We start from the raw sequence: 230,686 nt of genomic DNA, 5'->3' as shown, positions 1-230,686 counted from the left end.
ACATCCGGTGTGTATGAACGGCAGCTGGAAGCCCAAGGCAAGCACTATCACCATATTCTGGACCCACAGACCGGCTATCCGGCAGAAACGGATGTCATCAGCTTGACTGTGGTTGCTGATGACTCTGTCGATGGAGAAATCTGGACGACGCGTTTATTCGGCCAACCTGCCGATGTGATCCTAGCCGCATTGGATCACTCGGAAGCCATCGACGGCATCCTGATCACGAAAGACGGCAGCCTCTTCTGCTCCAAAGGCTTGGAAAACCGGCTGCAACGCAAACAACTTTCTCAATCACGTGTTTAAATGAATCATAAAAAATTTAAAAATTGGAAGGAAGTATTCACATGAATAAATTAATCGGCCTCGTCGGCACAAACTCGGACCACTCCACTAACCGCATGCTGTTGCAATACATCCAAAAGCATTTTGCGGATAAGGCAGACATCGAAATCGTCGAAATCAAGGACCTGCCGATCTTCGACAAACCGGCGGACATGCAGATCCCAGCTGAAGCGAAAGCTTTGGCAGAAAAGATCGAGGCAGCTGACGGCGTCATCATCAGCACACCAGAATACGATCACGCAGTTCCCGCTTCCCTTATGAGCGCCTTGAGTTGGTTGTCCTACGGCATCTATCCCTTCGTCGACAAGCCCGTCATGATCACAGGGGCTTCCTATGGCGTACTGGGTTCCTCACGGGCGCAAGCGCATTTGCGTCAAATCTTGGATGCGCCCGAATTGAAAGCCCGCATCATGCCAAGTTCCGAGTTCCTGCTCAGCCATTCTTTGCAGGCTTTCGACGCAGACAACAACCTGAAAAATCCGGATCAGATCCAAGAACTGGAAGGTTTGTTCGAGGACTTCCTAATGTTTATCAACATCATGAAACAACTATCGCACACCCACGCCGCACACGTAAAAGCAGCTGAAAACTTTTCTTGGGAAAATAACTAGAGATCGGAGATAAACATCATGAAATTAGTCGGTATAGTAGGTTCCAACGCGGAAATATCATATAATCGCATCTTGTTGAAATACATCAAAAAACAATTCAGCCACTTGTTCGACCTGGAGATATTGGAAATCAAGGACATCCCTTTGTTCAATCAGAGTGATGACCAAACAAACAGCGCCCCTATCCAAAAGCTGACCAAAAAAATCCTGCAGGCGGATGGCGTCATCATCGCCACTCCTGAACATAACCATACGATCCCTGCAAGCTTGAAGAGTGTACTGGAATGGTTGTCCTTCAAAATCCATCCATTGGAAAACAAACCGGTCATGATTGTGGGAGCTTCCTACTATGACCAAGGTTCTTCCCGGGCCCAACTGCACCTGCGTCAAATTCTCGATGCACCAGGCGTCAATGCCATCGTCCTTCCGGGTAATGAATTTTTGCTGGGAAAAGTCAAAGAAGCCTTCGATGATCAGGAAAATCTGAAAGACAAGCGCACAGTCGATTTTCTAGGCACTTGTCTGGAAAAATTCACCCAGTTCATCTCGTTGGTCTCTGTTGTTGAAGGGCCGAAAAAACCGGTGCTCGAACCGGAAGACCTCTACGCTACCGGAAAGATCGCAACCACGATTGAAGGCGTCGATAAGGAAGCCGACGACTGGCTGGAACAAGCCGCTGAGCTTGTGGGCGCTGTGGAAGGCAATACCTACGTCAAACTGGAACGCGGATTGTTGACCGTTGATCAGCTGAATTACTTCCTGGCGTCGATGCCGATGGAATTGACGTATGCCGACAGCAACAACCAATTCCTGTACTATAACCATACGAAGCCCGCAGAAGAAATGCTGGCTGCGCGCGTACCCGGCCAAGTCGGCAACCCGCTCGCCAAATGCCATCCAGAAAGAGTGCACAAAGGCGTGGAATGGGTACTTCAACAATTGCGTTCCGGCACAATGGATGCCTTCCGTGTCAACGTTCCGACGCATGGACCGGACAAGTATGTCGTGCATAATTATCAAGCGCTGCATGACAAAGATGGCAACTATGCCGGCGTCAACGAATACATCCTTGACTTCAAACCGATCATCGATTGGTACTTGGCTCAGACCGGCCAAAAACTGGAAGGCGATGTCGATGCCGTTTCCAGCGCCTCAATCAAGGATCACCACGGCGATGACGTGGATGCCGGGACTAGCGCCTCAGTCAAGGCATAAGCACTGTACAAAGGCCGTTGCAAATATTTTCCGCATAATGGCAAAAGACGAGACTATTTCTTTTTCAAGAGACGGCCTCGTCTTTTTTTATAGCTGTTTTAGCGAGGCTCACCTCAGCAACAGTTCATACAGAATACTTGTTTTTGCATTGGAGGCTTCATTCAGAGTTGTTGATTTTACTCAAATTTCAGAAAATTTGAGTAGTAGTTGGTGGCCTCTGTTACTTTATTTGAATGAAGTAATTTTTTCTGGCGCAAACCGCACAGATTCGTAGCCTTCCTCCATGGCTTTCCCGATGGACAGGATCATAACAGGCACATACCGTTCCTTGTCTAGTTCGATCGCCTCCGCCAACTGATCAGCTTCAAATCCGCCGATAGGGTTCGTGTCATAGCCATGGGCGCGGGCCACAAGCATGAATTGCATCGCTGCCAAACTAGAATCGATTTTCACAACATCATTCATTTTTTCTTTTGAAAAGTTCTTGTAGTAAGGAATAATGGCAGCCAATTGTTGGTCCCGGACTTCCGCGGACATTTTTCCTTGTTCGACAGCTGCATTATAGATTTCTTCGCCATGTTCATAGCATTGCATATCGCCGAATATCAGCACCATCGCTGACGAGGTATCATTTTGTCTTGTGTTGAAACGGATCAGCGGTTTTAATTTGGCTTTTGCTTCCTCGCTCTCAACAACCACAAAACGCCAAGGTTGCATGTTTACGGATGATGGTGTCGTTGTGGCTTCCTGGATCATTTCCAGCATTTCTTCCTGACTGATTTTAAAATTTTCATCATAAAGGCGGATCGATTTTCTTCCGAATACGATATCCGAAAAATCGTTGTTGATAAGTTTGTTTGTCATGTTTATAGCCTCTTTCTATTTATCTTTTCAAGTATAGTTTGTTCAGCAACTCGGACAATTGCTCTGCTTCCTCATCGCTTAATGACAGCGATAGGGAAGATTTCCCCTGCTCATGCGCTTTTCCGCAGGCAGCCAAATCTTGGATTGCCTGCTCTGATAATTGAACAAAGACCTCTCTGTTGTTCTCTGCGTTCCGTTGCCGGATGACATAGCCTTTTTGTTCCAGGATTTTCAGATGGCGCGTGATTGCAGCACTGTCTATCTTCAGCTCTGCCTGGATCTGATTTTGGGAGCAAGTCCCCTTTTCTTTCAAGAACATCAGCATCTCATACCGCGTCAAACTGAAGCCTGTTTCTTTTTCGAACAGTGTATTTACCTCTTGGTTGATTATTTTGATCTGATAAAGTAGCCTGCTGATTACTCTCAAGTCCATAGAATTTCACCTCGATTATGCGTATTTTTCTGGCTGACCGAACATTTGACCGGTCAACTGTTGATTAATCAATCATAAGGCAGCAGCTACCTTTTGTAAAGCAACTTGCCTGGAAAGCAATCGGACATGCTGCCTCCTTTTGATCCTATACAAAAAGATCCCACTCTTCTGAATAGGATCACCCAATTTGTAACATGCGCGCAGCAAGTGCACCGCCCACGAAATATTTTTTGGAAGTCATAAGAGTTATGTAAGGATAGTTATTTACTGACTAAATAGAGTAAAATACCTGCAATTAGCCCACCACGAAGTGCAGCCGATAATAAGTATAGTGATTTTTGAAAACTTTTTCCTCCTAACAATCCATACACAAATATACCTACGCCAGTTGCTAATCCCATATCAACAAAAGCTCCTCCAGTTTGGTATATAAGAGAAAAAGTCATTCCATGGTTCAGTAACCAAATTGGACCAACAATTAGAAAAGCCGACAAAAAACCTCCAACTACTTTCCAGCGGTTTACCAACCTTCCCCATACTTGTATGATAGCGAAAGGTAATATAAATCCGCCTATAATTGTTAATATTTCTCTATACATCGGGATTCCCCTTCCTTCTTTCAAAGTAGTGTGAAACTACTGCTGCAAACACTGCACCGATTGATAAAAGAATAATTGTTGGTAATGATGAAAAGCTATTATTAACCCCTTTTGATAAAACATCTCTCGTAAAAACAGCAATTGCGATGCCAGCTCCCATATCGACTGTCGCTGCCTCACTGTCTTGATAGATTAGACCCTTGTAGTGAACAATATACCAAACGGGTCCAATTATTAATATTGCCGCTACAAAACCAGCATAAATTCCCAAAATGGAAACATAACTCCAAAGGTAAGGGACCAAAAAACCTGCTAAACAATACGCCAAAAATGTTCTGATATAGTTCAAATACAACACCCCCTGATACCACAGATAATAACATGAGGCCCCTTGTTAATCAGCCAAATTGTTCATTTAATAACACCGTTTACAATTTTCTCACGAAAGTTAATAATTATTGTAAACAGTGTTCTAAGAATGGAGATATTCTGCTATTAAGTTAAGGTTGACTAACTGTTCATTGCCCCTCTTGAATTTTATACGAAAACTCCCTCTAAAAAAGCAAAAAAAAAGACCCCATTCTTTCGAATGGGACCTCCAAATTTGTACTATAAAAACTAGTGTGGATAACTATCGAAACCTTCAAAGACTTGTAAATAAGCTTACTTATTAAAAATCTTCGGACCTTTTCGCATGTTCTTGATGTCATTTTTCGGCGTGTCGGTTTGTTTGGACTTTCCGCCGCCTTGTTTGTTCTTGATTATTTCTAACATTTTTTCTTTTGGATTCACTTTTCGCACCACCTTTGCCAATGTAACGCTCCATACTTTGGTTCTATTGAATTTACACCATAAAAAAAAGCATCAGCAAGATGCCGATGCTTTAGGGCTGTTAATTGATTTGTCAAATTGGTCGTTTGAACCAAATTGAAGCAAAAAACATTTGAAATAGTGTAATTGAATGGTACTCGATTTCTTTCGAAATCTCCGTCCCATACTGTATCCGTAAACGAATGAATTCGCAACGGCTCCAGCAATTAACGTTTTGAGAATTGTGAAGCTTTACGAGCTTTTTTCAAACCTGGTTTCTTACGTTCAACCATACGTGGGTCACGTGTTAACAGACCAGCTGCTTTTAATGGTGCGCGGAAGTCAGGATCTACTTCTAGCAATGCACGAGAGATACCGTGACGAGCTGCTCCAGCTTGTCCAGTGAATCCGCCGCCGTTTACGTTAACGAAGATATCGTAGCTACCTAAAGTACCTGTAAGGTTTAAAGGTTGTTTGATTACTTCATATAAGTAAGCGAATGGGATGTAGTCTTCCATGTCTTTTTTGTTGAAAACGATTTTTCCTGTTCCTGGTAATAAACGTACGCGTGCAGTCGAATTCTTACGACGACCAGTTGCGATATATTGTGCTTGTGCCAATGAATTTCCCTCCTTAAATTAGGTTAGTGATGTCTAAAACTTCTGGTTGTTGAGCTTCGTGTGGGTGAACTGCTTCACCGTATACGTGTAACTTGGTGAATTGTTTAGCGCCTAAAGAGTTTTTAGGAAGCATGCCTTTAACAGACAATTCAACTAATTTTCTTGAATTCTTAGCACGTAATTCACCAGCTGAAATTTGTTTTAGCCCACCTGGATAACCTGAGTGACGGGAATAAATTTTGTCAGATGCTTTTTTACCTGTTAAAATAACTTTGTCTGCATTGATAACAATCACATAATCACCAGTGTCTACGTGTGGTGTGAAAGTTGGTTTGTTTTTACCGCGTAAAATAGTTGCAACTTGTGTTGATAAACGTCCCAATGGGATGTCAGTCGCGTCGATTACGAACCATTTACGGTCCATTTCGCTTGCTTTAGCCATGTATGTTGTACGCACGTTTGTTTCCTCCATATTCTTCTCTGTCTGTTTGATCCAATTGAGTTTCCGGGGCTCATCGTGGGGCAAACAATACCGTCTTATATGATACGACATTCCAAAAGGATTGTCAATCGATTCAAAAGAAATAATTTCTCCTTTTCAGCGCGTTTTCAGCGCAAAAAAGGCTCCACTCGCCCGCAGAAGCAGCGTTTATGGAACCTTTTTTTTATTTCTTCAAATATAAATATAATTGCTCGATGACCTCAGCCGGCACAAACGGATAGGCTCCTTTGCCGGATGTCTTGTAAGGTTTGAATGCTTCGATAATAGCGTGATCTTTCACGATATCTTCCACTGAGACAAACTCGCCTTTTTTTGTGAGCGTCACTTCAAAAGCTTCATATTCTTCAACCGGTACATTTTTTTTCGGGGTCGAGTAATGCGCCATGCTGGCTTGCACGGAAAGGACCACATCGTTCGGACAACCGATTGCTTCGTAAAACTGCGGCATAGCGGCAGCCACAAAATCCGGCACATCGCCGCGCGGGATGCGCTTGAGTTCCTTGATGAACGTTACCATTCTTCCACTCTCCTTCATTCATTCTTATGCTTCCATTATACGCGAGTTTCGGAATTTTAACATCATTCGAGAGAAATAACCGTTCAAGCGTGATCGGTTATTTCTCGCAACTTCACTGACTTTAAATACATAAAAATATTGACCACTTCAAACCCTCGTGCTACCATTGCAATAACATTAACTTAAAATGATAAACAGATGATAATGCACTTGTGTATGTCATTTTGTATAGAGGGGAATCGATGATGGATACAATCAGCATTCAAAGCTATCTTGCGCAATTAGGCAACAGAAAAGATCCGCATACCGGCGCCGTCAGTGCACCGATTTATTTGTCCACAGCCTATGGACATCCCGGCTTGGGTCAATCGACCGGCTATGACTATACCCGCACCGCTAATCCGACCAGGGATATCCTTCAAGAGGGCTTAGCTGTGCTTGAAAACGGCGTCCAAGGGTTCGCTACCAGCTCCGGTATGAGCGCTATTCAGCTCGCCTTCAGCATTTTCCCGGCCAATAGCCATTTCGTCGCATCCAGGGACCTTTATGGCGGCAGCTTCCGTTATTTCCAGGATATGGAGCGAAAAGGATTCTACTCCTTCACTTATGTCGATGATCCGATTGATATAGCGTCCGCCATCCACGAGCATACGGCTGCTGTCTACATCGAAACGCCGACGAACCCGCTGATGAAGGAAACGGATATCGCTGCTGTGGCTGAGATCGCCAAAAAGCACGGTTTACTGGTGATTGTGGACAATACCTTCTACACCCCTCTCTTGCAGCGTCCGCTCGACCTTGGTGCCGATATCGTCGTCCACAGCGCCACCAAGTACCTCGGCGGGCATAACGACCTGTTGGCAGGAGCGGTCGTGACGAACGACAATGCGCTTGGCGAACAATTGGCTTTCCAACTGAATACGGCAGGCGGCACTTTGGACGCCTTCGACTGTTGGCTCTTGGTCCGCGGGATGAAGACATTGCCGTTGCGCATGAAGCAGCATCAAGCGAACGCACAGGCTGTAGTGGCCTATCTGGAATCGGAAAATCTGATCAAATCAGTCTACTATCCGGGCAAAGGCGGCATGCTCAGCTTCACGCTCCATGATAAAGCGTACATCCCTGCCGTCTTGGATGCCCTGAACATCTTCACTTTCGCCGAAAGCCTGGGCGGGGTCGAGAGTCTGATCACCTACCCGACTACCCAAACCCATGCCGACATTCCGGTTGAAGTCCGCGAATCCTACGGCTTGACGGACGATCTGCTGCGCATCTCGACAGGTATCGAGGATGCGGATGATCTGATCGCAGATCTGCGCCAGGCCTTTGCGAAGGCTGCTGTCACAGCTAAAGCCTGACAATAAGATAGAGCGCAAAAGAAAATATGTTGAAAACCTCCGAAGAGCGGCATAGCACTTGACGGAGGTTTTTATTTTTGGCGCTGTCCTCCGGTGAATGGCGGCTTCGCCGAAGTTCAGACATTTTGCGGGAGCGGCAGCTCCGGTGGGCGATGCTTCGCCGGAGTTGGGCCCGATCGGCAAGCAGCTTCCTCCGGCGAGCGGTAGCTTCGCCGGAGCTGGCGCCGATTTCCTGCCCCGGCACGCAAAAAAGCGGCTGCGGAAAAGATTTCGTCTTTTCCGCAGCCGCTTTTTCAGCATACTTCTTTATTCTTCGTTCTGTTTGGTCTCGAATGCTTTTGTGATCGTCATCAGGGAGCGGAAGAGGTCTTCCATGCTGTCTTCGTAGGCTTTGTTCTCGGTCAGCCCGCGCACTTTATCCAGCACCCTATCTTCCCTGGATTGGTCCAGGATCGGCAATTTGTGCGCTTTCTTGATCCGCGCGATTTCCGTCACTGCATCCATCCGGCGTTCGAACAGTCTTACCAGTTCCTGGTCAATGGCATCGATCTCCGCTCTTTCCTTTTCAAACATCCCTCTTCCTCCTATCCATTCCTTAATTTTTCTTCATCATAATAGACTTCCACGAGATACAATCCCTGCGACGGGGCTGTCGGTCCGGCTTTGCGCCGATCTTTCACTTCCAAAAGGCGATCGATCTCCTCAACCTTTTTCAGGCCGTCAGCGATCTGCAGCAGCGTTCCCACGAAAATGCGGATCATATTGTAGAGAAAGCCATTGCCCCTGAAGGTAAAGACCAGCTCATTGTTTGCCTCATCCTTCCTGACGCTGGCTTCATAGACGGTCCGGACCAGATCGGTCTTGTCCGTTTTGGTCGAACAGAAGCTGGTGAAATCGTGCTCGCCTTCCAGTTTTTTGATGGCCCGTTCCAGATTTTCCATATTGAAGCGGTAAGGATGGTGCGTCGTGTAGAGTCGTTTGAAGGGGTTCGGGAAACGATCAAGATCGACCCGGTAAATGTATTTTTTCCCTATCGCATGATAACGCGAGTGGAATTCCTCTGAAGCGAGCTCCACCGATTTGATCAAAATGTCATCGGGCAGCAAACTGTTCAATGCCCGCAGCAGATGATCCGGCTTGATTGCAGCCGGGTAATCAAAATGGATGACTTGTCCGAGCGCATGGACGCCCGAATCGGTTCGGCCGGATGCGTGGATCGGAATGATTTGCCCGTTCGACATTTTCTTCAAGGCCTTTTCGATCTCGGTCTGGACACTGTTGCCGTTAGGTTGGACCTGATAGCCCACATAACCCGTTCCGTCATATTGCACGATGCATTTGTATCGTTGTGCAGTCATGGTTGGCGTATGCCCCTTTCTTATTTTTTATAATACAACGAAAGTATATAATTTTTTGTACTTGAATGTGCATCACCGCAGGTATCTCACAGGTTACCAACATGTTTCATGCACCTAAAATAATGTCCAGCTTCACGGGTTAGCCCTTCGGAAATTAGATAAATCTGTCCTATTGCGCTCTCCGATGCTCATTCGGACAGATTTCCTAAATTTCTTTCAGGGCTGAACGAACCCGTTCAGCTTTTCTCATTTTAAAAGGGACCGGAAATGCTACCCGGTCCCCAGACTCGTTCTATAGCGGCTGACTCAGCCTATATGCGTTCAAGATCGGAAGAACAGCAACAGCCCTGTCAGTGCGACAAACGCCAGCATACTCAGCGTATCGCGCTTCTGCCAATCGAGGATGCGGTATTTCGTCCGGCCTTCCCCGCCCTGATAGCCACGCGCCTCCATGGCATTCGCCAATTCATCGGCACGGTTAAAGGAGCTGACGAACAGCGGCACCAAAATCGGTGTGACTGCCTTCATCTGCTTCACGATATTGCCTTCACCGAACTCGACACCGCGAGCCCGTTGCGCATTCATGATCTTCGAAGCCTCATCCATCAATGTCGGCACGAAACGCAGCGCGATGGAAAGCATCAGCGCGATCTCATGGACAGGAACCTTGAAGCGTTTCAACGGCCCCAACAGCTTTTCGATCGCATCGGTCAACGACAACGGCATCGTCGTAAGCGTCAGCAGCGTCGAAATGAAAATGATCAGGACGAAACGCATGAAGATGAAGGCACCGTTGATCACCCCGAATGAAGTGATGCTGATCGGCCCCAGTACCAAGTACGTTTCCCCTCCCCGTGTGAAGAGGATCTGCAGCAATACCGTGAACAGGATCAACCAAATCAGCGGCTTCACGCCGTTCAGAAAGACCGACAGTTTAATATCGGACAGGATTACGCACAAGAAAGTGAACAACGTCATGATCAAATAAGTCTGCCAGTTGTTGGCCAGGAAGATGACGATGATGAAATAGAAAGCCCCGATCAGCTTTGCGCGCGGATCCAGTCGATGGACCAGCGAGTCGCCTTGGATGTAGCGACCAAACAATAATTTATCCAACATGGTTGCCACCCTCTTCCTTAGCGGCATTTTTGGAGCCTTTATTCTCATTGATTTTGGCGATCAGCACAGCCGCCAGTTGTTCCGTACGAAGCGGTCTTTCGTTTCCGAAATCGATGCCTGTCTTTTGACTGAATGTATCCAGGAAAGCCAGTGCGGATGGCAAGCCCAACTGTTTCTGCTGAAGCCAAGCGGCGTCCTTGAAAATTTCCGCAGGCGGGCCCATGCGGACAACTGTGCCCTTCTCAAGGATGACTACATGATCCGCATAGGTTGCAACATCATTCATTTGATGGGTAACCAATACGATGGTCAATCCTTTGTCGATATGGAGCTGATAGAACATATTCATGATTTCTCGTCTGCCGGCAGGATCCAATCCAGCCGTCGGTTCATCCAAAACCAGCACTTCCGGCTCCATCGCCAATACTCCGGCTATCGCTACGCGTCTCATTTGGCCCCCTGAGAGGTCGAATGGGGAACGATCCATGAAGGATTCATCCAAACCGACCAAAGGCAATACGCGCTTCACGATCGCCATTGCATCCGCTTCGCTGACGCCGAAGTTCATCGGTCCGAAGGCGATATCCTTCGCGATCGTCTCCTCGAACAGTTGCGACTCAGGAAACTGGAACACAATCCCCACTTTTTTCCGGAGGTCCTTGAGATTTTTGTTGTTCGATTTGTTCGTTATGATGCGGTCCCCGATCAGTACGCTGCCTTCTGTAGGCTTCAACAGGGCATTCAGATGCTGGGTGACAGTCGATTTACCGCTGCCGGTGTGACCGATCAACGCCGTGTAACTGCCGTCCGGGATATTCAGGTTCACATCATAAAGGGCCCGGCTTTCGAAAGGCGTTCCGGCAGAGTAGGAATAGCCTACTTTTTCGAAAGTAATGTCCATAACCAGCTCACCATCCCTTCCTCGGTCAAATATTCTTCTGGGACTTCCAGTCCCTGTCTCTTCAATTGGTATTTCAGCTTCTCTGGGAATGGGATATCCAAACCGATATCGATGATTTCCTTGCCCAAACTGAATATCTCTTCCGGCGTGCCGATCCGTTTCAATTGCCCGGCTTCCATCACAAAGATGCGGTTCGCTTTCGCAGCCTCATCGATGTCATGTGTGATCGAGATCACTGTCAGATTTTCTTTTTCTTTTATTTCCTGGATAGTCTCGATGACTTCATGACGGCCTTCCGGATCCAGCATGGTCGTCGCCTCATCAAGGATAATGATGTCTGGAGATAAAGCAACGATCCCGGCGATTGCGACGCGTTGCTTCTGTCCGCCCGAAAGACGTGCCGGTTCCTTGTCCATGAAGTTGGCCATATTCACAGCTGCAACCGCATCAGCTACCCGCTTCACCATTTCTTCGCGCGGAATGCCGACATTCTCCAAACCGAAAGCAACATCATCCTGCACGGTCGAACCGACAAACTGATTGTCCGGATTCTGGAATACCATCCCGATTTTTTTGCGGACGTCCCAAACCGTCTCTGCATTCAAAGTTGTTCCTTCAATGATCACTTCTCCGGAATTCGCTTCTATCAAGCCATTGATCGTTTTGGCCAAGGTTGACTTGCCTGAACCATTGGGCCCGATGATGGCGATCCATTCACCCTGCTGGATTGTCAACGAAACGTTGTTCAATGCCGGCCTTGCATCTTCCTCTGAATAGGAAAAAGTCACATTGCGCAACTCGATAATTTCATTCATGATTGCTGTCCTACTTTCTCTTTATTGGATCTTTATGTCCGTATCCGTCCATCCGCTCCTCAGACCAACGGGTATAAAAAAAGATGAAAAATACGGAAAGGAAATGCCTACTTTAGTAAGTATAAACTACTCTCCCGTATTTTTCATCCACTGTCTTGACACGGCACGGAAATAAAACGCTTTTATTTGTATATCAAAAGAAACTAGAAAATATATTGGCATTTTCTAGTTTCTTTTGATAAAAAAAGCACTTTTTTTGATGAAAAAATGCCCTTCCGAAGATCATGCGATCTTCGGAAGAACCTTGAGCTAGACTAGGGAAGCTGTAAGCAAGCCCATCATCATAACACTCTATTTCATCTAAAAGTGAACGTTTCATCTTTATGCGATTGAATTAAACTAATTCAATGATAACCATTTGTGCAGCATCGCCACGACGAGGTTCAGTCTTCAAGATACGTGTGTATCCGCCTTGACGTTCTGCATAGCGAGGTGCGATATCAGTGAACAATTTTTGTAAAGCTGATTGAACAACGATTTTGTCATCTTCTTCGCGTACAGCTGCTACTTCATTACGAACGTATGCTGCAGCTAAACGACGAGCAGCTAAATCTCCACGTTTGCCTAAAGTAATCATTTTTTCAGTAGTTGAACGAATTTCTTTAGCACGAGCTTCAGTTGTAACGATGCGTTCATTGATGATTAAGTCAGTAGTTAAATCACGAAGCATTGCTTTTCTTTGGGCGCTAGTGCGTCCTAATTTACGGTAAGCCATCCTAGGTTTTCCTCCTTTGCTACAGTACTAGTCGTCTTGACGCAAGCCTAGATTAAGATCATTCAGCTTGTTCTTCACTTCTTCAAGTGCTTTGCGTCCCAGATTACGTACTTTGATCATCTCTGCTTCAGACTTGTCTGTCAATTCTTGGACTGTGTTGATGCCTGCGCGTTTCAAACAGTTATAAGAACGTACGGATAAATCCAACTCTTCGATAGTCATTTCCAGCATTTTTTCTTTATGTGTTTCTTCTTTTTCAACCATTATCTCGGCCTTGCGGGCTTCATCGGTCAGATTAACAAAAATATTCAAATGTTCCGTTAAAATTTTGGCAGCCAAGCTGACTGCTTCTTCTGGGCTGATGGAACCATCTGTCCAGACATCCAACGTTAATTTATCGTAAATATTTTTTTGTCCGATACGAGTGTTTTCAACCTGATAATTCACCTTGCTGATTGGAGTATAGATGGAGTCGACTGGCAAAACACCGATCGGCATATCTTCCGTTTTGTTATATTCGGAACGAACATAACCACGGCCATTTTTTACATCCAAGCGAACATGAAAATGTGCTCCCTCTGAAACTGTACATATATATAAATCAGGGTTTAAGATTTCCACATCGCTGTCATGGGTAATATCCGCTGCAGTTACTACTGCTGGACCTTTTACGTCAATCTCGATTGTTTTGTCTTCGTCCGTATACAATTTCAAAGCTAATTTTTTGATGTTCAGAATGATTTGGGTAACATCCTCGACAACACCATCAATCGTTGAAAATTCGTGTAGAACACCATCGATTTGGATAGTTGTTACAGCTGTACCAGGAAGTGAAGATAATAGAATTCGACGTAATGAGTTCCCAAGTGTTGTTCCATAACCGCGTTCTAGTGGTTCTACAACGAATTTACCGAATTTGGCATCTTCGCTGATCTCAATCGTTTCAATTCTTGGTTTTTCAATTTCGATCATTTATCAATTTACCCCTTTCAAAACGTGAAGTTCATGTTAGTGAGTCCATTGCGTTTCGTTACATATCAGTACAATTCTCAATTAAACACGACGACGTTTTGGTGGACGGCATCCATTATGAGGAATAGGCGTTACATCGCGGATTGCGGTAACTTCCAAACCTGCTGCTTGTAATGAACGAATGGCAGCTTCACGTCCAGAACCAGGACCTTTAACAGCTACTTCAACTGTTTTCATGCCATGTTCCATAGAAACTTTAGCTGCTGCTTCTGCAGCCATTTGTGCAGCATAAGGAGTAGATTTACGAGAACCTCTGAATCCTAATGAACCTGCTGATGACCATGAAATAGCATTTCCATGAACATCTGTAATCATAACAATAGTATTATTAAAAGTTGAGCGGATATGTGCTACACCAGCTTCAACATTCTTTTTCACGCGGCGTTTGCGAGCTACTTTTTTAGCCATGAAGTTTTGACCTCCTTCACTTAATTATTATTTTTTCTTACCAGCGATTGCTTTAGCTGGGCCTTTACGAGTACGTGCGTTGTTCTTAGTGTTTTGTCCGCGAACAGGCAAACCACGACGGTGACGCATTCCTCTGTAAGAACCAATTTCAATCAATCGTTTAATATTTAGGTTAACTTCACGACGAAGATCACCTTCAACCTTTAATTTATCCACTTCAATACGGATACGGTCTAATTCATCATTCGTTAAATCACGAACGCGAGTATCTTCTGAAACCTCAGCTGCTGCTAAAACTTTTTGAGCTGTGTTCAATCCGATACCAAAAATATAAGTTAATGAAATAACTACACGTTTGTCACGCGGAACATCTACTCCTGCGATACGAGCCATTTATAGGCACCTCCTTGTTATTATCCTTGGCGTTGTTTGTGTTTGGGATTTTCGCAAATCACCATAACACGACCATTGCGGCGAATGACTTTGCATTTTTCGCAAATGGGTTTTACTGATGCTCTAACTTTCATTTAAATTCCCTCCTATTTAGTGATGGAGTGCAATTATTTAAAGCGGTAAGTAATGCGTCCACGAGTAAGATCGTACGGAGATAATTCTACCGTAACTTTATCGCCTGGCAAAATGCGGATGTAATGCATTCTAATTTTACCAGATACGTGAGCTAATACTATGTGACCATTTTCAAGTTCGACTTTAAACATTGCATTGGGCAAAGTTTCAACGACAACTCCTTCGATCTCAATGACATCGTCTTTCGCCACGCCTGCTAACCTCCTAACATTCTGTTGAGCTGATTAATCTCATGTCTTGGCAATTTTTACTCTAACTGCTAGATTATATCATAGCAAGTATCGATTGAAAAGAAATTTTCGATTAACTTCAAATGACATTTGCAACTATTCTATAATCTTTTGGATTTCGGTAAACAACTTGTCGATGCCGATTTCGCCATCTACATCATGTAACAATCCTTTTTCGCTGTAAAATGCAATGATTGGTTGAGACTGTTCAAGATTAATCTGAATGCGATTTTCTACGGTTTCAGGTTTATCATCTTCGCGTTGATAGAATTCGTGTCCGCCACAACGATCGCACGTTCCTTCCACTTTTGGAGGATTGTTCTGTTTGTGGTAAGTCGCTCCGCAAGAGCGGCAAATGATTCTACCTGTAAGACGTTGCATCAAAACTTCAGGGTTCACATCAATGTTAATAACAGCATCGATTTTTTTGTCGAGTTCATTCATGATAGCTTCAAGAGCTTTTGCCTGTACGAGGGTTCTTGGAAAACCATCCAACAAAAAGCCTTTTTCAGTATCAGATTCTGCTAATCTCTCTTTAACGATTCCGTTCGTAACTTCATCTGGAACAAGTTCGCCTTTATCCATATATGATTTTGCTTCCAGGCCCAAGGCTGTCTCATTTTTCATGGCAGCTCGGAACATGTCCCCTGTAGAGATATGCGGAATATTGTATTTCGCGATGATCTTTTCAGCCTGTGTTCCTTTTCCAGCACCGGGAAGACCCATAATAATTAGGTTCATCATTTTACTGCCTCCTAAAGATGTAAGAATATGTGACGAGGAAATCACTTCCCCCCCCACAAACTTACTATTGAATAAATCCTTGGTAATTACGTTTAACCATTCTACCTTCGATTTGTCTTGCCGTTTCCAATGCAGTACCAACTACAATTAAGAGACTTGTTCCGCCAAGGGCGAGCGAGTCCGGCAAATCCCACAAACCTGAGGCAATGATTGGCAACAACGCAATCAATCCAAGAAATAGCGCGCCGACCGTACTTAATCGCATAATCATGCCGGAAATATAATCTTCTGTCCCTTTACCCGGGCGTACACTTGGAATATAGCCGCCTTGCTTTTGCAAGTTCTCTGCCATCTTTTCAGGATTGATCTGAATGAAGGCATAGAAGTAAGTGAAGACAATGATCAATACCGTATAGATTGTTGCACCGATGGGTTCACGGTAATTAAAGATGGTTGACAAAATTTGATACCAGCTAGCTTCACTTTGACTTGTCGCGAAAAATCCGAGGATCGTCTGCGGTGTCATCATGAAAGAACTGGCAAAGATAACTGGAATGACTCCAGCTGAATTGATTTTTAAGGGCAAATGCGCAGATTGATTAGATCCGGATGCACGCTTGGAATATTGAATGGGGATTTTACGTTCAGCTTGTTGAACGTACACAACGAGTATGACCACCAATAATATTGCTGTCAATAGCGCAACCGAGAACAAAATGTTGTTCGTCAAATCGGATCCTGCATCCACAAAACGATCATTGTAGTAAGTGTAAAGATCTGAAGGGATTCTGGCGATGATACCTGAGAAGATGATCAATGACGTTCCGTTTCCGATACCGTGCATTGAAATGGATTCTCCGATAAAAACAACAAGCATCGAACCTGCAGTCATCACTAACGCGATGATCATGTAGGTCGTCATACCCGGATCGTTGACCAATCCCAAGTTTGAGAGTTGGTTGAAACCGATCGAAACACCGACAGATTGCACAAATGCTAAAATGACAGTCAAATATCTTGTAACTTGATTTAACTTTCTTCTACCTACTTCACCCTGTTTGGACCATTCCACAAATTTCGGAACAATGTCCATTTGTAACAATTGAACAACAATAGAAGAAGTGATGTATGGCGAAACACCCATAGCGAAAATGGAATACTGACTCAGTGCTCCACCTCCGAATGTGTTCAACAGACTGAACAAGCCCGTCGATGCCAAGTTTGTGATGGCACCCGCATCAACACCCGGTACAGTAATATGTGTTCCGAGACGGAACACAATCAACATACCTAGAGTAAAAATGATTCTATTTCTAATGTCCTTCGCCTGAAATGCATTTTTCAGAAGAGCAAACATTAGATCACCTCAACAGTCCCACCTGCAGCTTCGATAGCTTTTTGTGCTGCTTCGGAGAATTTATTAGCTTTAACTGTCAGTTTTTTCTCAACGCTTCCGTTGCCTAAAACTTTGATGCCTGATTTTTCATCTTTGACAATACCAGTTTCAACTAATAAAGCTGGAGTAACTTCTGTACCATCTTCGAAACGGTTTAATGTTTCTAAGTTGATGACAGCATATTCCTTACGGTTGATGTTCGTGAATCCACGTTTTGGAAGACGACGGAACAATGGAGTTTGTCCACCCTCGAATCCAAGTCTCACACCGCCGCCTGAACGGGCTTTTTGGCCTTTATGTCCACGACCGGATGTTTTACCATTACCGGATGAAGATCCGCGACCGACACGGTTACGTTCTTTACGTGAGCCTTCAGCAGGTTTTAATTCATGAAGTTTCATAGTAACTTGGCACCTCCTTCAATCTGATATTTATTATTTAACTTCTTCTGATGTTACTAAGTGGCTTACTGTGTTAATCATGCCCAAGATAGCTGGGTTAGCTGGTTTCACTACAGTTTTGCCGATTTTGGACAATCCCAAAGCCTTGCAAGTATCTTTTTGGTTTTGAGGACGTCCGATCAAGCTGCGTGTTAAAGTGATCTTTACTTCTGCCATGATGTAGTCCTCCTTATCCTAGTAATTCTTCAACTGATTTGCCGCGTAATTTCGCAACGTCTTCAGCATTTTTCAATTGTTTCAAGCCTTCGATTGTAGCACGTACCATGTTGATAGGTGTGTTCGAACCAAGGGACTTGCTTGTGATATCAGCGATACCAGCTAATTCAACAACGGCACGGACTGGTCCGCCTGCAGAAACTCCGGAACCGGATTTAGCAGGTTTCAACATTACGTTACCGCCACAGAAAGTTCCGATAACTTGGTGTGGGATTGTTGATTCAGACATTGGAACTTCAATAAGGCTCTTTTTAGCACTTTCGATAGCTTTACGAATAGCTTCTGGAACCTCGGCTGCTTTACCAGTACCGAATCCTACATGTCCGTTTCTGTCTCCTACAACAACTAAAGCAGCAAAACGCAGACGACGTCCACCTTTAACAACTTTTGTTACACGATTGATTGCAACAACGCGATCTTCTAATTCAATATGAGCTGGGTCAACATAAACCATGTGTGGTTATCCTCCTTTTCCTAGAAATCTAGTCCATTTTCGCGGGCAGCTTCAGCCAAAGCCTGCACACGACCATGGTACAGATAGCCACCACGGTCAAAGACTACTTTTTTGATACCTTTAGCAACAGAACGTTCAGCAATTAGTTTTCCAACTGCAGCAGCAGCTTCAGTTTTAGTACCGTTTGCGATTTCTGATTCTTTTGTAGAGGCACTTGCTAGCGTCACACCCGCTACGTCATCAATTAATTGAGCGTAGATGTTTTTGTTGGAACGAAAAACGTTCAAGCGTGGGCACTCTGCAGTACCAGAGATTTTTCTTCTTACTCGTGCGTGTCTAGCTTGGCGCACTTTGTTTTTATCTGGTTTAGTAATCACAATTGTCACCTCTTTATTTTAATTTTGTTGGGCCGTTCAGGAAGCAAGTAATAATAGCGGACTATTATTTACCTGTCTTACCTTCTTTACGACGGATGATTTCGTTAACGTATTTGATACCTTTACCTTTGTAAGGCTCTGGTGGGCGTACGCCACGGATGTTGGCTGCCAAAGCGCCAACTTTAGCTTTATCGTAACCTTTAACGATGATTTTAGTGTTAGTTGGTACTTCCACTTCAATACCGTCTTCAGGTGTGAATTCCACTGGATGAGAATATCCTACGTTCAATACAAGTTTTTTGCCTTGCAATTGAGCACGGTACCCAACCCCTACTAAGTCCAATTCTTTCGCAAATCCTTCAGATACACCTACAACCATGTTGTTCAACAACGCGCGTGTAGTACCGTGAATGGATTTAGTGAATTTCTCTTCGTTAGGACGAGTGAAAGTAACAGTGTTTCCTTCGATATTGATACCGATCATTTCATTAAATGTGCTAGTTAATTCGCCTTTAGGGCCTTTAACCGTAACAGTGTTACCTTGTTGAGTAACGGTTACGCCAGCTGGGATTTCGATTGCTTTATTACCAATACGACTCACAGGGCTGCACCTCCTTATTTTCTCTTATTTTTTAAAAAAAATTACCAAATGTAAGCTAATACTTCGCCGCCGATGTTTTTCGCTCTTGCTTCTTTGTCGGTGATAACACCTTCAGAAGTAGACACGATTGCGATTCCTAAACCATTCAATACTTTAGGGATGTCGCCAGTTTTAGCGTATACACGCAAACCTGGTTTTGAAATACGTTTCAAACCAGTGATGACGCGTTCGTTGTTTGGACCGTATTTTAAGAATACACGGATAACACCTTGTTTGTCGTCTGAAGTGTAATCAAAGTTTTTGATGAAACCTTCAGCCTTAAGAATGTTAGCGATCTCTAATTTTGTCTTTGATGCAGGCACTTCTAAAGATTCGTGACGTACCATGTTGGCATTACGAATACGAGTTAAGAAATCTGCGATTGGATCTGTCATGACCATTTACATTATACCTCCTTTTGCGAGTATGGTTAAATTACCAGCTAGCCTTTTTCACGCCGGGAATTTGTCCTTTATAGGCAAGTTCACGGAAGCAAATACGGCAAAGTTTGAATTTGCGATAAACTGAATGTGGACGTCCGCAACGTTCACAACGAGAGTAAGCTTGAGTAGAATGTTTTGCGGGACGTTTGTTTTTAGCAATCATGGATTTTTTAGCCAATTATTATTCGCCTCCTTAGCTTATTTTTGGAATGGCATTCCAAGTTGAGTCAATAATTCTCTTGATTCTTCGTCAGTGTTAGCAGTAGTTACGATAACGATATCCATACCACGTACTTTGTCGACTCTATCATAGTCAACTTCTGGGAAAATCAATTGTTCTTTGATACCTAAAGTATAGTTTCCACGACCATCAAAAGATTTTTTGCTGATCCCACGGAAGTCACGTACACGTGGTAATGAAACTGTTACTAGTTTATCCAAGAAGTCGTACATTCTTTCGCCACGTAAAGTAACTTTAGTGCCGATAGGCATACCTTCACGTAAACGGAATGCAGCGATTGATTTTTTAGCCAACGTGATGACTGGTTTTTGACCAGAGATCAAAGTTAGTTCTTCAACTGCTTTATCCAAGTTTTTTGTGTTTGAAACAGCATCACCCACACCCATGTTGATGACGATTTTGTCAATTTTAGGTGCTTGCATGATTGAAGTGTATTCAAATTTTTCCATCAATGATGGAACGATTTCTTTTGTATATCTTTCTTTTAAACGGTTCATTTAGAATATCCTCCTTCCTCTAATAATTAATCAATGATTTCGCCGGTTTTTTTGGAAACGCGGACTTTTTTGCCATCTACGACTTTAGATCCTACGCGAGTAGGTTCGCCAGTTTTAGCATCAATTAACATAATGTTAGAAACATGGATAGGTGCTGCTTCTTCAAGAATTCCACCTGTTGGGTTTGTTTGGGAAGCTTTGCGATGTTTCTTGACAATATTAATGCCTTCGACAATAACACGATCTTTTTTAGGGAAAGTTTTAAGGATGACTCCTTCTTTACCTTTATCTTTTCCAGTAATGACTTTAACTTTATCACCAGTTTTTACGTGCATGCTTTGTTGCACCTCCTTCATTTATGACAGTTGATTACAATACTTCTGGAGCAAGGGAAACGATCTTCATGTAGTTGTTGTCACGCAATTCACGTGCAACTGGTCCAAAGATACGTGTTCCACGAGGGCTCTTGTCGTCACGAATGATTACACAAGCATTTTCGTCAAATTTGATGTAAGAACCATCTTTACGGTGTGCGCCGTGTTTCGTACGAACGATAACAGCTTTAACTACATCACCCTTTTTGACAACACCACCGGGTGTAGCTTGTTTTACTGTGCAGACGATTGTATCACCAATTCCTGCGAATTTGCGGTTTGAACCACCTAAAACTTTGATAGTTAACACTTCTTTAGCGCCTGAATTATCGGCAACTCTTAAGCGGGATTCTGTTTGTATCACGTCAGTATCCTCCTTCCGGATATAAAAATATTTATTTGTCTGATTAGATGATTACTGATTCTTCAACAACTTCCAGTAAGCGGAAGTTTTTAGTAGCAGATAGAGGACGAGTCTCCATAATTCTAACTACATCTCCCATTTTAGCTTGGTTGTTTTCATCATGTGCTTTGTACTTTTTAGAGTACTTAACGCGTTTGCCGTAAGTTGGATGTGTTTTAGTTGTAGATACTTCTACAACGATTGTTTTATCCATTTTATCGGAAACAACAACACCTTGGTAGACTTTACGTTGGTTACGTTGTTCAGTCATTTCGTTGTGACCTCCTTTGCTGATCTACTATTTTTGCAATTCTTGTTGTCGCAATACAGTTTTAATACGTGCAATTGATTTGCGTACTTCTTTCAAGCGGGCAGTATTTTCTAACTGGCCGGTTGCAAGTTGGAATCGTAGATTGAATAATTCATCTTTGAATTGTTTTTCTTTTTCAATCATTTCAGCAGTGGATAACTCTTTAAGTTCATTAGCCTTCATTCGATTCACCACCAATTTCTTTACGTTTTACAATTTTTGTTTTAACTGGCAATTTGTGAGATGCAAGACGTAGAGCTTCGCGTGCCACTTCTTCAGGGACGCCTGCTACTTCGAACATGATCTTGCCGCGTTTAACTGGAGATACCCAACCTTCAGGAGCCCCTTTACCAGAACCCATACGGACTCCGATAGCTTTGGATGTATATGATTTGTGAGGGAATATTTTGATCCAAACTTTCCCACCACGTTTCATGTAACGAGTCATAGCGATACGAGCAGCTTCGATCTGACGGTTTGTGATCCAATGAGAGTCAACAGCTTGCAAACCAAATTCACCGAATACTACTTCTTTTCCGCCTTTAGCTTCTCCGCGCATTTTTCCACGGAACTCACGACGGTGTTTTACACGTTTAGGTACTAACATTGGTTATTTCCCTCCTTTCTCAGTTGTTTTTTTTGCTGGTAAAACCTCACCACGGTAAATCCAAACTTTAACGCCTAATTTACCATAAGTTGTGTCAGCTTCTTCCCAAGCGTAGTCGATGTCCGCACGCAATGTATGCAATGGAACAGTTCCTTCAGCATGAGTTTCAGCACGAGCGATATCTGCACCATTCAAACGACCAGAAACTTGCGTTTTGATCCCTTTAGCGCCAGATCTCATTGTACGTTGGATAGCTTGTTTTTGAGCACGACGGAAAGCTACACGGTTTTCCAACTGTTTAGCGATACCTTCAGCAACCAATTTAGCATCCAAGTCTGGTCTTTTGATTTCCACGATGTTGATGTGTACTTTTTTACCAGTAAGTTCATTTAACTCTTTACGAGTTTTTTCTACTTCAGAACCGCCTTTACCGATTACCATACCAGGTTTGGCAGTATGAATTGAAACGTTCACGCGGTTAGCGGCACGTTCGATTTCGATTTTAGAAACAGAAGCTTCGCTTAAGTTCTTTTCGATATATTTACGGATACGTAAATCTTCATGTAAGAAAGCTGCGAAATCTTTTTCAGCGTACCATTTAGCATCCCAGTCACGGATGATGCCGACACGCAATCCTAATGGATGAATTTTTTGACCCACAGATTATCCCTCCTTCTTTTCTGATACCACGATTGTGATGTGGCTAGTACGTTTCATGATTGGTGAAGCTGAACCTTTTGCACGTGGACGGAAACGTTTCATCGTTGGTCCTTCGTTAACATAAGCCTCGCTTACTACCAAGTTTTCGATATCTAAATCATAATTATGTTCTGCATTAGCAATTGCTGACATCAACACTTTTTCTACAACGGGCGAAGCGCCACGCGGTGTGAATTTCAGAATGGAGATTGCTTCTCCGATGCTCTTGCCTCTGATAAGATCCACTACTAAACGAACCTTACGAGCGGCAATGCGAACAGTTTGTGCAGATGCTTTTGCAGCTGTGATTTGTTCTGGCATGTTATTTCCTCCCCTCGTAATTAACGGCGACCTGTTTTCTTGTCGTCTGCGGCATGGCCACGGTATGTTCTTGTTGGAGCGAATTCTCCTAATTTGTGTCCTACCATGTCTTCTTGAATGTAAACTGGAACGTGTTTTCTTCCATCATAAACTGCAATCGTTTGACCGATGAATTGTGGGAAAATTGTAGAGCGGCGAGACCAAGTTTTGATTACTTGTTTCTTTTCGCTAGCTAGAGCAGCTTCAACTTTCTTAATTAAATGTTCATCGACAAAAGGTCCTTTTTTCAAACTACGACCCATGGTGAAGCCTCCTTTCGATTATGTGTTGCTTCAGTCAATTATTGTTGTGATAATTATTTTTTGCGTCCGCGAACGATCAGCTTGCTAGATTTAGCCTTCTTGCTACGAGTTTTGTAACCAAGAGCAGGTTTACCCCAAGGAGTAACTGGCGCTTTGCGTCCGATTGGAGATTTACCTTCACCACCACCGTGTGGGTGATCGTTAGGGTTCATTACAGAACCGCGGACTGTAGGGCGTTTACCCAACCAACGGTTACGTCCGGCTTTACCGATGTTGATCAATTCGTGTTGTTCGTTACCTACTGAACCGATTGTTGCACGGCAAGTTGAAAGGATTAAACGTACTTCGCTTGAGTTCAAACGAACTAATGTATATTTACCTTCTTGTCCAAGTACTTGAGCACTTGTACCAGCTGAACGGATCAATTGACCGCCTTTGCCTGGTTTTGTTTCGATGTTGTGGATAACAGTACCGACTGGGATGTTTGCCAATGGCATTGCGTTTCCGATTTTGATATCAGATCCTACTCCAGATTCGATTTGTTGGCCTACTTCGATGCCTTTAGGGGCAATAATGTAAGTTTTGATTCCATCAACATATTGGATCAATGCGATGTTTGCAGTGCGGTTTGGATCGTACTCGACAGCTTTGACGATACCAATAACTCCATCTTTATTACGTTTGAAGTCGATCACACGGTAAGCACGTTTGTGTCCACCCGCTTGATGACGAACTGTAATTTTACCTTGGTTGTTACGACCGGCTTTTCTTTTGATTGGTTCGATCAAAGATTTCTCAGGTGTTGTTTTTGTGATCTCTGCGAAATCAGAACCAGTCATATTACGACGGCCGTTTGTGGTAGGTTTGTATTTCTTAATCGCCACGTTTTTTCCCCTCCTATTTGATTATTTCAAAAGATTAATTTTCGAATAATTCGATTGTTTTAGAATTTTCAGTCAAAGTGATGATTGCTTTACGGCGTTTTTTCGTATAGCCTTTGTATTTACCCATACGTTTTAATTTGCCGCGAACATTCATGATGTTTACGTTTTTAACATCTACGCCGAACAATGCTTCGACAGATTGTTTAACTAACGTTTTGTTAGCACGTACATCTACTTCAAAGGTATATTTCTTTTCATCCATCGCAAGCATAGAAGCTTCCGTAATGATTGGGCGTTTGATAACGTCTGTTGCTTCCATTATTTAAGAGCCTCCTCTACCTTAGAAAGAGCAGCTTGTGTTAAGATCAGTTTGTTGTTTGAAACAACATCCAATACGTTGATTCCTGTTTCGTTAACGACTGTTACACCAGGAAGGTTACGTGCTGATAATGCTGCAAAATCGTTGTCGTTTTCTACAACAACCAATACTTTCGTATCAACGTTAAGATTTTTCAACACATTTGCAAATTCTTTTGTTTTTGGTGCGTCGAAGTTCAATGTTTCAACTACGATCAAGTCTCCTTCAGCAACTTTCGTTGAAAGAACTGATTTGATAGCTAAGCGACGAACTTTCTTGTTTAATTTATAGCTGTAAGAACGAGGTGTTGGTCCAAAGACAACTCCACCGCCAACCCATTGTGGTGAACGGATTGAACCTTGGCGTGCACGGCCTGTTCCTTTTTGTTTCCATGGTTTACGACCACCACCGCTGACAGCGCTGCGGTTTTTTACTGCGTGAGTTCCTTGTCTTAATGAAGCGCGTTGCATGATGATTGCATCGTAAACAACGTTTTCGTTAGGCTCGATCCCAAAGATTTCTTCATTCAAAGTTACTTCACCGTTTTGTGTTCCATCTTGTTTAAATAAGGCTACGTTTGGCATTATTCTCGTTCCTCCTCTCTTTTTTTGTTATTTTTTAACAGCTTTGCGAGCTGCTTTGATTTCGATTAATGATTTTTTAGAACCAGGTACGTTGCCTTTGATCAGGATAACGTTTTTCTCAACGTCAACCATAACGATTTCAAGGTTTTGGATAGTAACGCGATCGTTACCCATACGTCCTGCTAATTTTTTACCTTTGAATACGCGGGATGGGAATGAAGCAGCACCCATTGAACCAGGACGACGGTGGTAACGTGATCCGTGGGCCATTGGTCCGCGGCTTTGTCCGTGACGTTTGATTACGCCTTGGAAACCATGTCCTTTAGTGGTACCAGTGACATCAACAATGTCGCCTGCTTCAAAGATATCAACTTTGATTTCTTTTCCTACTTCGTATTCTCCCAGCTCAACATTGTTAAATTCACGAATGAAGCGCTTAGGAGCAGTTTTTGCTTTTGCTGCATGACCCTTAGCAGGTTTGTTTGACAATACTTCACGCATTTCTTGGTAGCCTAGTTGTACCGCTTCGTAGCCGTCTGTTTCGTTAGTTTTAACCTGTAAAACAACGTTTGGAGTAGCTTCGATAACTGTAACTGGTACTAACTCACCGTTTGCAGTAAAGAATTGAGTCATTCCTACTTTTTTGCCTAAGATTCCTTTGGTCATGGTAACACCTCCGTTTGTTTTTTATATGATAGGTTTGATTATAATTTGATTTCGATGTCTACGCCGCTTGGTAAGTCAAGCTTCATCAAAGCGTCAACAGTTTTTGTTGTTGGGTTGATGATGTCGATTAGACGTTTGTGTGTAAGCATTTCGAACTGCTCACGAGAATCTTTGTACTTGTGAGTAGCACGGATCACTGTGTATAGTTGTCTTTCAGTCGGCAATGGAATCGGACCAGAAACGGTAGCTCCCGTTCTTTTTGCTGTTTCCACGATTTTATCCGCTGATTGATCAAGAGCACGGTGTTCATATGCTTTTAAACGAATACGTATTTTTTGTTTTGCCATGTTGTTCCCTCCTTCGTCAGATGTAATTCATAAGACTAGCTCCACGAAAATTCCCCGGCACACCCGCCGTGACAAAGCGACCGGGTGTGTCGCAACCTCTCGTCTCTTAGCTGCGGTTCCCGCTTGAACGGTCACCAATACATTATTCATAACCATGAATGCCGTACCAATATATTATACATAATCACATCAGTTAAAGCAAGTCTTTTCTGAAAATAATCTGTAATTTCCGTTGCTGCCTAAATGACCAGTATTGCCGGCGCACTATGAAGCATTTTGTCCCTTCACTATTATACTGATCCGCAAGAAGATTGCAAGCCTACTGGAAAAGTTTCTTCCTTATGATCGTCATTTTGCTTTTCGGCTCTCCGCTCTGCCATTATCGCTTTCCCTATATTATAGAAGAAACAGTATTTCCGAACTGCATTTGCTGGTTTTTTCTTTTTGAGAAACGAATGGTTTTTGCTGATATATTGCCCAAATTCCAGCGTTTTTTGTCGTTGACCTATTCCATGTGAGCTATCTTCACGCGATTTACATGATTAAATCAATTTTATGACGTCCCCGCAGCACTTATTGCGCGCGCATTAGCCTTTTTTTGCTGCCAGGGCATCACGAGCAGCCTTCAGCCGCAATAACGCCTTGATCATGTCATATTTCATGACGCAAGTCGTCATCATTTTGATGCTTTTATATTTTTTAGGGTGTAAAGTAAAGGACATCACAAAGTAGTCATACAAAATAATTTATCAGCAGAAGGAGAATCTACATGGAGAACATTAATTATGCAGACACAACTTTCGTCTTCCTAGCAACGATCTTAGTCATGATGATGACACCCGCTTTATCCCTATTCTACGGAGGGATGGTCCGGAAGAAAAATGTCCTCAGCACGACGATGCACAGTTACGCTGCCATCGCAGTCGTTTCCATCCAATGGCTATTATTCGGCTATTCTTTTGTATTCGGAGGCGACTCGAAATTCTTCGGCGATTTGTCCTTCACCTTGCTCAACGGTGTCGGCTTCGCTCCGATCGATTATGCGCCGACCATCCCGCATCAGCTCTTCATGATGTTCCAGATGGCTTTCGCCATCATCACTCCAGCCTTGATTTCAGGAAGCATCGCGGAACGCATGAAGTTCCCTGCCTTCCTTGCTTTCATCCTTTTATGGACGACTTTCGTCTATGATCCGATTGCCCATTGGATCTGGGGCAATGGCGGTTGGATCCGCGAACTGGGCGCACTCGACTTCGCTGGCGGGAGCGTCATCCATATCAGTTCAGGGATTTCGGCTCTGGTAGCAGCGATTTATCTTGGCAAAAGGAAAAACCACGATTCCGTCAAGCCGCATAATATCCCGATGACGATGATTGGCGCCGGCCTTCTTTTGTTCGGCTGGTTCGGTTTCAATGCCGGAAGTGCTTTGGCAATCAACGATATTGCGCTGGATGCCTTCATCACTACAAACACCGCCGCTGCCACTGCCGGTATCAGCTGGATGATCTGTGAATGGATAATCCATAAGAAACCGACTGCACTTGGATTCGTCAGCGGTATCGTTGCAGGTCTGGTTTCCATTACGCCTGGTGCCGGATTCGTCAGCCCGATTTCGGCTTTGGCCATCGGTTTCATCGGCGGAATCGTCTGCTTCTATGGCGTATCCGTCCTGAAGAAGAAGTTTAACTATGATGATGCACTTGATGCATTCGGTTGCCACGGCATCGGAGGTATCTGGGGCGGAATCGCAACAGGTATCTTCGCATCAAGCAGCATCAACCCTGCCATTGAAGGCGGTTTGGTTGACGGCAGCGCCTCTCTTTTGATAGCTGAAGTCATCAGCATTTTGGCTGTACTTGCATATGCCGGCATTGTGTCCTATCTCTTGTTGAAGTTAATCAGTCAATTTATGCCCTTGCGCGTCTCCGAGGAAGAGGAAGAAATCGGTTTGGATTATGCAGTCCATGGGGAAACAGCATACGGCAGTCTTGCAGTAGCTTTGAGTGATGCCAATTATTCAAATACTGATCCATCCGTTGTTCCGGGCGAATTAAGAACGGCCTTCCAAAAATTCCAAGAGCGCACTTTCGCGAATAACGGTCCGGAACTGGCCTTCGCGAATGCATCATTTGATGACCTGAACAAATCAGTGGTTGTGGAATACCAAGCATCCGGCGCAACAACAGGCGGTTTCGATGCTCAAAACAAAATCACCAAAATTGAAATCATCACGAATGAAAGTAAATTTGAAGGTCTGAAAAAAGCATTGAACAACATCGGCATCACAGGCATGACCGTTTTCGACGTATTCGGCTACGGCATGCAAAAGGGTCATACTACTTATTACCGCGGCGTCGAGACCGAAGCCGATCTGCTGCCGAAGATCCGCATCGAAGTTGTCGTCAGCACCGTGCCCGTCCAAGAGGTAGTCGATGCTGCCAGAAAAGCATTGTATACAGGCAATATTGGTGACGGAAAAATCTTCATCTATAATGTAGAGAACGTCATCCGCGTCAGCACCGGTGATGAAGGTAAGAAAGCTTTGGAATATCCAAACGAATAAGCAAGACAAAGAGAAGATCATCGGGTTCAGCCCCCGATGATCTTCTCTTTGTCTTGTATCCTAAATTTTAATGGTTTTTGAATTCGTGCAGCATGGGACTCTGTATTGTTGCACAATCTCATCCGTCTCCATACAGCCTCGCATGAAATTTCTGTCCGTCAGTGCTAGTGTTTGCGTGGGACTTCCTTAAGATTTCCTCTTACGGTGGACACCCTTGTCACTCACTAACAGGTCCCACTGCCACGCCTGTAGCGGACTTTCACCAGTTAGCAATTTACGGCTTACTGGAACGCCACGCAAAAAAATCCCAAGAGCAGAAGCTCTCGGGATTTTTTAATCGCATTAAATTTTATTTTGAAATAAAATTATTTAGAGATTGAAGCTACAACGCCAGCGCCTACAGTACGGCCGCCTTCACGAATAGAGAACTTAGTTCCTTCTTCGATAGCGATTGGGTGGATCAGTTCAACTTCCATAGTAACGTTATCGCCAGGCATTACCATTTCAACGCCTTCTGGTAAGTTACATACACCTGTTACGTCAGTTGTACGGAAGTAGAATTGTGGACGGTAGTTTGTGAAGAATGGAGTGTGACGTCCGCCTTCTTCTTTTGAAAGTACATAAACTTCAGCTGAGAAAGTTGTATGTGGAGTGATTGAACCTGGTTTAGCCAATACTTGACCACGTTGGATTTGCTCACGTGTAACACCACGTAACAAAGCTCCTACGTTATCGCCAGCTTCAGCGTAATCCAATAATTTACGGAACATTTCAACACCGGTAACAACTGTTTTCTTAGTTTCTTCAGCAATACCGACGATTTCAACTTCGTCACCAACGCGAACTTGTCCACGCTCAACACGGCCTGTAGCAACAGTACCACGTCCAGTGATTGAGAATACGTCCTCGATAGGCATCATGAATGGTTTGTCAGTGTCACGAGTTGGAGTTGGGATGTACTCGTCAACAGCAGCCATCAATTCCAAGATTTTTTCTTCGTAAGACTCGTCGCCTTCCAAAGCTCTCAAAGCTGAACCAGAGATTACAGGAACATCGTCGCCAGGGAAATCGTATTCTGTTAACAGGTCACGAACTTCCATTTCAACTAATTCTAATAATTCTTCGTCGTCAACCATGTCGACTTTGTTCAAGAATACTACGATGTAAGGAACACCAACTTGACGAGACAACAAGATGTGCTCGCGAGTTTGTGGCATTGGACCATCAGCAGCAGAAACTACTAAGATAGCTCCGTCCATTTGTGCAGCACCAGTGATCATGTTTTTAACATAGTCCGCGTGGCCTGGGCAGTCTACGTGAGCGTAGTGGCGAGTTTCAGTTGAGTATTCAACGTGAGAAGTGTTGATCGTGATACCACGTTCTCTTTCTTCTGGAGCGTTGTCGATTGCAGCGTAGTTAGCTGCCTCTGCGAAACCTTTTTTAGCCAAAACTGTTGTGATAGCTGCTGTTAATGTTGTTTTACCATGGTCAACGTGTCCGATTGTACCAACGTTAACATGGGGTTTTGAACGGTCGAATTTTACTTTTGCCATTTTAAATCATTTCCTCCTCATATTGAGTGCTTATAATTTGTCTAGACTCTGATCGTCTATCGTATAAAGTATACCGATTTGTGCTCGAAAAAGCAATATACAAGCTAAGCAACAGCGAGATTACTCTTCGCTATTTTTTCCGCTCTTCTTGATGATCTCTTCTTGAACAGCTTTAGGAACAGCTTCGTAATGATCGAATGTCATTGAGAACGTTCCGCGGCCTTGTGTAGAAGAACGTAAAGTTGTAGCATATCCAAACATTTCTGATAATGGAATGCTGCTCTTAACGATTTGTGCGTTTCCGCGTGCTTCAGTACCTTCGATACGTCCACGACGAGAACTTACGTGTCCCATTACATCTCCCAAATAATCATCAGGAACTGTAATTTCTACAGCCATCATTGGTTCAAGGATTGCAGGGTCAGCTTTTTTAGCTGCGTTACGCAAAGCAAGTGAAGCAGCAACTTTAAATGCTGTTTCAGATGAATCGACATCATGGTAAGAACCATCATACAATTTAGCTTTAACGTCAACTAAAGGATAACCAGCCAACACACCGTTTTCCATTGCGTCTTTCAAACCAGCTTCAACTGCAGGGATGTATTCACGAGGAACAACCCCACCGACGATAGCATTTTCGAACTCAAAGCCTTTTCCTTCTTCATTAGGAGTAAATTCAACCCAGACGTGACCAAATTGACCTTTACCACCTGATTGACGAACGAATTTACCTTCAGATTGAACTGATTGACGGAATGTTTCACGGTAAGATACTTGAGGAGCACCTACTGTAGCTTCAACTTTGAACTCACGTTTCATACGGTCAACGATGATGTCCAAGTGCAACTCACCCATACCAGCGATGATCGTTTGACCAGTCTCTGGGTTAGTGGAAGCACGGAAAGTAGGATCTTCTTCAGAAAGTTTCTGTAATGCGATACCCATTTTATCTTGGTCAGCTTTTGATTTAGGCTCAATAGCAACTTCGATAACTGGTTCCGGGAATACCATGGATTCAAGGATTACTTGTTTCTTTTCATCACACAAAGTATCTCCTGTAGTCGTATCTTTCAAACCAACTGCAGCAGCGATATCTCCAGCAAATACTTCTGGGATTTCGTTACGGTGGTTAGCATGCATCTGTAGGATACGGCCTACACGTTCGCGTTTGCCTTTAGTGGCATTCTGAACGTAAGAACCACTTTGTAGAGTACCAGCGTATACGCGGAAGAATGTCAGACGGCCCACAAACGGGTCAGTCATAACTTTAAATGCTAAAGCTGCAAATGGCGCTTCGTCGCTTGCAGGGACAGCGATTGGTTCTTCAGTGTCTACGTCAGTACCTGTGATGGCAGCAACATCCAATGGTGATGGAAGGTAATCAATAACTGCATCAAGCAATAATTGAACACCTTTATTTTTGAAAGCAGAACCACAAAGCATCGGGAAAAATTCTACATTACATGTAGCAGTACGAATACCTTGTTTCAATTCTTCTTTCGTAATTTCTTCACCATCAAGATATTTTTCCATCAAGGCTTCATCAGTTTCAGCAACAGCTTCAACTAATTTAGTGTGCCATTCTTCAGCTGCTTCAAGATATTCCGCTGGGATATCTTCTTCATGGTATTCAGTACCTTCATCGTTGTCATAGATTTCAGCCTTCATTTCGACTAAATCGATGATACCTTTGAATGTATCTTCAGAACCAATCGGCAATTGAATCGGATGCGCATTAGCATTCAGACGGTCGTGTAGAGTGCCTAAAGAGTATAGGAAATCTGCACCCATTTTGTCCATTTTGTTAGCGAATATGATACGAGGAACACCATAAGTTGTAGCTTGACGCCAAACTGTTTCAGTTTGAGGTTCTACACCTGATTGTGCATCAAGTAAAGCGACAGCGCCATCCAATACACGCAGGGAACGTTCAACTTCGATAGTGAAGTCCACGTGTCCAGGAGTATCGATGATGTTTACGCGATACCCTTTCCATTGTGCAGTAGTAGCAGCTGAAGTGATGGTAATACCACGTTCTTGTTCTTGTTCCATCCAGTCCATTTGTGAAGCACCCTCGTGGGTTTCACCGATCTTATGGATTTTACCGGTATAGTACAAAATACGTTCAGTTGCCGTTGTTTTACCAGCGTCAATATGAGCCATGATACCGATATTTCTCGTATTATGTAGAGAAAATTCTCTTTGTGCCATCTTCTTCAAACACCTCTCTCTTTTAAAAGTAATTGCAAGTCCATTTTATTGGAAAAATGGTGACTTACGCAACCATAAAGCAAATTTCTTGCAAGAAAAAATTCTTGCAAGAAAATTTTACCAACGGTAGTGAGCGAAAGCTTTGTTAGCTTCTGCCATTTTATGTGTATCTTCACGTTTCTTAACTGAAGCACCAGAGTTGTTAGCAGCGTCCATAATTTCTTTAGCTAGACGCTCTTCCATAGTGTCTTCACCGCGTAGACGAGAGTAGTTTACCAACCAACGTAATCCTAAAGCCATACGACGATCTGGACGTACTTCGATAGGAACTTGGTAGTTAGAACCCCCTACACGACGTGCTTTTACTTCTAAAACAGGCATGATGTTTTTCATAGCTTGTTCGAAAACTTCCAACGGGTCGTTTCCTGTAGATTCTTTAATCATTTCAAATGCGTTATATAAGATGGTAGCAGCTTTACCACGTTTTCCATCAACCATGATACGGTTGATCAAACGAGTCACCAATTTAGAATTGTAAATCGGATCTGGCATTACTTCACGTTTTGTAACTGGACCTTTACGAGGCATTCAAATTCCTCCTTCCTTAACTTTTCTTTTTTCGTTTATTGTTTCATTATTTTTTCTTAGGTCTCTTAGCTCCGTATTTAGAACGGCTTTGCAGACGGTTGTTTACGCCGGCTGTATCAAGAGCTCCACGAACGATATGGTAACGTACCCCTGGCAAGTCTTTTACACGTCCGCCACGGATTAGCACCACGCTGTGTTCTTGTAGGTTATGTCCGATACCAGGAATGTAAGCTGTAACTTCCAACAAGTTGGACAGACGTACACGAGCGTACTTACGTAACGCTGAGTTAGGTTTCTTCGGAGTCATTGTACCCACACGAGTACAAACACCACGTTTTTGAGGTGAGTTTGTATTTGTTTGAGATTTCTTGAAGCTATTGTAACCTTTTCCTAAAGCAGGAGATTTTGATTTTTCAATAGCAGATTGGCGAGGTTTACGCACTAGTTGATTGATTGTAGGCATTGATTTTCCTCCTTCCTCGATGGGATAGCTAGGTCCACACATCCAGGTGGTTCCTTTTTAGTTAAAAAAATAAATAAATCGAATATTTCGACCTACTATTCTTTCTGTGACTATCATACACCAGTCAGCACGACTGAAAGATATGTTCAGGGATCTGTGTATAAAATCACCTTTTGAATCATACCATGTATATTTCTGACCGTCAACAGTTTGTCTTGTTTTATTTGCAATATTTTTCGTTTTTTTCAGTTTTCTCATTCGATTCCGGGTGCACCCGGAATCGAATGAAAAATCCGACAATCGGAGCGCGCTGCTCTCCAAAAATACAAGAAGGGCTGCCGCGATTCGCAGCAGCCCCTTACTTTACTGTTAGATTTCCAAGTTTCTCATTGTCGGGAACAGCAGGACGTCCCTGATTGATTGACTGTCCGTCAACATCATCACGAATCTGTCGATGCCGATGCCCAATCCGCCTGTCGGAGGCATACCGTATTCCAAAGCCTCGATGAAGTCTTCGTCAACGCCATGCGCTTCGTCATTGCCTTGCTCTTTTTCCATCGCTTGCGCTTCGAAACGTTCTCTTTGATCGATCGGATCCGTTAGCTCAGTAAAGGCGTTTCCGTATTCCTTGCCCATGATGAAGATTTCAAAACGGTCCGTAAAGCGCGGATCTTCTTCATTTTTACGTGCCAATGGCGAAATCGCCAACGGATGACCATAGATGAAGGTAGGCTGAACCAATGTATCTTCCACAAACGCTTCGAAAAATTCATTGATGATGTGCCCTACCGTCATATTCTTCGTGAACGGCACATTGTGTTTTTCCGCCAAAGCTTGCGCCTCTGCATCCGTCATCGGTTCCCAGAAATCAACACCCGTAACTGACTTCACTGCGTCAACCATGTGGATGCGCGGGTATGGTCCAGCCAAGTTGATTTCGGTTCCGTCATAGACCACTGTTGAGGACCCTTTGACTTTTGTCGTAACCGTCTCAAAGATGCCTTCAACAACTTCCATTACATCGTGGAAATCGGTATAAGCTGTGTACATCTCAAGCATCGTGAATTCAGGGTTGTGGGTCGTGTCGATTCCTTCGTTACGGAATACGCGACCGATTTCATAAACCTTTTCCATGCCGCCGATCACAAGGCGTTTCAAGTGTAACTCCAACGCGATGCGCATGTACAATTCCATGTCCAATGCATTGTGGTGCGTGATGAAAGGTCTTGCGGTAGCTCCGCCTGCCATGTTATGCAATGTCGGTGTTTCGACTTCCAAATAGCCCAGTCCGTTCAGGTAGGTTCTGATTTCGCTGATGATCTGGCTGCGTTGCACGAACTTATTGAAACTCTCTTTGTTGCTGATCAAGTCAAGATAGCGTTGACGGTATTTCTGTTCAACGTTCGTCAAGCCATGATATTTGTCAGGCAACGGACGCAATGCTTTCGTCAAATGCACAAGCTGCGTCGGTTTGATGGTGACTTCACCGGCATCGGTTTTCATGATCGGGCCTGTTACGCCAATGATGTCTCCGAGATCGGCTTGCTTAAAGATTGCATAATTCTCTTCCCCAACAGCGTCTTTGCGCACGTAAATTTGGATTTGGCCTTTGCTGTCCTGCAAATGAGCAAAGCCAACCTTCCCTTTTCCGCGCTTTGTCATGATTCTGCCGGCTACTGAAACGATGGTCTCTTCTTTTGCTTCGATTTCCTCTTTCGTAAAAGCATCGAAATCTTGATGGATAGTTGCGGATAAATGTGTTCTTACAAAACCATTTTGAAAGGGTTCAATGCCTTCTTCGCGTAAAGTCTGCATTTTTTCACGGCGAATCAGCAACTGGTCATTCATTTCTTCTGAATGTTTTTCTTGACTCAATGAGGTCACTCCGTTCTTAAATCTTCTTGATTCATAATCTTCTTAATATTGCCAATAAAAGAGTGAAAAATCAAGCCGTCTTAGCTATTTATTTCGATTTTCTCGAATGAACGCGCTTCTTTTGAAGCTTCGCGTTCCTCTATTTCGAAAATGAAGCGATCCAACAAGTCGACAACTTCTTGTTGTCTGGATGCAGACGTGACAGCAGCTTTCGTTTTTGAAGCGCGCGGAATGCCTTTCAGGTAATAAGCCGCGATGCTGCGGAACTCTTTGACAGCGACCGTTTCGCCCTTAAGATCGGTCAATCGGTCCAAGTGCAGTTTTGCGATTTCCAACTTCTCGCGCGGGGTCGATTGCGGCAACATTTCACCGGTTTCCAGATAGTGGACTGTCTGTTTGATCATCCAAGGGTTGCTCAAGGCAGCCCGGCCAATCATGACACCGTCCACGCCGGTTTCTTCCAGCATCCGCTTCGCATCTTCAGGCGTCTTCACGTCCCCGTTACCCAATAAGGGGATACGCGTCAAAGCCTGCTTGACGTCCTTGAAGATGTTCCAGTCGGCTTTGCCCTCATACATCTGTACACGCGTACGCCCGTGCATCGCAACGGCGGCTGCTCCAGCGCGTTCTGCAGCCAAGGCATTCTCCACTGCAAAAAGATGATCGGAATCCCAGCCGGTCCGCATTTTCACGGTAACCGGCTTATCAACAGCATCCACTACAGCAGAAACCATTTCATAAACTTTGCCCGGATCCAACAACCACTTGGCTCCTGCTTCCGCCTTGATGACTTTGCTGACGGGGCAGCCCATGTTGATGTCGATGATGGCTGCTTCCGTGTTTTCAGCCACGTATTTTGCCGCTTCGACCAGCGTATCCTTGTTGCCGCCCATGATTTGGACGCTCAGCGGATATTCATTCGGCTCGATGTGCAGCATCCGCAATGTCTTCTCGTTGCGGAACTGGATGCCCTTATCGCTGATCATCTCGCAGACGACCAAGCCTGCGCCCATCTCTTTGACGGTGACGCGGAAGGCAGCGTTGCTGATTCCGGCCATAGGTGCGACTGCGACTGGATTATTGATTTCAATATTGCCGATTTTATACATTTTTTACTTCCTTTATTATTTATTTATGGTGATCCCATCCTTTTTTCGGATGCTCGAAAAACTCTTGGACCATTCTATCATCTTACAATCCGTAAGAAAAGAAAAATATCTTACCGTTTGCGTTTGGCGCTTCACCAATAAGGAAAAAGGACAAGCCATCCGATCAGCCTGTCCTTCTTATCCATTTATTATTGTACGCTGAACAGCGGCGTGGATAGGTAGCGTTCTCCGTTATCCGGCGCCACAGTCACGACGGATTTGCCTTTGCCTAAACGGATGGCCACTTCGATCGCACCGGCGATGGCAGCTCCGCCTGAAATGCCCACCAGAACGCCTTCTTCCCGCGCAACACGGCGAGCCATTTCGAAGGCTTGTTCATTGGAGACTTGGACGATACCGTTGTAAAGCGCTGTGTCCAAAACGGATGGGATAAAGCCCGCGCCGATACCCTGGATTTTGTGCGGGCCTTTCGGTTTTCCGCTCAATACAGCCGAATCGGTCGGCTCCAGTGCATATATTTCCACATTGGGATTGACTTTGCGCAAAGCCTTGCCGACGCCCGTCACTGTTCCGCCCGTTCCGACTCCGGCAATAAAAGCGTCAGGCGTCTTGCCTTCAAAAGCCTCGATGATTTCGGGACCGGTGATTGCTTCGTGCACAGCAGGATTGGCAGGGTTATCGAATTGCATCGGCATGAAGTGATCCGGTTGCGCAGCGATTTCCCTTGCCTTCGCAATCGAGCCATTCATCCCCTCAGCGCCTGGTGTCAAAACCAGCTCTGCGCCATAAGCTGCCAACAATAAGCGTCTTTCCATACTCATCGTATCCGGCATCACAAAAATCGCTTTGTAGCCTTTTGCCGCAGCCAGCATTGCCAAGCCTACGCCTGTATTCCCGCTGGTCGGTTCCACGATTGTATACCCGGGTTTCAGAAGGCCTTCTTCTTCCGCCACTTCGATCATATTCAGAGCGATGCGGTCCTTCACGCTTCCGCCCGCGTTGAACGATTCCAGCTTGACATACACATCAGCCACACTCTCGGGTACCACTTTATTCAGTTTGATTATCGGAGTTTCCCCGATCAAACTAGCAATTGAAGAGACTATTTTTACCATGTCGATTCCTCCAGCTCAGATAGATTTTACTGATCAGTTCCGTCAAACGGATAGATTAATTTTATTGTAGGTTACGTGAAACCGCATTACAAGCGAAACGCCGGCGACATCAGATGTTGGCAGCGCGCTTTTCATCAATGGCCGTCACCAGTTCCTGCAGATCGGCTTCCGAATAGTGGTACTTTTCGCCACAGAAATGGCAGACAACCTCAGCGCCATGATCCTCTTCAATCATTTCGTGCAACTCAGTCTTGCCAATCGAACTCAACCCTTCGGCGAAACGTTCTCTTGAACAGTCGCAATGAAAACGCACAGGCATTTTCTCCAGCACTTCCACATTTTCTTCGCCCAATATGCGCGCCAAAATCTGTTCAGGCGTTTCGCCATTTTCCATCAATCTGGAAACCAACGGAATGGCTGCGATATTCTGTTCCACTTTCGTGATGGCTTCATCACTGGCGTCAGGCATCACCTGGATCATGAAGCCACCAGCCGCTTTGATCGAATCATCGGTGTCCACAAGCACGCTCAAACCGATAGCTGAAGGTATCTGCTCAGAATTTGCCATATAGTAAGTGAAGTCCTCGCCCAATTCACCGCTGACCAGAGAAACTTGCCCGGTGAACGGTTCTTTCATCCCTAAATCTTTGATGACGGTCAAAGTGCCTTCCGTCCCCACAACTGCACGAACGTCAAGTTTGCCATGGTCGTTCAAGGCAAGGTTGACATTCGGGTTTGAAATGTAGGCCTTGATGTCGCCTTTGCCGTTCGCATCAGCGAGTATGCGGCCTCCCAGGCCATCCCCATTCACAATGACGGTCATTTTTTCTTCATTCTTCAACCCGGCGGCAGCCAGCAATAAGGTCCCTACCATCGTGCGGCCTAAAGCTGCAGATGAGGCGCTCCATGTATCATGCCTTCTTTGAGCCTCCGCAACCGCTTCGGTTGCGTCAATCGCATAGGCACGGAATTGTCCTTCGTAGGCTAATGCCTTAAGTAAATAGTCAGTCATATATAATCCTCCATCGCATTCTTAAATTGTTTCTCTATCATTCTACTATAGGTCGGGACGAAAGCAACCACACTTTGCTCACTTGCTTTTGCGCAGCCGGCCGGTGATGACAAAAAGTCTGGGATTGTCGTCCCAGACTTTTTGCAAAATTCTATTTTTTTATTTTTCTTCAGTATCTTTTGCTTCTTTTTCTGCATCATTTTCCGCTTTTTCATCAGCAGTAGGTAATGAAACGTCAGATGAAGCTTCGGCTTCGTCATTAACAAGCATCTGATCTTCTTGACGGATTTTTTCAGCCTCTTTCTTTTCAAGAGCCCGTTTGGCTTCTTCAAAAGACTGTGCTTTTTCGCTTGGATATTCTTCTGTATTTGAGTCCGAAGGCATTTGGCCGGTTTCGAACAGGCTGCGGATTGTTTTCTCATCCAATGTTTCCAGTTCCAACAATTTCTCAGCGATCAAATTCAGTTGTTCACGGTGTTCTTCGATGATTTGACGCGCTCTGATATGCGCTTCACTCATCATACGACGGACTTCCGAGTCAATTTGGTAAGCAATATCTTCAGAGTAAGCTTTGGTTTGGCCGTAGTCACGTCCGACAAATACTTGATGATTTCCTTCATACTGCACAGTGCCCAATTTTTCGCTCATGCCGTACTCGGTAACCATGCTTCTGATCAAGCCGGTAGCTTGTTCGAAGTCGTTGCTGGCGCCCGTAGTTTGGACGTTGAAGACAACTTCCTCCGCCACACGTCCACCAAGCAAGCCGACAACTTGTTCCAACAACTCATCCTTCGTCATAAGGAATCGATCCTCTTTCGGAAGCATGATTGCATACCCTCCAGCGCGACCGCGTGGAACGATCGTAACTTTGTGGACAATGCGCGCATCGCTCAGGACCATACCGACAATTGTGTGGCCGGCTTCATGGTAAGCGACCATTTCGCGTTCGCGCTTGCTGATGACACGATCTCTCTTGGCAGGGCCGGCGATGACACGGTCATGCGCTTCATCCACATCAAGGGCATCGATTTTTGTTTTGTTCCGTCTGGCAGCGACCAGGGCAGCTTCGTTCAACAAGTTTTCCAAGTCTGCTCCAGAGAAACCTGGTGTCTGTTGCGCTACGACTTTAAGATCGACGTTGCTTGCCAACGGTTTATTGCGGGAATGTACTTTCAGTATCGCTTCGCGGCCTTTTACATCCGGTCTGCCGACCAAAATTTGGCGGTCAAAACGGCCTGGACGAAGCAATGCCGGATCGAGTACGTCGGAACGGTTGGTAGCGGCAATTACGATGATGCCTTCATTGCCGGAGAAACCGTCCATCTCAACCAATAATTGGTTCAGTGTCTGTTCGCGTTCATCATGTCCGCCACCCATACCGGCGCCACGTTGACGTCCAACTGCATCGATTTCATCGATGAAGATGATTGCAGGGGCAGCTTTTTTGGCTTGATCGAACAAATCACGCACACGGCTGGCACCGACACCGACGAACATTTCTACGAATTCCGAACCGGAAATCGAGAAGAAAGGCACACCGGCCTCACCAGCGACAGCTTTGGCCAATAAGGTCTTACCTGTACCTGGAGGTCCTTCAAGCAAAACGCCAGCCGGAATCCTTGCTCCAAGTGCAGTGAAACGACGTGGGTCCTTCAGGAATTCCACCACTTCGACAAGCTCTTGTTTTTCTTCCTCTGCACCAGCAACGTCAGAAAAACGTACTTTGATCGGTTTTTTGGTGGCATCTTCAGACTTCGTTTTGCCGAAGTTCATGACATTGCGGTTACCGCCTTGTCCGCCTCCAGCTTGCCCCATCATCATGTACATGAAGAAGATGAAGATGACGATCGGCAATACGCTGAACAGGATGCTTATCCATGCGCCGGACTGGTCTTCTTCCAACGGCACCATCTGTGTATCCGTCGTTTCAGCGATATCCGTGATCTGTTTCAGAGTTTCGTCATTCGGTAAAACTCTGGTTGTGAAATTCTTCGTTGTTGTACTGGTCGTATCATCAAACAACAGCAGATCGCTGGATGAATCAGCCACTTCCAGTTCTTGTTCGGTGCGGTATTCACCGCTGATTTCATAAACGCCTGCACCCGGTTGGATCGTAAAATTATCCACCTCTTCCGAGTTCAAGGCATCCATAAATTCGCTTGATGAAATTTCTTGGCTCGTCTCTGTCTCCATGCCGCCTGTAATCATCGAAACCACTGCAATGATCGCAAGGAAGATCAGCACATAAAAGCCGCTGCTTTTAAGAAAATTATTTTTTTTCATTAGAACCTCCTCGTCAGATATCGTTCTTCGCAGACTTTATCTTACGTCTCATCTTTTTTGTTTGCTCAATATACTGGTATCTCACTAATCATATCATATCTGACCAATTTTAACGAATGATTTTACTCATAAACTTCGGTTTTTAAAATCCCGATATAAGGGAGATTTCGGTACTTTTCGTTGAAGTCCAATCCGTATCCGACAACGAACTCGTTCGGAACGTTGATACCAATGTAATCCGCTTCCAAATCCACGACGCGGCGTTCTTTTTTGTCCATCAATGTGACCACTTTTATGGATTTGGCTTTACGGTATTTGAATATTTCGATCAAGTAGCTTAACGTCCGTCCGGTGTCGATGATGTCCTCCACGATCAACAGGTCGCGTCCGTCCACGGTCGTATCCAAATCTTTCAGGATCTTCACATCGCCGCTTGATTCCATTCCGGCTCCGTAGCTGGAAACATCCATGAAATCCAGTTCCAGATCGCAGTTCATCGCACGCGACAAGTCGGTCATGAACATGACGGCACCTTTCAGTACGCCGATCACTAATGGATTTTTCCCTTCATATTCTTTCGTCAATTGCGCGCCCAAGTCTTTGACTACTGCGCTGATTTCTTCTTCACTGTATAATACTTCCTTGATATCAGGATGCAACATTTCTTTCACCTCAAAAATTTATTTTATGTAAATCAATCTGTAACGCGTTTGTTCCTTGTCATTCTCGGACAACCAGACGGACTGGGCATAGCCCGGCACCCATAAAATACGTCCCTCGCCATCAGTGACGATACAGGCTTTTCGTCTTTCTTCATCCGGAATTTTTTTATCCACAAAAAGCCGGCTCACTTTTTTTGTAAATGGCTGATCTTTGTTCAAAACGATCTTGTCGCCCGAACGCCGGGAACGCACCGTAAAAGGCATTAGTGCCGATTCGTCCTTGATTCCAACGCTTTGGGCATCCAGCGGCAGTTCTTTTGAAAACGCATTATCGCTATGAAATAATCCTATTCTACCATGAGATGGCAAGGTTACCCATTTATTTAGCTCCAATTCTTCAGAAAAATCAGAAAAATCGGCCTTGGCCGAATCAGGGGATAAGAAAATAAGTTTATCATACCTTTTTCTGGCCTGCCACCCTCCCACCAAAGATATTTGCTTTTGGGGGGAGGGGTTTTCGGTAAGATCCATCACAGCCGTCAGTTGGCTCCTGCGGAAGTCATGACCTGCCGGTATCATCTGCTCCGTCACAAAATGACTGAGCACGAGTCGTTGCAAGGAAACATCACAGGCTTGCCATGCGACCAGATCCAATACCCAGTCCGGGTCAACCTTGGTGAACAGCGATCGGAACGACTGTGCTACTATCGGTTGAACGACTTCCATTGCATCCTGCAGATCTTCCGAAAAATCACCAAAATGCCTGGATGCTTGCTTATTTTCCGCCTTCAGCAGCGGAATGATGCTGTTCCGGTATCTGTTCCGCGTGAACGTCAGCTCTGAATTGGTGCTGTCTTCCCGATAAGGGATTCTAGCCATTTCGCAAATCCGATAGAGCTCGTCCTTTTGGAACGCCAGCAATGGTCGAACGAGTTGTCCACGACCAAAAGCGCGTGAAAAAGCGATTCCGGAGATACCCTTCAGCGTGCTCCCCCTCACCAAACGCATCAGAATCGTCTCCAGCTGATCATCCGCATGATGTGCGGTCGCTAGATGGGTCGCTGGCCATTTCTCCATCATATCGGCAAAGAAGGCATAGCGAAATTCCCTTGCTGCCATTTCCAGGTTTGACTTCGGGTGGTTTTCTTCTGACCAGTGTTCGGCAAAAAAAGCTATCCCTTGGCTCCAGCAGTAGTCCTGGATCATCCGGAGTTCCTCATCTGACTCTTCCCTGAGATGATGGTGGACATGCACCACAGCGAACTGCGGTTGCCATTCCGGCGGCAGCTGTTGGATAAGCCCCAGCAACGCCATGGAATCCGCGCCGCCGGAAACCGCCAAAAGCAAGCGGCTTTCTTTTTCCCATAGCCGGTGGCGTTCCACCTCTTTGCATAGACGCAGAATATATTCTTGCATAACATCCCTGCTCTCTTTCTTCGTAAAGCAAAAAAGAGGGTGTGACAATCGGTTTCCCTTTTGCCCATCCTCTAGAAATTACTGTTTTCTATCCACGTCTGCCGCCACGGCCGCCGCGTTTGCCTTCCGTATTGCGCTTGATGGAAGTCAAACGATCTTCGCTGTCCTTCAAGAAGCTGCTCATCAACGAGTCGAAGTCATTTTTAAGACCTTTATCCTGATGTGCTGAGAAATCTTTTCTGCCTTTAGAAAAAGAGCCTTCCGGACGAGGAGTTGTACTTTTTTGATAAGGTCTGCTTTCTCGTTGAGGTCTGGAAACTTCCCCTGCTGGCTTGTCCACAGCTTTACGGATGGATAAGCCGATCTTCCCATCATCTGCAATGGACATTACCTTAACGGTCACTTCATCGCCAACCTTCAAAACGTCCTTTATTTCCTTTACGAAAGTATCAGAAATTTCACTAATATGAACTAGTCCTGTCTTACCGCCACCTAAATCAATGAATGCACCAAAATTTGTAATCCCTGTAACTTTTCCTGATACTTTGTTCCCAACTTCTATTGACATAAAAAAAAAGTTCCTCCTTCATTTTTGCTCAACTAATTATACCACGGATTATGCAGAAAAAAATAGAATCTTTATTCATCGCCGTATTCATGAATCCGAATCTGCTGCGTTCTCTTGTTTTTCGGCCATTTTTGTCTGATTATCTTCAGGCAGGCTGAAGATGATTTCGCCATCTTTGCTTAAATAATATTTACCTCGCGCCAATTTGGCGATGTATTCATCATCCTGCAACAATTTGACTTCATAGGTCAATTGCGTGTTTTCGTCCTCAGCTTGCTTTTTCTCCGTTTTGGCCACTGCGATGGCAGCGTCCAACTTACGGATTTCCAGCCAGTTTCCGACTGTTTTCCACAGGCAAGGCACAATCAGGGCAACGCCGACGACAAAAATCAGGGATAATCTTCTCATATGGGCTTTCTTTTCCCTCTGAAATATACGTTTCTGACTGTGCTGCGCCTTAGTAAAATCATTTTGCATCACGGTTACGTTGTCAGCTGTCTTTTTTTCCGTCTTTTCCTTCACCCTGATCGCCTCCTTGAAAACTTCCACAATCCCGTTATCTCTGAATAGTTTTGCTCATGTAAAAGTATAGAAGAAACGGCACGGATTGTCCATGGCCTTTCGCAGCATCAGAAGCGATTTTCTTCCGTTCTGGGTGCAACCGTTTCGCTGATGAGGGTATACATTTCCTGAGCCTCATCCTTTTTGGTCGTTTCCACAATTTTATCGACGCGCACGACGACGGTTTTGTTCCCGAACTGCAGCGTCATTTCATCTCCGGCTTTGACAGTCGAACTCGATTTTGCTTGCTTTCCGTTGATCAGGATGCGCCCTTTGTCCGCCACTTCTTTGGCGACCGATCTGCGTTTGATCAAGCGGGATACTTTCAAAAATTTATCTAGTCTCATCGGAATTCCCCTTTTCTTTTGCTTTTATCGCTTGCCACATCTTATCGATTTCTTCGATCGTATCGGCTTTCACTCCGTCAAAAACATGCGGATGGCGTCTGCGCAATTTCCTGTTCAATGTTTCCAGGACATCCTCCATCGTGAAGAAGCCTTCCCGTTCGCCAAAGGAGGCGTGATAGAGAACCTGGAGCAGAATATCACCCAACTCTTCGATCAGGTTGTCGGTATCATCGTTCTGGATTGCTTCGGCCACTTCTTCGCATTCTTCCTTCAGATAAGGCAACAGGCTTTCGTGCGTCTGTGATTGCACCCAAACATCTTTATCTACGATGGCATCCATGTAGGCTTGGGTCAGTTCAAAGCTTTTGGTGCGTTCATCCAGCTGCAATGGCGGAACGTACAAGGAAAGCAAGTTATGCACACCCTCAAGCCGGTCCATCTCATACAAAGGGCACCAGGTCACTTTCTGCAGCTTGGTTCCTGCCGCATCGACCAAGGCCACCTGATGTTCATCCGGATATTTCTCCATCAGCTTCAATTTCACATCGCTGGCCACAAATTCATTGAAAACCTGCATGATGATCAGGTGACTGCCCAAACTCAGCTGGTCCTGGTGGAAGGACAAGCCATCCAACAATTGGAAGCCTTCGATCGGATCGATGGCTACCGCCTGAAAGAAATCATCGATGAAACTCTTCCCCCCGACGATTTCCACTTCGATTCCCGCTTGGTTCTGCAGCAAATGCTTGACGGAATCCTCCGCAACCAACGGGTGTCCCGGCACTGCATAAATCAGATCCTGTGTCTTTGCCTTTTCCAATAAATAGTCTGCGATCTGACGGTATACGTCATCAAAATTATCCTTCGATTCATACACTGCATCAAAGCTTTCGAACTGCACACCTGCAGCCTTCAGATTTTCAACGACCGGATGCTCCTTGGTCCGCAGATGGACGAATTCGGCTGCCAGCAATCGACTGTATACGCCGTACGGCAATTGTTCCAAGTCGCCGGCTCCTAGGCCCATTATTTGAATTTTACCCATACATTTCTCCTTCTGTAACGCTTTTCTATTTTATGTCGTTCGTTTTGTCCGGCAATTTGCGCAGCAGTTTTTTCCCGAACGGAATACTTACCCACTCCCGTAATGTAAAGAGTTTCACTTTTAGAATATACCATAAGAATACGGCCACACCAGCACAAACTGTCACAGAGGCTATAACGGAATCCGTCAGCCGGTCTCCATCCGTAAAAATATACCTTTCCAAGCCGATCCGGAGCGACCCCACCGTGACATACAGGACAGCGCAGCCGGCCACAAGTTTCATGAGGAAGCGATCCGTGAACCAGACATCCCGCAGAGCGCGCTCGCTGTTGAGCAAAAGCACCCACAGCATCGCAGCCAAACCGGCTATCAAAGCTAAGCTTGCCCCCATCGTCCCAAACGGTTCCACCAACAGCAGATTGCCGAAGAATTTGACCGCAAGACCCGCTGCCAGGGCAACCAAGGAAATCTTGTACTGGCCCAGGCTTTGCAGGATGGAATGATAGGCGGTCATGATCGAAGCCGCAAAAATGGCCAAAATATATACGGACAGAACCGCGATGCCTTCCCGGTCTCCGAAGAGCATGTTGTCGACATTCGGCAAAATAGCCAGCAACCCCGTCACCGCGGCTGCTGAAAAGACACTTGTCATCCGCAGCAACGACACGGCGGATCGGGTGAATTCGCTTTGGCGATCTTGTGCATGCGCTTGGCTCATCATCGGAATGAAGCTGGCCGAAAACCCGGTCCCCACCACCATGCCCAACTGCACAAGCGGTTGGCCACGGTCATAGATCCCCTTGACGTTTTTTGCCAACTCGCTGGCTGTACCGCCATCCAGCAGGCCATTGTAGAGCGTGAACGAATCGATGAGCTGGAACAGGACCAAGATAGCGCTCAAAAGGCAAATCGTCGCCCCTTCAGTCGCATAGCGGCGGATCAGGCGTCCCCATTGTGCGGCGGGACTTTCCTGTTTTGGGTGTCCCCCATCAAGTAAGGGCGCATCATGCTTCCGCCTTTCTTTGAAATAGGCCGCCAACAGGATCAGGCTGCCCAAGACTGCACCAACAGTCGCTCCGCTCATGGCCTGAGCGCCCATCGCATAGAGGTCTCCTTTTGTTTTCGTGTACAGATAAGCCGCAAAAAGGATCGCACCGACACGCACGAGTTGCTCCGATACTTGCGAAACCGCGGTCGGTTCCATGCGGTAGTTGCCTTGGAAATATCCCCGCAAGGTTGCCAGTATCGGCATCCACAGAAACATCCAGGATACCGACTGCAAAATCGGTTTCAAGTCCGGGTCCCCCATCAGCAGTGCCAGTTGACCGGAAAAACCATAGATGCCCATGAACAGGATGAAGCCGAAGATCCCAAGTATGACCAGGCTGCGCTTCAACAGCATTCTGCGGGTCCCGTTATCCGGCGTTTCCGCAATCATCTTGGAAAGAAATACCGGAAAGCCTGATAAAGCGAACGTCATACCGATGCCATAGATTGGATAAACTTGCTGATAGACGTAAAAGCCCGTGTTCCCCACCATATTCTGGAATGGCACACGATACACCGCGCTGAGTATCTTGCTGATGAAAGCAGCCAAAGACAGCAACAGTGCACCCTTCATCATCTGCTTCAAGCGATTATTTTCCATCTGTTTCTCCCACTGTTTCGTCTGTTTCGGCTACGCAGGCTTTGACGAATGCATTGAGATGGTTCAGCCATTGCCGGTTCGGTAATTTCCCGATGACCAGGCTGACCACCAATTTGGCATTATTCAGATTGATCTGCGCCTTCAACGGCATTTTGCTGAGGGCTTCGAACACTGCCGGCCCCTGCAAGCGGACAGTCGCTTCCTGTGAAAAAGTGATGACGACCGTCTCGCCTTGGCGTTTGATTGTTTCAATCTGGCTCTTCTCGGCGTAATTTTTGATCAGACCGACCTCCAGCAAATCGGAAACCTCTTGCGGATAATCACCGAAGCGGTCGATCAGATCCGCATCGATTTCATCATGATCAGCCACGCTGTCGATACGTTGGATCCGCTTGTAGAAGTCGATTTTCTGGCGCTCATCCTCTATATAATCAGCAGGTATGTAAGCGTCTATGCTCAAGTCGATTTCGACAATGGAACGCTTCGTTTTCGCTTTCAGGCCTCGCTTGGCCGCAACTGCCTCTCCCAGCATCTCGGAGTAGAGATCGAATCCGACCGAGTCGATGAAGCCATGTTGTTGCGCACCCAAAAGGTTCCCTGCGCCTCGGATCGACAAGTCACGCATGGCAATTTTGAATCCCGCGCCCAGTTCAGTGAATTCCTTGATGGACTGCAGCCTTTTCTCGCTGACTTCAGTCAGCATTTTATTCGGCTGATACATCAAATAGGCATAGGCAATCCGATTCGTCCTGCCGACACGCCCGCGCAGTTGGTACAGCTGTGACAAGCCCATCCGATCGGCATTTTCGATGAAGAGCGTGTTGACGTTCGGGATGTCCACACCCGTTTCAATGATGGTTGTGGTCACCAGAACATCGTAGCGGCCTTCGATAAAATCCATGATGACATTCTCGAGCTGGACCTCCGTCATCTGGCCATGCGCCACTGCGACGCGGACATCCGGCACGAGTTCGCGTATCTCTTCGGCTTTCTTCTCGATTGTTTCCACCCGATTGTAGAGGTAGAAGGCTTGACCTCCGCGGGCCATTTCCCTTTCGATTGCATCCCGGACGGCTCCGTTATTCTGTTCCATGACATATGTCTGAACCGGATAGCGGTTTGCCGGCGGCGTTTCGATGACAGAGAGATCTCTGACCCCCAGCATCGACATATGCAAGGTACGCGGAATCGGGGTTGCCGTCAACGTCAAGACATCCACAGAAGCTTTCAATTGTTTTAAGCGCTCTTTGTGCTTCACACCGAAACGTTGCTCTTCGTCGACCACCAATAATCCCAAATCAGCGAAAACGACGTCCTTCGATAAGATCCGGTGCGTGCCGATGACGATATCGACCGTGCCTTTCCGGATGCCGGCCAATGTTTCCTCTTGCTGTTTCTTCGTGCGGAAGCGGCTCAACAAACCGATTTCAAACGGGTACTCTTCAAACCGTTGCGTCAACGATTCATAGTGCTGTTGCGCCAAGATGGTAGTAGGGACAAGGAAGGCGGCTTGCTTTCCTTCCTGCACCGCCTTGAAGATGGCACGCATCGCAACTTCCGTTTTTCCGTAACCGACATCACCGACCAGCAAACGATCCATCGGTTTGACGCTCTCCATGTCCGCCTTGATTTCAGCGGCACTGCGCAGTTGGTCATCGGTTTCGGTGTAAGGGAAGGCGTTTTCGAATTCGAGTTGCTCCGGCGTATCCGGTTGATAGGCGTATCCTTTTTCTGATTCCCGATTGGCGTACAGTTCGATCAGTTCATCAGCAATATCTTCGATTTTTGAGGCGACTTTCTTTTTCGTTTTCGCCCATTCCGTTCCGCCCAATTTGTGCATTTTAGGCGTTTTGGCATCGGAGGACACATATTTTTGAATCAAATGGATCTGCGTCACAGGAATGAATAATTTGGCGCCTTCCTGGTAAGCAATCGACATGTAGTCTTGGTGGACGCCTCCGACTTCGATGGTTTCCATGCCAGTGTAGAGACCTATCCCGTGATTTACGTGAACGACATAATCACCAGGATTCAGTTCTGTGTAACTCTTCAATCTCTCAGCATTCGTCATTTTCTGGCGACGCGGCTGCTTCTTCGTAACTTTGTTGAAAAGCTCCTTTTCGGTGACGAACACCACTTTTTCCTGCGGCAGTTCAAATCCGTTCGCCATTCCGCCGACCAGGATATTCACCTTGTTCTCAATAATGGGGGCGTTCCCTTTGATGTAACTATGGATGCCGAAATCCGCGAATATCCGCTGCACCTTTTCAGCACGTTCGACAGACGGGACCATGACGAAAACCGTCATATGCTGCTTGAGCCAGCGCTCCATTTCCAATTTGACTTGCGGCATCTGACTGAAGAAGTTGTTCAGTGTGCGGTATTGGAAAGGATAGACTCCGTGGAACCGCATATTTCCGAAGCCTCTGTGGAACAGTGCGTAATAGATGCGATGCTGTTTCGATTTTTTGATCACTTCGCGGATATCAGCGCTGAAATCCTGCGAAGGCAGACACACGCCTTCCGACACCTTGGCCATTTTCCATTCCGATGATTCACTTTCGATTGTCCTTTCCACCTCAAGTATCCGGCTATAGTCGTCCACGATCAGCAGCGCGTCTTCAGCGATATAGTCCAAAACCGTAGGCTGTTCCGGATAGACCAAACTTGTGTAGAGTTGCGGGTCCCTGGACAGTTCACCGCGCTTCATATTATCTGTCAGCTCGGAGAATACACGTGCCATGCTTTCTTTGACCTCTTGATTCTTGATGCCTTTGATGGCCTTTTCAGCCTTTTTTTCCACCGCGCCCGCCTGCTTCGCAATTTCCTCTTTCGTGAAGATCGTGTCATGCGCCGGTAAAATCCGGACAGTTTCGATAGAGTCGACGGACTTTTGGGTGTAGGCGTCGAAATAGCGCAATGTATCGATTTCGGTATCGAACAGTTCCATTCGCAAGGGGTTCTCCTCGTTCAGGGCATAAATGTCGATGATCCCTCCGCGAATGCTGAACTCGCCTGGGCTGGCAACCATCCGTTCACGGGAATAGCCCATTGCGACCAATTTCTCAGGCAGGCTGTCCAGATCCAACTCCATGCCAATGGAAAAATCAAGGCAATGCGTTTCCCAGATCGAAGCTGGAGAGAGGATTTTTTTGAATCCGGCGGCCGGAATCACGATGATCCCTTTTTTGCCGCTCTTCAGAAAATCCAAGGTTTCAACCCGTTGGCTGCGGTATTCGGGTGATGAAAAGGCCAGTTCCGCTGCGACTGATTCCTCCACTGGGAAGATATGCAGTGGAACATCCGGCGCCAGTTGGCTGATGTCTTCATACACTTGGGTCGCTTGGAGCAAATTCGGGGTCAAGACGATGATTGGCTTCTGCAATTCTTCGAACAGGATATTCGTCAGCAGATTGCGGCCTGACCCGGAGAGCCCTGCCACCAACTGCGGCAGCTCTGCTTTTATTTCAGACAACAATGTCTGTATATTTTTCGTGCTCTTCAAATATTTTTCTATATCTTTCATGAATATTCTCCTCGTTCATCGTATGTTCTGCAGAAAAAAGGTTATCGCTTTCATCTCGATTCACCTGTGCAGGCTGTGCGGCAGACACAAAAGAGGTCCAGCTAAAGCTGAACCTAACCTTTTTTATTGAATTGATTCATTGTCTCCAAAAAATTGTTCCCTTTGATGAAATGGTCGATCGCTTCGACACTTTCTTTTACGGAGTGCAGCATTTCGGCGTGTTCGTCTTTCGGAAAAGGGCTCAACACGTGCTGAATGACCGTCATGTTGTGTTGTGGCCTTCCGACCCCGATGCGGATCCGGTTGAAATCTTGCGTCCCTAAGTGTTGAATCAAACTTTTGATGCCATTATGCCCGCCAGCTCCACCTTTTTGGCGAAGCCTTATTTTTCCTACCGGCATATCCATATCATCGTATACGACAACCAGATCTTCGATCGCGATGTTGTAGTAGTCCATCAGTGGCCTTACCGATCTTCCCGAATCATTCATGAATGTCAGCGGTTTGACGAATAAAACTTTTTCTCCGTTTACGGTGGTCTCTATGTATAACGCTTCAAATTTATTTTTATTGTATTTCTCTTTATTCTGAAAGGCCCACTCGTCTAAAGTAATAAAGCCGACATTGTGCTTCGTATCGGTATACTTAGGACCTGGGTTCCCCAATCCAACAATCATTTTCATTTGAATTCCCCTATATTTTCCAGTCGTATTTATGTCCGCAAAGGATCAAGCGCAGGCTTTCTTTCCCTTTACGCCAAAAAAGGCCGCACGAATTTCATCCGCACAGTTTGCTTTTGACCAGTATACCACACTCCTCGGATAATCGTAAGAAATCGGATTGGGACGCGCAAAAAATATTGTGAACAAAATCGCAACTCTCCATTGAAAATGGAAGTGTTTTATTTTATAATATTTTTATATAATATTTCACAGGTTGTTCACTGTCTATCACTGTCGCGCAATCATCGCTGGTTCTGAAAATCTTTGCCGACCGGGATAGGCCCAAAGAGTAATCACCTTTGTTTAGTGTTATAATAGAACCAGCAAATAGTGAGAGGAGCATTATAATGGCAGAATTGAGTGGAAGTACAGGACAAAAAATTATTTTAGTCGGTGACGGCGCTGTAGGATCAAGCTATGCGTTTGCATTGGTTACACAAAACATTGGTCATGAGTTGGGTATCATCGATATCAACAAAGCAAAAACCGAGGGAGACGCAATCGATCTTTCCCACGCTTTAGCTTATACCTCACCCAAGAAAATTTATGCAGCATCATACGCAGATTGCCACAACGCTGATATCGTAGTATTGACTGCAGGGGCTGCTCAAAAACCTGGCGAAACACGTCTCGATTTAGTAAGCAAAAACTTACGCATCTTCAAGTCAATCATCGGAGAAATCATGGCTAGCGGATTCGACGGCATTTTCTTGGTCGCATCCAATCCAGTGGATATCCTTACTTATGCAACTTGGAAATTTTCAGGACTTCCTGCTAACCGCGTCATCGGTTCCGGTACTTCCCTGGACAGTGCTCGCTTCCGTCAAAGCATCTCTGCGCTTGTAGGCGTAGATGCTCGTAATGTCCACGCCTATATCCTAGGTGAACACGGCGACACCGAATTCCCGGTATGGTCCCACGCCAACGTTGGCGGACTGCAGATATACGAATGGGTGAAACAAACTTCAGCCGTGGATGAAAAAGCTTTGGTCGATGTATTCTTCAAAGTGCGCGATGCTGCCTATGAAATCATCGAGAAAAAAGGAGCGACCTTCTATGGTATCGCTGTAGCCTTAGCCCGTATCACGAAAGCAATCCTGAATGACGAAAATGCGATCATGCCTTTATCCGTCTACTTGGATGGGGAATATAACCACAAAGATATCTTCATCGGCGTGCCGGCAGTCATCAACCGTTCCGGTATCCGCAACATCATCGAAATTCCTTTATCTGATGCAGAACAGGAAAAAATGGATTTATCCGCTACGACACTGAAAAAAGTGTTGGAAGAAGGATTCGCCAGCCTGGAAGCAGACGCAAAATAATCGTATCCGATCTCAAACACCCGTTGGTCCCTTTTAGGGATGCCGGGTGTTTTTTTGTGGTTTTCGGTGATTTGGGGTTGTGGGCATGAGGGCCCGTACCGCAAAAAAAAGTCCTCCCAAAGGAGGACTTTTTTGATTAACGAAGTCTTAGTCGATGATTACGAATTTTTCTTGGAACAACGGGCTTACTGAGCGGTTTTCGTGGATACGTTTGATTGCTTCAGCGATCAATTGTGACACGGATACCTGTACGATCTTGTCGCTGACTTTTTCAGCAGGGATATTGATCGAATCAGTAACAATCAATTCTTTGATTACGGAGTTGTTGATGCGGTCCATCGCTGGACCTGACAATACAGCATGTGTGCAGCAAGCATAGACATCCAACGCGCCTGCATCCTGCAATGCTTGGGCAGCCAATGTGATTGTACCTGCAGTATCGATCATGTCGTCGATCAGGATACATTTTTTGCCTTCGACATTGCCGATGATGTTCATGACTTCGGCAACGTTGGCTTTCGGTCTTCTCTTGTCGATGATGGCAATCGGAGCTTTGATGAATTCAGCCAATTTGCGGGCTCTTGTCACGCCACCGTGATCAGGTGAAACAACAACTACGTCATCGTGCAGAACTTCATGATCCAAGAAGTAGCTTGCCAATAACGGAGCTCCCAACAGATGATCAACCGGGATATCGAAGAAACCTTGGATTTGAGGAGCATGCATATCAAGTGTCAACAATCTGTCAGCGCCGGCCTGCGTGATCATGTTCGCCACTAATTTTGCTGTGATCGGCTCACGTGATTGTGCTTTGCGGTCTTGGCGTGCATAGCCATAATAAGGCAACACGATGTTGATTGTTTTGGCACTCGCGCGCTTCAAAGCATCGATCATGATCAAAAGTTCCATCAAGTGGTCGTTTACCGGAGAACTTGTCGATTGGATGACGTAAACGTGGCAACCTCGGATACTTTCGTCGATGTTGATCTTGATTTCACCGTCGCTGAATTGCGATGAAGATAGGGTCCCTAACTCCACACCAACGTCAGCCGCAATTTTCTCAGCCAAAGGGCGATTTGAACTTAAGGAAAAAATCTTAAGTTTTGGATCTTTGTAATGTTCTGTCATGATAATCCTCCGTTAATCTTTTGTTTTTACCAAATTTAACACATGCTGATATTGTAATTTCAAAATCATTCTACCATACATGTATAAGGTTTTGTTTTATTTTTTGGCTGGTGGTAATTTCTCCCAGTAGCCTGGCTTGTTCTCCTGGCGGCTGCGGGCGATGCCCATCGCGCCTTCAGGCACATCTTTTGTGATGGTCGAGCCTGCAGCAAGGAATGTATTGGCCTCGACATTGACTGGCGCCACAATGTTCACGTTGCAGCCGATGAATGTATTGTCACCGATGCTGGAACGGTGTTTGTGCTTGCCGTCATAATTCACGAATACAGTGCCGCAACCGACGTTGATGTTTTTACCGAGATCCGCATCTCCCACATAAGTCAAATGTCCGACTTTTGTATCTTCGTTCAATACAGCATTCTTCACTTCCACAAAATTTCCGATGTGGACGCGTTTTCCGATGTGGCTGTTCGGTCTCAAGTGGCTGAACGGACCGATATTGCTGTCCGATTCCATCACGGAGTCTTCCAAGTTTGAACTTCTGATCTGGACGCGATCACCGATCGTTGTGTTGCTCAGTTCTGAGCCTGATCCGATGAAGCAATCTTCCCCGATGACCGTTTTCCCTTTCAGGAATACATTCGGTTCAATGACTGTGTCGCTTCCGATGATCACAGCTGATTCGATGTAGGTGTTATCCGGATCGATCAAAGTAACGCCATTGCGCATATGTTTTTCATTGATGCGTCTTTTCATGTAGACGGAAGCTTCTGCCAACGCCACACGATCGTTCACACCTAAGGCTTCTCCCATATCGCTCATCTGGTAAGCCGTCACGATTTCACCTTGATTCTTCAGGATTTCGATGACATCCGGCAAATAGTATTCACCTTGCGCATTGTTGTTGCCTACTGATTGCAGCGCGGCAAACAAAAACTTGTTATCGAAAGCATAGGTTCCGGTATTGATTTCCTGCACGAGCACTTCTTCCGGAGAAGCATCTTTTTGTTCCACAATTTTTTCTACGTTATCTGAAGCATTTCTGATGATGCGGCCATAACCGGTCGGATCGTCAGCATGCGCAGTCAGGATAGTTGCTTTCGCTTTTTTCTCTTCATGGTATTGCAACAAGGCTTCCAACGTCTCAGCCGTCAGGAGCGGTGTATCTCCGCAGATGACCAACGTAGTGCCCTCTTCGTTCTCCAGCACAGCTTGCGCTTGCAGGACAGCGTGCCCTGTTCCCAATTGTTGCGCCTGCAATACATATTCCGAACGATCCCCCAAGCATCCTTTAACAGTATCCGCTCCATGACCTACAATTGTCACTACCTTCTTAATGCTAGCAGCCTCAACTTGATCCACGACGTGCTCTACCATTGGTTTTCCGCAAACTGCATGCAGTACTTTATAAAGCTTACTTTTCATGCGCGTTCCTTGACCAGCAGCAAGTATGATTGCAAAACGATTAGCCATAAGCAACTCCTATCTTTTCATTTTATTCCTTCAACTAAATTATCTTAGCCTAAAAACTTGCTTTTTTCAATATAATGTCGTACATAAATACAGACTTCTTTTCATTTTCTAATGGAAATACGAAGAATGCGGATACATTGTTTCTTATTGACCGGTTTTTTGGTTATACTTGTAGACAGGAAGACACATCGAAAGGATTGGTTCCAATGACAAAACCAACTGCATCATTTTGGATACACGAACTGTTGCTTCAACCACATGCGGAAGGCGGCTATTTTCGCGAAACCGGCCATTCTCCCGAACTGATTGTTACCGAAGACCGGCGGGAACGCTACCTCTACAGCAATATCCTTTTTTTGTTGACTGCAGATAACCCTTCGCATTTTCACCGTTTGAAGTCCGATGAGGCTTGGTACTTCCATGAAGGCAGTACGTTGACGATCCATCTGTTGCATCCCGATGGCCGTTATGAGGCAGTCAAGATGGGGCGCCATCCCGAAAAAGGAGAGCTTTTCCAATTTACGGTTCCGAAGGGGGTCATCTTTGGAAGCAGCATCGAAGGATCATCCGGAGACTATGCTCTCGTTAGTTGCATGGTTTCCCCAGGATTCGATTACCGTGATTTTGAATTGTTGCCTTATGACGCATTAATCAAAGTCTATCCTGATTACGGGAGCATTTTGGAAAAATTGGCCTACAAAAAACTGCCGGAGGCTTCCTTCAGTAAAGATCACGTGTGAATTCCTCAGAAATTCCACTTGGTGAAGCCCGCTTTTTCCTGAACGCACACCAAAGAGCCGGCCCTTAATTTTAAGGTCCAGCTCTTTTTTATGCTTATTCTCAATCGGCGCTTGAATCGAAATAATTGCCCAAGCCCACACTGATGGAATGATCTTTCAAATCAATATTATTTACGCGGATAAGCGAAGTATAATCGAATACTTCACGCTTGGAATTGTAGCCAGCTTCCGCGAATACGGTCACGCCGACTGTTTCCGATTCAAATTCAGAAATCATGCTGCGCATACCGTTGATGGTACCGCCGCCTTTCAGGAAATCATCGACAATCAGAACTTTGGAACCGCGCGGTAAACTGCGCTTGGATAGTTCCATTTTTTCGACCCGATCGGATGAGCCTGAAACGTAATTGATGCTCACTGTGGAGCCTTCGGTAATTTTCGAATCACGGCGTACGATGACGAACGGCACATTCAGATAAGTGGCGACTGCTTGCGCGATCGGAACCCCTTTGGTGGCGACCGTCATGACTGCATCCACTTTTTTGTCGACGTATTGAGCCGCGATGACACGCCCAATTTTTTGCAACAATTCCGGATTGCCCAACATGTCGGAAAGATAGACGTATCCCCCTGGCAACAGACGATCTTTGCTGTTCATGATTTCGCACATTTCTTCTATAATTTCGCGGGCATTTTCTTTGGTGATTGTCGGAATATATTTGACGCCTCCGGCTGCGCCAGGCAACGTTTCGACAATCCCTGTTCCCCGATCTTCAAATGTTTTTTTGATGATGGATAAGTCCTCACTGATGGATGATTTCGCTGATTCATAACGTTTAGCGAAATAGGTCAATGAAATCAACCGATGCGGTCTTTCTAATAAGTAACGGGTCATGTCGACTAACCGTTCACTGCGCTTTATTTTCAATCCAAATCTCTCCTCATATTGCGTTCTTTTCCCTATTATATAGTTGATTCCTGAAAAATGGAAGCTTTTAATTGTCTATTGTTCGTTTTTAATCGAATTTCAACAAAAAAAACAAGAGCAATGTTCTGCTCTTGTCCATATATCTTATTGTTAAGATTCTACTTCTTTTCGACGATGACCTTATAGAGGCTCGTCAGAACGAACATCGCCACGAAAACTAAGGTGATTGTGGCCCCGGGAGGCGTCCCGTACTGATAGGAAGCAAACAATCCTCCGTACATCCCCGTCAAGCCGATGCCGATCCCAAGCAGGATCACACCATTGAAGGTATGCACCAACCTCATCGAGATGGCTGCCGGCAGTATCATTATCGAAGAAACCAGCAAGGAACCAGTAATCGGCATCACCACACTGATGGCTACCCCGGTGATCACAGACACCAACAACGACATCATGCGGACCGGCAAGCCCGCCGTATGGGCTGTGTCTTCATCAAACGTCAACACATACAAAGGCTTGCGGAAGATCAGATACAACAAAACGACTATGATTGCCAACGCCAACAAGATAACGATTTGCTCATCATTTATCGTGATGATCGAGCCGAACAGGAACTGTTCCACACTTGCGTTCTGTTTCCCCGACACGAAGCTCATCAACACCAAAGCTACTGCCATCCCTGTAGCCATCAAAATCGCGACGGATATTTCCGAATAACCTTTGAAGATGACGCGCAAGTACTCGATTCCGACCGCCGCCAAAATGACGATGCCTAATGTGGTAAGCGTAGGATTAATGTTGAGAAGCATCCCTAAAGCAACTCCTGCTAAGGATACATGGGATAATGTGTCCGACATCAAGGACTGCCGGCGCAAAATCAGCAGCAAGCCCAAAACGGGCGCCATGATCGCAATCAATGTTGATGCTTGGAAGGCTCTTTGCATAAATCCATAGAGAAACATCTCCACGGCGAATCCTCCTTTCTGACCAACTGGATATGGGTATCCACAAATTCTTTGATATCTTCATGCTCATGCGTAACCATGATGATCGCTTTATTGTGGACTTGTGAATTGTGTTTCAGCAAACGATAGAAACGCTCGCGCGATTCCTTGTCCATGCCGGTTGTCGGCTCATCGAGCACGAACAAGTCCGGATCGGTTGCGAAAATGCGGGCCAAAGCGATGCGTTGTTTTTGTCCACCGGAAAGTTCCCCGATTTTTTTGTTGCGCATCTCCCACATGCCGACTGATTCCAAGGCTTTTTTTACATGGATATTATCTTCCTCATCCAATTTTTTGAACCATTTGCCTTTTTGGTATCTGCCGGACTCCACAAACTCAAGTACCCTGCTCGGAAAACCGATATTGAACGACGAAATTTGCTGCGGTGCATAACCAATCGTGAGCTTTTCCCCACGATAGTTCACCTTCGAAATTGTCGCGCTGCCCTCCCGGGGATTCAACAGGCCCAGGATGCTTTTCAATAAAGTGGATTTCGCAGCGCCATTTTCGCCTGTAAGAATGACGAATTCCCCTTCGTGCACTTGGAATGTGATATCCTGCAGGACAGGTTCATCATCGTAATAGAACGACAGATGCTGTACATCGATATATTCCAATTGAATCCCTCTCTTCTGTTACTGGATCACTTTTTTCAAAGCTTCCAAATTTTCTTCCATCACACTCAAGTAATCTTTGCCCGCTTCTTGGTCTTCATCCGTTATCCCTTCAAGCGGACTCAACACTTCCAGCGAGGCCCCTGCTTCTTCGGCAAGCGTTTCTGCTGTTTTCGAAGATGCGCTGTCCGAGTAATAAACGGTAGTGATCTGATTATCGATCATAAATTGCTGCAGTTCAGCCAGTTTGGCAGGATTCGGTTCCGCATCGGATGACACATCGGAGACAGCCACTTCAGTCAGATCGTAGCGACGGGCGATGTAGCCAAAAGCTGCGTGCTGCACGACGAACGTGCGGTTTTCGGCAGTCTCAAAGGAAGTCTGATATGCCAAGTCCAGTTCCGCCAATTTCTCCTTGAAGGCAGCGGCATTCGCTTCATAACTCTCTTTATTCGCTTCATCCGCCTCAAGCACTCCGGCCAAAATGGCGTCGACTTCCTCTTGTGCGTACACAGGATCCAACCAGACATGTGGATCGACGCTGTGGGCATCTTCGCCTTCTTCTCCGGCTTCATCGCTGTGCTCTTCTTCGGCAGCTTCATCTTCTTGCATTTCAAATAGCGCGATTTCCTCGGCAGCTTCGACAACGATCACATCGCTCGATTCAATGGACTCCAATACGCTTGGCACCCACGTTTCCATTTCATCGCTGTTGTAGACGAACACATCAGCGTCAGCAATCGCCGCGATATCCTGCGGTGTCGGCTCATAGCCATGCGATTCTTGTCCGGCATCCAACAAAACGGATACTTCGCCATTGTCACCTACTACATTTTTCGCAAAATCATACATCGGATAAAAGGTTGTGACAACCTTTATGCCATCCTCAGAAATGCCTGATTCGCTGTTTCCACTTGTTCCGCAACCAACCAGAACAAGGGCTGCCGCAGACAAAATGCCTGTCATTTTCAGTCTATTTAGCATAATTTATTATTCCTCCAAAACGTAATGATTCCTGTTTAAGTCCCGATAGACACTTTATCACAACCGGATGCAACGCGTCAACCATTTCGCTTCCGTTTCACAAGCAAAAACCGCGAACATCCAAAGGAGTTTCGCGGTTTTGGTTAAGCCTAGACATTAGTGTATTAAAAATTCGGTTGTGCATCACCATAGGTGTTCACACAATTTCAAAATATTCTACATTCCAAAAAGATGGCTAGCGGTCCAAGCCTGCCTCTCGGAAATTAGATAAATCTGACCCATTGCGCTCTGCGATGCTCATTTGCATGGGACTCTTAGGGGTTTATCCCTTAGAGTCCCAGTATAAGGTGACCATAGGGAACGTTGCGAGGCCAGATTTCCTAAATTTCTTTCGAGGCAGAGCGGGCTTGTCCCGCTTTTCTACTCATTCTTCATTCAGCAGTCGGACCATGTATACTTCTTCGCAGAATCCGCGCAAACTGTTGTAGACTCTTTTGATGCGCGATGTGTTCCTGCTGAATCCGATGATGGTAGGGCCACTGCCGCTCATCGTCACGCCGTCGAGGCCGTACTTCTCCATCCGGTCCTTCAATTTGCGCAGTTCCGGGTGTTTATTGAAGGTCACTTGTTCCAAAGCATTCCCTACGTTCTGGCACATCCGTTCGTAATCGCCCTCTTCGATGGCTTGCGCTACGATGCGGGAAGTCGGCTTGTGTTGCAGTTCCTCGACAGCCAGCAGACGGAAAATCGTCTTCGTCGAGACGCTCAGGCGCGGTTTCGCCAAAATCACCCAACAGGATGGCATCGGCCGCAATTTCCGGACGATTTCCCCCCGGCCCGATACGAAAGCAGTGCCGCCCACTATGCTGTAGGGAACATCCGAACCTACTTGGTTGCCGATCGCAATGAGTTCTTCAACAGAAAGCTGCAGATCCCAGATCTTGTTCAGCGCGCGCAGAGCTGCGGCGGCATCCGTGCTGCCGCCGCCCAATCCGGCTGCAACAGGGATTTTCTTGTCGATTTCAATTTTGATTCCCTTCTTTATCCCACAACGGTCTTTAAGAAGCTTCACTGCTTGATAGACATGATTACGCGTATCCACGGGCAGAAACACTTTATTTGTGTAGATCCTGATTTCATCTTCTTCGAGAGGAGTAAAAGTAAGATGGTCCGCGAGGTCGACTGAAGCCATCACCATTTCGAGTTCATGATAATAGTCATCCCGCTTATACAGTACATCTAACGCCAAATTTATTTTTGCCGGCGCACGTTCAATCCATTCCATCGCTCCACGCTCCTCTCCACTGTTCTTATAATACAATACTAGCGTAAGCGTGCCCTTTTTAAAAGAAATATATGTCAACAAACAAGAATTAGTTTCTGAATGCACAATATCTCATGGCTCAGTGCCCGGAACCGGTTTGTTCCTCACACGCTTCCGCCTGCATCAAGCGATTTTTCGATAAAAAAAAACAGACATTTCGATGTCTGTTTGATTTATTTGGAATAAGTTCTTACATAATTTAAGCGTACTGGCATTTTTCTTCATCGTAAAATAAGATCTCTACAGCTTCGGTTAAAACATCTGCATAACTGTATGATACACGTTCAAATGCATTTTCGTTTTGGTCTAGATCAACTACAAATACAGCATGATACGTTTCCCGTAAAATACCTTTTCGTTCCGTCTTGCGTTTGCGTCCTGCTTGCGCAGTCAGCATAACTTTCTGCCCTAAGTGACATTCCAGTTGTTCCTTAATCTGACTCAAATTATCCGGCATTCTGTTTCACCTCACTGAGTCCCATTATAACACAGATAAATTAAATTAACAAGTATATCACAGAGGACGTATGCACGCAACTATGAAACGAATAAATTTTTAAAGAAATCTTATCAACTTTTTTTACTTTTTTTTAGTAAAACAGCTGAATGAAAAATTGCACCGCGGATGCCTCCCCTTCGCTTTGATACGGGATCCGGAAGGTGGGTCATCCTGCTCGACGGTGCCTCCGGACACTGAAATATCAGGCAATCTTTCAACGGTTTATTGAACGTCCAAATATTTGACCAAGGCGTTCGCAAGGGCCGCAAATTGTTCAATGCTCAGGGCTTCTGCCCGTTTTGAAGGCTCAATGCCAGCTTCTTCAAGTCCGGCTGTCAAAGCCGCCTTGACCTCTTCCGTTTTGCCGTAGCGGGACTGCAGATTGTTCCAGAGCGTTTTTCTGCGCTGATTGAAACCGGCACGGACCAGATCAAAAAAGAACTTCTCATCCGTAACCTTCACTTTGGGTTCCGCTCTGCGCTGCAGCTTCAGGATTGCCGAATCGACATTCGGTTGCGGCACAAAAACGGTCTTCGGAACGATGAAGGCAATCTCGGCTTCCGTATAGTAGTCGATCGCAATCGTCAATGAACCGAAGGCTTTCGTTCCGGGCTTGGCCGTCATACGCTGTGCGACTTCCTTTTGCATCATCATCACAAACGTATCGATCGGCAAATCCGTCTCGATGAAATTCATGATGATTGGCGTCGTGATGTAGTAAGGCAGATTCGCGGCTACCACTAATCGGTCAGCCGGTTCAAAATGCTCCTCGATGACCTGCGGAACATTCGCCTGCAGAATATCCTGAAAAATGATTTCGATATTATCGTATTCCGCAAGTTCTGTCTTCAAAATAGGCGCCAATCGTCTGTCCACTTCAAACGCTACTACTTTTTTGGCTTCTCTGGCAAGACGCTCCGTCAATGCTCCAATACCGGGCCCGATTTCGATCGCATTGGTGTTTTTGTCTATGCCGGCTGCAGCCACCATCTTCGTCAATATATTCGGTTCCACCAAAAAGTTTTGCCCCAGGCTCTTCTTCATGGTCAGATGGTATTTCTTTAAGATGGCGTTCGTTCTGCTTGGTGTTGCTATATCCTTATCGTGTTCTAATCCACTCATCTGTTTTCCTCCTCCTGCCGCTGAGCGGTCAGGCTATCCTTTTCATCCAGTTCTTTCAAAATGACTGTCATCGCTGCATCAACATCTTCTTTTTCCAGTTGGAACATGCGCAGGCGTTTCAATAACTGTTTGCCGTTGGTATGGCCGATTCCGAGCACATCCCCCAGCAATTCCCGATAGCGCCCTGAATCGGCATGTCCGACCAAATGCCATTCATCAAGGAATTTCCTGTCGATGTCGCTCGTTTCAGCTTGCCTTTGCGTGTAGACATTCTTCAGCGCTTCCCTTATGATCTCGGGGGAGGCATGCTCAATTCCGAGGCTTCCGCCTTTCGGGGATTGCGCGTCATCCTTACGCAAAAACGCATGCTTGACATCGGGGATCCGTTCCACGATCGTTGCCCGGATCTTCCCGCCCGGATAATCCGGATCGGTGAAGACGATGACGCCCCGCGTTGCTTGCGCATGGGCAATCAACCGCAGCGTTTCTTCGTTGATTGCCGATCCGTTCGTTTCAATCGTATCAGCCTCCACCGCTTCCTTGATCCGTTTGGTATCGTCTTTCCCCTCAACCACTATGATTTCTTCTATTTTCATTTGTCATCCAACCCAAATAATTTATTTGCATTTTCGGTTGTCTGCAGCGCAATCTGTTCGAAGGTCTGGCCGCGTAATTCAGCAATCTTTTCGGCTACATAGCGTACATAAGCCGGCTCGTTTCTCTTTCCACGGAAAGGGACGGGCGCCAGATACGGCGCATCGGTTTCGACCAGAAGCTTCTCGATCGGTGCAGCTTTGGCCACTTCATGCACTTCCGTCGCTTTTTTGAAAGTGACGACGCCGCTGATCGAAATGTGCATGCCCAAATCCAAAAACTTCTTCATGTAGTTCACATCACCGCTGAAGCTGTGCATGATGCCGCCTATATCGCGCACATCCTCTTCCTTCAGAATGCGGTACGTGTCTTCGATAGCGTCACGCATATGGATGCTGATCGGCAGTTCCAATTCTTTGGCGATCGCGATTTGCCTTCTGAATACTTTCGCCTGAACATCATGCGGCGCTGTGTCCCAGTGATAGTCCAGACCCATCTCGCCCATGGCAACAACCTTTTTTTCTTCGAGCAACGCCATCAGGCTGTCCTCCACTGCCGCAGTATAGGTCGCTGCTTCCGTAGGGTGCCAACCGATGATGCTGTAGATTTCAGGATATTTCGCGCTCAATTCAAGCGACCTTTTTATCGTGTCCGCATCGAAGCCCACTACCGCAAATCTTCCGACACCGGCTTCGTGAGCCCTTACGATGGCCGCGTCAGCATCATCCGCAAAAGCATCCACATTCAGATGCGTGTGTGTATCAAATAATAGTTTATCCATAGATTCCTTTCCGGTTCCTGTGGGGAGGCCTTTGCCCCACTGACTCTTCTGCATTTAAAATGGACAAAGGAGTCCGGGACAACTGTCCCAGGCTCCTTGAATCACAAAAACCCTTATGCCACTGTAGAACCATTTGCTGCCGATTCAGGTGCGAGTATCACTTGCAGTACGCCATCCTTCTCAGCAGAAAGGATCATCCCTTGGCTGATTTCGCCTTTCATTTTGCGCGCTTTCAGATTAGCGACAATGATGACTTTCTTGCCGATGAAATACGCAGGATCCGGATACCATTGCGCGATGCCCGACAGGATTTGGCGATGACCTTCATCACCCGCATCCAGACGGAATTTCAGCAATTTGTCCGCTCCCTCGACCTTTTGGCAGTCGATGACTTCAGCTACCTTCAGCTCGACTTTATCGAAATCTTCGTATTTGATCTGTTTTTCTTTTTCGGAAGTCAGTACGGTAGTCGTTGGATCCCACTCGGCCGCGACCGTTTCCTCTTCCGCTGGGGCCGTTCCGCCCATTTGTTCCTTGATGTAGGCGACTTCCTCTTCTGTAACCAAACGGGGGAAGATCGGCGTGCCTTTTTCGACTACCTTCACGTCCGCCGGGAACGTTCCGAAGGCTACGTTTTCCCAAGCGCCTTGTTTTTCGAAGTCCAATCCGAGTTGTTCATACATTCTGAACGGCGCTTGCGTCATGAACGGAGACAAGAGAATGCCGACAACGCGCAAGGTTTCCGCCAAGTGCGCCATAACGCTTCCCAAATCCGCTTGCTTGGACTCATCCTTCGCCAAGACCCATGGAGCTGTCTCGTCGATGTATTTGTTCGCGCGTGAAATGAGGCGCCATGTTTCGGACAAGGCCGAGCTGAACTGCATGTTGTCCATTTCCTTCTGGTAATTCTCGGTCACTTCCGCCGCCATCGCTTTCAGTTCCGCATCGAAAGCCGTTTCTGCTGCAGGCGCCGAAGGGATATTCCCTCCGAAATATTTGTTGATCATGGCGATTGTTCTGTTCAGCAAATTGCCCAGATCATTCGCCAAATCATAATTGATCCGGTTCACGTAGTCTTCTGGCGTAAAGATGCCGTCGCTGCCGAAGGTCACTTCGCGCATCAGATAGTAGCGCAAAGCATCCAAACCGAAGCGCTCCACCAACATATCCGGATAGACAACGTTGCCTTTGGATTTGGACATTTTGCCTTCCTTCATCAATAACCAACCATGTCCGAAGATTTTTTTCGGAAGCGGAAGATCCAAAGCCATCAGCATGATCGGCCAATAGATGGTGTGGAAACGGACGATTTCTTTCCCGACCATATGCACATCAGCCGGCCAATATTTTTGGTAAAGGGAATCATCATCCGAACCGTATCCCAATGCAGTGATGTAGTTCGCTAAAGCATCAATCCAGACATAGACCACGTGCTTCGGATTGCTCTTCACGGGAATCCCCCAGGTGAAGGTCGTCCGTGAAACAGCCAGGTCCTCAAGGCCCGGTTTGATGAAGTTGTTGACCATCTCGTTTTTGCGCGACTCCGGTTGGATGAAATCTGGATGCTCATCGTAATAAGCCAACAGACGATCCGCGTATTTGCTCATACGGAAGAAGTAGGACTCCTCTTTCACCAATTCAACTTCGTGCCCGCTTGGCGCAACCCCGCCGATGATTTTTCCGTCGGCATCGCGGTATACTTCAGCCAATTGTGTTTCCGTAAAGAATTCTTCATCGGAAACGGAATACCAGCCTTCGTATTCGCCAAGATAGATGTCGCCTTGTGCCAATAATTGTTCGAAGATCTGCTGAACGGCCTGCACATGATCATCATCTGTCGTGCGGATGAACTTGTTGTTGGAAATGTCCAGACGATTCCACAGATCCTGCATATCCTGGGCCATGCCGTCCACATATTCTTTCGGTGTGATGCCCAATTCTGCTGCTTTGTTCTCGATTTTTTGTCCATGCTCATCTGACCCGGTCAGGTAGAACACATCGAACCCCATCAGTTTTTTATAGCGCGCCATTACATCGCATGCGATAGTAGAATACGCATTTCCGATGTGGAGCTTTCCGCTCGGATAATAGATTGGAGTAGTGATATAAAATGTATTTTTGTCTTTAGCCACGAATGAGTGCGCCTCCCTGAATTCTAAGTTCTTTGCGAATGTACGCAACTTACCGTACCATTCTACCACAAAAGTCAAGGGTTTGGGGGCGAAATTCGAAACATGCGGCCATCTCCTGCCAACGCCTGCACCTCCGGATCCACGCACCAAAAAAGCCGAAAGCAAATTACAGCTCCCGGCCTCTCCAGCATCATCCAGCATTTGTCACTTATCCGTATAGTTGTGGATCGCATCCCGCAAAAATGCAGCGGCCCCTTTGCCTGATGCTTTATCGTAGTAAGCGGTGAACCTTTCGTCGTCGACATACATCTGGGCCAGTCCACGATGCGCTTCCGGAGAGTAGCTCGGCCAAGTATAGCTCAGCCATTGTTTATGCAACGCAGCAACCGCCAAGGCAGCCTCTCCGCCGGCATCCCCCGTAGCCATCGCTTCCGTCAGCATCTCCTGCAAGCGTGCGGCCATCTCCTGCATTGCGTCAAAATCCGCTTCGCTCATTCCTGCGAACTTCTTATTTGATGCCGCAACGGTCTTTTCTCCGAATTTTTTGCGAATTTCCTGCCCGTAGCGGATTTCGTTCTCGTCGAGCAGTTCCTTCTTCAAGCCTTCGAATTTTTCTTTGTCGCTCATCCTTCCGCCTCCTCTTTTTTCTTCAAGCGTAGCATCCACCGTTTTGATCAGCAATTCGATTTCTTTCTTTTTCTCCAACAGCGCCTGTTTATGTGCGACCAATGATTGTTCCGCATCATATGCCGGATCATCCATCGCGGCTTTGATCTTATCAAGCGAAAAAGACAACTGTTTGAAGAACAGAATCTGCTGCAGCCTGTCCACCTCTGTCTCACCATAGATGCGGTAGCCAGAGGAACTGGTACGTTTGGGCTTCAGCAGGCCGATTTCGTCATAGAAGCGCAGCGTCCTCGTGCTGATGCCGGCCAATCGGCTCAATTTTTGGATTGTATATTCCATTCTATCCCCTCCGATAATCCTATCTTACACCTTGACGCTGCGTTAAGGTCAACAGCTTCTCTTCATATCTACGCAAAAATCAAAAAAAGACAGCCCCGGAGGACTGTCGTAGGTTTTTCGGATTATCTTGCAACACGAACGGCAAATGATGCGCCGGAAAGGTTGTAAGAAGAGTAAGTAACTGTTTGGCCTGGTGCTGGAGCGTGGATGTATTGTCCGCCGCCTACGTAGATCGCAACGTGATAAGTCGCGCCTCTCGAACCCCAGAAGATCAAATCTCCCGCTTGTGCAGCTGATACAGCAATCTGTGTACCTGAGTTTTCTTGAGGAACTGTGTAGCCACCGATTTCGATGCCGTATGCTTCTCTGAAGACATAAGACGTGAAGCCAGAGCAGTCAAAGCCTGACGGTGTTTTTCCGCCCCATACATAAGGAACGCCGATGTATTTTGCGGCAATGGAAACAACATCGCCTGTTGGTGCCGATAATGCTGGTGCAGTAACGACTGGCGCAGACACAACTGGTGCGCTGACGACTGGTGCAGCTGCTGCAGGAGCAGACACAACTGGTGCACTTTCAACAACTGGTGCAGCGGCAACCGTTTGAGCAGGAGCAGCTGACTCGGAACTTGCAACTGTGCTTGATGCAACATCAACGGATGAAGCAGCGGTTGAAGATTCTTCTGAGCTTGCTTGTGCGACTGTTGCAGCTACAGTTGCTGCGGCAGCTTCAGCAGCGGCAATGGCAGCAGCTTCTGCGGCGGCTCTTTGGTCAGCTTCTTCTTTTTGCGCTAAGAACATTTGGCGGTCGGATTCAGCCGTTGCTTTTTCAGCAGCCAAAGCGGCAACTGCGCTTTCTTGTTCGATTTTCTTCACTTGCAGATCGCCTTTAAGTTGTTCCAACTCCATGGCCATTGCATTGATTTCGTTCAAATTTTCTTCAGTTTTATTTTTCTTGTCTTCAACAGCCTTTTGATCCGCAACTTGCTGTTCTACCAATTCTTTATTGGCTGAAACCATTTTTGAAACAACATCGATGCGGGATACCAAATCTGTGAAAGATTCGGATGCTACGATAAAGTTCAAGTAGTTTTCGTTTGAACCGTTCACTTGAACAGATCTTGCTTGCTCATCCAGTTGTTCTTCGCGTTGTGCGATGACAACTTGCAATTCGGCAATATCTTCTTGTAAAGCAACAATCTCATCTTGTGTCTTTACGCGGTTTGCCAAAAGAGTCTCCGCTCTTTTTTCGGCTGCATCAACTTCTGCAGTGATTGCAGACAAGTTTTCTTCTGCCGTGCTTTGTTTGCTGTCCAATTCAGAAATTTTAGTTTCTTGCTGTTGGATTTTTGTTAAGATTTCATCTGCTTGAGCTGTAAAAGGCGTTACTATACTTGTTGCAAGGATCGTACCTGCTAATGCGATAGCCACTAATTTCTTCTTCAAGTCTAATTCCTCCACTTACATTCGATTGTCGTTAGTTATAATTCTTATATATCTTTTAACTTTTTATAGTTTTTCTTAAGATTCATCAACATAATGAATCATAACATAGTTTTTTTTCGTTTAACCCGGTTTCGACAAGTTGTATCCTAACTGTAACATTTCTGTAAAACGGCGGGCCTAATGTATCTGAATCCGCGTAATCAGTAATATTTCCTGCCTTTCCCCACTTCGTAACATTTATGTAACATTGCTTTTTTTATTGTCACGGTTGACATCTGAAGTTTTGCTGCGCTATACTTACGGCAATTAACCAATACAATAAAAAGCGATGAAAAAGACAGTAGAATCGGGATTTTGTCCTATAGAGAGTCAGCGGTTGGTGGAAGCTGATGCAAGCCTGGATTCGAATTACACTTTGGAGCTTTCTTATGCGCATAAGCGTCCGGCATACGATACATGTCAGAGTGGCAAAGTCTTTCCGATTCGGATGACTTTGCAAGCTGGGTGGTAACACGGTAACTATCGTCCCTGTTCAAACAAGAATTTTCTTGTCTGGACAGGGATTTTTTTGCATATAAATTTATGAGAAAAGGAATGAAGCACATGAATATCATCGACGAGTTAGAATGGCGCGGTGCCATCAATCAACAAACAGACGCGGAAGGCTTACGCAAATTAACGGAGGAGGAGCAGATCGGCCTTTACTGCGGCGTCGATCCGACCGGCGACAGCCTGCATATCGGACATCTGATCCCTTTCATCGTATTGAAGAGATTCCAATTGGCCGGACACAGACCCGTCATCCTGATCGGCGGCGCGACCGGATCGATCGGCGACCCAAGCGGAAAGAGCGAGGAACGGGTTCTGCAATCGATGGATCAAGTCGTCGAGAATGCAAATGCTCTGACTGCTCAAATGAAGAAACTGTTCCTGTCCGACAGCTCGGCCGACATCCGCCTCGTCAACAACTATGACTGGACCAAAGATTTGACACTGTTGGATTTCCTGCGCGACTTCGGCAAAAATTTCAACATCAACACGATGCTGGCTAAAGATATCGTAGCCAGCCGCTTGGACACCGGTATTTCCTTCACGGAATTCACTTACCAAATTCTGCAGTCGATGGACTTCCTGCACCTTTTCCAAAATGAGGGAGTCAACCTGCAGATCGGCGGTCAGGATCAATGGGGCAACATCACTGCCGGTTTGGACCTGATCCGCAAAAAAGAAGGTACAGAAGCAAAAGCTTTCGGGTTAACGATTCCATTGATGCTGAAAGCGGACGGCACAAAATTCGGCAAGACTGCCGGCGGTGCGGTCTGGTTGGATCCGAAAAAAACAACTCCTTACGAGTTCTACCAATTCTGGGTGAACCAGGACGACCGCGATGTCATCAAATACTTGAAATACTTCACTTTCCTTTCAAAGGAAGAAATCGATGCTTTGGCCGAAAAAGTGGAAACTGAGCCGCACAAACGCGAAGCCCAAAAAGTATTGGCAGCTGAAATGACGCGCTTCGTCCACAGCGAACAAACCTTGGCGGATGCGTTGAAGATCACTGAAGCTCTGTTTACCGGCGAAGTGAAGGAATTGACTGCCGATGAAATCGCTGAAGGCTTCAAAAATATGCCGACTTTTGAGTCCGACCTGAAGGAACAGGAATTGGTCACTTGGCTGGTCGACTTGGGCATTGAACCGTCACGCCGCCAGTCACGCGAAGACATCCAAAACGGCGCCATTTCCATCAACGGCGATAAAGTCACGGATTTGGAATTCGTCATCACTGCCGAAAACTCTTTCGAAGGCCGCTTCATCCTCGTGCGCCGCGGCAAAAAGAAATATTTCCTGGTAAAGTTGGTGTCTTGATATGACGACCCCGCAGCTGTTTTCGCGCGAAACGTCACTCCGGCTGGAACCTGTTGAAAGCATGGAGCAGATCAACGAGCTGTCCCGCTTAGCTGACATCATCTGGCATGAATACTATCTGCCGATCCTCGGTCCGGACCAGGTCACCTATATGTTGGAGAATATCCAGTCCAGAGCGAATCTGGAAGAGGATATCGAAACAGGCAAATTGGATTATTTCCTCATCAAAAGCGAGGGCCAATCCGCCGGTTACCTGGCTATCCAACTGCAGGACGACAAGCTGTTCATCAGCAAACTTTACCTGCTGAAGGAGGCCCGTGGGCAAGGCTACGCCTATCAGATTATGCAAAAAATGGTCGATTTGGCAAAGCAAGAACGGAAAAAAGTTCTGGAGCTTACCGTCAACAAATATAATGAAGGTTCCATCGCATTCTACGAAAAATACGGTTTTGTCCGCACGGAATCCATCGTCTCCCCCATTGGAGGCGGCTTCGTGATGGACGATTACGTCTACCAATTCCCGCTCACACCGGAACAATAAACAACCTAAATAGAGGACAGCCAAGCAAACGCTCAGCTGTCCTCTATTTTTTTGCATTAGCTAATTCGACCACTCTTTCGGGCTCCACATCCGCCCGTCCAGTTCGCCTTCCATTTGTTCCATCCGTTGGTACTGCTCCTGGAAAAGCTTCTTCGTCTCCTGGAAGAGTGCTTTTTGCCGGTAGTCTTTGCTTGCTTCCACTAAATGGTCCAGTTGTTCCTGAACCCAATTTTCGGTCTCCATTGTCATCCCTCGCTTTATCCTTACCCCAGCTGATTTCCTTCCATTTGCGCCAACGTCCACGCCAGGTCATCCAGCTGCTCGCGGTTGTCATCCAAAACGGCAAGCAGATGCTCCACCAGTTGCTGATTTTCTTCGGAAAGTCCAGCTTTCCCGAGCGACTGCAACTGGATTCTGAACCAGTTTTCTGAAGTCTTGAGACTGGCGTCATTGTCTTTGGTCAGGTATTGCTGGTAAGTGATCAGCAACTCTTTCCTCTTACTGTCGTTCAGATAATCGAATTTAGAAACAACCAACGTCTGCAAGTACACCATGCCGCATTTTTTCGCCATCGCCTGGTAAGGCCGGGTCAGTTCCGAAATCGTGAAGCCTTCCCTCCCCCCTGCTTGGTATTCCCGTTCATTCACACCGAGTGCCAAAACGAGGCCGAATTCTTTCCCCGACAACCTGCCTCCGTCAGTCCCGTAGGCTAACCCTTCCGTCAGGACGACATCCTGCCATTGCTTCAATAAAGCAGGCGAGCTGTACCAATAGAACGGGAATTGGAAGATGATGCGGTCATACTGGAGCAATTGTTGTTGTTCGGCTTCCCGATCGATCTGTCCATCCGGATAAACCGATTCGAGATGATGCCAAGTTACCCCTTCAGCCGGAAGGCTTTCCCACAGAAACCTTTGCGCATTCGAATCAGCCAGCGTCGGGTGGCTGACTATGATCAATGTCTGCATCCTTTCACCTCATTCTCTCAATAGTTCTTCCTCCGCATCATAACAAGCTGCCGGCCAGAGTTCAAGTTGCATGCTCAACCCCTCCCGAAACAAACAAAAATCCCTTCCTTCGCCACCCGGATGATCCGGAAGCAAAGAAAGGGACATATTTTCTTATAGGTTTGCGGTGATGTTAAGCGCTTGTTCTTGCGCCTTCAGGCATAATTCCTGCGCCTTGAAGATATGTTCCTGTGTCATCGCATTTTCGGTGCGGTTGACGCAATCCAAGATCATTTCGCCGAAGAACGGGAACCCGACTTCACCTGTCAAGGAATAGTGCTCCTCGCCATCCTTCGTCACCAGGAAGAGGTGATCGCCGGTCTGCTCCGTCGCCACGTTGATGTATTTGCGGATTTCGATTGTCCCTTCCGTTCCGGTGATGAACGTGCGGCCATCGCCCCACGTTCCAAGCCCGTCCGGCGTGAACCAATCAACTTTGAAGATGAAGGTCGCGCCATTGTCTCCGACCAGCGTGGCATCGCCGTAATCCTCCAATTCAGGCGTAGCCGGATTGTTGTAGTTTCCGACCTTACTGTGCAGCACGTCGGCATCGGTATTTCCCGTATAGTAGAGGAACTGCTCGATCTGATGGCTGCCGATGTCGGCCAAAATACCGCCGTATTGTTCTTTCTTGAAGAACCAATCCGGACGTTTCTCTTTATCCAGGCGATGCGGTCCAAAACCCGTCACTTGGATGACGCGGCCGATCCGTCCCTCTTCGATCAGCTGGCCGGCAAACACAGCGCCTTCCACATGCAGCCTTTCGCTGAAATAGACCCAATATTTTTTGCCGGTCTCGGCCACTACTTTTTTGGTCTCTTCCAGTTGCTCAAGTGTCGTGAAGCCGGTCTTGTCGGTGAAGTAGTCTTTCCCTGCCCGCATGACGCGGTTGCCCAAAGCGCTGCGCAAATTCGGAACGGCCGCAGCCGCAACCAATTGGATCTCTGGATCTTCCAGGATCTGCTCCAAGGACTCAGCAACGGTAACATCCGGGAATGATTCCAGATAATTTGCTACCTTTTCCGCATCCGGATCGTACACATATTTGATCGTAGCGCCGGCTTCGATCAAACCGTTCGTCATGCCGTTGATGTGCCCGTGGTCCAGTGCCGTTACGCCGACATTGAATGCTCCCGGCTCCACAACCCTATTGATTTTCCCTTTCGGGGCATAATTCATTCCATCTTTATTTCCCACTCGTAGAACCTCCATCGTTTTCATTAATATAGGAAGAAGCCCGAAGAGAATTTTCTCCGAACTTCTTCATCCGATTGATCAGAACAGGTTTCCGTAACCCAATTCCAGTAAGTGATCGCGAGAAATCTTCAAGCTTTCGAACGGATCCACTCCATACGTATCATCCTGCTCCACCAATAGGTAGCGAACGCCTGATGAGATGCTTTCCTCGATGATTTCTTTCAAAGGCAGGCTGCCTGTTCCCAATTCAGCGAATTGAATTGTGTTTGTGAAGTAGTCCATAAATTTGGCAACATCCCCACTGTATAAAGCATCAAAGCCATCTTGTGGGATTTCAGCGATACGGTAGTCCTTCAAGTGGATCAATTCCACTTTGCCTTTGTAGTCTTTGATGACTTCAAGTGGGTTTGCGCCCCCGCGCTGCACCCAGTGAACATCAAGCTCAAAGCCCAACAATGGCGCTTTTTCGCGGATGATGTCCAGCAGAAATTTACCGTCGTATTTGCGGAATTCGATGTGGTGGTTATGATAATACAAGGTGATGCCGTCTTCTTTCAGTTTTTGCGTCACTTCATTGACATCATGGCAGAATTCCAGCACTTTATCCAGACTGGCCATCGCGTCGATCGGCAACATACCGATGCGCAACAGATCCGTTCCCACGGCTTTGCAGTCCGCTACGATTTTATCATAGTGTGTCGTCAAAGATTCGCCGTCTTTTACTTGCGGTTTCAAGGAAGCGCTCATTGAAGCCACTTCCATGCCGAAATCAGCGGTCGCTTTTTGAATTTCGGCAATGTTCTCAGGCGTTGTCGCTACTTGCGAAATTTCGATTGAATTGTAGCCGATTTCGTGCAATTTCTTCAGTGTTTCATAAGGCCCTACTTCTTCAAAGCTTTTTTTGACAGTTGACGCTTGTACACCTATCTTAACTTTAGCCATGTATGATTTCCTCCATTTCGATTGTACGTTTTTCTTTTGACGATAATTTCATTGCATCGATCATCAGCATCGCCGGCAAGGCATCCCGTACCGTCACATAATCCTCGGTATCTGCTTCAATCGCGTTGTAGAAACGCTGGATGAGGGCAGAATGGCTTGGCCCGTAATAAAATTTCGTCCCCTCCATCGGTGTGTCCTGCAGATGCAGTTCTTTTTCGCCGGAACTGTTCGAGCGGTAGAGACAGTTATCCTTGATCGTGAATTTTGCCTTTTCGGTGATGACCTGCAATTCTACGCTGGAATTCTCGACATAGGCATTGGTCGACATATAAAATCCGCGCGCACCGTTCTTGAATGTGAAATTCGCGACGGCAGTGTCCTCGACTTCGATGTCATAGTCTGTGATGTTCGACAGGCTAGCTTTGCACCGGTCTATTTCCCCGCCCAATACTTGCATCAGATCAAGCGTATGTATGGCTTGGTTGATGATGGATCCACCACCGGCAAATTCCATCTGGCCGCGCCATGGTTTGGTGGTGTAATAGGTCTCAGGCCTGTGCCATGCCACCAATCCTTTTACCCCCGTAACAGCCCCGACGTCCTCGTCCGCAAGCAATCTTTTGAGCTCCAGAAAAGTTTCATTGTAGCGATTCTGGAAACACACGCCGATCTTCTTGCTGTTTTCCTCCGCTAATGCGAGCGTCCTCAACCCTTCGTCATAATCCAAAGCCAAGGGTTTTTCCTGGAAAACGTGCACGCCTTTTTCAACACAAAGTTTCGTGATCGGATAATGCAGATAGTGCGGCAAGCAGATATGCACAACATCCAAATCCTCTTTTTCCAACATCGTTTCAACGTCTGTATAAAAAGGCACATCAGGATATTTGGCCTTCAACGCTTCATTTACGTCGCAGACCGCAACCAATTCACCGTTGTCGCTGGCGTCGATAGCATATTTGTGGACAGGCGATACATCTCCTAATCCAATTATTGCCGCTCTTAACATCCCTGATCACGTCACTTTCTTATTTTTTTTGTTCGAATTTTCCTTCTTCAGCGATGCGTTTGTTCAGTTCAGCCAAATACAGGTCGCCATCCACATTGTAGTCCACTTCTTTATCCAACCAAGAGGACAAGTGCATCGCATTCGCCAAAGTAACACCATTGATGCCTTCTTCACCGTTGGCCAATAAAGGCTCACCGTTTACGATATGGTCGGCAAAATTATTCAGCACAGAAATGTGCTGCAGACCTTGTGGTGTCACAAACTCTTCTTCGGTGATTTTTACGTAATCTTCCATATTGACCTGTCCCATGAAGAGTCTCATGACGTCCTGCATATCCATGTTTTCGGATAGTTCAGCTTCAGGAGCCGTCAATTGTTTCACAATCAGTTTTTTCGAATCTTCGACAATGATTTTGCCTTTCGTGCCAAAGATTTCGAAGCGGTCCGTCCCGACAATGTCGTTTGTGCAAGTGATGAATGAACCGGTAGCACCGTTGCCGAAGTCCAAGAGTGCGTTCACTTCATTTTCCACTACGATGTTGCGGCCTGCACCATATTGCAGTTTCGCGTATACTTTTTCAGGCTTTCCGCAGATCCATTGCAGCAGGTCCAATTGGTGAGGAGCTTGGTTCACCAGCACGCCGCCGCCTTCTCCGCCCCAAGTCGCACGCCATGCGCTTTGGTTGTAGTAGCCTTGCGGTCTCCACCAAGTTGTGATGATCCAGGTAGCACGCTGCAAGTCGCCGATCGCTTTTTCATCCATCAATTGTTTTACTCTGCGGTAAAGTGGATTAGTGCGTTGGTTGAAGAAGATCGCAAAAGTTGTCTCTGGGTGTTTCTTCGATGTTTCGATCAAACGCTCAACATCTTTTGTATAAACACCAGCCGGCTTTTCGCCCAACAAGTGGATGCCGCGTTCAAGTGCAGCGATCCCCATCACGCAGTGGTCATAGTGCGGAACAGTCGTTACGATTGCGTTTACAATACCGGATTCCAAAAGATCCAGGTAGTTGTCGAAGAAAGGCAGTCCAGGAAAGTCTTCAGCGACTTTCGCTTTTTTAGCCGGATCGTTGTCGCAGATTGCCGCCAACTCGATGTTGTCGTTCAGGCGCTCATCGTTGTTCTTGAAGAACCCTGCGTACATTCCGCCTTCTGCACCATAACCAATAATTCCTAATTTCACTTTATCTGTCATTCTCATCATTCTCCTTTTTGTATGCTGATTCTATTGTTTTTTCTGTAGTTACTGGGTGTACTGCCGATGTTCTGTTTGAAATACCTGCTGAAATGGGCATCGCTTTCAAAACCGCATTCGCCGGAAATCGTTTTGATGGATTTGGATGGTTCCATCAATAACGCCGTGCATGCTTGTGATAGCCGATATCCCATCGCATAAGCCATGATGGTGTTTCCTGTGATTTCTTTGAAAGCATGGGACAAATAGGATTTGCTCAAATTAAGGGCAGAGGCGATATCATCGATATTGAACGAGTCCCGGTAATGCCTGAAAATGTATTCCGAAACCTTCTCCGCTATCTGCGTTTTTTCATCGACGTAAGCCTGGCCTTTTTCTACGATCTTATCGGTTGAAGAATCTATCTTCAGAAGCAACTGGATTAAAGACAGTTTGCGTTTCGCTTCATTTGCATAGGATTGGTCCAACTGCTGCAAATGATTCATTTCCCGGATAGCATCTTCCAAAAGGAGTTCATCCTTCTTTCGAAAAGTCCGAATGAGGCCATTACGATTTTCAGTAAACAATCGCAACAGATAGTCAATGTTCAGATCCTTCAGTAAAGGTGCGATCCAGTCGGCATCGAAATGGACGATGCTGCGTTCGTACGCATCCTTATTTCCGATGACGTAGGCACGGTGAACCGTCATCCCATCCATCATCAGCAAGTCACCGGGCTGAAGATAATAGATTTTATTACCGACCAGGAATCGACAATTTCCGCCGTGGAACAGGAATATTTCATATTGCGGATGTGTATGGAAGTCAAGGGCATATGCTTGTCCTTTGACGTGATATCCGATCAACAATTTTTCAATGATACGTGTCACCTCCCTCTCTTTGACACTTAAAAGTATAAAATAATAGCGGTTACAATTCAATGCCCTGAAATGCTTACATTTTTCAAATAATTGACCGAGAGTGCTTTTCGTTGTTCGAAAAAACAAAGTCGAGAATAATGCTTCTCGACTTTACTTGGTACAACAGTGTTTTGGGTGATATGTGAACAAAATGGTACATTGCTTCAATGGTCACGATTCAGATGCTCAAACTCTGAGCTCAGGATTCATCACACACTTTTTAGTTGAACTCTGAATTGCAGAGGGTTCCGCCTAAGTTGACATTACGTCACGGCCAAAAAGCGGCCGTTCTCGTAATGTCCCCTTAGTGCTCACCCTCTAAACGCAATTCATCGTATCCTAGTAGTTGAGTTCTGATTCGCAGATACCGCTCCCGTTTCACACCCAGCGTAGTGAACAAAAGAGGTTCACTACGCTGGGTGCTCCAACGTCCGGGTATCTAAACGCGAATCATCACATCCTATAGTTTTGCTTGCCATTTGTCGGTCCAGACCAGGTCGTTGTGGCCGCCTTTGAATTCGGATTTGCCTTCCAGTTTGTCGACGACTTGTTTGATTGTTTCTTTGTTGTTGTGGTAAGCATTGATGAATGTTTTCACCATTGTCGCATCATGCAGATGCGTCGTGAAGTTCAATGATACGAACGCATGCGGAACTTCCCAAACAAACCAAGGAACTTCGTTTGCCATAGCAGTGCTCCATTGGATACGGTAGTTGTTTTGAGCACCGTAGCCGACGATATCAGAAACTTCCAAAGCGAAGTCCACTTCATCACGGTATTTCAAAGTAGCGCCTTTGACGCGTGAGCCGCGTTCGTTTACAGTCACTTCATAGCCGCGGCTTGTCAATTCATCAATGAACAGTTGTTGCGTTGCTGAACCGGCATCGTTGATTCCGCCTTTTTCGCCTTCCAAAATGTACAGACGGATGCGTTTGTGATCAACAGGGTTGATCGGCAAGTTGTTTTGGGTATCTTTGATCAAAGAGATTCCTTTATCAGCAGCTTCCGCTCTCCATTGCAAGTGTTCCTCACAGCCGATGATGTTCAAGTCTTCGCGTGTGCGCAACAACGTGCCGTTTGCTTGTTTTTCCGGCAAGTGCAATTTAGCTTTCAAGCCCAAAATACGACGCAAAGCATCAGTCAAACGTTCTTCAGTGATGACGCCGTTTTGGTAGCCTTTCAGCATGAAACCGAAGTCCTCTTCGATGTTATTGAAGAAAAGGAACATATCGCAACCAGCCGCGATTGCTTTTGGAACATAATCTTCGCGGCGCATAGCCGATGTCATTCCCAGCATGTGTGTTGCATCGGTAATGACAAGACCATTGAAATTCAGTTCGCCCTTCAATTCATCTTGGATCAATTCTTCCGCCAACGTTGCCGGCATGATGTCTTTGTCTTCCAAAGCAGGGTTCAATTCTTTTTGCAAAGCAGGGACTGCAATGTGGCCTGCCATGATCATTTCAACACCGCGATCGATGTGGTTTTGGTAAACTTTACCGAATGAAGCGCGCCATTCTGCAGGGCTCAATTCATTGATGCCCAAGACCAGATGCTGGTCGCGTTCTTCCGTTCCGTCTCCAGGGAAGTGCTTGATGCATTGGATAACGCCGTCTTCCATGTTTTCGCCGTTTTCAGCAGTCAAGCCATCCAAATAAGCATTCGTATATTTGATGACAGTTTCTGCATCCGTACCGTAAGCACGCGTATTGACGATTGTGTTTCTCCAGTTGTAAAGGATGTCCACACATGGGTCGAAGTTGACGTTGACGCCCAAAGCTTTTTCTTCACGGGCAGAAACCAGCCCGGCATGGTAAGAAACTTGTGGATCGCCAGCAGCTTCACACTGTGCACCGGAAGCGATGTACGTGCCTTCGCCGCATGCGCCGTTTCCGCCTGCATCGCAGTTGGCAGCCACCAATAGAGGAATTTTGGACATGGATTGCAATTCGTTCAACAAATCCTGGATATCTTCTTTTGAATTGCCGTGATAGCGTGCGCCACCGATGTGGAATTTTTCGATGATTTCTTGGTTTGTGAAGTCGTTTCCTGAGAAGGCATCATTTCCGAAGAAGAAAAGGTTCGTGAACAGTTGTCCTACTTTTTCCTCATCCGTCATACCCGCGATCGTTTCGTTTACCCAAGCGATCTGTTTGTCGTCAAGATTGTACGGTTTTGCTTTTAAATCAACTAATTTTGGCACTTTTTTCCTCCTGATAACGTAATGTTTCCAACTTGCAACTATTGAAAATGAAATTAATCGAATTGAGCCAATAAGGCATGGAATTCCCCAAGCACTTTTTCCTGATAAGCTCCTGCATATTCTTTGTTCAAGAATTTCTCGATTGCTTCATTGCTTAGACGTTCCCAAGAGAATTCTTCTTTTCCGAAAAGAATCGGATAATAGAATACGCCATTTACGGTTGCCGCTTGTTCATCGCCAGGTGCGTCGCCGACCATCAAAATTTCGTCCGCTGCATAACCTTTCGTCAACAAATCAGCAATAGCGTCCGCTTTGCTGCCGACTTCTTGTCCATAGACTACGTCAACTTGCGGCATCAGATTGTGTCTGTTCCATTCGCTGTTCAAAGCTTCGCTGTTGGCTGAGCTCACGATTGCGACATCCGTCAGGCTGTGGATTTTTGTCAGTCCTTCGAGAACGCCAGGGAACGGCTTATCTTCTCCCGCCAATTCCGTTTCGATGCCTTCGTTGACTTTTTTGCTCCATACCAAAGCTTTTTCTAAATCTTCGGAAGACGCTTTCGCAACCTCCGCTTCCAGGGACGCATTCGATAACGATGGCGCATTGTTTGCCCAATCGGTCAAAGCAGTGATGTCCCCGATGTCTTCGCCTTTTTCCTGTGCTTCAATCAATGTCAAGACCAATGCTTTAAAGCGATTGATGCCGCGTGTGCTGGAGAACAGGTTGATGCGGTTCCAGTCAGCCAAGAATGTTTCGCGATTTTTGATGCCGTACTCGTCAGCTGCCAAAGGTCCGAAGAAACGTTCATGTTTCACGTTCATCGTATCCATTCCGCAGCCGTCGGAATCGACGCATACTAAGAATTGTTTTTGTTTCGTAAATTGTGTTGGGTGTGTAGACATAATTTTTCTCTCCTAACTTGATATCAAAAAAAGGGCAGATAGAGAAGAACTGTGCAACACATTTCGTTCTATCTGCCCTATTCAATTACCTAAACTTATACGCCTGAATACGCATTGAAGCCGCCATCGATCGGCAATACTACGCCATTCACAAAGCTTGCAGCTTTTTCGTCTGCCAAGAACAGCAAGCCGCCGATCAATTCATGCGGTTCGCCGAAACGGCCCATTGGCGTGCCATTCAGGATTTTGCCTGTACGAGGAGTCGGTGTGCCATCTTCGTTGAACAACAACGCTTGGTTTTGTTTTGAAACCAAGAAACCTGGAGCGATCGCATTGACACGGATGCCTACGTGCGAGAAGTGTACAGCCAGCCATTCAGTCAAGTTGGAAATAGCAGCTTTCGCGCCTGAGTAAGCAACGATTTTGGTCAATGGTGTGAAACCGTTCATGCTTGAGATGTTGATGATGTTAGCGCCTGGACGGCCAACCATGTCTTTAGCAAAAACTTGTGTAGGCAATACTGTACCCAAGAAGTTCAAGTTGAAGACGAATTCGATGCCGCTTTGTTCCAAGTCAAAGAATGTTTTTGTTCCTTCCGGAAGATCAGTTTCATGGTATTCGTTGTCGGTTGTTGCGCGCGGGTTATTGCCGCCTGCACCGTTGACCAAGATATCCACTTCGCCTAATTCAGCTACGACAGCTTCCTTAGCTGCTTGCAGACTTGGCAATTCCAATACGTTGGCTTTGAATGCTTTAGCGATTCCGCCTTCAGCTACGATTTCGTCAGCGTATCCTTGTGCATTATCCAAGTTTAAGTCCAAAAGGGCTACTTTTGCGCCTGCTCTAGCGAATTCTTTCGCGAAATAAGAGCATAAAACGCCGCCAGCACCTGTTACTACTACTACTTTATCGGTAAAATCATGAACGAATGGGCTTGTCATGGTGATTTTCCTTCTTTCTTATTGTTTTTGAGCTTTCAAGTTTTTCTTCACTGCTTCTTCCAAACCATTCAGGTAAGTGGCACCCAACGCACGGTCATACAAACCATACCCTGGTTTACCAGTTTCTCCCCAAATCATACGGCCATGGTCTGGACGGATTGCACCTTCAAAGCCGCCTTCCACACATGCTTTTACTACTTCATACATATCAATGGATCCCATTTCGGACAAGTGAGCAGATTCTTCAAATGAACGTCCGCCGACCAATTTCACGTTACGTGCATGCACGAAGTTTACACGTTTTTTAGCAAGCATATCTTTCAAGATTGCTACTGCATCGTTTTTAGGATCTGAAGCGAATGAACCTACGCATAATGTAACGCCGTTATATTCGCTGTCGTACAATTTGATGAAACGGTTCAATGCTTCTCCGCCTGTGATGATACGAGGCAATCCGAAGATGCTGTATGGAGGATCATCAGGGTGAATCGCCATCTTCACGCCAGCTGCCTCAGCAACCGGGATGATTTCTTTAATGAAGTATTCCAGGTTTTCCCATAGTTTTTCTTCGTCAACTTCTTTGTATTCATCCATTAAAGCGTTCATTTCTTCAGCAGTGTAGCTTTCGTCCCAACCTGGAAGAGAAAGCGTACGTGGGTCCATTTTGTTCACTTCTTCTTCATCGAAGATCAACGCATTTGAACCATCCGGCAATTCGTATGCCAAGTTGGAACGAGTCCAGTCAAAGATTGGCATAAAGTTGTAACATACAACAGGAATCCCTGCTTTACCCAAGTTACGCAAGGTTTCTTTGTAGGCACTGATGTATTGATCACGATCCGGACGACCCAATTTAATGGATTCGTGAACCGGAACAGATTCAATAACAGAGATGTACATACCTTCTGCTTCAACGTCTGCTTTCAATTTTTCGATTCTTTCCAATGGCCAAGGCTGACCAACCGGGATATCGTAAACTGCAGTAACGATTCCTTTCATACCAGGGATTTGACGGATATTTTTCAATGTAACAGGATCATCGTGACCGTACCATCTGAATGACATTTCCATTGCAATACACTTCCTATTCTTTTTTTATATTTTTTTATTTTTTAAAATCAAAGTATTCTACAGTGTTGTTGTAGCTGATGTTCGTGATCAGCTTTTCCAATAACTTGGCATCATTCGGGATTTCTCCACGTTCCACGAGATCACCGATGAAATCACACAAGATGCGGCGGAAATACTCATGACGCGTATAGGAGATGAAACTTCTTGAATCTGTCAGCATGCCGACAAAATTCATCAACAAACCTGCTTCGGATAATGATTTCAATTGTTTCAGCATGCCGTACTTCGTGTCGTTGAACCACCAACCAGAACCCATCTGAACTTTGCTCTTGATGCCTTTATCGTTCACTTGGAAGTTCGTGATTGCCGTTCCCACCAGATCAAAATAAGTAGGGTCAAGATTATAGGCGATGAATTTAGGCAATTCATTTGTCAGGTCCATTGCACCAAGGAGATTGTTCAAAGCATAGGAGACGTTCGGTTGATCCTGTATGGAGTCGAAGCCGGCATCCGCTCCTAATGCGGCAAACATGCGTTTATTGTTGTTGCGGATGGCGCCGAAGTGCAATTGCATCACGAAGTCTTTGGCAGCATAGATTTTGCCGAGTTCCACCAACAAGCGTGTTTGGTATTTTGCGTACTCCGCTTCAGAAACACTGTCCCCAGCAATCGCTTTGGCGTAGATGGCTTCAATTTCTTCATCCGTGCCTTCAGCATAATAGATTTGGGACAGACCGTGGTCGGAAACGTTCGAACCATGATCCGCAAAATATTGGATCCGTTCTTCCATTCCTTCCAGCAACTCAGCGAATGTCTTCATTTCCTTGCCGGTCGCCTCCTGCATTTTTCCGATGAACCCAGCAAACTTGGCTGCATCCTGGATCGCGAAAGCTTCATCCGGACGGAAACCAGGCAGGACGGCCACATCGAATGTCTCATCTTCAGCGATTGCTTTGTGCCATTCCAACGTATCCGTTGGATTGTCTGTCGTGCAAATGAAGGTGACGTTGGAATTTTTGATCAATTTACGCGCTGTAAGCTTTTCTTCCTTCAACACACGGTTGCATTCCGCATAGATTTCCTTCCAGTTTGCGCTGGTGAGTGTTTCTTCTATATGGAAATACTTTTTCAATTCCAAGGCTGTCCAGTGGAACAACGGATTCCCTACTGCATTTTCAGCAGTGTAGGCCCAGGCTTCAAATTTTTCTTCTGGAGAAGCATTGCCGGTAATTTTTTCTTCCGGAATTCCCATCGCACGCATCGCGCGCCATTTGTAATGATCTCCGCCCAACCATAATTCCGTAATGTTTTCGAACTCATAGTCTTCAGCAATCTGTTGCGGGACCAAATGGCAGTGGTAATCGAAGATGGGCATGTTTTCCGCATATTCGTGGTAAAGTTTTTTGGCCGTTTCGGACTGTAACATAAAGTCGTCATGAATAAATGACATGTGAAGAAATCCCCTTCCGAGCTTTATTTTGAACTATTATTGATTATTGCACTTTGATTTCTGCCAAACGATCGGCAAATTCTTTAGCTGCAGCTGTTACACTAGCGTAGCCGCCTTCTTTAAGGTTTCTTGTCAAGGCACTGCCGACACCGACTGACCATGCTCCGTTTGCGATCCATTTATCCATGTTTTCAATGCTTACGCCACCTGATGGCATCACGTCAACCCAAGGAATAGGACCATGAACGTCTTTGATGAATCCAGGACCCAACAAACCACCCGGGAAAAGCTTCACTACTTCACAGCCGGTTTCCAGAGCCATTTGAATCTCTGTAACAGATCCGCATCCAGGCAAGTATGGAACAGTGTATAGGTTGCACATTCTCGAAATTTTCTCATTGAAGGAAGGGCTTACGATAAATTTTGCTCCATTCATGATTGAAATTCTCGCAGCGACATCATCCAATACCGTACCTGCACCTACCACCATATCCGTACCTGCGAATTCATCAGACAGCTTACGCATAACATTTTCAGCACCTGGTGTCGAAAATGTCACCTCGATGTTCTTGATGCCTCCTTGATAAGCTGCTTTTGAAATCTCATAACCTGCCTCTTCGGAAGCTCCGCGCACTACTGCAAACAGGTAATTCTCTTGTAATTGAGCCAGGGTATCTCTTTTGACGCTCATTTGTCATCCTCCATTCATGGTTTCGCATTGTGGAACTCAGTATCATAACTCGAGTTCATTATAGAATTTACCATCTTTTATGTCAACGAAATTCCATCAGAAATATAAAAATGAGTGGCCAATTGTGAAAATTTTGTGGCATACCCTTGAATGGCCCGATAAAAACAAAAGGATATACAAAAAAAATCCCCACAAACGCAAGTATCATGCGTTTCGTGGGGAGCTGCATCTGTATCGGCCTCAGATCGGAAAGGATCAAAAGTGACCGAGCAACTGTGAAATTTTTGTGGAATACTCCAAAATTTTTCCTGTATAGAAGTCTTTATCGACCATATCGGACAATGGCAAGGAGATGCTGATCGCGCCTGCGGCAACTTCCCTCGCACTCGAGAACGCAGCAGCGATACAGACGATGCCCTCTTCAAACTCTTCATCATCAAGAGCGTAACCATTCCTTCTGATTTCATCCAGTTCATTGATGAGTTCTTCATAGGTAGTGATTGTGCGTCCGGTCTTTTGCTCCGGAACGATACTGTCCCAATATTCACGGACGGCAGCGTTTTGACGGGTGCTCAGGAGCGCTTTCCCGACGGCAGTGCAATACAGCGGCGCTTTCGTACCGATCTTTGATTGCATCCGCACACCGCGGGATTCCCCATACTTATCGATGTAGAGCACTTCATCGTTGTCTTCCACAACCAGATGCACCGTCTGTTTTGTATCATCCGACAACTGTCGGATCATGCTTTTGGCCACGTTCAAAAAGTCGATGTTGTGGACACGTTTATTCCCGAGATGGAACATCTTCAGGGAAATGCGATATTGCTTGGTGTCAGGATTGCGGTCGATGTAGCCGTTCTCCATCAGAGAGTTCACTAAGCGATGGGTCGTTGCTTTATGCAGATGGACTTTTTCGCTCAACTCCATCAAGCTGAGACTAGGATAGTCTGCCAATGTTTCCAGGATTGATAAGGCCCGATCTATCGATTGCACTTTTGTGCTTACGTTTGATTCTTCTTTTTGTACCATTTTTCTGATCATCCTTTTCCGAATAGTCTCTATCTTTTTAAAATATTTGTATATCATTCCATTTCCCATACTTATTTACTCAGAAACCAGCATTTGGATTCATCCAACGGAAAACCGTTTCACATTGTGATATTATAGCAAATAAAATAAACTATGATAAGCCCCTTTAGTGTTATTTCCATAAATATTTATGAGTATGCCTAGAGCCACACATTCACGATGGACTGCTTTCGTCTCTTCTTATGGAAGCAAAAGCCGAAGATGGCAAGCTCAGGCATCACTTTTTTGAAACATCCTTCCCCAAGAGATGACCCAAAGCGCAAAAAAGTGGCTACGGGATTATGTCAGAAATTTGACGAGTACGGCTTAATTTTTGATCAATCCCCCTCATCCTCTTTGACTTGAATGCGTTTTCTTACTATACTCATATCAGATTAAGAAAAGCGATTTCATATTATGATATTCTATTCCCGTTATTATTTTCGCTCTTCTAGTCAAATTTTTTTATGGGAGGAAGATTTAAAATGGCTCAAAATCAGGTAACAGGCACGGCAAAGCGTCCATTTGGATTCCGTGATTTACTCGGATATTTCATGGGTGACTTCGGATGCAACATGAGTTTCACGTTAATTTCCAGCTATATGTTCATCTTCTACACACAATACATCGGGATTTCATTGGCCCACTATTCCATCGTCATTCTGATCACAAAAATCCTTGATGGCATCAACGATCCCATCATCGGCGCGATTGTCGACCGTATGGGTGCAAACAAAAAAGGTGAAAAATTCAAACAATGGATTCTGCGCGGTGCTCCTTTCCTGGCATTAGCTGCGACTGTCATGTTCATCGATGCAGCTGACTGGTCTTATCCTGCAAAACTAGCATTATGTATCGGCGGATATATCTTATGGGATGTCACCTATACAGTCGTTAACGTACCTTACGGCGCCCTGAGCTCCGTTATGACTTCCAAGCCTTCACAACGCGCTGCCTTATCCAATGCACGTTCTTGGGGATACATCATCGCCGGTGTTCCTTTAGGCATCCTGATTCCGTTGTTCGCTTATGAACAAGTCACAAAAAATGGCCAAACAGCAAGTATTTTCCGTGGCGAAAGAATGTTCCCGATTGCAGTCATTTTGGGTATCGTTTCCATCATTGCTTTTGCTCTTCTGTATCTGAATACGGAAGAACGCATCCAGCACGCTGAGACTGAAGGTGAAGAAGTAAAATTCAATTACTTCAAGACCTTAAAAGACTTCTTCCGTAACCGCGCGATTTTGGGTATCGCTCTTGCCTCCATCGCACAAATCCTGTTCATCATGGGCGGGAACCAATTGCATCAATTGACTTACCAAATGTACTTCGGAGACGGAACCTTGAGTTCATACTCCATCCTGACTCAAATTATCCCACTATTTGTTGGTACTGCCCTCGGGGGTGCCTTGGTCGGAAAACTGGGCAAAAAAGAATTGTCGACCTGGCCTTTGATTGGCTCTATCGCTGTGTACGCCTTCCTTTACTTGGTCGAAATCAAAAATCCAATTCTTTGGATCACAATGCAGATCATCGCAAACAGTTTCGCTTTCGGTTTGACGATCTACACTTGGGGTATGGTTGCTGACGCGATCGACTATCAGGAATGGAAGACCGGAATCCGCAATGAAGGTTCCGTTTACGCAACCTATTCTATGTTGCGTAAAGTCGCACAAGGTTTCGGCCAATCATTCATTCCAGCAGCCATTGCCATCTTGATTCCTACTTTGGATGTTAAGGACGCTATGACCTGGAACGCCGAAAACTCACTGGCCATCCGCGATATGGCGGCGCTGTTCCCATTGATCGGTTACATCATCATCTTCATCTGCTTCAAGTTCGTCTTCAACTTGGACAGAAAGACCGTTCGAGAGATGCAAGTTGCGCTGGGCCGCGATGAAGAATAATCCATCCGCAACAAATGAATGGACTGAATTCCAAAACAAAAAAATCCACGCCGGCGTTACCGGCGTGGATTTTTTTTGGCTCTATTCAAATTCTGCAAAAAGTTCTTCCGGTGTCTTCAGCACGCCGCCGGTATTGGCTGAGGTAACCAAGGCAGCATAACGTGCCAACCAGCCTGTCTTCACTTTAGGCATGAAGCGTGTCTGTTTTTTCTTTCTTTCTTCCAGCACTTCATCAGCAACAGATACGTTGATCGTACGGTGCTCAAGATCGATGACGATTTCATCGCCGTCTTCGATCAAGCCGATTGGGCCGCCTGAAGCTGCTTCCGGAGAGATGTGTCCGATCGCGATACCGCGTGTGGCACCCGAGAATCGGCCGTCCGTGATCAGGGCAACATCGCGGCCTAAGCCGCGTCCCACGATGGAAGACGTTGGTGCCAACATTTCCGGCATTCCTGGTCCGCCTTTAGGGCCTTCATAACGGATGACGACGACATGTCCTTTTTTGACGGTACGGTTATCGATTGCTTCCACTGCCTCATCATGGCTGCTGAAGCAGATCGCTTTTCCGACAAATTTTTTGATGTCGGCATCCACGCCGCCTACTTTGATGACGCCGCCGAAAGGAGCGATATTCCCGTTCAGGATGGACAAACCACCGACCGGAGAATAGGCATTTTCGTATTTATGGATGACTTCTTCGTTCTTGATTTCGTGTCCTGCGACATTTTCACGGATCGTCTTGCTGGTGACCGTGATACGGTCCGGGTGCAGGTTGCCGTGTTTGATCAATTCATTCATGATCGCCGGAACGCCGCCGGCTTCATGCACATCATGCATGGAGAAAGCAGAAGATGGTGCGATTTTTGATAGGTATGGGGTTGTTTCCGCAATTTCATTGATGCGGTTCATGTCATAGTCGATTCCGGCTTCTTTCGCCAAAGCCAATGTATGCAACACTGTATTCGTCGAACCGCCCATCGCCATATCCAAGGCGAAGGCATCATCGATTGCGTCAGCAGTGATGATATCACGCGGCTTGATGTCTTTTTCGACCAAGTCCATCAGTTTGAAGGCTGCTTCGCGGATCAGTTCTCTTCTCTCGTCACTTACTGCCAAAGCAGTCCCGTTGTATGGCAATGACAATCCCAATACTTCCATCAAACAATTCATGGAGTTGGCGGTGAACATACCCGCACAAGAACCGCATGTTGGGCAAGCGTTGGCTTCCATATCGAAAAATTCTTCTTGGGTCATTTTGCCCTCTTTGAAAGTTCCGACCGCCTCAAACATGGATGACAATGTCAGAGCCTGTCCAGTAGCGGAAAGTCCAGCCTTCATCGGGCCGCCTGAGCAGAAAATGGCCGGAACATTGGTGCGGACAGCCGCCAGCAGCATACCCGGTGTAATTTTATCGCAGTTCGGGATATAGAAAACACCGTCGAACCAGTGTGCGTTGATGACCGTTTCAGCGGCATCAGCAATGATTTCCCGTGATGGCAATGAATAGCGCATCCCGATGTGTCCCATCGCGATCCCGTCATCGACACCGATAGTGTTGAATTCAAAAGGAATCCCGCCGGCTTCACGGATCGCTTCTTTGGCGATATCGCCTAATTCTCTCAAATGTACGTGACCAGGCACGATATCTGTATAGGAATTGCAGACAGCTATGAACGGTTTGTCCATGTCCCCTTCTTCCCTGATTTGTCCGGTTGCTCTCAGCAAGGAACGATGTGGCGCTTTATCTATTCCCTTTTTGATTTTATCACTACGCATTGCTGTCTCCCCTTTTTTTCCTTATATTTATAAAAAAGAAGCCCTCATGTGATATAGGGCTTCAGCTTACATCGAGCCCTGATTCACTAAGAATAGGACTCAACTAATTGAATAGTTTGAATCCTAGGGCATAATAATGACTAATAAAGTGTTAACAGCATGGCAAGCTGTTATACTATGTGCGTCCGTTCTTCTCATCATGCTGCAACTCCTTTCATTATCTTTCCTTAAATATTAAATCTAAATTAGAAATAAGTCAATGGTTTTATTCTTCTTTCATAGTCCCGTTCGCTTACCTAAATGAATCGCGTTGACTAAAGGACAGGGACAGGGGAGAAGTTTTCCGGAAAGCAGAGGTCAGCACTATCCGGATCAATAATCGATTCGATGACTCTCTCAGATTCATATGCCAAACCTTGCTCGACTCCACTCATGGACAACTCATTGAAATGAAAAAGTTTCCCTTCATACAAAGGCACAAACGGCAATGCTTCCAATATGTCTGTCGGCCTCATCAGTGTCACTGGCTTTTCGGCTTGCAGCACGTCCCCCTCCACCAATACAGTCGAAACAAAATGTGAACAAAAATAATAATTTTCCCTGTCCCACTCCTTATTGAACAGAGCAGGCAATAGCCCCAACAGGTTATAATGGTACTTTTCTTTTTCCTTCTCGAATGAAGAAACATAGCCCCTCATCACTGACGCCTGTTCCTCCGACACAGTCAACGCATACACCGCGCATTTTGCCTGGCTGTAGAAATCAGATGTCACATCTTCGTGTATGAACCCCCCAATAAAAGGGTTATTGGCTTTTTTGCGGCCAAAACTGAAGGTATCCGCCAACGCTGCATCAAATGCCAAGGATACGTGATTGTATTTTTTCCTCGTGAACAGTTTGATGGTCCGAGTCAACATAGACCCTGTATCCGTCAATAATAAATAAATCTTCTGATCTGACATCCTGATGCTCCTATATCATATGATTTCAAAATCGGACTTCCGCACCTATTGTTCAGGTTGCTGATAAGATAGGTCATCCCATCGCAGCGAATGCAAAGTCGTTCTGTTTTTCCCCATCCTTTCATTATACCAAAAACAGTCCGACAGCAGGCACTTTTCAGAAAATTATCTTTACTTTGCCTCATTCGCTCACATTAACGACACTAGGATAGTCGAAGGATATCTGATAAGATGGAAGAAAAGTCGATTAGAAGGAGCAAACAAATATGTACCATTGGTCTGAACTATCCAAAAACTATCCGGCATCCAGCATCCGAAAGATGGCGAAACTGGCTGCCCAATTCGATGACACCCTGATGCTGACGATGGGCGAACCGAATTTCGAAACGCCGGAAAGCATAAAAAAAGCTGGGCAGGATGCCATCGCCGCCAATCATACGCACTATGGCCCGAATGTCGGCGAGCACGCTTTTCAGCAAGCCGTAGCGAAAAAATATACGGACCAGACCGGCATCGCATTCGAGCCGAGTGAAGTCATGGCGACTTTCGGCGGAACGGAAGCCATCCTGCACGTGATGATGTCGATTCTGAATCCGGGTGACGAGGTGATCATCGCCGATCCGAGCTATCCGAATTATCTCGGCCAGATTATGCTTTTGGGCGCCAAAGTCGTACCGGTCCCCGTCTACGAAGAAAATTCATTCAAAATGCAAGCTACTGATATTGAGCAAGTCCTGACCGACAAAACGCGCTTGATCATTCTGAATACCCCGAACAATCCGATGGGGTCTATTCTCGATCAAAGCGATATGGAAGCCATCGTGGCCTTGGCCGATCGCCATCAGATCGCGATTCTTTCGGATGAAGTCTACGAAAGCCTTATTTACGATGGCAAGAAACATTTCAGCCTGTTCCAGATACTTGGCGCAAAAGAAAATCATTTCGTGGTGAACAGCTTGTCCAAAACCTATGCGATGACGGGTTGGCGGATCGGCTATGTCGTCGGCAACCATGAAGCCATCGATCGCATGGCCGAGTTCAGGGAAGGCGTCGGATTCTGCGTACCTCCATTCATCCAGGAAGCCGCAATCGCTGCTATCACCGGACCGCAGGATGATGTCCGTTATTTCTTGGAACAATATGACCGTCGCCGCCATATCATTGTCGATGGCCTGAACCAGATCCCCGGCTTCAAATGCCTGAGCACGGAAGGCGCCTTCTATGCCTTCCCGAACATCAAGGCATTCGGCAAGTCCTCCTATGATTTTGCGATGGAAATCTTGACTGAAACCCACGTAGCGCTCACGCCGGGCTCCGCTTTCGGGAAAATGGGCGAAGGCTACTTGAGGATTCCGTTCGCCGAATCGGAAGAAGTCCTTCAGGAAGCCGTGGATCGCATCAAAGCCTATATCATAAAGGCTTATCCGAATTTATAGGAAAAGCTGAACGGGTTTGTTCATCCCTAATTTATGAAAAAAAAAACGACGAGTCTCCTCGTCGTTTTTTTCATTGCTAGCTATCGATTTTGGCGGATTTGTTTTTTTTCCACGCTTGCCAGACATGATAGGCATACTGGGAGAACGTGATGACAGCCAATCCCCCGACGAATATCTGCAGATAGATCAGTCCCTGCAGTCGGAACAAGGAAAGCAGGATCGTGGCAAAAATCAGGACGGTCGTGGCCTTTCCGAATGCATTCGCCGGTACGATGATTTTCGGCTCTACATTCAGCAAAGCCACGCCCAGCAATATCTGCAGACCGTCTTTTATCAACACGATCAGGAAAAACCAGTTTTCGATATAACCGATGTCCATCAAGGTGTACAGAACTGAAATCTGCATCACTTTATCCGCAAACGGATCAGCCACCTGCCCAAATTTCGTGATGGCATCATATTTCCTGGCGATGTAGCCATCAATGATGTCGGTAAGGCTGGCGACCAGAAAGATGATCATCGCCCAACGGACCGGATGAGCCGTATCGGAATAGAAAACCATCAAATAAAAAGGGATCAAAAAAAGGCGTATCAGCGTCAGGATGTTCGGTACACGTTTCATAAATTTTGCCTCCCAGCTACCATTGGCGTTCTTCTTATATTTATTTTAATCTATAGCGCGTTCTTTAGCTATTTTTAGCAGAGTAGAACGCACAAAAAACTCCAAGTTCGCTTCGCGAACAAATCCATGACAGAAAATAAATGACCCCTTATAATTTAATTGAAGGTAACACAAATTCAATGGCTTAGCGGTGTTTTGCCGAACCCGTACAAAAAACTGAATGATTTCATCTTGCTGAGAAAAACCGAATATACCTATGAGTATGGAAACAAAATTACAGATCTATTTCGATGAAATCCGTTATCTTCTCATTTTTTTATAGGAGGGATTTCCATGGAAGTTATGGTTGAAACCTGTTGTGGAATCGATGTGCATCAAAAGTCCATTGTCTGTTGTATACTTGACGGCCCGTTAGATACAAACAAACCAAAAAAACAATATCGTACCTTTGGTACAACAACAAAGAAACTCCGAGAAGCATTGACATGGATTCAATCTCAGCATGTAACGCACGTTTTTTTCGAAAGCACTGGGCGATATTGGATTCCAATATTTAATATTTTCTATGACAGCGATCTGACGTTGATTCTGGCGAATCCGCAACATATTAAAAATCTTCCTGGCAGGAAAACGGATATGAATGATGCAGAATGGATCGCCCAACTTGGTAGATGTGGTCTGATTCAGCCATCCTACATTCCTTGCGAGGAAGTTCAACAATTGCGGCTTCTGACAAGACGCCGTAAATCCTATACCGAACGGATCACCCAATGTAAAAATGAAATTCATAATATTTTACAACGGGCCAACATTAAGCTAACGAGCTATCTTTCGGATATCTATGGTCTTACTGGAATGGCCTTATTGGAGATGTTCATTAACGGGGAAGTCATTACAGCAGAAACGGTTCTTCCCAAAATTCAGGGGAGACTCAAAGCTACTGTGGATCAGCTAGTTGAAGCGATGGACGGTAAACTGTCCATTGAGGATCGATTCCTACTGGGACAATCCTTGGAACATTACCATCATTTGATAAATCAAGTAGAGGAAATCACGGTTGTTATAAAGCAATATGTTTTAGAGAGATTTGAGCGAGAGTATAATCTCCTTATTGAAATTCCTGGAGTCAGTTCGATTGTTGCCTTCGTGATTTTGAGTGAAATTGGCCCAAATGTAGAGGCCTTCCAATCACAAGGCAACTTAGCATCGTGGGCTGGCGTATGCCCAGGATCTTACGAGAGTACCGGAATAAAAAAATCTTCTCATACAACACAAGGAAATAAATATTTAAAATCTGGCCTCTTCCAGGCCGGAGGCACTGCGGGAAGATCAAAAGATGAAGCCTTCCACAGTCTATACGCTCGTATATCTGGTAGAAGTTCGAAGATGAAGGCAATTATAGCTTGTGCTAATAAAATGATTAGAATAATCTATAAAATCTTGAGCACAGGCGAGCATTACGACACGAAAAAAGCTCTAGGACTGCGGCAACAGGCTAGAGCAAACTAAAAAAATTTTTTCCACTTAAATTATAGCATGGGAGTGCTTTTTTGCGCATTTTTCAGCTATTTATTTTCAAACAAAAAGTTCAGAAACCAAGCAATCGTATGGCTGCAGGTTTCTGAACGATTCTTAATAATGCATCACGTTGTCTTGATAATGGATGCCCGTCCCCGCCAGGAAGACGATCTCATCAAAGAAATATTGCATTTTCTGGGAAGATGCCAGCATAAATTCCGGATGCCACTGCACCGCAAAGATATTTTGGCTTCTTTCTTTTGCCTGGAAAGCTTCGATCAACCCGTCGGAGCTCCAAGCGATAGCCTCAAAAGGTTCCGCCAATTCCTTGACGCCTTGGTGATGGAAAGAGTTGACGAGATGCTTCTCCCCTAAAAAGGAACGCAAGAAATTATTCGGCGCAATCGAAATCGAATGGGAAGCATACTGGATGTTCGTTTTTTGGTCATGTTGGACATCATACTCTTCCAGCTGGCTGATATCCTGATGCAGGCTTCCGCCAAAAGCAACATTGATCAACTGCATCCCTCGGCATACCGCAAAAATCGGTTTGCACTGATTGTACGCCTCTCTGGCCAAAGCAATCTCGAAAGCGTCCCTCGCCGGATGCGTGACACCCAACCGGTGCGTCGGCTCCTCATCATAAAGAATCGGGGATACGTCCTGACCGCCCGCCAAAATCAATCCGTCCACGGCGTTGATGTAATGCTCTGCATCCATTGGATCGCTGATGGGAATCACAAGCGGAATCCCTCCTGCTACTTGTACACCATCGATAAACCCTTGCGGCGTGTATGTTTTTTCCATCTGATTGCCGAGTTCAGCAGTCAGATGGTTGCCTCCAATTCCTATAATCGGTTTCATCCAATATTCCTCCCGTCACATTATTCTCTAATGAAGTGCGGTCATGATCTGCAGACACTTCCCAAAAAGGCTGTTCAAATGAGCACACAATGCACAAGCTTATCTTTTCCGCAACACATGTGCATGTCCATAAAGCTGTCCATCATTCCCATCCCTCCGCGCCTTTTATTGCTATTCGATAAACTTTTTCATCAAATTCACATTTAAAAATAAATTAATGCTATTGTAACGTGCTCTCATCCCTCTGTCAATCACGAGTTGTGGCGTTTTTCAATGCAGCATCTCATTTTTATTCTGCTTTTATCATGATTATCCTTGATTTCCCTTGCTTTTTGGACGCTTTTGCTCTAGGATTCAATATAGAAAATAAAATTAAAAAAAAATGAGAACACGCGCGTTTGCATAATTTTTTGCGAATGAGTAGCATTAAGAATGAACAGATTATGCGCAATTGCAAAAAGTGATTGAACTCGCATTCGAAACAATTGTACAATTGACAGAAGCAAACGAAAAAAGCTGCAACACTTAAACGTACTAAAACACTATCAAAAAGAGCCAGGGATTGCAGCGTGGTCATCCACACCAAGACAAGCACCCTGCCAAGGAGGAAATTATGGCAATTTGGTCAAATAATTATCACGGTTCCATGAATGAAAAGGCATTTGAATTCAATTCATCCATCGATGCGGATGCCCGCTTGGTCTATGCGGATATCGCCGGTAGTATCGCTCACGCAAAAATGTTGGGAAAAACCAATATTATTCCCCGCGAAGAAGCGGAGGCCCTCGTCAATGAACTGGGTAAAATGAACGATGAATTACAGGATGGCGATCTCAACATTGATTTTTCGGAGGAAGATATCCACAGCTTCCTGGAAGCGGAACTGACGCGTCGCCTTGGTGCAATCGGCAAGAAGGTCCATACGGGACGAAGCCGTAATGATCAAGTAGCGACTGCTTTGAAGTTGTATTCTGTTTCTGCGTTGGAGCACCTTTCCAGCCTTGCTGCTAACGTTGCCCTCGCATTGAGCGAAAAAGCCGAACAGCATTTGGAAACGATCATGCCTGGCTATACCCATCTTCAACGTGCACAACCGATTACGTTTGCCCATCACTTGATGGCTTACACGGAGATGTTCCTGAGGGACAAGTCCCGTTTGGATGATGCCAAAGAACGGGTATTGCATTATTTGCCGCTGGGCAGTGCCGCACTTGCGACTACAACATTGCCGTTGGACCGCGCCTTCACTGCTGAAGCACTCGGGTTCAAGGATTTTTCCCGGAATAGCCTGGATGGTGTATCCGATCGCGACCATTCCTTGGAAATGCTGGCGGATATGTCGATCATCATGGTCCACATTTCCCGTCTGGCTGAAGAAGTCATCATCTGGTCATCGCAGGAGTTCGGTTTTGTGAAAATCCGGGATACGTTCTCTTCCGGCTCCAGCATCATGCCGCAGAAGAAAAATCCGGACATCGCGGAATTGTTGCGCGGAAAATCCGGCCGTGTCTTCGGCGATTTGATGGGCGTATTGACTTTGATGAAAGGTTTGCCGCTCGCATACAACAAAGACATGCAGGAAGAAAAAGAATTGCTGTTCGAAGCGATCGACACAGTGACATTCTGTCTGGAGATCCTGCCTGCGATGCTCAACGATATGGACGTGATTGAGGAAGCCATGCTGACGGCTTCACAAAAAGGCTATCTGAATGCCACCGACTGCGCCGATTACCTTGTCGAAAAAGGAATCCCTTTCCGTGACGCTTACCAGATCACCGGTAATATCCTGAAGGAGTGCGAGGAACAGAACCTGACGCTGGAAAACTTCCCGTTGGAGATGTACAAAAAACACTCGGTTGCTTTTGATGAAACCATCTACAAGAAGGTTGACCTGAAAGAATGCGTCATCCGCAGAAATGTAGCCGGTGGGCCGGCACCAGAACGCGTGAAAGAGCACATCGACGCAGTCAAAACGAAATTGGAAGACTACCGGATCATTTCCTAATCAATCATTAACAGAAAGAGGCAGCCTCGAAAATGAGGCTGCCTCTTTCTGTGGTTTGGCGGGCAATCTCGTGTTGCCCTTGGACATTTTACCCCTCCAAATAGGTTTTGGCAGGGAATTTCTTAGTATAAATCCAATCCCAATGCAAAAAACCGTTCTACTCAATGCGTTGCAATCAATCGGGTATCCGTTCGATCTTCATCAGATTGGTTGTGCCGCTTTCTTTTATCGGCGTCCCGGCAGTGATGACAATGGCGTCTCCAGGTTGCGCGAAGCCCTTTTCTTTCGCCAATGCGGTTACCTTGCTCAGCATATCATCGACATTTTCCGGTTCTTCGATGACAAAAGCCTGAACACCCCAGACAAGCGTCAGCCCTCGCTGAATCCTTTCGCTGTAGGTCGCAGCCAAAATATTCGCTTTCGGCCGGTATTTGGAAATCATGCGGGCCGTATGCCCGGAGCTGGTTGCCGCTACGATCGTCTTGATGTTCAGATTCATGACCGTGCGCGCGGCAGCTTGGCTGATGGCTTCGGTGACAGATGCCTTATCGAACAGAGACATGGTGGACAGGTTTCCGCCATTTGCCTCCAGGGCTTCTTCCGTCCGTTCCGCAATCCGCGCCATCATTGCGACGGTTTCGACGGGGTACTGGCCGACAGCCGATTCGCCCGAAAGCATGACTGCATCTGTTCCATCAAATATAGCATTCGCAACGTCGCTCGCTTCTGCCCTTGTCGGCCGTGGGTTCCATTGCATGGAGTCCAACATCTGAGTGGCGGTGATGACTTGTTTTCCGGCCAGATTGCATTTCCGGATCAGATCTTTCTGGACGATAGGCACATCGCCCCCGTTGATTTCCACCCCCAAGTCACCGCGCGCAACCATCAAGCCGCTGCACACCTTAAGTATCTCTTCGGCATTCTGAACGCCTTCCTGGTTTTCGATTTTGGCGATGATCTGCGTGTGCGTGGCATCCATTTCTTCAAGGATTTCGATAATTTCCAGGATATCACTGGCTCTGCGGACAAAGCTGGCGGCAATGAAATCCACTCCCTGCTGGACACCGAAACGGATATCCGCAGCATCCTTTTCCGTCAACCCAGGCATACTGAACTTGGCTTCCGGCACATTGATGCCCTTTGAATTTTTCAGGATGCCATCCACTTGGACTATGGCTATGATTTCTTTGGCTTCATAATTGATATCCGTAACCTCCAGAACCAACAGTCCGTCATCGATCAAAATATGCATGCCGATCGTCACATCATTGATCAGGTCAGGATAAGTGACAGAGAATTTTTCTTTTGTTCCCAGCACGGGTTCCATGCTGATGGTTACCGATTCCCCGGAAACCAATGTAACGGCATCATCCGTCATTTTGTTTGTCCGGATTTTCTGGCCTTGGATATCCATCATGATGCCTATATTTTTATTCGCCAACCGCGCAGCTTCCCTGACATTGTTCAGGCTGACCAGATGCGTTTCATGTTCGCCATGGGAAAAATTCAGCCGCGCCACATTCATGCCGCTGTTCATCATCCTCACCAACACATCGCCGGAATCGCTGGCTGGTCCGATTGTGCAGACTATCTTCGTTTTTTTCACTATTAGCCCCTCATTTCTGAACTGACCATCCTCATAAACTGACATTTACCTGTCTTCATTATAGAACAAATGCCCGCATTTAGAAATTAAGACGCTGTGGAATGCAAAAACGTGATGCTTTTCAGCATCACGTTTTTGCGGTGTTCAGATGTTCGGTTCGGTTTGGATAATATCGCTTGATTTCATTGGTTTTGGTTTCAGCGTCAACAAGAACACTGTCGACAGGATCAAGGCGATACCGACAAGATCCGTCCAGTGAAGACTGGTCCCCAGCCAAAACACGGAAAGGAAGGTTGCAGAAAGCGGTTCAGCCGATGAAAGCAAGCTTCCGACCGTTGCGCCGATGCGATGCACACCCTCCAGATAGAGACTGAAGGAAATGACCGTCCCCAAGAGGATGATGACCAGCAAGGCAGCAAATGCAGCGATGTCCCAAGTGCCGATGATCCGCCAAGGCTGGTACACGATCGAGAGCAGAACGCCACCTATCAGCATCCCCCATCCTAATGACAGCAGCGTCCCATAGTTTTTGATCAGACGGGCAGGCTGTAGATTGTAGATGACGACGGACACAGCCGACAAGAGCCCGTACATCAATGCCTCCTGTGATATGGCCAGACTGTCGAATCGGCCATGTGTGGCCAACAGAAAAATGCCGGCGACGGCAAAAATGATGGCTGTTACTTCAGTAGTCCGCGGCAATTTTCTGTTCTTGACGGAAAGATAAATCATGATCAGGACCGGGGCCAAAAATTGCAGAACCGTTGCCGTTCCCGCATTCGAATGGCTGATGGTCGCAAAATAGGTATATTGGCAAAAGGACAGGCCCAAAGCCGCGAACAGGAACATGTCCAATCGGTCCCGCTTGTATTTCCAGACCCGAAAAATGCCGTCCTTTTCCTTTTTGTAGCATAAAGCCAACAAGATCAAGCCGGCCATCAGCATCCTGACGGCGACCAGCCATCCGGAGGTCAACCCGCGATGCTGCAGCAGAAACTGCCCGCTGGTCCCCGAAATCCCCCACAACAAAGCCCCTACAACGGTAAACAGCACGCCGGATTTATATTGAGACATTTCATCCCTCCATTCCATTACATTTTTCAAATAACATCATTATATGCGATGGCCGGACAAATGGAAAGCTGATATTTTTGCTTTGTCCGAAGGGCGATTTTGTGGGATACTGATAAGCGTGAACGAAAACGGAGGTTGAAAAATTTGATACGCATTAAAGAAGCCATTTTACACATTTTGGACATCAACACGAATGAACCGATTTTTTCCTATGCCGGACTGGATACGTCAGAGCGCATGATGATCGAATACATCGAAGCGATGGTCGCAAAGGTCGAAGATTCCGACAGCATGAAGGACGGGATTTTGGAAGAGGACAATCCGATGACTGGCCTGTTCAAGAATTGCCAAAGCGATTTTGTCGAAGGCACGAAAGCCTTGTCGGAAAAATTCTTCAATGTGACCAAATTGAATCCCGAAATCCCGCCTGCGGATCTGCTGATCGCTCATTTTGAATTGGATGAAGTGCCGTGCCTTGGCGTGTTCAAGCTGAATTACTCAGACAGCTATACGCACTTTGTCTCCTACGAAGGGGACGTCCTGACCAACCAAATCATCTTGAACCGTGCCATCCTGCCTTCGCAAAGACAAGCCATCCAGGAAGGCCTCGTGGTGAATCTGGAGCAGATGGCATACCATGTCATCGAGAAAAAACACATGATTGCCGAGCTGGGCGAAAAGGTGAACTACTTCACGGAAATGTTCCTTGAAGACACGCCGAAACCGAGCCTGAAGGAGAATATCTCGATCATCAAGAAAGCTGTTCAAAAGACAAGCAAGGCCTTCAATGATGAAGAATTCCAGGTTTTGGCCGAAACGAAGGAAGCCATCGTCACGAGCATGCAGGAAGATAACCTCATCGATAACGAAAAGATCGCTGAAGCCTTATTCGGTGATAACTTCGCCAAGAAACAGAAATATTTCGAACAGGTCGAGGAACTGGGTTATGTCGATCGTGCCCCGGCGGAAGCGGCAGTCGCCGGGCCGAAATATTCCAAACAAAAATTCAGGCTCGATAACGGCATCGAAATCAGCATTCCTCTGGAGCTTTACAAAGATCCGGATGTTGTGGAATTCATCAATAATCCCGATGGCACAACATCCGTCATCATCAAAAACATCGAGAAGATCAAAAATCTTTTCTGATCACGAAAGAACCGATGGCACTCAATGCGAGGCCATCGGTTCTTTGCTTATTTCGCTTTTCTGGAGATGTTCAGGATGGACATGCCGTAGAGCAACAGCGCGGTGCCTATCAGGATCAGGATGCTGGTGAAGGGAGTCACTGCGGATTCCCCGAAGCGGATGGTATGGCCCATCATCAGTTTGAAGGCATCCAACACTTCAACCGGAGCCCCTTCGAACGAGATCCCTAAAGGTTCCTCCATCATCACTTGCCTCATCAGGGAAGCCGAATAGGTCATCGGAAACAGCTTGATGATCGTCTGCACACTATCCGAGAACTGTCCGATCGGCACATACACCCCGGCAAGGAAGCCGATGATGGTGCCGAGGATCGTGCTGGCTGTCGCGAAAGCGTTTTGACTTTGGAAGAAGGAGGTCAGGAAATAGACCATCGCACTGCTGGTCAACACCGTGAGAAGGATCAGTCCGAGCATCTTCAGCATGGCAAGCGGAGCCAACAGCTCTCCTCCGTTGAGGAAGATGTACGCTTCGGCCAGCACCAACGTTACGATACTCATGATGAAGCCCACCACCACGGAACTCAGGATATAGGCTGCCGCCAATCTGCTCGAACGGATCGGTGAAACCGTAAAGTCCTTCAATATTTTATTGGCCCGGTCATCGATCATGACAGCGAATGCCCCCATGGTCGTCGTGACTCCGGAAACCGAAATGACACCGGACATGATCCAGCTGTCCATGACGTACTGCGCTCCTATCGAGTCCCCCAAAGCGCTAGTCAAATTTTTACCCAAGAAAAAGACGTAGAGTCCGATGATGATCAGCACTGCCAACAGGGAAAAGAAGACATTCGCTTTGTCCCTGAAAAATATTTTGATGTTGCGCCCAACGATCGGTATCATTCCTGCACCTGCTTTCCTGTTATCGCAATGAAGGCATCATCCATTGAACCCGCCACCACTTCAAAATAAGTCAGGTAAGGTTTGCACTGCTCCAGAATGGGCAGTGCATCCAATGTTTTGCCTAATTTCACACGGAAAAGATCTTGCTGCACCTCATACTCCACCTGTTGGGCATCCAAAATGCGGCTCACCTCGGAAACTGCTTCGGTGCGCAGCTTCAATACGTCAGAGCTGTACCTTTCCCGCAGCGCATCCGGGGTCCCTTCCGCGATGATTTCCCCTTCATCGATGATGACAACATAATCTGCGCTGGCCGCCTCCTCCATGTAATGCGTCGTCAGAAAAATCGTCATCCCGTGCTCCGCTTGGAGTCTCCGGATCGTATCCCAAACATTCTTGCGGGTTTGGGGATCCAATCCGGTAGTCGGCTCATCCAAAAAGAGAATCTTTGGCGTGTTGATCAAGGCCCGCGCGATATCCGCCCGCCGCTTCTGACCACCGGACAACTTTCCGTACGGCCTGTCCAAAAATTCCGTCACCCCGGCAGCCTGAGTCGCTCTGAGGAATGCCGGTTCCCAATCAGATTTGGACAATCCGTAAAAACTCCCTCTGACCTCAAGATTTTCCTTAACGGTCAACAGTTTGTCCAACAAGTTCGTTTGGAAGACCACGCCTATATCAGAACGGATCGCAAAGTCATCCTTGCCCAAAGTATAACCGTTGATCCTGACTTCCCCGCTGTCCGCCTGCAGCAGTGTGCAGATGATATCGATCGTCGTTGACTTGCCGGCTCCGTTCGGCCCCAAAAATGCAAAAAGCTGGCCGGCATTCACATGGAAATCGATGTTCTTGACCGCCTGCACATCTCCGAAACGCTTTGATAAGCCTTTAACCTCAATGATTTTTCCCAACTGAAAAACACCCTCTCTGATAGCGAAGCACTGCCCTTACAGAATATAAAAACTTCTTCATATCCAGTGTATCAGAACGGGGAATGGAGACAAAATAATTGGGTGCCGGGGTACGGAGTTTATTGTTTTGCATGTGTGCTCCGGTTAACGTAGGCTTCGCCGGAGTTCGGCCAACATTCTGATTCCTTCCTCCGATGAGGGCAGCTTGGCCGGAAGTGAGGCTGAATGTTACCGGCGTCCTCCGGCGGGCGGATCCTCGCCGGAGCTGGCGACCGCTCAAAAAGTTGTTTCCTCCGGCCAACCGCAGTTAACCACATATTGATAGCAGGCAACAAAAAAAACAGAGGCCATCTCATTTCGAGACAGCCACTGCTTACATTTGTCACGCTCTATCAAACGCGTTCTGACTCGCAGACACCACTACCGTTTCGCAACCTGCTGTCGTCCACAAAAGAGGTGAACGGCAGCAGGTTGCTCCAACGTACGGGTGTCTAAACGCGATTCTTCTCGCTCTATCTGCTCTTAACCAACAGATTGATTGCTTGCTGCACACTTTCTTCTTTTGAGATGCCGTCCATTTCCTGGTCATTCACACAGGCGACCAGATTCTCCGCAACGATGATGCCCATTGCGCGGTCGATGCTGGATCGGACTGCGGACAATTGCGTCACAACGTCGGAACAGTTCTTTCCATCTTCCATCATGGCAAGTATGCCGCGCATTTGTCCTTCCGCACGCTTAATGCGGTTGATTATATTTTTGTTGTATTGGTTCACACAACTTCACCCCTCCAGGCCGAAATGCCTCCCATTACGTTGGTTACTTTGTAGCCTTTTGAAGCAAGATATTGGCAAGCTGCCATTGAGCGAGCCCCGCTCAGGCACATAACATAGTAATTTTCATCCTTATTCAGTTGATCCGCAGTGTCTTCCAACCCGCTTAAAGGCATAGAGATGGCACCTTCGACATGCGCATGCGCATATTCGTCCGCTTCACGTACGTCCACTAGTTTGACAGGAGTTTTTTTCCATAATTGTTCGAATTCCGGCATTGTAATTGATTGATACATTTTATTTTACCACCTTTTCTGGTCTGACGGTTGCATATAAGCTGAATGCACCATCTAAATTTTTGACTGTAAATCCATTTTGTTTCAATACACGTTCTGCTATGTAGCTGCGCAATCCGCTTTGGCAGCTGACGATGATCGGTGTTTCTTTCGATAATTCTCCAATGCGTGCACGCAAATCGTCGACAGGGATATTGATTGCACCCTTCAAGGCACCAAGTCTGGCAATTTCGCCCTCACCGCGGACGTCCAACAATTGATAGCCTGCTTCCTGCATCTTTTCCAATTCATACCATTGGATGGATTCAGAAATGCCTTCGATGATGTTTGTGGCTGCGTATCCGGCCATGTTGACTGGATCTTTCGCTGATCCGAACGGTGGTGCGTAAGTGAATTCCAATTCCGGCAAATCTTGGACCGTCAAATTCCCTTTGATTGCTGTAGCGATGATGTCGATGCGTTTGTCAACGCCATCCGCACCGATAGCTTGCGCTCCGTAAATTTCACCGGTTTTCGGATGGAAAATCAATTTCAGGACGATTGCGGATGCATTCGGATAGTATCCGGCATGGCTCTTTCCTTGGATATGCACGACTGCAAACTCTTTGCCTGACAGCTGTAATTGGCGCTCGTTCAGACCTGTGGAAGCGCCGGCCAAACCGAATACACGCACGATCGCGGTACCGATGCTGCCTTTATTTTTTCTGTTCAATCCGCTGATGACGTCAGCAACTTGGCGTCCTTGGCGGTTCGCTGGCGAAGCCAAAGCGATCATGGTGTCTTCACCAGTGATTTGTTGCTTCACGATGATTGCGTCACCGACTGCATAGATGTCTTTTTTGCTTGTTTCGTAGTTTTCATCCACCAGAATGCCGCCGCGCATGCCTGTTTCGATACCCGCAGAGATTGCCAGGCTGTTCTCAGGCTGGACGCCGACTGACATGATGGTCAAATCGCTATCCAATGTCACGCCATTTTCCAGGACGATCGTTTTGCCTTCATTTTGGAAAGCTGTGGCCGCAACTCCTGTATACAGCGTCACGCCATTCGCTTTCAATTCATCCGCCAAGTAGGCAGCCATTTCTTCATCGAATGGCGGCAAGACATGCGGTGCCTTTTCAACAATCGTCACAGCCAAGCCGCGGTGCGCTAAACTCTCAGCCATTTCAAGACCGATGAATCCCGCTCCGATGACAACCGCTTTTTTCGGTTTATGCTCAAGGATGAAACCTGTGACAGCATCCACATCCGGTACATTGCGCATCGTGAAGATATTTTTAGCTTCGGACAAACCTTCTGCTGGCGGCACGAATGGCTTCGCACCTGGGGATAAAATCACTTTATCGTAAGCCAGTTGGTAGTCGCCCTCTTTTGAACGGACAGTCACTTCTTTTTTATCAGGATCGATTGCGATCGCTTCGCTGAAAGGACGGACATCCAAGTCAAACCGCGCGCGCAGTTGCTCTGGGGTTTGGACCAAGAGATCACTGCGCTCTTGGATATCGCCTGAAACATAGTAAGGCAAGCCACAGTTCGCAAAGGAAACGAACGGTCCCTTTTCCAAAACGATGATTTCTGCATCTTCATTCAATCTTCTCAAACGTGTTGCAGCGGACATACCGCCTGCCACTCCACCGATAATAACAATTTTCATCATAGTTTTCCTCCTCTTGTAGGGCCTGACCATGCGGACATGCCACCTTTGACATTGACTACATCGTAGCCTTTGGATTTTAAGATAGTTGCTGCACGTTTGCTACGTGCACCTGATTGGCAGATCACATAAACTTTACCCTTAGGGGTATATGTTTCCGCTTTTCTCAAAGGAACATTTTTTGCTCCCGGTATATGTCCTCCGATGAATTCGTTGGGTTCGCGGACATCGATTATTTGTGGTTTCTCGGTTAATTTTGCTTCCAATTCCTGAGTGGATACGGAAGGCATACTGTTGAATAAATTAAATAGCATACTTGGCTCCTTTTTCGTAAGTAGTATCAATCGCTTATGGATTTATAATACCCCATAGGGTATATTTTGTAAACCATTTTTATCCAAAAAATAAAATATTTTCGAAAAGCTTGATACAAAGCCATTCTTCTTATACCGAAAAAATGAAACACACAAGCTTCCTTTCCGGCTTAAACGCTCCTTTACCGCTGACACAGAGAAAAAAGACCGCAAAAGTTGCGTAGGAACGCAATTCTGCAGTCTTTTCCTTATTGATTGCTTTTCTTCTCTGCACGTAGGCGTTCGATAAAGCTTTTTATGTGTTCGAAGGCCTCTTTCAGCTCTTCGATTGAATAAGCGTAGGAAATGCGGATAAAGCCCTCTCCGCTTTCGCCGAAGGCCGATCCTGGCACAACGGCCACTTTCTCCTCCTGGACCAAACGGGTAGCGAACTCTTCCGAAGTCAAGCCGAATTCGGTTATGTTCGGGAAGATATAGAAGGCGCCATAAGGCACAAAACATGGCAGTTCCAGATCTTTTAGGATTTTCATTAAATAACGGCGACGTTGATTGTAGCTTTCACGCATCTCGGCAACATTATCATCGCAATTCCGCAACGCAACGATGCCGGCGTATTGACTTGTCGTCGGTGCTGCCATAATTGCGAATTGATGGATTTTGATCATCTGTTCCATGATGATCGGCGGAGCGGTTGCATAGCCCAAACGCCACCCAGTCATCGCATACCCTTTCGAGAATCCATTGATGTACACAGTCCGTTCCTTCATTCCCGGTAAAGCGGCAATGCTGACATGATGTCCATTGTAGGAAAGTTCACTATAGATTTCATCGGTGATAACGAATAGGTCGTTGGCAATGACGACTTCAGCGATCGCTTCCAGATCCTCTTTGGTCATAACGGCCCCAGTCGGGTTGTTGGGATAGGAAAGAATCAGTACTTTTGTTTTCGGAGTGATTGCAGCTTCCAGTTCTTCTTTCGTCAAACGGAATTGGTTCTTCTCCTGTAACGGGATAGCAACCGGAACCCCATCAGCCAATACGATGCACGGAAGATAGGAAACGTAGCACGGCTCCGCATAGACGACCTCGTCGCCCGGATCCAACATCGCACGCAAAGCCAAATCGATGGCTTCGCTTCCGCCCACCGTAACGACGGTTTCATCCTCGGGGGAATAGTGCAGATCATAGCGGCGTTCCAGGTAGCGGCAAATTTCTTCGCGCAGTTCGGCCAACCCGGCATTTGCTGTATAGAAGGTGCGCCCTTTTTGGAGGGTATACATGCCTTCGTCACGCACAATCCAAGGAGTATCAAAGTCGGGTTCGCCTACCCCCAAAGAGATCACTCCGGGTATCTCATTCGCAATATCAAAAAATCTCCGGATGCCGGAAGGTTTGATTTCGCGCACCTTAGCATTTATCGGATTTCTCATGGAGTCAGCACCATCCGTTTGTCCTCATCCTCATCCACGAACAACGTGCCATGGTCTTTATAACGTTTCAATACGAAATGAGTAGTGGTTGATTGTACTTCATCGATGACAGAAAGACGTTTCGCAACAAACAGAGCGATCTCTTTCATCGGAGCTTTCTTCAGTTGCACCATAAAGTCAAACCCGCCGGACATCAAGAAAACGGTCTCCACTTCCGGAAATTGGTAGACTTTTTCTGCGATACGGTCGAAGCCGGACCCTCTTTGCGGATTTACGCGCAGCTCGATGATGGCAGAAACTTCGTCATCGCCGGTCTTGTCCCAATTGATCAAGGTATGGTAGCCACAGATGATTTTGTCCGCTTCCAGTTCTTTCACCGCAATCGCCACTTCTTCTGTGGCAACGCCCAACATGACCGCAACTTCTTCATCAGTCAGTTTGTTGTTCTTTTCAATAATTTTCAGAATCTTTTCCTTCAATTCGTTATACATCGTTTTGCCTCCTCTGGCTGTACGCATTCGGGCCATTTTCAGGCTCTATTATTCATTTTTTGATAAATGAAATTTCTTTCATTTTATCACCACTACCATGCACTTGCAAATAAGTTTTCGGGAAGGTTGGCTAGCGGGAGGGGGCATCAGTACTGGAAAAAAGCGCAAAAAAACTCCACAGGCTCGCGGAGTGCGGACTTGTGAAGTTTTTTCTTATTGATTAATAACGCGTGTCCAGGAATCCGCAGAATGCATCTACTGGAGAGACACCAGTGAATTCGGAACGGCCTACCATTTTGTTGACTAGGGCTTGCAAGGTGAAATCTTTTGAGTCGTACGTGTTGATGTATGTTTGCACTTGCGGCACGTCAGCCAAGTGGTTCGGTGCTTGTACAGATACAAAGATTGTCGGGATTTCATGGACATAGAAAGGAATGTCCGGTGTTCCTTTTGAAGCTGGCCATTGGATGCGTTGATCTGTGTTCGGTTGCACCGAAGCTACGTTGATGATCAAGTCGTAGGCTGCAATCAATTCTTTGATCGGACGTTTTTGAGCATACACGTTCGCAACGGCAGCGGCTCTTTCTTCTTCCGGCAATTTGTTGATCCGTTCTTCTGTGGATTCCCAGATGGAAACTTCAAAGCCTTCAGCTTCCAGGATTCCTTTCAATGTATCGACAGGGCGAACCGCTTCGCCGCCGATCATTGCGCCGAAGCCGCCTTTATGGCCTTCAACATTGACCAACAGGACACGTTTTGTCTTTTCTGGTGAAATCGGGAAGATGTTTTGGTTGTTTTTGACCAAAGTGATCGCTTTGTCGGCAACTTCAACTGCGATTGCTTTATTTTCAGGCAAACCGATTTTAGCCATTGCTTCTTCTTTGGATGGCAAGATTTCTGTTTTCGCTTTTTTGTGTAGGCCTAAAGCAGCTTTTGTACCCAAGATACGTGTCAAAGCTTCTTCTAAACGATCGTCCGTGATGACGCCGTTGTTGTAGCCATCCAACATCCATTGGAAATCTTCGTCCGGATCGTTGAAGAACAAGAACAAGTCAGAACCTGCTGCGATAGCTGTCGGCAGCATATCTTGGCGTTTCATAGCAGAAGTCATCGCAACCATGTGGCTGGCATCGGTAACAACCAGGCCGTTGAAGCCCATTTTGTCGCGCAATAAGTCAGTCAGGATGTATTTGTTCAAAGTAGCCGGCAAGATTTGTTCTTGAACAGTTGCTTCAGGGTTGAAGTGTTTCACGTATTCAGGCAAGGAGATATGACCTGCCATGATGGAAGGTAAGCCGGCATCGAACAAGGTGCCGTACACTTTTCCGAAAGTAGCATCCCATTCTTCAGTAGAATATGGGTTTACGCTGAATGATAAATGTTGGTCGCGTTCGTCGATTCCGTCCCCAGGGAAGTGTTTTGCAGCTGGTGCAATGCCGCTTTCTTGGATACCCTTCATGTATGCCAACGACAATGCGATCGTTTTGTCCACATCGCCACTCCATGTACGTGTTGCGATGATCGGGTTGCGCCAGTTGCGGTTGATGTCCACAATTGGAGCGAAACTCCAGTTGCAGCCGATAGCAGCAGCTTCAACACCGGAAACGCGGCCCATTTCATATGCGTACTTCGTGTCGTTTGTGGCAGCGATTTTCACTTCAACGCCGATATAGGTGCCGTCTTTACAAGCTCCGTTACCGCCTGCTTCCGTGTTTGCTGCGATCAATAAAGGAATTTTGCTGTTTTCCTGCAGAATTTTGTTTTGCTCATATACTTCTTCTGCCATGCCAGGATTGTAGCGGACTCCCCCGATATGATAGTTATTTAATACGCCAGTCAAATATTCCTCTGTACGTTCTGATCCCATATTTATGAACAGTTGTCCGATTTTCTCTTCGACAGACATGCCTGCAATCGTATCTTTGACCCACTTGATTCCCTCGGCATCCAAGTTATAAGGTTTAGTAGTTAAATCGACTCTCATGATTTGTCCCCTCTCAAAATAGTTCTGGAACAGATCGGTACTGCAGCGCGTTGGCGTCAGCACCGTCTTTCCTACAAGAACAAGTATAGGCATTTTATCCAAAAAAATGAAGGCACTTACACCCCGTTTTCAAAAGGTTCGGATTCTGTTCAAAATTGAACTGTTGGCCTGCAGCGCGTAACGGCTAGCCCTATTACTTTTTGGAAACCGCTCTATGAAGCCATTTCATTTGATAAAAAAACACTTTAGAAGACCCCCGACGCACAAAAAAGAAGCCATGCAGGATTGTCACTTTTTTGTCAAAGTACCTTCCAATCGAAAAACGGAGCTCTCCCAAGGAAGGCTCCATTTTCTGTTTTATTCTCATAAAATCATTCGACAAGCTCGCCGACTATCGGCAGACCTTCAAGGACCTTTAGGCCGTGGGGCGACTGGTTGGTGATTTCCTCCGTCAGTTCATTGCCTGCAGTCAATCCCAATTTATGGTCTCCGTTTTTCCAAGCTTCCACATTTGTGACATCGTAGACGACCCCATCGACGGCTACATATGCCGGCTGACCATCCTTGCCGTTGTATTGGCTGAGTTCTTCGAGCGTGAAGGTCCGCATTTCTGTGGCGGAACTGTCCGTTGCGCCCTCTTCAGATGAACTGCTGACCGATACGACTTCGGAACTCGTTGTTGCGCTGTCTTCAACAGTGGCAGGCGCACATGCGACCAACAGCAGGCCAGTCAGTCCTACTTGCAGCATCATGCTCAATTTTCTTCTGGGCATTGTCGGTTCCTCCTTCATCATAAACCAAATGTTTCATAATGGATGCGGTCTTTGGGAACACCTTTTTTAAGCAAAACTGCTTCGACGGCATTCATGAATGGTGGCGGACCGCACAACAAGTACTCGGCAGCCTCAAATCGGATTTCATTGTCCTGGAGAATCGTATCGATTTTCCCTTCATCGAGAAAGCCGCTCTCATTGGCAAAGAAAGGCACCAAACGGAAATCCGGGAGCCTGTCCTTCAAAGATTGGAGTTTATCGGTAAAGCCATATTCATCCTGATTTTTCAGGCTCCAGATCAATACTGTTCTGTTCGGAAATCGCAGGCGCGCGCTGTTTTCCAGTATCCCCAGCATCGGCGTGATCCCGATTCCTCCCGCAAACATGACCATACTCACTGTTTTATCGTGCATGCCTTCCTGGACATGCCACATTCCGCCGTAAGGGCCTTCCAGCGACGCTTTGACGCCCGGCTGCAGCGTTTGGAACCTGTGGGTGTAATCACCGGAATCCTTGATGGCCAATGCGGCTTCATCCCGATCCTGCGGGGCACTGATCAGCGAGAAAGGATGCTCTTCCGATGAATATTGCGCGTCATACAGGCGCAGAAAGACAAACTGCCCGGCTTGGTAAGGGAATAGTTCGCCGTTGTCAGGTTTCAGATGAACTTCCAGAACATTGCCCTTTTCCGGTCTTGTGGCGGTGACAGTGAACAGGTTTTTCTTGAGTCTGGCGGGTTTGAGGAATTTATGGTTGATGTACAGGCCAAATGCCAAAGCGAAATAGCCTCCGAGGATGGCGGCGGCAAGGTAGTCTCCCTGCACGATCACGGTCATGGTCAAGACATGGATAGCCAAAAAAGTGGCGGCGACAATGTTGAAATTATGGACGAATTTCATTTTCTCGTAGTTGGCGACCGGATATTTTTTGAGGGTTGTTTTGGCCGTTTTGACGATTTTTTTTCGTCCGAACCAGTTGGTCATGATGAGAGCTGAAAGGACAGCGATGGTCAAAAAAAAGATGATGGCCAGGTCCCCGAAGATGGTCGAATAGCGGTATACCCAGCCCCAGAGAAGCGTCACCCATAATTTATGCGTGACTCCGATCGACAAAGCGACGACGGCCATGATGGCATGAAATCGATTCAGCTTGTCCAAGCTGAAGTAGCGTTCGATAAACCTCGGACGGGATGCGATGATGACTCCCGTCAAAAGCCATGTATAGGACACGATCCCCAAAAAAGGCGGTCCTGCGAAAAGGAAGCTTCTGTTCCTGAGCGCGACTGCAGCGATAAGCACAGGGAGAAGGATATAAGCGGCAACAATCAGCAGGCGCATCAGTTTTCTGTTCATTGGCGAGCCCTCTTTTCTTCTGCTGGTTTCGGCGGACAGATGCAAGGAGCGTTCCTTTCTGCAGGGAATGCATCTCTTGTGTCCATTTTATAACGTTATGCAAACGGATACAAACCAGAAACCTCGACCGACAAAATGCAAAAGCAACCGGAATACACTTCTGAAGCCGAAAGCTATGATACAATGAAAAAAACAACCAAAAATAAGGAATGATGATATGGACCATACAAAAAAACAACTGACATGCAACCAGACGCGAAACGTACGCACTGCTTTCGTGTCCTACAGCGAATTGAACGATAAAGATACCCTGTTCGGCGGCGAAATCATGTCGCACTTCGATTCAGCCTGCGGCAGAGCCGTGTTCAACTTCGTCAAGCGCCCTTCCTTCACCGCGACTGTCGATTTGGTCGCCTTCATCCAACCCGTCTGGAAAAATGAGGCCATCTATGTGGAGGCTTACGTTTCCGGCTGCGGAAACACTTCCGTGGAAGCCTTCGCCAAGCTGACCGCCACGGATGTACGCACAGGCGAAAGCCGCATCTGCGCCTACGCTTTCCTGACATTCGTCATCACCGACAGCTCGGATCCGGACTTTGTTATGCCGCTGATCCGGCCTGAGTCGGAGGAAGAAAAGATGATTTGTTCAGGATACGAGGAACGCAGGATCAACAATCTGGTCAAACGCAACCAGAACAGCCGGCTGCTTGCCGGCCTTTCCACCAAACAGATTTGGGATCGCTGAACTGTTCCACGGCTGGGCGTTATCTACAGCAAGATCCTGCCCCTCGATAAACACCTTATTTTTCTGTATTATTTTACCGGAATTCAAACCGTTTTCATAGCAGTGGACATCAAATGCATCCTTACTGAATGAAATTCCGGCGCAAGCATCCCGGCATGCTTTTTGCTGGTGATCCAAAGTACGAATAAAATGAGCACCTCCCGTCTTCCTCATTAATATAATGGTGAAGACGGGAGGTATTTAGCATATTTGCCATTCTTCATCAACCCCTCTTGAATAAAGCTGAGGGAACCGTTAAAATGATAAAGTGATTAAAATATTTCATATTCCTAACCCGGATGCAATGATTTCAAACGAAACGAAAACTGTACCATTCTAAAACTATCACTGTGTATGCTCAACAAAAAAACGAAGGAGGGAAGCTCATGAAACAAACGGTAACGATGCCGAAAATCAATCCGAAAAACGATGAAGTCATTTTTGGAATCTGGACGAAAAACATCGGAGATTCAATCGCAGCTGGTGAAGTATTATTCGAGGTTGAAACGGATAAGGTCGTCAGCGAAGTCGAGAGTAACTTTAACGGCGTGCTAGTAGAAACCTTGGTCAAGGAAAATGATACCGTCCAAACCGGTGAAGCTATCGCAATTATCGACATACTCTAACCTTCAGGAGGAATGATTTTGGAAACAAAACCACAATGGTTCAAAGTGCGCTATAACCCAGAAGCCGTTGAAAAAGTAACACAATTAATGGACGAACTCGAATTGAATACCGTGTGCAATGAAGCCAGCTGTCCAAACATGGGCGAATGCTACAGCAGCGGTACAGCAACCTTTATGATTTTGGGGCGCATTTGTACGCGGAGTTGTCGTTTTTGCGATGTTACCCATGGCAGGCCAGGCCCTGTCAATGAAAAAGAGCCTCAACAACTAGCTCAAGCAGTCAAAAAAATGGGTTTGGAATATGTTGTGATCACAAGCGTCGACCGCGATGATTTACCGGATTACGGAGCTGGCCACTTTGCTGAAGTCATCGAAGAAGTACGCAAACAGAATCCACACACAATGATCGAAGTACTGACACCCGACTTCCAAGGAGACCAGTTGGCGATCGATAAAGTCATTGCGGCAAAACCAGATGTATTTAACCATAATATGGAAAGCGTGCGCCGCATTTCACCGAAAATTCGTCACCGCGCCACTTATGATTGTTCTCTGGACGTACTGGAATATGTCAAAAAACAAGATCCCAGCATTTTGACGAAAACGGGCATTATGCTTGGCTTAGGCGAAACAGCCGACGAAATCAATGAATTGATGGATGATTTACGTGCAGTCGATGTGGACTTTTTGACAATCGGCCAATACTCACAACCTTCAGCGAAGCACTATCCATTGCATGAATATGTACCCGCGGAAACTTTTGCTGAATACCAACGGACAGGCATGGCGAAAAAATTCAAATATGTAGCCAGTTCACCGCTTGTGCGAAGCTCCTACCGTGCCCGTGCCGCTGTCGAATCCGTTCATACCCAATAAGGAGGAAAACTATTGTATACGATTTCATGCGAGGAACGGGATGCCGCTTTCTACTTTGCCTTGGAAGAATACTGCATAACAAACTTCCCGGCAGAGGAAGACGCCTTGTTTTTATTTTGGCAGACGCGCCCTACCGTGATGCTGGGAAAATACCAGAATGCGTTCAAGGAAATTGATTCATCCTATATCCATGCCGAAAAAATCGATGTTGTCCGGCGACCTTCCGGCGGTGGTGCCATTTACACCGATGAAGGGTGCTACCAATACAGCTTCATCGTGGATGGTCAAAATCAAGTGATAGATTTCGAACCTTATATGGACAGAATTATCCATACCTTGCAAACGCTTGGTATTCCAGCAGAGCGGAACAGCCGGAACGATATCGCCATCCACGGTCAAAAAATATCGGGAAATGCCCAATATATGAAAGCGGGCTTTACCGTCCATCATGGGACCCTCCTTTTCGATACGAATATCGAGCATATGGCGGCTGCCTTGAAGGTCGATCCCGAAAAACTGCGCAGCAAGGGCGTTGATTCGGTGCGTGAACGCACCGCCCTAATCGCCAATCATGTAGCACCTAAGACTGAACGAAACTGGTTTGCTGACGAATTCCGCCGGAACATCTTGGGTCAGGAAGCACACATCCTCGAGCTCTCTCCGGAACAGTATGAAGCCGTGCAGCAGCTAGCTGAACAAAAATACCGCCGCTGGGAATGGAACTATGGTCAATCACGGGAGGCAAATTTCTGCGTTTCCGGCCGTTTGCCCGGAGGACGCATCGAAATCGCTCTCCAGCTCGATCATTACGTCATCCAGGACTGTCAAATTTCCGGTGACTTCTTCAGTTCGATAGATATCGAAACCCTCGAGTCTGCCCTGCGCGGAAGCCGTTTCGACAAATCAGATGTAGCAAACCGTTTAACGCCAGTATTGTCTGAAGGGCAGTTGTACTGCATCACAACAAACGATATCGTGGCCCTTTTGTTTCCGGAAGCATAAGCTTCTTCCACTTTGAAAAAGCGCAAGAAGCCCCTTCATTTCGATTAATGAAGCAGGCGCACTTGTTGTATAACATTATGCAAAAAAGCTCCAAGCGCACCGGTAAAGGTATGCTTGGAGCTTTTATTTCATTACAGATGCTTATTGTACGTCGATAGAAACATCGATCGTCTGTACTGGAACATCGTAGAATCTGTCTTCTCTGCGTCCAAGGAAGTCTTTTGCTTGTTGCGGGAACAAAGCGTACATCAAGACGTCTTCTGTGGATTTAGCGTATTGGCTGATCTCTTTTTCAAATTTAGGCATTTGCGGCAAGATCAGATCGGCAGGTCTCACTGTTGTGATGCCTTCGTTGCCGATGATTTTTTTCGTGATTTCTGCGGAAATCGCTACTGGCGGTTTGCCGTATTGACCTCTTACATATTCCTTGATTTCATTAGGCACAAGTTTGTAGCGCTCGCCTGAGATGACGTTCATCAAGGCTTGCGTACCGACCATTTGCGATAACGGTGTAACCAATGGAGGATAGCCTAAGTCTGCACGCACTTTCGGAACTTCTGCCAATACATCGTCGTATTTGTCTTGCAGGCCTTGTTCAGTCAGTTGACTCAACAAGTTGGAAAGCATGCCGCCTGGTACTTGATACAGCAATGTTTTCGGCTCGACGTCCTTCACTTTCGGGTTCAGGATGCCTTCGTTGCGGAAACGATCACGGATCGGTGCAAAGTGATCGGCGATTTCTGCAAGTTTGTTCCTATCAAGACCCGTGTTGTAACCCAGACCTTCCAACGCGATTGCGACGGATTCCGTAGCTGGTTGGCTTGTGCCGCCAGCAAATGGGGAAATGGCTGTGTCGATGATATCAGCACCGGCTTCAACAGCTTTCAAGTAGGTCATTTCAGCAATGCCGCTTGTCGCATGTGTGTGGACTTCCAAAGGCAGATCCACGGCAGCTTTGATTTTGCTTACTAATTCAAAAGCGACGGCTGGCGTCAACACGCCGGCCATGTCCTTGATGCAGATGGAATCTGCGCCCATTTTAGCCATTTCCTTCGTCAAGCCGACGAAATAGTCGACTGTGTGGAATTCGCTGGTTGTATAGGAGATTGCAGTCTGGCAATGGCCGCCAGCCTTTTTGGTGATATCGATGGCTGTCTTCAGGTTGCGTAGGTCATTCAACGCATCGAAGACACGCACAACATCGATCCCGTTTTCGATCGATTTTTCGACGAATGCGCTGACGACATCATCGGAATAGTGTTTGTATCCCAATAAGTTCTGTCCACGCAAAAGCATCTGCAGTTTTGCATTTTTGACTTCTTTACGGATCGTGCGCAGACGTTCCCAAGGATCCTCGTTCAAATAACGGATACAAGAATCAAAGGTAGCCCCTCCCCACATTTCGATGGAGTGGTATCCGGCTTCATCCATGGTTTTGATGATCGGCAACATGTCCGATAGCGGCATACGTGTTGCAATCAAACTTTGTTGACCATCACGCAAGACCGTTTCCATAAAACGGATTTCTTTAGTCATGTAATTGGTCACTTCCTTCTTGTATTATTTTAGAAATGGCTTCTTGCATTTCTTCTATAGTGTGACGACGACTGCGACCGCAATCTTTCGCATCACGATTGCAGATGAAGCAGCGTCTCGTATTCAGACCTAATGCGGTTCGGCTGATGCTCTTCAACTCATTGCCTTCCATCCAGAGGACATCCAAATCAAACAAACGGCCAAAAGGATGCGTCTCCTCTATCATCACCATTTTTTCTTTCAGTTGCGCAGGCGTCAATGGCGATAGGATAAAATACTCCGCACCCGTCTTCAGATTCCGGTAGAGGGAAGCTTGCGGCAGATCATTGCCCAATACTTCTTCTATGCGTTCCAAAACTGCAGTAAAGACAGCTTCCAACTTTGGATTGTTTTTGATCGGGCCCGGGATATTCATGAGCGCCATCAAGAGACTGTCCTCTTTCTGGCTGCTCAATAATTCCCGTTGGATGGCGACGCGTTTTTCACGCACCGCCAACATTTCTGCTAGCGTAACGCGTTCTCCTTCTGTAAAAAGAGCTGTATTAGACATTTTTTACCACATCGATTATCGTGCCATCACGGTATTCGATCAAAGCAACGACTTTATCGCCGTATTCGATCGGATCTGGAGATCCAACGATGGAATACGCGATGTCCTTCAGTTGATCAATCGTGAATTGAGGTACATCCAATGTCTTGAAGTGTTTGATCAGATCTTCTCTGGCTGGGTTGATGGCGATACCTAATTCGGTAACGACTACATCAACGCTAGATCCAGGTGTGACAACCGTGTTTACCGTATCAACAATTGTCGGGATACGTCCACGGATCAGCGGCGAGATAACCAAGCTCATCTTGCAGGCAGCACTTGTATCAGAGTGACCGCCGGAAGCACCACGGATGATACCATCGGAACCAGTGATGACGTTCACGTTGAAGTCCGTATCGATTTCCAAAGCAGATAAAATAGCTGTATCCAATTGGTTGATGACAGAACCTTTACTTAATGGTGATGCATACATGATCGCATCGACTTCATAATGGTTCGCATTTTTGCCCAATGAGATAGCGGACGGGTGGTCGAAATCCTGCACGTCAATGATTTTTTCGACAAGGCCTTCTTCTAGCAGTTCAACCATCGCGTTCGTGATGCCGCCCAAAGCAAAGCTCGCTGTGATTTTATCGTTGATCATCGCTTCTTTCAAGAAACGCGATACAGCTAACGAAGCGCCGCCGGTACCGGTTTGGAAAGAGAATCCTTGTTTGTAGTATGGTGAGTTCGTGATCACTTTTGCAGCATATTCCGCAATCAAAAGCTCTTTAGGGTTTTTCGTGAAGCGGGTTGCTCCCTTAGCGATTCCTTCAGGGTCACCGATCGCATCAACTACAACCACATAATCCACATCCGTTTGAGGGATGCTGATCGGCGTGTTCGGGTAAGGCATCAATGAGTCAGTGATGACGACTACTTGATCCGCATACTTCGCATCCACCATTGCGTATCCCAATGATCCGCAAGCTGTTCTACCGTGGGAGCCGTTCACATTGCCGTATTCATCGGAACTTGGCGCGCCAAGGAAAGCGACGTCAATATGGATATCTCCGCGTACAATCGCTCTTGCGCGGCCGCCATGGGAACGGATGACAACAGGGTTGTCCAGAATGCCTTCAGAGATGGCAGCACCGACTTTGTCACGTAAACCACTTGATGTGATGTTTGTGACAACGCCTTTTTTGATGTGTCCGATCAACGGTTCGTGGATGTTGGCGATCGAACTTGGTGCAATCGTCAGGTTTTTGAAGCCCATTTTGGCGATTTCATCCATTACCATGTTGATGACGAAGTCGCCCTCACGGAAATGATGATGGAAAGAAATCGTCATGCCGTCTTTCAAGCCAGTTTTTTCGATTGCTTCGCGAAGGCTCCCAAGCAATTTTTTGTCGCGCGGTTTCACCGGATGGATTTTACGGGTGGATTCTTGGTAATCTTTGATGTTCGCTAATTCTCCATCGAAAACACCGTATTGCGCAGCGTACATTTCAGGTATATCTTTACCAACTTTATTGACAGTCATGATTAAATATCCTCCTCGCTAATAAGTTTTGCGGCTTTAGCCAAAGCAATCACACGTTCAGCACGTTCAACGATCGGTTTATCGACCATTTTACCCTTCAAGGAGATAACGCCTGAACCTTTTTCTTCAGCTTCTCTGATAGCCCAAATAACTTCTTTAGCATGTTGAATTTCTTTTTCTGTTGGTGCATAGATATGGTTTACGATCGGAATTTGACGCGGATTGATCACGGATTTGCCGTCGAAACCAAGCTGTTTGACGAGCTCGACTTCGCGAGCGAATCCGCCCACGTTCTCAACGTCAGAGTAGACCGTATCGATGGCTGCGATGCCGGCTGCACGGGCAGAGTGAAGAATATAGCTTCTTGCGAAGAATAATTCTTGTCCGTCAGGGTAGCGTTTTGTTTTCATATTGGTTACGTAATCTTCAGCGCCTAATGCAATCCCGATCAAGCGAGTGGATGCTTTGGCGATTTCGCGGGCGTTCAGTACACCTTCAGCGGATTCGATGGCGGCCATCATTTTGGTTCTACCGATTTCGATACCGTATTTTGTTTCGACTTCAGTGATCGCTTCATCTACATCAACGATGTCTTGCGCTGTTTCCGTTTTTGGAAGACGGATAACATCCACGCCTGCCAAAACCATCGCTTCGATATCCAATTTCCCGACTGTATCCAAGCTGTTGATACGCACAACTGTTTCTGATTTGCTGTAGTCGAATGTCCGCAATGCGAAATGCACCAAGGTCCGAGCTGAATCTTTTTCTTTCAGAGAAACAGCATCCTCCAGGTCAAACATGATCGAATCAGCACCATATAGGGGTGCATCCCTAAGCATTGCAGCATTTGCGCCAGGGACAAACATCATAGTTCTTCTTAAACGTTCCATGTGTCCATCTCCTTCCAGTTGTAGTCGTCTTTTTCAGCAGCACGGTGAATGGCCGTTACTGTCCGCGCTTCAATCGTGCAATCCAAAGCACCCTTATCGACAGCGGATACTTTCGCGCTTGTGATGCCAAGATTTTTAAGTGTTGCGATGATGACTTCCTCGATACGATCGCCATATTGTTTTTCAACGCTTGAATTCAGTGTCACTGCGACTTCGTTGTTATCGCTAGGTTCTACGACGATCATGATGTCGCTTGATTCAGTCGTTCCAGCTACTGCATATTTTTTAATTTCCACTTTTTTCACCTCTAAATTTGTCTTTTCCATAATTTTCTGCCAAATAAATATAAGTTGTTGGTGGTACAAGTTTTTTAATTGTTTGAAAATCATCTTCTTTCAATGCTTTTCGTACACGTGTAGCACTGATGACCTGCCCATCCAGTTCGATCCGGGGAACGACTTTAAGGGCAAGCGTATCAGAAAAAATCTCACGCATACTCTCGTTATATACCTCTGTAACGGGGGATAATGGTTCTTCCCCTACAAAGCGCGTTTTGATTTGGAGAGCAGGCGCGATCCTCTCCTTGAACAAGGTTGCATCCAGCACAGCCTGTACGCGGGCTATGCTTTCTACCGCCTGATCCTTCAGAAAGTAGGATGGGAAAGTAGCGGATGACACTTGATAATCCCTTGTCGGGAGGATAACCACATTCGGAAGGTGCTGTGTGCCCGCCTCTACAAGCTTTGATCGCTCTTCCGTCGAAAATTCGGAGCGGTCATCAGAGAGGACAAAAAGATAGAGAACATCAACTTGCGCAGCAGCCGTTTCGACTAAGTACAAATGACCTTTGGTGAATGGATTAGCATTCATTACGATGGCTCCCGCATGATCGGCATCCTTTTTGCGGCTCTCAAGCAAGGCCAAGTAATCCGAAAAATCGGGAGAACCTTGCTCCATAAAGAGAATCGTGTCTGTGCGGATGATTTCTTTGAAACCAAGAGATGCAAAGGAAACCGCCACGCAGGGCTTCGTATACAAAAAGAAGTGGATAATGCCCTCATCGTGAAGCTTGGAGGATAGAGCCATCACGATTTTTGTCAATAAATTTTCGCTTTGATACTCAGGATCGACAGCGACTAGTTTGATGATGTTTTGATAAGTCGATCCGGTAGCGACTAATTTGTTTCGGTCATAGAGGCCTACTGTGTAGTCGACTTGCTCGTCCGGGACCAGTCCGCCTAAGGATAATAGATCTTCCCAAGCTTTTTTGTCCGCTGGAACACGCGTTATCCAGATTCTTTTCAGTTCATACATAGGTAAGCCTTCTTTATTTTATTTTTAGGCTGGAAAACGTTTGATCAATACAATCGATACAACATACAGGAGGAATAGCACCAGGAAGATGCCGCCCATACCGAAAATCATCAATTCAAATGCAATTTTTAAAGCTTCTGGATCAAAAACCATAATTATATCTCCTCTCAATGAACCTTCTTAGCTAAAGAAGGCAAGTACTAAACCACCAGCGATAACAGATGCAATTTGTCCGGATACGTTAGCACCGACAGCATACATCAAAATAAAGTTTTGAGGATCTTCGTCAGTAGCCATTTTTTGGATAACACGGCTTGACATTGGGAATGCGGAAATACCGGCACCACCGATCATCGGATTGATTTTTTCGGTTCTGAACAAGTTCAGCAATTTTGCGAACAATACGCCGCCGACTGTATCCATGATGAAGGCAACCAAACCGAAAGCGATGATCATCAATGTTTGCAGATTCAAGAACAGATCAGCCTGCATTTTGACGGAAATCGTAAGTCCCAACAGGATACTGATGATGTTTACCAATTCGTTTTGGGCAGTCAATGAAAGTCTGTCCAACACGCCACATTCGCGCAACAAGTTACCGAACATCAGGAAACCTACCAATGGAAGAGAAATTGGTGCGATAAAACCAGCAACGATCGTAATGATGATCGGGAAAAGAATTTTTGTCATTTTGGATACGCCTTCCGCTTTATAAGTCATGCGGATGCGACGTTCTGCTTTGGTTGTGACAGCTTTGATCGCGATCGGTTGGATGATCGGAACAAGCGCCATGTAAGAATACGCGGCAACTGTGATCGGTCCCAGAAGATTAGGCGACAATTGGTTGGATACGAAGATGGCTGTCGGGCCATCAGCGGCACCGATGATACCGATTGAAGCAGCTTCTTTGATGTCGAATCCGAAGAAGATAGCGACTACGATCGTAAAGAAGATACCGAATTGAGCGGCTGCACCAAACAATAACATGAATGGGTTTTGCAATAACGGTCCGAAATCGATCATGGCACCGATACCGATGAAAATCAGCAATGGGAATAGTTCTGTGCTGATACCCGCTTTGAAGAGAACATCCAAAACGCCCTCAGATTCAGTTCCGTTGACCATTTGGGTCAGAACGCCTGTCCCTGGGAAGTTGACCAAGATGGTACCAAGTCCCATTGGCACCAGTAATGTAGGTTCGTACTCTTTTTTGATCCCTAAATATATCAGGACAGCCCCGATAAGCATCATCACGATTTGGCCCATCGTAATGGATGTAATTCCTGCTAATAGTGTTTCCATTTATTCACTTCCTCCTAATAAAATAATTATGCGATTGTGATTAATGCATCGCCGGCATTTACGACTTGACCTTGGTTCACATGGATTCCGGCTACTTTACCAGCATGGTTTGCGACAACTTCATTTTCCATCTTCATTGCTTCAAGGATCATCAATGGTTGGTTTTCTTTTACTTCATCGCCGATGTTCACTAATAATCTTAGGATGGTTCCTGGCATCGGTGCTGTCATTGCGTCTCCTGAAGCTGCTGAAACTGGCGCTGCAACTGGTGCAGGTGCTGCTTGTTCTGCTGGTGCCGCTACTGGAGCTGCTGGTGCTGCTGCAACTGGTGCTTGAACCGGTTGTTGCACGCCGCCGATTTCTTCCATTTCCACTAAGTATTCCTTACCATCGATTGCAATCTTGAATTTTCTTAACATTTATAATTCCTCCTTATTATTTAACCTGACTTATTTTTTTTACGACAAATTTACTTTCAGGCATAGTGCCTGCCGCAAGGCTTGCGGAAATCAGCGAAACAAGATGAGCCTCGGGATTACGCTTCATAATATTCTTTACCACAAACTGCGATTTAGGATGATCTCCTGCAGCGATTGCTGTCGCGATGACACTGACTAATTCATATTCATTCGGATCAGTGGGTATAAAAGCTGGAATTTCAATCAGGTCATTCACGGGTGCATTTGCAGAAACAGTTGCTGACGGTACTGGCGTAGGTGCTATTGTGTCCTTTTTCCCAAAGAAACCTTTGAAAAAAATCATTTTCTCACGTCCTTTCTATGGATTTAATCCCATTATAGAAATTTCTCTCATTAAAAACAGACCAATAAGCCTGTTTTATTGTTTTTTTTATGTTCTCAAAAACGAGCAAACACCATAAACGTTGATATATCAACGTTTATGGGCGTTTAAGACTTTTTTAATATTTGGTTAAGCCGCATTTAAGAAAGCGTTTCAATTCCGGTGTGTTTTTTGTGTTTTTTCAAAGTAACGGCTTTCAATTAACTTGCAAAGTAACTATTATTGCTCTTAGAGAGACAACCCAAGCAACTTTGGGATTTTTAAATTAGAAAAAATGTGAATCAATTCACGTCCTAGTTTGATTATCAAAGGAATCGGGTGCTCTCAAAAAACTTTTTTATAGTCGGAAGGAGAAAAAAAATGTTACTTACAGTATTGTCTTATGCAATGATCGCGATCTTCATGTTCGTTATCATGAAGAAGAAATTATCACCGTTCACCGCATTAGTAATCATCCCGCTTGTTTTTACGCTTATCGCTATGGCAACGGGTGTTACCTCTGGAAACATCGGGGAATTCGTTTTGGAAGGGGTAACCACAACTTCTAAAACAGGTATCATGTTATTGTTCGCTATTCTTTACTTCTCTATCATGTTGGATACTGGTCTGTTCGACCCTATCACTAAAAAAATGATCCACTTCGCTAAAGGCGATCCGATGAAAGTCTTGATGGCAACTGCTGTCGTTGCTGCCACTGTTTCCTTGAATGGTGACGGTACTACAACAACTTTGATCTGCTGTTCAGCTTTTATTCCTATCTATAAGAAATTAAACATGAACTTGATGAACCTTGCTGTCTTGGTTATCCTGCAAAACACAATCATGAACTTGCTTCCATGGGGCGGTCCTACTGCTCGTGCAATGGCTGTTCTGGAAGTTGATGCAAGCATCCTTTCTTACCTTGCTCCTGGTATGGTATTGGCTTTACTTTATGTCACTTTCTGGGTTGCTCCACACATGGGCCGCAAAGAACGCGCTCGTCTAGGCGTTAAAGTCCTGACTGATGAAGAAATCGACGAAATGACTACTGTTACTGACCCTGAAACACAAGAAATCCGTCGTCCACAAAACTTCGTATTTAACGGTATCCTTACAATCGGCTTAATCGGTTGGTTGGTTGCTGGATCATTCATCGAAGCTATCTCAATGCCACCATTGATGTTGTTCTTGGTTGGTACGTGTATCGCTTTGATGGTAAACTACCCTGCTCTTAAAGATCAATCTTCCCGTATCGGCGCAAACGGCGGCGACGCTGTTCAAGTAGTTATCCTGGTATTCGCAGCTGGCGTATTCATGGGCTTGTTCCAAGGTTCCGGAATGGCTACTGCTTTGGCAGAAAGCTTCGCAACAATCATTCCTAAACAATTGGCTGGTTTCTGGGGAATCATCATCGCCCTTATCTCTGCACCAGGTACTTTCTTCATCTCCAATGATGGCTTCTACTTCGGTGTCTTGCCTGTATTGGCGGAAGCTGGTCGCTCTTACGGATTCACAAACATGCAAATGGCTTTGGCTTCCCTGATGGGTCAAGCATTCCACTTGTTGAGCCCATTGGTAGCATTCATCTACCTATTGCTTCGTTTGACTGGATTGGATATGGGCGCTTGGCAGAAAGAATCTGCGAAATATGCACTAGGAATTTTCGTAATCTTCTTAGTGACAATCGTATTGTTCGGCCAAATGCCGCTTTACATCCCGCAATAAATAAATGTATAATCCTTATAAGGACTGGAAGCCGGGCTACTTTGCTCGGCTTTTTAGTATAAAAGGAATCGCTCTCATTTAGAACTAACCAATAGTTAACCAAAAAATAATAGGATGAAGGGGAAAAAGATGAGCACTATAATCAAAGCAGTCAGCAAAAATTTAGACCTTAGCCAAAATATGCCACTTAAAGACCTGATTTACGAGGCTTTCCGCAAAACCGTCATTTTAGGCGAAATCCCAGCCGGAGAACGCATCAACGAAAAAGAATTCTCCGAGAACATGAACATCAGCCGCACACCCATCCGCTACGCTCTGAAAAAGTTGACCGAAGAAGATTTAGTGAAACACGTCCCTGGAGTCGGCGTCGTCGTAAAAGGAATCAGCATCAAAGATGCGTACGAAATCTACGATATCCGCAAAGCGCTGGATACCCTCGCTACAACAACAGCCATGAAGCTGATGACAGCCGAGGATTTCAAAACGATGCGCCTGCATTTGGAACATTGCGAAGTGCTGAATCAAGAAGATAAAGTAGAGGAATTGCAGCAGAAATTTTTTGAATTCAATGAGTTCATTTACGAAAAGAGTCAGATGCTGCGCTTGAAATCAATCGTTATGAAGCTTTCAGAATATTTGATGTACTTCAGGGACATCTCAATCAGTTCGAAAGAAAGACGCGATTTTGCATTGGCTGAGCATTGGTTGATTTATCGCGGGATGAAGACACAAGATGCGTTACAGATCCAACTCATCACGTACGAACATTTGGATCGCTCACTGAATTTTATCGTCAAAGAAATGGAGAAACGTAAAATTGACTTTGAAACCAATGAATGAGTTGCTTGTCGAAATTGCCGGGCAAGCTGAGAAAGCTCTCCTTTATGAGGTAGCATTGACACCGAAACCCGGTCTGGTGGACCGCAACAACAGCGGTGCCCACTCCGATATGGACTTCTTCACTTTTTTGGACAGCATCGTCAGCCTGAGCCCTTACCTGTACCAATATGTAAAATTAGGGATCGAACATGAAGGAACCGCAAAAGAGTTGTTCCATAAAGTCCGCTCAATGGGCGTCCACGCCGAAAAAGCGATGCTGGCCGCCACCAAAAACATCAATACGCATAAAGGCGCCAACTTCTCTTTCGCCGTTCTGTTGGGGGCGACCGGCGCTTGCATCGGTCGGGGTCTGCAGCCTCCCTTCACACAAAATGATACGCAAGAAGTACTTTCCTATGCCCAGGAAATGAGTCATGGATTGGTGACGGATGATTTTGCCGATCTCGCTGCCAAAACCTCCTTGACGTATGGAGAAAAATTATATCTTAGCTATGGCATCACCGGCATCCGTGGCGAAGCCGAAGCCGGGTACCCTGCCTTGAGCGAACTGATTTTGCCGTTTTTAAGAGCAAATCAAGGTCAGCCAGTAGAGAATCTGTTGTTGGAGGCGCTGCTCCTGTTGATGAGCCAAGTCGAAGATGGCAACATCATCCACCGCGGAGGCATCGACGCCTGGCAGACAGTCAAAACGGAAACAAAACAACTCCTGCAAGATTCACATGAAGGAAACCTGAAAGAGTTGATGTACAGCTATGACCTGGTCTTGATAGAAAGACACTTGAGCCCAGGAGGAGCTGCCGATCTTTTATCCTTAGGTATCTTTTTTGCAAAGTTGGAGAATCTGTTCTGAACTTATTCGCCGTCGGGGCTGAACGTATAGCCGATTCCCCATACGGTCTTCAAATAACGCGGCTTTTTCGAGTCATCCTCGATTTTGTTGCGCAGGTAGCTGATGTATACCATGATTAGGTTGTTATCAATCTCCCCATCGTTCCATACATTCGCATAAATTTGCTCCTTCGAAAAAACTTGATTCGGATTTTCCAGGAAAAACAGCATCAACTGGATTTCTTTGGATGACAGGGCGATATCCTGCCCCCTCTTCTGCAGTTGATACAAATTTTTGTCGAAAGTAAAATCGCCCACTTTGAGGACACGGCTGGTTGGATTTGTTTTTTGCGACTGGATGGTCTTCATTCTTTGCAACGTGCTCAAAATTTGAGCCCGCAAAAGATTTGGCGAAAAAGGCTTCGTAATATAATAGTCCGCCCCTGTTTCGAGACCATTGATAATATCGGTCTCGCTTTTTTTGCCGCTTATAAATATAATAGGGGTCAACGGGTAGTCAGCGCGGATCAGCTGCGCCAGATGATAGCCGTCATTCTCATATTCCAGACTGATATCCAACAGAAAAAGGTCAAAAGTCACACGGGTCATGATGTCCAGTGTTTTTTCGATGGAATCACTTTGGTAAATAAGAACGCCCGTTGATTGCAACGACTTCCAAATAAGGCGCCGGATTGAGATATCGTCATCAACGACGAGTATTTTTTGATTGTTCATATTTTTCCTCCTCAATGTTCTCTAGTTTCGCAAGCAGAACATTGTTTTGTCAAGTAATTATCTTGCTACTATGCAGTTTTAAGAAAGGGCTTTTACGATGGAAAACAAACCGACGACCCGTATCATCAACATCATCATGACAGGGTTATTTATTATCATCGCGATTACCTTGATCACGATCACGGGCAGCTTCTACACCGTGGAACAGAATGCCAAAAAAAGCGGCCAGGAACAACTGATGCGCACATTGAATTATGTGACGAATAACCTGAAGCTTGTCATCGAAAACCGTTCCTTATCGCTTCAGCAATTTTCCCATGAACTGACTTCCGAGGCTCACCCGGAAGCGCCACTCGCTGAAACCGATAGGGAAGCGATCATCGCCACTTACTTGGGGTCCCATGAAGATCAAACGAATCTGTTGATCCAGCTTGACGGCTCAGGTGTTTTTGCGAAAGCTTGGCAGTTTGCAGATGGGACGCTTCAGGAACTTTCCGAAGAACTTGCTGGATCTTATATCAAAGCAGACCCGAGTCTGGAATCGTTGCTCGGAAGTGGCTCGCTCGTCCAAAACAGCAGCGATTATTTTCTGGAAAACCAATCATTCGTCAACCTTTATTCCCCTATCGTTGCAGCCGATGGCCAAATCACCGGTTATTTTATCGCACCGTTGAACCTTGAAAATATGTTCAAGGCGGAAATATTCAGCGATACCAGTGATTACAGCGGCTATCCCTTGGTGAAGAATGCCGATATGGAAGTCGTCATTCATCCTGTCGAAAGCCAAGTCGGACTTGATATCATCTCCGACCGTCAAGAGCAGTTCCCGGACCTGGATCTTTCCGATCTGAAGCGCTTGGAGGAAGCCCAGCTTACTCAAGAAGAAGGGACGCTCAGTTATTATTCCTATTGGTGGAACGAAGAAAACCCGACCAAAGTCCTGAAATTGGGTGCCTTTGAATGGATCGATATCGGTGCAGCGCACTGGGTAGTCGCCCTCAACTCGGATTTCTACGAGCACAACCGCGTACCTATACAAAACAATTATATCCTATTAAGTCTGTTATTGCTGATTTCTGCTATAATTCTCATCTTCATTCTTTTGATAAGGGGCTACAACAAAAAGAACCAGGCTTACGAAGAGAGCCAACGCCTCATCGAAAAACAAAAATTTGAAAATGAGCGCCATCAATTGGAAAAACGCATCCTGAAAGAAAGCAAACTGGAAGCGATCGGACTTTTGACAACGACCATCGTTCACGACATGAATAATTTCCTGACCCCTATTCTGGGAAATGCCCAGTTGTTGATGGAAGATTACGCCGAGAACGAGGAATTGGTCAGCGAACTGAAGGAAATCTACCTTGCGGCGGAAAAAGGCAAGGATCTCTCCACAAACGTATTGCGTTTTTCAAAGGTCAGCGAAGGGCAACAAGATACCGTCCACGATCTTTCAAAAGTGCTCAAGGACACCATTTCTGAGATTACGATCTTGACGCCTAAGAGCATCAAAGTTGAGAGTGACATCGCTCCTGGCATCCTGGTTGAAGGATTCGACAAGCAGGACTTGCAGGTGGTCCTGTATAACCTGCTGACAAACGCCTTCCAGGCGATCGACACGCGCCCCGGCAATGTCAGAATCAGGCTGAAAAAAGCTGATGCCGAATGCAACGCAGGTTTGCAGAAGCGCTCGATTGTGACGAAGGACAAAGAATACGCTGTCCTGTCCATCACAGACGATGGACCCGGAATCGCGGAGGGATTGGAGAGCAATGACCTGTTCGATCCTTTCTTCACCACGAAAGGCAGCAACGGTTCCGGATTGGGACTGTTTGTGGTGTCTTCCATCGCTGATAAATATGATTGGCAAATCAGACTGGACAGAGCCCAAAAAGGTTTGACGGTCTGCATAAATATCCCACTCCAAAAAAGCTGACACGACAACAAATGAAAACCAACAGCATTATTCCTGACTTACGGGGACAATGCTGTTGGTTTTTTTCAGATCAGTGATCAACCAATCTAATTATTTTTACAAAGATTGGACAATTTGATCAAATGCATGGATGGCCTCATCCGGAAGCGGGAAATCCGGATGTTCTTGGTTGAACGTCTGCAGGAACTCAATCCGCATCGTCATCCGTTCCTTCACCAGCTTTTTATAGCTCTCGTCCTGCAACGGTGGTTCATAGCTGGGCACGTCCAAGTACGCCAAGCCGGTTCCGTCACCGAAAGGTTTGAATGTGGCTGTCTCTTCGACGATGCTCTCGATCACGCCGAGTGTGATGTCTTTGGTGATATCCTTATTCAGAAAAGCGCCGGTGTTGATGATGTAGCAGTCCACCGCCTCTTTGCTCAACAGGGCTTTAAAATCTTCGTAATCTTCAATCAACGGGTAGACGCGGAACGGATTGGCATAAGGCTCGATAACCAAACGGTCTCTGTCTTCGCCCTTTCTGGCGGTTTCCGCAGTCGACCGTTTCGTCGCCAATGTTGCTCCGAAAGTGGCAGCAAGGATCGGATTCTCGATTTTGACGAGCGGCGGCAAGGAGTCATCTTTCATGATCCAGTAGATTCCCTCAATTGCCGAATGGAACTTGTCCACTCTGTCAGGCGTCACGTAACGGGACTTGACGGTACGGCCGTTGCCGTTGCGGATGTCTTCCGTCACCAATACCCGTTTTCCGTCCACATCCTTCGTCACGCCTACGTTCTGTGCCGTCAGGAAATATTCCTGCTCCGGATGGTCGGCCGGATAGTCCTGGGTCTTGTCAAAGTAAGCCGGTTCCAATGCAATCGATGATCCGTCGAGCAAATCAATGATGAAGGCATCATCATGCAACACCTTCACTTTGTACTTTCCGTTGTGCTTCGAATGCGTCAGTGTGGACTTGCCCGAACCGGACAAGCCGAAGAAAGCAAAGACCCGCTTCTTGTCTTTCAACACAAATTTTTTCAGGCCGCCGTGGCAGGAAGCGTAGCCGTTGCGATGCGCAGTACCCCAAGCAAGGGATAGCGTGCCTTTCTTGAATTCACCAAAATACTGCATACCCAAAATGCAGGCGACGTTATGATCGGGTTCAAAGTAGGCCAGACCCAGCGGATAATCCGGATGGCGCCAGTCAGGATCCGTATAGATGTAGATATCCCCTTCTTCATATTTCTTTGAATGCGCGTACAATTCGTTGTACGTGTCATTGGCCCACTGGAAATTCAACAACCAGGAGTAAAGATTGTTTTCGTTGCCTTCCGGAAATGCGATGTGCGCTTTGATGATGAACTCTTCATCCAAGCCGACATAGCCAGTAGTCTGGTGGTATTTCTTCGTGCGGTTCTGGTAGATGACGTCACGGACCAGCGCCATCAATTGCTCATCTTCCGCTTTGTCCTCGCCTACGATTCTTCTTGCTTTAGCAGTCCGTCCAACTATTTTGCCGCCGTTTTCGACAAGCACTTTGGCGTCTTCAGGCAGACCCAACTTAGCAGTCTCTTTGATGGGAAGGTCGGTTACGATGACCCCTGGGGATGTTTTCGCCAATTCATAGGCTTCGGCAAGTGTCGTCACTTCATGCATATTGCTGCCGTAGAAAGCCGTTTCGATTGTCGTGCGTAATTTAGTTAACAATGGATTGGTCTTCTTCAATGCAGATCTTTGGTACGTTTCAATTGTTGCCATACTCGACCTCCGTAATTTTGATGCCTTCATTATAGTATGCTTTTCTGTATTTGTGCCGATTACGAGGTGTACTTATGATGTTCTTCATATTTTGAACACTAAAAAAACACTTGCCTGTTACATCGAGCTCCAAGCACCTTATTAGTGTTTTTTCTCTGTACTATGTTTAGGAGTACACAAAAGAAACACCACATCCCGAAAACTTAATGCTACTATATAATCAACTAAACAAGTAACAACGGAGGGACAAACAATGCTTACCGTAGCCGAAGCAGTCAAAATACTCAGCAAAAAAAATATCACCCATTCAGAAGAAATGGTGCGCAGATGGATCCGCAAAGGAAAAATCAAAGATGCCGTGAAATTCAGCAACAAAGAGGGTTGGTTGATTCCTGAAGATTCTTTGGAAGAAGTCATCGCGGCCAAAACCTATATGAACAGCGGCATCAAATCCACTAAGGAATACCGCAAAGGTTACCAGGACGCCTTGGCGTACATAAAGGAACGGGATTACGAACTCATCAAACAATCCCCTCCTGTATATGAGAAAGAATTCACGATCTATCGGGATGATGCCTTGGGCTTGGCGGAGAACATGCTGCCGGAAGAACAGTTGGTCAATCCTTTCAAAAAATTTGTGGATGATACGTTGTTCAAGTGCAGCAATGCAGAACCGCTGTCCTCCATCGTCGTGAAGGTATTGAACAATTGGGTGCTCGTGGAAGATACAAACGACATCTACAATATCGCAAAGCTGCCGAATCTGAATGTGACATTTGAAGATCACCTGACGCGCGCCCTATTGCGCGATCAGTTCAATACATTCAAAAGAACGAGTTTGGCGATCTGAGATTAGTTCCATAAGAAGTTGTCGGATAACCCTCCAAAAGCGGTTGAGGCGGGGAATTCCGCCACGGACTTGACCTCAAACCAGATAATCATAGTACCAAACCACAAAAAACATGGAGCTGTCTCGAAATGAGGCAGCTCCATGTTTTTTCTTACTATATTCTGTATCTCGACTCCGCGGAACCGACTGCTTGTTTACATTTCCGAAAGTCTGTCCTTCACGCTCTCGTATTCTTCCTGCGTGATGAGGCCTTCCGCCAATATTTCTTTCAAACAGTGGATTTCCGCTTCCAGATAATCTGGCAAAACGGGTTGCGGACTCTCTAAGGAAATTTCTTTTTCGTCCGGACGCAAGCCTTGGATTTTATCCAACACGATATGAAATTGAGGCTCTTTTTTTTCGGCGGAGTGGGTGGACATTTCCACAAACCAGCCATCAAACTTCATCCTTAATTCCTCTTTCCGCATCTGCGTGTACTGGATGCTGAACACATCCTCTTTATGCTTGTCTTCAGCCATCGCTTTGGATTTGATCAGGTATATTTTTTCATCGGTCACCAATACATATTTTTTAGGATTCTCTTTCATCCCGAAGTGAAGATACTCACCTTCAGAACAATATTGCTCAGCTAATTGCAGAATAACATCTTGGCACGTTACGGACACAACTGTCTTCTCACCAATCTTCACCATGTTACCACCCCTTCTGCTTAATCCCCCGGAAACATCCAATTAAATCACCAATTTGCTCCGCCTGCAGGCTGCGCTAATCGGTATCTACGGATGAAATGCTATAGCCCTATTATCGCATCCGGAACAGCAAAAGTGCTGTTCTTCCAGTGTTCTTCGGCAAGTATTTCCGTCGTGGAACACAGCGCCATCAATCAAAAAAAACAGCAACGCAGAGGACCGGAAAAGGACCTTCGCATTGCTGTTTAATTTATAATTTTTCATGTCTGCATCGTTGGGGCTCACGAGATGGACAGCCGATCTGCGCTTTCACAGAACATCTTCCGCCGGCTCATTTCTGTTATGACCGCCGTCAAAAGATCCAAGCGTTGCTGAATGGAATCCAGCTCCACATATTCGTGATCGGTATGAAAAGCTCCACCGATCAGACCAATGCTGCAGACCGTCGGAACCCCGACACTGGTAGTGAAGTTGGCGTCGGATACGCCTCCCGATTTTTTGAACGAAACGACCGTGTCCATTTGCTTGCCAACATTCTCGAAGACGCTCCGCAACGCTTTCGCTCCGGGAACGTCGATCATTGGCGGCCGCTTGCCGATGACTTCGATGTCAATGCCGATTTCCATTGCGGCGGCATGATCCTGCAATTCCTCCAGCATATCAAAGAAAGCCGTGACGTCCGTGGGATTTGAGTAACGGTAGTCCAATTCCATCTGGGCGTGCTCGGGGACGACATTCGGTACGCTGCCGCCCTGGATCGTGCCCGCGTTGACAGACACACCGGCAGCATAATCAATCAAAGTATTCATGCGAACGATCCAATGAGCCAGTTCGTTGATGGCGCTGCGCCCTTCCTGAGGGGCGTCGCCGGCGTGAGATGGCCGGCCCTTGAAATGGATCTTCAGTTTCTCGATGCCTTTCCTCTCCTTGATCATCGAACCATCCGCTGAACTCGGCTCCATGACGAAAGCGAACTTGGCCATTTTGGCTTTCTCAATGATTACTTCGCGGGAATAAAAGGAGCTGATCTCCTCATCCGGATTATGGATCACACAGATGTTAAGGCTTTGCTTCAGTTCTGTGGGCAAGTTTTCCAGCAAATAGGCCGTCAACAGGCTGCAGCCTTTCATGTCATAAACGCCAGGCCCATAGAGCCGCTCTCCCTCTATCGTGAAAGGCCGTCTGCTCGCTTCGCCATCCAGGAACACAGTATCGGTGTGGCCGATGAAGAGCAGATCGATGGGTTCGTCCGGTGCGTTCGTCGCCACCAGAACCGGTCCAACCTCCGGACCGACCGAAACCAGCTCAGTAACAAAACCTTGCTGCCTATATTTCTCTTCCAAAAACGCCGCCACTTCTCGTGTGCCCGCAGGATTTCTGCTGCCACTGTCGATATTGACGATCGTCTCCAATTCACGTAAATACTGATTCCTATCGAAGCCCATGATCATTCCCCCTTGGAAAAATTATAACATTCACCTCTGTCTAAAATATACCGTTTTTTAAAAGCGTTCTCAAATTAACCCTGACATCTGGTGTATCCTTACCTGACTAAGACAGATCAACTCGCTTGTTTGCAAACAAATACCAGAATAATTCTTCCGTACCCCCTGTCCATTTCTAAGCTATTTTGACTTTTCGAGGTATATCCTTTTACATCTACTGCTGACTGTTCTAAACTGAAGATTAGTAAACGTTATCACATCAGGAGGTTATTGAATGGCAAACAAAGATGTATTCACTTTTTACAATGGGGTATCGATTCCCTCCATCGGTTTCGGAACATGGCAAATCCCTAACGAAGAGGCCTATGAAGCGGTTACGATGGCTTTGAAGAACGGTTATACGCACATCGATACGGCACATGCCTATCACAATGAAGAAAATGTCGGAAAAGCGATCCGCGATTTCGGGATTGCCCGCGAAGAAGTGTTTGTGACAAGCAAGTTGCCCGCACAAATAAAGGATTACGACGGCGCGCTGCAGCATTTCGAGGAAACCATGAACAATCTTGGCTTGGATTATTTGGACCTTTACTTGATCCATGCGCCATGGCCATGGGACGAGATCGGCAAGGACTGCACCGAAGGCAACATCCAAGTTTGGAAAGCCATGGAACAGCTCTATGACGAAGGTCGAATCCGCGCCATCGGGGTCTCGAACTTCTCCATCAAAGACCTGCAAGCGATCCTGGACAATTGCGACATCGTACCGATGGCGAACCAGATCCCTTTCTACATCGGCCGCGACCAGAAGGACTTGCTGACATTCTGCAAAACACACAAAATCGTCGTCGAAGCCTATTCACCTTTAGCTACCGGCGCTATTCTGGATAGCCCCGAAATCAAGCAGATGGCTGAAAAATACGGCGTGACGCCGGCGCAATTATCCATCCGTTATTGCCTGGAGAAGGATACCCTGCCTTTGCCGAAGTCCACGCATGAAGCGCGCATCATCGAGAATGCGCAGCTTGATTTCACCATTTCGCCGGAAGATGTGGCGATTCTGGATGCCCTGAAAGATGTCCGCGCAAACTAAATAACCAACAAAAAAATCCTTAAACTGGGCATTAGTACCCATTTTAAGGATTTTCCTGTTTTTACAGATGATAATTTTTACGGGGAGGCATATGACCGAAGAAGACTAACCCCGATTAATTTCAGATATTAGCAATATGCGTGCGCAGCTCCGGTGAGGCGTACGCCCACCGAAGTTCTTCGGTAACTTTCATCCGCAACTCCGGAGAGGCTGCGCTCGTCGGAGGACGCAAACGGAATGTTGGCCGAACTTCGGCGAAGGCACCGTTCACCGGAGCTGGGACCCCCGGTGGCCACAAACCCTTCAAAAAGAAAGTTACCGGACAAGCAGAAAAGACCAAGAAACCATGGGTCGCCTCGCAACGAGGCTGCCCATGGTAGCTTTCATTCTCTTTCTCTTCAGACCATACCCTCTATCCCTGTTTCGATGATTTCCATCTGCAGCAGGGTTTCCTCGTCCTTGGTGACTTTTTCCGCACCGTTCACGATTGCGTTGTACAGGTCATCATAGACTCTGGCGTAATCGCCTTTTTCGGAGACCACTTTCTCTTCATGGTAGACGCCTTCATCATCCATGTACGTCAGAACCCCGTAATGCTCCGGCAGGTCGACACCGAAATCGGAATTGTTCGGCATGTGGAACAGCTTCAGGTGCTCTTCTTGACGGTCTCGGGTCTGTTTCACGAACATGCCCTTTTTGCCGTAAGCGACAAAACTCGGACGTTCCTTCAGCCTGAAGAAGCTGGATTTAATGGAAACTTTCAGATTCTGATAATGGAAATCCAAGTCGAAGTAATCATTCATCCGGCCTGGTCCCAATAGTTGCCGCACGTCGTAGTGGATTCTGTCCGGTTTGCCGAAATAGGAAAGGACCTGATCGATGGTATGGCTGCCGATTCCGTACAGGTAGCTTGTATCCTTGGTGAAGCTGTCGATAGCCAAAGGAATTTCCGGACGGTAATAGTCGATGGCTATCTCGACTTCCAACAGATCGCCTAATTTGCCGCTTTCGATTACTTTCTGGGTCGTCAGGAAGTCCGAATCGTAGCGTCTGTTCTGGTAGCACTGGACCAGCAAGCCCTTTTCTTTCGCGTAGGCAAAAATAGCGGCCGCTTCTTCGGAAGTTGGCATGAATGGTTTTTCGACCAGCACATTTTTACCGTGATCCAAAGCCAGTTTGGCGAACTCATAATGGGAATTCGTATGCGTGCAGATGACCACCAATTGGATGTCATCATCCTCCAGAATATCCGCGATATTTCCCGTATAGTGGATGCCTTCGATTTTTTCCCAATCACTCTTCTCCGGATTCCGGCTATAGATCGTTTTGACCTTGATGTTGCTTCTTGATAAAGAAAAAGGCAAATGGTAACGGTTTGCACTTTTCCCGTTTCCGATGTATCCGATTGTCAGCATACTTCTTCCCCCTAAATGATTGTATCTTCTCTCTATATTGTAGCGGTATATATCCGAAAGTAAACCAATCCGGTCTGAATCGGAACAAAAGTGCGACCTTTTTTGGATCAGGCGTTGCCTTTTGGACCAAATGTTCAGCACAGATTGTTCTGTTTGTGTACTTCCTGTTGAAATATTAGTGGATTTTAGTAAAATTGAAAATAAATATTGTGAGAGTCGCTGCGGACCTGTATAATTAAATGTAAGTTAACGTTTACATGATTTTGTCAGCTTGGGTTCTTACCGTAGCGACAAAAAGCAATTTCCATATTTCATTTTCATTAATCAGTTACAACACAATAAGATTGGGGGACACTAATGATACAGAAAAGACAGCCTACTATGAGTGGCGCAGAGGAACTCTACGAGCGATTAAAATTTAGGTTATTGACCGGTTTCGCCTTGTTGATGGGCGGTGTTGCCTTCCTGTTCAACAGCCCACGGGAAATCTATGAAGGCAACCTCACCATCATGGCCTCTCCGGCTAACCTGTTGACGGATTATATGGCATTGACGAACGTCGGAGCGGCATTATTCAACGTTTCGTTGATGACGTTGCAGGCCCTATGGATCGTCAGGATGGCGGATGCCAAGATAAATGGCCCCGTCATAGCCGGCATATTGACGATTGCGGGCTTTGCCTTTTTCGGCAAGAACTTATTCAATTCCATGCCGATCAGCATCGGTGCCTTCACGTATGCAAAAGTCACAAAAGTACCGATGCACAAATCCTTGCTGGCCGCCCTTTTCGGGACCGCCTTGGCACCGTTGGTCAGCGAGCTCTCTTTCAGCCTCGGCATCGGTCAACCCTATGGAGTGCTCCTGGGGCTGGGTGCCGGTTTTGTTTCCGGCTTCTTGATTCCCCCACTGGCGCATCATTTCGTTACCTTCACAAGAGGATTCAGCCTCTATAACGTCGGTTTCACCTGCGGCATCATCGGGACGGTCTTCATCTCCCTGATGCGCAACTTTGGCTTCGAAATCGAAACGGTAAACATTCTTGCCAGCGGCTACAATGGCCCATTTTCTGTGCTGCTCTATTCACTTTTCAGTGGCATGTTCCTGATTGGCTTGTGGCTCAACGGATGGAGCTTCAATGGCTTGAAGCGGATCATGCGCCATTCGGGCCAATTGTCCACCGATTACCTGGAACTTGGCGGTTTGGGTGCGACGCTCATCAACATGGCTTTGCTTGGTTTCTTGGCTACGACTTACATTCTGCTGATGGGCGGAGAAATCAATGGTCCAGTTTTAGGAGGAATCTTCACAGTCATAGGCTTTGGAGCCTTCGGTAAAAACATCAAGAACGTCCTGCCGATCCTGATCGGGGTCACTCTGATGGGCCGACTCAACTATCAGGATAATCAATCAACCATCGTCCTTATTTCGGCGCTGTTCGGAACAACCTTGGCGCCGTTGGCCGGTCGTTATGGGAACATAGCGGGAATCATCGCCGGTGCCATGCATCTGACATTGGTCATGAATATCGGTTATCTCCACGGCGGCGTCAACCTGTACAACAACGGCTTTTCGGGCGGACTTGTCGCTTCCATACTGGTTCCCATCCTGGAGGCATTCCACCTTCACCGGGCCAACCAACGCGCCTTGCGTGGGCCAGTCGATCCGGCTGATGAAGTTGAAGTCGATCAAGCCAATTAACAGAATTATTTAGTCAGATTTTTGGGACTGCAAAAAGAGATGCCTCATGAAGGGAGTGAAATCCGTTCATGAGGCATCTCTTTTTAGATGAACAGACGGACCGCGGCAATCGCAGTCATGATCATGATGATGCGTTTATACCACACTTCATTTATCTTCCTGACGAAAGTGATTCCCATCCAACTGCCGAATGCGATGAACGGAATCATCAGCAACATGTACCTTAGCGTCCCCCACGTGACGGTCCCCCACATAAAGATGTGAAAAGGCAGTTTCACGAGGTTCATCACCAGAAAGAACCACGCAGTCGTTCCGATCATCTTGTTCTTGGTTAGGTCCTGCGACAGCACATAAACGTTGAATATGGGCCCTGCAGCATTCCCTACCATCGAAGAAAAGCCACTGATAGCCCCCACCATCCAGTGGAAGATCGGATTTTTTGGAAGCGGCAGAACTCTTTTGGCCACCTCTCTGTAGATCAACAGCCCCAAGCAAATCAACACGACGATACCCAGCAAAGCTTTGAACTGCTTGTCGTCGAGATAATTGCCCATGACGGCTCCAACGATGATGCCGATTACGGCTGCTGGCAACAATTTCAGGACGTCACTGAATTTACCTTGTTTGCCGTACTGAAAGATGGCGATCAGATCCCCCAGCATCAGCATCGGCAACATGATTCCGGCTGATGCCTTCCCGCCGAATAGGACCGCAACGAGCGCCACTGCCGGAATTGTCGCGCCTTGTATACCCGTTTTTGAAAAACCGATGATGATCGCCGCGATGATCAACATCATCCATTCGATTCCGTTCAAACCCAACATTCTGAAAAACCCCCTCCCACGATTCCTTTCATTTTACCGATTATCCCCAAAAATGACAATGACTCAGAGGCCACAATCCGGAAAACGCTTAATCCCTTTACCCAATTGAAAAAAAAGTGCTCGTTTATTGGGTTTGGCGGGCATCCAAACCTCGCAATTATCATCAAAAAGTGTTAAAATGTAACCAAAGACGAATGCCCGCAGTGCCTGTTTCTCCCACCCACCGCTCTTTCACGAGCCCACTTTTGTCTTCACCACCTGTGTAACCGCATTCAACGCCAGACTTCTGATTACTATACAAGGCATTTCCACTTCCTGGAGACTTCCCGGAACACGTTCGACTCTGCATCAAGATGGCCTTTCTTTGTATATTTTTCAGATCCATCACATTTTTGCGCCCAAAACTCAAAAAAATTTGTAAAGGGTGTGACACACCATGATCGTCAACCGTAACACAATCAGGGAACAAAACGAAACCATTGTTTTGACAGCAATCATCAATCATCCCAATACTTCACGAGCGGCCATCTCTCATGATTCCGGACTCAATAAAGCAACCGTATCCGAAATTGTCAAAAAACTGCTTAAGGAAAAACTTGTCGTCGAACTCGGTACAGGTCAAAGTTCCGTCGTTGGCGGGAGAAAACCGGTGTTGTTGAAGGTGAATGCGAATGGCGGATACGCGATGAGTTTGACCATTACACAAACAAAGATTTCTTCGCTCGTCTGCAATCTTCAAGGCAGGATCGTCGCTCAGTACGATTTGGTCAGAAAAGTGGAGGCCAGCAATATCATCGACAGCATCGAGGAAGTAGTTCTCTACCACAGGAAGAACCTCGCTAAGACGCCGTTCCGCTTCGTTGGTATTGTTGTGTCCATCGACGGCTTTGTGCATGAAGATGAGATAGTAGCGTCAACTAACAAAATGTTGGAGCATCTGACCGCCAAACATCTGGAAAGCGACGCCATCGACTGTCCGATTTATCTGGAGAATCAGAACAATCTGGCGGTTATTGCCGAAGCTGTATTCGCTCATTCTCCGGGGAACATCATCAGTATCGACCTGGATGAGGGCATCGGTTCCGGAATTTTATTGCAGAACCGCCTGTTCCGCAGCAAAAACAGTTTGGCCGGTAATCTGGGGCACACGATCCTCTATCCGTTCGGCAAAGATTGTGACTGCGGCAAACAAGGCTGCCTGAATCGGTATTGTTCAACGGCTGCTTTGGTTGCGGAAATCCGGGACATGAAGAAGGATTCCGCGCTTCAGTTGGCCGATCTGATCGCATTGTACACAACCGGCGATGAGGAAGCCAAAAACGTAGTGGAGCATCTCGTGCTGCATATGAGCATCGCGATCGGCAATGTCGTCAGCCTGCTCGATCCGGAAAAAGTCTATCTGAATGGGGAGCTTTTCCGTTCGTTGCCGGATTGTGTGACAGCAATCCAAACGGAATTGAACCGAAAATCAGGGCAATACGTTCCCGTGAGTTTATCCACACTGGGAAAAAATGGAGCTCTTCTGGGCGGGATCGCTTTGGCACTCCAGCATTTCTTCCAGGTTCCGCAACTGCAGCTGCATTTTGATGATTGAAATTCCGGATGATATGCAGCGTAATCTTCAAAAAGAATCAGCCTCTTTCTGTCGTCACATCCTTACGGGTGTGACGTTTTTTTTGACATTCTCTTGCTTTTTGTTGATTATTAATATAATATTTTATATGCAGATACATGTATTCGGTTTCATGAAACGACATTCCATATTATGGGATGCCTTTTTGTTATACGGAAAATCTGACATGAATCATATTTTACTTAATTACGATGTAGAGAGGAACTATTATATGACCTTACGCCACTATCTATCCTTTTTATCCGCGGCCTTCTTGATCATGGCCATGTACATTGCCGGGAATGCGGTCGGTTTCTTCGTTGAGCCCATCACCGCAGAATTAGGCTTCACGCGCAGTGCCTTTTCGCTTTACATCAGCTTGTCGACTTTGACCGGCGTTTTCGTACTTCCTCTGTTCGGACAATTCCTTCCTAAATTTGGTGCAAAACGGTTATTGGCCGGCGGAGGCATCTGGGTTTCATTAGGATTTGTTTGGTTGGCATTCGCCACCCGCTTATGGCAATTTTATTTGGGAGGTATTTTCCTCGGATTGTTCATGATGCCGATCACCATGTTCCTGGCGATTTTGTTGGTCAACAATTGGTTCACTGCCAAAAAAGGACTAATGATGGGCTTGCTGAATGCCTCCGGAGGACTTGCGGGAGCCATCGTTTCGATGATTATGCCGACATTTCTGGATAACTTCGGTTGGCGCATGGGTTACTTTCTGATTGCAGGTCTTTTCGCGCTTCTGACTGTCCCGAACAGCCTCTTTTTGTTGGTTGAAAATCCCGGCACTGTCGGCCTGACCGCTTATGGGGAGGAACTGTCCGTTCAAACTGAAAACAATGAACCTATCCATGATCTTTCCATATCTTATGAAGATGCCAAAAAGATGAAACCGTTTTACGTCCTGTTCACAGGTATCTTCCTTTCCGCTTTCGGAGGCGGGATGATGCAGCATCTGCCGGCGCACTTCAGCGGTATGAACTTCACATCTGCACAGGTGGGTACGCTGTTCTCACTCGTCATGGCAGGCATGATCATTGCCAACATTTCGGTCGGGGCCATCAATGACAAAATCGATTCAACCATCACCATTACGGTTGTTGTTGTCTGCATGGTGATCGCCTTGTTCTTCCTTGCGACCACCCGCTCGTTCATGACCTTATCGATCGTTATGTTCATACTTGCGTTCGGACTCGGCGGACCAGCTGTATTGACCCCGTTGGTCGTGAGCGAAGTCTTCGGTATCGGGGATTATCCGCGTATCTGGTCCATCCTCGGTATGGCGCCTTCCATCGGCATGTCCATCTCCGGTCCGCTTTGGGGAGCCGTTTACGACGTGACCGGCTCTTATGCAATCGGTATGTATGCGATGATGGGTTTGGCCATCATCTACGGCATCTGTTACCTTTTCGCACTGAAAAAAGGACCGTTGAAACAGCCTTTGAATGTAACCGGCATCTGAAATCAGGGATACTGAAAAACGCACAGTCGGCCGACTGTGCGTTTTTGTGTTTGTCTATTTTTTCAGCCATCTTTTCAATGGATTGCTCTTCTTCAGATTGTCCAGCACTGCTTTGACGTCCTGGTCCTTGTCCCCCAGTTTGAGGCGCTCCTGCATTTTTTCGCGCATCAGCGTCTCGATGTTGCTGAGATCGGGGTATTTGCCGTCTTTTTCCCCTTTAGCCACGACCGTCAGCACCTCGATGTAACTCATTGCCAAAGCGGTCGTCAGGACGGCAGCCGTAGCCCCGCTGATGACTCCTCCGACGATTGTGCCTGCACCGGGAATCAGCTTCAGCAGGTTGGAGACGATGTAACGCCCCAAATAAGTGGCTCCGCCTGTCCCGCCGACAGCCCCGATTACACTGGTGATGGCGGCTTTATCCATTGAAATGCCGAAGATGGCGGTGATGTGGGCCAGCATGCCGATCTGCATCGGCACCAGCAGAGTCGCATCGGAAAAAGGGATCGGTGTGAACCCGACGCCGAATGTGGTCGCGATGTATTTGGTCGCCCAACTTCGGGATGCTTTCGCTTTACGCGCGATATCCACCTGTTGGGCGTTGTTAAAAGCCTCTTTCGTCTCCTCCGGCAGCAGAGCAAACGTACGCTCGATCAGTTCCTTCAATCCGTTCTGCGGAATCACCAGTTCATCCGTGATGGCATACTGTTCCGCCATGACATTCAGCACACCGGCAATCGGCAAGTTCAGGTTTTCGATGTATTTCTTCAGCTCATTCGCAGGCTGTCCGATCGATTGCGTCAGGACGACCAGCACCGGCAGCAATCCGGAAAGTTCTTCCATGAAGGCGATCTCGGATTCCTCGATGCGGGAGGAATGCGCATTGATGCAATAGTAGACCAAATGGATCGCCTTGTCGGATCCTTCCTTTTGGCTTTTTTTGATGGCCTCGATGATTTCCCGCTTTACTTCGGTTTGGATCGGGTGGCTCAATTCCAGCCCGCGCGTATCATACAACACGATCGGCATGCCTTCCTTCGCGATTCGATGCAGATGCTTCGTGACGGGTTTCCCGATGCCAGTCTCAGCCATCCGTTCCCGGAAGACATTGTTGATCAGCGTACTTTTCCCGACACCCGTCTTCCCCGCAAGCAGGATATTGACGGGATGCATGTTTTCCACTTCTTCTTTTGTCTTGTTCAGTATTTCCTGAACCACATTCAAATCAAGGTTGCCTCTTCCCATGACGTTCCCTCCTGTCGCTCAACCGCAAACATACTTTTTAACGGAACAATCACGTTCCTCTAGTTATTTCCACCACGCTTTGGGAAATGAAATAATACCCATACTCGCCCATCCGTTCCGGCGAATCTTTCATGCCGTTCGTCACCCAGGAGTAGATCATCCCTTGATAGGCGAAGGAAACGGCGGTGATCCAGTGTTCATAAGGTATGACGGTTTTTTTCGACCGGAGCTGTTCCTCCAACCGTCCCCTCAGATAGGTGTTGAATTTGAGCGGAAAGGAATAACTGCTTCTCCCATTGAAAAGAACACTGAAGAAACGCTCATTTTCTTTGATGTAGCTGAAGATATCCGTGAACGCCTCAACCGTTATTTGCCTGAATTCCGTTTCCGCTGCATCGGATAAAACCGTTTTCGTGATGGCTTTCCCTCTGTCCTGGAGTTCCAGGATCAGCGCATCGATATTTTTCTCCAACAGATCATGTTTGTCTACATAATGCAGGTAAAAAGTTCCCCGATTCACTTTTGCACGTTGGGTAAGCTCCCTTACCGTCACTTCTTCGATGGATTTTTCTTCCAGCAGCGTTATCAACGCCTGCAGAAGGTTTTTCTTTGTGGCTATGACACGCTTGTCTTGTGATTGTTTATCCAGCTTCATTGATTGCTCCTACTTCCAGAGTTTGATTTGGAACTCTTTCTTGATATAGACCTCCAAAATGCTAACATGATTATAGTATAGCTACCCCAAGATAACAAGTTTAATGGCCGCCTTTCAGGGGGATCCAGCACAGCAAAAAAAAGCTGCTCTGGTCCGTTGGAATGGACCGAAGCAGCTTTTTCGGATGGAAGGCGGACTGATCGCGCTCCTGTTGGTTAATCGTCATTGTTTCCGCCGCCGAAAAGCAACAGCAGACGGAGCAATTGCAGGAAGCTCATGAAGGCTGCCGCGACATACGTCATGGCTGCTGCGACAAGAACTTTTCTGGCTTTCGGCACTTCTTGCGCATTCAGGATGCCGCCGTTCGAAAGGATCTTCAGCGCACGTCCGGATGCATTGAATTCGACCGGCAGTGTGACCACTTGGAAGAGGAAACTGAACGAGAAGAAAAGGATCCCCAAATTGAGGAACGTCTGGTTCATGCCCGAGAACACGCCGATCATAATCATCGGCATGGAAAGCGTCTGGCCTAAATTGGCGGCCGGGACCAAACCGGCGCGCAAGCGCAACGGAATGTAATTTTTTTGGTCCTGGATTGCGTGACCCACTTCATGGGCAGCAACGCCAATGGCCGCGACCGAAGTCGAGTTTGCTGTTGTGTCGGAAAGGCGCAGCACTTTGGCGCGCGAGTCGTAGTGGTCCGTCAGATCTCCGCGGACGCGCTCGATCTGAACATCATGGATGCCCGATTGCTCCAGGATGAAGCGCGCTGCATCCGTAGCGGTGTAACCGTTCTGGCTTTTCACTTGGTTATAGGTATTGAAGGTACGTTTGACGAATCCCGAAGCGATCATGGAAACCACGATACCGAGGATGATCAATATATAGGTGCTATCGAAGAATGGATACAACATGTCTCATCAACCTTTCTTTTAGTTACTCTACAGTATAGCATCAGATTGTGAAGAAAGGATGAAGGATGCTTACGTTGATGCAATTTTATCAAATTCTTTAGATATTCGTTATATGCACAACCAGAGTACGGTTGGCCGGAGGAAAATCAGCTGGAGCGCTCTCCTGCTACGGCGAGGGATCCACCCGCCGGAGGACGCCGCTGAATTTCGTGCTCAGCTCCGGCCAGACTGCGCTCATCGGAGGACACATCAAGAATGTTAGCTGAACTACGGCCAAGCCTCCGTTCACCGGAGCAGAGCGTTGCGCTACTCCTCGTGGGTTACCACCAAACCAAAGGCTGCCTCGAACGAGACAGCCCAGTTCACTATTGATTTTGTTTCCGGTATTTTTTCATGACTGTGACCAGGCGCTCCATCGCTTCCATCAGCGTCTTCGTAGGGGCTCCCAAGCTGATTCTTTCGTAGCCGCGGCCTTCGTCCCCGAATATGTAGCCTTCATCCAGGAATACTTGTGCCTCTTCCTCCATGATTTCTTCCAACTGCTTGTGCGACAAACCGAAGGCACTGAAATCCATCCATTGCAGATAAGTCCCTTCCAGATCGAAGACAGTAACTTCCGGCAGTTCCTTCGCCAAGAAATTCTTTAACGTCTCATGGTTGTGCCAGATCAAAGCTTTGAACTCTTCCAGCCAGTCCTCGGCTGCAGTATAGGCAATCTCTGTCGCCTTCAACCCGATGACGTTGGTTCCTCCGCCGATGCCAGTCATTTCCATATCCATCTTGAAAGCTGTGTGAAGCTTCGGATTCGAAATGATGACGTTGGAATTGCGCAGGCCCGCGATATTGAAGGACTTGCTGGCGGCGGTTGCCGTGATGCAGATGTCCGTGGCTGCTTCGGATATGGATGCCATCGGTGTGAAGACATGTCCGGGCATGATCAGATCGTGGTGGATTTCATCCGCCAAAATCACAACGTCATTGGCGGCGCAGATGTCGACGATCCGCTCCAGTTCTGCTTTGGTCCAGACGCGGCCGACCGGATTATGCGGATTGCTGAACAGCATCAGCTTCGTTTTCGGATCTTTGGCTTTCTCGGCCAAGCCCTCAAAATCGATTTCGTAACGATCGCCGTTTCGGACCAATGAATTGTTGATCAGCGTCCGTTTCGTGTTTTTGATTGACTTCATGAATGGGTAATAGACCGGTCCCATGTAAAGGACGCCGTCGCCCGGCTCTGTGTACGCCCGGATAGCGGAATAGAACGCCGCGATGATGCCCGGTGTGCAGATGATCCATTCCTTCTTGATTTCCCAAGAATGGCGATTCCCCATCCAATGAATGATTGCCCGGTAATAGTCTTCGGTCGGCAGATCATAGCCCATTACAGCCGTTTCGATGTATTCCTGCAACCCCTTGACGATCTCCGGTGCTGTTTTTATATCCAAATCCGCTACAGAAAAGGGATAAACATCCTTTCCCACATTCGGATTGCTTCTGTACATGGCTGCCCATTTTTCGGATCCTGTGTTGCTCCGATTGACGGGCGTTTCGAAATCATAATTCATGTATTCATCCTCCCAACATTTGGCTTACTTTTTATTCTATCACTCGTCCTGACAATTGGCACCCTTAATCAGATTTTAATGCAAAGAAAATGGAGGATCCGCTTTGGATTCTCCATTTGTTCGCATACATTCAGCGACTCAGCTTTTTCGCTTCAGCATTTTAAGGTAACTTTGATAATTTTTATTGCCGCCGGAAAGGTTGTAGACTTCCTGGAAGCCTAAATTGATCAAAACATTCTGAGCGGCATTTCCGGTCACGCCTTTGTTGCAGTAGGTAACTGTCGGGATCTCTTTGGAAAGCTCACCGGCGCGGGCACGCAGTTCCCCCAACGGGATGTGGATTGCATCTTGGACATGGCCCTTCTCGAAGTCCTTGGCGGAACGCGTATCTACCACCTGGATGGTTTCGCCTTTATGTTGCGTTTCGACCAATTGGGCCGGCGTCATCAAAGGATTTCCGTGCAAGGCGTTATCCAATGCCATGCCTGTATAATGGATAGGGTCTTTTGTTGTAGCGAACGGCGGTGCATAAGCCAAATCCAAGTGGAATAGGTCTTCTGCTTTCGCCTTGAAGGTGATGGCCGTGGCAAGGACATCGATCCGCTTGTCCACACCCTGGAAGCCCACGATTTGCGCGCCCAAGACGCGTCCGGAAGCTTTATCTGCCAAAGCCTTGATGACCAGTTCCTTGCCGCCAAGGTATTCGGCGTGGTCCGGCTTGATGTTGTAAAGGACTTCCACGGAATAACCGGCTGCCTTCGCTTCTCTTTCGGTCATGCCTGTCTGGCCAACATGCAGATTGAATACGCGAAAAATACCGGTACCCAAGACGCCCCTGTGCTCCAGGTCGCCGCCGGTAATCACGTCTCCGGCGATCCGTCCCATCTTATTGGCCGTAGAGCCCAATGGACGGTAGATCGGTTTGCCTGTGATGACCGAGAAGCTTTCGGCGACGTCTCCGACCGCATAAACATCCGGGACATTCGTCTGCAGTTTGCTGTTGACTGCAACCGCACCCGTCGCTCCGATCGTGACGCCGATTTCTTTCGCCAGCTCGGTGTTCGGACGCACGCCGGCAGCCAGAATGACGATATCTGTTTCGATGTTGGCGCCTTTTGTCGTCACCACTTTTTTGACGACTCCCTCACCTTCGATGGTCTTGACGGTATCCCCGAGGTGCAGATGCACCCCATTGGCCATCAACACTTCCTCCACGCGGAAAGCCATATCCGCATCCATCGGCGGCATCACTTGATTTTCCAACTGAACGATAGTGACATTCCACCCCTTGTACACGAGTTGTTCTGCCATTTCCAGACCGATGAACCCGGCACCGATGATCAGCGCTTTTTTCGGTTGGTTCGCTTCCGAATAACTTTCTATGTCACGAAGATCCTGGATGTTGCGGACATGAAAAACATTATCATATTCACCCTGATCGAACGGCGGAGGCGTAAGGGGGGCCGCACCTGTCGCAAAAACCAACACATCATAATGGTCCTCTTTGATTTCGCCTGTCTTCAGATCTTTAACTTGAATCTTTTTGGAGTCATGATCAACTTTCGTCACTTTATGTTCCGTAAAGATGGAGACATCGTATCTCTTTTTGAACCATTTCGCATCACGCGGCGTCAAGCGATCCACTGAATCGACTTCCCCGCCGATTTTGTAGGGGATACCGCAGACGGAATAGGAAATGTCCTTACCTTGGTCATAGACGACGATTTCCGCTTCCTCTGTATTTCTGCGCGCTTTGGCTGCAACGGAGGTGCCCGCCGCTACCGAACCGATTACGATGATTTTCATAATAAATTCTCCTTTTCAGTTAAGATGGATTATTTTATCGCTTTACAGGATTCACTACCCTTGTTTCTTTTCCGGGAAACCACTGTCTTGTAGAATTGGCGATTTTCACCAAAATCAGCATCACCGGCACTTCTGTCAGGACGCCAACCACTGTAGCCAAAGCTGCCGGAGAATCCATTCCGAACAACGCGATGGCAACAGCGACCGATAATTCAAAAAAGTTCGATGCGCCGATCATCCCGGCTGGTGCGGCGATTGCGTGTGGAAGCTTCAAGGCCTTGCTTGCAAAATAGGCAATGAAGAAAATCAGGAATGTCTGCAGGATCAAAGGCACTGCGATCATCAAAATGTGCAACGGGTTCTCCAGAATGACCTCTCCTTGGAAAGAGAACAGCAAGACCAGCATCAACAATAACCCTGCTGTAGTTGCGCCGTCAAATTTCGAAAGAAAATCCTTCTCGAAATAAGCGACGCCTTTTTTCTTTGTGACGAAGATCCGCGTCAAAACGCCACCGACCAACGGAATCACGACAAACAACACAACGGACAAAATCAAGGTATCCCAAGGAACCGTTACATTGCTGACACCCAGTAAAAATTTGACGATTGGAATGAAGGCTACCAGAATGATCAGATCATTGGTCGCAACCTGAACGACAGTGTACGCTGGATTGCCTTTTGTCAATTGGCTCCAGACAAACACCATAGCCGTACACGGGGCAGCTCCCAAGAGAATCGCACCGGCCAAGTACTCCGTCGCCAATTCGGGCGTAATGAAATTCTTGAAGACGACAAAAAAGAAAAAAGCTGAAATGGCGTACATGGTGAACGGTTTGATCAGCCAGTTCACTGCCCAAGTGACATAAAGTCCTTTCGGATTCTTCCCGACGTCCCAGACGCTTTGGAAATCCACCTTCATCATCATCGGGTAAATCATGACCCAGATCAAGACGGCTGTCGGGATCGAGACGTTCGCATATTCGAATTTCCCGAAAAATTCAGGGATGGCCGGTAGATATTTACCGATCAAAACCCCCACCACCATACAGATTGCTACCCAGACACTCAGATACTTATTGAAGAACGAGATGCTTGTTTGCTCTTTTCCACTCATTATATTATACCTCCATTTATTGTTTTACGCTCTTTATAGCATTCCTTGCGTCATTTGATCTTTTCTTTTTCTTCCGTTGTACACATAGCTTTTGACCGCACCGGTTCACAGATGCAGGCCGGTGTATTGGCCATCAGTTCCGCTGTATCTACCTTGAATTTTTCGAAAGCGTCTTTATTCAGATCGTAATAATGCCATGTGCCGGATTTTTCCGTCGTCACCAGTCCCGCCTTCACCAACAGATTGATGTGATGGGATAAAGTTGGCTGGGTAAAATCGAAATGTTCCAGTATGTCGCAGGCACACATGGCCCCGCAGGAAAGCATATCGACAATTTTTACGCGCTTCGGGTCGGCCAAAGCCTTTGCGATTTTTGCATAATTTTCATAATCCATGATTGCTGATGCTCCTTTTTATATAGAAGTTTTTCTATCTATCGCTGAAAAAGAAACTCGAGCCGGGGTATCCCGAGACACGAGTATTCTTTATTTTTGCTAGCAACAGCCGCCCTGTCCACAACCGCATGAGCCCTTACTTGCTGTTGCAGCTTCCTCATGCTTATGGTGATGATGGTGTCCATGACCACCGCAGCCACAGCCGCCTTTTCCGCCATTGCCGCCGCAGCAGCCAGATTCTTCTTTTTCTTCTTTTTCTTCTTTTTCTACTTCTTCTGCTTCGGCAAATTCCTCCGAACCGCCACAACCACAGCCTCCGCAACCACAAGAGCCTTCTGTCTCTTCAATGAAGCGGACGCCGATATAGCTTGTGATTTCATCGTTGGTCGGGTAGCTGCCGCTTTTAACGATTGCTCCATCCACAACAGTGATTGGCAAGACGCTATTGCCTTCCGCCTCGATTTTTTCGTTAACGGCCTTGTTTAGCGTGAATTGATCCGCATCATCGGTCAAATTAAAAAGCAATGCCTCGTAATTCTCCAAGCCTTCCAAAGCCTCCATTACTGCTGCAATGCGCAGGGCATCCTGGCTACTGAACAAGCTGCTGCTTGTTTCCGGTTCAAAAATAGTAATGTTTGTCATGATTCATTTCCCCTTAGCTTGTTTGTATTTTGAATAGCTTTTGATAGCTTAAAATTTTTTTGTTACCTTTACAATATAGAACTTCTTCAATCTACAGTCAAACACAAAATAGAATTTGTGCAAAGAAAGTGCCGGACAGAGAATAATTCCCCACCCGGCACTTCCGAAAATTTTTATTTTTTCAACAATTCTGTGATTTCTTCCGTACTGGCGACTTTACCGTAGGATACGACTTTCTCGTCGATGACCAATCCTGGTGTGCGCATGATGCCGTATTTTGCGATGTCCTTCATGTCGGTCACTTTTGTGATGGTTGCTTCCATCCCCAGTTCCTTCAATGCCTCTTCCGTGTTCTTAGCCAAATTCACGCAATTTTTGCAGCCTATACCCAAAATTTTGATTTCCATGATGATATTCCTCCTGTTTATTATTTTTTTGATCACATAAAAATAGGTCCCAAGAAATTGAACACATAGCCGATGATGATGATGCCGACTGCCACGATTCCGAAGAAGAGGCCCAACAATTTCGGTTTGACGACCTGTTTCAGCATGACCATCGACGGCAAGGACAATGCCGTTACGCCCATCATGAAGGAAAGCACGGTTCCTAGTCCGACACCTTTTGCGACAAGCGCTTCGGAAATGGGCAGCGTCCCAAAAATATCCGCGTACATCGGAATGCCGACGAACGTCGCAACCAATACCGAATACCATTTATCCTGACCCAACAGAGCCGTTATGACGGATTCGGGAATCCAGTTGTGGATGGCAGCCCCGATGCCGACCCCAAGGAGCACGTAAAGCCAGACTTTCTGGACGACTTCCTTCACCTGATCGACTGCATAATCGACACGGTCCTTCCTTGTCAACTCGGCTTCCTCCAGTTCAACCGTCGGGCTGCCGAAAACAAAGGACTCGACCTGGTCCTCCAGGTGCGCTTTCCCGATGAAGGTTCCGCCTACAACCGCAAGGATCAAACCCACAACGACATACGCGATGGCAATCTTCCAATTGAAGATGCTGGCCAAAAGGATGATGGATGCCAGATCGACCAATGGCGAAGAGATCAGGAACGAGAACGTCACACCCAACGGCAGTCCCGATCCGGTGAAGCCGATGAAAAGCGGAATCGAGGAACAGGAACAGAATGGTGTAATCGTCCCAAGCAACGCCGCCAGAATATTGGCGGTGATGCCATCAAAGCGTCCCAATATTTTCTTCGTCCGCTCAGGCGGGAAGAAGCTTTGCACGTAAGAAATACCGAAAATCAATACCGACAACAGGATGAAGATTTTGATGACGTCGTAGATGAAGAAGTGGATGCTGCCTCCTACCCTGCTGGCGAGGTCCAATCCGAAGACATCCCGGACAAGCACAGCGACCAAATCGCTGAGCCACTGCATTTTTAATAATTGATCATTTAACCACTGAAAAATCCCCATGATGAACTGCACCTTCTAATTTATATTTTTCCACCTATCATATAGATGTTTATCTATATATCAGTATACGCCGACACATAGATGAATGTCAATGTGTTGTTTTCGGGTTCTGAGGCACTATAAAAAAAGCTGCGATAATTCCGGAGCAGCACCCCGGTTTCCGCAGCTTGTCGATGCAAGGATAGGATTTTCTCTATTCATCACTTTTGCAGGAGCTCTGCAATGTGTTTGGGCGTCAGAATCCGCCCATAAGAGACGACCTTTTCATTGATAACCAGCCCCGGAGTCTGCATGATACCGTACTTTGCGATTTCTTTCGGGTCCTCCACTTTAATGATGGTTGCTTCCATGCCGATCTTCTTCAGCGCCTCGGTTGCGTTTGCCTGCAGTTTCTCGCAGTTGCGGCAGCCCGGTCCCAAAATTTTTATTTCCATTTCCATTCCCCGCTTTCGAATGAATTATACAGTGGTGTTTTGTTTGGCCATAGTCTGGAAAAAGTCCTTCAACTCATCCAACTTTTCATGATTCACGGAGTATTTGACCCAAATACCGTCTTTTCTGCTGTCAACCAAGCCGCAGTCCTTCATCATCTTCATGTGATAGGACAAAGTCGGTTGGGTGATCGAAAACTGATCCAATAACGCACAGGCGCACATTTCACCTTCCGACAATAAATCCATGATTTCCAATCTGGTTTCGTCCGACAACACTTTCAGACATTTCGCGTAGTTTTTGTATTCAATCGTCATATACAGTTCCTCTTTTCCTGATGTCTTTTGAGGCACCCTAGCCCGTTCTGTCGCCCTTAACGCCTTCACATAGACATCTATCTATATGAAGTATATACCCTCATGTTATGAATTGCAATTTCCTTCTTGCACAGAAAAAAGTGCGTGTCAAAATGCACCAAGATGAAAAAAAGATTAAAAAAAGGTTTGACTCATTCTTATCCACTTGTTATTATGTATATAAATTTCAAAATAAATTCACATTGAAAAGATAAGTACGGGTGGACGAAATGCACAGAGAACCTCGGCAGTTGAGAAGAGGACAGGGATGCTATCCGGAAAATGGTCTTCGAGTGAGTGGACGGCGAACGCTCTTTTTAGAACCTTAGCCCCCCACGGGAATGCCCGTTACAGCATCACAGTATCCCGGAACAGCGATTTGCTGCGGCGTACTGGTTAAGGGAAAAATCGAGAGGTTTTTCTGAACCAAGGTGGTAACACGGTGAATCTTTCATACGTCCTTGCGCAGCATCATGCGCAAGGACGTATTTTTTTACAAAAAATCAAACGAAAGAAGGAAATTATCATGACAACCCAAACAACTTTAAGCAGAACGAAAGCGCCCTTCCGCGCAGACCACGTAGGAAGCTTCTTGCGTCCCGAAAGCATCAAAAAAGCCCGCAAAGAGCTGGCTGAAGGCACAATCACGAAGGAAGCCCTGCGCGAAATAGAAAATGTCGAGATCACACGAATCGTCGAAAAACAGATTGAACTTGGCTACAAAGGAATCACGGACGGAGAATTCAGACGCTCTTATTGGCATTTCGATTTTCTTGAGAACCTCTTGGGCTTTGAAGGTTACCTTGCGGCGCAGGGAAAACAATTCCACAACGTTGTGACCAGCGCCCACAGTGTGCGCAACATCGGCAAGATTGCTTTTAATCCGGAACACCCTTTCTTTGCGGACTATGCCTTTTTGACTGAAGCAGTCGGCGACAGAGCTGTTGCGAAAGTATCGATTCCAAGCCCGAACCAGTTGATCCGCATCGGTTTCCGCAACGAAGAAATTTATCCTACTTTGGAGGAGTACGCTGCCGATCTGCAGCAAGCATACCGCGATACGATCCTGCACTTCTATTCGTTGGGTAACCGTTACATCCAGATCGATGACACTTTCTGGGGCGACCTTTGCTCGGACAAATCATTGGAAATCTTCGGTTCTCAGGAAACTTACGATGAATTGAAACGCGTCGCTACTGAAAACGTCAAAAATATCCAGATCGGTCTGCCTGAAGATCTGGTCGTCACGACGCATATCTGCCGCGGCAATTTCCGCTCGTCCTACTCGCAAGAAGGCGCTTATGAGCCTATTGCGAAAGAACTGTTCGGCGAAACCGGCTTTGACGGCTTCTTTCTGGAATACGACACTGACCGTGCTGGTGGGTTCGAACCATTGCGCTACTACACAGGCGACGGCCAAATTATCCTAGGCTTGATCACTTCAAAAACACCGGAATTGGAAGATATCGCCGAAGTCAAAGCACGCATCACTGAAGCAACCAAGTATGTGCCGTTGGAGCAATTATGCCTGAGCCCGCAATGCGGCTTCGCTTCGACCGAAGAAGGAAACAATCTGACGGAAGAGCAACAGTGGGCGAAATTGGCTTTGGTCAAACAGATCGCTGACGAAGTCTGGGGCGACTGATAGTTCGCATAGTTTTTTTGGTCTAAGCACCCAAAAATCCCAATAGAAAAAAGGCATCGCCGCTCTGAAATTGAGTGGCGATGCCTTTTTGTATGCATTAATGGTTGTGTTTGTGCTCTTCTTTTTTATGAATCGGATGTTTTGGATTATACGCTTCTTCATGCGGCAGAACCAAGTTCAACGTAATACCGGTAATAGCGCTCAATGCTGTACCTGACAAGGTAACAACGCCTGCGATATCCAGAACCGCGCCGCCCAGTCCCAGCACTAGCATCGAGCTGGCGATGATCAGGTTGCGGACGTGGTTGAAATCGATTTGTTCTTCGATCAGTACTTTCAGACCATTGCTGGCGATGACACCATACAACAGAATGGACATCCCGCCCAATACAGATGTTGGGATGGTTGAAATCAGCGCAGTGAATTTTCCGAAGAAGCTCAAACCGATTGCGATGAAGGCAGCGTTACGGATGACGGAAACGGATGCGATGCGCGTCATCCCGATGACGCCGGTATTTTCGCCGTAAGTCGTATTCGCCGGTCCACCGATGAAAGCTGAAACCGCAGTCGCTACACCATCGCCCATAAGCGTCCGGGAAAGACCCGGATCTTTCAGGAATTGACGGTTACAGATTTTGCCCAAAACAGTGTGGTCACCGATATGTTCAGAAATCGTAACCAATGCGACTGGGATGATGGCCAATGTTTCCGGCCCGAAATAGAGATCGTAAGAATTGAACCAAGGTGTTTCAAACGGTAGATAGAATCCCGGCAGTTCGAACCATTTCGCATCCAATACAGGTTGGAAATCGACCAGACCCATGAAAAGTGCGATGACGTATCCTCCGATGATTCCGATCAGGAAAGGTATGATTTTGAAAAAGCCTTTCCCTTTCGTGTTGATGAACGAAGTGATCAGGAAAGTTGCAATCGCCACAATGATATGACGGATATCCCCATCCACCACGAAGCCGGCATTGGTTACTGCAGACGAAGCCAGTCCCAAACCGATGACCATGATCATCGGTCCGATGACGATCGGAGGCAGCAATTTGTCGATCCATTTCGTACCCAGCATTTTGACAAGTCCAGCGATCAGGACATAGACAAGCCCCACCATGATGACGCCTGTCTGTGCGGCCTTGATGTCTCCACCCATTTGTTCAATGGCCACAGCCATTGCTGTAATGTAGGCGAACGAAGATCCCAGATAGACGGGAACTTTCGCTTTTGTTGCCACCTGATAAATCAGGGTGCCGATTCCGCTCGCGAACAAAGCGACCGAGACGGGCATCCCTAAAATTAGCGGAACTAATATCGTTGCTCCGAACATTGCAAAAACGTGTTGAAAACTCAACAGAATGCCTTTCAGAACTTCCGGTTTTTCGTCCACGTCCAATAATAACGGTTTTTGGTTGATTGCCATACCTTTTCCTCCTAGTTTTTGGGCAAAAAAATACCCTTTTGACGTTTATTTGCAAAAGGACCTAAGGTATCAAATGTATGTGATTTGTTACCCTTCATGATCTCTCTGAATCATATTAAAGGACTTTACTTTCACTATCTTATCAATTGTCAGTGGAATTTTCAATAGCAGTTTTCATGTGAATTTTCTCATTTGATACTATCCAAAATGTTAATCAGCTGTCATACTATATTCAGAGTATCACTGTATACTCTTTAGTTACTGAGAGAAACTACTCTTTTTCTTTGGATCTCCGAACCGGATCGGTGAAGCTGCAACTTCGCCGCCCACTTTCTAAAGAACTTTGTCCATCCAAGGACAGCAAAAAAACGCCATCCTAAAAGTGGCGTTTTTTTGCTATTCTGCTGTTTCCTTCCGGGCTTCCTTCCTATATATGGCGATCAGCTCGTCGCGGACCGCGATCCACTCGGGTCTATGGTCTTTGAGATGGACCCGGTTCGAAAGCAGTATGAACGCTGTTTGCTGGTTCAGATCCAGTATCATAAACGTTCCGGTATAACCGGTGTGCCACAATACAAAATCTTCCCCTTCCTGAATCAGATTCCATCCCAAAGAGCGTGGCTGGCTCGGGACATTCCCCCAATCCCTCAGCAATGTACGGATACTTTCTTCACGCAAAATCCGTTGGCCTTCCCATTCCCCAAAATGCAGCATCATCCGGGAGAAGCGGATCAAATCTTTCATTGGTGCGAACAAGCCGGCACTCCCGCAATGTCCTCCCAAAGACAGCGCTTTGGGGTCATGCACAACGCCCCGGATTATACCTCTTGTCGGGTGGTTCTGCGTAGGAACACAGCGCATCGGATCGGTCGGATGGAAGGTACTTTCCGTCATGGCAAGAGGACGTTTGATGCGTTCTTCAAAATTTTTTTCCACCGATTTTCCGGTCAGCTTCTCGATGATGAAGCCCGCAAGGAGCAATCCGGTATCGGTATAGACCACATTTTTGCCTAGATTCTCTCCTGGCGTAAGGGCGATCAAGGCGGCAATGAGTTCATCGGCAGTCAACGCATCGCGGTTTTTGATATAGCCTTTCAGATCTGAAGTATGCGTCAGCAGATGGCGGATCGTCACCGCAGCAGAAGGGAACTCGGGCAGATACGCCTGCACCGGATCTTCGAAGTTGATTGCCCCTTCTTCTTGTAGCTGGAGCAGCAGCGTCGTCGTGACGATCACTTTTGTTAAAGATGCCACATCATAGAGCATGCCTTCCCGTAAGGATTCCCGTTCAGGCAGGATCGCCGCCGATCCGACCATTCGCGTTTCTGTTTTGTCCATGTCGATGAAGGTGTAGCTCGCTCCTGGGAAAACATTGCCTTTCAGCATTTCAGCGATTTTCTTTTGGGTTTGTGGATACATCAGCAGACATCACCTTTCCGTTAGTATAGTTGTCTATCATTATAGCGCATCCCTAGCTTGATGCACGGCCGATTTCGAACGCTTTTTACAATTTTATGGAGAATTGGTGTGAGATTTGCGAAGCACTTTTCAAATTAAGAAAGAAACAGCTTTATCACCGGATCATGTGTTAGAATATTGTATACTAGTGAACTTATTGGAGGAATGCATTTCGATGGGGTATTTTAAGGAGCGTTTGTATCAGCAATATGTGATATTATTCATCTTCTACTTTATGTCCATGGCGGCTTTGTCATCATTGATCACCGTCTACATGCGCGACATAGGAAAAAACGGGTCGGAAATTTCATTCATCCTGATCCTTTCAAACATAATCGCACTCATCATCCAAGGACTGATCGGTTATTCAAACGAGCAATGGGGAACGCGTAAAACGGTGACCATCTACGTCCTGATCTCAGCCGTCATCAGCATGGGACTCTTTTTCTTCACAGGCAACTGGCTCTTTGGGCTCGTTTACGGATTGGCGAACGCCATCACCTTGGGACTCGCACCTCTGTTTGATGTGCTCGCGGCCAACAGTCCTTACAGATTCGGCCAAATTCGCCTCTGGGGAACAATCGGCTATGCGGCCGGGCAACAAATTTCAGGGATCATCTATGATTTTCTGTCTCCAAAATCCATTTTTATTCTCTATCTCGCCTGCTACTTCGCAAGCATCGTGTTCCTTTATACGTTGCCAAAACCGGAGCAACCAATTGTCTCTTCAGAACAGCCAGCCGAGAAGAAAGAAGAGATTTCCGGGGGGCATACAATCAGAAATATATTCCAGAATAAACTTTTCATCACTTATCTGCTTTTGGCTTTCATCATTTTCGGCACGAACACGGTCAACACCAGTTATCTTCCGCTGCTTTTGACCGATACGGGAGCCCCGGTCGCAATTGTCAGCACGACCTTAACCGTAGCCTTGTTTGCGGAAGTCATCGCGATGGCTTTTTCACACCGCTTCATGGACCATTTCACGAATAAGCAGCTGCTTCTGGCCGTTTTGTTCCTTTCAGGAACGGAATATCTGATCAATTTCCTGTCGGATGACTTTTTAGTGCTTTCGATAGCGACCGTATTGACCAAGTTTTTCGCTTCCGGAACCTTCATCATGCTGAACCTCAAGATGGTCTCTACCTTGCTGAACCGGAAACTGATCGCTACAGGAACTGCAGTCGTCGCCATGCTTTCCAGGAACATCGGCACCATCTTCTTCCAATTGATGGCGGGTCCGGTAATCGATAATGTAGGGCTCAATTATCTCTACTTGATCCTTTTCGTCTTTACGGTTCTCGCTGCGGTGATTGCCTTGCTGTTCAAAGTACCGGCTCAGCCGAAAGAACGCCTTTTTTCTTGATAATAGCTTTAATCGCAAAAAACGACCAGGGAATCCAATTTCCCCGGCCGTTTTTTTTAATTTCAGGAATTCATCAGTTTCTGACTCGTTTGATGATCAGTTTCGTCGCTTCCATCAACGCGACGGCGGTCAAGGCCAGTCCTGCTGCTATCCCGAAATGCACCAAGCCGAAGTCGGCCGGTATCGAGAAGATGCCGCGCACCGCCGGCAACAAAGTCGCCGCATACAATGTGCTGCAGAAAGCTACAGCATAAAGGACATATTTATTCGAAAAGAAACCCGCTCCGATAGCTGTCTGGGAATTAGAACGCGCAGGAAACGTCTGTAAAGTACGCGCGATGATCAAAGTTGAGAAGGCCATCGCCACACTAATTTCGGCAGAATAAACCATACCGATGAATTGCGAAAGGATGACGGCTCCCCCGATCAGTATCCCTCGGTAGATGACAGAAACGAGCGTATCTCCGGAGAAAATGCCCTCGTTTGGATCCCTTGGTTTGCGACTCATCACATCAGGCTCGCCCTTCTCCATACCCAATGCAATCGCGGGAATCGAATCATTGACCAAGTTGATGAACAGCAGTTGCAGTGCTGTGAATGGATTTACCCAGTCCATCAGCAGCGCTGCGATGATGGCGATGATGGCCCCCAAGTTGCCCGAGAAGAGATAGGCGATGGCTTTCTTGATGTTGTCATAGACGTTGCGGCCTACTCCGACCGCGCTGACGATGGAAACGAAATTATCGTCGGTCAGCACCATCGCTGCCGCCTCTTTGGCGACATCCGTTCCGCTGCCCATGGCGATGCCGATGTCTGCTTGCTTCAAAGCCGGAGCATCGTTCACCCCGTCACCCGTCATCGCAGTGACATGACCTTTATTCTGCCATGCGCGGACAATCCGGATTTTGTTCTCAGGAGATACCCGAGCATAGACGGATACACGTTCCAAAACAGCATCCAATTCCCGATCACTTAGGTTGTCCAGCTCCTGTCCGGTCAAAGCAAGGTCGTCCTCTCCCGAAATGCCGATATCGCGGGCAATCGCGCGCGCTGTCGTTTTATGGTCGCCGGTGATCATCACCGTTTTTATGCCTGCTTTCTTGGCTTCCGCAACAGCGCCATAAACCTCTTCGCGCGGTGGATCAATCATCGCCATAAGCCCGACCAGAATCAGATCATGCTCCGCATCGAAATCGAGCGCCTCTGCTGCCTCCATCGGCCGATAGGCGAAAGCCAATACGCGGAGGGCACGATCCGAAAAATGTTCATTCTTTTCCTTGATGTTTTCAAGGATTTCATTCGTCAACGGCACCACTTCTCCATCAATCAAAACTTTGGTACTGCGCCCGAAAACCACATCCGGGCCGCCTTTCGTCAGCAACAGATGCTCCCCGTTGATTGTGTGGACCGTCGACATCAGTTTGCGTTCCGAATCGAAAGGCAAGTCCGCCACACGCGGATAAGCTTTCCTTAGCTCATCGTATGGCTGATTAATTTTATTGCTGAAGGCGATCATGGCTACTTCCGTGGGGTCCCCCACCTCGTGTCCGTCCATATTGATGTTGGCATCATTAGCCAAGACGGCGACCTGCATCAAGCGCTGCTCATCGGATGACCAGGTCTGCGGATGAGCATTGAAACTACCGGATTGGCCGTTCACCAAATAATGGTCGACGATTGTCATCTTATTCTGGGTCAAAGTTCCTGTCTTATCGGTGGCTATGATGCTGGTCGATCCCAACGTTTCTACTGCAGACAATTTGCGGATGATCGCATGTTTCTTGGCCATCTTTTTCGTCCCGATCGAAAGGACAATCGTCACGATCGACTGCAGGGCTTCCGGAATCGCTGCAACCGCGACGGCGACAGCGAACATGAAGGCGCTCAGTACGCCGGACCCGATATCCGTCGTTCCCTCCGCCATCATACGGATGAACTGGATTCCGAAAATAAGTCCGGAAAGCATCAGGATGCCCACACCCAATTTTTTACTGAAATGCTCCAGATTCTTTTGCAGCGGCGTTTGCTTTGCCAACGCATTATCCAATAAGTTCGCCACCTTACCGATTTCGGTGTCGTTGGCGATGGCGGTGACGATGAATTCTCCCCGGCCGTACACAGCCAGCGTTCCGCTATGGACCATATTCGAGCGATCGCCCACCGGAACTGCTCCGTTGATATCCATCACTTCTTTATCGGCGGGGATGGACTCCCCGGTCAGCATCCCTTCATCCACCTTGAGCGCACTCGCTTCAAACAGTCGACCGTCTGCCGGGACATAATCACCAGCATCCAGGCTGACGATATCTCCGATGACCAATTCCCTAGCAGGAACGGTCAGCCTCATACCGGCCCTTTTAACTTTTGCCATCGGAGCGGACAAACTCTTCAATGCATCCAGCGAGCCTTCTGCTTTCCTTGTCTGGATGACGCTGACAATCGCATTGATCATCAGAACTGCAAAGATGATCAATGATTCTGCTGCATGCCCCATCACCATCTGAATGGTAGCAACAGCCAGCAACACCAGAACCATTGCATCCTTGAACGTCTCAACAAACAACTTCAGGACCGAATCTCGTTCCTTCGTTTCCAATTCGTTGAACCCGTGCTCCGCTTGCTTCGTTTTGACGGACTGTTCATCGAGACCTTCTTTAGTGCTGCCCGTTTCCGCAAAAATATTCTCTAAGCTTTTCTGGTATGCCGCCAAGGAATCCCCTCCAGGTTTGTTATTGTGCGGGTAGCCCGCATTCTTTTTTGCCGCTATCGTTTTCGTGGTTGTTCTTTCGTTTTCCATCTGAAATCCCCCTGTTATTGGATATCTATTTTTAACCAGCCGTTGCTCCCTTATCTGTTTCCTGCTTCAAGTTTTCGCCGCGCTTCCCTCCTTGTTTTCCGCAAATAACTAATAAAAAAGAGACTTTTGCACTAACGTCTCTCTCAAGAAACGTTAGGCATAAGTCTCACTATTTAAGGCAATACCAGAAGACCCTCTCGGATCTACTTATTGTTGGCATTGCCACAGCAAAGCTGCTAGTTACTCCCTTACGGAAAAACTTCTATTCAGTTCTTAATCAATATAAACGGTAAGCCCGAAAAAAGCAAATCTTAAGCTTACACTTTTTCTATTTCTTTTTGCGGATCATATCGAAACGTTCAACCGCGAAAGGAACTTTCATCTTCACGATCATCATGGCATTGGGTGCACGGTCGATCGCTTCATCGTGTTCGTTCCAGATGGCTTCCACAGTCAGCTTATTGTGGCGCAGGCCGGGACCGTAAAATTCGATTTCGTCCCCGACACCGAAATTGTTCCGTTGCTGAATAGTGGCCATCTGCGTTTCCGGATCGTAGGCCATTACTTGGCCGACGAAACCGTAGCGCGGAATTTTGCGGCGTTGGCCGAAGAGCTGTTCATCCTCGGTAGGATCTTTGTAGAAGAAGCCGGTCGCCAATTCGCGTTGGGCGACTTTCCACAATTCATCCACCCATTCCTGCTTCAATTCGTAATGATCGGGATCGGCGCAGTAAGCATCCACGGCTTTGCGGTAAACATTAACGACAGTCGACACGTAGTGGATCGATTTCATGCGCCCTTCTATCTTCAGGCTGTCTACGCCGCTCTCGATCAGGTCGGGCAGGTGCTCCAGCATCGACAGATCGACTGCACTCATGGAGAATTTCTCTTCGATGCCTTCTTCGCCGGCACCTACAGGGTTCTGCTGCCCCAACAACGGCATATCGAACAAGCCATATTTCCAACGGCAAGACTGCGCGCAGCCTCCGCGGTTGGCATCACGGTTCGACATGTGGTTGGACAGGACACAACGGCCCGAGTAGGAGATGCACATCGCCCCATGGACGAAGGCTTCGATTTCGACATCGGTCTTCTCGTTCATTTCCTGAATTTCTGCCATCGATACTTCACGGGCCAAAACGACGCGTTCCAAGCCTTCGCTCGCCCAGAAATTGAGCGTCTGGTAGTTGGTCGCGGAAGCCTGGGTCGACAAATGAATCGGCAAGCCGGGTGCGTCGGTCACGGCGATTCCCATCAGCGCGGGATCCGAAATCAGCACCGCATCGATGCCGATATCGCGGATCGTGCGGAAGAATTCGCCTGCGCCTTCCTCGTTGCCTTCATGGGTGACCATGTTGGCGGCGACATAGATTTTCGAACCGTGGCTATGCGCAAAAGCGACTGCTTCCGCCATTTCCTCATAGTCGAAGTTGCCTGCGCGGCTGCGCAAACCGTACGCTTCTCCGCCGATATAGACGGCGTCAGCTCCGTAGTGGATGGCTGTCTTCAATTTTTCCAATGTTCCGCCCGGGGCCAAGACCTCGGGCTTCTTTGTTATTGTTCGCATGTGTGTGTACACTCTCTTTCTTTCGGTATCAAAGTATCAGACGACTTCGTTCGGATCCTTGGAATAGAACCCGGAATCCAGTTCACGGTTGGCGGGATGCAGAGCGTGCAGTTCGGCATCCAAACGTTCAGCCAATTCTTCCGTCCAGTTCCCTTCCGCGAGGGCTTCACGCGCCTCCACGAACAGTTTCGCGATTGCGACAAAATTTTCTCCTGGGGTGAACAAACCGTCCAACATCCATTGCGAAACGCCGATAGCCGTCAGTTCGCCCAAATGAGGCATCAGATCCAGGTCATTGTTGGCGAAGATATGCGTCCCGTTGCGGTCCTGATAGATGGAATAATGGGAATCCACTTTTTTCGGCTCCGAGATGAACAATCCGCGTTCTTTGTTCACCGCTTCCTCTTTCTCGATGAAATTGAAATAATTTTCAAGCAGGTTACGTTTCGATTGGTGGATGCAAGTGGCCCCGTACACCAGCACTTCGACCGGCACCAAAGCGCCCGGGATCAGCTTCTTCATTTCCTCGAAAGGCACTTCACGGGCCAACACGGAACCGACAGCTCCCCTTTTCGCCCAGAAATTGATCTGTCCGCTTGAGGTCACCATGACTTGTGCGTCATAACGGTACGGAATGAACAAATCCTGTTCCCGCATCACCTGCACTACGCCAGGGTCGCCCAACGTGATGCTGTCGACTTCCGCTTCACGCAGGAAAGCCAGATATTCGGCCACTTGGTTGATCCGATCGTTATGGAAAATCGCATTCACCGCGGCACTGACCTGCGCGCCTTTTTCCTGCGCATAGGCAATGACCTCGCGCTGTTCCTCTCTGGTGAAGGAATACGGCAAACGGAGTCCGTACTCATCCTCTCCTATATATATTATGTCTATTCCGCAATCCACCAATTCCTTGGCTTGCGCTACTGACTCGGCTGTTGCAATCAGCTCGATCATCATACATTCCTCCCTTATTCGAGTTCCTTGATAAGATTATCACATTGCTTATAAAAAGTGAATGACTGTTTTCCCTAAGTTTTCAGAAAATTGTTGTGCAAAAACGCCACGATTTGTTAAAGCAATCATTAGATTCCGCCTTGGATAGAGCTATATCAGGCTCCCCGTATTCTTTCCCGCACTAAGAATGGTATAATGTCAAATGTGAAAATGGATTGACATCCACCAACCCTCAGGAGGAATATTCAATGAAAAAACTTGTCAACAGCCAACAGATGAAGAAAATCGACGCCTTTACGATCGATGAGATCGGCATCCCAGCCATGGTGCTGATGGAAAATGCGGCGAATCAGGTCGTCACAGCCATGGAAGAACGCATCTCAAGAGAGGACATCATCCTGGTGATCTGCGGTTCAGGCAACAACGGCGGCGACGGACTGGCAACAGCACGCATTTTGTTGAACCACGGCTTCCAAGTGGATGTATTTCTGATCGGCGAACGCGAAAAATTGTCTGCTGAGTCAAAAAAACAACTCGACATCATCGAAAACTTGGACATGGTCATCTGGGATGACGTCCGCGAAATCAATTTCAAAGGCTACACCGTCTTGGTCGATGCGATTTTCGGCATCGGATTGGACAGGCCGGCAGAAGGGAAATACGCGGAGACGATTGAACTCATGAACGAGTTCCACGGATATGTCTTCGCTGTCGACATCCCATCCGGCATCTCCGCCGACAATGGGCAAGTGCTGGGAACCGCCGTCCGGGCGGATGTGACCATCACCTTCGGGATCGAAAAAATCGGCCAGTTGCTCTACCCAGGTTCTTTGCACACAGGAAAACTGATCGTCAGCGATATCGGTTTCCCGCCAAACGCGATGGATGTCATTTCTTCAAACGTTCTGTTTTATGATGAGAGCGATCTTTTTTCGTTGCCGAGACGCGCGGCCTATTCGAATAAAGGCACTTACGGCCGGGTAGTGATCATCGCCGGGTCCGCAAACATGAGCGGCGCGGCCTTCCTTTCGGCAAAAGCCGCCTACCGTACCGGCGCAGGTCTGGTCCATATCGTCACGCCTGATGAGAATCGCGCTATCCTTCAGATGCAGCTGCCTGAAGCCATCCTGACGACTTACCAACCGGAAGGATTGGTTAAGGAAAGCGAACGCTTGAAAATCATCGCGGCGTTATCCTGCGCCGATGCGATCGTCCTCGGACCCGGAATCGGGAAATCCGATGCAGCCCGCACGGTAGTCGATCTGGTTCTCGAAAACAGTCAGATCCCTTTGATCATCGATGCGGATGCCTTGAATATCCTTTCAGATCGTTTCAATGAAGCATCTTTGGCGGGGGACGGTTCCCGTGTCCGCATCAGTGAAGTGGCGCAGAACGTTCCGGAGGGAAGCATCCTGACCCCTCACTTGAAGGAACTGGCGCGTCTTTTGGATAAGGATCTGGCGGAAATAAAAGCGGATCTATTGGGAACTGCGGACTTTTGCACGGCTGATTCTGATCTGACTTTCGTCATGAAGGATGCCCGGACTGTCGTGGCTCATCGGGATGAGCGTTTCATCAACGCGACCGGCAACAACGGCATGGCGACAGGCGGTTCGGGCGATGCCCTGACCGGCATCATCGCCGGCTTGTTGGCCCAAGGCTTGTTACCTTCCGAGGCGGCCAAACTGGGCGTCTACATCCACGGTTTGGCTGGCGATATCGCAGCCCAGGAAAAATCCGAATACAGCTTGATGGCTTCGGATCTCATCGAAGCTTTGCCAGCGGTATTGCGCTGATTATTTAATGTGAAATAACGAAACGCCCAAGGATCCCGGCAGTCTGCTGCCGGGATCCTTGGGCGTTGTTGTTTGGTGGGATTCTCTTCTCCGGAGGAAAAACTGATTCCTGTCCTACCCTTTTATTCCGATTTCCCCTTGGAGCTGTCCTGCTCTTTTGAAATGTGGAACACTTTTTCGCTGCGCTCGTAAGGCACATCGGGAACGCCTTTGCGGGCATTGGCGACCCGGGCCACGACAAACAGATAATCAGAAAGCCGGTTGATGAACTTCAGGACGAACGGATTCACTTCTTCCGGCTCTGCTTCCATGAAGGTGACGATCCGGCGTTCTGCGTCACGGGTTGTGGTCCGCAAAATGTGGAACCAACTTGCCAGTTCCGTTCCGCCGGGTATGATGAAATATTGCGTTTCCTCCGGTTCTTCGCTGAATTTATCGATTTTCTTCTCCAGCCAGTCGATGTGATCCTGCGCGAGCTTGTACTCCCGGTGCCCTTTCGGAATTGACAGATCTGAGGAGCAATCGAACAGGAACTGTTGGATGAGCGCCATGTCCTCCTGGATATCCTCTCCGCAATCATTTTTCGTGCGGACCAGCCCGAACCATGAGTTCAGCCCGTCCAGCGCGCCGAAAGCTTCGATTCTCTCGTCATTTTTCGGAAGAGCTTTTCCGCCTCCGATGCGGGTGTTGCCTTTGTCGCCGGTGCGTGTATAGATACTGTGTTTCATATAGTTGTCTCCTTTGGTATTGCTTCTTGTTCTGTAATTCTAACACATCCGAGCCAAGCATTCTCACCCGAACAACCCAACAATCGAACGACAGAATTTTCAGAAATAGGACCTTTGCAGTATGGCATTCAACCGTAACTCTGGTAAACTTAAAACAGAAAACCAGTATGCCGTTATATGGTTCCGCTTCGATGACGGCGTAAGAAAGGACAGCCTATGCAAAAGAAAGAAACGAAAAAAACAATTCCAGAAGATACGCGCCTCATCTCCTTTTTGGGCGGCAAGACAATTATCTATATCCTGTCCACCCTGATTCTGATCGGTGTGCTTATCTTCACGATGGATACCATTTCATTCATTTTCAAACCGCTGCAGGTCATTTTTTCGACCATAGTGGCACCTGTGATTTTAGCAATCGTCTTCTATTATATATTCAATCCGATGGTGACCTTCCTTGAAAGAAGGAAAATCAACCGGGGAATGGCGACATCAATCGTCTTTGTACTCTTCATTTTTATGCTGGTCTATGGGGTTGGCCTATTGGTTCCGATTTTGTCCAGCCAACTGACTAATTTGGTCAATGAATTTCCTACCTATATCGAACAAATGAACGCCTATTTCGACAGACTGCTCGCGAACACTACATTCAAGGATTATTATGAACAAGCGCAAAGTTGGCTGGACAGCACAGTGGGCAGTATCCCTGAGATGATTCTGGCCTGGATCGGCAACTCGAGTGAAAAAATCATGAACATCTTTTCCACCATTTCCAGCGTGGTGGTCGTGACAGTCACTTTCCCGGTCATCCTTTTCTTCATGCTGAAGGACCAAGGAAAGTTCCAACCTTTTGTCATGAAGAATATACCGCCTGTTTTTCGCGCTGATATCGAAAAGATTTCCAGACAGATGTCGCTTCAGGTCGGTTCCTATGTCCAAGGCCAGTTGCTCGTTGCCTTGAGCCTCGGTGCCTTGCTGATAGTCGGTTATTTGATCATTGGTTTGGATTATGCTTTCGTCCTTGCCTTGATCGCTACCTTGACGGCGGTCATCCCATTCATCGGTGCCACCATCGGGGTCATCCCGGCCTTGTTCGTCGCTGCCTTCACGTCTCCGGCCATGCTCCTGAAAATGGCCGTCGTCTGGGCTTTGGCGCAATTCATCCAAGGCAACATCATCGAACCGAGCATCATGGGCCGAAATTTGAAAATGCACCCGCTGACGATCATCATCGTTTTGCTGATCATGGGCAATCTGCTCGGTTTTATCGGGATGATCCTGGGTGTGCCATTGTTCGCGATGCTGAAGATCCTGCTCGAACATGTCCTCGAGAAATTCAAGCTACGTTACAATCGTTACTTTGGCGAAGTGGCCGGTGCTTTCGAACTGGACGAGGAAGAGCCTGACTTAGTGGACAGATCCACACCCGTTAAGGATTTCGCGACTGTGGATGTGGCAAGGGATGTTCCGGAAAACGATAACCAGCCAGAAGAATAGCATCAAAAAAGGTTCGTGACCCTTGTGGGGATCACGAACCTTTTTTCTATAGTAAATAGTTCCATATCAGATACAGGAGGTAGAACAGCACCAAGAGTCGCCCTTCTTTTCTGCTGACGACATCGCGTTTGTTATTATATGAAAAATAACCCAAAACTGCCAACAGCACCCCCAATGCAGGGAAATGTATCTGATAGAAATCCGGACTGACGATAATTCCTCCTGGAGTCAAGCTTATTGCTGTTCCGAGTATAAGTAGCGTATTCAAAAGGTTCGAGCCCATGATGTTGCCCATAGCCAAAGCCCCGTAGCCTTTTTTTACGGACACGATGGTCGTGCTGATTTCCGGCAACCCGGTCCCGAAAGCCACAATTGTGGAAGCTATGATAGAGTCAGGGATGCCGATCCTGCCAGCACCGATTTCAACCGTTGTCACAAGAACCGAAGCACTCATAATCACGAAACCTGCGCTGACCAATAACTTCAATACTTTCATCAGCGTCGGTTCCCTTTCCTCCTTGTCGGATGTGACGGCATCGATTTCCGGATGATGCTGTTTCCCTTCCCGCAGCATCCACACAAAATACAAAGGGCTCAAAAACAAAAAGAGGACGCCGATCCACTGTGGTATCTTGCCCTGCCCGTCTGAATAGAAAAAAGGCAATGCGGACAGAATCAAAAAAAAGGAGATTCCGGACAGCACCGCATGCTTATTTGCGGTTTTCCGGTTGACGGGGATGCTGCCGTAAAGCGCACCGATGCCGAGGATAAAGCTTGTGTTCACGATTGTTGAACCGATGACATTCCCCAGCGCGACGATGCTGTTTCCTTGGTAAGCGGACAAAACGGATACAGCCAATTCCGGCAAAGAGGTCCCTAAGGAAACAATCGTGGCACCGATCACCAATTCGGATATTCCCCAATCCAAAGAGAGTGAAATCGCCTCATCCACCAAGATATCCGTCGCCTTGGACAGCACCCAGATGCAGAGGATCAATAAGACCATCAGTATATAACTGTCCGCTTGATCCAATAAAGCAGTCACGTGCCTCCACTTCCTTTCCTACGGAGTTGGTTCTCGCAATCAGTAAGTCACTTGCTGATAGTCTGCCGGGATTTCAAAAGCATCCTCCGACACGTTATCGGACAATTCCAGTATTTCCATGACCGATTCAAATGATTCATCAATCGTCTTGATTTTCTTCAGGTCGGAGCCATCAAAATAGTAGAAGATTTGCGTACCGCTCTCCGTACGATATTCCTCGTACACCAAGCCGTCTTCCTCACCGCTGCCGATGTATTCGATATCATCCACTTCGACCGGCTCGGTTGATTTCGGGATTTCCGGTAGGGTCTCATCCCCTTCAGTCATTGTCTGGGGCATTACGATCACCGTTTTGCTGGCATGGTCGACCATGTAGATATTGCCGTCCATCATCACCATTACGGTATCGGTCTCTGCGGATTTTGAATGCATCGCAGTCCTGTCGCCAGAAACGGTCATCATCGTCTCGGCTTCCATCATTTCGCCTTCAAATGTTGTGGTGGAGCGGAAAGCCATATAGTAATTGCCGCTTCCCATGATTTCTATGTAGCTTTTTGATAATTTGCCGAGTCGATCACCTACTTCAGTGGATTCAACCGAGGCTTCTTCCGTTTCGCTGCTCGCGGTACTGGCTGCCGAACTGCTCTGTGCTGTCGCTTGAGAGGAACTTTCTTCTTCAGATGTTTCCTGCGTTTGGTTGCAACTTGCCAGAAAAAGACTGATCAGCAGGACTGTCCAATATTTTTTTCTATTTTTTAGCATCCTAAACAACCCCTTCGAATAGTGTTGATCCTGTCGCTGCATCTCCGATTGGCGCGGCGGTGTTACTTTCAACCTTATTATAGCTCATATCTGGCGCGTTTTGAAATTTAGAGTGAGCGGTCCAGCAGCAATCAACAGGACTTGCCCGACGAAGTTTTTTCACTTCAACCCAGAAGGTTGCGCATGCTATACTAAACAAAAGAACAACAGCTTACTGGAGGAATAGCTATGTGTCTGATTTCGATGCAACACAGCCAACACACGTCGTACAAATTGATTCTCGTAGCTAATCGGGACGAGCAATATGACCGGCCATCGTTGCCTGCACATTTCTGGCTGGATCATCCAAATATACTTGCGGGGAAAGATTTGAGCGAAAACGGCACTTGGTTAGGAATCACCAAACAAGGCAGGATTGCTGCCGTGACCAACAGTTATTTGACGACCACCCAGGAATCCGACCAAAAAATGTCCCGCGGCAACCTTGTGATGGATTACCTGACCGGCAGCATGGGCCCAAACGAATATTTGGAGCAGGTCAGGCAACAGCGCAGCGATTACAACGGCTTCAATCTGATCGTCGGCTCGACTGACAGCCTCCATCATTACAACAACATTTTGGACGAGCACAGCGTCCTTCAAACAGGCAACCACGCCGTCAGCAATGCCACGCTTGATACGCCCTGGCCGAAAGTCACCCGCACCAAAGCGGCAATGGCCGAACTGACGAGTTCATCCCCGCTGGACGAAGAGACCATCTTCCGCATCATGGCGGATCGGATGCCCCCGCCGGATGACCAACTGCCTGATCTGCCGCTGGCTTTGCCGATTTTGCGGGCCGTTTCCGCCAATTTCATCCAAACTGAACGCTACGGCACCCGCTCCACCACTTTGATACTCATCGACCATTCCGATCAGGTTACTTTTGTGGAAAGATCCTATCTGCCGGACGGGACCAGCAGCGATGTCCGTTTCAGCTTTCAATTGATGTCCGAAGAAAAATGATTCAATAAAAGATGCGGCCGGAATTCCAATTCCCGGCCGCATCTTTTTTATTATAAATAGTATTTTCTGATGATCGTCAGGTCATCATTCAACTCATAAACCAATGGTTGTCCGGTAGGGATTTCCAAGGCCATGATCTGATCATCGGGTATCTCTTCGATGTATTTGATCAAAGCCCGCAACGAGTTTCCGTGGGCCGCCACCAGTACCGTTTTTCGGTCCAGAACCGCTGGAGCTATCTGATCTTCCCAGAATGGAATGACACGTTCCAACGTGGTCTCCAAATTTTCCCCCATCGGAATGACCCGTTTCTGCAGGTTGGCGTACCGGCGATCCTTGACCGGCGACTGAGGATTATCCGGATCCATCAACGGAGGCAAGGTGTTGTAGGAGCGTCGCCATTTCAGGACTTGGTCTTCTCCATATTTTTCGGCCGTTTCCTGTTTGTTCAGTCCTTGCAGATCGCCATAGTGCCGTTCATTGAGCCGCCAACTCTTCACTTCCGGTATCCATAATTGATCCATTTCATCCAGAACAATATGGCACGTTTTGATCGCCCGCTGCAACACGGACGTGAACGCCATATCAAATTCAATCCCGGCTTCCTTGAGTTTCCGTCCGGCTTCTCTCGCTTCCCTAACGCCCTGTTCACTCAAATCGACATCCGTCCAGCCCGTAAACAGGTTCAATAAATTCCACTCGCTTGCGCCATGACGAATCAAAATGATTTTCCTCATCACCATCACTACTTTCCGCCTGTATTTTTCTTTCATTATACTGCTACAAGCGGTCTGGTTCACGTTTAAGGACTTCAGTTACCGCTGCGGATGGCCCCCACCATTTCCGCCACGAAGGCTCCGACCGGTTTGGGCGAATCCTTCCCGTACTGTTCCATGATGTTGATGATTGCGGAACCGATGATGACGCCATCACCGACTTCGCTCATGGCTTTGGCTTGTTGCGCGTTGGAAATCCCGAAGCCGATGGCGCAAGGGATGTCGCTGATTTTGCGGATTTCCGCCAAAATGCTGCCGATATCGGTCGTGATGTCGCTGCGCACGCCGGTGACTCCTAAGGAAGAAACGACATACAGGAAGCCTTCAGCTTCTTTGGCGATCATGGCGATCCGTTCCGCAGAGGAAGGTGCCACCATGGAAATGTAGGTGATGCCATGATCCCGGCAGGCTTCCTGGATGAAGCCCTTCTCCTCGAACGGAACGTCCGGGATGATGACGCCGTCGACGCCGGTCTCTTTGCAGCGCGCCATGAATTTATCGATGCCGTAGACGAACACCGGATTGATGTAGGTCATGAAGACGAAAGGCGTATCGATTTCGGTGCGCAATTCAGTCACCATTTGGAAAATATCGTCGGTATTGATGCCGTTCGCCAAAGCCCGCTCATCGGCTTTTTGGATGGCCGGGCCTTCCGCAACGGGATCGGAGAACGGGATGCCGATTTCGACGATGTCCGCACCGTTCGCAACGATTTCCCTGATCAGTTCCTTCGTGGTTTCCAGGTCTGGATCCCCTGCAGTCACGAACGGGATGAATGCCTTGTGCTTGAAGGCAGCTGTGATTTTATTCATGAATGTCCACTCCCTTGTATCTTGCGATTGCGGCGACGTCCTTGTCGCCACGGCCCGACAGACAGATGACGATGATCTTTTCCGGATCCAACGTCGGCGCCAAAACCATGGCATGCGCGATCGCATGCGAACTTTCGATGGCTGGAATAATCCCTTCCATTCGCGCCAGGTATTCAAAGGCCGCGACAGCCTCGTCATCCGTCACTGAAACGTACTCGGCGCGGCCGCGGTCATAGAGATCCGCATGTTCAGGCCCGATGCCCGGGTAGTCCAGTCCAGCCGATATTGAGTAAACGGGAGCGATCTGGCCGTATTCATCCTGGCAGAAATAGGATTTCATGCCGTGGAAAATGCCCGGCGTACCGGTTGCGATCGTTGCAGCAGTGTCTTGTGTGTGGATGCCTCTGCCGGCAGCTTCGCAGCCGATAAGACGCACGCTTTCGTCGCCGATGAAGTCATAGAAAGTCCCGATTGCATTCGAACCGCCGCCGACGCAAGCCATCACGACATCCGGCAGCTTGCCTTCCGCCTCGGCCATCTGGGCTTTGGTTTCTTCTCCGATGATCTTCTGGAAATCGCGGACCATTGTAGGGAATGGATGCGGACCCATGACCGATCCGATGCAGTAATGCGATTCTTCAAACGTGGAAGCCCAATCCTTCATCGCTTCGTTGACCGCGTCCTTAAGAGTGGCTGTACCGCTCGTCACGGGAATCACTTTCGTGCCCAGCAATTCCATCCGGAACACATTCAAAGCTTGACGTTGGGTGTCTTCTTCGCCCATGTAGACGACGCACTCCATATCCAGAAGCGCAGCTGCTGTGGCGGTTGCCACACCATGCTGGCCGGCACCGGTTTCAGCGATGATCCGTTTCTTGCCCATCTTCTTGGCCAACAACACTTGGCCTAGCGCATTGTTGATCTTATGCGAGCCCGTGTGGTTCAGGTCTTCGCGTTTCAGGTAGACTTTCGCCCCGCCGAGGTTCTTTGTCATCTTTTCCGCGTAATAGAGGCGGGATGGCCGGCCTGCGTAGTTGTCCAACAGATCGTTCAATTCTTTTTTGAATTCCGGATCCTTACTGAATCGGAAAAAAGCTTCCGACAGTTCCAAGCAAGCGTTCATCAAGGTTTCGGGAATGAACTGTCCCCCATGTGCTCCAAAATAACTTTCCATTTTATTGACCTCCAATGATTTTCATTACTGCTCTGATTTTTTCAAAATCCTTCACGCCGTCCGTTTCGACGCCGCTCGAGATGTCCACTGCGTATGGTTTCACCTTTTGGATTGCCGATTCGAGGTTGCCTGCATGCAGGCCGCCCGCCAGGAAGAATGGGTGCGTTGCTTCCTTCAGCAAATCCCAGTTGAATGTCTTTCCGGTCCCACCTGCCACGCCGCTTTGGTACGTGTCATAGAGGAGGATATCGGCAGCGTATTCCTTCTTGACATCGGCGGTGTCCTTGACTGCGACCGCTTTGATGATCGGAAGTGTGATTCGCTTGCCCAACTCTTCTATATAAGTGTTATCCTCATCGCCGTGGAGCTGCACGACTTGGATGGCCCGGCTCTCTACGATGGCGACGATGTTTTCGATCGGTTCGTTGACGAAGACGCCGACTGCCGGAATGGCATCAATCAAGGCTTCCCTGATCTGCAGCGCCTGCTCCAACGAAATCTGGCGCTTGCTGGGGGCGAAAATGAAGCCTGCAAAATCCGGGCGCAGCTCGTTCAGCATTTCGGCATCCTCTACTCGCTTCAGGCCGCAGATTTTCACCTTGACCATCAGCCGATTCCCCGCAGGCGATCGAGCATGCCTTTTTTGTCTGGCGAAACCATCATCGTTTCGCCGATCAGGATGGCATCGACGTTGCCCTCTTCCAATTCGATGACTTGCTGTCTTTCCGAAATGCCGCTTTCGGCCACGAAAAGGATGTCATCCGGCACCAGTGCGCGCAGCCTGATGGACTGCTGGATGTCCACTTTGAAAGTCTTCAAGTCCCTGTTGTTGACGCCGACGATCTTCGGATTCGTCCGCAACGCTTTCAGGAGCTCTTCTTCGGTGTGTGCCTCCACCAGGGCAGAAAGCCCCAGTTCGCGGGCCAAGCGTTGGAAGGTATCCAATTCTTCCTCCGTCAGTATGGTCGCGATCAACAGCACGGCATCCGCGCCGATGACCTTCGCCTCATAGATCTGATAGGCATCGATGATGAAATCTTTGCGGATGACCGGAAGCGATACTGCCTGTTTTATTTCCGTCAGGAAGCGGTTTTCGCCTTTGAAAAAATCGGGCTCGGTCAATACCGAGATTGCGGATGCGCCTGCTTTTTCGTACGCCTTTGCGATTTCGAGGTAAGGGAAATCCTCCGCGATCACGCCTTTCGAAGGGGACGCCTTCTTGCATTCGCAGATGAAGCGGATCCCTTCGCCGGTCAGCGCCTTTTCGAATGGGAAATCCTGATTGATCGGCAGCGCCAAGGCGGCTTGCTTCATTTCTTCCAGCGGTATGACCTGTTTGGCTTTTTCCACCCTTATCCTTGTTGCTGCTATAATGTCATCCAATATCATTTTGTCGCCTCCTGTGATGCTGTGATGAATTGCTTTAATTTCCCCAGTGCCGCTCCGCTGTCGATCAATTCGGCAGCGCGTTTGATGCCGTCAGCGATCGTATAGTCGTCGTTGGCCAGATAAATGGCCATGCCGGCGTTCAACAACACAGTGTCGCGCTTCGGCCCTTTTTCGCCGCTCAAGATTGCCAAGGCGATGGCGGCATTCTCAGCCGGTTCCCCGCCCACCAGATCTTCGTTCGTGCAGTACTCGAAACCGTAATCTTTCGGATCGAATGTGAAGTGGGTGACCTTGCCGTCGCGGAGCTCCGCGACTTCCGATGTTGTGGTCAAAGTGATTTCATCCAGACCGTCATTGCCGCCGAACACCAAAGCCCGTTCCATCTGCAATTGGTTCAGCACTTCAGCCATCGTGTCCACTAGCGCGACATCGTATACACCGAGCAATTGCATATTCGCATTGGCCGGGTTCGCCAATGGCCCAAGGACGTTGAAGATCGTCCGGACGCCCATTTCTTTCCTGACGGGTGCCGCATGCTTCATCGATGGATGATATTTTTGGGCATACATGAAACACATCCCGATTTCTTCCAGCATCGTTTCGCTGTGCTGTGCGCTGGCTTCGATGTTGACACCTAGTTCTTCCAGCACATCCGCGCTGCCGCATTTGCTTGAGGAGCTGCGGTTGCCGTGTTTCGCCACCGGGATCCCTGCGGCTGCGATGACAAAGGATGAGACGGTTGAGATGTTGAAAGTGAAGGCTTGATCGCCGCCGGTTCCGACGATGTCCAATGCCGTCGTCTTGGTCCGTACTTTATTGGAAAAATCCCGCATCACTTCAGCGGAAGCGCTGATTTCTCCGGCCGTTTCGCCTTTCATACGCATAGCAGTCAGGTAAGATGCGATCTGAACCGGACTGGCTTGACCGCTCATGATCTGGTGCATGATGGTCTTCGTCAATTGCGGGGAAAGTTCTTCTTTTTTCACTAGTTTATCGATAGCGGCTTTCATGCTGTCTTGCGGGAAAATTTCTTCGGTCTGTTTCGTCTCTTTTATCTCTAGCATTTCATTCACCTCATCATTTTTTGTGTACAAAAAAAGCCCTTGTCCCCCCTTTAAAGGGACAAGAGCTTGCATTCTCCTGCGATACCACCCAAATTGACGAAATGAATCGCCCACTCGTTCACATACCAACATATGTGCCTGTCTGTTAACGGACCAGGTTCCCCGTTTGCCCCTACTCTTTTCAAGGCAACCCTCTCAAGTCCATTCGGCATCCCCTTCGCTATCGCACTCTCACTGGCGGCGACTCTCTGGAAACAAGGTATGATGCGTACTCCTCTTGATTATCGGTTTTATTAGATGGAAATGATTTTTCTAACGATTTCTTAATGTTGGGATTATTTTAACGCATCGTTATCCTTCCGTCAACTGTTTTATTTAAATAGTTTGGCAAGCTCGAATGTTTCCTGCTCCGGCGCGGTTTTGGTAGAATGGATACACAATAACTTTGAAAGGATGTTTTCCGACTGAAACAATCCGACAAACTTTACTCGATGGCACCTGTCATCGATCCGCATGCCAAGGTCCTGATTCTGGGATCGATGCCCGGCGCGAAGTCGCTGGAGGCACAGCACTACTACGGGAATCCCAGGAACCATTTCTGGGAAATCATTTTCTCCTTGCTCGGAGAAGAGGATCCGGTCACCTATGAGGACCGCCTTTCACTGCTGAAAAAGCATCACATCGCCCTCTGGGACGTCATCCACTCCTGTTACCGCGAAGGCAGCCTCGATTCGGCCATCAAAGAGGAATATCCGAACGACTTGAAGACTCTTCTGCGCGAACATCCCCAGATCAAGGCAGTCGCCTTCAACGGCGGAAAAGCTTACCGCAGCTACAAAAAGCACTTCGGTCTGGATGAGGACTCCGGATTGGTTTACCTCCCACTCCCCTCGACCAGCCCCATGCGCGGCAAACATGTCAAAACGCTGCCGGAAAAGCTGGAAGCCTGGTCGGTGTTGAAGGAATATCTTTTATGAAGAAGAGTCGGGTGCCGCTTCGAAGCGCCCGACTCTTTCAATTAATTTGTCATCTCATTTTCGGTAAAATTATTTTTTTGCGGCCACCGCGAAAGTTCCACCTACAACCATAATCGCTAGCCCCATCGTAAGATAGGCAATCCGAAAATCCAACAGATCGATGACGCCGCCAATCCCCGGAAAAAGAATGATCATACAGAGGCTGTAGGCCATGCTGTTCGCACTCAAAAGCGTCGCCCGTTCTTCGGAAGGAATCAACTGATTGATGTAGGCGCTCGCGATGGTCGGCGACACCGCGGAAAAAATGATCGAAAGTACAAATCCAACAAAAATCAGCAACTGATTACCCAAAGATGACAATAGCAACGATAACGAAACAACTATCGGAAAGGCATAAGGAATGCGGTTTTTGCGTATTTTCTGCTCGATGGATGGAGAAAATTTTGCTCCAAAGATGCCGAACAGGGCAGCCGCAAACAGATAGAAGCTCGTAGCTTTACCGTTGTATCCCAGCACCGACAAGTAGTTCTGGAAATAGAAATAGTAAGTCGCTGCAAAGCTGTCCAGCAAGACAAAAAAAAGAATCCATCCCCGAAGTTCTTTATGCCGCTTCAGCAACTGCCAGGCATTGCCCAATATCCGGGTATAGGATTGCCCCACTTTTTTTGATAACCCGACTGTTTCATCCGATTGTGAGTCCAGTCGCTTGATTGGCTCTACCATGCGGTAAATCAGGAACATATTCAGTAAGCAAAGCACGATATTAACCATATATACGGCCGGAAAATAAGTATCGGCCAAAATTCCGGCAAGGATCACACCGCTTTGGGCACTGATCTCGATCAGGAAATTGATATGGGCCAGCTTGTCCAGATAGCCGCTTTCCTCGTCCAACCCCTTCATGGTTTCGAAGACCAGCGCTTCATAGGTTCCCGAGTTGAAATTGTATGAAAGCGCAGAGAATACAAATGCAACCGCAAAATGCGAGAAACTTTGTCCATAGATCATCCAGATTGAGCTGATGATGGCCATCACTTTCCCGAACAGCAGGATTTTTTTGAAGCCAAAACGGTCCGCCAATGCACCTGAAGGCACTTCAAAGACAAAACTCGTGATATGGAAGATGGCTTCCAGAAAACCGATCTGCACCAAGGTCATCCCTTTGAATGAACTCAGGTAAAGGAGCCATAACGAGGTGATGCCAAAATATTGGATGAAGGCATATTTTTTCGCCAGCGAGATATTTTTATGTAATGCTATGTGATTTTCCATTTGATAGTCCCTTCTTTTCTTGCAAAAAAAATAGCTATGGGAGGCCCATAGCCGGACTTATCTCTTTGTTCAGGATAAGCAGCAAGAAGCGTATTGTTGTTTGAATTTTTTTGATTTTTGGGCAGACTCCACCCCTTGAATTGCCGCATCGGAAAAAATACCATGCATCAATGTCAAAAAAATTCTCAATTTCGCTCTCATGACCGCTCTCCTCCCTTAGTAATCATAACTAGGAATAGTATAGCATTCCGACATTTGGTCAGCAAATATTGGACCGAAAAAAAGCCGGTCTGTCAGAATTTGGGTTCTGACAGACCGGCTTTCGCATGTTTTAGATTTGTTCGAAAGCTTGATCCAAGTCGGCGATGATGTCATCGGCATTTTCGATCCCGATGGACAGACGGATCATGTCCCCGGAAACGCCCGCAGCAATGAGGTCTTCGTCGCTCAATTGCGCGTGGGTCGTGCTGGCCGGATGGATGACCAATGATTTTGCGTCGGCAACGTTCGCAAGCAACGAGAACAACTCCAACTTATCGATCCACTCGATGCCGGCTTGCTTGCCGCCCTGGATGCCGAAAGTGAAAATCGATCCGGTGCCTTTAGGGAAGTATTTATCGGCAAGACCCTTGTACTTGCTATCCGGAAGTTCCGGATAGTTCACCCAGGAAACTTTCGGGTGGTTCGCCAGATAAGCGACAACCTTGCGGGTATTTTCGACATGGCGTTCAACGCGCAATGACAAAGTTTCGATCCCCTGCAGCAACAGGAAGGAATCGATCGGTCCGATACAGGCTCCCGTATCACGCAGCAACTGAACGCGGATTTTGGTCGTGAACGCTCCCGCTCCCAAATCGGTATAGACCAACCCGTTGTAATGCGCATCCGGCGTCGTGAAGCCAGGGTATCTTCCGCTGGCGGCGAAATCGAACTTGCCGGATTCGACGATGACCCCGCCCATAGTTGTGCCGTGTCCGCCCAGGAATTTCGTAGCGGAGTGGACCACAACATCAGCACCAAATTCGAACGGACGGATCAGGTAAGGCGTGCCGAAAGTATTGTCCACGATCAAAATGATGCCGTGGCTGTGCGCGATTTCAGCGACTTTTTCGATATCGATCAGGTTGGTGCTCGGGTTTCCGATCGATTCGATGAAGATGGCTTTCGTCTTTTCCGTGATGACAGCTTCGAAATTGTCCGTATCTTCAGGATCAATGAAAGTTGTTTTGATGCCCAAATTAGGCAAAGTCGCGCTGAAAAGATTGTAAGTTCCGCCGTAGAGTGTGCTGGCTGCGACGATCTCATCGCCTGCATTCGCTACGTTCAAGATTGCGTATGTGATCGCAGCCGAACCTGAAGCGACTGTAACAGCGGAGGTGCCGCCCTCAAGCGCTGCAACCCGCGCGTCAACGACTGCGGTTGTCGGATTCGTCAAACGGGTGTAGACATTTCCGGCATCCGTCAAAGCGAAGCGGCCGGCAGCCTGTTCCGCGCTGTCGAAGACGAAAGCGGTAGTTTGGTAGATCGGCACCGCACGGGCTCCGGTAACGGGGTCCGGCACTTGGCCTGCATGCACTTGCAACGTTTCAAAACTGTAATTTTTCTCTGTCATTTGTCATCTTTCCCTTCTGATTTTCGATCTATTCTTGCATGGCAGTTGCTCTTCTGGGTCATTTCCGATTAGCCGAGGTTGCTTCTGTTCATTTCTCTGATTTTGCAAAAAGAAAAAAGCCCTCGTCCCTATATTCCAACTGATTGAAATACAGGGACGAAAGCTCTTCGTGTTACCACCCATGTTCGTAGAGACCTCGCGATCCATACCTTAAAAAGTACGCAAGCTCCTGCTTGTTATACTCTTGTGCGTTATCGTGCACAAACCGAAGCAACACTATCCGCATTGCTTTGCTCCGAGACCATCTTCGCTTTTTTTCATCATACCCCTTTTCACCTGCCGGGGCTCTCTGGAATGACGATCGAAAGGTACTCTTCTCTTCATCGCTCTTCTATTAAAATTTAATTAAATATAGCATCTGTTTCACACCTTGTCAAACATTTTTATCGGTTTGAGCATTCCACAAAAAAACTGCCCCCACATTACGAGGAGCAGTCTGTGAAACTATTCAACTGTTTTTGTGTCGATTGTAGGCAGCTGGCACGTGTGGATAACGTTCGTAAACCTCTTCAAGATAATCTTCTTGAATCGCCATTTCCTTAAGTAAAGTTGGAAAATCAATTGTATCCACCATCTTATTAAGCAGTACCAGTCCCTCTTCTGCCATGCGGTCTCGCGTTTCAATATCAGGTACAGCAGAGGTTGCCATATGGTCTGAATGTTCCTTGAAATAATAACCTGTTGCTCCAGATTGGAAGGCTTGGGCACTTAGATTACCGAAAACCGATGGTGTCTGGGTAACTGGCTCTGCATAATCGGAGGTCAGCAATATATCATCCAAACGATTACGTAACTTGTAAGCCCCAAGAATCATCTTATCCAAATTGAGCATCATCTCTTTCGGATCTGAAAAGACGCCGGATTTCTGGGCGGTTATCATGCCATCAATATAGAGGATGGCTACCCCTGTTTCATCAAAGAAATCACGCACAACCGGATGGATGGAGATATGGGCTGGGCCGTGCAGGCTAATATAGATCTGCTTTTTGAAGCCTGACCGTAATAAGGACTGTGCCAGACCATACAGCATATCGGCACTTTCCCTGACGGTCAATTGGATGGTTCCCTTACCTGAGGCGGTTGCCCCTGAATAAATGTAAGGCACATGCGGAAGGACAAGTGAATTTGTCCTTTCAGCCATCAATAAGGCAATCCCCTCAGCCAATATTGTTTCGCAATCCAAGGGTAGGCCCCCATGTAGTTCGGTTGGTCCAAAAGGCACGATGATGACATCGTTCTCCTTTAAGTAAGCCTCCACTTCATCATTGACCAAAACATTCAATAAGTGACTTCTTAATTTCATAAGTGCACCTCGCTATTATACTTCTGGTTCATCATTTTTCTTATCAAATTCCTCAAGTCTTGCCAGACGAGCTGAAGTCATCGCCTCACGTGTTTCATCAGTAATGTTCCAAATGAATTTGAATGAAACCCATGATAATAAAGCACAAACGGCTGGACCAACAAGGTTCATTAGAACTAATCCTTCAACAGCTTGAGCTGATTGCGCTTGACCAGCTTGAGCGGCCTGTTGGCTGTAACCAATCCAACCAATCATCAAGACAACAAGGGATTGCGCCAACATTTGGCCAAGACGTCTTGTCAGCGAGAAGTTACCGTAGATGGAACCTTCGGAACGTTTGCCAGTGATGTATTCGTTGTAGTCAATGGATTCTGAAACAAGACCCCATTGAAGTTGAACGGACATCAGCATGAAAGCAATACCGACACTGGCAGAAACCATGTATAGGAATGGTGGCAAGTCACCCACTAATTTCCAGACGTACAAGCCAATAAAGATAGCGGCACTCAATAGTAAATAAGTACGGATTACTTTAACTGTAGATCCAATGAATTTTACCAAGTATGGAGCGATAAGTAACAGCACTACTGGTAACCCTTGACCGATTAAAGCAGCAGTTCCCATTAAACCAATATCACCAAATACATCGCCATAAATATAAGGAAGCGTTGTATTGAATAAGGTTGAACCGAAAACGATTACAATCGAGTGTAAACAAAGTGACAAGAACGCTTTGTTTTTAGCTAATGTAATAAAAATATCTGTGACTTTTGTCGGTTCTGTTTGTTCTTCTGCGGCAAGTTTCGCTGCAACATTCCGTTCTTCAGTTCCCCAATAGTGGAAGAAGATCAGTGCACCACCTAAGATAGCCGCGAAGATACCTGAAACCATATAACCGGTTGTGTTTTCACCTAAACGCGAAAGAATCACCGGTATAATCATTGAACTGATTAAACCACCGACTGTTGATCCCATACCACGAGCCGAAGATAAAGTAGTTCTTTCTCTATCGTTTAAGGCCATAACCCCAAGAACTGATCCCATGGCAATGTTCATCATAGTGTAACCTAATTCGTAGATAACTTTTAATAGAAAAATAGCTACTAAACGCATCATACCATCAAACATTGAAGGAACAGAGAAGAATGCAATAAGACCGATAACAATCAAAGGAATAGAGCGCAACATCCAAGGACGGAACTTATCTTTTTGGCCATGTGCCTTAGAGAAGGACTTATCCATGATAGTACCCATCATCGGGTCATTGACCATATCCCAAATATTCCAAACGAGCAACAGTATAGATAGCGTTGCAAATGGTATGCCTAATACGTTTGTAAGATATCGGTTCATAAATGTTCCGATCAAGACCAGGGTAGCAACCCCACCGGCATCTCCGGCACCATAACCCAATTTATGCTTCAGGGTTAGACTGCTTTTCATTTCGTTTGCTGAATTTTGCTGCTTAACAACTTTTTCTTCTGCCATAAGATTTTCCTCTTTTCTCTCTTTTACTTGGTGAACTATTCTATATAAGTTGAATTTATATTTTTCAAATCAGCTAACTCTCCCACTAAGCATCATGGTATTAATAAGATAAGATGACCCCGATAGTTTATCGGCATCATCTTATCGGGCTGCATGATAGATTTTTTTGGTGTCTAGTTCAGGCTAACTATCCACGCAACCGCTAACATTATTATTTTTCCTATTGCTCAAAAATGAAAAGTCGTAGCTTTAGTCATTCATTGCAGGGATTGTATTAGGGATTGCTTGAGGCATTTCTGCATCACCATCACTTGGATTACCCTGTTTCATTTCTGCAATTTTTATTTGAATGCCTTCCATTGTTTCTTTATTCAATGGGTAGAATTTCATAAACGCTAGAGCAATCAGAGTACCGACTAAAGGCAACACTGCAAGCAATACAATACCAGCCAAACGCAATTGTGGCGAAAGTGGCGTGTCAGCCGTTGGGAATACTTTTGCAAAACCTACAGCGGCTAAGACCCAACCAATCGACATTGGTGCGAATGATGATGCGACTGAGTCGGTCAATGAGAACATGGTGCTCAACATTCCGGAAACGTAACGTCCGGAAACACTTGTTTCGTAGTCGGAGACATCCGCTGCCATCGTCAAGGCTAAGCCTGTTGGTGTAGATGAAAATCCTTTCGCACAAGCAAAAACGATTACGAAGGCAACTGTCCATAAGGATGGATTAGAGAAGCTCAAATCTCCTGGGTTCGCAAAGAAAAGTAAACCACCTAATAGCGCTAATGAGATAACGCCACCTTGCAAGTATCGAACATACGAGTAACGTAACCCTCTTTTTTGAGCAATGGTTGCAGCAAAAGTAGTGAACATAAGGTTAGGCAAAATCAGCACTAAAGAAATCGTTCCTGATAGACCGAAATTACCAAAGATGATACCGAATAGGATCATCAACACAATTTGGTCACCGAACATTGCTGAATTGAACTTCACAAAAGCTGCTGCCATGGTTAACATTTGCAAAGGTTTGTTGCCTTTGATAATTTCCCAGTAATCTTTGAACGAGGTTTTGGTCGTTTTTTCACCAATACCAAAGTATTGTTTGTTGTCTTTTTGGGCAATACCGATGACTGCCAAAATTCCGAGGATAGCTGAGATGACCATGACACCTGGGATAAACACTTTGAAGAATTCCGGAGTAAAGCCGCCATATTTTGGCACCAAGAAGTTTGCGACCACAATTTGACCACCAGTAAACAATAAAGTTGTTACCCAACCATCAACGATATTGAAGATGGGACGTTGTTTTGGATCGCTTGTCAATGCTGCTTGACCGGCTTTTGTAACCGTCGCTTGCAACGAATAACCGATTTTATGCACGACTAACGAAAGTAGGAAAATTGGAATTTTCATTCCATCGCCTAGGCTATGAATATTAAATAATATCAAGAATGAAAGAACAGTAATGACGTTACCTAGAACCATGATGGGACGATATTTACCGAATTTAGTGTCTGTCTTATCGATCAAAACCCCGATAGCCGGGTCAATGAGCCCATCAAAGATACGGATGTACCCCATAATTTGGCTTACGAATAGTGCGGCTAAACCAACAAGACCCGTTGAATAATAGGTGACAAACCCAAAAGCGAACATATAAATATTTGTTGATGAGTTATTCAAAGTGAATAAAACGATTTGCCATAGTTTGGCACGATTGAGTTTCGTTTCACTTAGAACCATTGGATCATTTTTTGACATAAAAATCCCCTCCATATTATGAAATTTAGCGCTTACAAAATAATCTTTATTATCGCATCGTGAAACTTTGTTGCTTATAAAAGAAACCGCAGAACGTTTAATAAAACTCGGTTGTAAGAACTAAGGAAATAATACCATCGGCGGTAACCGGTTACAACTTTTTTATTGTTAATAATTTGTGAACGCTATCATGTTTACTTGAATAAGTGTGCTGTGATGGCATCCGTTAAATTTTCAACCTCCTCTTGAGCATGCTCCTGTGTCCATTTTGATACTCTTCGATGAAGTTTTTTTATATTCGGTATTGACAAATCCGCTTTCATAACTATTCTTTGGGAAATGGGCAAAAAAATAAAGAAGATGATCCCGATTGCGTATCAGGATCATCTTCTTTAGGTTGCATGATGCAGTTTTATTGTCATAATAGAGAACTTTTATAGAATCAAAAGTGCATCACCGTAGGTGCTTCATAGAGTTGCAAAATGTTCCATGCATCCCAAAGCATTGGCTAGCTGCACGGGTTAGCCCTTCGGAAATTAGATAAATCGGACCCATTGCGCTCTACGATGCTCATTCAGGGCCAGATTTCCTAAATTTCTTTCAGGGCTGAGCGAACCCGTTCCGCTTTTCTTATACTTATTCGCCTTCGTCGAACTGGCTGTTGTAGAGGTCGGCGTAGAAGCCGCCTTTCGCCAGCAATTCTTCGTGGGTTCCTTGTTCGACGATATCCCCGTTGTTCATGCAGAGGATCAGGTCGGCATTCTTGATGGTCGACAGACGATGCGCGATGATGAAGCTGGTTCTGCCTTGCATCAGCGTATCCATCGCTTTCTGGATAAGCACTTCCGTCCGCGTATCCACTGAGCTCGTCGCTTCATCCAAGATCATGATCTGCGGATCAGCAAGGATTGCCCGCGCGATCGTCAGCAATTGTTTCTCTCCCTGAGAAACATTGTTGGCTTCCTCGTTCAGGACCATATCATAGCCATCCGGCAATGTCCGGACAAAGTGATCCACTTGCGCGGCTTTTGCGGCGGCGATGACTTCTTCATCGGTCGCATCCAGTTTCCCGTAGCGGATGTTCTCCATGATGGTGCCGTTGTACAGCCACGTATCCTGCAACACCATCCCGAATTCCGTCCGCAGATCGCTGCGCGTGAAATCGGTAAGGTTGTGGTTATCGATGTAGATGGCTCCACCCGTCAAGTCGTAGAAACGCATCAACAATTTTACCATCGTCGTCTTGCCGGCGCCCGTAGGACCGACGAGCGCGACTTTTTGTCCTTCTTTGATATCCGCGGAGAAGTCCTTGATGACCAGATTATCCGGTTCATAGCCGAACTTGACGTGATCGAAGCGGACGTTCCCTTTGACATCAGCGGTCGCCATTTCGATTTTCGCTTCGGTCACTGTCTCTTCTTCCTCTTCGAGGAACTCGAAGATTCGTTCAGAGGCAGCAACCATCCGTTGCAATTGACTCCCCACTTGCGCGACTTGCGTCAATGGTTGAGTGAAGTTACGCACGTATTGCAGGAAGGCTTGGATATCCCCGATCGTCATGTTTCCGGCAGCAGCCATCGCGCCACCCATGATACAGACCACGACATACCCAAGATTTCCGATCAGGCTCAGCAACGGCATCATCAAACCGGAAAGGAATTCGGCCTTGAAACCGGCTTCGATCAACTGATCGTTCTCTTTATCGAAAGCGGCAACGGATTTTTCTTCCCCGTTGAAGGCTTTCATGACCACATGCCCGCCGTACATTTCTTCGACATGGCCATTGACCGCACCCAAGTATTTCTGCTGGTTGGCGAAGTGCTTCTGCGACTTCGACATGATCAGCATCAGTAGCATCATGGACACGATCAGCACGCCAAGGATGACAAGCGTCAGCGGCCAGCTGATCGTCAGCATCATGATGAAGACACCCACCAGCGTCGTGATCGATGTGATGATCTGGGTTAAGCTCTGGTTCAGGCTGGTATTCAGGGTGTCCACATCATTCGTGATCCTGGAAAGCACATCCCCTTGGCTGTTCTTGTGGAAATAGGCCAGCGGCAATTTGTTTATTTTCTCCATGATGTCTTTGCGCAGTTTATAGGAAACTTTTGCGGAAACACCCGACATCAGAAATCCTTGCAGATAAGAGAAAGTGGCGCTCAGCACGTACAAGCCCAAGAGCCCCAACAGGACTGTTCCGATGTAATCGAAATCGATTTCGCCGGATCCGCCTGTGAACTTCAGCATGACGCCGGCGACCAATTTGTCGATGGCCAAAGCCATGATTTTTGGTCCGACGATCCCAAACAGGGAGGAAGCGATCGCCAATATGAAGACGACTGCCATCAGCCATTTGAAAGGCGACAGGTATGCGGCCAATTTTTTGAATCCGCCTTTGAAGTCCTTCGCTTTCACGACCGGCGCGCTCATGCCGGCCATCGGACCGTGGCCTCCGCCCGGGCCGCCTTGCGGTCTTCTTTGTTTCATTTCGCTCATGCTAATTCCTCCTCTGAAAGCTGAGATTTAGCAATTTCTTGGTAAGTCTCACAGTTTTTCATCAACGCATCGTGAGTCCCTATCCCGACGATTTTGCCTTTATCGAGGACGATGATCTGTTCCGCATCCATGATGGTGCTGATCCGCTGCGCCACGATCAGGACAGTTGCGTTGTCCGTGTAGGCATGCAAAGCGGAACGCAATGCCGCATCCGTTTTGAAGTCCAACGCCGAAAAGCTGTCGTCAAAAATATAGATCGGGGCTTTTTTGACCAACGCGCGGGCAATGGCCAAGCGCTGTTTCTGCCCGCCACTGACGTTGCCGCCGCCTTGTGCGATGGCTGTTTCGATGCCGTCTTCCATCTCCGATACGAAGTTCTTCGCTTGGGCAACTTCAATGGCTTTCATGATCTCATCCATCGAAGCGTCGTCTTTTCCGTACAGAACGTTTGAGGCGATGTCTCCGGAGAAGAGCATCCCCTTTTGCGGAACGTAGCCGATGTTGCGGCGCAGATCGGTTTGCGTCATTTTCCGGATGTCGATGCCGTCGATCTCGATTGAGCCGTCCGTCACATCGTAGAAGCGCGGAATCAGATTGATCAGCGTCGATTTTCCGGAACCAGTCGAACCGATGATTGCCGTCGTTTCGCCAGGCCTGGCGGTAAAGGAAATGTCGGTCAAGACATTCTCGCTCGCCTTCGGATAATGATAAGAGACATTGTTGAAGCTGATGAGACCTTCGTTCTTTAAGCTTGGTTGCGCATCGATTGGATCAGTGATGCTCAGATCCGTATCCAACACTTCCCCGATCCGTATAGCCGATACAGAAGCACGCGGCAGGAAGATGAACATCATCGAAATCATCAAGAAGGCCATAATGATCTGCATCACATATTGGATGTAGGCCATCATATCCCCGATCTGCAGGGCAGAATCAGCGACCTGCTGGCTGCCGAACCAGATGATCAGCAGCGAAACGCCGTTCATGACGAGCATCATCGCCGGCATCAAGAGTGACATCAAACGCTGCACAAAGCGGTTAGTAAAGGTATAGTCTTCATTGGCGTCGTTGAAGCGGTTTTCTTCAAACGGTTCATTCCCGAAAGCGCGGATGACCATCATGCCGGAAAGGTTCTCGCGGCTGACCAGATTCAATCTGTCCGTCAAGCTTTGCAGCACTTTGAACTTCGGCATCGCAATCGACAGAATCGTCATCATGATGCCGACGAGGGCAATAACCGCAACGGCGATTGTCCACGCCAGCGAGACGCTCTTGTCGATCGCCATAATCAGACCACCAGTGGCCAAGATCGGTGCATAGCACAGCATGCGGATTCCGATCGTGATCAGTTGCTGGATCTGTTGCACATCATTGGTCGTGCGCGTAATCAGGGATGCGGTCGAAAAGTTATCGAACTCAGTGTTGGAAAAACTTTCGACTTTGGCGAAGACATCCCTTCTCATCCGGCCGGAAACTTTCGCGGCGATCCGCGAAGAGAAATACGCTACAGCTACGGAAGCAACGGACACCGCGACTGCGATAGCGAGCATCTGTGCGCCTTTCGTCATAATGTATTGGTTCTGGAGCGCATCCATATCCGCTCCCAGATCTTCATAGAAGAGTTTCGTAAACAGGATCCCGATTTGGCTGTAGAGCATCGGTTCAGCATCATCGGCAACATCCATGGACGCCGTGAAAGCTTCCTGCGGCAGCTGTTGCAATTGCGGCAACAGCGCGTAAAGTTGGTTCATATCTGCATCTTCGAAGCCGCTCTCGGCATCGACTGATGCGGCATTGCCTTGCTGTCCGCCCATTTCCTGCATAAACGTCACGAAGCTGTAGCTTGCCTTGCTGAAGATGCTCTCCAACGAGGCCAGTTGTTCCGCATCGGTTTCATCCAGCACGTAGAAATCCGTTTCCTGGCTTTCCGGAAAGTCTGCGCTGTAGGCTTCGGCTTCCGCCGATCCGCCCTCAATCAACTGATAGCTGTTCTGGAACGTTTCCTTGTCTTTTTCATCCATGAATAACGTCATAAGTGCGAAGCCATCCAAAGGCAGCGCTTGAGGCGCTTCCTGTTCGACGCCTCCATTTTGGATGCCTGTATTGACGATGTCACTCATCAGATTCGGCAGGCTCAATTCGCCGATTGCCTGACCGAACAAAATCAGTAGGCTGATCAGTATCGTGCCGGCAAAAGGTTTTAAGTATTTCATTATGACTTTCATGTGCAATCCCTTTTCTTTCCTAATTTAGTTGTTTTCTTTTTTATGCACAAGCCCGTGTCCGTGTTGGTGGACGCAGCTGCCTTCCAGATTGTGCAGCATCCTTTTGAAGCACCCTTCTAATACGTCCAGCTCCTCATCGGTGAAGCCTTCGAAAACTTTTTTATTGGCTTCATACAAAGCCCGCTTCATCTCTTCCGATGCGGCGATGCTTTTTTCGGTCAGATGGATACTCTTGGAACGGGCATCCTTCGAACTGACCGTGCGTGTGACGAATCCCTTCGCTTCTAGCCGTTTGATGATTCCGGTCACGGTCGGATTGGTAAGGTTGAACGTCTCTTCGATGTCTTTTTGGATCACTTCCTCATCGCCACGCCCCTTCAGGTAAAAAAGGACATGGATCTGGGAAGTGGTCAGGTCGATTTTACCCACCAAACGGTTCATCTGTTCCTTAAATTGGTTATGGAGCATCGGGATATAGACTCCCATCATCTCTCGTGATATCACAATGTCTCCTCCTTTCCGGAAATTTATACATAGCATGCTATCTATTATCGCATTATCCATCCATATGTCAATAGATCCGACACGATACAAGCCAATTTCGGGAAAATTTAATATAATGGAGGGAGCATCAAATGAATTGGAAAGAAGGTTCATAAATGGAAATCACACCCACTGTCCGAAGCCGGCTGATTGCCGTTTGCCAAGAGCACGCGCACGTCATCGAAGACTATCCTTTCGGAGACTCGGAATGGACAGTCATGCGCCACGAAGGCAACCGCAAAACCTTCGCCTACATCTATGAACGGAATAATGAAATCTGGCTCAATGTGAAGAACACCCCCGAGCGGAACGAGTATCTGCGCGAGACGATTCCGGAAATCATGCCAGCCTATCATATGAACAAGACCCATTGGATCACTTTGCGCCTAGTATCCGAAGAGCTTTACCCGATTGCCGACCGGATAATCACGGAAAGCTATCGGTTGACGCAGACTAAACCTAGGAAAAAAGCCTTGGCACGCCAAAAAGAGGAAGAGCTTTGATTAGCTCCTCCTCTTTTTGGTTGATTTGCCTTCTTCCTAGCGGAAAAATGGCTTCAGTTGTTCCAATTCCGCTTCGTTGAGAGGCCGATAGCTCCCTGGCGGAATCGATTCATCCAGTTCGATCGGTCCCATCGTCAAACGTTTCAGATAAGTGACTTTCTTGCCGACCGAGAGGAACATCTTCTTAACTTGGTGGAATTTCCCCTCGCTGATATCCAGCAGTACGCGGCTTTCATCGTCCCCGTGGCTGAGGATGGTCAAATGGGCCGGCTTGCAGGTCGTCCCTCCGTGGAAGACGATTCCTTCAGCGAAGGCTTCCTGATCGGCGGTGGTCACGCGCTCGTTTACGACTACTTCATAGCTCTTCATCACTTTTTTGTGCGGCAGCAACAGCTGATAGCCCAGCTGCCCGTTGTCCGTGATCAACAGCAGACCTTCCGTATCCTTGTCCAGCCGTCCCACAGGATAGAGGCCCGGTCTGCGGTCGGACGGGTCGATCAGATCGATGACGGTGCGGTTGCCTTCATCGGATACCGCAGTCACGACGCCCGCCGGTTTGTGCAGCATGTAGTACACATTAGTCTGGTGCGTCAGCATCTTTCCCGAAACCATGACCTTCTGGAGCTGCGGATCGACATTGCGGTTTTCCGCCAGGACGATTTCTCCGTCGATGCTGACCTGTTTGCTTCTGATCAATTTTTTAACTAGTCCTCGAGAACCGTAGCCGCATTCGCTGAGCAGTTTGTCCAATCGCATCTATCCTCATCCTTTCTGTTCCGTTATTTTGCAGTCCTTCCATTTTAAGCGGAAAAGGGACGGGACGCAAGCCTCATCATTTGAGAAAAAAACATTCCCCTCGTTTGCATCAGCGCGAGGGAAATGTTTGATTTTCAACTTCAATCAGGCGATATGACCCGATTTCGAACTTTTTCACCACCGGATCCAAGTTCTTTCTGTTGATGCAAAGGTACAGATCCTTATCGCTCGCCAACAGATCCTTCAACGCCCTGCAGAACCCGTAACCCTGAAGTTCTACTGGACCGATTTCATCCAGCAGCACGGTCCGGATCAACGGATCGGAAATCATTTCCCGGACGGCTTGCTCGGCAGCCTCAAAAGGCTCCCGCAGGAAAGTGAAACGATCGAAATCGAAGTTGTCCTGCTGAAGGGGAGCTTCATCAGACTTGCTCAGTCTTATGAAAGGAGCTGTTGTTCCGGTCGCCAGTCTCTTCAAGTCATATCCTTCGAACGCACCCTGCTTCGAAAAAGCTTTGATGCTCGCGAAACCGTCGGCCGTACCGACCGGCATCCCATGGTAGAGCCGGATCAGCTCCGTTGTCTTTCCGGTGTCCATTTCACCTGTGATGATAGTCACGCGTCCCATGCCGTCCCTCCTAAAACGCAAGCGTCAGGATGATGGCCGTCACCAGCGCCGCATAGGCAACCATCGGGGGCACCGCAACAACGCGCGCTGTCTTTTCTATTTTCAGATAAGCAATCATCAGGCTCGCATTCACAAGGCTTTCCAAAAATAGGAAGCGTAGGCTGACCTGCAGTCCGTCCGTCACAAGCGCAGCCGGCAAATCGATGAGCGAAATCAGGAACAAATAGAAGAGGAAGACTGCCCGCCAAAGGATGCCCATCGCAAAAACCGACGCGAAGCCAACAGCAATACTTTTCCTTTCGGAATAGGCGAATACAAGCGCCACCGCCAGCCCTTCCAACAGGATGGACAGGGCGGGATTGAGTATCCTGATCGGGATGTTCCCCGGAATCAGGAAATCGCAACACTTGATCAACGCCGCAACCAGCGCCACCTGAAAGACCGCACCGGCCTTCCCGTTCGCCAAGTAAGCTTTCCTCATAAAATAAAAGGCGACAGGGAACATCACGAACCCGGGAAGTCCGGGAAGTTGGATTGCGACCATATGCAGCACATATCCCAACGTCGCCTCGGCTATCCCCCACAGCGAACCCCAGTAGACAATCTGAATGGCTTTCTTGTTCATGTCTCCATCCCCCTCCCGATGAAATCCTCCAACAACTGCAGCGATACGTGTCGCCGATAGTCTGCCGTAGAACGGGTGTCGTCCAACGGCGCAAGCAACTCCCCATATCGCGTGCGCAACGTTTCTATTTTTCCATCCAGTTCCGTTTCCGCTGTCCTTATCAAAATCTCTTCGCAAGCCCTGTCCCTGACGACAGTCGGAGCTACGGAACCGAATGCAATCCGCACGTCTTCGATTATGCCGTCCTTCTTGATCGCCACTGCATAGAAACTCGCCTTGGAGATGGCGTTGACTTGCCTGCCACCGATCTTCCGATAATGAGATACCGTATAATCGACAAGCGGTATCGCAATCTCCGTCACCAGTTCATCGGGTTGAAGCAGCGTCTGTTTGGCAAAGGTGATGAATTGTCTGACGGGAAGCTTGTGCGTCCCGTGCGCGGATGCCAAAGTAATCTCCGCATTGAGCGCATAGAGCATCGGCAGGCTGTCACCCGATGCAGAGGCGTTGCAAAGATTTCCAGCCAGCGTGCCCATATTACGGATGGCGGGCGAAGCCAATTGACGAATCGGTAGTTTGATGTAGTCCGGCACCATAGGATGCTCCAGAAGTTCAGCAAGCGTTACAGCTGCGCCAATCATAAGTTTTTCTTCTACGATTTTGATGCGCTTAAGCTCCGCAAGGTTTCCAATGTGGAGCACATCCAGCGGAAAATCCGGCGGCATACCGTTCCAACGCCTGTATTTCACCATCACATCGGTTCCGCCATTGATGACTAGGGTCTCATGTTGTCCTCTGATCCGCAGCGCCTCCGCCAAGGTATCCGGAATGAATATGTTCACCATAATCCATCCCCCTCCCGTGCTGCGGACAGGATGGCATCGACGATCATCGTATAGCCGGTGCAGCGGCATAGGTTGCCCGAAATCCCCTCCCTAACTTCAGCTTCAGTCGGATGGGGATTTTTCGAGAGCAACGCTTCAGCCGCCATGATAATGCCTGGCGTGCAGAATCCGCATTGGATGCTGCCGTGATCCGCCAGTTTGTTCTTCAGCAGTTGGAACCGTTCCGTTTCCCGGTAGCCTTCGATGGTCCAGATGTTTTTTCCGGCTGCCATCGCTGCCGTGATCAGGCAGGAATTGACCAAACGGCCATCCAGCAGCACGGCGCAGGCGCCGCACTCGCCTTCCCCGCAACCTTCCTTGGCCCCTTTGCAATCAAAATCCTCCCTTATGATATCGAGCAGCCTTCTGGCAGGTTCTGCCTTCAGTTCGACTGCTTGCCCGTTCAGTTTGAAAGAAATGGCCTCCATCATGTCATCAACTCCCTGATGTATTCCGGGGTCACCGGGATACGGTCGATTTTTTTGCCGATTGCCTGTTCTACAGCGGCCGCAAATGCCGGAGCGGCACCGATCATCGGCAATTCACCCAATCCTTTGGCTCCGAACGGGCCTCCAGCATAAGGGTTTTCAATCAATTCAAACGCAATCCGCGGAAAGTCCACAGCCGCGGGGATCAGATACTCGGAAAGACTGTCCTGCAGCAGTTTGCCTTCTTTGGTCTGCAGCCTTTCCATGGCTGCGTATCCCAAGCCCTGCACGATGCCGCCTTCGATCTGCCCTTGTACGATTTTTTCATCTATTGGCGTTCCGATGTCGTAAACCGCCCAAACGCCTTTGGTTTCGACTTCATATGTAATTGGATCGACTGCCACTTCGACAACGTTGGCTCCCCAGGAATATTCAGGATAAGCATTCCCGGCCAATTTTTCGCTGTCCCAAGACAAATGTTCCGGATAAACGTAATCCTTCACCACTTCAAATGTTTCCTCAGTCCAACGCTGTTTCATTTCGATGGCACATTCCTGCAACAGGCGTCCGACGATCATGACAGTCCGGGATGCGACAGTAGGGCCGGAATCGGGGCAGTCCGCGGTGTCCGGATAAGTTAGTTTGACTTGTTCGATCGGGATTTCCAAGGTTTGGGAGACAATTTTGCGCAAAGTGGTCAGTGCTCCTTGGCCAATTTCTGTGCTCGATACAAAAATACCTGCTGTATCGTCCGCATATTTCTTCAGTTTCACCCGTGATTTAAGCAGTTCCGCCTCGCCAGATCCAGTGAAGCCGCAGCCATGGAAGAAGAACGAGCAACCGATTCCCTTCCAGTAACTATTATCGGAGCCGAATGCGCTATGCTTCTCCTGATAACTGGACAGTCTGTTCACGGCTTCGGTGATTTCAGGCAGTTTGATGTCGGAATGGAAGACGCCGCCGGTCGAAGATGTGTCCCCTTTTTTCAGGAAGTAACTCCTTCGCCATTCAAGCGGATCGACACCCAATTCGGTCGCGATATGCGCCATATGCATTTCGATGGCAAAAAATGCCTGCGGTCCGCCGAAGCCCCGGAACGCGCCGGTCACGATGTTGTTGGTCGCATAGGCCTTCCCCGTCACTTTCAGGTTCGGGATGCCATAGACGCCGCAAACCGAAAAGATCGTCCGCTGCAGCACAACGCTTGAGAGGCCCGCATAGGCTCCGGCATCCAATTTGACGTCGATTTCCCGGGCGATGATGCGGCCTTCCGCATCCAGATGGCTCTTGATCCGGATGATGCTGGGATGGCGCTTGGTCGAGGCGCGGATGTCCTCTGGCCTGTCGAACAGCAATTGGACCGGTTTTCCCGTCTTGATGGCTGCCAAAGCAGCGTGGACTCCCGGAATCGAAGGATATTCCTCCTTGCCGCCGAAGCCTCCACCCGTCGGCAGCTGGACGACACGCACCCGTTCATCCTCCCAGCCGAGCGCCTGCTTCAGCCCGCTGTGGATATAATAGGGGCATTGCATCGAGCCGTAAACAGAGACGCGCTCACCATCATAGCTGCCCAGCATCGCTTGCGGCTCGATATAGACATGCTCCTGGTAGCCGGTGCGGAGTTCATCTTCGATTACCCGGACTGATTGGGCGATGGCCGCATCCGGATCGCCTTTTGCATATTCATAACCCACAAAATAAGGTTTGTCGCCGAAAATAAAGGAGCCTGCCTGCTTCATCGCGTCCTCGATTGAAAGGATCGGCGGCAGCAATTCGTAGTCCACTTCAATTTTTCCGATGATGTCGAGGATGATTTCCTTCTCCGCCCCGACAACGAGTAGGATCGGTTGTCCGATGTAATTGACTTCATCCACAGCAAGGAACGGCTGATCCTCATAGACGATTGGCACGATGTTTTTGCCGGGGATATCATTGTGATCGATAATCGTGTACCCTTCCGGCAGATCCGGCAAACGGACCGCGCGTATTTTTGCGCGCGGCACTTCGGAGCGCAACGTCCTTGCATACAGCATGCCTTCCGGATGCAGATCGGCGCAGTATTTGGCTTTCCCTTCCACCTTGTCGTCAAAATCGAAACGCCTTATGGATTTGCTGATGTTTTCCATCCCTTCACCTCGCTTCTTTCGCTTGAAAATAGTCCACTGCCTTGGCATAATCCTCAGGCGTGTCGATATCCCAAATAATCTCCGGACAATCCACCGCGATGATTTCCGCATTGTTTGAGCTTATGTATTCCTGCAGGCTTTGGCAGCGATCATCCGCCAACAGGCCTTCAATCGCACGGCGGCTCAATAGGACCGGATGCCCACATTTCCCCTGATAGGCCGGCAGGACGATATCCCCTTTATCCTGCAGCAGCTTGTCGGAGACTTCATGGGTAATGAAAGGGCAGTCGCCGGGCAGGATGAGGACACGCTCCCCTTCTGTATGCTCCAAGCCCATCTTCAAGGAGGAGAACATGCCTTTTTCGCAGGCTGGATTGTGAACGAAGACGACTTCCCGGCAGTGTCCGGCCGAAACCAGCACAGCTTCAACATGAAACCCCGTCACCGCGATGATACGGTTGCAGAACGGACGCAGGCTATCGATGCTTCTTTCGATTACGGTCCTGCCGTTCAGGTCCATCGTCATTTTTGAGTTTCCCATCATCCGGGAGGACTTCCCGGCGGCCAAGATGACGCCTTCGGTTCCCATTACATCATCCCTTCCCAAAACAAAAAAGATATCGCTTACATTTACGAACTGGTTTGTTCTAACCTATACATCCATTATACACCCGATTGTTCTGCTTCCCAATGGACAGGTTGAGAACGGAAAGGAAAATTGTCAGGGAAGCATTCTTGCTTTTGCGTCCTCCTTTACAAAACAAGCCACGCGCAAGTTGATTATGCGCGTGGCTTGTTCTATGGTTTTGTATCATTTTTTCCTGCCGGCTCCGTCGGGATTTCCGGTGACGCCGCGTTCAAAAGCGGCCAAATGGTTTTCGGAAGCTGCCATCAGACGTTCAAAGACGCTTCTGACATCATCCGGCAAATCTTCGGCCTCAAGGAATTGCCCATAAACAGAGATGTTTTTGATTTCGCCGGCCACACCTGCTTCAAAGCTTTCAGCCAAGGACGCCGGCAATTCAATACGGGCTTCCGCTTCATTTTCCGGAACCTCAAATCCGTAAGTTTCGAACAGCGGCAAAAGCAAGGAAATGTGTGTGCCTTCCGCCTTGGCGATGCTTGTGAATGGTTTGACTGTCCCGTATGCATCCATGATTGCTTCGTAGGCCGCTTCGGCCATGTATTCATCCTGGATAGCGTAAACCAACATTTCTTCTATTGTATACGTTTCGCCTTCGCTGACCGCTGCTGCGCCATATAATTCTTCATCCTCGGATGCCATGACACCGGTGCCACTTAACAATAACACTGCCAAAGCCCCACCCACAATTCCGTTCATCCATTTTTTCATTTTGATTCGCTCCCTTTTTTGTATGCTACGTGATCTTCTTCTCTACAGTTTCAGTATAGGAAAGAAGTATGTCGAAAGCATGGCAAAATCAGGGCAGAAAGAGAACGTTTTCAACGTCAAGAAAAGAAGAGTGTGAAAGTCACTCCCCTTCTTCTGAATTGGTGCTTTTGATTTCCCAATGGATGACGACCGTCAGCACAACCCGCAGGATGACGATGGCCGAGAGCACGATGAATTCATCGATTGTCTGGATGATGACCGTCTTCAGTATTTCCGCTGCCAGTTTGAACTCCAGGCTGAACGCCAACGCTTTGGCCAATTCGAGTTTCGGTTGATTGTTGTTCAGATTCAGCTTGTCCACAATGAACAGATACAACGACTTGACGCATCCATAAAGGATTATCAGGACGCCGATGCCCTCGATCAGGCTCGCAAGTGTTGGGATGACTTCGGTTAAGACTGCATGCAGATTCATGATACGCCTCCTTTATGTACTTGAGATACTCCAGCGGAACGATTCATTTTTTGCTCTGTTTCTTTTTTTGCTTTGCTTCTTCGACCCGGAAGCGGACTATCCGGCGCACAATTTCGTAAGGGATAGGCTTCGTCAAGGGAAATTGGATCGCGCCTTTTGAAGTCTTGTAATCCGTCAATTCTTCCTTGAAAGCCGCAACGCCGCTCGGTGCGGGATAGAACCCGATATGATTTTTCTGCACTGCAAAATGCACAAGGTTCCCATTCTGATAGAAGGTCGGCATCTGATAGCTGATTTTCTCGGTCGCATCAGGCGCTTCTTCCTTTATCACCCGGCGGAACTCCTGCAGGATTGCCTGGATATCCCGATCATAGCGGCTGATGTATGCATCAATCGTTTCAATTTTTATAGCTGATTCTTCCATTTTTATCCACCTCAACAGTCTGGATTTTTCGTTGTTTGCGTTCCTGTCACTAGTATATCATATGGCGATGCAAGTGCTTGCAAGCTTGGCGGATAGTAGGTATGATGATGTCAAAGAAGAGAAAAAGAAGAGAAAAAAACTGGACAAGCCCGCTCCCTAATCCCAATGCCTACAGACACTGATTCTGACTAACGCAACTATAATCGGAAAGTCTGGTTGCAGATTCACAACCCAATAAGGGAGTGAGAAAGATGCGCAATATTCTTAAAAAAACCAAAAAATTCCTCAAAAAATTTGGACCCGGCGTCATCACCGGAGCCTCTGATGACGATCCATCCGGCATCGTCACCTACTCGCAGACTGGTGCCATGTTCGGCCTTCATCTGTTGTGGCTTTCTCCGATTTCGTGCATCTTTGCGATTGCCATCCAGGAAATGTGCGGACGGATCGGGATGGTTTCGGGTAAAGGGCTGACAGGGATCATGAAACAGTCTTACCCTAAATGGATAAGCTATCCGGCAATCTCCCTTCTGTTCATCGCCAATACGATCAACATCGGTGCCGATCTAGGCGCGATGGCCGCGGTGGCCCAGATGGTGCTCGGTTTGCCGTTCATTTTTTGGATCCTAATCATGACTGCCCTGACCTTGGTCCTGGAAATTTTTATGGATTACAAGAACTATTCGAAATTCCTGATGCTGTTGACGCTTTCCCTGTTCGCTTATTTCTTCACGGCATTCACGGTCCGCCAGGATTGGGGAGCTGTCCTTCAGCATACCCTCATCCCAACCTTTTACCCTTCCCGGGAATTCACGCTCAATGTGGTGGCCTTTTTAGGTACGACGATTTCCCCTTACCTGTTTTTTTGGCAAGCGGATGAAGAAGTGGAAAAAGAGATTGTCGAGCATAAAATCAAAGGGATAGGCATCGGGAAACCCCGCATCTTTGTCAAGGACATCCAGGATATGAAGATTGATACGATTGTCGGGATGTTTTTTACGACAGTCACTGCTTTCATGATTGTGCTGACGACAGCAGGAACCCTTCACCTCAGCGGCATCACCACCATCAATTCCGCGGCGGAAGCCGCTCAAGCGCTTCGTCCCTTGGTGGGAGACTTCGCCTATTGGTTGTTCGCTTTGGGCATCATCGGAACAGGCCTGCTTGGTGTGCCTGTTTTGGCCGGATCCTCGTCCTACGCCATTTCCGAATTTTTCGGTTGGGAGACTGGTCTGGGTAAGAAACTGAAGGAGGCGCATGGCTTCTACGGCGTCATCACCATCGCCACGCTCATCGGACTGACGATCAATTTCATCGGGATCGATCCGATGAGGGCTTTGTACTATTCCGCAGCCATCAATGGCTTGATGGCCCCGCCCCTGATGCTGCTGATCCTCTTCATCGGGAACAACAAAAAAGTGATGGGCAGCCATACGAATCGCCGTTTGGGAAATGTGGTCGGCGGCATTGCAACGTTGGTGATGTTTGGCATCGGCTTACTGTTCTTGAAGGATTTCTTTGGCTTATAGCCTAGCAATCAGGTTGCCGTTTTTGCACCATTTCACTTCTTTTCAGGAAGTAATTCCATTTTCAAAAATATGTGGTATGATATGGATTGAAAATTTGAACGGTAAAGAAAGGAAAGTATAATGAACACACCTTCTATTTATGGATTGACTTTGGATCAGCTGGAAGCTTGGTTGTTGGAACAAGGCCAGAAAAAATTCCGCGCCCAACAGATCTGGGACTGGCTATATATCAAACGGGTCCTGGAATTCTCGGAAATGACGAACTTGTCAAAAGATTTGGTTGCCCTTCTCTCCGACAACTTCCTGCTGCAGCCCCTGAATCAAGTGGTCGTCCAAGAATCAGCGGACGGCACCACTAAATATCTCTTCCAACTGGAAGACAAACTGATGATCGAAACCGTCCTGATGCGTCAGGAATACGGGCTGTCCGTCTGCGTCACGACGCAAGTCGGCTGCGATATCGGCTGCACGTTCTGCGCAAGCGGCCTGAAACGCAAACAACGCGATCTGACTGCCGGCGAAATCGTCGCGCAAATCATGCAGATCCAGCACTACTTGGATCAAAAAGGCAATGGTGAACGCGTCAGCCACATCGTCGTGATGGGCATCGGCGAACCGTTCGACAACTACGACAATGTCATGGCTTTCCTGAACATCGTCAACCATGCCAAAGGTTTGGCAATCGGCGCGCGCCACATCACCGTTTCCACAAGCGGATTGGCTCCGAAGATCCGCGAATTCGCGGAAAACGGCCTGCAAGTCAACTTGGCGTTGTCCCTGCACGCACCGAACGATGAAATCCGCAGCCGCATGATGCGCATCAACCGCAAACACCCGCTGAAGGAAGTCATGTCCGCTATCGACGAATATCTGGAGAAAACAAACCGCCGCATCACTTTCGAATACATCATGATTTCAGGTGTGAACGACAGACCTGAGCAGGCGCAAGAATTGGTTGCCTTATTGAAGGATAAGCGTCACCTTTCCTACGTGAACCTGATCCCTTACAATCCGGTTGCCGAGCATATCAAATATGAACGCAGCACCAAAAAGGATATTTTGGCTTTCTATGATATCCTAAAAAAGAACAACATCAACTGCGTCATCCGTAAGGAACACGGCACCGACATCGATGCCGCCTGCGGCCAACTGCGCAGCAAGCATCTGGAAAAAGCAGCTAAATAATTGACCTTTCACTAAGCAACCTCGGAAAATGAGGTTGCTTTTTTAGTTACTCCTCATCAGGAGCGGTCTCCTGCATCCAACCTTTGAATCCGCAATGTGGGCAAGTCAACCGTTTGCCTTGCTTGCCTCCGTTCAACGACATCAGATCCGTAAGGAATTTGATTTTGAATTTGCGCCGGCACTGTGGGCATTCGTACGCATTCACGCACGAATGGTAGTAGACGATCGCGAACAACGCAGCGATTCCAGCCAAAATCATCAACGCCGGATAAAAGCCGCCTGCTCTCTCAGCCGCAGGAAAGCCAACCACCAAGAACAGCACATACCCCGCAACCGCAAGCATCGTGACGATATCCGATTTCCGGTTTTTCCCATTTTTTGCCATGCCTCATTCTTCCCTTCCTGTTTCTGATTCAATCATAACACTTTTTGGTTGGGCACTAAAAGTGTGGTATATTGGAACCAACAAATTAAGTCCATTGGCAATAACAAATTTGACCATTGGAGACGGAGGAATAGTATGAGCAGAGTAATCCTTACGACTGAAAGCGGTGCGGATGTCCCGGCTGATTTGGCAAAGAAACACAATATCCAGATTGTCCCGATGCACGTCATCATGGATGATATCGATCATCTTGATGGATCTTTTCCGGTCACGGATCTGTATGATTATTACGAGCGGACCAAAAAAATACCTTCCACTACCGCAACCAATCCGAACGAATATACCGCTTTTTTCGAAAAGATCCGCTCTGAGCAGCCCGACAGCATCATCGTGCATATCGGCTACACCTCCAAAGCCTCTTCCTCATTCCAGAGTGCCGTGTTGGCGGCGGAAGATTTCGAGAACATCCACCTCATCGACGCCCTGAACGTATCCGGCGGCTTGGCCGCGATCGTGCTTTATGCCGCCGATTTGCTTGAACAGGAGCCGGATATCGCAGTGGAAAAACTGGTTGCCGCCATCGAAGCAGCAGTGCCGCGCGCGCACTTCTCGTTCATGCCATCCGGTCTCGAGTTCCTGAGGGCAGGCGGCCGCGTCTCCAACGCAGCTTATTTGGGTGCATCCCTCCTGAAGATAAAACCGACGATCGAATTGATCGACGGCAAATTGGTTTCCACAAAAAAATACCGCGGCAAGATGAGCCGCGTCGTTGTCGATTTTTTTGATGACTACCTGAAGGCTTACGCCATCGAAGACAATAAGCTGTACCTCATCCAATCGCTCGGCTTGGATGAAGAAATCATGACCCAAATGGAAAACTACGCGAAGGAAAAAGGTTTCCAGGACGTCACTTGGGTCCAGACCGGCGGCGTCATCACTTCCCATGGCGGTCCCGGAGCTTTCGGGATTGCCGGAATCGAAAAATCAGCAAACGCCGAATAAAAGAAAAAACTTCTGCATTACGGAATTATTCCCGTGCAGAAGTTTTTTTGCTTGTCCACTAAATTTCTTCGATATCCTCGGGAAGGATCGTGAAAAGATCGGCGTCCTCGTCTTCGGCCAAGCGGTTGCTTTGGTGCAGCTTCGCCTTCTCGAAGAGGCTCCTGGCTGTGCGGGCATTACCGAAATGGCTGTCGCGCGTTGTATAGGACTGCACGAACAGGTTCTTCACTTTCTCTTGGGCTTCCTCCGTCAACACAAAACCTTGCTGGGTGGCAGCCATGTGGAAGATTTCCGTCAGTTCTTCGCTGTCGTAATCCGGGAAATCGACCGTGTAGGCGATCCGGCTGCGGATGCCGGAGTTCATGCTGAGCATCTGCTCCATCTCGCTCGGATAGCCTGCCATGATGACGACCAACTTGTCGCGGTTGTCCTCCATCTCCTTGATCAAAGCGCTGATGGCTTCATAACCGAAGTCGTTTTCGGAGGCGGAATAAAGGGAATAGGCCTCATCGATGAACAGGACGCCGCCGTAAGCTTCCTTGATTTTCTCCAATGTCTTCGGTCCGGTCTGGCCGACGTACTGCCCGACCAGATCTTCCCTTGTGACTTCGATCATGTGTCCGCGCTTCAGCACCCCGATGGATTTCAGGATTTGGCTGATCAGCCGCGCGATGGTTGTCTTGCCTGTGCCGGGATTCCCGGTGAAGACCATGTGCAAGGACAAATCGTTCATCGGATGCCCCATCTTTTCGCGGCGCTTTTCGGCGCGTACATAATTCATGATCGAGCTGACTTGTTTTTTGACATCCTTCAACCCAACCAAATTGCGCAGCTGCGCCATCAAGTCTTCAATGTTGTCACCGAACAGTTGGTTGGGATCGATGCCGAAATCGAGCGGCTCGAGGATGACCAGATCAGCCTTCGTCACGGACTTTTCGCTGAGGCGGAAGGCCCGTTCCCGCATCGCTTCTTCCATAATGTTCCGGACGGCACGGGCATTGGCGAATTGCGGAACGACTTTTTCCTGATTGATTTTGACCTTGAAAGCCTGCTCGGCTTCCTCGGTCAGCGTATAATGGTTATCCTTGGCTTGTGCCTTGGCGATTTCCAGCAATTCCTGATCGGAAAAATCCTCGAAATCGATCTGCATGTTGATGCGACTCGACAAGCCCGGGTTCGATTTCAGCAACTGCTTCATGCCGGTATCATAACCCGCAAGGATCACAATGAAATCATTGCGGTGATCTTCCATCGCTTTGATCAGAGTATCGATGGCTTCGGAGCCGTAATCGAGCGAATCGCTGTCCGAGGACGCCAAGGAATAGGCTTCATCAATGAACAGCACGCCGCCCATGGCCGATTCGATCACGGCCTTTGTCTTCTGGGCGGTCTGCCCAACATAACCACCGACCAGATCCGAGCGATCGACTTCCACCAACTGTCCCGATTCAAGGATGCCCAGGGAATAGAAGATATCCCCCAGAATCCTGGCGACCGTCGTTTTCCCTGTGCCCGGATTGCCGGAAAAGGCGAAATGATAGGAAGGCTGTTCATTCTTCTCGATCGACAGCATATAGGCCCGTTTTTTGTCGTATTCGACAAGCTTCACGATCCGGTTGATGGTCTCCTTCACTTCCGCCAGACCGATCAGCTCATTCAGTTCGGCCAGGGACTCTTCCAAGGAGACTTTGACTTTCCTGTTGGAATGGGCGGCATCCATATGGAAATAATCGGCATGCGGTACCCTTCTTGCCAGCCGGCTTGACTGCATGGTCGCAATCAGCTTGCCGACTTTTTCGGTGCTGTGCGAAAGCGGCCGTGTCCGCTCCAATTCCTTGTGGATGCGGCGGCATTCATCGAAACGGCCGTGGATGTAGTAGGCATAGACGCGATCGTACTCGATGGCATCGTCATAGCCGTATTTCTCGGATTCTTCGATGGAAGCGAGGATCGTTTCCAGTTCCTCTTCCTGCTGCAGGTAGATCTTCGATTTCAAACGCAGAGCCGCGAAAGATTTCGGACTGTGCTCCAGCACCTGATCGACGAGTTCCAGTGCCCGAGGCAAATCGTTCTTTTCGAAGGCCATCTTCGCCAGGACGAGGGCCGCTTCCCAATTGGCGGGGTTGCGGGTGAAGGCGGCTTGCGCATAGCTCTCCGCTGCCTTGTCGTCTCCGTCCTCCGTATACAGTTTCGCCAGCAATGTCAGATAGGAATCGCCGGTGCCGTCCAATTCCACTGCCCGCAATGCATAATGCATCGCTTTTTCGAGATTGCGGTTCTTGTAGTGGCTGAGCCCCAGCAAATAATTCACATGCGGATGATCCGGATGCGTCCGGATGGCTTCCATCAGGACAGGGACGCTGCTCAAGGACATGTTTTTCCTGATGTTGTTTTCGATCCCTTTCAGCCTCTCGTCTATGTTTTCAGTTAAGTTCTCGTCTGTCATCCGAAGCTTCTTCCTTCCGTTCGTATATTCTTTTTATTTAAAATGGACCTTTTCACGATGCCCTTTATTTTAGCACAATTCCGTCCCTTTTCATGCGTTTATGCTTACGGCTTTTCCGTTCTGGCCAGGGTATCTGCCCAAAAAGGCTATCTTTTGAGTTTGCCTTCCGACAGGGTTATACTTTGGTTGAAAGCGAAAAGAACTGCGTGCCATCCCAGACTGGAGGAGTTATATATGATTTACACGATCACACTGAATCCGACCATCGATTATATCGTCACTGTCCCTCAATTGACTTTGGGCCATTCCCATCACATGCAGGATGAACTGATCACGCCGGGAGGGAAAGGCATCATGGTTTCGCGCGTCCTTAAAGCACTCGGGATTCCCTCGATCGCGCTGGGCTTCCGCGGGGGCTTCACCGGTGACTTTGTGCGCGACTACATGGAGGAACTGAATATCCTCAACCAATTCACTGTGATCAAGGAGCGCACCCGCATCAATCTCGTCCTGAAGTCAGACCAGGATACCGAAATCAGCGACTACGGTCCCAGCGCAACCGATGAGGAGGTCGCCCGTTTCCTGAAAGGCTTCGAGGACATCTCGACGCAGGATTTTGTAGTGATGTCGGGCAGCAAGCTCCCTTCCATGCCGAAGGATTTTTATGAACAGTTGATCCGCTCCTTGCATGAGGAAGGTGTTCCTTTTGCCTGCGATATCACGAAGGATGAATTGCGGAACAGTTTGCAGTACCATCCCTTGGTTGTGAAACCCAACCAGAAGGAAGTCGGCGAATTTTTCGGACGGACTTTCACCACTTGGCAGGAGGTTGTCCCTTACGGCAAACAACTGGTTGAATTGGGCGCGCAGCATGCCATCGTTTCCTTGGGCGGGGATGGCGCTTTACTCTTCACAGCGAATGAAGTCATCTATGCGCCGCCTTTATCCGGGAAAGTCGCCAACCCGGTCGGATCCGGAGATTCCATGGTGGCCGGGTTCGTCGGCACCTTCATCCGGACAGGGGACGCTTCGGAAGCTTTCCGGGTAGCCGTAGCCGCCGGAACCGCGACCGCCTTCTCCCCGGATATCGCAACCACTGAAGAAATCGAGGCGCAATTGGGCCGCGTTGTCCTGGAAAAAATCGAATAGCATACAAAATTTAAAAGCGTGCCCAGTCCTCGTTTAGAGGACTGGGTACGCTTTTCTGTTCATCTTTTTTATCAGCCTTCTGCTTCGGCCATTTCTTCCGCCAGGTTGTGGTATTCGATTTCTTTGTCCATGAAATCATCGGATTGGACGGCGAAATGTTGCGTGATGCTTTCGATGGTTTGGATTTCGCATTTTGCTTCGTCAACGATGTAATCGAGGATGTGTCCGCCAAATTTACGGTCGTCGCTGATGAAATGGCAATGGAAGCCCCCTTTGGCTACCCCGTCAAACAATTCCGGCGTATAGATGCCGATTGCGGTTCCCTGCATATCGTAGGCCTCAAACTCCGGCTGGACGCGTGTCGCTTCAATCAGGCGCGGATAGGGCTTCTGCTGCTTCGGCACCGCCCGCGTATGCATGTACTCGAAATGCCCAGTAATCTTAACGACCGAGAACACATTCCGGCTGCGCACGCGCTTGACGATGTCCGAGCGTACTTTTCTCAGCGTCATCGGCCGGTCGATGTCGTATTCGCGGTCCGGTCGGAAGAACGTCACCGCGGCATGCGGCGTTGTCTGCGATGGATCCACGCTTGAAATCGAACCGTCCTCCTTCGCTTGGTAGGCGATGCCGTCCAGCAGGATCAGTTCCCCTTCAAAATCATGGAAAGTTCCGATCCCGATGTCCCCATGCTTCAATAGTTCTTCGAATGTCAGGGTCCCGTCGAATACCCCCGCCATCAGATCCCCTAGCGTTTGATGCTGATACAATATACTTTCGCCCATCTGCTCCCGCCCCTTTTTGCCCTTATGCAATCATTTTTTTGACTGATCATGATAGCCCATTATATCACAGCGGGAAGGCGTCAAACAATCGCGTCTTCAGGGGTATCAGGCGCTGGGCGACCAGAATAGGGGCCGCCCCGAAAACGAGACAGCCCTCCATTCATACTATATTACGCTAGTTTAGTCTCCAGGTAATCAACCAAAACATCTTTCGGATGGTAGCCGGTCAGTTTTTCCACCGGTTGTCCGTCTTTGAACAGAACCATTGTCGGAATGCTCATGATGCCGAATTGTGAAGCCGTCATTTGGTTATCATCGATGTTCAGTTTGACGATTTTCACTTTGTTGTCCATCTCTTCTTCGATTTCTTCCAAAACTGGTCCTAGCATGCGGCAAGGTCCGCACCAAGGCGCCCAAAAATCCATCAATGTCAAACCTTCTTGTACTTCACTCTGCCATGTTGCGTCTGTTACTTGTGTGCTCATTTTTTATCTGTCCTTCCTTAAACTGTATATTTTTACTTTAATTTCTTATCAACAAAACGTATTATACCCCACCCGGTATTATTAGTAAATAAAAAAGATTTAAAAGTAAGCAAGATGATTGACAATCCATTGTAACAGGCATAATATAGTTAGGGCACGAACTATATGGGTGGTGAAAAATAATGAGCAACACAGACCTGCTGGGATTCCGGATCAGATCGGTTTGGCAACAAGTTAAGCGCCTTATGAACAGGCACTTGACCGAAAATGATGGGTATGGCCTGACCGGCATGCAATTTGCGATCGTTTCCTACATCGCGAAAGAATCCGCAGAGAGGGACGTCTTCCAGAAAGATCTCGAGCAGAAATTCGACATCCGCAAATCGACCGTCACAGGCATCCTGAATACGATGGAGAGGGATGGTTTGCTGCTTCGGGAAACCGTTCCTTATGACGCCAGACTGCGGAAAATGATCCTGACGGATAAGGCGTTGCATGCAAAAGAAAATACGGAACAAGTGATTGATTCCGTGGAGAGCCAGTTGTCCAAAGGCTTAACCGAAGAAGAAATCACGACTTTTTTGAGCATTCTCGAAAAAATCTCGAAAAATGCAGAAGGTTGATTGCCTCAACAATTTCTAAGAACACCCAATAATTATTTACGGAAAGGATTAACGCTATGATAAAAAAACTCATGGGCAGCATACGCGAGTATAAAAAGGACTCGATCCTTGCCCCTATATATGTCACTTTGGAAGTCGTCCTTGAAGTGCTTATCCCTTATCTGATGTCTATGATCATCGATAAAGGGATCGGAGAAGGAGACATGCCGTTCATCATCCGAATCGGACTGATTTTGATTGTCTCCACCCTCTTTTCCTTAGGTTTCGGAGTTTTGTCCGGTTTGCATGCGGCAAAAGCTTCGGCCGGATTCGCAAAAAACATCCGCAAGGACATGTACTACAATATCCAGGATTTCTCATTTTCGAATATCGATCAGTTCTCGACGTCCAGTCTGATCACACGTCTTACGACGGACATCACAAACGTCCAGAACTCCTACCAGATGATCATCCGGATCATGGTCCGGGCGCCACTTATGCTCGTGTTCTCATTGATGATGGCTTTGAGCATCAACAGCGAACTCGGAATGGTCTTCCTTGGCGCGATCCCGTTCCTGGGCTTCGGTCTCTACCTGATCATGTCACAAGCTTTCCCAATTTTCCAGAAAGTGTTCCGCACCTATGACAAGCTGAACCGTGTCGTACAGGAAAATCTTTACGGCATCCGGGTCGTCAAGTCCTTTGTCCGTGAAGAGCACGAAACCGAGAAATTCAAGTCGGTCTCCAAGAAAATCTACACTGATTTCACCAAAGCTGAAAAAATCTTGGCCTTCAACAGCCCGTTGATGCAGTTCACGATGTACGCAAGCATTCTGACGTTGTCCCTATTGGGTGCGCGCATGATCGTCTCCGGTTCGATGACGACAGGCCAACTGATGAGTCTGATCACATACGCTTCCCAAATTCTGATGAGCTTGATGATGATTTCGATGGTCTTTGTTATGGTCACGATCTCCCGCGCTTCAGCGGAGCGGATTGTGGAAGTACTGAGTGAGGACAGCGACCTGAAGAACGGCAGCAATCCAATCGTGGTCATTCCTGACGGATCGGTAACTTTCGAGCAGGTGGATTTCAGTTACACCAACGATCCGAAGAAGCTTGCTTTGAAAAATGTCAGTTTTTCCGTCAAATCAGGGGAGACGGTCGGCATAATCGGCGGTACCGGCAGTGCCAAAACATCATTGGTCCACCTTATTCCGCGTCTGTATGATGCAACCGGTGGTACGGTGAAAGTCGGCGGCATCGATGTACGCGATTATGATATGCAAACATTGCGTAGCGAAGTCGCTATGGTGCTCCAAAAAAATATCCTGTTCTCAGGAACGATCAAAGACAATCTGCGCTGGGGCAATCCCGCCGCTACCGATGAAGAGCTGATGAAAGCGGCCAGACAAGCGCAAGTCGATGAATTCATCCAACGCCTTCCTGATGGATACGACACTTATATTGAAGAAGGCGGCACAAACGTTTCCGGCGGGCAAAGACAACGGCTCTGCATCGCCCGCGCTTTGGTTAAACAACCAAAAATCCTGATTCTCGATGATTCGACCAGCGCCGTGGATACGCGGACGGACTCCTTGATCCGGACCGCTTTCAAGCAAGAAATCCCGAACACAACCAAATTCATCATCGCCCAGCGCGTCTCTTCCGTGCAGGATGCCGACAAGATCATTGTGATGGAGAGCGGCAGCGTCAATGGCATCGGAACGCACGATGAATTGCTGGCAACAAACACGATTTACCAAGAAGTCTACTATTCACAAACGAAAGGGGGAAAAATTGCTGATGAAGCCTAATCAACCAAAACGGCGCGGAGCCAAAGATGCCGGCAAAACGACAAAACGCCTCCTGTCCTATATTTCCAAAGGCCACAAATTCACCTTTAGCCTTGTATTGATCTGTATCCTCATAAGCGCCCTTGCCAATGTTGTGGGTTCGCTTTTCCTTAAGACGCTGATTGATGAATATATCACGCCTTTATTGGGGGTAACCAACCCAGTCTTCACCAGCATGTACCGTGCAATCGCAATGATGGCCGGCATTTACATGGTCGGTGTCGTGGCGACTTATGTCTACAACATCCTGATGGTCTCCATTTCCCAGGGAATCCAGAAAAAAATCCGCGATGAGCTGTTCGCGCATATGCAGACCTTGCCGATCAAATATTTCGATACTCATGCGCACGGGGATGTCATGAGCCGCTACACCAATGATATCGATACTTTGCGCCAGATGCTTTCGCAAAGCATCCCGATGGCCTTTTCTTCCCTGGTCACGATCATCAGCGTATTCGCTGCGATGCTGGCGGTAAGTTTGCCGCTGACGCTAATCGTCGTCCTGATGGTCGCTTTGTCGATCACAGTCACGAAAACGATCGGCGGCAAGAGTTCCGTCAACTTCGTCAAGCAGCAGCAGACGCTCGGTAAAGTGAATGGCTATATCGAGGAAATGATGCATGGGCAAAAAGAAGTGAAAGTCTTCGGACGCGAAACGGAATCCAAGGAACGTTTCGATAAACTCAATGACGAGTTGCGCGAGAGCGCGACGAACGCAAACATCTACGCAAATATCCTGATGCCGATCCTGGGGAATCTGGGCTTCCTGCAATATGCTCTGATCGCTATGTTCGGAGGAGCCATGGCTGTATCAGGTTTCGGCGGCCTGACCTTGGGGGCGATCGCTTCCTTCCTGCAGTTGAGCCGTTCCTTCACGATGCCGGTCAACCAAATCTCCCAACAAGTTTCATCGATCGTGATGGCTTTGGCGGGTGCTGAGCGGATTTTCGAATTGATGGATGAACAACCGGAGTTGGATGAAGGCACCGTAACCTTGGTGAATGCAACCATGGTCGGTGATGAAGTCAAGGAAGCCGAAAACCATACCGGACTTTGGGCATGGAAAGTGCCTCAAGCAGACGGATCGGTCCGCTATACGCAACTGACCGGTGATGTCCGATTCTTTGACGTCGACTTCTCCTACAATCCCGACAAACAGATTCTGCATGACATCAGCCTCTATGCCCATCCCGGCGAGAAGGTCGCTTTCGTGGGATCGACGGGCGCCGGCAAGACGACCATAACGAACCTGATCAATCGTTTCTACGATATCCAGGACGGAAAAATCGTTTATGACGGCATCGACATCTCAGACATCAAGAAAAATGACCTGCGCCGTTCCCTGGGTATCGTGTTGCAGGATACCAACCTCTTTACCGGAACGATTCTTGAAAATATCCGTTACGGCAATCTGCACGCATCCGATGAAGAAATCTATGCGGCAGCACGCTTGGCAAATGCCGATGATTTCATCTCCCGTTTGCCGTTGGGATACCAAACAGTCATTTCCGGCGACGGTGAAGGCCTATCCCAAGGGCAGAAGCAATTGCTTTCGATTGCCCGTGCGGCTGTTGCCGATCCTCCCGTCATGATCTTGGATGAAGCGACTTCCAGCATCGATACGCGGACGGAATCGATTGTTCAGCGCGGCATGGATGCTTTGATGCACGGACGCACCGTATTCGTCATCGCCCACCGCCTGTCCACGATCCAGAATGCCGATGTGATCATGCTGATGGAACAAGGCCGCATCATCGAACGCGGCGATCACGAGAAATTGATCGGCGAGCAAGGAAAATATTATCAGCTTTATACAGGAGCATTCGAGCTCGAATAAAGCATTTAAGAAAAGCGGAACGGGTTCGTTCAGCCCTGAAAGAAATTTAGGAAATCTGGCCCTGAATGAGCATCGCAGAGCGCAATGGGTCAGATTTATCTAATTTCCGAAGGGCTAACCCGTGAAGCTAGCCATCATTTTTGGATGCATGGAACGCTTTACAAACATGTGAAACACCCCGCAGAATGGGCGCTCCGAGTAGGAACTGCCATTCTGTGGGGTGTTTTGTCATGCAGCCAATTTAGATGAAACAAGGAGCAGCGCGTGGTAAAATTATCACGAAGGATGATTCATCCACCTGGCATCTGCCGATTGCCGGCCCGAGAGAAAGAGGTCCTTGCGATGACTGAAAAGAGAGTTTTCCGATCAGATGCATTCGTGATCCGTTCCTTTGTTGCCGGCATCCCATTCATTCTGATGTTCGGCGGCCTGTCCCATTTCGCATTCGCATGGTTAGGGAATGCGGAATGGGCAGCACCTTTCGTCCCCGTGAACGAGAGTGTCTGGGAACATCTGAAAATGAGTTACTGGTCCACCTTCCTGTGGTTTTTCTTCATCTTCCTCTTTTTCGGAAAAAAGCACCTGCTTTCGCCATCCCGCTGGTTGCTGGCGGGAATCGTGTCCATGCTGTTCTGCCCGCTCCTAATCGTCACCGGATTCTACACGCTCAAAGGCGCTTTCGGCATCGAATCCCTTTTCACTGACGGGCTGCTGTTCATTTTCGGCATCACCAGCGGTCAACTGTTGGCTTTCCGCACCTATCGATATGTCGAGCCTCGCCGCATTTTGCTTGGAGTGGCAGCCGCTCTCTGGCTTCTTTTCACAATTGCGTTTGTGCTGTTCAGTTTCCAGCCCCCCGCCCTGCCGCTCTTTCTGGACACACCGACCGGAAGCTACGGGTTTTAGATTGACTAGGGATGAATCAGGTTCAGGTGCGGCTGCTTAGATACCGACAAGAATAAATGACATCACATAAATGGAAAAGAGCGGAAAAGCCCTCGCAGTGGATGGCTTTTCCGCTCTTTTAATACAGGATATCGTTGCTGATCGTGGTGTAGAACAGCTCCTTGATCCGGGCCGGATCCTGCGTCTGGCCCAGGATCCACATCAGTTTGCATACGACCGCTTCCGTAATCATGTCGTAGGCTTCCAGAATATTGACCCGGGCCTTCAGTTCGTGTCCGACTTTGTAGATTTCCATGTCGCTGCCTTCATTCGGGACCTGCGTCGTCATGACAACCGTCTTGCCTTTTCCGATCCAGTGATTGATGACCTTGAAATATCCATACTCGGGCGCCGAAGGGATGCCGCCCACTCCATAGCTTTCGATGATGACGGCATCGTTCCGCTCAAGCATGTAAGCAAGAATATCCGAATCCACTCCCGGCGTAAGCTTGAACAAAGCGACCTTCGCATCCAGACTATCATAGAAACGCGGTGCTCCCGCTTTTTCCTTCGTGATGTAGGAGATCACGCGGCCGTCCTGGATGATCGCCAAATAAGGGTAATTGATGCTGGAAAAAGCCTGGAAGCTTTTGGAATGCGTCTTCCTTGCCCGTGTTCCGAGGATGACCTTCCCGTTGAAGACGATCTGGACACCACTGGCGGAATCGGACGATGCGTACAGGAAACTATCGAAGAGATTCGTCTTCGAATCGGTGATTTCCATATTGATCGGCTTTTGGGCACCGGTAATGATGATCGGTTTGGGGGAATCCTGGATCATATAGGAAAGCGCGGCAGCCGTATAAGCCATTGTGTCGGTTCCGTGGGTGACGACAAATCCGTCATATTGTTCATACTTTCCCCTGATGGTGTCCGTCATCAGCACCCAAATGTCTGGCGCGATGTTGGTGCTGTCGATATTGCAGATCTGCAGGGTATCGACCTCGCATATTTCGGAGATACCGGGGATAAAAGCCAGTATCTCTTCGGATGTCAGCTGGGGATCGAGTCCGTTCGGCGTTATTTTGGAGGCGATCGTACCGCCCGTTCCGATCATCAATATCTTTTTCTTAGTCACACATTCACCTGCTTGTTCATTATTTTTGATTTTGCCGGCATCTTCCGGTCAATAAACTACGACCGGGGTGCCCACGGAATAGGTATTGTAAAGCGTTTGGACCGCATAGTAAGGGGTGTTGACGCAGCCGTGCGATCCCAAATACAGATAAAGGTCGCCGCCGAAGCCTTGGGTCTGCCAAGAGGCGTCATGCAAACCGTAGGCATTCCCCAAAAATGGGATCCAATATTGGACAGGCGACTCGTAATCTTCACCGATCAGGACACTCGGCGATTCCTTATACGGCTGGATCGCGAACAGCCCTCTCGGCGTCGGCATCGAAGGCCGGCCGGTTATGACCGGAGCGTTGACGATCTGCTGGTTGCCGATATAAGCCCAGACGCGCTGGTAGGCGATGCTGATGATGATGAAGCTTGAGCCGACATGGTAGTTGGTGCCGGCATTCGTACGGAAGTTGCCATCCTGGACAGTCCAATCGGGTCCCGTCGGATAGGTTGGGACAGGCGGTGCAACCGGAACAGGCGGCGGTTTCGGTACGTATTTCATGAAAGCGACTGCCGTGTTCCCCGGCGCTACGGCATCTTTTTGGACCAATTGCATCTGGACGGCGCTGACGTCATAGTCGTAACCTTGTGTTCCAGCCGTTTCGCCATTCTTGGCCCAATCCAGCCATCCCACTCCGGGCACATGGACCTGATAATAGATATCATAATGCGCAGCCAGTTCATCCGTCAACTGCATTTCGATCCGCTCGATGCGTTGGCCTGTTCCGGGCAGTCCCGCTTCCAATCCGTCCTGCGTCCACTCGAACCAACCGTTTTCACTTGTGGCGGCTCGGTAGGAAACCGACCCTGGATAAGGCTGGGAGGCCAATTTCGCCTGCAAGCCTTCCAAGGATTGCGAAGAATCCGGAGATCCGCTTTGTCCCGGATTGAGGACAGGCTCCTGCCAACCCGAACCCGTCAGATAGCTGCCGTAGGACAAAACAGGTTCGGTCCGTTTGATGAAGCTCTGCTCACGTTTGCCTAAAAAAGTCTGTTCCTTGTTCATCAGAACGATTTCGATCCCTTCGATCGGATAGCGGAAACCATCTGTTCCGGCTGTTTCTCCGTTTCCGGCCCAGTCGAGCCATCCGAATCGGCTCGTTTGCACCCGGTAATAAAGATCGTATTGAGCCGCCAAAGCACCCGTAAGCTTGAATTGCACGGCCTCGACCGCTTCGCCGGCCCCTGTCGTTCCGGCCGTCTCGCCGTTTTTGGCATAGCCTGACCAACCACTGTCCTGACGATAAGTCCGATAAGAAACGCTGCCCGCTTCGGCCAAATGGGTCAAGCGCACCCGGATGGCTTCGAGCGGCAAAGCCGCCCCACCGCTGATTGCGCCTTCCTGGACTTCGGATTGCCAGCCGCTATCCTGTAAGTAAGTCGTATAAACTAATTCAGCGTTGCCGGCCGTTTGCGTTGAAGGCTGGCTATCCAGTGCCCTCAACAGGGCAACAACACTTCTTGTATGCTGCGTGATATGATCATTGCCGGTTTCGGCAAGCGCGCTCTCTATTTTTATGTGCGCTGGATGGTAAAGGTCCAGTAAACTTTGTTGGAGAACAGCACCGTTCTCCAACGAATATGCTGGAGCGGCGATGCGGGCAGGGGCTAATCCGGCAACAATGAACAACCCTAACAGAATAAACAAAATGTTCCTTCTCATGATAATCCCTCCCGGCAGGAGCAAAAGCGACAAGAATTGGAGCGTCCATTCGTAACCGCTCTCTTTCCTCTATTATACCAAATATACTCTGCTTACCAAAAATAAACAGTTGGACTTTTTTGATCAAAAGAGCGTGCCCGTTGACCAAAAATCAGACTAGCTAAAAATTCCAGGGACACCTCATGTCGAGGCGTCCCTGGAATTTATCTAAATACGATTAATTTTCTCTTTTCCGGAAAGCCAGTACCATCCCAATCTGGAAATAGCTGTAGTCGTCCCCAAGCTTTTCCTTGAGGGGTTTCAGGTGCTGATCCTCGGCTTCCTCGATTGCTCTGTTGATGGCCTCCGCCTGTTCAGCCGTGACGAAATCCGTCAAACGCATTTCGTAGGCCGACTGTTCAGCCAAATGACGGAAATGGTTTTCTATGGTCATCCGCGCCAATCCTCTGATGGCGATGATTTCCTCGACCGTCTTGCCTTCCTGGTACAGGCGGTAGGTTTCCTCAAAAGTAGTGCCGGCGTAATTTTTCTGAGCTGGTTTCGGGCGTTTTCCCGCGGATTCCGGATTGCCTGGCAGCTCTTTCTGCTCTTGCCGTTTTTGCTGCAGAACCGCTTCGGCATCAGGGAACTCTTTCAGATAATCGGAAATGACGCCCATGAACACCTCGCCGTAGCGCTCCAGCTTCGTCTCGCCGACCCCGGACAAACGCAGGAAGGCGTCATCATCGGTCGGAAAGTTGCGGGCCATCTCATGCAGCGTGCTGTCCGAAAAGACGATATAGGAAGGAATCCCGTGCTCATTCGCCATTTCCGTGCGCACACTGCGCAGCCGGTCGAACAGCTCGGTATCGTACAAGCCGCCTCCGCTCTGTTTGGCGGTTCCCTTTTCGCTCTCGACCGCATAGGACATCCCAACTTTTTTCCCTTCCTTCAGGATTTCCAGCGCTTTCGGAGTGACTTGGATCAGCGGGTACTGATCGCCCGTCACCTGCAAGTATTCATCCGCAATCAAAACACCGATCATTTCACGGATTTCCCCATCATTATAGGCGCTCATCAGTCCGTATGTCTTCAGTTGATCCAAGCCGAAATCGGTGATGCCCTTCTGTTTGCTCCCCGTCAGGATGCCGATGATTTTCTGGACGCCGTAACGCCCGCGCACCCTCACGACGCAGGACAGGATTTTTTGGGCTTCTTCAGTGATGTCGATCTGCTCTGTGCGGCGCAGACAATTGGAGCAGTGTTGGCAATCAAGCTCCGCTGTCGTTTCGCCGAAATATTCCAGTATGTACCGGCGCAGGCATTGGTTCGTGTAACAGTAATTGATCATCTTGTTCAATTTGTTGGTCGCTTCGCTGTCGTTCGTCTTGCTGTTCAGCAACTGATTGATGATGATGTCCTGCGTCGAAAACAGCAGGATGACGCGCGCTTCTTCTCCGTCACGCCCAGCCCTTCCGGCTTCTTGATAATAGCTTTCGATGTTTTTGGGCATGTTGTAGTGGTAAACGGTCCGAACGTTGCTTTTGTCTATCCCCATGCCGAAAGCATTGGTCGCGACCATGATCGGTTTGCGGTCGAACAGGAAATCATCCTGGTTCCGCTGGCGCTCATGTTCCGGCAGCCCGGCATGGTAAAGCGTCACGGCAAAGCCTTTTTGTTCCAATTTCTTCTGGACCGATTCCACATTTTTTCGGGTCGAGCAATAGATGATGCTCGCTTCCTTCGGATTGAGGTCCTTCACGAGGAACCTGAACTTGTCGGCGGGTTTTTCCACGCTGAAGGCCAAGTTGCTGCGGTCGAAACCGGTCACCAAGCGGAACGGATTCTGCAGGCGCAATTGGACCAAGATATCGTCCTGGACCGGTTCGGTGGCCGTGGCGGTGAAGGCGGCAACCCGCGGGCGCCTGTCGAAAACATCGTACAACCGGGCCACGCCTTGGTAGGAAGGACGGAAATCGCTGCCCCATTGCGAGATGCAGTGGGCCTCATCGACCACCAGCAACGGCACCTTCACAAAGCGCAACGCATTCATGAACGACTCGTTGTCGATCCGTTCTGGCGCGATGTAAAGCAGTTTGAGCTGGCCGGAACGCATGTCGTCCATCAATTGCATGAATTCTTCTCTGGAAAGCGTGCTGTTCAGGTACGCCGCGGCAATCCCCATTTCCCGCAGGCTATCGACCTGATCCTTCATCAAGGACACGAGCGGGGATACGACAATCGTCATGCCCTCCAGCAGCAATGCCGGCAGTTGGTAACAGAGCGATTTCCCTCCGCTTGTCGGCATGATTCCGAGCACGTCTTTCCCTTGCAGGGTATTCGTGATCAATTCCTCTTGGCCTTCCCGGAAACTGTCATATCCGAAATATTTTTTTAGCGTCGCGTACAATAATTCTTTGTCCTCCACTTGCACCCATCCTTAATTGTTTATCTTTTCCTGTTAACCGAATATTCCTGAAGGATCCTGCCTGCACTCAATAAAGCAATGGCGGACAGTCAGAAATGACCTCTTCATCATATCACATCCGCGGCCTCTTTTTTCGCACAAAAAATGTTACTATTCTGACTCAATAGGAGAATCTACTTATTAAATATGCAGATTATCCGCCTTATGTTTTGACCTGTGGTATATAATTATAAGGTGAATACGTCATGACCTACAGGAGTGAACAATATGGAACAGGAATTATCAAATGAACTATTTATCTGCGGGGGGTGCAATGCGAAGATCGGTCCCGGCGTTCTGGGCGACCTGCTCAGTCAGTTTCCGAAACAGGAGAACCCGAATTTTTTGGTCGGTTTCGACTCGTCCGATGATGCGGCGGTGTTCCGGATAGACGCCGAAACGGCCATGATCCAGACTTTGGACTTCTTTCCCGCGATGGTCGCGGATGCCACACTCTTCGGGGAAATCGCTGCAGCCAACGCCTTGAGCGATGTGTTTGCTATGGGCGGCGAAGTGTTGACGGCCATGAACATCGTCTGCTGGCCCGAAACAAAAAGCACCGATACACTCGGGAAAATTTTGGCTGGCGGCTTCAATAAGGTCCAGGAGGCAGGCGGCGTACTGGTCGGCGGACATTCGATCCACGACCCCCAGCCTAAATACGGCCTCTCGGTATTGGGAAGAGTCCATCCCGATCGGATCTACCGGAATGACACGTGCATCCCGGGCGATGTCTTGCTGCTGACGAAGCCATTAGGTACCGGCATCATCACGACGGCCTACAGCGCCGGAGAAATGGCCCAAGACTCCTTCGATCAAGCAGTCACCTCGATGACGACGTTGAATCGTTATGCAGCGGAAGTTCTGAAAAATTACACAGTCCACAGCTGTACGGATATCACCGGTTTCGGCCTGTTGGGGCACCTGTCGGAAATGGTCAGCGACCGCTGTTCAGCGACGGTCTATGCTGACAGTGTGCCTTGCCTGAGTGGAGCCTATCAGGGAGCCAAGGAATTCCTGATCACAGCCGGCGGGCAGCGCAACCGGAACCACCTGGAAGCCGATGTGGACTTCCAGATCGATGACTATGCCTTGGAGGAGATCCTTTTCGATCCACAGACATCCGGCGGACTGCTGGTGAGCGTCCCTGTCGAAGAAGCGGCCGCTCTGCTTGCCGAAATCGAGGCTTTGGGCCTTCCCTGCGGCATCATCGGCGAAGTTACCGAAAAAGGCGCCAAGAAGATTACGGTTGTCCATTGAGCAGAGAAAAAATATGACTTAACCAGGAGGAAACGTGTATGAAAAAAATAGATGCAGTCGGGCAAGCTTGTCCGATGCCGGTCATTTTGACCAAACGGGCTTTGAAGGAGAGCAACGGGGAGAGGGTGCTCATCAGCGTGGACAATGAGATCGCGACGCAGAACCTTGCCAAGATGGCGGAGCAGCTGAAACTTTCAGTCCAGGTCGAAAAGATCAATGACTCCCTTTATGAAGTCCAGCTTTCGGATCCGAATGCCGGCAACGAAGCACACGCCGCCGAACACACTGCGCTTCCGGAGCAAGCCACCGACACAGTCGCATCATCCGGCACAAGTTATGTCGTCGTATTGAACAGCGACTTCATCGGCAACGGTAACGAGGAATTGGGCCGTACGCTGATGAAAAGTTTCCTTTTCTCCCTGACGGAGCAGGAAGTCCTGCCCGACAAAGTACTCTGCTACAATGCCGGCGCGCTGCTGACGACGGAAGGTTCGGCCGTGTTGGACGACCTCAAAGCGCTGGATGAAGACGGCGTCGAGGTGCTGACGTGCGGCATCTGCGGAGAATTTTACGGCGTGAAGGACAAACTGGCGGTCGGTGCTTACACGAACATGTACCGCATCGTTGAGATCTTGCGCACAGCCAAGACCGTATCGCCATGATCGACCGCAAACACTACGGCATCATCGCGTTTCCGACATCCCAGGCCGCGGCATCCGCAGAAGCCGTTGTCCTGGATGCCGGGCGCGAATGCCGGCTGATCCCCATGCCGGAACAGATTTCGGCCGGATGCGGCCTTGTGCTGCAGACGCATCTTGCCGAACTGAACGCTGTCCGAGCATTGTTGTCGGAGCGTACCATTTCCAACGATGGCTGCTACGAAGTACGTTTTGAGAACCGGATAAAAACTGTGGAGGAATGGCATGACTGAACTTTATTATTTCGACAACAGCGCAACGACGCTGAAGAAGCCGGCTGCGGTGGCTGAAGCCGTCTATCACGCCCTCGCCGACGGTCAGCTGGGCAACCCGGCACGCGGCAGCCATACCGTTTCCCTGAACGCATTGCGTTTGACGGAAACGTTGCGCCAGAAAACGGCGGCCATGTTCGCCGTGCCGGATGCGGCAAACGTCGCTTTTACGGCCAACGCGACCGCCTCGCTGAACATGGTCCTGAAGGGCTTGCTGACGCCGGAAGACCACATCATCACAACCGTGACGGAGCACAACGCCGTCCTGCGTCCGCTTTATCAACTTGAAGAACAGGGCACTGCCCTCTCCTTTGTCGGTGTTGATGAATTTGGGACGCTCCTTTATTCCGATTTCGAGCGCTTGTTGCGAACAGATACCCGTGCAGTCGTGGTCAACCATGCTTCGAATGTCACCGGCAATGTGGCGGATCTGGAACGGATTGGCAGCTTCTGCCGGGAGCACAATCTGATTTTGATCGTCGACGCTTCCCAGAGCGCAGGCGTCCTCGCCATTGATATGGTGAAGCAGCACATCGATGTCCTCTGCTTCACCGGTCACAAAGGCCTCTACGGCCCGCAAGGAACCGGGGGCATCTGCCTCGGAGACAGACCCTTGGCGTTCGTGCCGGTGTTCACCGGCGGCAGCGGCTTCCATTCTTCCGACAAACAATATCCGACAGAGATGCCTACCCTGTTCGAGGCCGGCACCCAGAATGTCCATGGCTTGGCGGGCCTTTCCGCAGGTTTGGATTACATCGAGCAAAAAGGATTGGCTGAAATCACCCGGCAACTGCAGGAACTGACTTTCCGCTTCCATGAACAGATCAAGGACATCCCGGGAATCACCATCTACGGCAGCTTCGCTGAAACCGTGGAGCGTGCGCCGGTCGTTTCGCTGAATCTGGAGGGTTGGTCCTCCGGCGACCTCAGCGATGCGCTCTTCATGGATTACGCAATCGCTGTACGTCCCGGCGCCCATTGTGCTCCGCTCATCCACCAAGCTTTTGGGACAGAAAAAACCGGCATGGTCCGTTTCAGCTTCTCCAGCTTCAATACGGTGGAGGAAATCAACTACGCAGCCAAAGCGCTGAGGAGCTTGGCGGAAGAAGGATAAAAATAAAAAGTTGTCCGATAACCGGAAACAATCGGACAACCACAGCACGAGCGGCTTAATATAGCGACTATCTTCTTGTAAAACAACAAAACAGAGCAGCCAACCCATTCACGGGCAGCTGCTCTGTTTTGTTGGTTGATCAATCGTTCCTCTGCTTCATCCATTCCAGAATGGATTCGGCCGTTGTTGCGGCATCTTCGTTCCGGAAGATGGCGGCAAATTCCTTTTTGTTGAAATTGTAACGGGGATCATAGTATTTCACCAACAGATCCGCGATGACCGCGTCGAAATTCTGCTGGCGCACCTGTTCCTTGTAGCCCTCGACACGCGCCTCATTCAGATAAGGTTTCAAGCGGTCAAGCGCTGTGAGAAGCTCTGTTTCATTGCTGTGGAGATAATCTTTTTTGATCTGTCCGATCCGGTAATCCAATGAAGCTTCGATGTTCAGGTTAAGGCCCTTCTGCATCGCATCCACCAACGAAGGCGGCAATACGGCTTGTCCGATCCGCTTGCTTTCGCCTTCGGTAAAGACGATCAGCGGCTCCTTCCATCCAGCAGCGCTCTCGGCCAAAAGACTCTCGAACATTTTTTGGTTGTGCGGCTGTTTCTTCTTAAGGCCGACGCCTCCGAAGACGGACCCTCTGTTGTTGGCGCAGGCCTCCAAATCAAGCACATTGGCTCCGCGTTTCTTCAGTTCCTCCAGAATGGCTGTTTTCCCGGTTCCGGTATTGCCGTAGAGAGTCACAAATTGGACCTTTTCGAACAATACAGGGATCAGCTTATTGATCGTGCTGCGGTAGTTTTTGTAGCCGCCTTCCATCCGATGAACATTCATCCCCAAGGATTTGAGCAGGGAAAAAATTGAATTGCTGCGGAATCCTCCCCTGCTGCAGAAGATGACGACTTGGTCGTAGGCTTTTGTATACTCCTGGAAGAGGTTGAACATTTCCGGTAATCTTGGGGAAATGGTTTGGATACCGTGGCTTTTAGCATCATCGATCTTGCCGGCGACGTAAAGCGTCCCCACTGTTTTCCGATCCTCATCATCCAGGACTGGCACATTTACGGCGCCTGGTATGGTTGACTTCGCATACTCGGAAGGACTCCTGACATCCACATACAAAATCGATTTGTCTCCGCGTTGCTGTTCTATTTCTTCATACGTTGCGACTGGTTTCAATTGATTCACCACTTTCTGTTTCTTAGTATAGCCCCTGTCGGTCAGGAATGCCACCCGAAATCTTGAGGCAAGCGCATCAAAACGACCCGACAAGCTCCTCAATTAACGGAGACATGCGGGTCGTTTCGCATTCAATCGTTCAATTTTGCTGCATCTATTTCTTTGCTTTATGCACTTTCAACGCTTTGCCTTTGACGGTGCGGTTCTGCATCTCGGAAATCACAAAATGGCCTTTGCCGTTCAGGATTTCGATGTAGGTCACGTTTTCCTGGATCGTGATGATGCCGATATCATCCGCATCGATGCCGGGAATGTTGGTCAGCGTGCCGACGAAATCGATGGCGCGCAGTTTTTTCTTCTTGCCGCCGTTGAAATAGACTTTGGTGATGTCCTTGTTCAATTCCCGGTTGCGCGCGCGTTTGATGACTGGACGTTCCTGCAGTTTCTTTTCGAAAGCCGCTTTGTGATGCTGCACGAAGCGTGCGCTCGGCGGATCGATTTCGGTGATTTCCTGCTGCGCGAAGTCTTTCACTCCCTGCCAGGTTCTTTCCTCACTAGGCGTAACCAAGGTCAAGGCTACCCCTGTTTTACCGGCGCGGCCGGTCCTGCCGGTACGGTGGATGAAGCTTTCTTTCTCCTCGGGGACATCATAATTGACGACATGCGTCACGTTATCGACGTCAATCCCGCGCGCAGCCACATCCGTAGCCACCAAATAACGCAGTCTGCCTTTGCGGAAATCTTCCATGACGGCTGTGCGGTCATCCTGCACCATCCCGCCGTGCATCTTATCGATCGGTAAACCGGCTTTGCTCAAGAATGTGTACAGTCCGTTTACGGCTTCCTGCGTATTGCAGAAGATGATGCAGCTGTCCGGATTCTCAACGGTCAGCAGATCCAATAGTTGCTTGGGTTTGCCCGACTCTTGGACACGGATGAAGGATTGCAGAATCTTCGGCTTGGATGCCTCGTCGCTTTCCATTTTCACCGATACGCGGTCGTTCTTCATATAGAAGCTGGCCAAACGCACCACTTCATTCGGCATGGTCGCGGAGAACAACAGCGTTTGTTTTTGTTTCGGCAGGAAATCGATGATGGCTTCCACTTGCTCAATGAAGCCCATATTCAGCATCTCATCCGCTTCATCAAGTACCAGGTAGCGTATCTTGTCAAATTTCATTGTCCCTTTTTGCAGATGATCCAATACCCTGCCCGGAGTGCCGACTACGATATGGCTTTTCTGTCTCAATTCCGATTTTTGCGTATCGAAGGAAGTTTTGCCGAAGACAGCAGTAGCCTTGATCCGCTTCAACCGTCCGATGTTGGTGATGTCCTCTTTCACTTGCAGAGCCAGTTCCCTTGTCGGAACCAAAATCAGCGCCTGCGGACGGTTTTCCTCCCAGCTCACACTTTCGCACAACGGTACGCCGAAACTGACGGTCTTGCCGCTGCCGGTCTGCGATTCGACAATGATATCTTTGCCCTTTAAGGTCAGCGGGATGACCTCCTGTTGTACTTGCGTCGGTTTGAAATAACGCAATGCCTTTAGTGCCGTAACGATTTCTTCGCTGATTGCGAAGTCTTCAAATGTTGTATAATTCATCTTGTCCTACTTTCACTTTTGATTTGTCGTCTCAGTATAACAGGAAAAACGTAATAAATCCGCGTTTTTGTGAAATCGAGTGTGCGGGACGGAATTAAAAACGGAACTGGATCTGAATCCCGCAAAGGGTTCCGCTTCCAGTTCCACCATCACCGTTTGCGCCAGTTCACTCTTCGCAGAACAGCCTGATCCGCTCGATTGCTTGCTGCGCCAGTTCATCACGTTTTTCCTGGTAAGCTTCTTTGTCGAATGTTTTATTCTTATCGACGTAAGGAATATTCTGGATGCTTTCCAAGTTTAACGTCGTTCCGCCTTCCTCCGCTTTGGCCGTGTAATTTTGCCGCACGAAAGAATCTTCGGCCGGATCGACTGTGTCCACCCGGATGGCTGCGCGCATGACGAATTCTTCAGGGAACAGTTCCGATTGCTGCACTTCGATGTTCACCGGCACCATTTTCCCGAACATGTCGTATTCCGCTTTGTAGACACTGGACAGGCCGCCGTCCCCGCTGATCTGCTTGACGATCTTCAGACCCTCATGGATTTCTTCCCAATTCCCCACATTGGCGGCATATTGCCATACCTTTACCAGCGGCGCTTCGATAAAAATGCTTTTCTTGATGTTACTCTTGATATAATCCATTTTTATTCATCCTTCCTGCTGATTGAACCTACTCTACTGCCCTCATATGCGACTGTGATAGCGTTATCTTTATCCTCATTATAATAAAATAAATTCCCTTATACAAACTTGGGTCCATGAACATTGAAAACCACCCTTGGCAACTTCGCCGATATTTGTTAAACTGTTCGGGACAGTTCGTAACCATCCTGTCGTTAAATAAAACTAGGGAAATAGAATCATGCAATCAAAACGCAGGAATGTTTTTTGAGATGGCTTGTTATCCTTAGATACAACCTTCTCGGCATCCGTGCGTCTTTTTTTGTGCATATTCTTGTAAGGCGTTGAAAAAAATATTAGGAGGTGGATCGATGCAAAAAACATTCACAAAAACACAAAAATTGACTTTCTCAGCAATGTATATCGCTATGTACATCGTCATCATGGCTCTGACGCAATCTTTCGCTTTTGGACAATATCAAATCCGCATCGCCACAACTCTTTACGCCCTAGCTTATTTTAACCCGTTTCTGATCATCCCGGCAGGTCTCGCCAATCTTATGTCGAACCTGTTCTTCGGCGGACTTGGAATCATTGACATGCTTGGAGGGACCCTGGTCGGCATCGTTACGGCTTCGCTCGTTTACGCTGTCCGCAAATACAACCTGCCGAAGTGGTGTCTGATTTTACCGATCATCTTCATTCCGGGAATCGTTGTGCCGATCTACCTGTCGCAGCTGTTGGCCATCCCGTTCCTGCCGCTTGTCGTCAGCCTCTGCATCGGCCAATCGGTACCGGCTTTCGTCGGCTACTTTTTGGTGCAGGCACTGGAAAAACGATTCTATAAAAGCGCGCTTCTGAAACCCTAAGCGCAAGGAGGAAAAGAAATGACCGCAGGCAGAAATGAAGCCGATCTGAACGGCATCACCCAATTGGGCAACCAACAGACTAAATACCCGCAGGACTACGATCCGAAAGTCCTCGAGACTTTTCCGAACAAGCATCCTGATAATGATTACTTTGTGAAATTCAACTGCCCCGAATTCACGAGCCTGTGCCCGATGACGGGACAGCCCGATTTTGCGACCATCTACATTTCCTACGTCCCGGGAGAGATCATGGTCGAAAGCAAATCGTTGAAGCTCTACCTTTTCAGTTTCCGCAACCACGGCGACTTCCACGAGGATTGCATGAACATCATCATGAAGGATCTGATTGCGTTGATGGCGCCGAAATACATCGAGGTGTGGGGCAAATTCACACCGAGAGGCGGCATCTCGATCGATCCTTACTGCAACTACGGCAAACCCGACACAAAATGGGAAGACGTGGCTTGGCAACGCTTGGCGCAGCACGATCTTTATCCTGAGAAAGTCGACAACCGCTAGATGGAAAATGTGAACGGGACAACGCAAAAACAAGCATTGGTCATCTTTTCAGGCGGGCAGGATTCCACGACTTGCCTGATCCAAGCCATCCAAAAGTACGGCGCGGCAAACACAGTGGCGCTTTCCTTCAGCTATGGCCAACGCCATGGCATCGAACTGGAACGGGCGGCATGGATTGCCAAAGATCTGGGGGTCGAACACCACATCTTGGATGCGCAGGTCATGGGTAAAGTCACGACGAACGCATTGATGGATGAGTCGCAGACAATCAAAGAAGCCGATGCCGAAGACTATCCGAACACCTTCGTCGATGGACGGAACGCACTGTTCCTGTTGTTGGCAGGCATTTTCGCCAAATCCAAAGGCATCCGCACCATCATATTGGGCGTGTGCGAAACGGACTTCAGCGGCTATCCAGACTGCCGCGATGTGTTCGTCAAATCGATGAACGTGACCCTGAACTTGGCCATGGATTACAATTTCAACGTTGAAACGCCGTTGATGTACCTGACCAAAGCGCAGACATGGGAGCTGGCCGATCAGCTGGGTTGCCTCGCCTACATCGAGGAACATACCCATACTTGTTATATGGGTGTCCCCGGTGGTTGCGGCGAATGCCCTTCCTGCAAACTCCGGAACGCCGGACTGACAGAATATTTGAATAAATAAGAAAAGCGGAACGGGTTCGCTCAGCCCTGAAAGAAATTTAGGAAATCGTGCCGACTGAGCATCGTAGAGCGCAATATGCTGAGAGACTTCCTGCGTCAGCAGGTTAGTCGAATAGTATCCTTGGATCGTAGAGACAAGGGGTTCCTTTATATTTTTTGAAGGGCTAACCCGTGAAGCTAGCCATCTAATCACCCAATAATCCAAAACAACCCGTTGACTATTCGGAAAAATCCGAACCAGTCAGCGGGCTGTTTTTTTGTTGTATGAGTGAACATGCCAGACTCGCAAACTCACCAAATGTAGGGGATCAGGCGGTATTTGACTCGCTGGGTATAGGCTGTGTAACCGGCTAGCCCTGCTTTCAGCATCTCCTCCTCGTCTTTTATACGCGCGATGATTTCGAGGCAGCTCAAAACCATCGGAATCACGGCAACATAGGACCCGAGCATCAGCGGAATCGACAGATACAGGATGATGGATGCCGAATACATCGGGTGGCGGATGATCGCATAGAGCCCGGTATCGATCAGCTGCTGCCCTTCCTGGATTTCGACGACCCGGGAGGCATAGCTGTTCTGGGCGAATACGGCGACCACCATCGCGTAGGCGCACTCGAACACAATGACGCTGGCAACAATCAGCCAAAGCGGAACATCGGACCACTGGTAACGGAAATCCACCCCCGGCAGAAAAAAGCCCAGGAGCATGAACAGCCCTGAAATTTGGACGATTTTGCGTTGCTCTTTGCGCGGTTCCTTCAGGTTCATCCGTTTTCCCAGCAAAACGGGATCCTTCCGCATCAAAAAGACTAGCGTCATGACCAACGGAATCGCCAATGCCCCCAGAAAAAGCCATGCCTGCCAATACCGGAAGGTGCCCGCCAATGCGAACAAGGTGCCTCCGATCAGGAGCAACCCTGAAAAAAGCCGGAACAGGACCAATCTTAACAAATTGCTCCTTTCCTGACGAATCTGCTTTCTATCCATAAAATTCATCCCCTGTCTGACGTTTCGGCAATCATTTCAAATCCATCGCTTCTTCCGCCAACAAGGCAGCCTTATCGGTCCGCTCCCAGGGCAAATCCAATTCAGGCCTACCGAAATGGCCGTAGCAGGCAAGCTTTCTGTAGATTGGATTCCGCAGGTCGAAATCGCGGATGATTGCGGATGGGCGCAGGTCGAAGTGCTTGTTGATCAGTTCTTCGATCTGTTCTTCAGCAATGCTGGCGGTCCCGAAAGTTTCGACTCGGATGGAAACGGGTTTGGCCATTCCGATGACATAAGCCAGCTGGATTTCGCAGCTGTCGGCCAAGCCTGCTGCCACGACGTTTTTCGCCACATATCGGGCAGCATAGGCAGCGGAGCGGTCGACTTTGGTCGGATCTTTGCCGGAAAAGGATCCTCCCCCATGCCGCGCAGAGCCGCCATAGGTGTCGACGATAATCTTTTTACCGGTCCATCCCGAATCGCCGGCAGGACCGCCGATGACGAAACGGCCGGTGGCATTTACGAAATATTTCGTCTGATCATCCAACAGTTCCGGCGGGATGACAGCCGGAATCACCTTCCGTAGCATGTCCTCTCTGATTTGTTCTTGATTTATTGATTCGTCATGCTGGCAAGCAATGACGACCGCTTCGACCCGTTTGACCCGTTCGTCCGCATACTCCACAGTCACCTGCGTTTTGCCGTCCGGCCTCAAATAGGGCAGCTCCCCTGATTTCCTCAGGTCCGCAGCCTTCTCGGCTAACTTGTGCGCCAACGTGATCGGCAGCGGCATCAACTCCGTTGTTTCCTTGCAGGCATAGCCGAACATCAGCCCTTGATCGCCGGCGCCCAATTGGTCCGTTTCATCGTCCGAACCGAGCCGCTTTTCCAAAGAGGATCGCACTCCTGCGGCGATATCCGCCGATTGCCTGTCCAAACCGATCAGGACGGAACAGGCCTTCCCATCGATACCAAAGTCGCTGTCCGTATAGCCGACATCCTGAATGATGGACCGCACGATGGCCGGAATGTCCACCGTGCTGACCGTCGTAATCTGGCCGAAAACCGTGATCAAACCAGTACTGGCGGAAACATCGCAAGCCACCCGCGCGAACGGATCATCTTCCAAAATGGCGTCCAGAACCCCGTCGGCTATCTGATCGCAGAGTTTATCCGGGTGCCCCTCCATGACCGATTCCGAGGTGAAAAATGTTCTCTTCATACTTTATCGCCTCTTTTTACTAAAAAATGAATGACGCAACCTTCCAAAACTTGTTTTATAAACTTCGCGCAACCTTGATTTGCTCTTCGGACTCCGAAGGCATAAAGGTTGCGACAAGGTAACCGACCCCGAAAGGGCCTTCGTAGGAGAGCACTTCCGCTTCGTATTCCCTGCCTTCGAACGCTCCCATCAGGAACAGGATGGAGCGCAGCCCGCACTCCGCAGCCCTTTCAAGGAACCCGCCATCCAACCGCAAGAGTTGCCCGGCATCCTTTTCCTTGATGGCTTTGATCACTAATTTATCAAAAAACGGTCCCGCCGAATGATAGCCATAGGGCCCGTCCGGCTTCAGCACGTGCGACAGATCGGCTGAGGCGATGATGGCTGTGCGCAGATCCGATTGGTCGCAAGCTCCCCCATAGCGTTTTCCCCATTCATAATAGTGCTCGTAGGAAGGCACCGTCACCAAAATCTTTTCCGTTTCCAGGTTGGGCGGCAGTTGTCTGTCGAGATAATGCAAGGGAACCTCAAAGCCATGTCCTTCATGCGGCGAGATGATGAGTAGTCGGTCCGGTTTTGCGACGGAAAGTCTTTCGGCCGCGCTCTCCATAGCAGACACTGTCCGTTTTACCCTTTCAATGTCCTTCCCACCGATTTCCGGAATGATGAGCGGCGGATGCGGACTGATGACGCCAAAAACCAACATAAGGGATCCCTCCTTTTCAGATGTTGCCGATGTGCACGTGCTGCAAACCGTATTTTTTGCCGATGGCTGCGGCTGTTTCCAAGGTCTCCATCGGCGTGATGGCCGTATCCATCATTTTCCAGCCAGGGAAAAAGCGGTTGACATGCCAAGGCACTTCTTTGCCGACTTCCTCGGCGATGAAGCGCGCCATCCGTTCCAGTTGGTCGATGCGGTCATTCACCCCTGGGACGACAAGCGTTGTGATTTCGAGGTGCACACCTGCTGCATGGAAGTGTTTGATCGTGTCCAGGACCGGCTGCGTCGTTCCGCCGCAGTGTTCCTTGTAGACTTCGTCATCAGTCCCTTTCAGGTCGACATTGACGGCATCCAAATAAGGAATGATTGCATCCAGCGTTTCCTTCGTCGCATAGCCGGCCGTCTTCCAGATATTCTTCAATCCCGCTTCACGGGCCAGCTTCATCGTGTCAAGCGCGTATTCTACAAAGATGATCGGTTCCGTGTACGTGTAGGCGATGGAAGGACAGCCGGCAGCCAAAGCCCGCCGCACATGTTCTTCCGGGCTGATGTCCTCTCCATAGATCGGACGATCCGGTTTGGAGGCCTGCGAAATCGCCCAGTTCTGGCACCAGAGGCAGCGCAGATTGCACCCGATCGTAGCGAACGAATAGGCTGTAGTGCCGGGAAGGAAATGATTGAGCGGCTTCTTCTCGATGGGGTCGATCGCAACCGCGATTGCTTTCCCATAATTCAATGCATACAGAGTCCCCTCCCGATTCTCCCTGACGGCGCAGATTCCCCGTTTGCCTTCCGCTATGACGCAATGATGTGGACAGACGCCGCACCTGACTCTGCCGTCCCCCAGTTTTTCGTACAACATAGCTTCCTTCAACTCATCCACCCCAATCATCCACTTCGTAAATGTTATCGCTTACACACATCTTACTGCATTTATGCTTTACAATCCAAAATTTAACAGTCCGATTTCCGAAAAATCCAATATGCCTTAATCCAGCAAAAATAAAATAGCGCCTGATTCATTTCGTATATCAAATCAGTAAATGTTTCGTTATAATTAGTAAAAATAATCAAAAAATTTACTATCCTATACGTAAGGAGACTATAAAATGAAATCAGAACTAGAAAAAATGATCGCCGGTGAACTTTATTTTTCCAGCAATCCGGAGCTTTCCTCCATGCGGCACAGTTCCCGGGAAAAGATGCACCTTTTCAACAACGAAACGGATGCCCGCAAGCGCAGTGAGCTGTTGAAAAATTGGTTCGGAAAAACTGGGGAAAATATTTATATCGAACCGACATTTTCGCTGGATTACGGCTTCAATATTTTTGTCGGCGAGAATTTCTATGCGAACTTCAATTGTACGATACTGGACACCTGCCCGGTCACATTCGGGGACAACGTGATGATTGCGCCGAACGTCAGCTTCTATACCGCCACCCATCCGATTGATCCGGTCGAACGGAACAGCGGCTGGGAGTACGGGAAACCGATCACGATCGGGAACAATGTCTGGATCGGCGGCTCTTCCGTAATCGGTCCAGGTGTCACTCTGGGGGACAATGTCGTCGTCGGCATGGGCAGCGTCGTGACCAAATCATTCCCGGACAATGTCGTGATTGCAGGGAACCCGGCGCGCGTCATCCGTGAGATCGAGCTTTCCGATTCCAAGTCCTAAATACACGAGTAAAAGCAAAAAACGATCGCGTCAGCTGCATCCAGCTGACCGCGATCGTTTTTTCTTGCTTTCAAAAACTACTTCTCTGTCTGTGCTTCCGTCAGCAACCGGTGGATGGCTTTATCGACCAAGGCGACCGGAAACCCGACAATCGTATTGTAGTCCCCTTCGATTCCGGAAACCCAGAGCGCGGCTTCCTCCTGGATGCCGTATGCTCCGGCTTTATCCATCGGCTTGCCCGATGCAACATATGCCTTCACTTCCGCCTCCATCCGATCATCCCAATCAAAGAAGCTGACTTTCGTCTCAGAAGCAAAAGTCTCTTCCTTTTCGCCCCATAAAATGCTGACGCCGGTCAGGACCGAATGGGTCTTGCCTGCCAGTGCGCGCAGCATCGCATAGGCGTCGGCCTCATCTACCGGTTTGCCGAGGATCTTTTCGTC

228 protein-coding genes, 2 pseudogenes and 2 other annotated features (2 of these 232 only partly in view) are annotated in these 230,686 nt (G+C 47.7%); of the genes and pseudogenes, 50 read left to right on the top strand and 180 right to left on the bottom strand.

Annotation, left to right across the window (positions count from 1 at the left end; translation table 11 throughout):
• The 3 genes in view from BM184_RS01435 to BM184_RS01425 are tightly spaced (at most 41 nt apart) and all read left to right on the top strand, a layout consistent with a single transcriptional unit that may run on beyond the window.
• Positions 1-306, top strand: partial view of an FAD:protein FMN transferase gene (locus BM184_RS01435; RefSeq protein WP_177208494.1) — the 3' portion only. 651 nt of this gene lie to the left of the window's left edge; the window shows 306 of its 957 coding nt (coding positions 652-957); its start codon lies off the left edge, out of view; it ends in the stop codon at positions 304-306.
• Positions 307-347: 41 nt separating this feature from the next.
• Positions 348-956: an NADPH-dependent FMN reductase gene (locus BM184_RS01430; RefSeq protein WP_086942233.1), complete on the top strand. Its 609-nt coding sequence runs from the start codon at positions 348-350 to the stop codon at positions 954-956.
• An 18-nt stretch (positions 957-974) separates the two neighbouring features.
• Positions 975-2,171, top strand: a complete 1,197-nt coding sequence (locus tag BM184_RS01425) for an NAD(P)H-dependent oxidoreductase (protein WP_086942232.1) — start codon at positions 975-977, stop codon at positions 2,169-2,171.
• Positions 2,172-2,396: 225 nt separating this feature from the next.
• On the opposite strand, the gene BM184_RS01420 is transcribed toward BM184_RS01425, so the two are convergent.
• From BM184_RS01420 to BM184_RS01390, 8 genes are all read right to left on the bottom strand, one after another.
• On the bottom strand, positions 2,397-3,035 hold the full coding sequence (locus BM184_RS01420; protein ID WP_086942231.1) for a nitroreductase family protein: 639 nt from the start codon (positions 3,033-3,035) through the stop codon (positions 2,397-2,399).
• Between the two features lie 19 nt (positions 3,036-3,054).
• Positions 3,055-3,468: a MarR family winged helix-turn-helix transcriptional regulator gene (locus BM184_RS01415; protein WP_086942230.1), complete on the bottom strand. Its 414-nt coding sequence runs from the start codon at positions 3,466-3,468 to the stop codon at positions 3,055-3,057.
• A gap of 260 nt (positions 3,469-3,728) precedes the next feature.
• Positions 3,729-4,067, bottom strand: coding sequence for a Lin0368 family putative glycerol transporter subunit (locus BM184_RS01410; RefSeq protein ID WP_245830592.1), 339 nt, complete (start codon positions 4,065-4,067; stop codon positions 3,729-3,731).
• Positions 4,060-4,416 carry a Lin0368 family putative glycerol transporter subunit gene (locus BM184_RS01405; RefSeq protein ID WP_245830590.1) on the bottom strand — a complete coding sequence of 119 codons (357 nt, stop codon included), beginning with the start codon at positions 4,414-4,416 and terminating at the stop codon, positions 4,060-4,062. Before BM184_RS01405 ends, BM184_RS01410 begins: the two co-directional genes overlap by 8 nt.
• Before the next feature lie 314 nt (positions 4,417-4,730).
• Complete coding sequence (locus tag BM184_RS15470; RefSeq protein ID WP_256212975.1) at positions 4,731-4,859, bottom strand: hypothetical protein; 129 nt, start codon at positions 4,857-4,859, stop codon at positions 4,731-4,733.
• A 245-nt stretch (positions 4,860-5,104) separates the two neighbouring features.
• Positions 5,105-5,497 (bottom strand): 30S ribosomal protein S9, encoded by a 393-nt coding sequence (rpsI, locus tag BM184_RS01400; RefSeq protein WP_086942228.1) that lies wholly within the window; start codon positions 5,495-5,497, stop codon positions 5,105-5,107.
• 13 nt (positions 5,498-5,510) lie between these two features.
• A complete protein-coding gene (gene rplM, locus BM184_RS01395; protein ID WP_086942227.1) occupies positions 5,511-5,954 on the bottom strand; it encodes a 50S ribosomal protein L13 in 444 nt (147 codons plus the stop codon).
• Positions 5,955-6,162: 208 nt separating this feature from the next.
• The gene (locus BM184_RS01390; RefSeq protein ID WP_086942226.1) at positions 6,163-6,516 is read right to left on the bottom strand and encodes a hypothetical protein; all 354 of its coding nucleotides are present in this window, start codon (positions 6,514-6,516) and stop codon (positions 6,163-6,165) included.
• Between the two features lie 242 nt (positions 6,517-6,758).
• On the opposite strand from BM184_RS01390, the gene BM184_RS01385 reads away from it, so the two are divergent.
• Positions 6,759-7,874 (top strand): PLP-dependent transferase, encoded by a 1,116-nt coding sequence (locus BM184_RS01385; RefSeq protein WP_086942225.1) that lies wholly within the window; start codon positions 6,759-6,761, stop codon positions 7,872-7,874.
• 306 nt (positions 7,875-8,180) lie between these two features.
• Here the strand turns inward: BM184_RS01385 and BM184_RS01380 are convergent, their stop codons facing one another.
• The 34 genes from BM184_RS01380 to rpsJ all read right to left on the bottom strand — a co-directional run bounded on the left by BM184_RS01380 (position 8,181) and on the right by rpsJ (position 26,424).
• Positions 8,181-8,447 carry a chorismate mutase gene (locus BM184_RS01380; protein WP_086942224.1) on the bottom strand — a complete coding sequence of 89 codons (267 nt, stop codon included), beginning with the start codon at positions 8,445-8,447 and terminating at the stop codon, positions 8,181-8,183.
• Between the two features lie 11 nt (positions 8,448-8,458).
• Positions 8,459-9,232: a tRNA pseudouridine(38-40) synthase TruA gene (gene truA, locus BM184_RS01375; protein WP_086942223.1), complete on the bottom strand. Its 774-nt coding sequence runs from the start codon at positions 9,230-9,232 to the stop codon at positions 8,459-8,461.
• A gap of 321 nt (positions 9,233-9,553) precedes the next feature.
• Complete coding sequence (locus BM184_RS01370; protein WP_086942222.1) at positions 9,554-10,351, bottom strand: energy-coupling factor transporter transmembrane component T family protein; 798 nt, start codon at positions 10,349-10,351, stop codon at positions 9,554-9,556.
• On the bottom strand, positions 10,341-11,252 hold the full coding sequence (locus BM184_RS01365; protein ID WP_086942221.1) for an energy-coupling factor ABC transporter ATP-binding protein: 912 nt from the start codon (positions 11,250-11,252) through the stop codon (positions 10,341-10,343). The genes BM184_RS01370 and BM184_RS01365 overlap by 11 nt, the downstream gene beginning before the upstream one ends.
• Positions 11,228-12,067 carry an energy-coupling factor ABC transporter ATP-binding protein gene (locus BM184_RS01360; RefSeq protein WP_086942220.1) on the bottom strand — a complete coding sequence of 280 codons (840 nt, stop codon included), beginning with the start codon at positions 12,065-12,067 and terminating at the stop codon, positions 11,228-11,230. The genes BM184_RS01365 and BM184_RS01360 overlap by 25 nt, the downstream gene beginning before the upstream one ends.
• Positions 12,068-12,461: 394 nt before the next feature.
• Positions 12,462-12,842: a 50S ribosomal protein L17 gene (gene rplQ, locus BM184_RS01355; RefSeq protein ID WP_086942219.1), complete on the bottom strand. Its 381-nt coding sequence runs from the start codon at positions 12,840-12,842 to the stop codon at positions 12,462-12,464.
• A 27-nt stretch (positions 12,843-12,869) separates the two neighbouring features.
• A complete protein-coding gene (locus BM184_RS01350; RefSeq protein ID WP_093364989.1) occupies positions 12,870-13,814 on the bottom strand; it encodes a DNA-directed RNA polymerase subunit alpha in 945 nt (314 codons plus the stop codon).
• Between the two features lie 81 nt (positions 13,815-13,895).
• A complete protein-coding gene (gene rpsK / locus BM184_RS01345) occupies positions 13,896-14,282 on the bottom strand; it encodes a 30S ribosomal protein S11 (protein WP_068623076.1) in 387 nt (128 codons plus the stop codon).
• Between the two features lie 27 nt (positions 14,283-14,309).
• A complete protein-coding gene (gene rpsM, locus BM184_RS01340) occupies positions 14,310-14,675 on the bottom strand; it encodes a 30S ribosomal protein S13 (protein ID WP_086942218.1) in 366 nt (121 codons plus the stop codon).
• 20 nt (positions 14,676-14,695) lie between these two features.
• Positions 14,696-14,809, bottom strand: coding sequence for a 50S ribosomal protein L36 (gene rpmJ / locus BM184_RS01335; protein ID WP_062470716.1), 114 nt, complete (start codon positions 14,807-14,809; stop codon positions 14,696-14,698).
• 33 nt (positions 14,810-14,842) lie between these two features.
• Positions 14,843-15,061, bottom strand: a complete 219-nt coding sequence (gene infA, locus BM184_RS01330; RefSeq protein ID WP_068558953.1) for a translation initiation factor IF-1 — start codon at positions 15,059-15,061, stop codon at positions 14,843-14,845.
• Between the two features lie 135 nt (positions 15,062-15,196).
• On the bottom strand, positions 15,197-15,841 hold the full coding sequence (locus BM184_RS01325) for an adenylate kinase (protein ID WP_086942424.1): 645 nt from the start codon (positions 15,839-15,841) through the stop codon (positions 15,197-15,199).
• Positions 15,842-15,908: 67 nt separating this feature from the next.
• Positions 15,909-17,201: a preprotein translocase subunit SecY gene (gene secY, locus BM184_RS01320; RefSeq protein WP_086942217.1), complete on the bottom strand. Its 1,293-nt coding sequence runs from the start codon at positions 17,199-17,201 to the stop codon at positions 15,909-15,911.
• A complete protein-coding gene (gene rplO, locus BM184_RS01315; RefSeq protein WP_086942216.1) occupies positions 17,201-17,641 on the bottom strand; it encodes a 50S ribosomal protein L15 in 441 nt (146 codons plus the stop codon). Before rplO ends, secY begins: the two co-directional genes overlap by 1 nt.
• A gap of 33 nt (positions 17,642-17,674) precedes the next feature.
• Complete coding sequence (gene rpmD / locus BM184_RS01310) at positions 17,675-17,857, bottom strand: 50S ribosomal protein L30 (protein WP_068558960.1); 183 nt, start codon at positions 17,855-17,857, stop codon at positions 17,675-17,677.
• Positions 17,858-17,870: 13 nt separating this feature from the next.
• Positions 17,871-18,371: a 30S ribosomal protein S5 gene (gene rpsE, locus BM184_RS01305; RefSeq protein ID WP_086942215.1), complete on the bottom strand. Its 501-nt coding sequence runs from the start codon at positions 18,369-18,371 to the stop codon at positions 17,871-17,873.
• A 20-nt stretch (positions 18,372-18,391) separates the two neighbouring features.
• Positions 18,392-18,748, bottom strand: coding sequence for a 50S ribosomal protein L18 (gene rplR, locus BM184_RS01300; protein ID WP_086942214.1), 357 nt, complete (start codon positions 18,746-18,748; stop codon positions 18,392-18,394).
• Positions 18,749-18,812: 64 nt separating this feature from the next.
• A complete protein-coding gene (gene rplF, locus BM184_RS01295; protein ID WP_086942213.1) occupies positions 18,813-19,349 on the bottom strand; it encodes a 50S ribosomal protein L6 in 537 nt (178 codons plus the stop codon).
• A 41-nt stretch (positions 19,350-19,390) separates the two neighbouring features.
• Positions 19,391-19,789, bottom strand: coding sequence for a 30S ribosomal protein S8 (gene rpsH, locus BM184_RS01290; RefSeq protein WP_086626913.1), 399 nt, complete (start codon positions 19,787-19,789; stop codon positions 19,391-19,393).
• A 34-nt stretch (positions 19,790-19,823) separates the two neighbouring features.
• Positions 19,824-20,009 carry a type Z 30S ribosomal protein S14 gene (locus tag BM184_RS01285; RefSeq protein ID WP_072763659.1) on the bottom strand — a complete coding sequence of 62 codons (186 nt, stop codon included), beginning with the start codon at positions 20,007-20,009 and terminating at the stop codon, positions 19,824-19,826.
• 20 nt (positions 20,010-20,029) lie between these two features.
• Positions 20,030-20,569, bottom strand: a complete 540-nt coding sequence (rplE, locus tag BM184_RS01280; RefSeq protein WP_068558969.1) for a 50S ribosomal protein L5 — start codon at positions 20,567-20,569, stop codon at positions 20,030-20,032.
• A 26-nt stretch (positions 20,570-20,595) separates the two neighbouring features.
• On the bottom strand, positions 20,596-20,904 hold the full coding sequence (gene rplX, locus BM184_RS01275) for a 50S ribosomal protein L24 (protein WP_068558971.1): 309 nt from the start codon (positions 20,902-20,904) through the stop codon (positions 20,596-20,598).
• A gap of 34 nt (positions 20,905-20,938) precedes the next feature.
• Positions 20,939-21,307: a 50S ribosomal protein L14 gene (rplN, locus tag BM184_RS01270; RefSeq protein WP_068558973.1), complete on the bottom strand. Its 369-nt coding sequence runs from the start codon at positions 21,305-21,307 to the stop codon at positions 20,939-20,941.
• Between the two features lie 43 nt (positions 21,308-21,350).
• Entirely contained in the window at positions 21,351-21,617 is a 267-nt protein-coding gene (gene rpsQ, locus BM184_RS01265; protein WP_068558975.1) for a 30S ribosomal protein S17, read from the bottom strand.
• A gap of 27 nt (positions 21,618-21,644) precedes the next feature.
• Positions 21,645-21,839, bottom strand: coding sequence for a 50S ribosomal protein L29 (rpmC, locus tag BM184_RS01260; protein WP_068558977.1), 195 nt, complete (start codon positions 21,837-21,839; stop codon positions 21,645-21,647).
• Positions 21,829-22,263, bottom strand: a complete 435-nt coding sequence (gene rplP / locus BM184_RS01255) for a 50S ribosomal protein L16 (protein WP_068623089.1) — start codon at positions 22,261-22,263, stop codon at positions 21,829-21,831. The genes rpmC and rplP overlap by 11 nt, the downstream gene beginning before the upstream one ends.
• A 3-nt stretch (positions 22,264-22,266) precedes the next feature.
• Positions 22,267-22,923, bottom strand: a complete 657-nt coding sequence (gene rpsC / locus BM184_RS01250) for a 30S ribosomal protein S3 (RefSeq protein WP_086942212.1) — start codon at positions 22,921-22,923, stop codon at positions 22,267-22,269.
• Positions 22,924-22,926: 3 nt separating this feature from the next.
• Positions 22,927-23,283, bottom strand: coding sequence for a 50S ribosomal protein L22 (gene rplV, locus BM184_RS01245; RefSeq protein WP_086626908.1), 357 nt, complete (start codon positions 23,281-23,283; stop codon positions 22,927-22,929).
• A gap of 20 nt (positions 23,284-23,303) precedes the next feature.
• Positions 23,304-23,585 (bottom strand): 30S ribosomal protein S19, encoded by a 282-nt coding sequence (rpsS, locus tag BM184_RS01240; RefSeq protein WP_068558985.1) that lies wholly within the window; start codon positions 23,583-23,585, stop codon positions 23,304-23,306.
• Between the two features lie 53 nt (positions 23,586-23,638).
• Positions 23,639-24,469 (bottom strand): 50S ribosomal protein L2, encoded by an 831-nt coding sequence (gene rplB, locus BM184_RS01235; protein WP_086942211.1) that lies wholly within the window; start codon positions 24,467-24,469, stop codon positions 23,639-23,641.
• A 34-nt stretch (positions 24,470-24,503) separates the two neighbouring features.
• Entirely contained in the window at positions 24,504-24,788 is a 285-nt protein-coding gene (gene rplW / locus BM184_RS01230; protein WP_086942210.1) for a 50S ribosomal protein L23, read from the bottom strand.
• Positions 24,788-25,411 (bottom strand): 50S ribosomal protein L4, encoded by a 624-nt coding sequence (gene rplD, locus BM184_RS01225; protein ID WP_086942209.1) that lies wholly within the window; start codon positions 25,409-25,411, stop codon positions 24,788-24,790. The genes rplW and rplD overlap by 1 nt, the downstream gene beginning before the upstream one ends.
• Positions 25,412-25,438: 27 nt before the next feature.
• Entirely contained in the window at positions 25,439-26,077 is a 639-nt protein-coding gene (gene rplC, locus BM184_RS01220; RefSeq protein ID WP_086942208.1) for a 50S ribosomal protein L3, read from the bottom strand.
• 38 nt (positions 26,078-26,115) lie between these two features.
• Positions 26,116-26,424, bottom strand: a complete 309-nt coding sequence (rpsJ, locus tag BM184_RS01215) for a 30S ribosomal protein S10 (RefSeq protein WP_068623097.1) — start codon at positions 26,422-26,424, stop codon at positions 26,116-26,118.
• A gap of 769 nt (positions 26,425-27,193) precedes the next feature.
• Between rpsJ and BM184_RS01210 the strand changes: the two genes are divergently transcribed.
• A complete protein-coding gene (locus tag BM184_RS01210) occupies positions 27,194-28,987 on the top strand; it encodes an ammonium transporter (protein ID WP_086942207.1) in 1,794 nt (597 codons plus the stop codon).
• Between the two features lie 365 nt (positions 28,988-29,352).
• On the opposite strand, the gene tuf is transcribed toward BM184_RS01210, so the two are convergent.
• The 18 genes from tuf to pth all read right to left on the bottom strand — a co-directional run bounded on the left by tuf (position 29,353) and on the right by pth (position 51,652).
• The gene (tuf, locus tag BM184_RS01205; protein WP_086942206.1) at positions 29,353-30,540 is read right to left on the bottom strand and encodes an elongation factor Tu; all 1,188 of its coding nucleotides are present in this window, start codon (positions 30,538-30,540) and stop codon (positions 29,353-29,355) included.
• Between the two features lie 120 nt (positions 30,541-30,660).
• Entirely contained in the window at positions 30,661-32,751 is a 2,091-nt protein-coding gene (fusA, locus tag BM184_RS01200; RefSeq protein WP_086942423.1) for an elongation factor G, read from the bottom strand.
• A 117-nt stretch (positions 32,752-32,868) separates the two neighbouring features.
• A complete protein-coding gene (gene rpsG / locus BM184_RS01195) occupies positions 32,869-33,339 on the bottom strand; it encodes a 30S ribosomal protein S7 (RefSeq protein WP_068559002.1) in 471 nt (156 codons plus the stop codon).
• Between the two features lie 46 nt (positions 33,340-33,385).
• Positions 33,386-33,802, bottom strand: a complete 417-nt coding sequence (gene rpsL / locus BM184_RS01190) for a 30S ribosomal protein S12 (protein ID WP_068623373.1) — start codon at positions 33,800-33,802, stop codon at positions 33,386-33,388.
• A 369-nt stretch (positions 33,803-34,171) separates the two neighbouring features.
• Positions 34,172-35,650, bottom strand: a complete 1,479-nt coding sequence (lysS, locus tag BM184_RS01185) for a lysine--tRNA ligase (protein ID WP_086942422.1) — start codon at positions 35,648-35,650, stop codon at positions 34,172-34,174.
• 107 nt (positions 35,651-35,757) lie between these two features.
• Positions 35,758-36,786: a tRNA dihydrouridine synthase DusB gene (gene dusB / locus BM184_RS01180; protein WP_086942205.1), complete on the bottom strand. Its 1,029-nt coding sequence runs from the start codon at positions 36,784-36,786 to the stop codon at positions 35,758-35,760.
• A gap of 188 nt (positions 36,787-36,974) precedes the next feature.
• Positions 36,975-37,901, bottom strand: coding sequence for a cysteine synthase A (gene cysK / locus BM184_RS01175; protein WP_086942204.1), 927 nt, complete (start codon positions 37,899-37,901; stop codon positions 36,975-36,977).
• A gap of 109 nt (positions 37,902-38,010) precedes the next feature.
• Positions 38,011-38,913, bottom strand: coding sequence for an Hsp33 family molecular chaperone HslO (gene hslO / locus BM184_RS01170; RefSeq protein ID WP_086942203.1), 903 nt, complete (start codon positions 38,911-38,913; stop codon positions 38,011-38,013).
• 159 nt (positions 38,914-39,072) lie between these two features.
• On the bottom strand, positions 39,073-41,196 hold the full coding sequence (ftsH, locus tag BM184_RS01160; protein ID WP_086942201.1) for an ATP-dependent zinc metalloprotease FtsH: 2,124 nt from the start codon (positions 41,194-41,196) through the stop codon (positions 39,073-39,075).
• 122 nt (positions 41,197-41,318) lie between these two features.
• The gene (gene hpt / locus BM184_RS01155) at positions 41,319-41,858 is read right to left on the bottom strand and encodes a hypoxanthine phosphoribosyltransferase (protein WP_086942200.1); all 540 of its coding nucleotides are present in this window, start codon (positions 41,856-41,858) and stop codon (positions 41,319-41,321) included.
• Between the two features lie 18 nt (positions 41,859-41,876).
• A complete protein-coding gene (tilS, locus tag BM184_RS01150) occupies positions 41,877-43,274 on the bottom strand; it encodes a tRNA lysidine(34) synthetase TilS (protein WP_086942199.1) in 1,398 nt (465 codons plus the stop codon).
• An 88-nt stretch (positions 43,275-43,362) separates the two neighbouring features.
• On the bottom strand, positions 43,363-43,842 hold the full coding sequence (locus BM184_RS01145) for a S1 domain-containing RNA-binding protein (RefSeq protein ID WP_068559014.1): 480 nt from the start codon (positions 43,840-43,842) through the stop codon (positions 43,363-43,365).
• A gap of 87 nt (positions 43,843-43,929) precedes the next feature.
• Complete coding sequence (locus BM184_RS01140) at positions 43,930-44,364, bottom strand: FtsB family cell division protein (RefSeq protein WP_120488147.1); 435 nt, start codon at positions 44,362-44,364, stop codon at positions 43,930-43,932.
• A 107-nt stretch (positions 44,365-44,471) separates the two neighbouring features.
• Complete coding sequence (locus BM184_RS01135) at positions 44,472-44,750, bottom strand: RNA-binding S4 domain-containing protein (protein WP_086942198.1); 279 nt, start codon at positions 44,748-44,750, stop codon at positions 44,472-44,474.
• Positions 44,737-45,795 (bottom strand): MazG nucleotide pyrophosphohydrolase domain-containing protein, encoded by a 1,059-nt coding sequence (locus BM184_RS01130; protein ID WP_086942197.1) that lies wholly within the window; start codon positions 45,793-45,795, stop codon positions 44,737-44,739. The genes BM184_RS01135 and BM184_RS01130 overlap by 14 nt, the downstream gene beginning before the upstream one ends.
• Before the next feature lie 25 nt (positions 45,796-45,820).
• The gene (locus BM184_RS01125) at positions 45,821-47,443 is read right to left on the bottom strand and encodes a putative polysaccharide biosynthesis protein (RefSeq protein ID WP_086942196.1); all 1,623 of its coding nucleotides are present in this window, start codon (positions 47,441-47,443) and stop codon (positions 45,821-45,823) included.
• On the bottom strand, positions 47,433-50,969 hold the full coding sequence (mfd, locus tag BM184_RS01120; RefSeq protein ID WP_086942195.1) for a transcription-repair coupling factor: 3,537 nt from the start codon (positions 50,967-50,969) through the stop codon (positions 47,433-47,435). The genes BM184_RS01125 and mfd overlap by 11 nt, the downstream gene beginning before the upstream one ends.
• 113 nt (positions 50,970-51,082) lie before the next feature.
• On the bottom strand, positions 51,083-51,652 hold the full coding sequence (gene pth / locus BM184_RS01115) for an aminoacyl-tRNA hydrolase (RefSeq protein ID WP_086942194.1): 570 nt from the start codon (positions 51,650-51,652) through the stop codon (positions 51,083-51,085).
• A gap of 386 nt (positions 51,653-52,038) precedes the next feature.
• Between pth and BM184_RS01110 the strand changes: the two genes are divergently transcribed.
• Positions 52,039-53,016 (top strand): L-lactate dehydrogenase, encoded by a 978-nt coding sequence (locus BM184_RS01110; RefSeq protein ID WP_086942193.1) that lies wholly within the window; start codon positions 52,039-52,041, stop codon positions 53,014-53,016.
• 147 nt (positions 53,017-53,163) lie between these two features.
• Here the strand turns inward: BM184_RS01110 and BM184_RS01105 are convergent, their stop codons facing one another.
• Together BM184_RS01105 and glmU are read right to left on the bottom strand one after the other, a co-directional pair.
• The gene (locus tag BM184_RS01105; RefSeq protein ID WP_086942192.1) at positions 53,164-54,144 is read right to left on the bottom strand and encodes a ribose-phosphate diphosphokinase; all 981 of its coding nucleotides are present in this window, start codon (positions 54,142-54,144) and stop codon (positions 53,164-53,166) included.
• Between the two features lie 96 nt (positions 54,145-54,240).
• On the bottom strand, positions 54,241-55,617 hold the full coding sequence (glmU, locus tag BM184_RS01100) for a bifunctional UDP-N-acetylglucosamine diphosphorylase/glucosamine-1-phosphate N-acetyltransferase GlmU (protein WP_086942191.1): 1,377 nt from the start codon (positions 55,615-55,617) through the stop codon (positions 54,241-54,243).
• Between the two features lie 206 nt (positions 55,618-55,823).
• On the opposite strand from glmU, the gene BM184_RS01095 reads away from it, so the two are divergent.
• Entirely contained in the window at positions 55,824-56,357 is a 534-nt protein-coding gene (locus BM184_RS01095) for a cupin domain-containing protein (protein WP_086942190.1), read from the top strand.
• Between the two features lie 100 nt (positions 56,358-56,457).
• On the opposite strand, the gene purR is transcribed toward BM184_RS01095, so the two are convergent.
• The 12 genes from purR to BM184_RS01035 form a co-directional block, all read right to left on the bottom strand.
• Positions 56,458-57,285, bottom strand: a complete 828-nt coding sequence (purR, locus tag BM184_RS01090) for a pur operon repressor (RefSeq protein ID WP_086942189.1) — start codon at positions 57,283-57,285, stop codon at positions 56,458-56,460.
• Between the two features lie 158 nt (positions 57,286-57,443).
• Entirely contained in the window at positions 57,444-58,253 is an 810-nt protein-coding gene (locus BM184_RS01085) for a metal ABC transporter permease (RefSeq protein WP_218150957.1), read from the bottom strand.
• Positions 58,199-58,906, bottom strand: a complete 708-nt coding sequence (locus BM184_RS01080; RefSeq protein ID WP_086942187.1) for a metal ABC transporter ATP-binding protein — start codon at positions 58,904-58,906, stop codon at positions 58,199-58,201. The genes BM184_RS01085 and BM184_RS01080 overlap by 55 nt, the downstream gene beginning before the upstream one ends.
• Positions 58,907-58,924: 18 nt before the next feature.
• Positions 58,925-59,887 carry a metal ABC transporter substrate-binding protein gene (locus BM184_RS01075; protein WP_086942186.1) on the bottom strand — a complete coding sequence of 321 codons (963 nt, stop codon included), beginning with the start codon at positions 59,885-59,887 and terminating at the stop codon, positions 58,925-58,927.
• Positions 59,888-60,311: 424 nt separating this feature from the next.
• A complete protein-coding gene (ispE, locus tag BM184_RS01070; RefSeq protein WP_086942185.1) occupies positions 60,312-61,172 on the bottom strand; it encodes a 4-(cytidine 5'-diphospho)-2-C-methyl-D-erythritol kinase in 861 nt (286 codons plus the stop codon).
• Between the two features lie 238 nt (positions 61,173-61,410).
• Positions 61,411-61,668, bottom strand: coding sequence for a Veg family protein (locus BM184_RS01065; RefSeq protein ID WP_068559042.1), 258 nt, complete (start codon positions 61,666-61,668; stop codon positions 61,411-61,413).
• Between the two features lie 264 nt (positions 61,669-61,932).
• On the bottom strand, positions 61,933-62,832 hold the full coding sequence (gene rsmA / locus BM184_RS01060; protein ID WP_086942184.1) for a 16S rRNA (adenine(1518)-N(6)/adenine(1519)-N(6))-dimethyltransferase RsmA: 900 nt from the start codon (positions 62,830-62,832) through the stop codon (positions 61,933-61,935).
• On the bottom strand, positions 62,829-63,428 hold the full coding sequence (gene rnmV, locus BM184_RS01055) for a ribonuclease M5 (protein ID WP_086942183.1): 600 nt from the start codon (positions 63,426-63,428) through the stop codon (positions 62,829-62,831). The genes rsmA and rnmV overlap by 4 nt, the downstream gene beginning before the upstream one ends.
• On the bottom strand, positions 63,425-64,207 hold the full coding sequence (locus tag BM184_RS01050) for a TatD family hydrolase (protein WP_086942182.1): 783 nt from the start codon (positions 64,205-64,207) through the stop codon (positions 63,425-63,427). Before BM184_RS01050 ends, rnmV begins: the two co-directional genes overlap by 4 nt.
• Before the next feature lie 113 nt (positions 64,208-64,320).
• A complete protein-coding gene (gene metG / locus BM184_RS01045) occupies positions 64,321-66,339 on the bottom strand; it encodes a methionine--tRNA ligase (RefSeq protein WP_245830587.1) in 2,019 nt (672 codons plus the stop codon).
• 204 nt (positions 66,340-66,543) lie between these two features.
• Entirely contained in the window at positions 66,544-67,305 is a 762-nt protein-coding gene (locus tag BM184_RS01040) for a MerR family transcriptional regulator (protein WP_086942180.1), read from the bottom strand.
• 122 nt (positions 67,306-67,427) lie between these two features.
• On the bottom strand, positions 67,428-68,750 hold the full coding sequence (locus tag BM184_RS01035) for a C40 family peptidase (RefSeq protein ID WP_086942179.1): 1,323 nt from the start codon (positions 68,748-68,750) through the stop codon (positions 67,428-67,430).
• 319 nt (positions 68,751-69,069) lie between these two features.
• Positions 69,070-69,283: a binding site (T-box leader), on the top strand.
• Between the two features lie 70 nt (positions 69,284-69,353).
• On the opposite strand from BM184_RS01035, the gene tyrS reads away from it, so the two are divergent.
• Entirely contained in the window at positions 69,354-70,616 is a 1,263-nt protein-coding gene (tyrS, locus tag BM184_RS01030) for a tyrosine--tRNA ligase (protein ID WP_086942178.1), read from the top strand.
• A gap of 1 nt (position 70,617) precedes the next feature.
• Positions 70,618-71,157, top strand: coding sequence for a GNAT family N-acetyltransferase (locus tag BM184_RS01025; protein ID WP_086942177.1), 540 nt, complete (start codon positions 70,618-70,620; stop codon positions 71,155-71,157).
• A gap of 60 nt (positions 71,158-71,217) precedes the next feature.
• Here the strand turns inward: BM184_RS01025 and BM184_RS01020 are convergent, their stop codons facing one another.
• From BM184_RS01020 to BM184_RS00955, 14 genes are all read right to left on the bottom strand, one after another.
• Positions 71,218-71,400, bottom strand: a complete 183-nt coding sequence (locus BM184_RS01020) for a hypothetical protein (protein ID WP_086942420.1) — start codon at positions 71,398-71,400, stop codon at positions 71,218-71,220.
• A gap of 20 nt (positions 71,401-71,420) precedes the next feature.
• Positions 71,421-72,125, bottom strand: a complete 705-nt coding sequence (locus BM184_RS01015; RefSeq protein ID WP_086942176.1) for an NAD(P)H-dependent oxidoreductase — start codon at positions 72,123-72,125, stop codon at positions 71,421-71,423.
• Positions 72,126-72,278: 153 nt separating this feature from the next.
• The gene (locus BM184_RS01010; protein ID WP_086942175.1) at positions 72,279-73,361 is read right to left on the bottom strand and encodes a Gfo/Idh/MocA family protein; all 1,083 of its coding nucleotides are present in this window, start codon (positions 73,359-73,361) and stop codon (positions 72,279-72,281) included.
• A 78-nt stretch (positions 73,362-73,439) separates the two neighbouring features.
• Positions 73,440-74,303, bottom strand: coding sequence for a sugar phosphate isomerase/epimerase family protein (locus tag BM184_RS01005; RefSeq protein ID WP_086942174.1), 864 nt, complete (start codon positions 74,301-74,303; stop codon positions 73,440-73,442).
• Complete coding sequence (locus BM184_RS01000) at positions 74,296-75,309, bottom strand: Gfo/Idh/MocA family protein (protein WP_086942173.1); 1,014 nt, start codon at positions 75,307-75,309, stop codon at positions 74,296-74,298. Before BM184_RS01000 ends, BM184_RS01005 begins: the two co-directional genes overlap by 8 nt.
• 19 nt (positions 75,310-75,328) lie before the next feature.
• The gene (locus tag BM184_RS00995) at positions 75,329-76,504 is read right to left on the bottom strand and encodes a Gfo/Idh/MocA family protein (RefSeq protein ID WP_086942172.1); all 1,176 of its coding nucleotides are present in this window, start codon (positions 76,502-76,504) and stop codon (positions 75,329-75,331) included.
• A gap of 5 nt (positions 76,505-76,509) precedes the next feature.
• On the bottom strand, positions 76,510-77,373 hold the full coding sequence (locus BM184_RS00990) for an AraC family transcriptional regulator (RefSeq protein WP_177208493.1): 864 nt from the start codon (positions 77,371-77,373) through the stop codon (positions 76,510-76,512).
• Between the two features lie 490 nt (positions 77,374-77,863).
• Positions 77,864-79,606 carry a glycoside hydrolase family 3 protein gene (locus BM184_RS00985; protein WP_086942170.1) on the bottom strand — a complete coding sequence of 581 codons (1,743 nt, stop codon included), beginning with the start codon at positions 79,604-79,606 and terminating at the stop codon, positions 77,864-77,866.
• A 53-nt stretch (positions 79,607-79,659) separates the two neighbouring features.
• Positions 79,660-80,508 (bottom strand): HAD family hydrolase, encoded by an 849-nt coding sequence (locus BM184_RS00980; RefSeq protein WP_086942169.1) that lies wholly within the window; start codon positions 80,506-80,508, stop codon positions 79,660-79,662.
• 95 nt (positions 80,509-80,603) lie between these two features.
• Positions 80,604-81,449 (bottom strand): SDR family oxidoreductase, encoded by an 846-nt coding sequence (locus tag BM184_RS00975; RefSeq protein WP_086626865.1) that lies wholly within the window; start codon positions 81,447-81,449, stop codon positions 80,604-80,606.
• 18 nt (positions 81,450-81,467) lie between these two features.
• The gene (uxuA, locus tag BM184_RS00970; protein WP_086942168.1) at positions 81,468-82,520 is read right to left on the bottom strand and encodes a mannonate dehydratase; all 1,053 of its coding nucleotides are present in this window, start codon (positions 82,518-82,520) and stop codon (positions 81,468-81,470) included.
• Positions 82,521-82,554: 34 nt separating this feature from the next.
• Positions 82,555-83,970, bottom strand: a complete 1,416-nt coding sequence (gene uxaC / locus BM184_RS00965) for a glucuronate isomerase (protein ID WP_086942167.1) — start codon at positions 83,968-83,970, stop codon at positions 82,555-82,557.
• A gap of 43 nt (positions 83,971-84,013) precedes the next feature.
• The gene (locus BM184_RS00960; RefSeq protein WP_086942166.1) at positions 84,014-84,661 is read right to left on the bottom strand and encodes a bifunctional 2-keto-4-hydroxyglutarate aldolase/2-keto-3-deoxy-6-phosphogluconate aldolase; all 648 of its coding nucleotides are present in this window, start codon (positions 84,659-84,661) and stop codon (positions 84,014-84,016) included.
• Between the two features lie 255 nt (positions 84,662-84,916).
• Positions 84,917-85,690 carry an IclR family transcriptional regulator gene (locus tag BM184_RS00955; RefSeq protein WP_086942165.1) on the bottom strand — a complete coding sequence of 258 codons (774 nt, stop codon included), beginning with the start codon at positions 85,688-85,690 and terminating at the stop codon, positions 84,917-84,919.
• Positions 85,691-86,214: 524 nt separating this feature from the next.
• Between BM184_RS00955 and BM184_RS00950 the strand changes: the two genes are divergently transcribed.
• Positions 86,215-87,636 (top strand): MFS transporter, encoded by a 1,422-nt coding sequence (locus BM184_RS00950; protein WP_177208492.1) that lies wholly within the window; start codon positions 86,215-86,217, stop codon positions 87,634-87,636.
• Positions 87,637-87,717: 81 nt separating this feature from the next.
• On the opposite strand, the gene ilvD is transcribed toward BM184_RS00950, so the two are convergent.
• Positions 87,718-89,415: a dihydroxy-acid dehydratase gene (gene ilvD / locus BM184_RS00945; protein ID WP_086942163.1), complete on the bottom strand. Its 1,698-nt coding sequence runs from the start codon at positions 89,413-89,415 to the stop codon at positions 87,718-87,720.
• 314 nt (positions 89,416-89,729) lie between these two features.
• The gene (locus BM184_RS00940; RefSeq protein ID WP_086942162.1) at positions 89,730-90,377 is read right to left on the bottom strand and encodes a hypothetical protein; all 648 of its coding nucleotides are present in this window, start codon (positions 90,375-90,377) and stop codon (positions 89,730-89,732) included.
• A gap of 266 nt (positions 90,378-90,643) precedes the next feature.
• Between BM184_RS00940 and BM184_RS00935 the strand changes: the two genes are divergently transcribed.
• Positions 90,644-91,813: a pyridoxal phosphate-dependent aminotransferase gene (locus BM184_RS00935; RefSeq protein WP_086942161.1), complete on the top strand. Its 1,170-nt coding sequence runs from the start codon at positions 90,644-90,646 to the stop codon at positions 91,811-91,813.
• Positions 91,814-91,889: 76 nt separating this feature from the next.
• Here BM184_RS00935 and BM184_RS00930 read toward each other — a convergent pair whose 3' ends face one another.
• Positions 91,890-92,435 (bottom strand): CDP-alcohol phosphatidyltransferase family protein, encoded by a 546-nt coding sequence (locus BM184_RS00930; protein ID WP_086942160.1) that lies wholly within the window; start codon positions 92,433-92,435, stop codon positions 91,890-91,892.
• Positions 92,436-92,768: 333 nt separating this feature from the next.
• Here BM184_RS00930 and BM184_RS00925 point away from each other — a divergent pair, with 333 nt between their 5' ends.
• Positions 92,769-93,944: an IS110 family RNA-guided transposase gene (locus BM184_RS00925; RefSeq protein WP_086942159.1), complete on the top strand. Its 1,176-nt coding sequence runs from the start codon at positions 92,769-92,771 to the stop codon at positions 93,942-93,944.
• 123 nt (positions 93,945-94,067) lie between these two features.
• Here the strand turns inward: BM184_RS00925 and BM184_RS00920 are convergent, their stop codons facing one another.
• Positions 94,068-94,817: a gamma-glutamyl-gamma-aminobutyrate hydrolase family protein gene (locus BM184_RS00920; RefSeq protein ID WP_086942158.1), complete on the bottom strand. Its 750-nt coding sequence runs from the start codon at positions 94,815-94,817 to the stop codon at positions 94,068-94,070.
• 613 nt (positions 94,818-95,430) lie between these two features.
• On the opposite strand from BM184_RS00920, the gene argH reads away from it, so the two are divergent.
• Complete coding sequence (argH, locus tag BM184_RS00915; protein WP_086942157.1) at positions 95,431-96,822, top strand: argininosuccinate lyase; 1,392 nt, start codon at positions 95,431-95,433, stop codon at positions 96,820-96,822.
• Between the two features lie 184 nt (positions 96,823-97,006).
• On the opposite strand, the pseudogene pyk reads toward argH, so the two are convergent.
• Together pyk and BM184_RS00905 are read right to left on the bottom strand one after the other, a co-directional pair.
• Positions 97,007-98,428, bottom strand: a pseudogene (gene pyk / locus BM184_RS00910) (pyruvate kinase); the annotation flags it as partial.
• Positions 98,429-98,572: 144 nt separating this feature from the next.
• Positions 98,573-99,502 carry a DMT family transporter gene (locus BM184_RS00905; protein ID WP_177208491.1) on the bottom strand — a complete coding sequence of 310 codons (930 nt, stop codon included), beginning with the start codon at positions 99,500-99,502 and terminating at the stop codon, positions 98,573-98,575.
• A gap of 144 nt (positions 99,503-99,646) precedes the next feature.
• Between BM184_RS00905 and BM184_RS00900 the strand changes: the two genes are divergently transcribed.
• Positions 99,647-100,648: a nucleoid-associated protein gene (locus BM184_RS00900; protein WP_086942154.1), complete on the top strand. Its 1,002-nt coding sequence runs from the start codon at positions 99,647-99,649 to the stop codon at positions 100,646-100,648.
• Between the two features lie 47 nt (positions 100,649-100,695).
• Here the strand turns inward: BM184_RS00900 and BM184_RS00895 are convergent, their stop codons facing one another.
• The 11 genes from BM184_RS00895 to BM184_RS00845 all read right to left on the bottom strand — a co-directional run bounded on the left by BM184_RS00895 (position 100,696) and on the right by BM184_RS00845 (position 111,528).
• Positions 100,696-101,550: an ABC transporter permease gene (locus tag BM184_RS00895; RefSeq protein ID WP_086942153.1), complete on the bottom strand. Its 855-nt coding sequence runs from the start codon at positions 101,548-101,550 to the stop codon at positions 100,696-100,698.
• On the bottom strand, positions 101,547-102,461 hold the full coding sequence (locus tag BM184_RS00890) for an ABC transporter ATP-binding protein (protein WP_086942152.1): 915 nt from the start codon (positions 102,459-102,461) through the stop codon (positions 101,547-101,549). Before BM184_RS00890 ends, BM184_RS00895 begins: the two co-directional genes overlap by 4 nt.
• A 512-nt stretch (positions 102,462-102,973) precedes the next feature.
• The gene (locus BM184_RS00885) at positions 102,974-103,237 is read right to left on the bottom strand and encodes a metal-sensitive transcriptional regulator (RefSeq protein WP_086942151.1); all 264 of its coding nucleotides are present in this window, start codon (positions 103,235-103,237) and stop codon (positions 102,974-102,976) included.
• On the bottom strand, positions 103,234-103,530 hold the full coding sequence (locus tag BM184_RS00880; protein ID WP_086942150.1) for a rhodanese-like domain-containing protein: 297 nt from the start codon (positions 103,528-103,530) through the stop codon (positions 103,234-103,236). The genes BM184_RS00885 and BM184_RS00880 overlap by 4 nt, the downstream gene beginning before the upstream one ends.
• Before the next feature lies 1 nt (position 103,531).
• Positions 103,532-105,184 (bottom strand): FAD-dependent oxidoreductase, encoded by a 1,653-nt coding sequence (locus BM184_RS00875; protein ID WP_086942419.1) that lies wholly within the window; start codon positions 105,182-105,184, stop codon positions 103,532-103,534.
• Complete coding sequence (locus tag BM184_RS00870) at positions 105,184-105,498, bottom strand: rhodanese-like domain-containing protein (protein WP_086942149.1); 315 nt, start codon at positions 105,496-105,498, stop codon at positions 105,184-105,186. Before BM184_RS00870 ends, BM184_RS00875 begins: the two co-directional genes overlap by 1 nt.
• Positions 105,499-105,746: 248 nt before the next feature.
• The gene (locus BM184_RS00865) at positions 105,747-106,928 is read right to left on the bottom strand and encodes an aminotransferase class I/II-fold pyridoxal phosphate-dependent enzyme (protein WP_086942148.1); all 1,182 of its coding nucleotides are present in this window, start codon (positions 106,926-106,928) and stop codon (positions 105,747-105,749) included.
• Positions 106,925-107,419, bottom strand: coding sequence for an Lrp/AsnC family transcriptional regulator (locus BM184_RS00860; RefSeq protein ID WP_086942147.1), 495 nt, complete (start codon positions 107,417-107,419; stop codon positions 106,925-106,927). Before BM184_RS00860 ends, BM184_RS00865 begins: the two co-directional genes overlap by 4 nt.
• A 220-nt stretch (positions 107,420-107,639) precedes the next feature.
• Positions 107,640-109,403 (bottom strand): glycoside hydrolase family 3 protein, encoded by a 1,764-nt coding sequence (locus BM184_RS00855; protein ID WP_086942146.1) that lies wholly within the window; start codon positions 109,401-109,403, stop codon positions 107,640-107,642.
• Between the two features lie 371 nt (positions 109,404-109,774).
• Complete coding sequence (locus BM184_RS15235; protein ID WP_119092510.1) at positions 109,775-110,011, bottom strand: cytochrome b5 domain-containing protein; 237 nt, start codon at positions 110,009-110,011, stop codon at positions 109,775-109,777.
• A 182-nt stretch (positions 110,012-110,193) separates the two neighbouring features.
• Entirely contained in the window at positions 110,194-111,528 is a 1,335-nt protein-coding gene (locus BM184_RS00845) for a ferredoxin reductase family protein (protein WP_086942145.1), read from the bottom strand.
• 217 nt (positions 111,529-111,745) lie between these two features.
• Here BM184_RS00845 and BM184_RS00840 point away from each other — a divergent pair, with 217 nt between their 5' ends.
• The 4 genes from BM184_RS00840 (at position 111,746) to BM184_RS00825 (ending at position 114,816) form a co-directional block, all read left to right on the top strand.
• Complete coding sequence (locus tag BM184_RS00840) at positions 111,746-112,273, top strand: acyl-CoA thioesterase (RefSeq protein WP_086942144.1); 528 nt, start codon at positions 111,746-111,748, stop codon at positions 112,271-112,273.
• A gap of 425 nt (positions 112,274-112,698) precedes the next feature.
• Positions 112,699-112,938, top strand: a complete 240-nt coding sequence (locus tag BM184_RS00835) for a lipoyl domain-containing protein (protein WP_086942143.1) — start codon at positions 112,699-112,701, stop codon at positions 112,936-112,938.
• 12 nt (positions 112,939-112,950) lie between these two features.
• The gene (gene lipA / locus BM184_RS00830; protein ID WP_086942142.1) at positions 112,951-113,814 is read left to right on the top strand and encodes a lipoyl synthase; all 864 of its coding nucleotides are present in this window, start codon (positions 112,951-112,953) and stop codon (positions 113,812-113,814) included.
• 12 nt (positions 113,815-113,826) lie between these two features.
• Complete coding sequence (locus tag BM184_RS00825; RefSeq protein WP_086942141.1) at positions 113,827-114,816, top strand: lipoate--protein ligase; 990 nt, start codon at positions 113,827-113,829, stop codon at positions 114,814-114,816.
• Between the two features lie 141 nt (positions 114,817-114,957).
• Here BM184_RS00825 and BM184_RS00820 read toward each other — a convergent pair whose 3' ends face one another.
• The 10 genes from BM184_RS00820 to BM184_RS00775 are packed head-to-tail and all read right to left on the bottom strand — an operon-like array spanning position 114,958 to position 122,695.
• Positions 114,958-116,352 carry an oxaloacetate decarboxylase subunit alpha gene (locus BM184_RS00820; RefSeq protein WP_086942140.1) on the bottom strand — a complete coding sequence of 465 codons (1,395 nt, stop codon included), beginning with the start codon at positions 116,350-116,352 and terminating at the stop codon, positions 114,958-114,960.
• Complete coding sequence (gene citX, locus BM184_RS00815; protein WP_086942139.1) at positions 116,345-116,902, bottom strand: citrate lyase holo-[acyl-carrier protein] synthase; 558 nt, start codon at positions 116,900-116,902, stop codon at positions 116,345-116,347. The genes BM184_RS00820 and citX overlap by 8 nt, the downstream gene beginning before the upstream one ends.
• On the bottom strand, positions 116,895-118,427 hold the full coding sequence (gene citF / locus BM184_RS00810) for a citrate lyase subunit alpha (protein ID WP_086942138.1): 1,533 nt from the start codon (positions 118,425-118,427) through the stop codon (positions 116,895-116,897). The genes citX and citF overlap by 8 nt, the downstream gene beginning before the upstream one ends.
• A gap of 2 nt (positions 118,428-118,429) precedes the next feature.
• A complete protein-coding gene (gene citE, locus BM184_RS00805) occupies positions 118,430-119,317 on the bottom strand; it encodes a citrate (pro-3S)-lyase subunit beta (protein ID WP_086942137.1) in 888 nt (295 codons plus the stop codon).
• Entirely contained in the window at positions 119,305-119,613 is a 309-nt protein-coding gene (gene citD / locus BM184_RS00800; RefSeq protein WP_086942136.1) for a citrate lyase acyl carrier protein, read from the bottom strand. The genes citE and citD overlap by 13 nt, the downstream gene beginning before the upstream one ends.
• Positions 119,603-120,631 carry a [citrate (pro-3S)-lyase] ligase gene (gene citC, locus BM184_RS00795; RefSeq protein WP_086942135.1) on the bottom strand — a complete coding sequence of 343 codons (1,029 nt, stop codon included), beginning with the start codon at positions 120,629-120,631 and terminating at the stop codon, positions 119,603-119,605. Before citC ends, citD begins: the two co-directional genes overlap by 11 nt.
• Before the next feature lie 24 nt (positions 120,632-120,655).
• Positions 120,656-120,784 carry an OadG-related small transporter subunit gene (locus BM184_RS15460; protein ID WP_086626833.1) on the bottom strand — a complete coding sequence of 43 codons (129 nt, stop codon included), beginning with the start codon at positions 120,782-120,784 and terminating at the stop codon, positions 120,656-120,658.
• A 27-nt stretch (positions 120,785-120,811) separates the two neighbouring features.
• Positions 120,812-121,933: a sodium ion-translocating decarboxylase subunit beta gene (locus tag BM184_RS00785; RefSeq protein WP_086942134.1), complete on the bottom strand. Its 1,122-nt coding sequence runs from the start codon at positions 121,931-121,933 to the stop codon at positions 120,812-120,814.
• Positions 121,934-121,959: 26 nt separating this feature from the next.
• Complete coding sequence (locus tag BM184_RS00780) at positions 121,960-122,352, bottom strand: acetyl-CoA carboxylase biotin carboxyl carrier protein subunit (protein WP_086942133.1); 393 nt, start codon at positions 122,350-122,352, stop codon at positions 121,960-121,962.
• A gap of 16 nt (positions 122,353-122,368) precedes the next feature.
• The gene (locus BM184_RS00775; RefSeq protein WP_086942132.1) at positions 122,369-122,695 is read right to left on the bottom strand and encodes a hypothetical protein; all 327 of its coding nucleotides are present in this window, start codon (positions 122,693-122,695) and stop codon (positions 122,369-122,371) included.
• 399 nt (positions 122,696-123,094) lie between these two features.
• Between BM184_RS00775 and BM184_RS00770 the strand changes: the two genes are divergently transcribed.
• The 3 genes from BM184_RS00770 (at position 123,095) to citG (ending at position 126,128) form a co-directional block, all read left to right on the top strand.
• Positions 123,095-124,438, top strand: a complete 1,344-nt coding sequence (locus tag BM184_RS00770; RefSeq protein WP_086942131.1) for a CitMHS family transporter — start codon at positions 123,095-123,097, stop codon at positions 124,436-124,438.
• A gap of 129 nt (positions 124,439-124,567) precedes the next feature.
• A complete protein-coding gene (locus BM184_RS00765; RefSeq protein WP_086942130.1) occupies positions 124,568-125,278 on the top strand; it encodes a GntR family transcriptional regulator in 711 nt (236 codons plus the stop codon).
• Positions 125,256-126,128 (top strand): triphosphoribosyl-dephospho-CoA synthase CitG, encoded by an 873-nt coding sequence (gene citG, locus BM184_RS00760; protein ID WP_310793412.1) that lies wholly within the window; start codon positions 125,256-125,258, stop codon positions 126,126-126,128. Before BM184_RS00765 ends, citG begins: the two co-directional genes overlap by 23 nt.
• A gap of 2 nt (positions 126,129-126,130) precedes the next feature.
• On the opposite strand, the gene BM184_RS00755 is transcribed toward citG, so the two are convergent.
• Entirely contained in the window at positions 126,131-126,841 is a 711-nt protein-coding gene (locus BM184_RS00755; RefSeq protein ID WP_086942129.1) for a response regulator transcription factor, read from the bottom strand.
• Positions 126,842-126,938: 97 nt separating this feature from the next.
• On the opposite strand from BM184_RS00755, the gene BM184_RS00750 reads away from it, so the two are divergent.
• Positions 126,939-128,777, top strand: a complete 1,839-nt coding sequence (locus BM184_RS00750) for a sensor histidine kinase (RefSeq protein ID WP_086942128.1) — start codon at positions 126,939-126,941, stop codon at positions 128,775-128,777.
• A 96-nt stretch (positions 128,778-128,873) separates the two neighbouring features.
• Here the strand turns inward: BM184_RS00750 and BM184_RS00745 are convergent, their stop codons facing one another.
• A complete protein-coding gene (locus BM184_RS00745; RefSeq protein WP_086942127.1) occupies positions 128,874-130,517 on the bottom strand; it encodes a phosphoenolpyruvate carboxykinase (ATP) in 1,644 nt (547 codons plus the stop codon).
• 253 nt (positions 130,518-130,770) lie between these two features.
• On the opposite strand from BM184_RS00745, the gene BM184_RS00740 reads away from it, so the two are divergent.
• Positions 130,771-131,367, top strand: coding sequence for a helix-turn-helix domain-containing protein (locus BM184_RS00740; RefSeq protein ID WP_086942126.1), 597 nt, complete (start codon positions 130,771-130,773; stop codon positions 131,365-131,367).
• Positions 131,368-131,561: 194 nt separating this feature from the next.
• Here BM184_RS00740 and BM184_RS00735 read toward each other — a convergent pair whose 3' ends face one another.
• Both BM184_RS00735 and BM184_RS00730 read right to left on the bottom strand, forming a co-directional pair.
• Positions 131,562-132,059, bottom strand: a complete 498-nt coding sequence (locus BM184_RS00735) for a hypothetical protein (RefSeq protein ID WP_086942125.1) — start codon at positions 132,057-132,059, stop codon at positions 131,562-131,564.
• Between the two features lie 278 nt (positions 132,060-132,337).
• Entirely contained in the window at positions 132,338-133,501 is a 1,164-nt protein-coding gene (locus BM184_RS00730; protein ID WP_177208490.1) for a M20 family metallopeptidase, read from the bottom strand.
• A 274-nt stretch (positions 133,502-133,775) separates the two neighbouring features.
• On the opposite strand from BM184_RS00730, the gene BM184_RS00725 reads away from it, so the two are divergent.
• Positions 133,776-134,594, top strand: coding sequence for an aldo/keto reductase (locus tag BM184_RS00725; protein WP_086942123.1), 819 nt, complete (start codon positions 133,776-133,778; stop codon positions 134,592-134,594).
• 398 nt (positions 134,595-134,992) lie between these two features.
• Here BM184_RS00725 and BM184_RS00720 read toward each other — a convergent pair whose 3' ends face one another.
• On the bottom strand, positions 134,993-136,009 hold the full coding sequence (locus BM184_RS00720) for a Gfo/Idh/MocA family oxidoreductase (RefSeq protein ID WP_086942122.1): 1,017 nt from the start codon (positions 136,007-136,009) through the stop codon (positions 134,993-134,995).
• Positions 136,010-136,366: 357 nt separating this feature from the next.
• Between BM184_RS00720 and BM184_RS00715 the strand changes: the two genes are divergently transcribed.
• On the top strand, positions 136,367-137,707 hold the full coding sequence (locus BM184_RS00715) for a DUF1576 domain-containing protein (RefSeq protein WP_086942121.1): 1,341 nt from the start codon (positions 136,367-136,369) through the stop codon (positions 137,705-137,707).
• An 83-nt stretch (positions 137,708-137,790) separates the two neighbouring features.
• Here the strand turns inward: BM184_RS00715 and BM184_RS00710 are convergent, their stop codons facing one another.
• The gene (locus tag BM184_RS00710; protein WP_086942120.1) at positions 137,791-138,531 is read right to left on the bottom strand and encodes a sulfite exporter TauE/SafE family protein; all 741 of its coding nucleotides are present in this window, start codon (positions 138,529-138,531) and stop codon (positions 137,791-137,793) included.
• A gap of 436 nt (positions 138,532-138,967) precedes the next feature.
• Here BM184_RS00710 and BM184_RS00705 point away from each other — a divergent pair, with 436 nt between their 5' ends.
• Positions 138,968-140,125 (top strand): ROK family transcriptional regulator, encoded by a 1,158-nt coding sequence (locus BM184_RS00705; protein ID WP_086942119.1) that lies wholly within the window; start codon positions 138,968-138,970, stop codon positions 140,123-140,125.
• Between the two features lie 250 nt (positions 140,126-140,375).
• On the top strand, positions 140,376-141,614 hold the full coding sequence (locus BM184_RS00700; protein ID WP_177208489.1) for an MFS transporter: 1,239 nt from the start codon (positions 140,376-140,378) through the stop codon (positions 141,612-141,614).
• 54 nt (positions 141,615-141,668) lie between these two features.
• On the opposite strand, the gene BM184_RS00695 is transcribed toward BM184_RS00700, so the two are convergent.
• The 12 genes from BM184_RS00695 to BM184_RS00640 all read right to left on the bottom strand — a co-directional run bounded on the left by BM184_RS00695 (position 141,669) and on the right by BM184_RS00640 (position 152,143).
• Positions 141,669-142,859: a YcjF family protein gene (locus tag BM184_RS00695; RefSeq protein WP_086942117.1), complete on the bottom strand. Its 1,191-nt coding sequence runs from the start codon at positions 142,857-142,859 to the stop codon at positions 141,669-141,671.
• A gap of 49 nt (positions 142,860-142,908) precedes the next feature.
• The gene (locus BM184_RS00690; protein WP_086942116.1) at positions 142,909-143,514 is read right to left on the bottom strand and encodes a TetR/AcrR family transcriptional regulator; all 606 of its coding nucleotides are present in this window, start codon (positions 143,512-143,514) and stop codon (positions 142,909-142,911) included.
• A gap of 215 nt (positions 143,515-143,729) precedes the next feature.
• Positions 143,730-144,428, bottom strand: a complete 699-nt coding sequence (locus BM184_RS00685) for a zinc metallopeptidase (RefSeq protein ID WP_086942115.1) — start codon at positions 144,426-144,428, stop codon at positions 143,730-143,732.
• Positions 144,429-144,793: 365 nt separating this feature from the next.
• Positions 144,794-145,993 (bottom strand): MalY/PatB family protein, encoded by a 1,200-nt coding sequence (locus tag BM184_RS00680; protein WP_086942114.1) that lies wholly within the window; start codon positions 145,991-145,993, stop codon positions 144,794-144,796.
• A 138-nt stretch (positions 145,994-146,131) separates the two neighbouring features.
• Positions 146,132-147,799, bottom strand: a complete 1,668-nt coding sequence (locus BM184_RS00675; protein ID WP_086942113.1) for an FAD-dependent oxidoreductase — start codon at positions 147,797-147,799, stop codon at positions 146,132-146,134.
• A gap of 34 nt (positions 147,800-147,833) precedes the next feature.
• Positions 147,834-148,913, bottom strand: a complete 1,080-nt coding sequence (gene arsB, locus BM184_RS00670; protein WP_086942112.1) for an ACR3 family arsenite efflux transporter — start codon at positions 148,911-148,913, stop codon at positions 147,834-147,836.
• Positions 148,914-148,963: 50 nt separating this feature from the next.
• Complete coding sequence (locus tag BM184_RS00665; RefSeq protein WP_086942111.1) at positions 148,964-149,308, bottom strand: ArsR/SmtB family transcription factor; 345 nt, start codon at positions 149,306-149,308, stop codon at positions 148,964-148,966.
• 99 nt (positions 149,309-149,407) lie between these two features.
• Complete coding sequence (locus BM184_RS00660) at positions 149,408-149,950, bottom strand: arsenic metallochaperone ArsD family protein (protein ID WP_086942110.1); 543 nt, start codon at positions 149,948-149,950, stop codon at positions 149,408-149,410.
• Between the two features lie 173 nt (positions 149,951-150,123).
• Positions 150,124-150,357, bottom strand: a complete 234-nt coding sequence (locus BM184_RS00655; protein WP_068559151.1) for a thioredoxin family protein — start codon at positions 150,355-150,357, stop codon at positions 150,124-150,126.
• A gap of 32 nt (positions 150,358-150,389) precedes the next feature.
• Positions 150,390-151,394 carry a permease gene (locus BM184_RS00650; protein WP_086942109.1) on the bottom strand — a complete coding sequence of 335 codons (1,005 nt, stop codon included), beginning with the start codon at positions 151,392-151,394 and terminating at the stop codon, positions 150,390-150,392.
• A 200-nt stretch (positions 151,395-151,594) separates the two neighbouring features.
• Positions 151,595-151,828 carry a thioredoxin family protein gene (locus BM184_RS00645; protein WP_086942416.1) on the bottom strand — a complete coding sequence of 78 codons (234 nt, stop codon included), beginning with the start codon at positions 151,826-151,828 and terminating at the stop codon, positions 151,595-151,597.
• Positions 151,829-151,852: 24 nt separating this feature from the next.
• Positions 151,853-152,143: an ArsR/SmtB family transcription factor gene (locus BM184_RS00640; protein WP_086942108.1), complete on the bottom strand. Its 291-nt coding sequence runs from the start codon at positions 152,141-152,143 to the stop codon at positions 151,853-151,855.
• A gap of 565 nt (positions 152,144-152,708) precedes the next feature.
• On the opposite strand from BM184_RS00640, the gene BM184_RS00635 reads away from it, so the two are divergent.
• Positions 152,709-153,827 (top strand): 5-methyltetrahydropteroyltriglutamate--homocysteine S-methyltransferase, encoded by a 1,119-nt coding sequence (locus tag BM184_RS00635; protein ID WP_086942415.1) that lies wholly within the window; start codon positions 152,709-152,711, stop codon positions 153,825-153,827.
• Between the two features lie 97 nt (positions 153,828-153,924).
• Here the strand turns inward: BM184_RS00635 and BM184_RS00630 are convergent, their stop codons facing one another.
• Both BM184_RS00630 and BM184_RS00625 read right to left on the bottom strand, forming a co-directional pair.
• Complete coding sequence (locus BM184_RS00630) at positions 153,925-155,253, bottom strand: uracil-xanthine permease family protein (protein WP_086942107.1); 1,329 nt, start codon at positions 155,251-155,253, stop codon at positions 153,925-153,927.
• Positions 155,254-155,649: 396 nt separating this feature from the next.
• A complete protein-coding gene (locus tag BM184_RS00625; RefSeq protein WP_245830585.1) occupies positions 155,650-156,672 on the bottom strand; it encodes a serine hydrolase domain-containing protein in 1,023 nt (340 codons plus the stop codon).
• 214 nt (positions 156,673-156,886) lie between these two features.
• Here BM184_RS00625 and BM184_RS00620 point away from each other — a divergent pair, with 214 nt between their 5' ends.
• A complete protein-coding gene (locus tag BM184_RS00620; protein WP_068559162.1) occupies positions 156,887-158,077 on the top strand; it encodes an MFS transporter in 1,191 nt (396 codons plus the stop codon).
• A 73-nt stretch (positions 158,078-158,150) separates the two neighbouring features.
• Here BM184_RS00620 and BM184_RS00615 read toward each other — a convergent pair whose 3' ends face one another.
• The 3 genes from BM184_RS00615 to BM184_RS00605 all read right to left on the bottom strand — a co-directional run bounded on the left by BM184_RS00615 (position 158,151) and on the right by BM184_RS00605 (position 163,398).
• Positions 158,151-160,787: a cation-translocating P-type ATPase gene (locus tag BM184_RS00615; RefSeq protein WP_245830619.1), complete on the bottom strand. Its 2,637-nt coding sequence runs from the start codon at positions 160,785-160,787 to the stop codon at positions 158,151-158,153.
• 415 nt (positions 160,788-161,202) lie between these two features.
• Entirely contained in the window at positions 161,203-162,441 is a 1,239-nt protein-coding gene (locus tag BM184_RS00610) for a peptidase U32 family protein (protein ID WP_086942104.1), read from the bottom strand.
• A gap of 36 nt (positions 162,442-162,477) precedes the next feature.
• Positions 162,478-163,398 (bottom strand): peptidase U32 family protein, encoded by a 921-nt coding sequence (locus tag BM184_RS00605; protein WP_086942103.1) that lies wholly within the window; start codon positions 163,396-163,398, stop codon positions 162,478-162,480.
• A gap of 248 nt (positions 163,399-163,646) precedes the next feature.
• Between BM184_RS00605 and BM184_RS00600 the strand changes: the two genes are divergently transcribed.
• A complete protein-coding gene (locus tag BM184_RS00600) occupies positions 163,647-165,194 on the top strand; it encodes an NAD(P)H-hydrate dehydratase (protein WP_086942102.1) in 1,548 nt (515 codons plus the stop codon).
• Between the two features lie 122 nt (positions 165,195-165,316).
• Here BM184_RS00600 and BM184_RS00595 read toward each other — a convergent pair whose 3' ends face one another.
• Positions 165,317-165,922 (bottom strand): cob(I)yrinic acid a,c-diamide adenosyltransferase, encoded by a 606-nt coding sequence (locus tag BM184_RS00595; RefSeq protein WP_086942101.1) that lies wholly within the window; start codon positions 165,920-165,922, stop codon positions 165,317-165,319.
• Positions 165,923-166,138: 216 nt separating this feature from the next.
• On the opposite strand from BM184_RS00595, the gene BM184_RS00590 reads away from it, so the two are divergent.
• A complete protein-coding gene (locus BM184_RS00590; protein WP_086942100.1) occupies positions 166,139-167,416 on the top strand; it encodes an AI-2E family transporter in 1,278 nt (425 codons plus the stop codon).
• A gap of 46 nt (positions 167,417-167,462) precedes the next feature.
• Here the strand turns inward: BM184_RS00590 and BM184_RS00585 are convergent, their stop codons facing one another.
• Both BM184_RS00585 and BM184_RS00580 read right to left on the bottom strand, forming a co-directional pair.
• On the bottom strand, positions 167,463-168,461 hold the full coding sequence (locus BM184_RS00585) for a sodium:calcium antiporter (RefSeq protein WP_086942099.1): 999 nt from the start codon (positions 168,459-168,461) through the stop codon (positions 167,463-167,465).
• 39 nt (positions 168,462-168,500) lie between these two features.
• Positions 168,501-169,223 carry a hypothetical protein gene (locus tag BM184_RS00580; protein WP_086942098.1) on the bottom strand — a complete coding sequence of 241 codons (723 nt, stop codon included), beginning with the start codon at positions 169,221-169,223 and terminating at the stop codon, positions 168,501-168,503.
• Between the two features lie 228 nt (positions 169,224-169,451).
• Here BM184_RS00580 and BM184_RS00575 point away from each other — a divergent pair, with 228 nt between their 5' ends.
• A complete protein-coding gene (locus BM184_RS00575) occupies positions 169,452-170,228 on the top strand; it encodes an NRDE family protein (RefSeq protein WP_086942097.1) in 777 nt (258 codons plus the stop codon).
• A 50-nt stretch (positions 170,229-170,278) separates the two neighbouring features.
• On the opposite strand, the gene gpmA is transcribed toward BM184_RS00575, so the two are convergent.
• The 6 genes from gpmA to trpD form a co-directional block, all read right to left on the bottom strand.
• A complete protein-coding gene (gpmA, locus tag BM184_RS00570) occupies positions 170,279-170,965 on the bottom strand; it encodes a 2,3-diphosphoglycerate-dependent phosphoglycerate mutase (protein WP_086942414.1) in 687 nt (228 codons plus the stop codon).
• Between the two features lie 74 nt (positions 170,966-171,039).
• Positions 171,040-171,816: a tryptophan synthase subunit alpha gene (gene trpA / locus BM184_RS00565; RefSeq protein ID WP_086942096.1), complete on the bottom strand. Its 777-nt coding sequence runs from the start codon at positions 171,814-171,816 to the stop codon at positions 171,040-171,042.
• Positions 171,809-172,990: a tryptophan synthase subunit beta gene (gene trpB, locus BM184_RS00560; protein WP_086942095.1), complete on the bottom strand. Its 1,182-nt coding sequence runs from the start codon at positions 172,988-172,990 to the stop codon at positions 171,809-171,811. Before trpB ends, trpA begins: the two co-directional genes overlap by 8 nt.
• A 1-nt stretch (position 172,991) precedes the next feature.
• Positions 172,992-173,597 (bottom strand): phosphoribosylanthranilate isomerase, encoded by a 606-nt coding sequence (locus tag BM184_RS00555; protein WP_086942094.1) that lies wholly within the window; start codon positions 173,595-173,597, stop codon positions 172,992-172,994.
• A complete protein-coding gene (trpC, locus tag BM184_RS00550; RefSeq protein WP_086942093.1) occupies positions 173,597-174,379 on the bottom strand; it encodes an indole-3-glycerol phosphate synthase TrpC in 783 nt (260 codons plus the stop codon). The genes BM184_RS00555 and trpC overlap by 1 nt, the downstream gene beginning before the upstream one ends.
• Entirely contained in the window at positions 174,376-175,443 is a 1,068-nt protein-coding gene (gene trpD, locus BM184_RS00545; protein ID WP_245830583.1) for an anthranilate phosphoribosyltransferase, read from the bottom strand. The genes trpC and trpD overlap by 4 nt, the downstream gene beginning before the upstream one ends.
• Positions 175,444-175,494: 51 nt before the next feature.
• Positions 175,495-175,737, bottom strand: a binding site (T-box leader).
• A 197-nt stretch (positions 175,738-175,934) separates the two neighbouring features.
• On the opposite strand from trpD, the gene BM184_RS00540 reads away from it, so the two are divergent.
• Positions 175,935-176,420: a DNA-deoxyinosine glycosylase gene (locus BM184_RS00540; protein WP_086942092.1), complete on the top strand. Its 486-nt coding sequence runs from the start codon at positions 175,935-175,937 to the stop codon at positions 176,418-176,420.
• A 69-nt stretch (positions 176,421-176,489) separates the two neighbouring features.
• Here BM184_RS00540 and BM184_RS00535 read toward each other — a convergent pair whose 3' ends face one another.
• From BM184_RS00535 to BM184_RS00500, 8 genes are all read right to left on the bottom strand, one after another.
• A complete protein-coding gene (locus tag BM184_RS00535; RefSeq protein WP_086942091.1) occupies positions 176,490-177,692 on the bottom strand; it encodes an MFS transporter in 1,203 nt (400 codons plus the stop codon).
• Positions 177,693-178,023: 331 nt separating this feature from the next.
• A complete protein-coding gene (locus tag BM184_RS00530; RefSeq protein WP_086942090.1) occupies positions 178,024-179,304 on the bottom strand; it encodes an O-acetylhomoserine aminocarboxypropyltransferase/cysteine synthase family protein in 1,281 nt (426 codons plus the stop codon).
• A 508-nt stretch (positions 179,305-179,812) separates the two neighbouring features.
• Positions 179,813-180,667: a creatininase family protein gene (locus tag BM184_RS00525; RefSeq protein WP_086942089.1), complete on the bottom strand. Its 855-nt coding sequence runs from the start codon at positions 180,665-180,667 to the stop codon at positions 179,813-179,815.
• 15 nt (positions 180,668-180,682) lie between these two features.
• The gene (locus tag BM184_RS00520) at positions 180,683-182,155 is read right to left on the bottom strand and encodes an MFS transporter (RefSeq protein ID WP_086942088.1); all 1,473 of its coding nucleotides are present in this window, start codon (positions 182,153-182,155) and stop codon (positions 180,683-180,685) included.
• Positions 182,156-182,404: 249 nt separating this feature from the next.
• Positions 182,405-183,922 carry an MFS transporter gene (locus tag BM184_RS00515; RefSeq protein ID WP_245830577.1) on the bottom strand — a complete coding sequence of 506 codons (1,518 nt, stop codon included), beginning with the start codon at positions 183,920-183,922 and terminating at the stop codon, positions 182,405-182,407.
• Between the two features lie 636 nt (positions 183,923-184,558).
• On the bottom strand, positions 184,559-186,421 hold the full coding sequence (locus BM184_RS00510) for an ABC transporter ATP-binding protein (protein WP_086942086.1): 1,863 nt from the start codon (positions 186,419-186,421) through the stop codon (positions 184,559-184,561).
• Complete coding sequence (locus BM184_RS00505; protein WP_086942085.1) at positions 186,418-188,646, bottom strand: ABC transporter ATP-binding protein; 2,229 nt, start codon at positions 188,644-188,646, stop codon at positions 186,418-186,420. Before BM184_RS00505 ends, BM184_RS00510 begins: the two co-directional genes overlap by 4 nt.
• 24 nt (positions 188,647-188,670) lie before the next feature.
• Positions 188,671-189,150, bottom strand: coding sequence for a MarR family winged helix-turn-helix transcriptional regulator (locus BM184_RS00500; RefSeq protein WP_177208488.1), 480 nt, complete (start codon positions 189,148-189,150; stop codon positions 188,671-188,673).
• A 155-nt stretch (positions 189,151-189,305) separates the two neighbouring features.
• Here BM184_RS00500 and BM184_RS00495 point away from each other — a divergent pair, with 155 nt between their 5' ends.
• Positions 189,306-189,692: an MmcQ/YjbR family DNA-binding protein gene (locus tag BM184_RS00495; RefSeq protein ID WP_086942083.1), complete on the top strand. Its 387-nt coding sequence runs from the start codon at positions 189,306-189,308 to the stop codon at positions 189,690-189,692.
• 36 nt (positions 189,693-189,728) lie between these two features.
• Here the strand turns inward: BM184_RS00495 and BM184_RS00490 are convergent, their stop codons facing one another.
• The 10 genes from BM184_RS00490 to BM184_RS00445 form a co-directional block, all read right to left on the bottom strand.
• Positions 189,729-190,448 (bottom strand): 16S rRNA pseudouridine(516) synthase, encoded by a 720-nt coding sequence (locus BM184_RS00490; RefSeq protein ID WP_086942082.1) that lies wholly within the window; start codon positions 190,446-190,448, stop codon positions 189,729-189,731.
• Between the two features lie 109 nt (positions 190,449-190,557).
• Positions 190,558-191,076 carry a nucleoside-triphosphatase gene (locus BM184_RS00485; RefSeq protein WP_086942081.1) on the bottom strand — a complete coding sequence of 173 codons (519 nt, stop codon included), beginning with the start codon at positions 191,074-191,076 and terminating at the stop codon, positions 190,558-190,560.
• A 10-nt stretch (positions 191,077-191,086) separates the two neighbouring features.
• The gene (locus BM184_RS00480) at positions 191,087-191,701 is read right to left on the bottom strand and encodes a hypothetical protein (protein ID WP_086942080.1); all 615 of its coding nucleotides are present in this window, start codon (positions 191,699-191,701) and stop codon (positions 191,087-191,089) included.
• The gene (locus BM184_RS00475) at positions 191,698-192,546 is read right to left on the bottom strand and encodes an FAD binding domain-containing protein (protein ID WP_177208487.1); all 849 of its coding nucleotides are present in this window, start codon (positions 192,544-192,546) and stop codon (positions 191,698-191,700) included. The genes BM184_RS00480 and BM184_RS00475 overlap by 4 nt, the downstream gene beginning before the upstream one ends.
• Positions 192,540-193,016, bottom strand: coding sequence for a (2Fe-2S)-binding protein (locus tag BM184_RS00470; protein WP_177208486.1), 477 nt, complete (start codon positions 193,014-193,016; stop codon positions 192,540-192,542). The genes BM184_RS00475 and BM184_RS00470 overlap by 7 nt, the downstream gene beginning before the upstream one ends.
• A complete protein-coding gene (locus BM184_RS00465) occupies positions 193,013-195,139 on the bottom strand; it encodes a xanthine dehydrogenase family protein molybdopterin-binding subunit (RefSeq protein WP_086942078.1) in 2,127 nt (708 codons plus the stop codon). Before BM184_RS00465 ends, BM184_RS00470 begins: the two co-directional genes overlap by 4 nt.
• 4 nt (positions 195,140-195,143) lie before the next feature.
• Complete coding sequence (locus tag BM184_RS00460) at positions 195,144-195,728, bottom strand: nucleotidyltransferase family protein (RefSeq protein ID WP_086942077.1); 585 nt, start codon at positions 195,726-195,728, stop codon at positions 195,144-195,146.
• Between the two features lie 222 nt (positions 195,729-195,950).
• The gene (locus BM184_RS00455) at positions 195,951-196,493 is read right to left on the bottom strand and encodes a ferritin-like domain-containing protein (RefSeq protein ID WP_086942076.1); all 543 of its coding nucleotides are present in this window, start codon (positions 196,491-196,493) and stop codon (positions 195,951-195,953) included.
• Between the two features lie 139 nt (positions 196,494-196,632).
• Entirely contained in the window at positions 196,633-196,968 is a 336-nt protein-coding gene (locus tag BM184_RS00450; protein WP_086942075.1) for a DUF1622 domain-containing protein, read from the bottom strand.
• Positions 196,969-197,011: 43 nt separating this feature from the next.
• Positions 197,012-197,392, bottom strand: coding sequence for an iron chaperone (locus BM184_RS00445; RefSeq protein WP_086942074.1), 381 nt, complete (start codon positions 197,390-197,392; stop codon positions 197,012-197,014).
• A gap of 251 nt (positions 197,393-197,643) precedes the next feature.
• Between BM184_RS00445 and BM184_RS00440 the strand changes: the two genes are divergently transcribed.
• Both BM184_RS00440 and rlmN read left to right on the top strand, forming a co-directional pair.
• Positions 197,644-198,921, top strand: a complete 1,278-nt coding sequence (locus BM184_RS00440; protein WP_086942073.1) for an NRAMP family divalent metal transporter — start codon at positions 197,644-197,646, stop codon at positions 198,919-198,921.
• A 120-nt stretch (positions 198,922-199,041) separates the two neighbouring features.
• Entirely contained in the window at positions 199,042-200,106 is a 1,065-nt protein-coding gene (gene rlmN / locus BM184_RS00435) for a 23S rRNA (adenine(2503)-C(2))-methyltransferase RlmN (RefSeq protein WP_086942072.1), read from the top strand.
• 46 nt (positions 200,107-200,152) lie between these two features.
• Here the strand turns inward: rlmN and BM184_RS00430 are convergent, their stop codons facing one another.
• Complete coding sequence (locus BM184_RS00430) at positions 200,153-200,491, bottom strand: hypothetical protein (protein WP_086942071.1); 339 nt, start codon at positions 200,489-200,491, stop codon at positions 200,153-200,155.
• A 135-nt stretch (positions 200,492-200,626) separates the two neighbouring features.
• On the opposite strand from BM184_RS00430, the gene BM184_RS00425 reads away from it, so the two are divergent.
• Positions 200,627-201,493: a DegV family protein gene (locus tag BM184_RS00425; RefSeq protein WP_086942070.1), complete on the top strand. Its 867-nt coding sequence runs from the start codon at positions 200,627-200,629 to the stop codon at positions 201,491-201,493.
• Positions 201,494-201,551: 58 nt separating this feature from the next.
• On the opposite strand, the gene BM184_RS00420 is transcribed toward BM184_RS00425, so the two are convergent.
• On the bottom strand, positions 201,552-203,939 hold the full coding sequence (locus BM184_RS00420) for an AAA family ATPase (protein WP_086942069.1): 2,388 nt from the start codon (positions 203,937-203,939) through the stop codon (positions 201,552-201,554).
• A 234-nt stretch (positions 203,940-204,173) separates the two neighbouring features.
• Between BM184_RS00420 and pfkB the strand changes: the two genes are divergently transcribed.
• Positions 204,174-205,088, top strand: coding sequence for a 1-phosphofructokinase (gene pfkB / locus BM184_RS00415; protein WP_086942068.1), 915 nt, complete (start codon positions 204,174-204,176; stop codon positions 205,086-205,088).
• A 71-nt stretch (positions 205,089-205,159) separates the two neighbouring features.
• Here pfkB and budA read toward each other — a convergent pair whose 3' ends face one another.
• Together budA and trxA are read right to left on the bottom strand one after the other, a co-directional pair.
• Complete coding sequence (gene budA / locus BM184_RS00410; RefSeq protein ID WP_086942067.1) at positions 205,160-205,873, bottom strand: acetolactate decarboxylase; 714 nt, start codon at positions 205,871-205,873, stop codon at positions 205,160-205,162.
• Between the two features lie 170 nt (positions 205,874-206,043).
• Positions 206,044-206,358, bottom strand: coding sequence for a thioredoxin (gene trxA / locus BM184_RS00405; protein ID WP_086942066.1), 315 nt, complete (start codon positions 206,356-206,358; stop codon positions 206,044-206,046).
• A 182-nt stretch (positions 206,359-206,540) separates the two neighbouring features.
• On the opposite strand from trxA, the gene BM184_RS00400 reads away from it, so the two are divergent.
• The 4 genes from BM184_RS00400 to BM184_RS00385 all read left to right on the top strand — a co-directional run bounded on the left by BM184_RS00400 (position 206,541) and on the right by BM184_RS00385 (position 211,559).
• Positions 206,541-206,981, top strand: coding sequence for a MarR family winged helix-turn-helix transcriptional regulator (locus BM184_RS00400; protein WP_086942065.1), 441 nt, complete (start codon positions 206,541-206,543; stop codon positions 206,979-206,981).
• Between the two features lie 56 nt (positions 206,982-207,037).
• Complete coding sequence (locus BM184_RS00395; RefSeq protein ID WP_086942064.1) at positions 207,038-208,777, top strand: ABC transporter ATP-binding protein; 1,740 nt, start codon at positions 207,038-207,040, stop codon at positions 208,775-208,777.
• Positions 208,767-210,653, top strand: coding sequence for an ABC transporter ATP-binding protein (locus BM184_RS00390; protein WP_086942063.1), 1,887 nt, complete (start codon positions 208,767-208,769; stop codon positions 210,651-210,653). The genes BM184_RS00395 and BM184_RS00390 overlap by 11 nt, the downstream gene beginning before the upstream one ends.
• Before the next feature lie 342 nt (positions 210,654-210,995).
• Entirely contained in the window at positions 210,996-211,559 is a 564-nt protein-coding gene (locus BM184_RS00385) for a DUF6512 family protein (protein ID WP_086942062.1), read from the top strand.
• 118 nt (positions 211,560-211,677) lie between these two features.
• Here BM184_RS00385 and BM184_RS00380 read toward each other — a convergent pair whose 3' ends face one another.
• From BM184_RS00380 to recQ, 3 genes are all read right to left on the bottom strand, one after another.
• On the bottom strand, positions 211,678-212,676 hold the full coding sequence (locus tag BM184_RS00380; protein WP_245830574.1) for an asparaginase: 999 nt from the start codon (positions 212,674-212,676) through the stop codon (positions 211,678-211,680).
• Between the two features lie 48 nt (positions 212,677-212,724).
• On the bottom strand, positions 212,725-214,383 hold the full coding sequence (locus BM184_RS00375; RefSeq protein WP_086942061.1) for a L,D-transpeptidase family protein: 1,659 nt from the start codon (positions 214,381-214,383) through the stop codon (positions 212,725-212,727).
• 217 nt (positions 214,384-214,600) lie between these two features.
• Positions 214,601-216,790, bottom strand: a complete 2,190-nt coding sequence (gene recQ, locus BM184_RS00370) for a DNA helicase RecQ (protein WP_218150956.1) — start codon at positions 216,788-216,790, stop codon at positions 214,601-214,603.
• 267 nt (positions 216,791-217,057) lie between these two features.
• On the opposite strand from recQ, the gene selD reads away from it, so the two are divergent.
• Genes selD through BM184_RS00350 form a run of 4 tightly spaced genes read left to right on the top strand, consistent with a single transcriptional unit; the run spans position 217,058 to position 220,173 of the window.
• Positions 217,058-218,089: a selenide, water dikinase SelD gene (selD, locus tag BM184_RS00365; protein ID WP_086942060.1), complete on the top strand. Its 1,032-nt coding sequence runs from the start codon at positions 217,058-217,060 to the stop codon at positions 218,087-218,089.
• Positions 218,090-218,127: 38 nt separating this feature from the next.
• On the top strand, positions 218,128-218,751 hold the full coding sequence (yedF, locus tag BM184_RS00360) for a sulfurtransferase-like selenium metabolism protein YedF (protein ID WP_086942059.1): 624 nt from the start codon (positions 218,128-218,130) through the stop codon (positions 218,749-218,751).
• Positions 218,748-219,020 carry a DUF3343 domain-containing protein gene (locus tag BM184_RS00355; RefSeq protein ID WP_086942058.1) on the top strand — a complete coding sequence of 91 codons (273 nt, stop codon included), beginning with the start codon at positions 218,748-218,750 and terminating at the stop codon, positions 219,018-219,020. The genes yedF and BM184_RS00355 overlap by 4 nt, the downstream gene beginning before the upstream one ends.
• Positions 219,013-220,173 (top strand): aminotransferase class V-fold PLP-dependent enzyme, encoded by a 1,161-nt coding sequence (locus BM184_RS00350; RefSeq protein ID WP_086942057.1) that lies wholly within the window; start codon positions 219,013-219,015, stop codon positions 220,171-220,173. The genes BM184_RS00355 and BM184_RS00350 overlap by 8 nt, the downstream gene beginning before the upstream one ends.
• A gap of 139 nt (positions 220,174-220,312) precedes the next feature.
• On the opposite strand, the gene mnmH is transcribed toward BM184_RS00350, so the two are convergent.
• The 3 genes from mnmH to BM184_RS00335 form a co-directional block, all read right to left on the bottom strand.
• Positions 220,313-221,446 carry a tRNA 2-selenouridine(34) synthase MnmH gene (gene mnmH / locus BM184_RS00345; RefSeq protein WP_177208485.1) on the bottom strand — a complete coding sequence of 378 codons (1,134 nt, stop codon included), beginning with the start codon at positions 221,444-221,446 and terminating at the stop codon, positions 220,313-220,315.
• Positions 221,447-221,507: 61 nt separating this feature from the next.
• Positions 221,508-222,956 carry a DEAD/DEAH box helicase gene (locus BM184_RS00340; protein ID WP_086942055.1) on the bottom strand — a complete coding sequence of 483 codons (1,449 nt, stop codon included), beginning with the start codon at positions 222,954-222,956 and terminating at the stop codon, positions 221,508-221,510.
• 166 nt (positions 222,957-223,122) lie between these two features.
• Positions 223,123-223,599 carry an SRPBCC family protein gene (locus BM184_RS00335; RefSeq protein ID WP_086942054.1) on the bottom strand — a complete coding sequence of 159 codons (477 nt, stop codon included), beginning with the start codon at positions 223,597-223,599 and terminating at the stop codon, positions 223,123-223,125.
• A 350-nt stretch (positions 223,600-223,949) separates the two neighbouring features.
• Here BM184_RS00335 and BM184_RS00330 point away from each other — a divergent pair, with 350 nt between their 5' ends.
• From BM184_RS00330 to queC, 3 genes are read left to right on the top strand one after another with little or no spacing between them, the layout of a single operon-like run.
• Positions 223,950-224,447 carry a QueT transporter family protein gene (locus BM184_RS00330; RefSeq protein ID WP_086942053.1) on the top strand — a complete coding sequence of 166 codons (498 nt, stop codon included), beginning with the start codon at positions 223,950-223,952 and terminating at the stop codon, positions 224,445-224,447.
• Positions 224,448-224,465: 18 nt separating this feature from the next.
• Positions 224,466-224,966, top strand: coding sequence for a preQ(1) synthase (queF, locus tag BM184_RS00325; protein WP_086942052.1), 501 nt, complete (start codon positions 224,466-224,468; stop codon positions 224,964-224,966).
• 9 nt (positions 224,967-224,975) lie between these two features.
• Entirely contained in the window at positions 224,976-225,635 is a 660-nt protein-coding gene (gene queC / locus BM184_RS00320; protein WP_245830572.1) for a 7-cyano-7-deazaguanine synthase QueC, read from the top strand.
• A 290-nt stretch (positions 225,636-225,925) separates the two neighbouring features.
• Here the strand turns inward: queC and BM184_RS00315 are convergent, their stop codons facing one another.
• From BM184_RS00315 to amrS, 4 genes are read right to left on the bottom strand one after another with little or no spacing between them, the layout of a single operon-like run.
• Positions 225,926-226,621 carry a methyltransferase family protein gene (locus BM184_RS00315; RefSeq protein WP_177208484.1) on the bottom strand — a complete coding sequence of 232 codons (696 nt, stop codon included), beginning with the start codon at positions 226,619-226,621 and terminating at the stop codon, positions 225,926-225,928.
• A gap of 31 nt (positions 226,622-226,652) precedes the next feature.
• Positions 226,653-227,843, bottom strand: a complete 1,191-nt coding sequence (gene metK, locus BM184_RS00310) for a methionine adenosyltransferase (RefSeq protein ID WP_086942049.1) — start codon at positions 227,841-227,843, stop codon at positions 226,653-226,655.
• A gap of 55 nt (positions 227,844-227,898) precedes the next feature.
• On the bottom strand, positions 227,899-228,549 hold the full coding sequence (gene amrB / locus BM184_RS00305) for an AmmeMemoRadiSam system protein B (protein WP_086942048.1): 651 nt from the start codon (positions 228,547-228,549) through the stop codon (positions 227,899-227,901).
• 16 nt (positions 228,550-228,565) lie between these two features.
• A complete protein-coding gene (gene amrS, locus BM184_RS00300) occupies positions 228,566-229,447 on the bottom strand; it encodes an AmmeMemoRadiSam system radical SAM enzyme (RefSeq protein WP_218150955.1) in 882 nt (293 codons plus the stop codon).
• A 226-nt stretch (positions 229,448-229,673) separates the two neighbouring features.
• On the opposite strand from amrS, the pseudogene BM184_RS00295 reads away from it, so the two are divergent.
• Positions 229,674-230,222 (top strand): annotated as a pseudogene (locus BM184_RS00295) (sugar O-acetyltransferase); the annotation flags it as partial.
• A gap of 98 nt (positions 230,223-230,320) precedes the next feature.
• Here the strand turns inward: BM184_RS00295 and BM184_RS15360 are convergent.
• On the bottom strand, positions 230,321-230,686 hold the final stretch of the coding sequence (locus tag BM184_RS15360) for a Maf family nucleotide pyrophosphatase (protein WP_218150954.1). Its footprint extends 768 nt past the window's final position; the window shows 366 of its 1,134 coding nt (coding positions 769-1,134); the start codon falls outside the window, past its right edge — the gene reads right to left on this strand; its stop codon occupies positions 230,321-230,323.

Origin of the sequence: Trichococcus pasteurii, assembly GCF_900112935.1 — a bacterium.
Lineage (GTDB): Bacteria > Bacillota > Bacilli > Lactobacillales > Aerococcaceae > Trichococcus > Trichococcus pasteurii.
Note: the sequence above shows the minus strand (reverse complement) of the source record. Positions and strands in the feature narration are given on the sequence as shown.

Coding starts and splice junctions, on each gene's coding strand:
- BM184_RS01430 (WP_086942233.1), top strand. CDS start 348: ATGAATAAATTAATCGGCCTCGTCGGCACAAACTCGGACCACTCCACT.
- BM184_RS01425 (WP_086942232.1), top strand. CDS start 975: ATGAAATTAGTCGGTATAGTAGGTTCCAACGCGGAAATATCATATAAT.
- BM184_RS01420 (WP_086942231.1), bottom strand. CDS start 3,035: ATGACAAACAAACTTATCAACAACGATTTTTCGGATATCGTATTCGGA.
- BM184_RS01415 (WP_086942230.1), bottom strand. CDS start 3,468: ATGGACTTGAGAGTAATCAGCAGGCTACTTTATCAGATCAAAATAATC.
- BM184_RS01410 (WP_245830592.1), bottom strand. CDS start 4,067: ATGTATAGAGAAATATTAACAATTATAGGCGGATTTATATTACCTTTC.
- BM184_RS01390 (WP_086942226.1), bottom strand. CDS start 6,516: ATGGTAACGTTCATCAAGGAACTCAAGCGCATCCCGCGCGGCGATGTG.
- BM184_RS01385 (WP_086942225.1), top strand. CDS start 6,759: ATGATGGATACAATCAGCATTCAAAGCTATCTTGCGCAATTAGGCAAC.
- BM184_RS01380 (WP_086942224.1), bottom strand. CDS start 8,447: ATGTTTGAAAAGGAAAGAGCGGAGATCGATGCCATTGACCAGGAACTG.
- truA (WP_086942223.1), bottom strand. CDS start 9,232: ATGACTGCACAACGATACAAATGCATCGTGCAATATGACGGAACGGGT.
- BM184_RS01370 (WP_086942222.1), bottom strand. CDS start 10,351: ATGTTGGATAAATTATTGTTTGGTCGCTACATCCAAGGCGACTCGCTG.
- BM184_RS01365 (WP_086942221.1), bottom strand. CDS start 11,252: ATGGACATTACTTTCGAAAAAGTAGGCTATTCCTACTCTGCCGGAACG.
- BM184_RS01360 (WP_086942220.1), bottom strand. CDS start 12,067: ATGAATGAAATTATCGAGTTGCGCAATGTGACTTTTTCCTATTCAGAG.
- rplQ (WP_086942219.1), bottom strand. CDS start 12,842: ATGGCTTACCGTAAATTAGGACGCACTAGCGCCCAAAGAAAAGCAATG.
- BM184_RS01350 (WP_093364989.1), bottom strand. CDS start 13,814: ATGATCGAAATTGAAAAACCAAGAATTGAAACGATTGAGATCAGCGAA.
- rpsK (WP_068623076.1), bottom strand. CDS start 14,282: ATGGCTAAAAAAGTAGCTCGCAAACGCCGCGTGAAAAAGAATGTTGAA.
- rpsM (WP_086942218.1), bottom strand. CDS start 14,675: ATGGCTCGTATCGCAGGAGTAGATGTTCCGCGTGACAAACGTGTAGTT.
- rpmJ (WP_062470716.1), bottom strand. CDS start 14,809: ATGAAAGTTAGAGCATCAGTAAAACCCATTTGCGAAAAATGCAAAGTC.
- BM184_RS01325 (WP_086942424.1), bottom strand. CDS start 15,841: ATGAACCTAATTATTATGGGTCTTCCCGGTGCTGGAAAAGGAACACAG.
- secY (WP_086942217.1), bottom strand. CDS start 17,201: ATGTTTGCTCTTCTGAAAAATGCATTTCAGGCGAAGGACATTAGAAAT.
- rplO (WP_086942216.1), bottom strand. CDS start 17,641: ATGAAACTTCATGAATTAAAACCTGCTGAAGGCTCACGTAAAGAACGT.
- rpmD (WP_068558960.1), bottom strand. CDS start 17,857: ATGGCAGAAGTAAAGATCACTTTAACACGCAGCTTGATCGGACGTCCT.
- rpsE (WP_086942215.1), bottom strand. CDS start 18,371: ATGGTTTATGTTGACCCAGCTCATATTGAATTAGAAGATCGCGTTGTT.
- rpsH (WP_086626913.1), bottom strand. CDS start 19,789: ATGGTCATGACAGATCCAATCGCAGATTTCTTAACTCGTATTCGTAAT.
- rplE (WP_068558969.1), bottom strand. CDS start 20,569: ATGAACCGTTTAAAAGAAAGATATACAAAAGAAATCGTTCCATCATTG.
- rplX (WP_068558971.1), bottom strand. CDS start 20,904: ATGCACGTAAAAACTGGTGATAAAGTTAAAGTCATTACTGGAAAAGAT.
- rpsQ (WP_068558975.1), bottom strand. CDS start 21,617: ATGACTGAACAACGTAACCAACGTAAAGTCTACCAAGGTGTTGTTGTT.
- rpmC (WP_068558977.1), bottom strand. CDS start 21,839: ATGAAGGCTAATGAACTTAAAGAGTTATCCACTGCTGAAATGATTGAA.
- rplP (WP_068623089.1), bottom strand. CDS start 22,263: ATGTTAGTACCTAAACGTGTAAAACACCGTCGTGAGTTCCGTGGAAAA.
- rplV (WP_086626908.1), bottom strand. CDS start 23,283: ATGCCAGAACAAATCACAGCTGCAAAAGCATCTGCACAAACTGTTCGC.
- rpsS (WP_068558985.1), bottom strand. CDS start 23,585: ATGGGTCGTAGTTTGAAAAAAGGACCTTTTGTCGATGAACATTTAATT.
- rplW (WP_086942210.1), bottom strand. CDS start 24,788: ATGGAAGCAACAGACGTTATCAAACGCCCAATCATTACGGAAGCTTCT.
- rplD (WP_086942209.1), bottom strand. CDS start 25,411: ATGCCAAACGTAGCCTTATTTAAACAAGATGGAACACAAAACGGTGAA.
- rplC (WP_086942208.1), bottom strand. CDS start 26,077: ATGACCAAAGGAATCTTAGGCAAAAAAGTAGGAATGACTCAATTCTTT.
- rpsJ (WP_068623097.1), bottom strand. CDS start 26,424: ATGGCAAAACAAAAAATACGTATTCGTTTAAAAGCATATGAACACCGT.
- BM184_RS01210 (WP_086942207.1), top strand. CDS start 27,194: ATGGAGAACATTAATTATGCAGACACAACTTTCGTCTTCCTAGCAACG.
- tuf (WP_086942206.1), bottom strand. CDS start 30,540: ATGGCAAAAGTAAAATTCGACCGTTCAAAACCCCATGTTAACGTTGGT.
- fusA (WP_086942423.1), bottom strand. CDS start 32,751: ATGGCACAAAGAGAATTTTCTCTACATAATACGAGAAATATCGGTATC.
- rpsG (WP_068559002.1), bottom strand. CDS start 33,339: ATGCCTCGTAAAGGTCCAGTTACAAAACGTGAAGTAATGCCAGATCCG.
- rpsL (WP_068623373.1), bottom strand. CDS start 33,802: ATGCCTACAATCAATCAACTAGTGCGTAAACCTCGCCAATCTGCTATT.
- lysS (WP_086942422.1), bottom strand. CDS start 35,650: ATGAATGACCAGTTGCTGATTCGCCGTGAAAAAATGCAGACTTTACGC.
- dusB (WP_086942205.1), bottom strand. CDS start 36,786: ATGTATAAAATCGGCAATATTGAAATCAATAATCCAGTCGCAGTCGCA.
- cysK (WP_086942204.1), bottom strand. CDS start 37,901: ATGGTAAAAATAGTCTCTTCAATTGCTAGTTTGATCGGGGAAACTCCG.
- hslO (WP_086942203.1), bottom strand. CDS start 38,913: ATGACTGACTATTTACTTAAGGCATTAGCCTACGAAGGACAATTCCGT.
- ftsH (WP_086942201.1), bottom strand. CDS start 41,196: ATGAAAAAAAATAATTTTCTTAAAAGCAGCGGCTTTTATGTGCTGATC.
- hpt (WP_086942200.1), bottom strand. CDS start 41,858: ATGTTGCATCCTGATATCAAGGAAGTATTATACAGTGAAGAAGAAATC.
- tilS (WP_086942199.1), bottom strand. CDS start 43,274: ATGCAAGAATATATTCTGCGTCTATGCAAAGAGGTGGAACGCCACCGG.
- BM184_RS01145 (WP_068559014.1), bottom strand. CDS start 43,842: ATGTCAATAGAAGTTGGGAACAAAGTATCAGGAAAAGTTACAGGGATT.
- BM184_RS01135 (WP_086942198.1), bottom strand. CDS start 44,750: ATGAGACTAGATAAATTTTTGAAAGTATCCCGCTTGATCAAACGCAGA.
- BM184_RS01130 (WP_086942197.1), bottom strand. CDS start 45,795: ATGGGTAAAATTCAAATAATGGGCCTAGGAGCCGGCGACTTGGAACAA.
- BM184_RS01125 (WP_086942196.1), bottom strand. CDS start 47,443: ATGGAAAATAATCGCTTGAAGCAGATGATGAAGGGTGCACTGTTGCTG.
- mfd (WP_086942195.1), bottom strand. CDS start 50,969: ATGAAAGATATAGAAAAATATTTGAAGAGCACGAAAAATATACAGACA.
- pth (WP_086942194.1), bottom strand. CDS start 51,652: ATGAAAATGATTGTTGGATTGGGGAACCCAGGTCCTAAGTATACCGAT.
- BM184_RS01110 (WP_086942193.1), top strand. CDS start 52,039: ATGGCAGAATTGAGTGGAAGTACAGGACAAAAAATTATTTTAGTCGGT.
- BM184_RS01105 (WP_086942192.1), bottom strand. CDS start 54,144: ATGACAGAACATTACAAAGATCCAAAACTTAAGATTTTTTCCTTAAGT.
- glmU (WP_086942191.1), bottom strand. CDS start 55,617: ATGGCTAATCGTTTTGCAATCATACTTGCTGCTGGTCAAGGAACGCGC.
- BM184_RS01095 (WP_086942190.1), top strand. CDS start 55,824: ATGACAAAACCAACTGCATCATTTTGGATACACGAACTGTTGCTTCAA.
- BM184_RS01075 (WP_086942186.1), bottom strand. CDS start 59,887: ATGCTAAATAGACTGAAAATGACAGGCATTTTGTCTGCGGCAGCCCTT.
- ispE (WP_086942185.1), bottom strand. CDS start 61,172: ATGGAATGGATTGAACGTGCGCCGGCAAAAATAAATTTGGCGTTAGAT.
- BM184_RS01065 (WP_068559042.1), bottom strand. CDS start 61,668: ATGCCGGATAATTTGAGTCAGATTAAGGAACAACTGGAATGTCACTTA.
- rsmA (WP_086942184.1), bottom strand. CDS start 62,832: ATGAGTGGATTAGAACACGATAAGGATATAGCAACACCAAGCAGAACG.
- rnmV (WP_086942183.1), bottom strand. CDS start 63,428: ATGAAAATAGAAGAAATCATAGTGGTTGAGGGGAAAGACGATACCAAA.
- BM184_RS01050 (WP_086942182.1), bottom strand. CDS start 64,207: ATGGATAAACTATTATTTGATACACACACGCATCTGAATGTGGATGCT.
- BM184_RS01040 (WP_086942180.1), bottom strand. CDS start 67,305: ATGGAATATACAATCCAAAAATTGAGCCGATTGGCCGGCATCAGCACG.
- tyrS (WP_086942178.1), top strand. CDS start 69,354: ATGAATATCATCGACGAGTTAGAATGGCGCGGTGCCATCAATCAACAA.
- BM184_RS01025 (WP_086942177.1), top strand. CDS start 70,618: ATGACGACCCCGCAGCTGTTTTCGCGCGAAACGTCACTCCGGCTGGAA.
- BM184_RS01020 (WP_086942420.1), bottom strand. CDS start 71,400: ATGGAGACCGAAAATTGGGTTCAGGAACAACTGGACCATTTAGTGGAA.
- BM184_RS01015 (WP_086942176.1), bottom strand. CDS start 72,125: ATGCAGACATTGATCATAGTCAGCCACCCGACGCTGGCTGATTCGAAT.
- BM184_RS01005 (WP_086942174.1), bottom strand. CDS start 74,303: ATGGCTAAAGTTAAGATAGGTGTACAAGCGTCAACTGTCAAAAAAAGC.
- BM184_RS01000 (WP_086942173.1), bottom strand. CDS start 75,309: ATGTTAAGAGCGGCAATAATTGGATTAGGAGATGTATCGCCTGTCCAC.
- BM184_RS00995 (WP_086942172.1), bottom strand. CDS start 76,504: ATGACAGATAAAGTGAAATTAGGAATTATTGGTTATGGTGCAGAAGGC.
- BM184_RS00980 (WP_086942169.1), bottom strand. CDS start 80,508: ATGTCTACACACCCAACACAATTTACGAAACAAAAACAATTCTTAGTA.
- BM184_RS00975 (WP_086626865.1), bottom strand. CDS start 81,449: ATGACAAGCCCATTCGTTCATGATTTTACCGATAAAGTAGTAGTAGTA.
- uxuA (WP_086942168.1), bottom strand. CDS start 82,520: ATGGAAATGTCATTCAGATGGTACGGTCACGATGATCCTGTTACATTG.
- uxaC (WP_086942167.1), bottom strand. CDS start 83,970: ATGTCATTTATTCATGACGACTTTATGTTACAGTCCGAAACGGCCAAA.
- BM184_RS00960 (WP_086942166.1), bottom strand. CDS start 84,661: ATGAGCGTCAAAAGAGATACCCTGGCTCAATTACAAGAGAATTACCTG.
- BM184_RS00955 (WP_086942165.1), bottom strand. CDS start 85,690: ATGGTACAAAAAGAAGAATCAAACGTAAGCACAAAAGTGCAATCGATA.
- BM184_RS00950 (WP_177208492.1), top strand. CDS start 86,215: ATGGCTCAAAATCAGGTAACAGGCACGGCAAAGCGTCCATTTGGATTC.
- ilvD (WP_086942163.1), bottom strand. CDS start 89,415: ATGCGTAGTGATAAAATCAAAAAGGGAATAGATAAAGCGCCACATCGT.
- BM184_RS00940 (WP_086942162.1), bottom strand. CDS start 90,377: ATGTCAGATCAGAAGATTTATTTATTATTGACGGATACAGGGTCTATG.
- BM184_RS00935 (WP_086942161.1), top strand. CDS start 90,644: ATGTACCATTGGTCTGAACTATCCAAAAACTATCCGGCATCCAGCATC.
- BM184_RS00930 (WP_086942160.1), bottom strand. CDS start 92,435: ATGAAACGTGTACCGAACATCCTGACGCTGATACGCCTTTTTTTGATC.
- BM184_RS00925 (WP_086942159.1), top strand. CDS start 92,769: ATGGAAGTTATGGTTGAAACCTGTTGTGGAATCGATGTGCATCAAAAG.
- BM184_RS00920 (WP_086942158.1), bottom strand. CDS start 94,817: ATGAAACCGATTATAGGAATTGGAGGCAACCATCTGACTGCTGAACTC.
- argH (WP_086942157.1), top strand. CDS start 95,431: ATGGCAATTTGGTCAAATAATTATCACGGTTCCATGAATGAAAAGGCA.
- BM184_RS00905 (WP_177208491.1), bottom strand. CDS start 99,502: ATGTCTCAATATAAATCCGGCGTGCTGTTTACCGTTGTAGGGGCTTTG.
- BM184_RS00895 (WP_086942153.1), bottom strand. CDS start 101,550: ATGATACCGATCGTTGGGCGCAACATCAAAATATTTTTCAGGGACAAA.
- BM184_RS00880 (WP_086942150.1), bottom strand. CDS start 103,530: ATGTATCAATCAATTACAATGCCGGAATTCGAACAATTATGGAAAAAA.
- BM184_RS00875 (WP_086942419.1), bottom strand. CDS start 105,184: ATGAAAATTGTTATTATCGGTGGAGTGGCAGGCGGTATGTCCGCTGCA.
- BM184_RS00870 (WP_086942149.1), bottom strand. CDS start 105,498: ATGCTATTTAATTTATTCAACAGTATGCCTTCCGTATCCACTCAGGAA.
- BM184_RS00865 (WP_086942148.1), bottom strand. CDS start 106,928: ATGAGAAATCCGATAAATGCTAAGGTGCGCGAAATCAAACCTTCCGGC.
- BM184_RS00860 (WP_086942147.1), bottom strand. CDS start 107,419: ATGTATAACGAATTGAAGGAAAAGATTCTGAAAATTATTGAAAAGAAC.
- BM184_RS00855 (WP_086942146.1), bottom strand. CDS start 109,403: ATGAGAGTCGATTTAACTACTAAACCTTATAACTTGGATGCCGAGGGA.
- BM184_RS15235 (WP_119092510.1), bottom strand. CDS start 110,011: ATGCGGACCTTCACGCTCGAAGAACTCAGCCAATACAACGGCAAGGAT.
- BM184_RS00845 (WP_086942145.1), bottom strand. CDS start 111,528: ATGAACAGAAAACTGATGCGCCTGCTGATTGTTGCCGCTTATATCCTT.
- BM184_RS00840 (WP_086942144.1), top strand. CDS start 111,746: ATGGACCATACAAAAAAACAACTGACATGCAACCAGACGCGAAACGTA.
- BM184_RS00835 (WP_086942143.1), top strand. CDS start 112,699: ATGAAACAAACGGTAACGATGCCGAAAATCAATCCGAAAAACGATGAA.
- lipA (WP_086942142.1), top strand. CDS start 112,951: ATGATTTTGGAAACAAAACCACAATGGTTCAAAGTGCGCTATAACCCA.
- BM184_RS00820 (WP_086942140.1), bottom strand. CDS start 116,352: ATGACTAAAGAAATCCGTTTTATGGAAACGGTCTTGCGTGATGGTCAA.
- citX (WP_086942139.1), bottom strand. CDS start 116,902: ATGTCTAATACAGCTCTTTTTACAGAAGGAGAACGCGTTACGCTAGCA.
- citF (WP_086942138.1), bottom strand. CDS start 118,427: ATGACTGTCAATAAAGTTGGTAAAGATATACCTGAAATGTACGCTGCG.
- citE (WP_086942137.1), bottom strand. CDS start 119,317: ATGGAACGTTTAAGAAGAACTATGATGTTTGTCCCTGGCGCAAATGCT.
- citC (WP_086942135.1), bottom strand. CDS start 120,631: ATGTATGAACTGAAAAGAATCTGGATAACGCGTGTTCCAGCGGACAAA.
- BM184_RS15460 (WP_086626833.1), bottom strand. CDS start 120,784: ATGGTTTTTGATCCAGAAGCTTTAAAAATTGCATTTGAATTGATGATT.
- BM184_RS00785 (WP_086942134.1), bottom strand. CDS start 121,933: ATGGAAACACTATTAGCAGGAATTACATCCATTACGATGGGCCAAATC.
- BM184_RS00780 (WP_086942133.1), bottom strand. CDS start 122,352: ATGTTAAGAAAATTCAAGATTGCAATCGATGGTAAGGAATACTTAGTG.
- BM184_RS00775 (WP_086942132.1), bottom strand. CDS start 122,695: ATGATTTTTTTCAAAGGTTTCTTTGGGAAAAAGGACACAATAGCACCT.
- BM184_RS00770 (WP_086942131.1), top strand. CDS start 123,095: ATGTTACTTACAGTATTGTCTTATGCAATGATCGCGATCTTCATGTTC.
- BM184_RS00765 (WP_086942130.1), top strand. CDS start 124,568: ATGAGCACTATAATCAAAGCAGTCAGCAAAAATTTAGACCTTAGCCAA.
- BM184_RS00755 (WP_086942129.1), bottom strand. CDS start 126,841: ATGAACAATCAAAAAATACTCGTCGTTGATGACGATATCTCAATCCGG.
- BM184_RS00750 (WP_086942128.1), top strand. CDS start 126,939: ATGGAAAACAAACCGACGACCCGTATCATCAACATCATCATGACAGGG.
- BM184_RS00745 (WP_086942127.1), bottom strand. CDS start 130,517: ATGGCAACAATTGAAACGTACCAAAGATCTGCATTGAAGAAGACCAAT.
- BM184_RS00740 (WP_086942126.1), top strand. CDS start 130,771: ATGCTTACCGTAGCCGAAGCAGTCAAAATACTCAGCAAAAAAAATATC.
- BM184_RS00735 (WP_086942125.1), bottom strand. CDS start 132,059: ATGGTGAAGATTGGTGAGAAGACAGTTGTGTCCGTAACGTGCCAAGAT.
- BM184_RS00730 (WP_177208490.1), bottom strand. CDS start 133,501: ATGGGCTTCGATAGGAATCAGTATTTACGTGAATTGGAGACGATCGTC.
- BM184_RS00725 (WP_086942123.1), top strand. CDS start 133,776: ATGGCAAACAAAGATGTATTCACTTTTTACAATGGGGTATCGATTCCC.
- BM184_RS00720 (WP_086942122.1), bottom strand. CDS start 136,009: ATGCTGACAATCGGATACATCGGAAACGGGAAAAGTGCAAACCGTTAC.
- BM184_RS00715 (WP_086942121.1), top strand. CDS start 136,367: ATGATACAGAAAAGACAGCCTACTATGAGTGGCGCAGAGGAACTCTAC.
- BM184_RS00710 (WP_086942120.1), bottom strand. CDS start 138,531: ATGTTGGGTTTGAACGGAATCGAATGGATGATGTTGATCATCGCGGCG.
- BM184_RS00705 (WP_086942119.1), top strand. CDS start 138,968: ATGATCGTCAACCGTAACACAATCAGGGAACAAAACGAAACCATTGTT.
- BM184_RS00700 (WP_177208489.1), top strand. CDS start 140,376: ATGACCTTACGCCACTATCTATCCTTTTTATCCGCGGCCTTCTTGATC.
- BM184_RS00695 (WP_086942117.1), bottom strand. CDS start 142,859: ATGGGAAGAGGCAACCTTGATTTGAATGTGGTTCAGGAAATACTGAAC.
- BM184_RS00690 (WP_086942116.1), bottom strand. CDS start 143,514: ATGAAGCTGGATAAACAATCACAAGACAAGCGTGTCATAGCCACAAAG.
- BM184_RS00685 (WP_086942115.1), bottom strand. CDS start 144,428: ATGTTGTATCCATTCTTCGATAGCACCTATATATTGATCATCCTCGGT.
- BM184_RS00680 (WP_086942114.1), bottom strand. CDS start 145,993: ATGAATTATGATTTCGAAACGCCCGTCAATCGGAGCAACACAGGATCC.
- BM184_RS00675 (WP_086942113.1), bottom strand. CDS start 147,799: ATGAAAATCATCGTAATCGGTTCGGTAGCGGCGGGCACCTCCGTTGCA.
- arsB (WP_086942112.1), bottom strand. CDS start 148,913: ATGAGTGGAAAAGAGCAAACAAGCATCTCGTTCTTCAATAAGTATCTG.
- BM184_RS00665 (WP_086942111.1), bottom strand. CDS start 149,308: ATGGATTATGAAAATTATGCAAAAATCGCAAAGGCTTTGGCCGACCCG.
- BM184_RS00660 (WP_086942110.1), bottom strand. CDS start 149,950: ATGACAAACATTACTATTTTTGAACCGGAAACAAGCAGCAGCTTGTTC.
- BM184_RS00655 (WP_068559151.1), bottom strand. CDS start 150,357: ATGGAAATCAAAATTTTGGGTATAGGCTGCAAAAATTGCGTGAATTTG.
- BM184_RS00650 (WP_086942109.1), bottom strand. CDS start 151,394: ATGGGGATTTTTCAGTGGTTAAATGATCAATTATTAAAAATGCAGTGG.
- BM184_RS00645 (WP_086942416.1), bottom strand. CDS start 151,828: ATGGAAATAAAAATTTTGGGACCGGGCTGCCGCAACTGCGAGAAACTG.
- BM184_RS00640 (WP_086942108.1), bottom strand. CDS start 152,143: ATGACGATTGAATACAAAAACTACGCGAAATGTCTGAAAGTGTTGTCG.
- BM184_RS00635 (WP_086942415.1), top strand. CDS start 152,709: ATGACAACCCAAACAACTTTAAGCAGAACGAAAGCGCCCTTCCGCGCA.
- BM184_RS00630 (WP_086942107.1), bottom strand. CDS start 155,253: ATGGCAATCAACCAAAAACCGTTATTATTGGACGTGGACGAAAAACCG.
- BM184_RS00625 (WP_245830585.1), bottom strand. CDS start 156,672: ATGTATCCACAAACCCAAAAGAAAATCGCTGAAATGCTGAAAGGCAAT.
- BM184_RS00620 (WP_068559162.1), top strand. CDS start 156,887: ATGGGGTATTTTAAGGAGCGTTTGTATCAGCAATATGTGATATTATTC.
- BM184_RS00610 (WP_086942104.1), bottom strand. CDS start 162,441: ATGCGAACAATAACAAAGAAGCCCGAGGTCTTGGCCCCGGGCGGAACA.
- BM184_RS00605 (WP_086942103.1), bottom strand. CDS start 163,398: ATGATCGAGCTGATTGCAACAGCCGAGTCAGTAGCGCAAGCCAAGGAA.
- BM184_RS00600 (WP_086942102.1), top strand. CDS start 163,647: ATGAAAAAACTTGTCAACAGCCAACAGATGAAGAAAATCGACGCCTTT.
- BM184_RS00595 (WP_086942101.1), bottom strand. CDS start 165,922: ATGAAACACAGTATCTATACACGCACCGGCGACAAAGGCAACACCCGC.
- BM184_RS00590 (WP_086942100.1), top strand. CDS start 166,139: ATGCAAAAGAAAGAAACGAAAAAAACAATTCCAGAAGATACGCGCCTC.
- BM184_RS00580 (WP_086942098.1), bottom strand. CDS start 169,223: ATGCTAAAAAATAGAAAAAAATATTGGACAGTCCTGCTGATCAGTCTT.
- BM184_RS00575 (WP_086942097.1), top strand. CDS start 169,452: ATGTGTCTGATTTCGATGCAACACAGCCAACACACGTCGTACAAATTG.
- gpmA (WP_086942414.1), bottom strand. CDS start 170,965: ATGAGGAAAATCATTTTGATTCGTCATGGCGCAAGCGAGTGGAATTTA.
- trpA (WP_086942096.1), bottom strand. CDS start 171,816: ATGAATAAAATCACAGCTGCCTTCAAGCACAAGGCATTCATCCCGTTC.
- trpB (WP_086942095.1), bottom strand. CDS start 172,990: ATGGAAAGTTATTTTGGAGCACATGGGGGACAGTTCATTCCCGAAACC.
- BM184_RS00555 (WP_086942094.1), bottom strand. CDS start 173,597: ATGGTCAAGGTGAAAATCTGCGGCCTGAAGCGAGTAGAGGATGCCGAA.
- trpC (WP_086942093.1), bottom strand. CDS start 174,379: ATGATATTGGATGACATTATAGCAGCAACAAGGATAAGGGTGGAAAAA.
- trpD (WP_245830583.1), bottom strand. CDS start 175,443: ATGCTAGAGATAAAAGAGACGAAACAGACCGAAGAAATTTTCCCGCAA.
- BM184_RS00540 (WP_086942092.1), top strand. CDS start 175,935: ATGGCACCTGTCATCGATCCGCATGCCAAGGTCCTGATTCTGGGATCG.
- BM184_RS00535 (WP_086942091.1), bottom strand. CDS start 177,692: ATGGAAAATCACATAGCATTACATAAAAATATCTCGCTGGCGAAAAAA.
- BM184_RS00530 (WP_086942090.1), bottom strand. CDS start 179,304: ATGACAGAGAAAAATTACAGTTTTGAAACGTTGCAAGTGCATGCAGGC.
- BM184_RS00525 (WP_086942089.1), bottom strand. CDS start 180,667: ATGAAATTAAGAAGTCACTTATTGAATGTTTTGGTCAATGATGAAGTG.
- BM184_RS00520 (WP_086942088.1), bottom strand. CDS start 182,155: ATGGCAGAAGAAAAAGTTGTTAAGCAGCAAAATTCAGCAAACGAAATG.
- BM184_RS00515 (WP_245830577.1), bottom strand. CDS start 183,922: ATGTCAAAAAATGATCCAATGGTTCTAAGTGAAACGAAACTCAATCGT.
- BM184_RS00510 (WP_086942086.1), bottom strand. CDS start 186,421: ATGAGCGAAATGAAACAAAGAAGACCGCAAGGCGGCCCGGGCGGAGGC.
- BM184_RS00505 (WP_086942085.1), bottom strand. CDS start 188,646: ATGAAAGTCATAATGAAATACTTAAAACCTTTTGCCGGCACGATACTG.
- BM184_RS00495 (WP_086942083.1), top strand. CDS start 189,306: ATGGAAATCACACCCACTGTCCGAAGCCGGCTGATTGCCGTTTGCCAA.
- BM184_RS00490 (WP_086942082.1), bottom strand. CDS start 190,448: ATGCGATTGGACAAACTGCTCAGCGAATGCGGCTACGGTTCTCGAGGA.
- BM184_RS00485 (WP_086942081.1), bottom strand. CDS start 191,076: ATGGGACGCGTGACTATCATCACAGGTGAAATGGACACCGGAAAGACA.
- BM184_RS00480 (WP_086942080.1), bottom strand. CDS start 191,701: ATGAACAAGAAAGCCATTCAGATTGTCTACTGGGGTTCGCTGTGGGGG.
- BM184_RS00475 (WP_177208487.1), bottom strand. CDS start 192,546: ATGGTGAACATATTCATTCCGGATACCTTGGCGGAGGCGCTGCGGATC.
- BM184_RS00470 (WP_177208486.1), bottom strand. CDS start 193,016: ATGATGGAGGCCATTTCTTTCAAACTGAACGGGCAAGCAGTCGAACTG.
- BM184_RS00465 (WP_086942078.1), bottom strand. CDS start 195,139: ATGGAAAACATCAGCAAATCCATAAGGCGTTTCGATTTTGACGACAAG.
- BM184_RS00460 (WP_086942077.1), bottom strand. CDS start 195,728: ATGGGAACCGAAGGCGTCATCTTGGCCGCCGGGAAGTCCTCCCGGATG.
- BM184_RS00455 (WP_086942076.1), bottom strand. CDS start 196,493: ATGAAAAAATGGATGAACGGAATTGTGGGTGGGGCTTTGGCAGTGTTA.
- BM184_RS00450 (WP_086942075.1), bottom strand. CDS start 196,968: ATGAATCTGCATGCAGTCTTAACCGAAGTCATCCCAACACTTGCGAGC.
- BM184_RS00445 (WP_086942074.1), bottom strand. CDS start 197,392: ATGGAAGAATCAGCTATAAAAATTGAAACGATTGATGCATACATCAGC.
- BM184_RS00440 (WP_086942073.1), top strand. CDS start 197,644: ATGCGCAATATTCTTAAAAAAACCAAAAAATTCCTCAAAAAATTTGGA.
- rlmN (WP_086942072.1), top strand. CDS start 199,042: ATGAACACACCTTCTATTTATGGATTGACTTTGGATCAGCTGGAAGCT.
- BM184_RS00430 (WP_086942071.1), bottom strand. CDS start 200,491: ATGGCAAAAAATGGGAAAAACCGGAAATCGGATATCGTCACGATGCTT.
- BM184_RS00425 (WP_086942070.1), top strand. CDS start 200,627: ATGAGCAGAGTAATCCTTACGACTGAAAGCGGTGCGGATGTCCCGGCT.
- BM184_RS00420 (WP_086942069.1), bottom strand. CDS start 203,939: ATGACAGACGAGAACTTAACTGAAAACATAGACGAGAGGCTGAAAGGG.
- pfkB (WP_086942068.1), top strand. CDS start 204,174: ATGATTTACACGATCACACTGAATCCGACCATCGATTATATCGTCACT.
- budA (WP_086942067.1), bottom strand. CDS start 205,873: ATGGGCGAAAGTATATTGTATCAGCATCAAACGCTAGGGGATCTGATG.
- trxA (WP_086942066.1), bottom strand. CDS start 206,358: ATGAGCACACAAGTAACAGACGCAACATGGCAGAGTGAAGTACAAGAA.
- BM184_RS00400 (WP_086942065.1), top strand. CDS start 206,541: ATGAGCAACACAGACCTGCTGGGATTCCGGATCAGATCGGTTTGGCAA.
- BM184_RS00395 (WP_086942064.1), top strand. CDS start 207,038: ATGATAAAAAAACTCATGGGCAGCATACGCGAGTATAAAAAGGACTCG.
- BM184_RS00390 (WP_086942063.1), top strand. CDS start 208,767: ATGAAGCCTAATCAACCAAAACGGCGCGGAGCCAAAGATGCCGGCAAA.
- BM184_RS00385 (WP_086942062.1), top strand. CDS start 210,996: ATGACTGAAAAGAGAGTTTTCCGATCAGATGCATTCGTGATCCGTTCC.
- BM184_RS00375 (WP_086942061.1), bottom strand. CDS start 214,383: ATGAGAAGGAACATTTTGTTTATTCTGTTAGGGTTGTTCATTGTTGCC.
- selD (WP_086942060.1), top strand. CDS start 217,058: ATGGAACAGGAATTATCAAATGAACTATTTATCTGCGGGGGGTGCAAT.
- yedF (WP_086942059.1), top strand. CDS start 218,128: ATGAAAAAAATAGATGCAGTCGGGCAAGCTTGTCCGATGCCGGTCATT.
- BM184_RS00355 (WP_086942058.1), top strand. CDS start 218,748: ATGATCGACCGCAAACACTACGGCATCATCGCGTTTCCGACATCCCAG.
- BM184_RS00350 (WP_086942057.1), top strand. CDS start 219,013: ATGACTGAACTTTATTATTTCGACAACAGCGCAACGACGCTGAAGAAG.
- BM184_RS00340 (WP_086942055.1), bottom strand. CDS start 222,956: ATGAATTATACAACATTTGAAGACTTCGCAATCAGCGAAGAAATCGTT.
- BM184_RS00335 (WP_086942054.1), bottom strand. CDS start 223,599: ATGGATTATATCAAGAGTAACATCAAGAAAAGCATTTTTATCGAAGCG.
- BM184_RS00330 (WP_086942053.1), top strand. CDS start 223,950: ATGCAAAAAACATTCACAAAAACACAAAAATTGACTTTCTCAGCAATG.
- queF (WP_086942052.1), top strand. CDS start 224,466: ATGACCGCAGGCAGAAATGAAGCCGATCTGAACGGCATCACCCAATTG.
- BM184_RS00315 (WP_177208484.1), bottom strand. CDS start 226,621: ATGGATAGAAAGCAGATTCGTCAGGAAAGGAGCAATTTGTTAAGATTG.
- metK (WP_086942049.1), bottom strand. CDS start 227,843: ATGAAGAGAACATTTTTCACCTCGGAATCGGTCATGGAGGGGCACCCG.
- amrB (WP_086942048.1), bottom strand. CDS start 228,549: ATGTTGGTTTTTGGCGTCATCAGTCCGCATCCGCCGCTCATCATTCCG.